Origin of the sequence: Pseudomonas sp. CBZ-4, assembly GCF_000346755.1 — a bacterium.
Classification (GTDB): Bacteria; Pseudomonadota; Gammaproteobacteria; order Pseudomonadales; family Pseudomonadaceae; genus Aquipseudomonas.
The window spans coordinates 1-164,717 of record NZ_ANNV01000101.1; the positions used below are offsets into that span (position 1 = coordinate 1).

Below are 164,717 nucleotides of genomic sequence, written 5' to 3' on the forward strand. Positions count from 1 at the left end.
AATTCCAGAACCCCTGTTTGCTAACGCAAACAGGGGTTTTGTTTTGGGCGGTCGAAAAGCCAGCCAAGCATCGACATGCTTCTTGAGCCTACCGTTGGGGAAATCAATACAAAGTGTTTCTACTTTTTTGCTATGGTGCAGCACATTTTCACAAGGACTGATCTTTCATCCGCAGGATGCGGCGTCGCCCTTCTTCAACGAGATGCTGTAGAAATGCCTGAAGCCATACCCATCAAAGATCACGAAAAAGAAAACCGCCTGGTCAACAAGCGTCTGCTCGCCTGCGCGCTGTTGGTGATTGGCATCACCTGTGCCCTGGTAGGCCGCATGTACTTCCTGCAGGTCGTACAGTTCGACTACCACTCCACGATTTCTGAAAACAACCGCGTACACGTCCTCCCCATCACGCCGACGCGCGGCCTGATCTATGACCGCAACGGCGTGGTACTGGCCGACAACCGCCCCAGCTACAACCTCACCATCACCCGTGAGCGCACCACTGATCTCAAGGGTGAGCTGGACGCCATCGTCGATCTGCTGCATCTGCCTGCCGAAGACCGCGCCGTGTTCGACAAAGCGCTGAAGCAGGCACGCCACCCGTTCGTTCCCGTCACCTTGTTCTACGAGTTGACCGAAGAACAGATCGCCGTGTTGGCCGTGAACGAGTTCCGTTTGCCCGGCGTGGACGTCGAGCCGCAATTCGTTCGCCACTATCCCTTGGGCGCGCACTTCGCCCACTCCATCGGCTACGTTGGCCGGATCAACGAAAAGGAATCCAAGTCCCTCGACTCGGTGGAGTACCGTGGCACACAGTCCATCGGCAAGACCGGTATCGAGCGTTTCTACGAATCCGAACTCCACGGCCACGTTGGTTACGAGGAAGTCGAGACCAACGCCCAAGGCCGTGTGCTGCGTGTGCTCAAGCACACTGACCCGATCCCCGGCAAAAACATCGTGCTCAGCCTCGACGTCCACCTCCAGGAAGCCGCAGAAGAAGCCTTGGGCGATCGTCGTGGTTCGGTGGTTGCCCTCGACCCGCAGACCGGCGAAGTACTGGCCATGGTCAGCAAGCCGAGCTTTGACCCGAACATGTTTGTCACCGGCATCAGCTTCAAGGAATACGCCGCACTGCACGACTCCATCGACCGACCGCTCTTCAACCGCGTACTGCGCGGGCTCTATGCGCCGGGCTCGACGATCAAGCCCGAGGTGGCCATCGCCGGCCTCGACAGCGGTGTCGTCACCGCGCAAACCCGCGTGTTCGACCCCGGCTACTACCAACTGCCCGACTTCGACCACAAGTACCGCAACTGGAACCACAGCGGCGACGGTTGGGTGGACATGGACGCAGCCATCATGCGTTCCAACGACACCTACTTCTACGACCTGGCGCACAAGCTCGGCATCGATCGCCTGCACGATTACCTGGCCGAATTCGGCCTTGGCCAGAAAGTCTCCCTCGACATGTTCGAAGAATCCGCCGGCCTGATGCCGTCCCAATCCTGGAAACGCGCCACCCGCCGCCAACCCTGGTTCCCCGGCGAAACCGTGATCCTCGGCATCGGCCAGGGGTATATGCAGGTCACCCCGCTGCAACTGGCCCAGGCCACCGCGTTGATTGCCAACAAAGGCGTATGGAATCGCCCGCACCTGGCCAAGACCATCAATGGCGTGGCCCCGGTGGACGAAAACCCGATGCCCAACGTGGTCCTCAAGGACCCGCGTGACTGGGAGCAGGTCAACCACGGCATGCAACTGGTGATGCACGACCCGCGTGGCATCGCCCGCGCCGCCGCACAAGGCGCGCAATACCGCATTGCCGGCAAGAGTGGTACGGCACAAGTGGTGGCGATCAAGCAGGGCGAGCGTTACAACCGTAACAAGACCCTGGAGCGCCACCGCGACAACGCCTTGTTCGTCGGCTTCGCGCCCGCCGAGCACCCTAAAATCGTGATCTCGGTGATGATCGAAAACGGCGAGGCGGGCGGCCGGGTGGCCGGCCCTGTGGTGCGACAGATCATGGACGCCTGGCTACTCGACCAGGACGGCCACCTGAAGCCTCAATACGCGACGCCGGCCAAAGCGCCCGGCGACCCCCACGTCTGACTCACGCCTTCCATTCGGCCCACTGCTCCACGTCCTCATGTGCCAGCCATGGCACATCGTGGGCGGTCCAGATGTGCGAAGTGGGGCGCATGCCTGGGTCATCATCCAACGTCACCACCCGCACAATCACATGGGGCTGATGCCCACGCTCCGCCATCAGGTGTGATCCACAACGCTTGCAGAAATGCCTGAACTTGCCCGGTGAAGATTCATACGACGATAACAGCGCCTCGCCCTGGGTCCAGCGGAAGTGCTCGCGCATCACACCGGCAGTCGCAACGAACGCCGCCGCGTGGACCTTGCGACAGCTTTGGCAATGGCAGTGGCTGATGGGCATATCCAGGCCGTCCACCTGATACTGCACGGCCTTGCAGGCACAACTTCCATGGAGCTGTTGAGTCATGGTGCTTCACCTCAAAGGGGAGGGGAGCAATCTACCGTTCGCCGCCGCGCTGCGCATCACAAGTGATACAAATCATTGCCCTTATTCCGGCATTGGTCTAAATTGCGAAGCGTTCTCATTCGCGCACAATATCATTATGCCTTCGTCTGCTGTGCCTCATTCCCCTCACGAACCGGTTGGCCAACTCTACGGTGACCACCACCGCTGGTTGGTCAGCTGGCTGCGTGCGCGCCTGGGTTGTTCCCAGCAGGCCGCCGATCTGGCGCAAGATACTTTTATCCGTTTGTTGCTGGCGGAGCGCAGCCAACCTTTGGTCGCTGAGTTGAAAGAGCCGCGGCATTTTCTGGTGACGATTGCCAAGCGCGTGATGATCGACAGCTTCCGTCGCAAAGCCCTTGAGCAGGCTTATCTGCAAGCCTTGGCCGAACAACCGCAGGCCTATGCCATTTCGCCAGAAGAGCGGTTGCTGGTGATCGAAACCCTGCAACGTCTGGATGCTATGCTCGACGGGCTTGGGTACAAGGTCAAACGCGCCTTCCTGCTCTCGCAGTTGCAGGGAATGCCTTACAAGGAAATCGCCGACGACCTACAGGTGTCGGTGAGTTCAGTGACCAAATACATTGCCAAGGCCACCGAGCATTGCCTGATCTTCGCCCTGGAGCATTGACGGTGGCCCGTGATCCGCAACATCAGGCTCTCAGCGCGGCCGCGCACTGGGTCGCCCGTTTGGCCGCCGACCCCGGCGATCCCCAGTTACACGTGGCTTGGCTCACCTGGCGCGACGAAAGCGCGCTGAACCAATGGGCCTGGCAGCGCGTAGAAGCCCTTCGCAGCCAGCTCCAATGCCTGCCGGGTGCAGTCGCCGTCAACGTGCTGGACGTCGCCGCCGACCAATCCCTGCAACTGCTACGCCGCGCATTGCTCAAGGGCGTGGTGATCGGTACGGGTGTAAGCGCCATCGGTTGGTCCGGCTATCGACAGGCACCGCAATGGATGGCGGATCAACGCACGAGCACGGGCGAGCGCCACAGCCTGCGCCTGGATGATGGCAGCCAATTGTCCCTCAATACCGCCAGTGCGGTGGATATCCACTACACAGCCGAACACCGCTTGGTGATTTTGCGTGCCGGAGAAATCCTCGTGGAAACGGCTCCCGACCCCCGGCCATTTCTAGTGCGTAGCGCCCACGGTGAAATGCGCGCGCTGGGCACGCGCTTTGACGTGCGCCAGTTCGACGACTTCACGGCGATGAGCGTATTGCAACACGCTGTGGCGGTGCGTCTGGGCGTCGATCCTGCGGAAACGGTAGTCACCGCCGGCCAGACCGTCACTTTCGATGCCCTGCGCATGCTCGCCCTGCGGCCGAACGACCCCGGCGCAGGCGCCTGGGCGCAGGGGCGGCTGATCGTCGACCATTGGCGGCTGGACCGCCTGGTGGCCGAGTTGGCACGCTACCGCCAGGGCTACCTGGGGTGCGCCACGGAAATCGCCCACCTGCCGGTATCCGGTGCGTACTCCCTGGACGATATCGACCTGACCCTCAACGCCTTGACCCACGCGCTACCGGTGCGCCTCGTTTCACGTACCCGCTACTGGACGACGTTGGCCCCGCGCGCCTGACATCGAAAATAATTCTCAACTTCCGTTGTCGATTTGCCGCCCCTCGTTCGACTCCTCCTGCAAACCCCCTTCATTCGTTCCGAACCATCAGGAGTCAACATGCGCGCAGGGCAAACCTCAGTCGCCAATCAACCGCCTCGGTCATTTCGCAAAAAGCCCTTGCAGGTCGCGTTGTTTGGCGTGTCGCTGATGGTGCAGGCCGGGCTGCTGGCCCCCTTGTTGGCAAGCGGCTCCAATGCAATGGCGGCCAGCCAGCAGCAGGCGTTCGCCATTGCCCCTGGCCCCCTGGGTGGGGTGTTGAGCCGCTTTGCCAGCGATGCAGGCGTGGTGCTGTCCTTCGATTCGGGCCTCACTGCCGGCAGGCAAAGCGCAGGCCTGCAGGGCACGTATAGCGTCGAACAAGGTTTTGCCCGCCTGCTGGCCGGCAGCAACCTGGCTATCGCCGCCAACAGTGATGGCAGTTACCGCTTGGCGCCCCAGGCCAGTGGCGGTGCCTTGACCCTCGGTGCCACCAGTATCAACGCCCAAGGTTTAGGTCTGACCACCGAGAGCACAGGTTCCTACACCACCGGAGCGACCAGTACCGCGACAAAGTTACCTCTGTCCCTGCGCGAAACGCCGCAGTCGGTCAGCGTGGTCACCCGCCAACTGATGGATGACCAGCACCTGTCCACCCTCAGCGAGGTGCTGACCTTCACCCCCGGCATCAGCAGCAACCATCGTGACAGCGAGCGCTACTCCTTCTACTCGCGCGGCTTCGAGATCCAGAACTTCCAGTACGACGGCATCCCGTCGCAAATCGCCAACGAATCCCAGCAATATATCGGCCCGCTTTCCGACATGGCCCTCTACGACCGGGTCGAAGTCGTACGCGGTGCTACCGGTTTGATGAGCGGCGCAGGCACGCCGTCCGCCACCATCAACCTCGTGCGCAAGCGCCCGACCAAAGACTTCCAGGCCCACCTCTCGGGGGAAGCCGGCGCGTGGGACCGTTACCGTTCCGAAGTCGATGTGTCCGGCCCGCTGACGGAAACCGGTAATGTGCGCGGGCGATTTGTCGCGGCGTACCAGCAGCAGAAATCCTTCGTGGACTGGTACAAGCAAGACAAGCGCGTCATGTATGGCGCGCTCGATATCGACCTGAATGACGCCACCACCCTGCGCACCAGCCTGGACTACCAGAACAACGACGCCACCGGCACCAGCTACGGCCATATTCCGCTGTTCTACAACAATGGCCGCCAGACCAATTTTTCCCGTTCCTTCAACCCGGCTACACGTTCCAGTTACATGGACAACACCAGCTACACCTTCACCACGATGCTGGACCATAAACTCGACAACGACTGGAGCCTGAAGACCGCCTACAGCCATCAGTATTCCTACCGCAAAGGGCAGGGCGCTTCCGCCAGTGGCGGCTACCCGGACCCGGTCACCGGCCAAGGTGCCGGGGCATTCATCTACCGTCTCGACAGCTACCAGACCCAGGACATGCTGGATGTGTATGCCAATGGCCCGTTCCAGTTGGGTGGCCGTGAGCACGAGTTGGTAGTGGGTGCGAGCACGTCGCGCACCCACCTGAACTTTCCCAACTACAGCAGCACCCTGGCCGGCCAAGACAATGACTATGGCGATGTGGACAACATCTTCACCTGGGATGGCCGCCAGTATGGGCGCCGTTCCTACAACGAAGTCGGGGGCGCAGTGACCACCCTGCAACAGACCGGCGTGTATGGCGCGCTGCGTTTGAAACCGATCGACCCGCTGACCCTCATTCTCGGCACCCGTGTCAGTTGGTGGAAGCAACTCGATGAGGTGACGCAATACGCGCCCTACTTGAAAAACACCGACAAAACCAAGAAGACCGGCGTCGTGACGCCTTACGCGGGCATCATCTACGACCTGAACGACACCTATTCGGTCTACGCCAGCTACACCAGCATCTTCCTGCCGCAAACGTTCTACAAGACCGCCAGCGGCGGCTCGCTCGCGCCGCTTGAAGGGGACAACTACGAGATCGGCCTCAAGGGCGAATTCTTCGACGGTGCGCTGAACGCGAGCGTCGCCCTGTTCGACATCGAACAAAAGAACACCGCCGCCGATTCGGGCAACGATGCCACTGGCAAAACGGTGTACAAGGCCATCGCCGGCACGACCACACGCGGCGTCGAGACCGAGATTTCCGGCGAAGTCGCTGCAGGCTGGAACGTATTCGGCGGCTACACCTACCGCGAATCCCACGCCAAGGACGGCGAACGCGTACAGGTCAACCAGCCGATCAACCTGTTCAAGCTTGGCACCACCTACCGCCTGCCGGGCGCTCTGAACCGCCTGACCGTGGGTGGCAATGTCACCTGGCAAAGCGAGATGTACGCCACCACGCAGATCAACTACACCGGGCCGTACTACAAGGCGGTACAGGACCCCTTCGCCGTGGTCGGCCTGCTGGCCAACTATCAGGTGGACGAGCACCTGTCCGTAGGGCTGAACGTCAACAACCTGTTCGACAAGAAGTATTACGACGGCATGGGCACGTTCAACTCGGGCTCCTACGGCGAGCCGCGCAATGCGATGGTCAACGCCAAATGGAAGTTCTGAGATAAGTCGCAACACCAATGCGTGGCCGAAAAGGTTGCGCATTGGTTGATGTCGCCTACCTTCAATACAGGAGGTGACTTATGCACGTATTGGATCGCATAGAACGAAAAGTCCTGCTCAATGCTTCACGTAACCAGGTGTGGGAAGCCCTGACCGACGCCGAGCAGTTCGGCGACTGGTTTGGTATCGCCCTCAAGGGCAAACGCTTTGTCGTGGGTGAAACCCTTGAGGCGCCGATCACGTATCCCGGTTACGAGCATGTGATCTGGAAGGCGAGGATCGAACGCATCCTGCCGCAAACGTTGTTCTCTTTCTGGTGGCACCCGTTTGCAGTGGAGGAGGGTGTCGATTACGACAAGGAAACGCCAACCCTGGTGGAGTTCACCATCGAAGACCGCGCGCCGGGCATCCTGCTGCGGGTGGTTGAATCCGGGTTCGACCACATCCCCGAGGCCCGCCGTCAAAAAGCCTTCAAGATGAACTCTCGGGGCTGGGACGAGCAAATGGGCAATATCGAAACCTATCTCGGCCAGGCCCGTCGCGCCTGAGTCAAACGGGCATCACTGCTGATGCCCACCCTTGGGGTTTTCGGCCTTGGCGGCACGGCTGCGCAACACACCCAATGTTTTAGCGATTGCAATACGCCATAGCCTCCGCAGATAATGAGATGAATTATCATTAACGCCTGGCAGCTTGCGTGTCCCTACCTACTGATCCCAAAGTCTTGTTGGCTACGCTCTATGACGACAACCATCGCTGGCTGCGCGCGTGGTTGTACCGTCAATTGAAATGCCCCCAGGATGCGGCGGACCTCACGCAAGACACCTTCATTCGCCTGCTGGACGCGCGCCAGCTCAGCCAGCTCGACGAGCCCCGCGCGTTCCTGAGCACTGTGGCGCGGCGCTTGCTGTTCAGCTTCTGGCGGCGCAAACGCCTGGAGCAAAGCTACCTCGACAGCCTGGCGCTGTTGCCCGAGTGCTACACGCCATCCGAAGAAGACCTGGCCGTGGTGCGTGAAGCCCTGGAAAGCATCGACCGCCTGCTCAACGGCCTGCCGGCGCGGGTACGGCAGATCTTCATCCTCAGCCGCCTCGAAGGCCTGACCCAGCCGATGATCGCCCAGCAACTGGACGTGTCCCTGGCCACCGTCGAGCGCGACCTGCGCCGCGCGTTCCTGCATTGCCTGGCCGAATCGGCAGACCTGACATGACCCGCCCAGACGTCGACAGCACCACCCGCGCCGCCGTCGATTGGCTGCTGCGCCTGGAGGCGGCCGGCGAAGACCCGGGCGTGCACCAGGCCTTCGACACCTGGCTGCACGCCAGCCCGCAGCACGCGGAGGCCTGGCAGCGGGTCGGCAGCCTGTTGCAGCAACCGATTGCCGATCTGCAGCGCGTCGAAGCCCACAGCCCCGGCCAACTGCGCGCGGCCTCCAAGGCCTTGATGACCCCTGATTCCCCCTCGCGCCGCAGCGTCCTGCGCAGTGGTTTGGCCCTGCTGGTCTTCGGCGCCAGCGGCGCGGCGATTGTGGAACGCAACCAGCCGCTCAATGGCTTGTGGGCCGACCTGCGTACCGGCACCGGCGAGCGCCGGACATTCGAGCTGGCCGACGGCAGCCGCCTGAGCCTCAACGCACGCAGCTCGGTAGACATACAATTCACCGCCCAGCGCCGCGTGGTGCGCCTGCGCGAAGGCCAGGTGTTTGCTGACGTTGCCGCCGACGCCAATCGCCCGTTCGTAATCACCACCGCCGAGGGCGAGGTCCAGGCCCTGGGCACGCAGTTCTTGGTCAGTCAGGAGTCTGCCGGCAGCCTGGCGTCGGTGCAGTTGCACAGCGTGCAAATCACCACGGCTGGCGGTAGCCAACGGCGGATCGAAGCGGGGCAGGCCGCCTGGTTCAACGCCGGCGCCGTGCGCCCGGTGGCATTGAGCGTGGCCGGGCGCGTGGATTGGCGTGACGGCCGGGTCGATATCCGTGACGAACCGCTGGGCCTGCTGATCGATGCACTGCGGCCCTATGGCCGTGGCGTCCTGCGCATCAGCCCGCAAGCGGCGGCGCTGCGCGTGTATGGTGTTTATCCGTTGGACAATGCCGAGCAAACCCTGCAATCCCTCGCACAAACCTTCCCGCTGCGTATCCGTCGCTACGGCCCGTGGCTGACCCTGATCGACGTGCAATAACGAAAAAAACTCACTCGGCATGAGGGGATCGTGGATCTCGCGAGTCAGGGTTAGAGAACGCTAACCTGACCACGAGTATCCACCCCTTATGGCACCCCAGATGATCCGTCCCAGCCTGCTGACCTTGGCCCTGGCCCTGGCCGTTATCGGCCAACCCGCCGTGGCCGAGGACAACACCCACGCTTTCGACCTGCCCGCTGCCGCCCTGGGCGACAGCCTCAGCCGCCTGTCCCGCGAGAGCGGGCGCACGTTGTCCGTCAACCCGGCGTTGCTGCAAGGGCGCCGCGCGGCGGCCGTCCACGGCCAGTTCACCGCCGAACAGGCCGTGCAGCAAGCGTTGGCCGGCAGCGGGTTGGGCTTGATCATCACCGAGAACGGCACCTGGAGCCTGTACCTGCTGCCCGAGAGCGGCGCCCTGAACCTCGGCCCCACCAACATCACCGGGCAGTTGGCGGAAAATGCCTGGGGCCCGGTGGACGGTTACGTCGCCACCCGCAGCGGCACCGCGACCAAGACCGACACGCCGATCATGGAAATCCCGCAGACCGTCAACGTGGTCACCGCCGACCAGATCGCCGTGCAAGGCTCACGCAACCTGACCCAGGCCTTACGCTACACGCCGGGCGTGGACACCAACGGCTACACCGACCGCAACACCATCGCCGATGAAGTCGCCAGCCGGGGTTTCGCGCCGACCTTGCTCTACCTCGACGGCGCCTACCTGCCGTACGCCGGCAGCCTCGGCGGCGCGCCGCAGATCGACCCCTACACCCTGGAGCGCATCGAAGTGCTCAAGGGCCCGGCCTCGGTGCTGTATGGGCAGAACCAGCCGGGCGGGATGATCAATATGGTCTCCAAGCGGCCCACCACCGAAGCCCGGCACCAGGTCAAATTCGGCGTGGGCAGCTACGAACGGGTCAACGGCGCGCTGGATTTCAGCGGCCCGCTCGACGAGGCGAAAACCCTCAGTTACCGCTTGATCGCCCTGGCCCGCGACGGCAACGAGATGGTCGACCATGCCACCGACAGCCGCACCTTGCTCGCCCCCAGCCTGACCTGGGCACCGAATGACGACACCGCGCTGACCGTCTACGCCCAGCTGCAGCGCGACAAATCCCTGGCCGACTACCAGGCGCTGCCGGCCATCGGCACGCTGTACCGCAACTCTCAAGGCAAGCGCATCGACCGCAATACCTTCCTCGGCGATTCGGACTGGAACAACTACATCCGCGATCAATACGTGCTGGGCTACGACTTCACCCACGCCTTCAGCGACAACCTCGAATACCGCCAGACCGCGCGCTACACCGACGTCAACGACCGCTACAAGGGCTTCTACCTGGGCGGCTTCGTGCGCCGCGCCGACAACAGCATCGACGACACCCGCGCCACCCGCACCAAGCTCGACTGGAACCAGCACAATTCGGCCTACACCCTCGATAACAACCTGCAATTCAAGTTCGCCACCGGCGCCCTCGACCACACCTTGCTCACCGGCGTCGATTACCGCCAGTTCACCCGCAAGTACCAGGGCTACAACCTGTACGGCGTGGAAATCATCGACCTGTATAACCCCACCAACTACCACACCCTCAGCCAACCCACGCTGACCACCAAGTGGGACAACACCATCAAGCAGACCGGCGTGTACGCCCAGGACCAGATCAAGCTCGACCGCTTTATCCTCACCGTCGGCCTGCGCGAAGACTGGGCCGAAGTGGAAAACCGCGACCTGCTGGCCAACAGCACCGAAGGCCACAAAGACAAGAAACTCACCCGACGCATCGGCCTGACCTATCTCACCGACTTCGGCCTGGCGCCCTACGTCAGCTACGCCGAATCGTTCTTTCCCACCATTGGCAGCGAGGCGCCGCAGCGCGGTGGTTCGCCGTTCAAACCGGTGGAGGGCGAGCAGTACGAAGCGGGGGTCAAATACCAGCCCAACGACAGCGCGTTGTTTACGCTGGCGGTGTTCCAGATCAAGCAGAAAAACGTGCTGACCGGTGACCTGGAGTATCAGGAATACCAGCTGCAAGCCGGCGAAGTGCGCTCACGGGGCGTCGAGTTTGAAGGCAAGGCGCGTGTGGGGCAGGTGGAGTGGATCGGCGCCGTGTCCTACCTGGACTCGTTCTACACCAAGAGCAACTACGGCGAGGAGGGCAACCGCAACGAATCCCAGGCGCCTTGGACCGCCAGCACCTGGGTCGATTACCACTTTGCCGGCGACGCCTTGGCCGGCCTGACCGTGGGCGGCGGCGCGCGCTATACCGGCAAGAAATACGGCAACTCGGCCAACACCTTCAAGACACCGTCGTTTGTGGTGTATGACACCACCCTCAGCTACGACCTCGGCCGTGTCAGCCCCACCCTTAAAGGCGCAGAAGCCAGCCTGAACGTGCAGAACGTGTTTGATCGTGAGTACGTGTCGGCGTGCAACTACGCGTTTGGTTGCTACTACGGACAAGAACGCACAGCATCAGTAGAAGTGTCCTACGACTGGTAAAACCACTGTGGCGAGGGAGCTTGCTCCCGCTGGGCCGCGAAGCGGCCCCCGCTCTTTGTTCAAAAAGCTGGGACTGCTGCGCAGTCCAACGGGAGCAAGCTCCCTCGCCACAGGTTACTGTTTACTCTTCAACTGTTGCCGCAACGCCTTAGAAATCCACCGACGCCGACAACTTGGCCACCCGTGGATCACCCTGGCTCAGGAATCCACCTTGCGCCGATTCCCAATACTTGGCATTGGCAACGTTTTCCACGGTCGCGCCTACAGTGACATCCCGCTGCGCCACCTTGAAGTTGTAGCGCGCCCCCACATCGAAGCGGTTCCACGCCGGCAGGCTGAGGTTGTTGGCCGCATCCGCGTACTGGCCACCGGTACGCAGCATGCGCCCATTGAGGCTCACACCTTGCAGGCCCGGCACATCCCAATCCACCCCGGCGTTGAGCTGGAACGAAGGCACGCCGATGGCACGGTTGCCATCGTTGGCGCCGTTTTGCGTGTCCTTGAGTTCGGTCTTCATCACCGTCACACCGCCGAGCAAACGCAGGCCGCTGACCGGTTCGCCGAACACGTTGAGCTCCACGCCCTTGTTGATTTGCAAGCCTTCGCGCACGTAGCGCGCAGTGGTCGCATCGACGACTTCGGAGTAACCGGCCCCCGGCTGTTCGATACGGTAAACACCCAGCGTGGCGCCGTAGGTGCCCATATCGACCTTGACGCCCGCTTCAATCTGCTTGGAGCGTGCGGGTGCATAGGCTTGGCCGCCGCCGATGATCGTCCGTTCACCCAGTTTCAGCGGCGACGTCGGCCCCTGGGCCAAGCCTTCGATGCGGTTGGCGTACACCGACACATGCTCCCACGGCTTGAACACCAGGCCGTAGACCGGCGTGGTGATCGACTCGTCATAGTTCGCCGTGCGCGTGCCGCTCGCGTAGTTGTAACCCTGCACCACCATCTGCTGGCGACGGGCGCCAACGGTCACCAACAAGCGGTCATCGAAGAAACCAAAGGTGTCGGAAACCGCCGCGCTGCGCACAAAAGTCTTCGCGGTAATTTCCGGGTCGCTGAAGTCCGTGCCCGGGGTGTTGCGTGGGTTGTTCAAGGCCGGCGGCGCGCCGGTCACCGGGTTGTAGATATTGGTGGTGGTCTTGCCGCTGGCAAACACATAAGCGTTGCGCGCCTGGGTCCAGGTCCCGGCCAGGCCGAAGTTGAGGCGATGGCTCACCGCACCGGTCTGGAACTTGCCGTTCAGGCCCGTCATCAGGCTGCTGTTGTCTTCTTCGTGGGCGATGGTCGAACCGCTGGCGGTGGCGTTGCCGAGGTTGTCGGTGAGGGTTACCGACGAGTAACGCCCCATTTCACGAGTGTGCTTGACCCCGCCTGCCGCGTACGCCGTCCAGGTGTCGTTCAGGTCGTACTCGGCACGCAGCATGCCCAGGGTGTCTTCCAGGTTGGTACTGCTCCAGCTCGGCGCGTAGTTGGTGTCAGCCGACGGCGCATCCGGGATGTGGGTGGCGGTGCCGGTGAAGACCGAGTTGCGCCCACCGTTGATATGCTCCTTCTGGTACACAAAGTCGCCGGACACACGCAACGCATCGCCACGGTAGTCCAGGCCCACCGCAAACAGCTTGGAACGCTGGTTTTCATCATCGATGCCGGTATCGCCTTCGCGTTGGGACAGGTTCACCCGCGCGCCAAACTGATGGTCTTCACCAAAGCGCTGGCCAATGTCCAAGTGCTCGCCCACGCGGCCATCGCTGCTGATGTCGGTGCTCAAGCGGCGCAACGGCAGGTCATCGGCGCGCTTGGGTTGCAGGTTCACGCCGCCGCCAATCCCCGAACCGGTGGGGCTCACGCCGTTGATAAAGGCATTCGGGCCCTTGAACACTTCAACCCGTTCCAGGGCGTCGGTGGAGATGATCTGGCGCGGCAGGATGCCGTACAGGCCGTTGTAGGACATATCGTCGCCATTCAGGGGCAAGCCGCGAATCATGAAGGTCTGCGCCTGGTTGGCATACCCCGACGCCTGGCGCACGGACGAGTCATTGAGCAGCACATCGCCGACGGTTTCGGCCTGCTGGTCGCGGATCAGTTTCTCGGTGTAGGAGGACATGCTGAACGGCACGTCCATGATGTCCTGGTTGCCCAGCACCCCCAACTGGCCACCGCGTGCCACCTGGCCGCCGGCGTACACCGGGGGCAGGGCGCTTGGCGCGGGCGCGTCGGCGCTGATGTTGGTGGCGCCCAATTCCAGGGTGTTGCCGTCCTGACGGTTGTTCGCATCCTGCGGGGTGGCTGGGGTGGCGGCATGAGCAGTGATGCTCAGGGAGCAGCACAGGGCGAGCAGGGTCGGACGAAACGGAATAGGGAAGGGCATGGGCGATCCAGTGAGGAAAAGGGCAACAAACGTTGCGCGTCCTCGCTGCGCGGATACGACTCCGGTGCGAATGATAGTGATTGTTATTAACGTCACGCAACAAATATTTACTTTCGCGGTCTGCGTGCCCACATAGCCGAGTAGAATCACGCCCTGATAGCGATTCCTGAGGTGCGGTACGGTGGATTTACAGCAGGGTTTTGTCCTGACCCGGCATTGGCGCGACACCCCGGCGGGCACGGAGGTCAGCTTCTGGCTGGCCACCGATCAAGGCCCACGGCTTGTACGCCTCCCCGTGCAGACCTCGGTGATGTTCATCCCCGAAGCCCACCGCAAGCCGCTCGACTGGCTGCTCAAGGGCGAGCGCGAGATCGAACTGCGCCCGCTGGAGCTGTTGGACTTCCACCACCGCAAGGTCCTCGGCCTCTACACCCGCCAGCACCGCCAGGCAATGGACGTGGAAAAACGCCTGCGCGCCGCCGGTGTCGACGTCTACGAAGGCGACGTACGCCCGCCCGAGCGCTACATGATGGAACGCTTCATCACCGCGCCCGTGTGGTTTGGCGGCACGCCGGATGCCAACGGCGTGTTGACCGATGCGCAAATGAAACCCGCGCCCGACTACCGCCCGGCGCTCAAACTGGTGTCCCTGGACATCGAGACCACCGCCAAGGGCGAGCTCTATTCCATCGCCCTCGAAGGCTGCGGCGAGCGCCAGGTGTACATGCTCGGCCCGCCGAACCAGACCACGGCGGTGGACTTCAAGCTCGACTACTGCGACACCCGCGCCCAACTGCTAGAACGCCTCAACCACTGGCTGGCCACCTTTGATCCCGATGCGATCATCGGCTGGAACGTGGTGCAGTTCGACCTGCGCGTGCTCCACGAACACGCCCAGCGCCTCAACGTGCCGCTGCTGCTCGGGCGTGGCGGCGAGGCCATGACCTGGCGCGAACACGGCAGCCGCAACCACTACTTCGCCGCAGCGGCGGGGCGCTTGATCATCGACGGCATCGAGGGCCTGCGTTCGGCGACCTGGAGCTTCGAATCCTTCAGCCTGGAAAACGTCGCGCAAACCCTGCTCGGCGAAGGCAAGGACATCTCCACGCCGTACCAGCGCATGGACGAAATCAACCGCATGTTCGCCGAGGACAAGCCCGCCCTGGCGCGCTACAACCTCAAGGACTGCGAACTGGTCACGCGGATTTTCGCCAAGACCGAACTGCTCACCTTCCTGCTCGAACGCGCCAGCGTCACCGGCTTGCCGGCCGACCGCAACGGCGGCTCGGTCGCCGCGTTCACCCACCTGTACATGCCGCTGATGCACCGCCAGGGTTTCGTCGCGCCGAACCTGGGGGACAAACCGCCCCAGGCCAGCCCCGGCGGATTTGTCATGGACTCGCGCCCCGGCCTCTACGAATCGGTGCTGGTGCTCGACTACAAAAGCCTCTACCCGTCGATCATCCGCAGCTTCCTGATCGACCCGGTGGGCCTGATCGAAGGCCTCAAATACCCCGACGACAGCCAGTCGGTGGAAGGCTTTCGCGGCGCGCGTTTCTCGCGCACCCGGCACTGCTTGCCGGCCATCGTCGCGCGGGTGTCCGAGGGCCGCGAAGAAGCCAAGCGCGAACACAACGCGCCGTTGTCCCAGGCGCTGAAAATCATCATGAACGCCTTCTACGGCGTGCTCGGCTCCAGCGGTTGCCGCTTCTTCGACACGCGGCTGGCGTCGTCGATCACGATGCGCGGGCACCAGATCATGCGCCAGACCCGCGCGCTGGTCGAAGCCCAGGGTTATGAGGTGATCTACGGCGACACCGACTCCACCTTCGTCTGGCTCGGCAGTGCCCATTCCCAGGAAGACGCCGGGCGCATCGGCCGCGCCTTGGTGCAGCACGTCAACGACTGGTGGCGCGAGCACCTGCGCAGCGAGTTCGGCCTGCAAAGCGCCCTGGAACTGCAATACGAAACCCACTTCAGCCGCTTCCTCATGCCGACCATTCGCGGCGCCGAGGAGGGCAGCAAAAAACGCTACGCCGGCCTGGTGACGCACAGCGATGGCCGCGAAGAAATGGTCTACAAAGGTCTGGAAACCGTGCGCAGCGACTGGTCGCCCCTGGCCCGCCAGTTCCAGCAGGAACTCTACCAGCGCATCTTCCATCGCCAGCCGCACCAGGACTACATCCGCGACTACGTGCAGCGCACCTTGAGTGGCGAATTCGACGAACTGCTCATCTACCGCAAGCGCCTGCGCCGACAGCTGGACGACTACGAACGCAACGTGCCACCCCACGTGCGCGCTGCGCGCCTGGCGGATGACTACAACGACCGCCTCGGGCGTCCGCGCCAGTACCAGCGCGGAGGCTGGATCAGCTACGTGATCACGGTCAACGGCCCGGAACCCCTGGAAACCCGCCAGGCGCCTATCGACTACGATCACTATGTCACTCGCCAACTACAGCCCGTCGCCGATGCCATCCTGCCGTTCGTGAACGATGATTTCAGCACCCTGGTCGGCGGCCAGATGGGCCTGTTCTAACCACGGATATAAAATCACCTGTGGCGAGGGAGCTTGCTCCCGCTGGGCCGCGAAGCGGCCCCCGCTCTCGCACCATTCCCCCGGAGGGACCGCTTATGTACACGCTCTACGGCATCGACGAATCCGGCTCGTGCATGATCGAAATCGCCCTGCAACGTTGCGCGGTGCCCTGGCGCCGAATCGACGCCGCATCATGGGCAGAGGGCGCCGGCAGTGATGAACTGGCGCGCATCAACCCGCTCAAGCAAGTGCCCACCTTGCTCACGCCCGATGGCCAGGTGCTGACTGAAAGCGCAGCGATCCTGATCCACCTCGGCCTGGAATTTCCAGCCGCTGAATTGCTGGCCGGCAACCGCGCGCAGATCATTCGCGGGCTGGTGTACATCGCCGCCAATTGCTACTCGGCCATCGGCATCATCGACTACCCGCAACGCTGGCTCGGCAACGTCAACGAAACCGTGCAGGCGCAACTGGTCACCGGCACCCGGCGCTATCTGCACCAGGCCTGGGTGGTGTTTGCCGATCAGTTTGCCGGGCAGTTGTTTGCCTCCAACGACACGCCGAATGCACTGGGCTTGATGGCGGCGGCGGTGTCGCGCTGGGATGAGTCGCGGGAGGCCCTGAACGGCCTGGCCCCGGGCTTTGCCCAGAGCCTGGCGCAGGTGGACGCCGATCCCGTTGTAGCGCCCGTGTTTGCGCGGCATTGGCCGGACTGGAGGGTCTCATGATGTTTCCGCAATCAGTGGAAACAATCACCGCGCAGGCGCCTCAAGCCCTTGCGTAGCGGGCGTCCTGACCTACGCTTTCTTAAAGTGGTGTAGGAATCATCCTTGAATTTGACTGTCGCAGACATGAAACTCAAGAACCCTGCACGGAATTAGAAGGAGGTGCGCATGCTCATCCGGTCGCTGACCCTGGCTACCTTGATGGTTTTTACGGGGCCGCTGTTGGCCGCTGATGATACCAACCCACTCAAGCAGGACGTGGGCAAAGCCCGTCCGCTGATCGTGGTGGAGCTTGATTCCGGTAACGCCACCTTGACCACGCTCAAGAAGCAACTCGACGAGGCTGCCAACAAGCAAGCCTTCGAAGCACGCAGCATGGTGTTCTACACCGTGAAGTTCGGCAGTATCGGCGCCGAAGGGGAGAAGTTCGCCAAGGACGCGAAGGACAACAAGAAACTCACGCCGCCAGAAACCAACGCCCTGATCCGCGCCCTCAAACTGGGTGCTGGCAGCGGTACCAAGGTCATCCTGGTGGGCAAGGACGGCGAGAAGAAACTCGAAAAGACCGTGCCACCGGACACCCTCGACCTGAAGGAATTCTTCAGCACCATCGACCAGATGCCCATGGCGGAAAAAGAAACCGCCGCCGCCGCAGAACCCGAACCGGCCGCACCGGCACCCGCCAAAGGCGCCAAACCGGCCAAGGCCGGCAGCAAGCCTGCGCCGCAACAACTGGACGATTGACCCACGCCAGGAGCCGGTTCCCCCCCGGCTCCTACCGCAGACACCTTGCGAAACATATGATAACCGTTATCATTTGCGCATCATTCCTTGTGCGCGCCTCCCATGTCGTCGACTCCTGCGGTAAGCCCCACTGACCTGGCCACCCTCTACCAGCAGCAACACCGTTGGTTGCAGCAATGGCTGTGGCGTCGCCTGAATTGCTCGCAGAGTGCCGCCGACCTGGCCCAGGACACGTTCCTGCGCTTGCTGGCGAAGAATCAGGCGATCGAAGTGCAGGCGCCGCGCAGTTTTCTGGCGAAGGTGGCGCAGAGCGTGCTGTCCAACCACTTCCGTCGGCAAAAGCTCGAACGGGCCTACTTGCAGGCCCTGGCCCTGTTGCCGGAAGAAGCCGCCCCCAGCGCCGAAACCCAATGGATCCTGCTGGAAACCCTCACCGCCCTCGACGAAGTGCTCAGCCGCCTGGCCTTGCCGGTGCGCCAGGCGTTCCTCTGGTCGCAGCTCGACGGCCTCAGCCATGGCGAGATTGCCCAGCGCCTCGGCGCCAGCATCGCCACGGTCAAGCGCTACATCATCAAGGCCGGCGCGCACTGCATCCTGCTGGACAGCCAGCAACCATGACCCTGTCCCTGGAAGCCGCCGAGCAGGCGATGCATTGGCAACTGGAATTGCAGGCGCCCGACGTCAGCGCACAGACCCGCGCCGAGTGCCAGCGCTGGCGCGAACAAGACCCGGCTCATGAGTTGGCCTGGCAGCATTCCCAGCGGTTTCTCCAGCGCATGCAAGACGTGCGCGCGCCGGCGCATCAGGCCCTGGTCAGCGCGGCATTGCTGCCGACATTGTCCCGTCGCCAGGTGGTCAAGCACCTCGCCATGCTGCTGGCGGCGGGCACCACTGCATGGAGCCTCAAGGACAGCGAACTGCTGCAACACTGGACCAGCGACTACAGCACCACCGTCGGCGAACGCTGGCGCATCGACCTGGCGGACAACACCCAGGTGCAACTCAACACCGACAGCGCCATCGACGTGAAATACACCCCCGAGCGACGGCAGATCCACCTGCTGCGCGGCGAAATCCTGGTGGACCCCAACCCCGCCGACACTCGCCCGCTGTGGGTGCAGACCGCCGAAGGCCTGACCCGCGCGGTCAGTGGCCGATTCAGCCTGCGCCAGCGTGACGGCTTCACCCAACTGGGCGCCGACCAGGGTGCGTTGTCGGTGCAAACCCCGTCACGCAGCCTGGTTCTGCAACCTGGCGAACTGATCAGCTTCGATGCCCACACCGTGCTCGCCCGCCGCCCACAACGGGACGGCGAACTGGCCTGGCGCGGCGGCATGATCGTCGCCCAGGGCATGCGCCTGGAGGACTTCCTCGCAGAATTGAGCCGTTACCGGCGCGGGCGCCTGGCCTGTGATCCGGCGGTGCGCGGCGTGCGGGTGTCGGGCACCTATCCGCTGGCCGATACCGACCGCATCCTCGCCGCCCTGGCGCAGACCCTGCAATTGGAGGTGCAGCATTTCACGCGCTTCTGGGTCACCCTCAAGCCGCGCCAGCACCTCGTGTGAATTTATTTCGCAGCAAGGTGAGCCGTTTGCCGATCTCACGAGACTTGTATTCCCAGACACTACCTTCACTGGGGAAACCGGCATGCAGCCACGCACAACGTTGAAAACTTCACTGGCCCTTGCAGTCATGCAAGGCATCGCCACGCTCACGGTCGCCACGCCGTTGTTGCTGGCGTCGGCCTGGGTGCAGGCCGCACCGCAGATCGACTTCGACATCCCGGCCGGTTCGCTCGCCGGCGCACTCAACCGGTTCGGCCAGGCCAGCCAGATCCTGCTGTCCTACCCGGCGGCGCTCACCGACGGCAAGACCAGCCCCGGCCTGCATGGGCGCCATGACCTGGACAGCGGCCTGGCGATCCTGCTCAGCAGCAGCGACCTGCAAGCCGTGCGTGGCAGCGACAACCACTACTCGCTGGAGCCGCGCCCGGCGGGCGGCGCCTTGCAACTGAGCACCGTGTCCATCTCCGGCAAGGCGCCGGGTTCGACCACCGAGGGCACCGGTTCCTACACCACGCAGTCATCCAGCAGCTCGACGCGCCTGAACCTGACCCCACGGGAAACCCCGCAATCCCTCACCGTGATGACGCGCCAGCGCCTCGACGACCAGCGTCTGATCAACCTCAGCGACACCCTCGACGCCACCCCCGGCATCATCGTGCTGCGCGATGGCAAGGGTTCGGAAAGCGATGGTTATTTCTCCCGTGGCTTCCAGATCCAGAACTTCGAGATCGACGGCGTGCCCACCGCCACGCGCATGGACAACTACACCCAAAGCATGGCCATGTACGACCGCGTCGAGATCGTGCGCGGCGCTACCGGCCTGATCAGCGGCATGGGCAACCCGGCGGCCACGATCAACCTGATCCGCAAGCGCCCGACCGCCGAGGCCCGTGCCAGCGTGACCGCCGAGGCGGGCAACTGGGACCGTTACGGCACCGGCCTCGACGTGTCCGGGCCATTGACCGAGAGCGGCAACGTACGCGGGCGCCTGGTGGCGGACTACAAGACCGAACGTTCCTGGATCGACCGCTACAAGCAGGAAAGCCAACTGCTCTACGGCATCACCGAGTTCGACCTGACCGAAGATACCCTGCTGACAATGGGCTTCAGCTACCTGCGCACCGACGTCGACGCACCGGCCCGTTCCGGTTTGCCCACGCGCTTCACCGACGGCGCGCGCAGCAACCTCAGCCGTTCGCTGAACACCGCGCCGGCGTGGTCCTACAACGACCATGAACAGACCAGCTTCTTCACCGCCATCGAACAGAAATTCGACAGCGGCTGGAGCGCCAAGGCCGAATTCACCCACACCGAAAACCAGTTCGACGAAATCTTCAACTACGTCAACGGCAGCCTCAACCGCGACGGCAGCGGCACCACCCAACTGCCGGTGCGCTTCTCCGGCACGCCGCGCCAGGACAACCTCGACCTGTACGCCACCGGCCCGTTCAACCTGCTCGGTCGCGAGCACGAGCTGATCGCCGGCGTGACCCTGTCCAAATACCGCGAGAGCGTGCCGAGCTACGGTGGCTGGAACTACGCTTATTCCGGCTCGCCGGCGGGCGCCATCGACAACCTGTTCAACTGGGACGGCAATTCGGCAAAACCGGCGTTCGACGTCACCGGCAAATCCTCGGTGGATGAAAGCCAGTACGCCGCCTACCTCAGCACCCGCCTGCGGGTCACCGACGACCTCAGCGTTATCCTCGGCAGCCGGGTGATCGACTGGAAACGTGACACCGTCACCAGCCCTTACGGCGGCACCGAGACCCGCACCGACGAATCCGAAACCGGCGTCTACATCCCCTACGCCGGGGTGGTGTACGACCTCACCGACAATTGGTCGGCCTACGCCAGCTACACCAAGATCTTCAACCCCCAGGCCATGGGCGTGCATGACATCAACAACAAGGCCCTGCCGCCGATGGAAGGCAAGGGCTACGAAGTGGGGCTCAAGGGCAGCTTCTTCGACGAGAAACTCAACACCAGCCTGGCGCTGTTCAAGCTGGAACAGGACAACCTGGCGATCTGGATCGACACCCCGGGCGGCGACACCTACCGCAACGAGAAGGGCACCACCACCGAAGGCGTCGAGCTGGAACTCAACGGTGAATTGGCCGAAGGCTGGCAAGCTTCCGCAGGCTACGCCTACGCCGTCAGCACCGATGCCGACGACAACCGCATCGTCACCACCTTGCCGCGCCAGAGCCTGAAGACCTTCACCACCTACCGCCTGCCCGGCGCGCTGGACAAGTTCACCGTGGGTGGCGGGGTGAACTGGCAGAGCAAGGTCGGCGAGGACCTGCACACCTTCAGCCAGGGCAGCTATGCGGTGACCAACCTGCTGGTGCGGTATGACGTGACGCCCAAGCTGAGTGCCTCGGTGAACCTCAACAACCTGTTCGATCGCGAGTACCTCAGCTACGCCGGCAACCACGGCATGTATGGCGCGCCGCGCAACTTGATGACAGGCATCAAATACGATTTCTGATCTGAGCGCCTAACCCCAAGTCAGAGTGAGCTTATGTGGGAGCAGGCAAGCCAGCTCCCACATCTGGATTTGCGCCAGACTGAGAATCTGGCCACACCGCCACCCTCCTGTGGGAGCTGGCTTGCCTGCGATAGCGGTGTATCAGTCAGCCTTTTACTAACTGACACATCGCCATCGCGGGCAAGCCCGCTCCCACATTTGGGTTCAGTTGCGTGCTGGAGTCGGGGTCTCCGTTTTCTTGCGCACCGGAAACGGAAAGTAGAAAAACCGCAAGAACGCCACCCGCTTGATCACTTCCCCAATCAGCAACGGCGCCACCACCGCCACCACCAAGCCAACGCACGCTGCCATTAACGGGGGCAGCCCCAGGCGCGCCATCAGGTCGAAGGTCTTGTGCTGGATCTCGCCATGGAAGATCAACAGGATCAACGTGGACTGGCCAATGTAGGTCATCGCCCGCGTCAGCAGCGCCGAGACCATCAGCACCCGCGCCAAGGCCCAGCACAGGTACACGCCAATCACCGCCAGCAGGCTGGTCCACAACCAGTGGTCATAGCGCCGTTGCGCCAGGTCCATGGTGTCGCCCCGCCAGAGAAACACCGCCGCAAACAGCGCCGCCGAGATCACCAGCGTCAGGAGTGAACCCTCATGCCGGCGCAGCCAGTCCCGCAGCAGGTAGCCGAGGATGAAAAACGCGCTGCTGATCAGCGTGACGTCCAGGCTGAAGGGCAAACCGGGCAGGACCCAGGTGCGTTCGCCGACGGTCACCGGCAGTTGCCAGAACCACGGCAGGATCCAGGTGCCCACCACCAGAATCAGTCCGGTCAGCCCACAACTCAGCGCCAGCGGCAGGCGTTGGATCAGGCGCAGCACGCACCAGCTGAACAGGATCGCCACCCAGAAATGCGGCAAAAACCACAGCGCCTGCCACGGGATGGTGTCCACCGAGGCATACAGCACGCCGCCGATATCCGGCAGCAGCGGTTGCCCGCGCAGCACATCGCGCACGATCACGTAGACCAGCATGGTGAAGAAAAACGGCTTGAGCAGGCCGTCGGCCTTGCGCACGGCCATCTCGCCAAAGGGCTGTTCCGGCTTGAACAGCACGCCCGACAAAAAGAAGAACAACGGCAGGATGAACGACGCGAGGATCGGGTACATCAGGTCCAGGGACGTGGCCACAAACCAGCTGTGGGCATACACGATCACCAGGATGCCGATGCCTTTGGCGATATCCATTTGAATCCAGCGATGTTTCACTCGACCTTCCTCCTTTATGCCTTGCGCCATGGTTTGAGCCACAGCCCCATGCCCAGCAACACCACGGCGCCGGCCAGGGTGCTCAGCCCCAGTTGCAGCCACACGCCGTCAATCCGAAACAGCAGCAACGCCGCCAGGCCCAGCAACAGTGTGCTCAGCAGCCATTGCCGCGCCCAGGGCAGGGCGGCGAGCAAGGACTGGCGCTGCATCAGCAGCAGCGCGGTGCACAGCACCCCGGCCAGCGCGGCCAGCGGAATGCCCGCCAGGCCGAAGATAAACGGCAGCGCGCCAAGCAACAGCACGTTGACCAGGCTGCCGAGCAATTCGCAGCGCAACGGCTGGCGCGTGTCGCCAGCGGCGTAGGCGTAGCGCGCGAGCAACGCGTTCCAGGCGCCGAACACCAGCGGCACGGCGAACCACGCCAGCAGCAGCGGCAGCGGCGAATCCGCCGACTGCCTGGGCAGCAGCAACGCCACCAGGCTCGGGGCCGCCGCCACCAGGCCGACACCGGCGGGCAGGGTCAGCACGCTGGCGGTTTCCAGGCCGCGCTTGAGCAGGGCCAGGCGCTCGTCGCCCTGGCGCCGGCTCATCATGCCCAGCAGCACCTGGTTAAGGCTCATCAGCGCAATCAGCGGCAGGTTCATCAGCTTGCGCGCGAGGTTGACCCACGTCACCGCGCCTTCCCCCAGCAGCGACGCCACCAGCCGCTCGATCAGCGCCAAGCCCTGGCTGGCGCCGTTGCTCAACAGCAGCGGACCGATGCGTTGGCCCAGTTCGCGCAGTGGCGCCAGCGACAGTTGCCAGCGCCATGGCCGCCAACCCTGGCGCCAGGCCGACGGCAGCAGCGCCAGCGGCATCAACAGGCTGCCGGCGAGGCAGGCCAGGGCCAGCGTGTGCGGTTGCGTGGCGGTGCCGGCGAGGGCGAGGTAGGTCACCGGCGGCAGGTTGAACAGCAACGAGCCCAACCCCGCCAGCACAAACCGCTCGCTGGCCTGCAACGGAATACTGAACAGCGCATGCAGCATCAGGCCCGGCACGCACCACGCGACGATCTGCAGATTGCTGCCCGCCAACGCCGTGGCACTCGCCGCCAAACCGGGGCCGAGCAGTTGCACCAGCCACGGCGCCAGCAGCGTCAGCAACAGGCTGGTCACCAGCGCGATCAGCAGCAGCGCGGGAAACAACACCGCCAGCCAACTCAGGCGCTCGCCGTCCTGGCGTTGCAGGTACAGCGGCAGCGCGGCGGCGCTGAGCACGCCGCCGGCCAGGGACATGCGCAAGGCTTCGGGCAAAAACAGCGCGATCAGGAACGCATCACTGCGCTCACCCGCGCCCCACGCCGCCACCAGCAACCATTCGCGCGCAAAGCCCAGGCACAAGCCAAGCAAGGTCGCCACGGTGAGCCAGACGGCAGAGCCGAGCATCAGGGGTGCACGCCATCAAGCAGCGGCCCGGGCGCCGCGACACGTTTGACCTGCGGCAACCGCGCCGGAAACAACCGCCGCGCCTCCAGCACATTGATCCCCACCATCAGCCAGAACAGCGCCACCATCACCACCGCAAAGCTGAAGTAGTGGTCAAACAAGCCACTGACCAACGCCGCCAGAATGCCCGCCGTGGTCCCCAGCCACAGGGCGTTGTCCTTGGTCAGGCGGATCGGGCCTTTTTCCGGCCGCGCCTCACGCCACCAGCGCACGGTCACCGCGACAAACAGCAGCATGCCGAGAATGCCGATCTTGTAGATGTAGTTCAGCCACAGGTTGGAGATCCCCAGCAAGTGCGTGCCCGGCACCGGTGGATCGACCTTGAAGCCAATGCCCAGCGGATACGCCGCCACGGCCTGCGGGAACATGCGGTACTCGTCGAAACGCACTTCGGTACTGGCGTTGCTCGACGAAAAGATTGTCGCCAACCGGTCCTGCAACGGCGGATACGCGAGCACCAGCGCCACGGTCAGCGCCGCGCCGATCATCAGCAAGCGCCCGGTGTACGGCACGCGGCGCGTGGCCATCCACAGCAGCACCAGCGCCAGGCTGACCATCGCGCCACGGCTACTGGCCAACAGCAGCGCCGCCGCGCCCAGGCACGCCACGCCGAGGCCGAGGCCGCGCTTCCAGCCTTGTTCGGTCATGCCGTAGCAGAACGCCAACGGCAGCAGCAGCGCCATGATCCCGCCGATGGCATTCGGGTGGGTCCAGGGTGAGCCCATGCGCGAGGACATGGCTTCCAGGCCGAACTTGAGCGTGTCGAAGTTGGCGTAGTTGAACAGCCCCAGGATCGGCGCAATCCCGGCCCCCGAGCGGGTGCGCACAAACACCGCGATCGACAGCACCAGCATCGCCAGAGTGCCCAGCAGCAGGGCGATCACCAGGGCTTCGCGGTGCTTGCGTTCCACCAGCAACTTGGCGGCGAGGAACACCCCCGACAGGTTCAGCAACCAGCGCAGCCAGTTGGCCAGGCCGCTGCTGTCGGCGTGGGTGATGACCTGGCCGACGACAAACGGGAACACGCTGAATAGCATCAGCCACATCAGCATCTGGTCAGTGGGGCGTTGCGTGAAGCGTGGCGATTCGGGCACGCGCGACAAAAACCGCTGCCACACCACGGCGCCCCAGGTCAGCGCGAGGATCGCTTCGCTGACGGTGGTGCGGATGCCCAGGTTCACCGTGGAGTACGGCATGAACGTCGCCACCAGGGCAAACAGCAGCAGGCCCCACAGCGGAAAGCGCAGGATGGTCAGAGCGCCCGCGAGGCCAATCACGGCGACAAACGCCTTGGCCGGTGACAGCAACAAGGCCAGCGCACCGAACAGCACGCCGAAGAGGATGGGGACGAGGCTTGCCAGGTTTAGTCTCACTTGAGCTCCTCGATCAGGTCGGCCAGGCGGCGGCGATAGGCGCCAGGGTTGTAGCGTTCAGCCCACAGGCGGCGTTGCTCCGGCGAATCTTCGACGGGGCGTTGCGCCAGGTCCAGCATCAACTGCACCAGCGCCGGGCCATCGGTGGGCGAAAAGCGCGGTGCGGTCGGCGGGGTGATTTCATCCAGCGAGGTGCCGCTGGCCACCGCCACCGGCGTGCCGACGCTCAGGGCCTCGATCACCGGCAGGCCGAAACCTTCGGCGTACGAGGGTTGCCACAGGCGCGAGGCCTGGCGGTACAGCGCGTGCAGTTCGGCATCCGACACACCGCTCAAGGCGCGAATCCCCGGCAGCCTGCGCTGGGCTTCGGGCAGATGGTCGAGGCTGCCCACCAGCACCAGCTCCGGTACCTCGGCGGATTGGCGCCGCGCCTGCTGCCAGGCGTCCACCAGGAACGGCACGTTCTTGCGCAACTCGCGGGTGCCCACCAGCAGCCAATAGCCCTCGGGCAGTTGGCGCGTACTGAGGTCGGCGGGCAGCCCGGCAAAGCCATCGACCTGATTGGGCAGCACGCGGATCTTGTCCTTGGCGCCGGGAAACAGCCGCGCGGTTTCATCGGCGCTGTACTGCGACGGCGTCCACACGCGGTCGGCGCTGCGCACCGCATAGGCAATCGACAGACGATCACTGGTCTTGTAGACCAGCGCCTTCAGGCGGTTGGCGTGGTAGTTGTCCAAGGTGATCTGGAACAGGTCATGCAACAGCACCACGCTGCGCAAACCCTTGGGTTTGGGCGGCAGCGGCAGGCCCATGTTGAACGTGCTGATGTACAGGTCAATGTGCTGCTCGCGCAGCGCACGGGGCAGAAAACCGGCCTCGAAACGCAGGCGATTCTGCGGTTGGTGCATCGCGGTCTTGGCACAGCCCCAGCTTGGGCAATGCGCCTGCAAACGGGTTTCATCGCCCAGGGGCGCCACGGTGAAACGCTCCAGCTCAATGTCCGGCAACGTGCGCAGGGCGCTTTCCAGGGCGTACACCTGGCGGCTGATCCCCGATTGCGGCGAGGTGCCGACGGTGCGGTAATCCAGGCCTACACGCATGCGGGCTCCTTGTGTTTGAGCGGCGCGAGGCTGGCGTACACCTGCTCCAACTGGCTGGCGGCGACGCTCCAGTCATGGGCGCGGCGCACATACGCGCGGCCGGCTTCGCCCATGGGCGCGGCGGCTTCGGGAAATTGCAGCAGGCGCACCACGGCATCGGCCAGGGCGCTGGCGGTCTGGCCGCCGAGGTAGTCCAGGCCGGCCACCAGGTCCAGGCCCGACACGCCTTGCGCGGTGCTGGCCAGCGGCAGGCCGGCGGCCAGGGCTTCGAGGACCTTGAGCTTGGAGCCGCCGCCATGGCGCAACGGGGCGAGGAACACCGCACTGCTCGATTGCAGTGCCAGCAGATCGGGCACAAAGCCCTGCCATTCGATGCGCGGGTCCGGCCAGCGCGTGCGCCAACTGGCGGGCATGCCGAAGCCGCACACACTCATGCGCGCATCGGGGCAGCGCGCCCAGACCTTGGGCAGGATTTCATCCAGGGCCCACTCGATGGCGTCCACATTCGGCGCGTATTCGTAGTTGCCGAGGAACAGCACGCGACGGCTGGCCGGGTCGGGACGGGCCTTGGCGAAGTGATCGCAATCCACGCCGTTGACCACCACCGGTACCCGTTTGCCGGCGATTTTCTCCAGCACCTCGGCGTCGCTTTCGGTCACCGCCACCACCTGCGTGGCCTGGCGCATCACGCGACGTTCCCAGCGCGCATAGCGCCATTGATCGTAGCGAATGAACGGCAGCGCCCAGCGCGGCAAACGGTCATAGGTGGCGGCGCCGAGGGCCGACTCGACGTTGTGCTCGGTCAGCACGAACGGCTGGGCGTTACGCGCCAGCGCATCTTCGTAAGGCTGGAAGGTGTAGCTGTGCTCGATCTGCACCACGTCCCATTGTACACCCAACAGCCACTCGAACGTGTCCTGCAGTTCCCCCGACAGGCCATTCACGCTGGCCAGCAGCGGGTACGGTGCGAACAGCCCGGCCAGCAACGTTGTGACGCTGCGCAGCGGGCGGCGCGGCAGCACGATCAATTGTTCGAGAAACGCTTCCAGCACCTGGCGGTCGGCCGGCGTTACCGGGTGCTTGTCATGCAGCAGCAAGGTGATCTGATGCCCGCGCGCCGCGAGGCTGCGCAGCAGGTGAAACTGGCGCGTCTTGCCGCCGCTGGTGGCGGGCCAGGGTGAGTAGGGCAGGATCCATAAAATGCGCATGGCCGCGTCAATCCCATAACAGAATTTGCAGGGTCGGCTTGACCGTCACGGTCAGGCCGCTGGTGCCGGTCAGCGGGGTTTGCGTGCCGAGCAGCGGGTCGTACAGGGTGGCGTTGGCCAGGCCTGGCAAGTGCGCGTTGCCGCCCGCCGCCGACCAGAAGAACCACAGCTTGTGGCCGTCGGCGCGGGTCCAGCCGATGCTGAACAGGCCATCGGGTAGTGAGTCGGCGAGCGGTGGGTCGCCGGGGCTCAGGCTGGGCCCGCTGATGTCGAGAAAGTTTTTCAGCGCGGTGTACACCGGCTTGGGGTTGGCGTCGATATCCAGCAGACCGTAGAACTGGTCCCGCACGCTGGCGCGCTGGTCGAGATCGCTGAGGGTGAACAGGAAGATCCTGTCGAAATCCATCGCGCTCATCAGCGCCAGGCGCCGCAGCACGTAGTCGGCCTGGCCTTGTTGGGTGATGAGGTCTTGCGCGTCCTTCGGCCCGGGGTAGGTGGACCAGCCCCACTCGGTGCTCCACAGGGTCTGCACGCCGCCGTTGCGCAGGGCGCTGTTGAGTGCGCTGGTCTTGGCGATGAAATCCAGGTTGGCCGGGTCATTACCTTCCGGCAATTGGGTGTAGGGGTGATAGGAAATCACCGTGTTGAGGCTGGCCACGCCAAGGGCGCCAAGGGCATCGAACATGGTCTGGCCGTTGGGCATTTCGCTGAAGAATGCCATGCCGGCGGCGACCACCGGCTTGCTTGGATTGACCCCGCGCAAGGCCCCCGCCGTGGCGGTCAGCAGCGCGGCAAAGCCCGCTGGGTCAGCCACCGGGCGCCAGAAACCGAGCAGGTTGGGCTCGTTCCACACCTGCCAGGCATCGACGCTGGGATAACGCTGGGACAGCAGCGCCATGCGCGTGGCGAACACGTTCGGGTCTTTGGGTGGGTACTGGTCCTGATACGGCGCACCGGCCGGCGCGGTGGTGGCGAAGGGCGCCGAGCCCACCAGGTAGAACACCGATTTGAGCTGGTTGTCTTGCAGCTTGCCGACCAACTGATCGAGGGTCGCGATCTGGTACTGGTTCTCCACCGGCTCCAGCTGGTCCCAGTGCAGATCCAGGCGCACCCATTGCAGGCCCAGGGCCTTGAGGCGGTCGATCTGCATTTGATAACGCGCGGGGGCGAACCACAGAAACTGCGCGTTCACCCCGAGGAAATCCTTCCACACCACGACCTTGTTGCCTTTGAGCACATGGTTCTCGGCGTCGGCCTGGCGCCCCCACATAAAGGCGGTGAGGCCCAGGGCCGCGACCACGACAAGGGTCGCCAGGAAGGTGCGTTTACGCGCCATAAGGAGCTCCTGCAATCGCCTGTTCAAAGAGCTGCTTGAATTTTTGCGCGGTCAACGGCCACAGGCGTTCGCGGCCGATTTCCCCGGCGCGTTCGGCCCAGTCCCGCGCCAGCGCCGGCGTGCGCGCCAGGCGCAGCAGTTGCGCCGCCAGCGCCGGCACATCGCCTTGGGGATAGATCGCGCCATTGCCGCTGGCGACTTCTTCGGCAAACGCCCGCGCATCCGAGGTGATCGCCCCGCGCCCGCACGCGGCGGCCCAGGACAGCGCGCCGCTGGTGCCGCGCTGGCGCCCCAGCAGGCCGAGTTTTTTTGATTCGCGATAAGGCAACACCATCACATGGTGGGCCTGGATCGTCTGGGCAATCTCGCTGGCGGGCAGGTTCAGCCGCCAGTCGATGGCGTCGCTCAGGCCGAGTGCGGCGATCTGGCTGTTCAGCTGTTCCAGGTAATTGCCGCCCGCGCCAAACGCCATCTCGGCGGCGGTGCCACCGGCCAGGGTCAGGCGCACGCGGTCACGCAATTCGGGGGCTTGCTTGAATACGTCGGCCATGGCTTGCAGCAGGTCTTCAATGCCTTTGCCCCGGTAGATAAAACCGAAATACAGCAGGTGCAGGGTGTCCAGCGCCGGCAACGGCGCGGGCGCGATGGCCAGGTTGGCGTGGTTGATCACCGCGACCTTGCCGGCCGGCAGTTGCATGCGTTGGCTCAGGCAGTCGGCGCCGAGGCGGGTGAGGGTGATCAGCCGCGTCAGGCCCTGGGCGACATGGCGTTCTTCGCGCAGGGTCAGCGGGTCGGCCAGCACCACTGCCGCTTGCGGCAACGGGCTGGGCAAACGCGCCAGCAGGTTCAGCGGGAAGGGCAGGTGTTCGCGGCGCCAGACCATGCGCTCCGGGTCATGCACGGTGGCGGTCAACGCCAGGCCAGGGTGGGCCTTGCGCAATTCGCGCAGGGCGAGGAATTCGCCGAGGCGCCCGCCGCCCAGCTCGGCGTGGACCAGGTCCACACCCTGCCAGTCGAACCGGGCGATGGCCTGCTGGATCGCTGCGCTGTTGCCGTCCACGCCGGTCAATGGTGTCGCCACCGTCACGCCCAGTTGCTCCAATGCCGTCTTGAAATGGTTCGCGTAGTCGGCGATGCCGTTCTTTTCCGGCGGCAAGGGAGCGAGCAGGGCGATGCGCATCAGAACGCCCCCCGGTATTTGGCGATGGTGCGCAACACCTTGGCCGGCACTTCGAATTTGCGCCGGTTGATAATGATGCCGTCGACTTTGCCGAACGCGGTGTTGAGGATCGACAGCGCATGTTCCACCACCGGCACCGTGCTTTTATGCGCTTCCACCACCAGCGCAATCAGGTCGGCGCGGCGCAGGGTGACAAAGGCGTCGCGGTTGTCCAGCAGGCCCGAGGCATCCAGCAGCACCACTTCGCCAGGTTCCGCCGGGACGAGGCCGCCGACGCGCACGTTGACGCCGTTTTCCAGCAGCAGATGGCGCAGCTGCTCGACGACAAAGGTCACGCCTTCGCCGTGGCGCGCCGACGTCAGGCCCAGGGTCAGGCCGTCCTGCGCAATGCGGTCGGGTTTGAGCTGGCTGTACAGCCGGTAGATGCTGGCGTGGAACGCGTTGGTACTTTGCACGGTGCTGGTGTCCAGCTCCGGCAGGGTGGTCCACAGGCGCAGGCCGAACTTGCGTTCCACCAGGCCACCGTCGTGAATACGCTGGTCCAGCAGGTAGCACAGGTAGATCACCAGCAAGCCGACGACGATGGCAAACGGGATCGCCAGGAACAGCATCACCAGGGTTTTCGGGAAGATACGCCCAGGGTTCAGGGTGGCTTCTTCGATCACGGCGATGTTGCTGATCTGGCTGTTGTCCAGTTCGCGGTCGATGCGCGATTTTTCCAGGTTGTCCACGTACAGCGCGTAGTTGCGCTCGGTGGTGTTCAACTCGCGGGCCAGGCGCGCCAGTTCCGGTTCGATCTCCAGGGCTTGCTTGCGCTGGTCTTCGAGGTTGAGCAGTTGTTTCTGCTGTTGCACCAACTGCGTGCGCAGCGCCTGGTTATTGCTGGTCTCATCCAGCAGCACGCGCTGCAAGTGGATTTCCAGGGTGTTCGGCGCACGGTTTTCCGAGGCCTGCACGGTGTTGCTTTCGCTGGAAACCTCGGCGCGCATCGCACGGATCGACGCGTCGAGGGCCTTCACCGGCGGCGCGTTGTCGGTGTAGGTGCGCATCATGTCGGCTTTTTCCAGCAGCTTCTGGTTGAGCAGGCGACGCAAGTCCTGTTGCTGCGGGTTCAGTGCGATCTGGCGCACTGTGGTGACTTCCTTGGGCTGGGTCTTGAGCTGGGTGCGCGTGCTGGCAATGGCGCTGTCGGAGGAAGCAATCAGGCGCTGGGTGTTGAAGGTTTCGCCGCGCAGCACGTTGATGCGCTCGGACAAGTCTTCGAGGCGGTCGGTGATGCTCGCCGCGCCGATCTCGTTGAGGTGCTTGAGGATCTGTTGCTTGTAGCTCTGGATCTCGGTGGCGCTGGTGGCCACCTGGCCTTCATAAAACACATAGAGGCTCTTGCGCCCCAGGGCCTGGGTGCGTTCGTTGATATAGGTCTCGACCCAATCCTTGACCACCGCCTGGGCGATTTCCGGGTCGCCCCAGGTGAAGCTGATGTCCATCACCGTGGAACCGGCGGCGTGGCTCACTTCAAAGCTCTTTTCCAGGGAGGCGGCGAGGCGCTCCACCGGGGTGGTTTTCTCGATGATGCCAACGGTTTCCAGCACTACGCGCACGCCGCCGAAAATCGCGCCGATGCCTTCCTTGACGTAGTGCTTGGAGCGCTTCCAGAACCCTTCGGGCGGCGGCGCGTTTTCGATGACTTCCAGGTAGTGCTCGGCCACCGCCCGCACGATGGGGCGCCCGGTGAGCAGGCGTTCTTCATCGACAATCGGGTCGCGCTGGGTGCTGGGCATGACCAGCGCCTGGCGGTTGCTGATCTCGATCGGCAAGGTCGAATCGCGCCCCGGCTTGACCAGCAGGCGCGCGGTGGATTCGTACTTGGCCGGCAGCAGGAACGCGCCGAGCAGGATGATCACCAGCGCGGCAATCGCCGCCAGTTTGAACTCACGGCGAAAGATGAAGAACAGGCGCAGAAGATCACGAAAAGAACGGATCTCGATCATGGGATGTCGCTCCTTTAGTTATTGCCGCCGCTGGTTCGCGTGTAGTTGTAGCCAACCCCAATGGACTTGGTGAACGGAATCAGTTGGTTCATGTAGGTATCCACCCCCTGGATGCGCTCGCCCACGTTGGATTTGGGCACGAACACCACGTCACCGCGCTGCAGGTGCACCGGTTTGCGCCCGTTGGGGCCGGTCTTGAGCAACTGGCTGAAGTCGAGGAAGTAGGCGCGGTAGGCGCCCTGGGCGTCTTCGCGCAGCAGGGCGACCATGCTCGCGTTGCCCGCCGGGCTGACCCCGCCGGCGCCGAGAATCGCCTGTTCCAGGGTGTTGGCCGTGGCGATCTGCACCGCCGTCGGGTTGTTCACCGCGCCGCCGACGATCACCGAGTTGCCCGGCGCCTGGTTGATATTCACCGTCACCCGTGGCTCGCGGTAGGTCTGCGCGAGCTTGCCGGTCAGTTCGGTGGCGAGTTCCGAAGGCTGGCGCCCGGCCACCTGGATCGGCCCGAGGAACGGGTAGTTGATCTTGCCGTCGGTCTGCACCGTGTACAGCGTCAGCTCATAGATGGTGCTGACGTTGAACGCCGACAGCGTCGGCATCTCGCCGGCATCGCGGACGATGCGCAACTGGTCGCCGACGCGGATGCGTTCCACGGCGGGCGGCAATTGCGCCAACTGTTCGAGGGCGCGCTTGCCGTCCTCCACAGTCTTGCCGTCCGGCGCGACGATGCGCGCGGGGGTATTGCAGGCGGCCAGGGCCAGCATGGCCAGGACGAGCACGGTTCGTTTCATCAAGGGGGATTTCCTGTGGGTCATGCTGCTCACCTCCAATAACCGGGAAACATGCTGATGCGCCGCTTGAGGGCGAGGGGGAGGCGGCGTTCCTGATGCCCCAGCCGGTAGCCGAGCAACTTGAACGCGCTGCGCACCAGGACTTCGGGGACGCGGTGCAACGCACCGGCTGCGCGCAGTGCCGCGAGCTCAGCCAGTACGTAGCGTTTACCTTCACCGCCGGCATCGCCGAACGCTTCACGGATCCACGGCTCGCGGCCGTAGAACACGCCAATGTCGAAGTAGCGGTGAAACTCATCCATGAGCGTGTAATCGTGGGAGTGATACACCTGCGCGCTGGCGGCATAGCGCACCTTGTAGCCGTCGAGCAGCAGGCGCGCGGCGACGTAGGCGTCTTCGCTGCCGATCACATCGGCGGGAAAACCACCCACCGCGTCCAGGGCGCTGCGCCGGTACACGGAAAACGAGTCGGAGCTGAAGCAGGTCTTGATCCCCAGCTCCGGCGCATCGGCCAGGCTCTTGCTGCGGCTCTGCGCCGGGTAGTTGAAGTGCCGTGACTGTGCACCCAGCACCCCGGCGCCGGGGTGCGGCAATTGGCGGCCGTAGGCGACGCCGTTGAGCGGGTCTTGCTGCAACTCGGCGAGCAGGTTGGCAAAGGTCTCGGGGCTGGCGGGGATGGCGTCCTGGGTCATCACGATCAAGGCGTCGCCGCCCACGTGCTCGCTGGCCCAGCGCCGGGTGCCGCCGTGGTTGAAGTCGCGGGCATCGATCACCTCGACCCGGGCGCCGAACTCCCGGAAACGCGCCACGCTGTCGTCGCTGGAGGCGCTGTCGACCACCAGGGTTTCATCCGGTTGCAGGCTTTGCATGGCCAGCGCCGGCAGCAGGCGCGCCAAGTGGCTGGAAGCGTTACGGGTCGGGATGATCAATGAAGTGCGCATGTCATTTTTTCACGTCAGCCGGGGCGCGCCCGTAGATGTCGTCGAAGCGCACGATGTCGTCTTCGCCCAGGTACTCGCCGCTCTGCACCTCGATCATCACCAGGTCGATGATGCCGGGGTTGGTCAGCCGGTGTTTGTGCCCGGCCGGGATGTAGGTGGACTCGTTGGCATTGATCAGGAACTCGCGCTCGCCATTGGTGATTTGCGCCGCGCCGCTGACCACTACCCAGTGCTCGCTGCGGTGGTGGTGCATCTGCAACGACAGCGACGCCTGGGGCTTGACCACGATGCGCTTGATTTTGAAGCGGCTGCTTTCCTCCAGCACCGTGTAGGTGCCCCACGGCCGGGTGACGGTGCGGTGCAGGCTGTACGCCGGATGGTTCTGGCGCTTGAGCTCGGCGACGATGTAGCGCACATCCTGGCTGCGATGGGCGTCGGCGATCAGCAGCGCATCGGGGGTGTCGACGATGATCAGGTCGCGCACGCCGACCGCGCCGAGTACGCGCTTGGGCGAGTCGATGTAGCAGTTGTGCACGTCATGCAGAATCGCCTCGCCATTGATCTGGTTGCCATGGGCGTCGCTGGGCGTGAGCTGGCGCAGCGCTTCCCACGAACCGATATCGCTCCAGCCGATGTCGCAGGGCACCACGGCGACTTGGCGGGACTTCTCCATCAGGGCCACGTCGATGGAAATATCCGGCGCGCTGGCGAATGCATCCGCATCCAGTTCACGCTGGCGCGAGGTTTTGTTTTGCAGGCACTGGCTGTGTTCCAGCGCGGCTTTGGCGGCGGTGAGTACGTCCGGCGCATGAGCCGCGAGTTCGTCCACCAGGGTGCTGGCCTTGAAGCAGAACATGCCCGCGTTCCACAGGTGCCTGCCGCCGTCGAGGTAGGCCTGGGCGGTGGCCAGGTCGGGTTTTTCGACGAAGCGCTTGACCCGGTAGCCGCTGCCCAGGGCTTCGCCTTGCTCGATGTAGCCAAAGCCGGTTTCCGGGTGGTCGGGCTGGATGCCGAAGGTCACCAGGTAGCCGGCCTCGGCCAGGTCGCGGGCCCGGGTGACGGCTTCGGCGAACGCCACTTCGTTGAGGATCAAGTGGTCGGCGGGCATTACCAGCAACTGCGCGGCATCGCCAAAATGCTCCTGCACATGCAGCGCCGCCACCGCGATGGCCGCAGCGGTGTTGCGCCCGAACGGCTCCAGCAGCAGGTCGAGGGGCAGGTGGGCCTTGTTCACTCCACGGTAGTCATCCAGGGTGCGAAACAGCAGGTCGCGGTTGGTCACCGTCAGCACGTTTTCCACGCCGGGCAGTTTGGCCGCGCGCTGGAAAGTTTTTTGCAGCAGGCTCTGGCCATCGCGCATGCGCATGAAGGGCTTGGGCATGTTCTGTCGCGACACCGGCCACAGCCGCGTGCCCGAACCCCCGGAGACGATGCAGGGGATCAATCCGTTGAGGGTGTTCATCAATAGACCTCCTTGGTGGACAGGACGGCGGGGACCGTCATGAAGACGATGTACAGGTCAAACCACACCGACCATTTGGAGATGTACTCCAGGTCGTATTCCACGCGTTTCTGGATCTTGTAGAGGGTGTCGGTTTCGCCCCGAAAGCCATTGATCTGCGCCCAACCGGTGATCCCCGGCTTGACCCGGTGGCGCGAGCTGTACTCGCTCACTGCCACTTCAAACGGCACGCCGGCGGCCTTGGTGGCGGTGGCATGGGGGCGCGGGCCGACCATCGACATGTTGCCCAGCAGCACGTTGAACAGCTGCGGCAGCTCGTCGATGCTGGTCTTGCGGATGATCCGCCCGACGCGGGTGATGCGCGGGTCCTGGCGGGTGGTCTGGCGTTCGGCGGTGAAGTCGCTCTGGTCGGTGTACATCGAGCGGAACTTGAACACGCGGATTTCGTTGTCGTTGTAGCCGTAGCGGTTCTGGCGGAACAGCACCGGGCCCTTGGAGTCGAGCTTGATCGCAATCGCCGTCGCCACCATCACTGGCGCCAGGCACACCAGCGCCAGGCTGGCCAGCAACAGGTCTTCCAGGCGCTTGATCACCGGCGACCAGCCCCGCAGCGGCAATTGCGAGGTGTTGAACATGAGGATGCCGCCGACGTCGGTGATCTTGCTGTGACCGTAGCGCAGGGCGGCCATGTCCGGCACCAGCATGACGTTCACCGACATCTGCCGCAGGCGATTGACCAGCCCGTGGATGCGCTGCTCGGCCGCCCACGGCAGGCAGATCATCACTTGGTTGACCTCCTCGGAGCGGATCAGTTTTTCCAGCTCGCGGGAGTTGCCCAGCAACGGCAGGTTGCTCAATTCCTTGGGGATACGTTCGGTGCGGTCGTCGATAAAGCCGATCAGGCCCGAGCGGATATCGCCATTGCGTTGCAGGTGGTCGGCGACGTGCACGGCGGTGTCGGTAAAGCCCAGGATCACCGTGCGTTGCAAGTATTTGCCCTTGCGCATCAGGTTGCGGTACAGGCGCAGCATCAGCAGCCGTTCAAGGCAGAACAGCCCCAGGCTGGCGAAGTACCAGGTGACCAGGTTGCGTGGGGTCAGCTGTGGGAAGGATTGCAGGATCTGGTACATGAACAGCAGGATGCAAAACGCCGCGGACCAGGCCTTGACCTTGGTTTTCAGGCGCAGGCGGTTGCTGAACAATTCTTCGGAGTAGATGCCCAGGGCCTGGAACAGAATGATGGTGAGCACCGCAAAAAACAGCAGCAGCCCAAGGAAGTGCGGGCGCAGTTCGGGGGCCACCGGGTCAATGAAATACACCAGGACGAGCGGGGGCAGGATGGCACTCAGGCCATGAATGAATTTGACGAAAACAACAAAAAACTCAACAAAACACGGCACGTGTTAAAAACAAACTGTCAACGGACGACTTCTTTCGCATACAGCATCCCTCATTGCACTCCAGACTTTCTGTTCGGCTGTTTGGTCAATAAGGCAGCAGGCTGCTTAGTGGCCAGTCGAACTACGGCTACTCTGGGTAATACGCAACTATCCAAGTCAAATGCGGCGCGTCATTTGACGGGATTTGCGGGGTGGTGACTTAAGGGAGTGTTTCCTTGACCTGCCATGTCAATAAGTTGACCGTGGTGCGGATGTGCCGTTTAGGGCGCTTGGGTAGCAGGTCGTTCGGCATTTTCTTGACATTCCTTGTCTTAACACTCGGTCTGGGGGTGTGATTTTGAGTGTAGGAACAAATGTGAGAATTTTCCTGCCGAACGGGGAAAGCTTTTTCAATCGGAAGTAGGAAAGGGGGACAAAGAGGGAGTGGACAGGCACGCTAAGTGCCCGCCCACCGGGACTTTCGAGGGATCAGAAGTTGCCTTTCAAACTAACCGTGAAATTGCGCGGTTCACCATAAAAGTTGCCCCACGACGCTGTACCGACAGTGTTGTAGTAGCTTTTGTCGAACAGATTGTTGCCGTTGAGCGCCACGGTCCAAGTGTCGTCGAGGCGGTACGCCAGCCGTGCGTTCCACACCGCATAACCGGCCTGTTCCAGCTTGATGGTCTGCATGCGGTAGTTGCTGCTCTGGGCGTTGACGCCGGTACCGACGCTCCATTTCGACAGTGCGCCGTCGAGCTGGTAGTCGCCCCACACCCGCAGCATATGCTTGGGCACGTAGGTGTTGGATGAGCCGCCTTCGAGGGCGCTGTCGATGTTCTTCAGGGACTTGGTCTGGGTGTAGGTGTAGCCGCCAGACACCTGCAGGCGTTCGAGCACTTCACCGCTGACTTCGGCCTCCACGCCCTGGGCGCGCACCCGGGCGGTGTCGGTGTAGCAATAGCCATCGGCGGAGGTTGCACAGAAGCTGGCGTAGTCGGTTTCGGCGCCGTTTTTCTCGATGGCGCGGAACAGCGCCAGGGAACTGTTGAGGCGGCCGTCGAACCATTCGCCCTTGATACCCAGCTCATAGTTGTCGCCGATCTTCGGCTTGAGCGCGGCGCCATCGGCGGTGGCGTAGGCGCTTTGCGGCTGGAAGATATCCGCGTAGCTGGCGTACACCGACAGGTGCTCGTTGAGGTCATAGATCAGCGCGGCGAACGGCGTGACTTCGCCGGTTTCCCGGGAATGCGCATCCTGCAACGACCACTCGCCCCAGCCGAGGCTGTAGGACTGGCGACGGTTGTCGTACCAGCTCACGCGGCTGCCCACGATGAACATCAGCGGTTCGGCCAGGCGCAGGCGCAAGGTGGCGTAGGCGCCGTACTGGGTGGCAGTTTCCTTGATCGTGCTGCCACGGTACATGTTCGGCCAGAAGGTGTTGTCGGCCGGCTCCGGCAAGTGGTGGTTGGGCGTGTAGATGCCCTGGCGCGTGGGCAGGTTCTGGATCGCGTACACATCGTCCTGGGTGCCACGGCTGCCGTTGGCGCCGAGGATCAGCTCGTGTTCCAGGCCGAAGGCTTCGAACTTGCCGTCGAGGTAGGCGTCGAGGCCGTAGTCGCGGTGGTCGTAATCCATCAGCGCGGCGTAGGACAGGGCGGTGGGCGCCGGGTCGCCGTATTGGATAGTGCCTTCGCTGGCGGCGTACTTGGTGTCTTGCAGGTTGCGGCTGTGCACGGCCGCGACCTTGAGTTTCCAATCGTCGTTGAGTTGCTGAGTGAGATCGACGAAGTAGGTGGCGCGACGGCTCTGCCAGTCGTTCCAGGATTGGCCCAGGCACGTCGAGCGGCTGAGGTTGGCGCTCTTGCCGTCGGCATAACGCGGCAGGCCGCCCCAGCACGGGGTGGCATCGACGTCTTCGTAGCTGGCGCCGATGCCCAGGGTGGTGTCGGGGCTCAGGTCGACGTCCAGCGCGCCATAGAATGCCTGGTCCTTGCGCTTGGCGATGTCCATGTACGAGCCGCGATCCTGCTGGCTGATCGCCACACGGCCGCGCACGGTGCCGCTGTCATTCAGCGGGCCGCCGGTGTCGAGGTCGGCGCGGTAGTTGTCCCACGTGCCGGCGGACAGCGACAGGCTGGTGGTGGGCTTGGCCTGGGGCCGCTTGCGCACGAAGTTCACCGCGCCGCTGGCGGTGCCGGCGCCCTTGAGCATGCCGGCCGCACCCTTGAGCACTTCCACGCGGTCATAAATCGCCATGTTGGCGCTGAAACTGTCGGCCTGGGCGTAGTCCTTGCCCATGTCCAGCGGTACGCCGTCGTACTGGTACTGGCCGAGCATCTTGAAGCCACGGGAATAGAAGTACTTGCCGCCCATGGGCGACTCGTAGCTGGTGATGCCGGGCGTGCGTTCCATCACGTCGTCGATGGTGGTGACGTTCTGGTCGTCCATCAATTGGCGGGTCATCACGCTGACCGATTGCGGCGTTTCCCGCAGGCTGTGTTGGCCTTTGCCGATGGTCACCGCGCCGGTGGTGTAGGAACCGGTGCCCTCGGTAGTGGCGCCCAGGCGGTCGCCAGTGATGGTGGTGGCGCCCAGGTTCAGCGCGCCGCTGTCCGCCACCTGCGGCAGCAGCAACCAGGTGCTGTTGCCTTGACGCTGGGCTTGCAGGCCTTGGCCGCGCAACAACTGGTCGAGGGCCTGTTCTTGGTCGAAGCGGCCATTCAGGCCGGTGCTGGTCTTGCCGGCGACGCTGTTGGCGTCATACGACAGGCTGATGCCGGCCTGGCGGGCGAACTGGTCCAGGGCATTGGCGAGGGAGCCGGCGGCGATGTGCCAGTCGCGGGCCTGGGTATCGCTGGCCGGTGTCTCGGCCAGCACGGCCAGGGGCAGGGCACCGCCGCTCAGGCAGGCGCCCAGCAGGGCGGCCTGGACCGCGCGCTTGAGGGGGGAACGGGGGGAGGGGAACGCTTGCATGACCGTGGGCTGCTCCTGAAGGAAGTGGAAAATACCGGCCTGTTGATCGGCCTTTCCTTACAGGTCGAACGGCAATGCGAATTCACCTCATTTATTTTTCAACGGTTTACACCCGGGGGGTGACGGTCACCCAATAACGGCTGCGGTAGGTGACATCGACGTTGAGCGATTGCGCGACCAGCGTCAGCACCTGATCGGTATCGCTCAGCTGATAGGTGCCCGACACCCGCAATCCGGCCACTGCCTCGCTGCAGCGCAACAGCCCGTTGCGGTAGCGCGCCAATTCGCTGAGGAAATCATCCAGGCGCATGTCGTGGGCGCTGATCACGCCGTCGCTCCAGGCCCAGGGGTCGAGGCCGTTGGCGATGGGCGGGCGAATGCCGTGGCGGTCGATCAGCACCGCTGCGCCGGGCGGGATCACTTGGCGGGCGCTGGCGTCATGGCGGTCGGCAAACACCGCCACGCTGCCCTGTTGCACCGCGATCAACGTGCCTTGGGCTTCTTCACGGACCAGCAAGCGCGCGCCTTGGGCACGCAGGTCGGCGTTGCGGGTCAGGACCCAGAAGGGACGACTGTCGCCACTGGGCTGCACCACGATTTCGCCTTGGCGCAGCTGCACCTTGCGGCGTTCTGCGTTGAAGGTGGTATCGATTGCGGTGGCACTGTTGAGTTGGACCTGGCTGCCGTCGTCCAGCGTCACCCGTCGTTGTTCGCCGGTGGCGGTGCGGTAGTCGGCCACCAGGGCGGGCAGCGGCGTGTAGTCGCGGCCGAACCAGGTCAGCCCGGCCGCACCGGCCACCAGGCCCAGCAACTTGAGGCTTTCACGGCGGCTGATGCGTTGCCGCGCGCCGCTGAGGGTGCGGCGCCCGAGCTGGGCTGGCAGGTGGTTGAAATCGTCATTCATGGTCGCCACGCGCTGCCACACCTGCTGGTGTTCGGCGCTGCTGTGCAGCCAGCGTTCAAACGCGGCGGTGCTGGCGTCGTCGGCGACATTGAAGCGCAGCTTGATCATCCACTGGATGGCCTGGTCCACCAGGCGCGGGTCAGCATTCCTCATAGCGCAACCGATAACAGGCGTGCAGCGCCTTGGCCAGGTCGCGCTCCACGGTGGCCTTGGACACGCCGAGACGCAGGGCGATTTGCGCACAGGTCAGGCCGTCCAATTGGGCGAGCAGGAAGGCTTCGCGCACGCGCGGCTTGAGTTGGTCGAGCAGGCGGTCGATGCGCTCCAGGCTGTCGAGGATCAGGCGCCGGGTTTCTTCCGACGGCACCTCGGCCTGTGGGAAATGCGCGAGGCTTTCGAGGTAGGCGCGTTCCAGTTCGCGGCGCCGGTACTGGTCGATCATCAGGCTGCGGGCGATGCTGCTCAGGTACGCGCGCGGTTGCTGCAAGGTCTGCTGTTTGCGCGCGTTGAGCAAGCGCACAAACGTCTCCTGCGCCAGGTCGGCGGCATGCTCGCGGCAGCCGGTGCGGCGGTTCAACCAGCCGTGCAGCCAGGAATGGTGGGCAAGGTACAGCTGGCCGATAGCGGCAGGGTCCAGTGGGTGATCGCTCGACATGGGCATCCTGGCACAGCAGTCATAATTGATAATGTTTCGCATTCTAAGCGTTGATTGTGGCAATGAGCAATCACTGGCGCGCAATGTATCCAGCACAATTTTTTGTTGGCCCGACGCGTGCGGATTACGCTCCGGGTTTTTCTCGGTGGAGGCTTGAGCATGATCGACCTTGCAACCCTCGCGGTTTTCTGCGGTGCTGTTTTGCTGTTGCTGTTATCGCCGGGGCCGAACATGGCCTTTGTCATCAGCCACGGCGTGAGTCACGGTTGGCGCGGCGGTATGGCCTGCGCACTGGGCATCGGCGTGGCCGACCTGTTGCTGACCGCGTTGACTGCCACTGGGGTGACGGCGCTGGTGGCCAGTTGGCCGCCGTCCTTTGACCTGATTCGTTATGCGGGGGTGGTGTACCTGCTGTGGCTGGTGTTCAAGACCTTGCAGAAAAGTCCGCGATTGGACACCGCTCACGCCCACCGCGTACCCCTGCGGCGGGTGTGTGTGCAAGCGATGCTCAACAGTTTGCTCAACCCCAAGGCGTTGTTGTTTTTTGTGGTGTTTCTGCCGCAGTTTGTGCGGCCGCAGGCGGGATCGATTGCCGTGCAACTGATGGTGCTCGGTGGCGTTTTGACCGTGATTGCAGCCGTGTTTCATGGGGTGCTGGGCGCATTTGGTGGTGCGCTGAGCCGTTTCTTTGCCGGGCGCCCGCACAGCGCCTGGTTACAGAAATGGGGGCTGGCGACGGTGCTGACGGTGTTGGCGGTGCGGTTGGCGGTGATGTCGCGTCCCAACTGACCCTATTGAAAGGTGGGAGGTAAAACTGTGGGAGCAGGCAAGCCAGCTCCCACATTTGATTGTATTCACACAGTGGGATTGTGGTGTCAGCCCAGCAAAGCGGCGGCTCGCGCGACAATCTCGCCACGGGTCTGGCGCGACTGCGCCGTGCGCTTGTGCGCTTCTTCCAGCACAGCCTTGGGCGCCGTATCCGGACGACCCGAGTCAAACGGCGGCGCCGGCGCATATTCAATCTGCAACTGCACCAGTTGCGCCGTCGCTTCGTCGTACAGTTCCGCAGCCAAGGTCAACGCGAAATCGATGCCAGCGGTGATGCCGCCTCCCGTCAACAGGTTGCCATCACGCACCACGCGCTCCTGCACGGGGATCGCGCCGAGCGGGGCGAGCATGTCGTGGTAGGCCCAGTGGGTGGTGGCCTTGCGCCCGCGCAGCAGGCCCGCTGCGCCCAATACCAATGAACCGGTGCACACCGACGTCACATACCGCGCGGTCTGCGCCTGAACCGTGAGGAAGTCGAGGGTCTGCGGGTCTTCCATCAACGCACCCACGCCGGAACCGCCCGGTACACAGATCACATCCAGCTGAGGGCAATCGGCATAGGTCATGGTCGGGGTGAACACCAGCCCGGTGCTGGAAGTGACGGGCGCCAGGTCTTTCCACACCAGGTGCAACGTCACGTCCGGCAGCGAGCCGAGGACGTCATAAGGGCCGGTGAGATCCAGTTGCTGGATGCCGGGGAACAACACAAAGCCGATCTGCAAGGTCATGGACAGCGCTCCGAGAAAGGGGTGGACGGCTTCACTCTAGGGGCCTAGGCTTTGGCGCATACGCCATTCAGCCCACAGATCACGCCAATCATGCCGCGAATCGTCCATGTCCTCGCTTTTGCCAATGCCCAGGTGCTCGACGTGACCGGGCCGTTGCAGGTGTTCGCCTCCACCAATGACCTGGCGCGCCAGCGCGGCTTGCCGTTGCCTTACGCGGTGACGGTGATTGCCGCGCAAACGGCGCCGGTGATGACCTCCGCCGGCCTGGCGCTGGTGGCCGAGCCGTTGCCGGCCATCGACGCGCCTTGCGACACCCTGGTGATCGCCGGCGGCTGGGGCGTATACGGCGCCGCCGACGACCCGGCACTGGTCGACTGGGTACGGGAAAAAGCCCGGCACACTCGGCGCATGACCTCGGTGTGCACCGGCGCCTTCCTGCTCGCTGCCAGTGGTTTGTTGGATGGCTGCCGCGTGGCCACCCACTGGACGCGCTGCGAAGAACTGGCGCGCAAATTCCCCGCGCTGACGGTGGAATCCAACCCGATTTTCATCCGCCAGGGCGCAGTGTGGACCTCCGCCGGCGTCACCGCCGGCATCGACCTGTGCCTGGCGCTGGTGGAAGACGACCTCGGCAGCGAAGTGGCGCTGGAAGTGGCGCGGCACCTGGTGGTGTTCCTCAAGCGCCCGGGCGGGCAATCCCAATTCAGTGTGACCCTGTCCCTGCAAAAGGCCGACAGCCGCTTCACCGAACTCCACGCCTGGATGGCCGAAAACCTCACCCTCGACCTGAACATCCCGACCCTGGCCGCCCAGGCTGGCATGAGCGAACGCAGCTTTGTGCGCCACTACCGCAACGAAACCGGCCAGACCCCGGCGCGGGCTGTCGAATTGATCCGCGTCGAGACGGCCCGTCGGCAATTGGCGGACAGCACGGCGTCGATTAAACGCATCGCCGTGCAATGTGGTTTTGGCAGTGAGGAAACACTGCGCCGGAGTTTTTTAAGGGCCTTAGCGGTGACGCCGCAGGCCTATCGTGAACGCTTTTCGCCGAGTAATTCCAGCAGTGCATCCAGCGTGGCTTGAGGTGCTTCCTGAGGGATATTGTGGCCGACGCCGGGCAAGATCCTGCGCCGATAAAAACCGCTGAAATGCTCCGCGTCATCATCGTCCACGGGCGGCGGCCCCACCCCGTCGTCCGCACCGCACAGGGAGATGCTCGGCACCGAAATCGCCGGTTGCAGGGTCAGCGCCCGTTCGATCGCTTCCAGTGCCGGGTCGCCCGGCGCGTAGATGAAACGGTGGCGATAGGAGTGAATCACCACCTCGACGAAATCCGGGTTGTCGAACGATGGCGCACTCTGCTCAAACAGGCCCGCCCCCTCGTCCCAGGACGGTGACCACAGCGTCCATAACAACTGGCACAGCTCACGGCGATTGGCGGTCAGACCGTCCACGCCCCGTTGGGTATGAAAGTAGTACTGATACCACAACCGATGCTCTGTCTCCGGCGCCCGAGGGGTGAGCGACTTGGCAATGTCCTGGATGTTGTAGCCATCCCCGGTTACCAACCCGCGTACGCGCTCGGGCCACAGCGCCGCAACAATACACGCGGCGCGTCCGCCCCAGTCGTATCCAGCCAGGGTGGCCTGGGGGATCGACAGCGCATCCATGAAGTCCAGCAAGTCCTTGGCCAACGCCGCCTGCTGCCCGGAGCGCATCACCTGCTCGTTGATAAACCGCGTCGGGCCGTACCCGCGCAGGTACGGCACCAATACCCGATAGCCCAACTCGGCCAGCGCCGGTGCAATGGCGTCATAGCCGCGCGGGTCATAGGGGAAACCATGCAGCAGGATCACGGGCGGTCCGTCGAGGGGACCGTGGGCTTCATACGCCACATCGAGCATGGAGGTGCGCACGCAGAGCAGCGGGGCGGTGGTGGTCATGGTGGGTGATTACCGACTGGCCAGGGATGCTGAAACTCTAGCCGATTGTTGTGGCGGGTTGGGGGCAGGGATTACTTGCTTGAGCCGGTTTGTCGAAGGCCGATGCAATTTCCCCACGGGTCGCGTACCTGACAAATCCAATGACCACCTTCAATCTCCATCGGCCCGCGATACAACGTCCCGCCCAGTTCCTCAAACCGGCGCAATGCCTGCTGCAAGTCGTCTACTCCCCAGTACACCACTGATCCTGCAGCCCCTGATGCAACCTTGTCATCGGCGTTGACGATCTCGAGGGCGACGCCTGCTACATCCAAATGGCCGAAGTCGTCAGGGTCATGATGAATGCGTGTCGCCAACGGAAAGGCGGCGGCATACCACTCGGTTGCCGCCCGCCAGTCCGGGACGTGAATGAGGATGGAGAGGATGGGCATCAGCCGAACAGAACCTCCCATACCTGTGTTTTTCTTGGCCAGCCACTCTTGGTTCAACAACCCCAATACACCCAGATCGTGTCGCTGGCCATTCCAAAACCCAGCCTCGCGCAACGTGCCTTCGGCTTGGAAACCCAGTCGTGCCAACAGCTGGAGCGACGCGGTATTTTGCGGATGCACCCAGGCTTCCACGCGATGCAATTTCATCTGTTCAAAACCCCAGTCGAGCATCGCCTGCAAGGCCTCGTGCATCAACCCTCGGCCACGCGCGCCGGGCGCTAGTTCACAGGCGAGAGCGCAACTGTTCCAGCTCTGGTTCCACTTGAACAGGCCACAACTGCCGATCAGTTTTCCATCGTGTTCGATCCCCCAGCGTGTGCCGGGGTTGGGTTGGCTGCGCCAGTGCGCGAAGGTTTCGATCAGGGATTCGGCCTGGGCAAGTTCGGTCATCGCGTCGGCGCCGAACCAACGCATGCTGTCGGCATCGCGGTGGATGTCGAACACTGTCGGTGCGTCGCTTGCCACCAGTTCACGCAGGCATAGGCGTTGGGTGTGTAGCGTTGGGAAAGGGCTCATGGTGTGGTTGTCGCTAAAACCTGCTCACGATCCACCACCTTGCCAAAGTGATGCCGCCACAGCTCCACCCCCAACTGCCCCGACCGATCCAACGACGAGCCCACGGTCAGATCGCTGATCAGCGTCGGCTGCAACCCCGCATCAAACAGCGCAAACCCCGCCGCCAGCACGCAGGTGTCGGTTTGTATGCCACACACCAATACACGCGCCGGCGCCAGGCTTTTGAGGTGGGCAATCGTCTCGGGCGTGGGCGCATAGCCGTGCTTGATGAAGATGCGATCTGCCGCGATCAGGCTGTCGTCATCCGGCGCCGGTTGCCAGCCGAGCTGGCGGGCAAAAGGGGTAACGCTTTCGTCGTGGCGCTCGACGGTGGCCACCGACGGCAGGCGGCCGAGCAGGGCGGTGATGCCGTCCACCAGCCACGCCGGTGGATTGAAGCACGGTTGCACGTCGATGATCAGCAGTACCTGGCGCATGGGGTTCCTGTCCGTAGCCGAGGGGCGGATCATTGTGCCTCAGGGCTGCCAGGTCGTCTTCTCCCCACTGAGCTTACGGTCGAGGAACGTTGCCGCGCTGATCAACGCCAGGTGGCTCAAGGCCTGGGGTGTGTTGCCCAGGTGACGGGCCTGGCTGTCGAACTCTTCGGCGTACAAGCCCAGCGGGTTGGCGTAGCGCAGCAGTTGTTCGAATTCCAGGTGGGCCTTTTCCACTTGGCCGGCGCGCGCGAGGCATTCGACGTACCAGAATGAGCACGCGGCAAACGCGCCTTCGGTGCCTTGCAGGCCGTCGATCTGGCTGTCGTCGTTGCGGTAGCGGTAGACCATGCCGTCGCGCACCAGGCTTTTCTGGATGGCTTCAAGGGTCGACAGCCAACGCGGATCGGTGGCCGCGACGAAGCGCACCAGCGGCATCAGCAGCATCGAGCCATCGAGCGCCGTGCTGCCGATGTGCTGCACAAAATGCCCGCGTTCTGCGTTCCAGAAGTTGCTCCAGATGTCGGCGTAGATCGCCTGGCGTGCCTGGTCCCAACGGGCGAACGGCGCCGGTAGCGAGCGCTTGGAGGCCAAGCGGATCGCGCGGTCCAGCGCCACCCAGCACATCAGTCGCGAATGCAGGAAGTGATGCTGTTCGCCACGCATTTCCCAGATGCCCACGTCTTCGCTGTTCCAGATTTCGCAGACCTGATCGGCGACTTCCACCGTGTGTTGCCAGCCGTCATGGGAGATGGCCTCGCCGTATTTGTTGACCAGGTACACCGCGTCCATCAGCTCGCCGTAGATATCCAGCTGGATCTGCCCGACCGCCCCGTTGCCGATGCGCACCGGCTTGGCGCCGCCGTGGCCGGCGAGGTGCGCCAGTTCGGTTTCCGGCAGTTCCTGGCGACCGTCGATGCCATAGAGGATATTGATCTTCATCGGCTGGCCGCAGCAGTCACTGACCCGCCCTTTGAGCCAGCGCATATAGGCGTTGGCCTCCTCGACAAAGCCCAGGCGCATGAACGCGTAGACGGTAAACGAAGCGTCGCGAATCCAGGTGTAGCGGTAATCCCAGTTGCGCTCGCCGCCGGGTGTTTCCGGCAGGCCGAAGGTGGCGGCGGCGATGATTGCGCCGTGTTTGCGTGAGGTCAGCAGCTTCAACGCCAGGGCCGAGCGATTGACCATTTCGCGCCAACGCCCGCGGTAGTTCGACTGGGCGATCCAGCCGCGCCAGAACGCCAGGGTGTGGGCCAGGGCAAGGTCGGTGCAGCGGCTGTCCACGCGTTCATCTTCCTGGCCGCCGAGGACAAATTCCGCGCCTTCGTCCTGCTTCAGGGTGAAGCGGGCGACTGCCGCACCCTCCTTGACGTGCAGCGGATGGCTGCCAGACAAGCGCAGGCCGGGCTGGCCGTCGGCGTTGAAGCACACGGTGCCGTTGTCGAGCGCGGCCTGGGTGGGCGCGCGTGCGTAGTCATGGCGTACGGCGCAGCGCAGGTGGATATCGGCCGTGCCGCTGACCACCCGCACGCGGCGAATCAATAGCGGCAGGTCGTCGATTTCATCGCTGATCACCAGCAGGTCGGTTATTTCCACCACGGCGGCATCGCTGAGCCAGCGGGTTTGCAGCACGTTGGTGTCGGGCAGGTAGATCTGCTCGCGGCGGGCGTTGGGCAGGTCCGGGGTGAGCTGGAAAATGCCGGCGTCGGGGCTGTCCAGCAGGGCGCAGAAGATCGACGGGCTGTCGAACTCCGGCCAGCAGAAGAAGTCGATGCTGCCTTTGTCGTTGACCAATGCGGCGGTGCGCATGTCGCCGATGATGCCGTGGGCGTCGATGGCGCTTTGCGCTTCGTTGTTTGACTCAACCATTGCCACGAAACTCCGGATAAAGGCTCATGCCGCCGTCGATGAACAGGGTGCTGCCGACCACGTAGTCGGAGGCGTCGCTGGCCAGCCACACCACAGCGTTGGCCACGTCTTCCACGTCGCCGACGCGGCCGTAGGGGATCAGCTTCAGCAACTCCTTTTCCGCTGCGCCCTCGGTGGCCGCGCGGTTGATCGGCGTGCGGATCGCCCCCGGTGCAATGCCGTTGATACGGATGCGCTGCTCGCTGACTTCCTGGGCGAGGGTGCGCATCAGCATCTCGACGCCGCCTTTGGACGCGGCGTAGTTCACATGCCCGGCCCAGGGGATCAACTGGTGTACCGAACTCATGTGGATGATTTTCCCCGCCGCCCGCGACACGCCTTCACGCACGCCCTGGCGATTGAAGAGACGCACGGCGGCCCGGGCGCAGAGGAACTGGCCGGTGAGGTTGACGCCGATCACTGTGTTCCAGTCGTCGAGGCTCATGTCCACCAGGTTCGCGTCTTTTTGCAGGCCGGAGTTGGCGACCAGAATGTCGAGGTGGCCAAAGGCGTCGAGGGTCTGGGCGAACAGGCGTTCCACGTCCGCCTCCTTGGACACATCACCGCCGATGGCAATCGCCCGGCCGCCATTGGCGTTGATCTGTGCCGCGAGGGCTTCGGCGGGGGCCGCCTGGGCGTTGTAATTGAGCACCACGGCCGCACCGGCATCGGCCAGGGCCTTGGCGGCACCCGCGCCGATGCCGGAGCTGGCGCCGGTGACCAGGGCGACTTGTTGCTGCAACGAGAGAAGCATGGGTCAACCACCATTGTCAGAGGGTTCAGTCAGCTGACTGGCGGGGCGGGGCGGAAGTTCAGCGCATGTGCCAATGGTGAGGGGCGCGGCCTTGAGCGGAAAAACTGGTAGTTCTGACAGTAGACGCGTTCATTCCGTGGGTTGAGGCTACAGGCGTGCAAGTGTCCAGAGGACGGACCCGGTGAGCAAATATTGGCTACTCGTGCTGCTGGTCAGCGGCTACGTCCTGGATGTTCATGCCCAAGTTTCCTCCGTAAAGACAGATTTCATCGAGCGCCTGCTGGCGCAAATGACGCTGGAAGAAAAAGCCGGCCAACTGGCGTTGGCGAGCTTTGATTTGAGACGGATTACCCCCCGCGACCTTGAGCGGATAGCCGAAGGCTCTGTGGGAGGTATTGGCGGCCGGCGTTCGCCACCGCTTGGGCGCGAGTTGCAGCGCATCGCCGTGGAGCAAAGCCGGCTGAAGATCCCTTTGTATTTTGCGCAGGACGTGGTGCACGGCATGCACACCATTTTCCCGGTAAGCCTGGCCCTTGCCGCCAGTTGGGACTTGTCGGCGATAGCGCGTGTGGGGCGGGTCAGCGCGCAAGAGGCGGGCGCCGAAGGCGTCGGCCTGACATTCAGCCCCATGGTCGACATCACCCGCGACCCGCGTTGGGGGCGGGTATCCGAAGGCTATGGTGAAGACACCTACCTGGCCTCGCGCATCGCCGCGACCCTGGTCAAGGCCTATCAAGGCGAAGACCTGCGCCGTGTCGACAGCCTGATGGCGACGGTAAAGCACTTTGCCTTGTATGGCGCGGTAGAAGGCGGGCGCGATTACAACAGTGTCGATATGAGCACTGCCACTATGTATCAGTTTTACTTCGAACCCTATCGCGCGGCGATTGATGCCGGTGCCGGGGGGGTGATGATGGCGTTCAATACGGTGGCGGGCGTGCCTGCCACGGCCAATCCCTGGTTGATCCGGCAGGTGTTGCGCCATGACTGGGGGTTCTCGGGGGTCACCCTGGGAGACTGCGCAGGGATTATTCAATTGATCGACCATGGCGTCGCGGCTGACGAGGGGCAGGCGGCGGCCCTGGCATTGCGTTCGGGCCTCGATGTGGCGCTTTGCGATGATGCTTACGTGAATGAGTTGCCCCGGCAGATACGCGCCGGGGCCGTCAGCAGCGAAGCCCTCGATGAGGCCGTGCGGCGTGTGTTGGGCATGAAGTACGACATGGGCTTGTTCGATGCCCCCTATCACAAGCTGCGCACTGAAGCGTTGCCACCGATTGAAACGCGCCTGCAACGTGACGCTGCGCGCAGCGTCGCGCGTGACACCTTCGTGCTGCTGAAGAATGCCGATCAGGCATTGCCGTTGCGCAAGCAGGGACGGATCGCATTGATCGGCCCTTTGGCCAAGAGTCGACGCGATCTGTTGGGCAGCTATTGCGGCAGTTGTGACGCCGACACCGTGGTGAGCATTTATGACGGCCTGGCGCAGGCCATGCGCGCAAAAGCGACGTTGCTTTATGCGCGCGGTGCGAACGCCAGCGACGATGGCGCGCTGATTGCGCGGTTGCAAGGCTACGACACGCCGCTGGATATCGATCCCCGTCCTCCGCGGGCACTGCTTGACGAGGCGAGGGCGGTCGCCCGGCAGGCGGATGTCATCGTCGCCGTGGTGGGCGAGCCGTGGGGCTTCAATGATGAGGCCAGCAGCCGCTCGCACATCGACCTGCCCTCCAGTCAGAAGCAATTGCTCAAGGCGTTGCGGGCGCTGGGGAAGCCTTTGATCATCGTCCTGGTGAATGGCCGCCCGATGGATTTGAGCGATGAACAGTCACAGGCAGATGCACTGTTGGTCACGTGGTACAGCGGCACCGAGGGCGGCAATGCCGTGGCCGACGTACTGTTCGGTGACTACAACCCGTCGGGGAAACTGCCGATGACCTTTCCCCGCTCCGTGGGGCAGATCCCGCTGTACTACAACCATTTGAATACCGGTCGCCCTTTCGATTCGGCCAAGCCCTTTAAATACACCACCCAGTACATCGACGAAGCAGAGGGGGCGCTGTATCCGTTCGGATACGGCTTGAGTTACACCCGTTTCGCGCTGTCGAACCTGCAATTGTCGGCACCCACGCTCTTGCGAGGTGGGACACTCAAGGCCAGCGTTGAGCTGGCCAATACCGGCGAGCGCGATGGCGAAACCGTGGTCCAGCTGTACATCCGCGATCCAGTTGCATCCATCAGCCGGCCGGTCAAGGAGCTCAAGGGTTTCCAGAAAGTCATGCTCAAGGCAGGGGAGCGTCGACGAATCGAGTTCACCGTGGGTGAAGCGGACCTGAAGTTCTATGACGTCCACTTGCGACACGTCGCCGAGCCTGGCGAGTTCAGGGTGCAGGTTGGGTTGGATTCTCGGGAAGTCATTGAACAACGCTTCGAACTGCGCTGACACGACGGGAAGCAATTGCCCGACTTAATAGGAAGCATTACTATTCACGCCCGCCTCCCCAGTGCCTCCGCGATGATTCCCCAGCCGCCCCGCAGAACAGGCTTTTTCGAGTACTACGAAGAGTTGATCGGCACCTGGACGCGCCGCCTGAGAAACCGTCAGCAGGCCGAAGACCTGGCGCACGACACCTTTGTGCGGGTGCTGGAGGCCCGTTCCAGCGAGGTTGAGCAACCGCGCGCCTACCTGCATCAGACGGCGCGCAATATCGCGGTGGACGCCCATCGCCGCGAAGACCGGCGCGAGGCATTGGGGCTGGAGGCCTTTGAGCAGAGTGCGCCCCACAGTGGCGACCCGGAGCATGTCATGCACGCGATCCAGTTGGCGGATTCCATCGAGCGGGCCCTGGCGGAGTTGCCGCTCAACTGCCGGCGGATTTTCATCTGGCAGAAAATCGAAGGCCTCACCCAGCAGGAAATCGCCGAACGCCTGGGGTTGTCCAAGAACATGGTGGAAAAGTATATGATCCGCACCCTGCGGCATCTGCGTGACCGCCTGGACGCGCTGGCCCCATGAACCAAGGATCTTCCATGATGGATACCCGTGCCCGAGACGAGGCTGCGCAATGGTTTGTGCGCCTGCAAGACGCCGAACTGAGCGCCGCTGAGCGTCAGCAGTTCGAGGCGTGGCGCCGGGAGCATCCCGCCCACCAATACGAATTCGATGTGCTGCGCGGCTTGTGGAGCGCCGCCGATCTGTTGCCAGAGGCGCGCCTGCAGGCGTTGTGCGCGGCGCCGGCCGAGCGCCCCGGGCGTCGCGCGGTGTTGCGTTATGCGGTGGCTGCCGGTGTGGTGGCGGTTGCCATTGGCCTGGGTGTGTTCAGCATTCAACCAAAGCCCTACAGCGCCGAGTTCAGCACGCGGTTGGGAGAACATCGCCAGGTGACCCTGCCCGACGGCTCGATGATGGAGTTGAACAGTCGCAGCGTGGTTGCAGTGCATTTCGAGAAAGGCCGGCGTGGTGTGGTGCTCAAAAGCGGCGAGGCGATGTTCAGCGTCGAGCATGACACCCGCCGACCGTTTGTGGTCGCCGCCGGGGCCGGGCAGGTCACCGTGACCGGCACCCGTTTTGACGTGCGCCGCGACGACGACCAGACCCGCGTGGTGGTCGAGGCCGGAACCGTCAAGGTGCAAGGGCGTGCAGCCGATGCCATCGTCACCCTCACGGCGGGGCGCGGCACGCACATCGACGGCCAGGGCAACGTGGTGCCGGCCTACGCGGTGAACGCTGAAGAGCTGACCGCCTGGCGCACTGGCAAACTGGTGTTCAACAACGCCACCTTGGGTGAGGTGGCGCGGGAAGTCTCACGCTACCGCGAGCAGCCGTTGCGGGTGGGCTCGGCGGCGGTGGGCAACCTGCGGCTGACCAGCGTGTTCAAGGCCAACGACACCGAGGCCTTGCTCAAGGCCTTGCCCCACATCCTGCCGGTGGCCGTGCGCGCGATGCCGGACGGCAGTCAGGAAATTATTTCACGCTGACATTCAGGTTTTTTCCGCGCTCGTCGTCTTCTCCTGCAACTGCAACTGGTTTGCATTAACGGCCGCACTTGCTTGCGATCACAGGACTCGATTCGACGTGAAAAAACTTGCTCGCCACAACAATAAAATCTCCCGCTGGGCGCCGCTGGCCCTGGCACTGGCCGTCAGCAGCGCGGCGTACGCCGCCGACGCCATCCATATCCAGGCCCAGCCCCTGGGTGCGGCGCTGAGCCAGTTGGGCCAGCAAACGTCCCTGCAAGTGTTCTTCAGCCCGGACATGGTCGCCGGCAAGCAAGCCCCGGCCGTGGACGGTAACCTCTCGCCGGAACAGGCCCTGCGCCAGCTGCTGCAGGGCAGTGGCCTGGACTACCAGATCGACGCCGGCTCGGTCACGTTGCGCCCGCTGAGCAGCGGCACCGGTGCAGCCGGCTCGCCGCTGGAACTGGGCACCACCGACATCAAGGTGGTCGGCGACTGGCTCGGCGATGCCAATGCCGAAGTGGTGCAGAACCACCCCGGCGCACGCACGGTGATCCGCCGCGAGGCCATGGTGGAGCAGGGTGCGATGAACGTCGGCGACGTGTTGCGCCGTGTGCCGGGCGTGCAGGTGCAGGAGTCCAACGGCACCGGTGGCAGCGACATTTCCCTCAACGTCGGTGTACGTGGCCTTACTTCGCGGTTGTCGCCACGTTCCACGGTGTTGATCGACGGCGTCCCGGCGGCGTTTGCCCCCTATGGTCAGCCGCAACTGTCGATGGCGCCGATTTCGCAGGGTCTAGCTGTTTCTAATAATTGTGATCTAGGTCGCCAAGCGGGTGGAGGCTCTGCATCCGCCTGATTGGGGGCCGGATACGGAAATAGCCAACGGAGTGATAATGGAAGGGGGGGTGAGGCTGTGGGTGATAGCTAATGGTTTGGAGATATATCCTTGAACCTATGGCTGCTTAGCTCAACGAAAAGATAGGCGGTATTTTCTACTCTGTGTGAGTAGGATATATGTCCGTGAAGGTCATTATTTGGTTTAAAGATACAAGTATGTATCGTGGCAGGATACATAGTGGTTGTAAATTCCTACGGTGTAGGAATGTGTATATCCGCAAAGCGAAAAATAGCTTCACGGGTATAAGTATGTAAAGTGGGGCTTTACATGTGTTTATAGTTTAATGTCCAGCTTTTCGATAATAGATTGCTTGTATTCGTCGGCTTCAATGTCTATTTTTATTTTTGCTTCTTTCCACTGTTCTTCATAAAGGTCTTGCCATCGTGCTACTAATGAATGGACAATCATATCAAGGTTTTGTTGTTTTACACTGTTCCCGCTTCTTGCAAACTCCTTGATTAGAACATCATTGGATATTGATTTGCAGCCTGAAAATGCTGCTATTAGCTTTTTAGCGAGGTTTGAGGTCATTCGGATATCATGAAGCTCATCCATTTCTACTATCTTTACGAACATGATTAAATATTTTTGACGCTCACGTCTTTTAAATCCACCAACCATACCGCCTATTTTTCCTGCATATTCCATCCTGTTCATAATTAGAACTCCTATGTTGTTATAATACCAATACCATAGGGTTTTGATATGTCAATGCTTCAAGGTCATATCTCCGAACCTTCAACTATTTCAGGTTTTGCTTCCGGGATATGTATTGTAGGAAATTGGCTACTTTCGATTTTTTTGAAATTTTAACGTCACCAATCCCCCACATTTTTTTGTGAAATTAATTTGAGAGCGATTTTTGAGTTTTTGCAGTGTCGTTTTTTGTTCTGCTTTGTGGCAAATTTCAACTAAGTGATTTGCTTAGGGTTGAACCCTATTTGCTCATTAACGTCCGACCTTATATTTATTTTCGTTTTGCTATTGACAAGGTTTTTTGCTGTAAATAAGCCATAATTCAATGGTTAAAAAATTAAATATCTAAAAAAATTCGATGAAAACGTTAAATTTTCACGGCAATTTTTTCAAGAAAATAATTTTTGTAAAAAGTCGATTTTTGGTTACTGCCCCAAATCGCTTTCGGGATATTTAGGCTTATCAGCCCAGTGAATGATATTCACCCATTTTGATGAATTTTGAAAAGTGTGAAATTTTCATTAGGAGAGAAATTTGATATGTATGTATACATACATATAGGTTGGGGGACATATCTCCGAACCTATGGAAGTATTGGGTTGAGTGGTTAACGCTGTTTTGGACTGTTTTTGATATAGGCTTTTTACACTACCCATAATGCTGCGAGGTATAACGCATTTGGCTATTTTAGGCGTGTAGTGGTGTGGCTTGGTGTCGTTGTATCAACGGAGTGGAAGAATGCCGATTTTGACCAATTCCGTGCGTTATATCGATATCGGTGGGGCGGTGTATGTATATGTGGGGGATACGGGGAGGAAAGGGAGGGGATGGGCGGGAAAGGAAGAAGAAACACCCTCACCGGGTGCTATTATCTGATATAGGCTTTTGCACTAATTATAATGCTAGGGTTGCTTTCTCCAATAAAATACAGTTCTACGGCTTACATTTAACTCCTTCATGACTTCCTTAATGGTTGCTCCTGCTTCAAGTAAGATAATACCTCGTTCTCTCTTGGTCTTGCCCTTCTGTTTACCCCTGAAAGCCTGTATCTCGCTTGTATGGGTTCTTGCGACATAATCGTCAAAGGTGCCCCGGTTAAAGTTTCTATGCGTCCACTTCGCCACGCTTTTGGCCGTGTGCTTTACTTCGGAAATGTCCAACGGCGTAGTAAAATTAACGTTGTAGCCGGTGGCACGGTCTAGGCAAGCGTTTAGCCATTGTTCATAGGTCGGCCAACCCTGACGAATCGCCTTGTATGCCCACGCTCTTAATTGGTCAAAAAGCATACAGTTACGACCCAAGCCATAATCCTCTATGGGCTTTTCTTTGGCCTTTTCAGGGGTTAGGTCGATGTAGTCGGCCAAGTCGTCCAACGTGTATGGATCGGCCTGCCATTGGTAGACGATCCAGTGGGAATTGATCGGGTTCTTGCAGATCAACCCGGAATAGCCTCTGTCGGCTCCCAGACGACTACGCAAGCCTGCCTCAACGGCTGCAGCGTATCGTAAAGCGGCGGTTTTGCCGTCGATTGCGGTTCGGACAGGTGTTTGTAGGAGGTAAAGCAAATGAGCGTGCCCATTGGCCGGATTTCGAGCTATTAGGTTTGGGGCTGGTGCTCCCACGTCATCCCAGTGCATCCCTGCATTAGATTTATCGAGGTCAAAAACCATCCAATATCTATGTGTAGGCCCATTGGGCTGAACTAGTCTTGCAAGTTTAGCTTTTTCTTTTTTGTTGATTTTTAAGCCGCTGATTAAATCATCGGTGTGATAAGGTCTCTTTGGTAAGTAGTCCTCAAATAGTTTTATACATCCCATTGTTTTCCTCTTCTAATTGGTTGTTTAGAAAAAGAAAACCTTGGAAGATGACTTGACAATAAACTTTTTGATGATTAAATGAGTGTGTTGATTAAAGTTTTTTAAAATTTTATTGTAGTATCCTTAGCCACCTTGCCGGGTGGTTTTCTTTTTCTGCTCCTTTCAAGTTGCCACACTTTCGAAGTTTGTCAAACTTAGATGGTAAAAAACCCGCTTAGTCGCGGGTTTTTTATTGGCATAAAAAAGCCTGCACGATGCAGGCAAAGGGAAATGGAAATTACACTACCGCCTGTAAGTGGTGAGTTTGTACTGTGGTTTGTGTTGAAAATCAATGCTGCCTATCAATTAGACTGAAGGATATGAGTTTTTTCATTCAAGAAATTATTTTTTTTGCCGATACAGCAAGTATTGATTTATTACGTCTGGGTTTAGGAGCGGTCGATGAATATTAGAAGTATGAACATTGGTAGTCGAGCCGGTATTGGGTTCACAATTATCGCATTACTCGTTTTGGTTATGGGAGGGATCGCTTTATTCCAAGCACACCAAATGGACGATGCAGCTGCCGAAATTCGTAATGAGTGGTTGCCAGCAGTCGAGGCTGTGGGAGTGGTTGGGAGTAGTTTAGGGCGAGCCAGAGCACTGACTTTACGAACGTTGATTTTGGAGGAGAAATCCGAACTAAATACTACCGTTGATCTGGTTAGAAGTATAAACCAAGATGTTGCTATGAGCTTGAAAGGTTATGAAAAGGAAATAGATGACTCTGAGGATCGTCAGATTTTCGAGAAATTTAAAACCTCATACGAAAAGTACCTTTCTGTTCAGCGTCAGATTTTAGAAGGAGTTTTGTCTTCACCTGAAAGGGCTGACGAAATTAAGATGGCAAATGGACCTTTGGCTGATAATGCTGATCAAATGATGGTTTTTTTAAATCAGTTGATTAAGTTTAATGAGAAAGGTGCTGTTCATGCTGCTGATCAAACAAATAAAGTATTTAATGCTGCTGTTTTCATGATTGTTGTCGCGTTGATTATTATTTTGATACTGATGATTGTAATCGCGGTGGTTCTTACTCGGAGTATCGTTTCTCCTTTGGCTGAAGCGGTGGTAGTTGCAGATAGAATTGCCGATGGTGATTTAACTCAACGAATCAAGATAAATGGTTCTGACGAGCCTGCACACCTGCTAATTGCATTGAAAAAAATGCAGATTAGCTTGCATGATACGATTGAAAGAATCTCCGAATCATCAAATATGCTGGCTTCTGCTTCTGAAGAGTTACATGCGGTGACGGAGGATACTAATCGAGGACTCAACCAGCAAAGTGCAGAAATCGACCAAGCCGCTACAGCGGTAAATGAGATGACAGCGGCGGTTGAGGAAGTGGCTCGTAACGCTGTAAATACTGCCGATGATTCTAAAGCTGCTGATAAAAGCACCTATCAAGGCCGTGAAAAGGTTAGTCAGGCTTTGGAGTCCATTAATAAACTCGTTGGTAATATCTCTGATACTTCGTCTGAAGTTAAAATTTTGGCACAGAGTGCCGGTGAAATTAGTCAAGTACTGGTAGTAATTCGCTCAATTGCTGAGCAAACAAATTTGCTGGCACTTAATGCTGCCATCGAAGCTGCTAGGGCTGGCGATGCTGGTCGTGGCTTTGCTGTTGTAGCGGATGAGGTACGTGCGTTGGCTCATAGAACCCAACAATCGACAGCTGAAATAGAACAAATGATTGAAGGTATTCAATCAGGTACAGGCCGTGCAGTTGATGCTATGAATGAGAGCCAAGACCGTGCTAATGGCACGTTAGTGGTTGCTCGGGAAGCTAATGATGCTCTTGAGGTAATTAGTGAAGCAATTACCTCAATCAACCAGAAAAACTTGGTTATTGCCAGTGCTTCGGAAGAGCAGGCACAGGTTGCCCGTGAAGTTGACAGAAATTTGGTTAATATTAGGGATTTGTCAATGCAAACGTCTGCGGGGGCTAACCAAACCAATGCGGCTAGTCAAGAGCTTTCGCGTCTTGCGGTAGATTTGCATTCTATGGTTTCAAAATTTAGGCTTTAAAAGCAAGATGACGCTCGCAAATTATTTATAAGCCCCTTTTAGGGGCTTTTTTTATGAGTTAGCTATATGGGTCATAAGGGTCTTGAAATGGGCTTGGTGGCTTGAGTTTTAGCAGTCTTCTCTTTCTGGCTTCTTTCGCCTGCAGGGCTTCCTCCTTGTCAAACTCAACAACTTGTTTTCTTGTGAACGTGTCGGATGCCAAAAGTTTCACTTTATCTGTAAATCCTAACTCCACTTTGGCATGGTCTAATCCTTGTTCTTTTAGTTGTTCCCCAACGTTAAATAGGTAATCCTTTCGTTTCTCTGAACCCAAGCGGCTTGCCATTTTATATGTGTTTTCTCTTAATCTCTTATAGAATTGCTCTGGATTTTCATCAAGCCTTTTGGCTTCAAGTATTCGATCAACCAGAATGTCAAATTTTTTGATTAATGGTTCAAGCTCTTCCTCGTAGACCTTAATCGCTTTTTCTAATACTGATTTTCTTTCGGTATCCTCTTCTATTTTCTTCCTTAGCTCGCGTAGTTCTTTGGTCATTTTTTCTTTGGTGGATTTGAAATTTATCTTTAGCTGTTCGGTTTTGTTCGTCTTCTCGGTTATGTCCTCGGACAGTATTTGCCTATGGTGGTCGAGCTTCGCATTTTCTTTTTGCTGCTCTGTGGCGTGCATCTCTAAGTTTTGGATTTTATTCTGGTATGTTGAAACAGTATTTTGAAGCTCGCTTATCGTGGTGTTAAGCGTGACGACATTCGTTTTTTGCTCGGTCAGCTCTTCTTTCTTCTGTGTAAGCTCCTGCTCAAGTTTCTCTACTTGTCTGGTGTAATAGTTATGGCTTCGCTCGCTCTTGGGCTTCTTGGCCTCCTGCTCAATCTTGCTTAGGAATTCTTTGTTATCCTTGGTTTTAGGTAGGAATTTGGCTTGTAAGCCATATGGAGCGGCTAAGCTGTTAAAGTGCTCGTAAAAGGCCGCCTGCATTACTTTTGACTTCCATGACTCGCGTTCTCGGATAAACCTATGGTTTTGCTTTTCTTCGCTACGGTTGGGAAGTTTGAAGTCTTCTAATGTTGGCGGTTCGGATATATTATCAAGGTGAGCTTTATTCTTCGCGTAGTATTGTGATGCGAATTCAAATTCTTGGGCTGAAAAATCATATTTTCCGGTCTTTGTGTTTTGAAGGTCAAGGAAGGCGTGAACGTGGTTGGTTGTCTCGTCCAAGTGGCTGAATGAAAAAAGCATCTTGTTGTTGGGGAAATTCTTTTGATAGAACTGGTGCATGGCTTTCTGCAAAAGGTCTGTGTATCCCTTTGTGATTGCCAATTTATTGGGTTCGGGGATCACAAGGATGATCTCCTTGACCCTGTTAACCGTCCTTGATACGGCTCTATCTGGTGCGTTCTGCTCGATCTCCTGCTTCTTGGTGGTGTAGTTCTCTAAAAGGTCGATCCTCTGGGCTACGCGGCTAATCTTGTGTTGATTTAATAGGGTGGCGTAGTCCTCGATTACCAACGTCCTTTCCCCCTCCATTACAGATGTGACATGTTCTTTTATCTCGGTTGGTTCGGTTGCGTTTATGAATTTGACCAGTTTAGATTTGAGTTTTCTCAGCTTTTCTTTTTCTGCTGCTATCTCGTCAGTCGCTTCTGTCGCTATGAGCTTGGTTTGTAGTTGGTCGTTGAAATCGGCCAGTAATTGCTCTGCCAATTCCCTTGTTAATATCTGTTCAAGACCACCTACAATGGCGACATTCGGGTGGTCTGGATTGGGATTGAATTCAAAGTCGTCATACTCATTTTGATCGAGCCTGAGCGAGTGTCTTAACGAACTATCTAACCCCTTCAGGTTGGAGTAGTTCCTATCTCTTTTTGTTAGCGTGATTGTTTGCAGGTTGGTGTCATTCATTACATCCTCAGTAGTGGGTTGGTCTTTGCTCTTGGCTTTTGCTTCTGTCCTGCCGACTAGGCACCTGCGTTAACCGTCACATCTTTTGCGTAGCAAAAGTGGGATGGTTAACATAGCAGGTATGTTTCTAAGGGCTTCTTTGAAAACTTGAACCATATGCATATATTGAACCACATAAAAAATGTATATCAAGCATGATGGTGTGGGTGGTTTTGTATAGTGGTGTTGGTTGGGTATGTGCGTGCGGTGTAGTAATCTTTATTATAGTTATCTAGTGTATATGATATCTATATATAGATAACTAAAGACGTGTGTGGGTGCGTGCGTATACATGAGGCGTGTGCGGGGGAGTGCATTATGCGAGAGATTTTTTTAAAAAAGTTTTTTTTGAAGAAAGTCAAAAGCTATTCTGGTGATTAAGAGCGTGGTGCCTTTTGTTTTTGCTCTGGTTTTTAACGTGTAACGCCTTGGATTGTTAATGTGTAACCCCTCCAATTTTCGGTTTATTAGAGGGGCTTAATTTTATTTTATGATATGGGAAAGGTCTGGTATTCCAAATGGCGTTAGTGGAGCTTTTTGTTTGAAAAATTGATGGGTATAAAGATTAAAGTCTTTTTCACCTTTTATACGAATGTCCATGCCGACGAGGTTTGTTTCTTTATCAATTTTAACGTCGAAGGTGATTCCTCTGGTGATGAAAAATGTGTTGAGTTTCAATCGGCCTTCTTCTGTTTCGTATAGGGCTATTATGTCTTCGTAGGTGGTGATTTCGAGCGTTTCCGCTTCGATTGCTAACGTGCCTTCAAGTTTTTGGATCTCGCTTTCTAACACGGTGATCCGTGCTTCGCTATCGGCCACACGCCTGATAAATGTATTTGGAATTATTCCGTCAAACTGAGCTAGCGAAGCCTCTAACATCTCCAATGTGGATTTTTCGGTTGTTAGCTTGGCTTTCTTGGCTCGTATTTCTTCTTTTGGTGCCGAAGTATCACGAACGGAAAAGAAACGGCTGAATGCGTCGTTTACGGTGTCCATTTGCTTGTATTGGTCTTGGCTGAACCAAGTGAAGTCTTTTCGCTTCTTGTCTGTCCGCTCGTCAATGTAACGATTTTCCGATAATTGCCTAACGAAAGCGAGGAATGTGCCGAAAACAAGCTCAAATCTAATTCTGTTACTACATTCGCATACTCGTTCGGCTCTGTTAGAGCAAACAAGGTAGGCGTAGCGTTTTTTCTCGGTTCCTAATATTTGTAAGTTGAAAATCATCCCGCATTTATGTTCTTCGCATTGGATGCAGTGCCGGAAAATATTGTAATGGTGGGGTGTTCTACGTCCGTAATTTCGCCCATTTAATCGGGTTTTCATCGCAGCAACGGCTGCACTGAATTCTATTTCATCAATGATTTTTGGAAAATAATTGGGAACATAACGATCAAACGCTTTGGTGCCGTTCTCGTTGCGTCGTTGCAAACGTAGCACGCCAATTGGGCTTTTGCTGTTTATAAGTTGAAGGACTGCTGTTCTAGTCCAACGGCGTTTTGAATGTTTATTTACTTGCTTAACGCTCTCCAATACTCCAACGTGTTTGAGTAGGTCGAAAATCTGGCGAATTTCTTGGGCTTCATCTTCAACGATGATAAAAGATTGACTTTGTTCATCAAAGCGAAAGCCGTAGGGGCATCGTTTACCTATAACGTTGGTTTCTGCAGTGTCTCGCTTCTTTACCCACACGGATTTCAGGCGTTTGCTCTTGGTGTCGCTTTCTTCGTGTGCCCGTTTTGCGATTACACCTACTAGGATCAAGGTTTCGAGGTCGCGGCTTGGATCGTCGTAGGAATATGTCTTGTTGTCGAAAACGGTGTGTAGTCGCACGCCTTTTTTGAGAATTGATTGGATTAGATCAACGGAGTCGGTGAGTTTCTGGCGGGTTAGTCGGTCGATTGATTCGACAATGATGTAGTCGCCATGCTCAATTTCTCCACTCTCTATCCTGTCCAACAACCCTTTTAACTGGCCGATCCGGGCGTTTGCACCACGGAATGCACTGATCCCCTTGTCGATAACGGTTTCGACCACGGGGACGCCTGTGACCTCTGTAAATGCTTGGAGTGGGGTGGTTTGACGGTCGTGGCTGTCTCGGCCTTCTTCGCCTTGCGAGGCGGTTGACCATCTGACGTATGCGTATGCCTTGGGCATTGAATCGGCTCCGGGTAGGTTCTATCTCATTTTATTAGATAATAGCTTACCGTGGTCCGCCGGCAACCTGGACAGCATCGACGTGGTGCGCGGTGCCGGTTCCGTGCGGTATGGGCCGCAAAACGTCGGCGGCGTGATCAACTTTGTCACCCGCGCGATCCCGGAAAAGTTCTCCGGTGAAGTCGGCACCACCCTGGAAACCTCGGCCCATGGCGGCTGGAAACATCTGGAAAACGCCTTTGTCGGCGGCACCGCAGACAACGGCATCGGCGCGGCGTTGCTGTACTCCGGGGTCAAGGGCGATGGCTATCGCAACAGCAACAATTCCAATGACATTAACGACGTGATCTTCAAGACCCACTGGGCGCCGACCGATCAAGACGACTTCTCCCTCAACTTCCACTACTACGACGCCACCGCCGACATGCCTGGCGGCCTGACCCAGAAGCAATTCGACGCCAACCCGTATCAGTCGGTGCGCGACTGGGACAATTTCACCGGGCGCCGCAAGGATGTGTCCTTCAAGTACATCCGGCAGATCGACGACCGCACCCAGGCCGAAGTGCTGACGTACTATTCCGACAGCTTCCGTGGCAGCAACATCGCCAACCGTGACCTGCTCACCCTGGGCTCGTACCCGCGCACCTATTACACCTTCGGCATCGAGCCACGGGTGAGCCATGTGTTTGACCTGGGCCCGAGCACCCAGGAAGTCAGCGTCGGTTATCGCTACCTCAAGGAAGGCATGCACGAGCAGGCCACCAGCCTCAACCTGGTCAACAACGTGCCCACCCCGGGCGGGCGCAGCGATGGCCACGTGTATCAGGACCGTACCGGTGGCACCGAGGCCAATGCGTTCTATGTCGATAACAAGATCGATATCGGCAAGTGGACCATCACCCCCGGCATCCGCTTCGAAGACATCCGCACCGAATGGCACGATCGCCCGGTGGTCCCGCTGACCGGCCCGCGTACCCTGGAAAAACGCCGCGAGGTGCACAACAACGAACCGTTGCCGGCCTTGAGCGTGATGTACCACGTCTCCGACGCCTGGAAGCTGTTTGCCAACTACGAAACGTCCTTCGGCAGCCTGCAATATTTCCAGCTAGGGCAGGGTGGTTCAGGTGATCAGACCGCCAGCGGCCTGAACCCGGAAAAAGCCAAAACCTACGAGGTGGGCACGCGCTACAACGACAACGTGTGGGGTGGCGAAGTGACGCTGTTCTACATCGACTTCGCCGATGAACTGCAATACGTCAGCAACGCGGTGGGCTGGACCAACCTCGGCGCCACCAAGCACACCGGTATCGAAGCTTCGGGCCACTACGATCTGTCGAACCTCGACCCGCGCCTGGACGGCCTGACCGCCAACGCCGGTTTCACCTACACCAAGGCCACCGCCGAAGGCGATGTGCCCTTCAAGGGCCGTGACCTGCCGCTGTACTCCCGTGAAGTGGCAACGTTGGGCCTGCGCTATGACGTCAATCACTGGACCCACAACCTGGACGTCTACGCCCAGTCCGGCCAGCGCGCGCCGGGCACGGGTACTACCTACATCACCCAAGGCACTGCCGATGGCCAATACGGGGATATTCCGGGCTATGTCTCGGTCAACGTGCGCAGTGGCTATGACTTTGGCGCGCAACTGTCGAACCTGAAGCTGGGCGTGGGGGTGAAAAACGTCTTCGACCAGCAGCACTACACGCGCTCCAGCGATAACAATGCCGGGCTGTACCTGGGTGAGCCACGTACGTTCTTTGTACAGGCAAGCGTCGGGTTCTGATCTGTATCCAGTGGGAAAAATCGCAGCTCCAGGGCTGCGATTTTTTTTGGCGTTTTCCTACGGTTTCACTCGACTGCCATGAGGTTTGACAGGAACCGTTTCCGACAAGTGCGCCACACAGTGAGTTACCTGATTGGCCTTGACGTGACGTCGGGCTGGCAGGTTCAGGACTCAATCTTCTTGCACTGGAGACATCTATGTCGGTATCGACCCTCGAGTCATCCGTACCTGCATCATCCACCTTTGATACGCCATCGCCTGCGCCGCAAGCCAAGGCCAGTCGCCCGGCGCCTTCCGTTGACGGCCAAAACGCGACGAACGTGAGTTTCCGCTCGCAGGAGAACCAGACCGGACCGGTGTTTGGCGATCATCAACCGCCGACCGATCGCGCGGGCCAGCGCCATGACCCTTTGGCAACGACGCAGGCGATGCGGCATCCAGGGTTCATGGAGCGCTTCAAAGACTGGATGAGCCATTGGTTTGGCGGGCACTGTCCGCCCATGCACAGGCCTTGCAACGGTGCCCCGCCAAGGCCGCACCCTGGTAGCGGTGCCCCTTCCAGGCCGCACCCAAAACCGGATTACTCGATGCAGAACCATGAACAGTTGACGCAAGCGCTGCTGGATAACTTCAAGGCGTTTACTGGGTCCCATCACGCGCGTTTCATGACCACCCGTGATATCAGGGAAATGGCCAGTAGACCCCTTGGCAACGACCCGGTGATGAACAACAACATTCGCCTGGCCCGGGAAATTCTGAACCGCCCCGACCTGATGCAGGCCCTGGATCGGAACAACGGCACGGGGGCGACGGACAACCGGTTCAGCAAGCAAGACTTGCGTAACGCCCTCAATGACACGAACTTTTTCCGGTACAAGGATGACAAGGAGATCGCCGGAGAAATGCTCAGCCATTTCGATGAACTGGCACGGCGTTGGGGCGGCAAAATCAGTATCCGGGACCTGCACAGACTCGCTGCCCAACCCCTGACGGGCGACTCTCCCAGGGATCACCTCATCCAGCTGGCCCAGGTACTGCTCAGGCGTGGCAACTTGCTGATGGCGATGGATCGCAATGGCGATGGATACCTCAGTCGAAGGGAACTCCAGCGGTTGTCGTCCTGACGCAAAGGCCGCAGTGTCATGAGGCACCGTGAGCGTTTTGCAGTGCCTCATGCCGGGCGATGAATGTGTCAGGAACCATTTCCACAGCGACGCCACTCAGGTAATACAACCTCGGCGGCTCTGGTGGGACGGGTCGCTTTTCAGGCATCGAGTCAGGGGCCAGCTATGACAACAACGTCGTTTCAATCTCGCCAGGATGGTTTTTCAGAAACCTTTCGCCGTGGGCATGACGCGGGGGCGGCTGCCACTGCTGAAACAGCCGCAGCGCTCCCGGCCAGCCTGCCGGCGAGCAGTTGCTGCGCCCAGACCCGGCGAATGAAAGCCTTTGCCGGCCAACGGCAATTCCAGGCGCCGGTCGCCGATGATTTCGCCAGGGGCATGCTGGCCCCAGGGCTGGCTGACGGCACGGTGGCCTCGCCCTTGAAACACCTTGCCAGTGCCTTGGCGACGTTGATCATGGGGCTTGCGGCCTGGCGCCGGCACAAGCCTGGCTGAGCACAGGTCTGGCCGCCTTTTTACATACTGTCATTGGTATTCTGCGCCAGTCTGGAACTGTCGCACTCCACTCACCACAGAGGTTTGCTTGTGTTCATGGAACCAAGCACGGATCTGAGAAAAGTTGGAGAAGTCGCATGACAATCGATGCTGCACTACCTCACGCGCGGCAAGCGGCCACGGGCGCATCGGCGCCGGCAGAACAGGGCACACGATCTGCGGCGTGTTCACCGGCCACCCACCGCGATGCCTGGAACGACCCCCCCCATGCTGCCCGGCCTCGTGACAGCTCATCGGGTGAGTTACCTCGGCGGCCAGCGCTGTTGCGCGGCGGCGTGCCCGGCCTGCATCACCGTGCCTTGCAGAATCCACTGGTGCCGCGTGCGAGCCTTTTGCCGCCGGGCGCCGACTCAAAGGACAGCCAGTTGGCCGAAACACTGAGGGACAGCTTTGGTTTGCTGCACCCTTTCTTGAGGGACGGACGACTGACGTTGTCATCCCTGCGGCAGGTGGCCGAAGCCACGGTGGGCGAGAGCGACAAGCTGGACCACGCCATCCTGGCGGCTCGCGAGATCATCCAGCGTCCGCCTCTGCGGGACGCAATCCTGAGCAGTGACGGTGATATCACCCGCGACAGCCTGGCGGTCGCCGTTAGTGTCTTGCAGGGCAACAGCTCCCCAGGCGCCTTCAGCCAGGACCCGTTCCATGGCCAGGACAACGCACAGGTAGTCAAAGCCTTGCAGGCGTTATTCGAGCAGTTGCGCGATCAGACAAAGGACAGAACGTTCTTTTTTGACAAGCACCAGTACGTGGAAATTGCCGCACTCAGGGCCCTGATGGGCGATCCCGACGCCGTCGGCCCATACGGCCAGCCGGTGCTGGACCCGGCCACCGGTTTGCCCGGCAAGCAGTACAGCGAACTGAGCGTGTACACGGCCAAGAACATCCTTGAGCGCCCGGGTTTATTGCGTTCGCTGGAGCGCGCCAGCGGCACGCGGATATTCGGCCCTGCCCACCAGGAAGGCTGGATCAGCAATAAAGGCCTGGAGCGCTGGCTTGAGCAGGACAAGGCCCACAAAGCCCTGTGACACCAGGGCTTTGTGGGTGGTTTTACACCTTGAGAATCTTGCCGCTGATGGCCACGCCCGCGAGCAGCAGGGCAATCAGTACAAAGGCGGTGCTCAGGCTGCTGCCATGAGCAATAAAGCCGATAACCGCCGGCCCGGCGAGAATACCCGCGTAGCCCAGGGTGGTGATGGCCGGTACCGCGATATGTTCGGGCATCACCGTTTGCTTGCCGACGGCGCTGTACAGTACCGGCACAATGTTCGAGCAACCGGCGCCCACCAGCGCATAACCGAGCAGCGCGGTTTGCCACGCCGGGAGCAGGGTGGCCAGTAACATGCCCGCCGTGGCCAGGGCGCCGCCGATCACGATCACGCGGGTGGCGCCCAGGCGGCGCACAATGGCGTCACCGGTCAGGCGCCCGGCGGTCATGGTCAGGGCAAACGCGGCGTAGCCAAGGCCGGCGTAGGCTTCGTCGAGGCCGCGCTCGGCGCTGAGGAACACGGCGCTCCAGTCGAGCACCGCACCCTCGGCAAGAAACACGATAAAACACAGGCAGCCGATAAACAGCACCACGCCATGGGGCACGGCAAACGCCGGTCCCGAACTTTCACTGCCATAAGGCAACAGGTGCGGCCCGGCCTTGAGCAACGCCACGGCCATGATGACGATCACCACCAGGGTCGCCTGCAACGGCGTCATGCCCAGCCCCAGCAACCCGGCGACACCGGCCGCACCGACAATGCCCCCCAGGCTGAACAGGCCATGAAAGCCCGACATCATGGTTTTGCCGCTGGCCCGTTCGACGATCACGGCTTGCAGGTTGACCGTTGAGTCCACCGTGCCCAGGCCTGCGCCAAACAGGAACAGACCAGCCATCAGCCATGGAATCGTACTCACGGTGGCCAGCATCGGCAGGGCCAGGCAGATCAGGATCGTGCCGGCGCTCAAGACGCGTCGGCAGCCGTAGCGTGACGCCAGTGCGCCGGCCACCGGCATGGCGATGATCGAACCCACGCCCAGGCACAGCAGCAACAGGCCCAGCGTGCCTTCGTTCAACTGCGCACGTGCCTTGGCGTAGGGCACCAGCGGCGCCCAGGCCGCGATGCCGAAGCCGGCGATAAAAAATGCGATGCGAGTGGACATTTGCTCCAGCCGCCCGGGAATCACGGGCGCAGGGGTGGGGATGGCGGTCATGGAAAATCCTTGGTTTTGCGTTCAACGAACGGTGTCCGGCGCGACATCCTTGCACATCAGGCCTTGCTGAGCGAGCCGGGTTCCCGCTGAGGCGGCGGCTGTGAAGTTTATTTTTACAAACTGGGAACGCTTTAAGTGTTACTCGCCACGTAAGGGATGCCGGCTCTGCCGGAGGCGATCTGGAAGGTGCGTAATCCCTGCAGGAACTGGCGAACCCCAGGCTTCTTGCAGTGGGTTACGCACCTTCCAGGCCGCTTCCCACAGACAGGGCATTCTGTAATACGCTGCTGCCCCAACCCATAGGCAAGCGAGCGGATGAACTGATGAAAAACTCCCGGCAGGCGCTGCTATGACCCGATTCTACGATGCACGGGGCAATATCTACGGGGTGGTCAGCCCGGCTTTTTTACGCGACCAAGGCATCGCCCTCGCCGGCATTGCCGCCCAGGCTGTGCGTGAGCGCCAGGTTTGGGCGCCGGCGGCGATTGCCGCCGAATGCGGTTGGGGCTCGACGCCGCGCCCGCCTGCGGCCAAGGCCCACCGTTGCGATGGCTTGCTGATTGGGCCATTCCAGGCCGAGCCACCGTTTGACCTGTTGATCGTCAACACGGACGGCACCCTGGCCGAGCGCAGCGGCAATGGCCTGACGATCTTTGCCCAGGCCCTCACGGACCAGGGCTTGATGACGGCGGCCAGTGAGTTGCGCGTGCATCACGACCAACCCGGCGGTGCCTCGCCGGTGACCACCTGGGTGGAACCTGCGGTGTACGAGCAGGTGGCGGGATTCTGGCTTGCCTTGGGCCAGCCTGCGTTTGGGCCACTGGCCGTTGGCGCATCGGACGTGGGCAGCGCCGGACTCAGCCACGTCAGCGCACTGGCGGCGATCAACCCGCACTGGGCGCAGAGTCAATTTGTGCGGGTGGGCAACCCCCATTGCGTAACGTTGGTGGAGCACGCGTCGGCGCTGCCGGACAACCTGCAGATGCAGGCGCCCGCGCTATTCGGACTCTTGCAGGCGATCGCGTTTGCGCCGCCGGTTGGCCGTGGCCAGCCCTGCGCAGCCGGCGTCAATCTGCAATGGGCCGCCCGGGAATCCGACAACCGCGTGATCGCCCGCGTCTTTGAGCGCGGCGAAGGGCCTACCGCGTCGTCCGGCACCAGTGCCAGCGCGGTGGCGTGTGCGGCGTGGCGCGCCGGTTGGGTGGCGGCGGGCGAGGTTGCGGTGGTGATGCCGGGCGGCACGGCGCCGGTGCGCTTGCAGGCCAAAGCCGACACGTTGCTCAGTGTCAGCCTGTTCGGCACAGCGCGTCGGCAAACTAGCTGATCACAAACTCCACCTGCGCAGGCTGACGCTTCATCAGCACCTTGCCGTTGCGGATCGAGTACAGCGGCAGGCCCTGGCTGCGAATCACTTCATAGTCGCTGTCTGCCGAGAGGATCAACAGGTTGGCCGGCCGCCCCGGCTCCAGGCCGTAGCGCTCGCCCAGGGCCATGGCCTTGGCGCTGTTATCGGTGACCAGGTCGAGGGCGCTTTGCAAGGTGCGGTAGCCGAGCATATGGCAGATATGCAAGCCGGCTTCGAGCACCCGCAGGATGTTGCCGTTACCCAGTGGGTACCAGGGATCGACGATGGAGTCCTGGCCAAAGCACACGTTCATGCCCGCTTCGAGCAGCTCGTTGACGCGGGTCACGCCGCGGCGTTTCGGGAAGCTGTCAAAGCGGCCTTGCAGGTGGATGCTCTCGGTCGGGCAGGAGACGAAGCTGATGCCGGAATGCCCCAGCAAGCGAAACAGCTTGGCGCAGTAGGCATTGTCGTAGGAACCCATGGCCGTGGTGTGGCTGGCGGTGACGCGCGCGCCCATGCCTCGGCTGCGGGCTTCTTCGGCGAGCACTTCAAGAAAGCGTGAGTGCGGGTCGTCGGTTTCGTCGCAATGCACATCCACCAGGCAACCGGTACGCTCGGCCAGGTCCATCAGGAACTTCACCGAACTGACGCCCTGGTCGCGGGTGTATTCAAAGTGCGGGATGCCGCCGACCACATCGGCGCCCAGGCGGATGGCTTCCTCCATCAGCTCGCGGCCGTTGCGGTAGGACTCGATGCCTTCCTGGGGGAAGGCGACGATTTGCAGGTCGATCAGGTGCGTGCTTTCCTCGCGCACTTCCAGCATGGCCTTCAGCGCCGTGAGGTTGGGGTCGGTGACATCGACGTGGGTGCGCACATGCTGGATGCCGTGGGCGGCGAGGGCCTGGATGGTTTGCTTGGCGCGGGCCTTGGTGTCTGCAAAGGTGATAGTGGCTTTGCGCTCGCCCCAGCACTCGATGCCCTCGAACAAGGTCCCGCTCATGTTCCAGCGTGGCTCGCCGGCGGTGAGGGTGGCGTCGAGGTGGATATGGGGCTCGACGAAGGGCGGGATCACCAGGTTGCCGGCGGCGTCGAGGTCGTCAGCTTGAAGCTCCGGCACGGTTGTTTGTGGGGTGATGCTGGCAATCCTGCCGTGTTCCAGGTGCAGATCATGCAGGCCTTCACGGTTGCGCAGGCGGGCATTGATGATGTGCATGGGCAAGTTCCTCTTCGGCGGTGGCAAGCCACGACTGTACGGGAGCCAGGCATAAAAAAACCACCGCAAGGGTGGCTTTTTCACAGCGTTGCTTCACTCACCGCGATAGATGCAACCGCTGGTGCAGGTCTCGTGGATACGAATCGCACTGAGTTCCGGCAGCAGGGGTTTCAATTCGGTCCAGATCCACTTGGCCAGCACTTCGCTGGTAGGGTTTTCCAGGCCGGGGATGTCGTTGAGGTAGTTGTGGTCGAGGCGCTCATACAGCGGCTTGAAAATCGCCTTGATCTCCGAGAAGTCGCGAATCCAGCCGGTATGGGGGTCGAGGTCGCCGCTCAGGTGGATGGCCACCTTGAACGAATGCCCATGCAGGCGCCCGCATTTATGGCCGTCCGGCACGTGCGGCAGGCGGTGGGCGGACTCGAAAGTAAATTCCTTGAAGATTTCCACGGTATAACCTGTAGGGCAGGGTTTTAAAGGGCTCTGTGCGATTGTCAGATTTTGGTGTACTGATCAATGTACTGATTGGTCGTTGCTGGGCGTTGTTGATGTCATCCATTCAGCAATTGCCGATTGGCGCCAGGCGACCGAATTGGGGCCTATTCTAACCTGTTTTGGGAATGTGCCCTCCCTGATACGCCGATAAACTGTATTTCGGCCCAGGCCCGTGGTGTAAAGCACCTCGTCGAGGCGAAGGAAGCGATCAATTTTTTCTGCTGCTGCCATGTTGATTCTCCGTGCCGCGGGCGGCGTGAGTCAATGAGCCGCGCTGGGCGGCAGAAGGTGGGTTATTGAGCGACCTTGGCGAGTACTGCGTCCGCAACCTTCATCGCTGCCTGGGCGTCGCTGACGTAGGCCGGGTCGAAACCGCCGCAAAGGTGGATGGTTGCTTGGCAGGCCCGCAAGTTCTCGCGGTTTAGCCTCAGTGCGGAGACGAGCTCTTCGTGCAGCTCACGTTCTTCCCGTCCGATATCCCAGAAGCGCTGGCCCCAGTGTTCGGCCGGCGGCGGGTTGGTGTTCTGGGCACCCATGGCTAGGGCACCGACAATCGCGTCACACAGGTCGCGCTTGTAGGCGTTGTCGCCGTCGATGCTCAGGCCGCGCCGACGCAGCGCGCTGACCACCTCGTTTCTATCCAGGCCCTGGTCTTCCAGGATGATGTCCCGCTCTGGCTCGCCTGGCGTGACGATGACCAGGGCAAGCTTGGCGCCAGGCGGGCAGTAGCCGCTGAGTTTGACCAGTGCGGCGTTGGCTGCTTCGTGGAAACGCTGAACTGCTGACATAGGAATACCTCGCCCGCCGCTCACCGGCAGGCATGTAGGGGGATTGGGTTTAGGGAAGCGTGCTGCCGATTTGTGCTGCTACGACGGTGATTGCTTGGCGGAGCGCTCCGCCTCGATCCGCGTCGTCGGTCCAGCCGATGTTCTCGCCGAAGCCTCGACGCTCGACCATCACGTACTGCAGGTTGGTGAACCAGAGGATGCTGAGCTGAAGCACGACCGATACGCGCAAGGCCTGGGCATCATCACTGAGTGGCTGCCATTGCTCCCGGCCAGATTCTGGATCGTCGTAGTAGAAGGCGTCGCTGCCGTGCCGATACTCCAGTTCGAAGCCCATGGCCTTGGCTGACAGCTTTAGCAGCTCATTGTTGGTCATGGCGTCACCAGGTTTTCAGCCTGCAGTTCGGCATGGAGTTCGGCGGCCAGGCCAACCGGCCACCAGTAGCGCGCACGCTGATAATCGGGATAACTCTCTTCGCGAATCACCAGGCCTTTGCGCCGAAGGGCCTTGAAGATGCTCAGCACTGACGGTGCAGATGTGCCCAGGCGGTGCGCAACCTGATAGCTCAGCCCCCCCATGCCGAAGACGCAGGCCACGTCACCAAGAGCGATCTTTCGGAGGTCTTCCTGGTGCAGATACGCTTGCTTATCAAGATATTTATAGGCGTTTTGGCGACCGATCTGACGCAGCTCATCGAAGACGCTCTGCTGCTTTTCTGTGAGCTTCACAGTTTCCATGGGCGCACTCGTCCTTGCCGCTATAGCGGCTGACTTTGAAGGGGGAGGGGTTACAGGTTTTGCGGGTGGAGTACGGATGTACTCTTATGAGGCTGGTGCTGCCGCTTTGAGCTCGGCCATCGCGTTCTGTCGCCAGTTGGCCGTGTCTTTCAGATAATGGCCGAGCATCCAGTAGATGGTTACGGCTTGCTCATCCTCGGCTTTCCTGGCGATCTGGTGCCCCATCAAGCGCAATGCTTGGGCGGTGTGGATATGCTGAAAGCACATCTGGCCCAGAATCCAACGAAGTTCCGAGGTCAGTTCAGGCACCACTGCTACCGGATTCTCCTGGTGCTGGGCCGCCGTACTCTCGGTATTTACGCGCTCGATATAGGCCGGCAGCAGTGTCGGCGGGAAAGTGTCTTCCCACGGCTTTACGTTGCGCTTTGCCGAGTCCTGGAGCTGAGCCACATGTCTTACCAGTTCACGCACAAGGCCTGACCAGTCCGTCACGTCGTAGAACTTGCAGAGCACTGAGTCCGGCTTAGGCTGGCTGGCATGCTCAGTGATGATCCGCTCCAAATCCTCGAACTCCACATAGCGCCCATCGCTGATAGGAATCATGTCCGCGCACCCCTCATTGGTGTCGCGATCAAGGTCGTAGCGCATTATTTCGTTCATACAGCCTCCATCGTTACCAGATCATGGGCATTCACAACCGTCATGCCGAGGCGTTCGGCTATCAGGACTTCCAAGCGGGCGCCCTTTGAATGCTCCCAGCCGGGAAGGGTGGCCACGGTGTCGCAGTCCATCAGGGCGGCAATGTCGCGGCGCATGCAGTCGTTCCAAGTGCCGCCGTCGGGGTTGAGTTCGGCGGGGCTGGTGACGGTGTGCCCGCCAGCGCGCAGGTTGGTGGTCATGGCGTGGAAGGCGGCGAAGTTGAGGCCGGGCAGGCCGGTCATGGGGCCGCTGAGGTAGATGCGCTTCATGCTGCCTCCTTTTGCTCTTGCGGCTTGCCGATCAAGCCCAGGCGCACGCCTTCATCGCGAACAATCAAGATGTCGTCGCCATAGCCCCATGGATTCTCGAAACCGTTATCCATCACGGGCTGGAAATACCCGTAGCGCATCATCTTCCCGCTGAGAACGAACGCACCAATAGACCCGACCAGGCTCTTCAGGGTGCCCCCATGCGAGAAGCCATCCCACGGGCCTTCCCTCGTAACGTTGATGCGGTCCCCGGTGTAGTCATCGAACAGCCAGACGATGTTGCGGCGCCCATTGAGAGCGAGGTATGCATCGTGCCCGGCGCCCTTGTTACGAAAGAAGCACCGGCCGCAGTTGGCGATCACCCTTAGGAATTCGTTCGCGGCGATGATCCGGTCCAGGCGCTGGTGGCCGATGGTTTTGTTTTCTGTAGGCATGGGGAGTCCTTGCCGGGCCATGCCCGGGCGGTGGAGTGGGTTTATAATCGTGGCTCGACGCGAAACGGTGGCTGCGATGATCACGAAAACTGATGTAGAAGCGATACGCCTTATCGGCGATGAGGTTGTCCGACTGCTTAGTCTTCCTGATGACAGGCTTGATGCTGAGGCCGCAGAAGGGCTTAGGTTGATTGCTGATCTGGCTCGGTGGCACGACCTTGCGTACGGGCCTGCGCCTCGCGCTTCTGGTAGGTCTTGGTCATCGCCGCGTTGACTGTGTTGCCGCGCCTCAGCACGACATTCGCCAAGGCGGCACGGTCCTTCTGGCTGTGGCTGGCCTGGCTGAGCAGGCCAAAGTAGCTGTTGGCGGTCTCGCGCAGGTCCTCGGCAGGTGCTGCAGCTGTTCGCTCCAACGCCTGGGCCAGTGACCGCTTGCGGGTGGTTCGGCGCCAGGGCTTGATGACGTGCCCAACGAAGTCGACGCCGCGATCCACGGGTTGCAGGATGGTCTTGGTCGGGTTGAGCTTGGCGCCGAGCCTGGGCAAGAACGCCTCGACCTCGGCCAGCCACTGGTTGAGCTGCTGCGGCGACTCATGCAGGAACACGAAGTCGTCGACGTAGCGAATGTAGTGCTTGGCTCCCAGGCGGTGCTTAGCGAACTGGTCCAGGGCGTCGAGGTAGACGTTGGCGAAGAACTGCGAAGACAGGTTGCCGATCGGAAGGCCGAGGTGTGCGGGCTGAGCCACCAGGCGCTTGTGCTGCGGTACTCGGTTGAACAGGTGCGCCGGGCTGCGGGTCTCGTAGTCCTCGCGCGGGTCATGCATGAGGATCTGCGTGGCCAGGGCCAGCCACCACGGCTCGGTGACCCTGGCCTCCAGCTGCTTGCGCAGCACCGCCTTGTCGATGGCGACAAAGAAGTTGGCCAGGTCGCACTTGAGGTAGAAGATCGGCTTCGACCAGTTCTGCGAGGCACTGCGGATCTTCGACTCAAGGCGCGTGGCGGCGTACAGCGTGCCGCGCCCTGGAATGCATGCGCAACTGTCCGCTATGAAGCTGGCGTAGAAGCGCGGGGCCACATGGTTGTACAGCAGGTGGTGGACGACGCGGTCCCGAAAGGCTGCTGCCCACACCTCGCGGGCTTTCGGTCGGGTAACCACGAAGCAGATAGATCGGCCTGGCCGGTAGTTGCCGGTGACCAGGTCGTCGTGTAGCTGGATCAGGTTTCGCTCCAGGTCGATCTCGAAAGCCAGCGCGCTGTCGCTGTTGCGCTTGGTGCGCCGGCAGTCGTAATAGGCCTGGACCAGATCCTGAAACGGGTAGGGACCCAAAGTCGAATCTGCGGACGGGGCGGACACGGAGCTCGTTGTTCTTGTCGTTGTTGTTCTGATTGCCATCATCGAAGTTCATGTTGAATGCGTTGTTGGCTGAGCGCTGCGACCTATCGTGCTATCTACGTCGCCGAGCCGAAGGCATAGCCGATCAGCAAGGAAACTGCGCGAGACCTGCCCGGACGCTTTAGACCGGCGGTATCTCTTGTGCGCATGGCGGTGACCTACCAGGTCAGCGGCACGACCAGATTCAATTCGCACAGACCAGAAAGCCGTAACCTTCAGGTAGCGGGCGCGGTTGGGGTAGAGCGTTTCCAGGCGTTGGCTTGCTTGCCGACGGAGGCAGTCACCTCTATCGCCTTGGCATGCTGTTCGACACTGATGAATCGGCTGTCCTTGAATAGGCGCATCAGGAACTCGACCACTTGAACCCTCTCAACCAACAGGGTCAGGTGTGGCCGCTTGTCCTGTGTTGCGTTTGCACGGGCGATCAGCATCACTACCTCGATGCATTCGTCGATCACTCGCTTTCCCAGCGATTGCTTGAGGTCTCGCGGGATGCTGCGGGTCAGGGTGGTTGCCATGTGCAAAAGACCCATGGCGGCCCGGTAGATCGACAGATCGGTGTGCATTCCCATTGCGGTACAGCTCCATTTGAAAAAGCAACCGGCCGCACGCGGCCGGATTAAATAAGCGAATTAATCAATAAGCTCGCTGCGGACGGGGCGGACACGGAGCTCGTAGCTCTTGCCGAGGCTGCTCTGAGTGCCATCACCGAAGGTCATGTAGAATGCGTTGTCGGCTGAGCGCTGCGAACTCGACCAGTACCAGGTGTCACGGAAGGCTTCGGCGCCACCTTCTTGGAGGGCGGTGTGCACGGTTTGCAGCGGGTCTTCTGCGCTGTACAACTGGCCCACCGGTTCGCTGTGCGGGTTGTCACCGTTGCGCGAGTTCTCCCAGTTCTCTTCGGTGGTCGGCTTGAAGTGGCGGTATTGCAGCTCCTGCACGTCGCGGGCTGGGATCGCCCAGTCGGTGAGGCCTTCGATATTCAGGGCGAGCACCTTCGCCGCCAGCTCACTGCCTGCCGCCGCCATGGCCTGGGTGTTGGCCAAGCTGTCGGTGAAGCTGTCGGCGCCTTCGATCTTCTCGCCGTACTCGCCCCACTTACCGACCAGCTCATGCGATGCGCTGGCGGTGATGTGAAGGGAGCGCTTGCCGGTGGCTGGGTCGCGGGTAATGCCGGTGACGAAACCGCCGCCGTAGGCCTGGCCGATGGCCGGGGTGGTCACTGCCGGTGCTGCTTTCTCAACTGCGGACATGGTGCTTCCTCTTTTCGAAGGCAACAAAAAAGGCGCTGTGCGCCCTGGTGTGCCGGATCAAGAACGAATGGATGAAGGATTAAATAAAGAATCTGCGGACGGGGCGGACACGGAGCTCGTAGAACTTGTCGTAGCTGGTCTGACTGCCATCATCGAAGAGCATGTGGAATGCGGTGTTGGCTGAGCGCTGCGAACTCGACCAGTAGTAGCAGTCCTGGGCGAACACCTCGGGGCAGTTCACCCAGCAGTGGTACAGCTCGGCGGCGGCTGGAAGGTAGAAGTCATGGTGACCATCGGCTCGGTACTCGGCGCAGGCATTGGCTGCGGGGTACTGGCGCTCGTCATCGTTGCCGATCAGCACCTGGGTGTTGGTGTAGCCGTCGGTCTTGCTGAGCCCCTTCACCTCGATTCCACGGCCGCCCCACTCAAGGCTGCCAACGTCTTTTGCAGCGATGATCAGGTAGTGCGCTGGCACATCGCCGTGGGCGTGCACGTAGCCGCCGTAGATACCACCCTGGCCCGGCCAAGGCTGGCCGATCTCAGGGATTGCAGTGCCCAGCATCGGTTGAACGTTCGCGACCGGCGGCAGGGCCTGTGCGAACAAGCTCACTGCCAACAGCTGAACCATGCGCTCAGCCGTGCCTTTGATTTTGAGGCCGTCAGCCTCGATGGAGATTGTCTTGGCTTTCATCGGTATTCCTCGGGTGAGTTATTCGGGGTCTATGATTTCGTCGCCTGGATCTTTCTGGATGGCGAGAAGGCTTTTATTGAGAAATTCCCGCGCCACCTTTTCCGAAGGTTCGAAAACGTGGCGCGGCGGATTGAGCAGTGGCTGGCACCTGGTGGCGCCCATGGCGTGAAGGTGATGAATCATCAACGTCATCGCCTCGCCCTGCTCAGTAATACCTGACCACTCCATCAGGTCGGCCAGTGCCTGGCGTGTGCCGGGGCGAACCCTGAGCCTCAATTCCTCTTCGGCAAGTGCCATACGCTTCCTGGCAGTTTTGGCCGATCGTTCCTGCACAGTCTTGGCCATGGCCTACCTCTTCTATTCCGCTGGCCGGCAGTGCGAGCCAGGTTTGACGTTTGCGTTGCTGGATTCGGGTTATGCGGCGCATGAGTCGACCTTTACCTGGTGCCAGGCGCCGACGGCTTCGAAGATCCGCGCGGCGTGCGCCTCGTCCAGCGACATCGCTTCGGGAATCGCGATCCAGCCGGAAGCCACCATCTGGCTTTGGTTGGCCTCGTCGCGCAGCTTCTTGTAGCAATGCTCGATCACGTCCTCTAGGTGATCGGAGAGGTAGACGCCATCGGGCGCCACCTCCACCGACTTGCTGTAGCGGTCGCCGCGGGCGTCGATACACAGGGCGCTGAGGTAGATCGTCCATCGGTGAGGAATTCCGCAAACGGCCTGGCCTATCTTCCCGGGCGGGATGTTTTTCAGCGACTTGTAATTGACCATGCCCTGGCGGCCGCTGGGATCGATGTTCACCACCGCGACGTGGTTGGCAGCCAGCAGCGACCGGCAGGACCGGTCAATGCGTGCTTTGAGATTGTGGGGTTTGCGCTTGCTCATAATGCCTCCGCGAGTTTGCGCAGCGCCTTACGTTCTGCCGCTGTGATGGGCGGCTTTCGGCGCTTGAGGATGGTTTCGGGATCGATCTTGGTGGAGCGGGGCGGTGGCAGCGGGTTGATCGCCGGGCTTTCGCCCAGGTAGATCGTTCCACCGGCCGCCAGGAACTGCGCCGTGCGCTCCGATATTGAGTCGGCGTGCTGACGCTGCTGCTCAACCAGGTTGAGGTGGTTGCTGATCATGCTGCCGCCTTGGCCAGCGTCACCCCGGCCATGCTGAAGGTCGACCCCTGCGCCGCGACCATCGCGTCGAGCGCTTCCCGGTTGACCAATAGGACGGTGATCGGCGCCTGACCATATGCCACGGCTTTCACCAGGGCCTCGAAGTCTGTCACGTTGGCCTGCAGCGCTACCTGCTCCACGGTGTGGCTCGCCACAGGCTTTGTGGCCTGGCCGACGGTCGCCTGGACCGGCGCGGCGCGGACAGGCTCTGGTGTCGCCACTTTCTCCACGACCGGTTCTGGCTTGATAGCCGCCAGGCGCTGGGCTTCCTGCTCTTCGGCGATGCGCTTCGCGTCAGCCTTTTCCTGCTCCGCCTTCTGATGCTCGGATATCCGGAATTTGATCAGCGTTACCAGGTCGTCGTTGGCCTTGGTTACCAGCTGCTGCACATCACTGAACAAGAAGGCGTGATCAACAGCGAGTTCCGCCAGACTGTTCAGGTTTAAGCGAATGCTGTCCGCTGCCTGACTTGCGTCAATTTTTGCCCGGGCCAGTTCGGTATCAACTGCGTCCTGAAGGCTGGCGATGGTGCGCTTGTTCTTCATGGCGCCGGCGAAGTCGACGTGCACATTAGGCAGCGCCACCTGGCCCAAGGTCCTATTGATCCCGGCGACGTATTCGGCAAGCGCCAGTTCGGCCTTTTGCTTGATGGTGGTCTTCACCAACAGCTCTTGAGCCTTCACCAGCTTGTCGACCTTCAGGCGAGTCTCGCGGGCATGGGCGCTGATGCGATCCAGCGACGAAAACAGCTCGTCGATGCTTTGGGTCTGCGACAGGGCCTGTTTCTTGGCGATCGACACGGCCTCTTCGACATCGCCGCACCACTTGACCGCCTTCTTCGCGTCGGCGAAGTCCTGGTCCGTGGAAAGAGTGGTTTTCACCGAGTCGATGACAGCCAGGGCCGAATCTTCAAACACCTTCAGGTTACTGGCGGTAACCATGCCGGTCAGCTCGATGCGTAGGGCTGGCAGCTCATCAGGTGCCTTGCCGACTACGATTGAAGGAGCGTCAGCCATTTCGAATTTGGCCAGGTCTGCCTCGAACTGTTTCCAGCCTTCGATCAACTGGGCCGCGCGCCCGACGACGGGCCGGTACTCCATGTGCGCGAAGTTCTCCGGCGTGCCGTCCGAGCAAACAAATATGACCCGCTCAGCGCCGCTCACCAGCAGTTGCTGCTCAAGCTGCCAGTAGTAGTGCGGAGCCAGGTCGCCCGCTTTCACCTGGGCCACGACTGACTCATTCCATAGTTTGTGCTCGAACAGTGTCTCGCCGAGCATCGTGGCGCCGTCCATGGAGGCCAGCAGGTTGCCCTCGGTAGCAACGATCGGATACAGCTCTTCGCCGATCAGTGCTTCGGCCAGCGGGCGAGCCATGGCTTCGGTTGCGTGGCCTTTGTCGAAAATGAACTGCTGAGATGGCGTGACGTCCGGCGTGATGCCGGTCTTTTTGGCAGCAAGCAAGTCGGTGCGGGTTTGATATTTCGAAGCGCCCATCATTGCAGGGGCCTCGGATGCGGTGAAGTGTTGGGCGCGGAGGCTAAGCCACTCGGCGGAGCCTTGAGCTACGTTGTGAATTTTCATGCGGCGTCTCCATCGAGGGCTTTGAGGTTGGTGATTTTTTCAATCTGCGCCGGGCTCAGCGTGTACTTGCTGCTGATGGTCGCAATGAGGTGTTCAGGGCTGGTTCGGTTCGAGTCGATAAGTGGCTGCCACTTCACGATGTTCTCGGTCAGCAGGTCGTCGGAGTAGGCGGGCAGCGTTTCCGGTTCAGGCTGGGCTTGCTGTCGTGGGCTGACATCGCGCGCCGGCTCCTCGAACGCTTTGCCTTCCATCTCGTCGGCCGTTGGCGCTGATCCAACTTCAGGGAAAGCTTTTCGCAGGGCCTGGGCCTCGGCGCATTTGGCGAGCTGTGCAAATGCTCGACGCTTCCACATGGCATTGGGCGCCGCGGTGTCCTTGCTCGATGTCGCGTAGTTTTCAAGCCAGCGCTCATTGGCCGTGTATTCGGCGACCAGACCGTTGCTCATCTGCCGCTTGACCGTCACACGACACCATTCGGGATACGTGACTTCTACGTCGCTCAGCTTCGCCGTTACTGGAGGGCCATATTCAGGCTCGCTGATTCCGGCGTACTGGCCGGTGCGCGCCGCCTGGATGCGGTATAGGCCGATGCCAGGCATCACCGTGTCCTGCATCTTTTTCGTTTTGGAGTTCCAGATCGGGACTATGTGTACCGGCTTCAACATTGGGTCCAAGTGCGCGGCCTGGCAGTAAGCCAACACCATCACTACAGAGTTCTTTTCGGCGCCGGGGTAGAGGCTGCTGCTCAGCACTTCAACGAGCGCGGCCTCCGACATCGCAGGCGTGTTGTCGTCCTGCTTCATTACTGCGGACATGGGGAATCCTTGCCGCGATGCTCGCAGCGATTGAAGGTGTGGGGTTATTGAGTGACGCGATCAGCGAGGGCGCTGATCAGCATCAGGAAGATGAAGACGGAGATGGCGATTAAACTTCCGCGGAGGATGGCGGCACGTTTTGCCCGCTGGTAGGAGGTCAAGCTTTCACCTCATATGTGATCGTCCACTCACCACACAGGCAGGCCCTGCGGCTCCAAGCGTGAACATTTTCAATGCTGGCTAATTCAGCAGAGTGTAGAGCGTCTTCCCAAGTTGCGCCCTTGAACACCATCAGTACGCGGTCGCTTGGTACCGCCATGAATTCGGGCAGTTCTTCAATTTGTTCGTCGATCAGCGATTTAACCGGTGCGGTACTCATGCGAACTCCTTGCGCTGCCTGCAATGCTTCAGCAGGCGCTGGCAGTAATGGCTGAATTCTTCGAGGGTGATCAACTGATCCGTCATCAGGTTGGTGATGATCTGCTGAACCAGAATGCTGTTACCGGGCGGACTGTCCGGATGCGAGAGGCTATCCAGCGCTTCAACGATAAGGATGTGCGGGCTCATAGGTCCGCATCCACGTCGCCTTCTGCCTCTTCCCGCTCGGCTGCAACCGCGTCGGCAGCGTAGGGCTTGAGAAGGGTCATGGCGATACGCTCGGCGGATTCAATGGGGCGTTGCTCGCCAATCAGGTCTGCGGCGTGGCCGCGTGAATCTGCCTGGCCGCCAAGGATCGACGACAGGAACAGACGGGCAAGTGAGTCGCGCTGATCCAGGCCGTCGATCTGGCGTTGGTTCAGGTGGCCCTGCAGGTACGTGCAGAACCGATCGAACGTCACGACCTGCGGCTGGCCGTAGCGGCGCTTCCATTTGATGTCCATCCCGCACACCAACTGCTCGGCCGAGTGCTCCAGCCACTCCTGCTCCAGATCCTCCTCGCTGATCTCTGGAGGCAACTGAGCGTCGAAGCGCTCTTGGCATATCTTCAATGCTGCGTTCATGGTCGCCTCCAGGGTGGCGGGTTAGTCGTAGTAGTCCTGATCGGCCAGGTACTCGGAATGCTCATTCACAAGCCACTCTTCCATCGAGGCGATCTCTGATTCAGTCATGAAGCTGGTGTCGTCTTTCGATTCCCACTCGATTTCGCAGTGCCCGTGATACTCATCGGGATCAGCGGCCTGCGAGCTGAAGTTGCCTTTCGAGGCCGAGAAAGAGACAACGGTCAGGTTGACGGCAATGTCCTCGCCATCCTTGACCGTCCAATATTCGTAAGTGCGGGCCATGGCGACCTCCAGTGTTTGGGGTTAGGCGGAATGCGACAAAAATTCGTGAATCTTGTCTTCGCCAATGGCTTCGAGGATGTCGTCGTGGTTGTCTTTTTTCAGCAACCACTCGCGGACGTCTTCTACATCAAGGCCTTCAAGGCGGCCTGTCACTGTCAGGTTCTCTGCCAAGACAGAGCCCTCAACCTCGACGGTTACCGAAACTCCGTTCCGGCCGTATGGCTCTACCGACAACCTTTCCACTTCAAAAGTGAATTCCATGACTCTCTCCATTCGTTGGTTCACATGTATTCGTCAGCCCTCCTTCCTCCCGCTGGTTGCCGATGGGCGCGGGGTGAGTGCTGACGCAATAAAGGCGCATAAAAAAGCCCAGTCGAAACCGGGCTTTTCCCTCTTTACGTACAAGCCTGCCGGGCGCATGTGGCGTCGGGCGGCGAATATTTGTTCCTGGCAATCTACCAGCCGCGCCTCCCGTACAATTTGTGGGAGGCCCTGACCAAGACTTACGTGCGCGCTTGGTGTCTGAGGTGGTGCGGGTGTCGGCGGGATGCCAGCCCGTCGAGATATGTGGAAGCCCTCCGTTGTTCGCTCACTGGGTTGGCAGTGGCCACCGTTATCAAGGGGTGCTGCATGCAGGTGGGCGGTTATAGGCCGCGTTTTCGTCCGCATCGGATATAGCTCGAATCCCTCCGAGTGTTGCCCGTCTACGCCGCGGATGGATCCGCTCAGGCTCAGGACAAGGCTGTCGAGGCGATTTACGAGCGAATCATTTCCTCCGGGTCGAAACCGAACTCGCGGCAAAGCGCGCTGGCAACGCCGGAACCCACACCAAAGGCATCACGCACCAACGCCCACCGGTATTGCCCGTGCTTGGAGCGGTATTTGCTTGGGCCTTTAAGACTACGAATTGCAGATCGGATAAGGTCTCGCTCATCGATGTCGCACCCGCTTAATCTCATCACTTCGACTTCCTCCGGGTTGTTTTCCCAATGCCCACCGCTCTGGATGGGCATCAGTGAAAAGGTCCGTCAGCTTTCGTAGCCGGGCTTCTCGCCGAGCTGTTTCAACTTCTCGGCCTGAAACGCCTTTGCCACACTGAACGCATGAGCGGAAATTTCCTCAGATCGGCGCCCGTCTTTAGCCGCTAACAGGCCAACAACTGCTGCCACTGCGTAGCCTTCGATGTCTTCGTATTCGCTTCTGGTCATGGTGTTGCTCCGGGTTGATTTCCCGTCAGGCCCTCTTGCGAAGGCCTGCCAGTGAAATCTGTTGTCTCCACCACGCGCATCGCCCGATTCATATCTCTAGTCGGCGTCACACATTTCGTGGACGGTGTTCTTCGCCGACCGGCTTGCGTGGTTTCGCGTGCTCACATCTGGTGAGCACGGCCAGTTCCAGAGCTGGCGTGGAGATCGAATTTATTGTTCGCACTGTGCCCGTTGCCGGGGATCGATCTGCGAAGGTCCTGAGCTGTTAAAGAGCGGTCAGGCCCTGAGGCCCTGGCGAGTCCCTGTTGGGTGACTCGATGGAGTGAATATGAACTACAGGTTCACATTGAGTCAAGTACCAAAAGTACGTAAATTTTTGTTGGTTCATTTTCGAATCCATAAAACGCTGCTTGACGGGGATTTACGACGAACCAAAGGTTCGCTATATTCGCTTTCAGATACTGGATGTATGTACAGCATTTAATTGGGAGGGAATGTCATGGCGAAGAAGCAGGCGGTACCGGCAGCACGGCAGGAAATGAGCGGCATGGCGCGTCTGGGGCTGCGCGTCTCATCGATGATCAACCACCCCATCGCCCAAGAGCGGCGGGAGGTGACGATTCACCGCCTGGACACGGATGGAGATCGCGAGTGGGAAGAGGTGCTGAGCGTAATCGCCGAAACCGACGAGCTTGAGCTGACACTCAATGACGACGGCAGCGTGACGGTGAGGTGGGAGCAGCAGGAAGTCGAGGTAGCGGGGAGGGGAGAGGTCGAGTTTCAGCCAGAAGAAGAGGCGGCGCCTTTCTGATAGGCATGAAAAAGCCCGCTCAATGGCGGGCTCAGTTCTCGACCCGGTCAGGCGCAGGCCGACCACAAATCAGCAGGTCGTACCGTTCAGTGCAGGCGGTGCAGGCGGTGCAGGTCGATGCCTGCGAGGGGTAGGGGGTAATGCAGGAAGGGCAGACACAAAAAAGCCCGCATGTGCGGGCAAAGTCGAGCCAGTTGGGGGACCAGTAGCTCGACTATGTAATCGTAGACCAATTTAGGAGGCGATCAAGGAAGGCCAGAAACAAGAAGCCCGGCGCTAGGGACGGCTTGAGAGTCGCTGTCAGAGGGAGGTTGCGATTGCCAGGGCCAGTTGCGTGTCCGACATCAACGGCGGGGCGTAGGTTGCGCGATAGTATTGGGAGGCTTGCTCAAATTGAGCGCCCCTTATTTCGCCTTCCGAACCAATGAACGCCAGAGCGTCGGTCTTGGCTGACTTGAAAATCTCAGGCGGCTCGGTCGTGAGAGATGTAGTAGCCCCAATTAAAATGGTCGGCGCGGAGATTGTGAGAAATATCGCGGCAGCGATAGGGTTGGCGCCATCACCTGACACGGCCTGTGTGCTGAACGATGCCAATAGGGCGATCGTTAGTGCCTTCCATGACTCCATTATTCGATGCTTCCATTGCGATCTGAGGGCGCCACTATAGCAGAGCAGGGCGCTTGCCAGAAACAAGAAGCCCGGCGCTGGGCCGGGCGCGGACGTGGCGGCCAATTTAGTGGCAAACTGGAGCATCGCCGAACCCGGCCTAGCGTACCGAGGGTATGAGATGTCAAAGGATACAGATGGTGGGAGTAAGGATGCGCCAATCGAGAATACGATTTCGTTCGTGCGCGATGGATCAAAGGTAAAGCTTAGGTTCGAGCCGGGGCAGCAGGCCATGTGGGCCACCGCTCAAAACATGGCAGATCTGTTTGAAACCACAGCAGACAACGTAGGCCTTCACCTAAAAAACATATTTGCCGTCGACGAGCTGGATGAAAAGGCAACTACCGAGGATTTCTCGGTAGTTCGACGGGAGGGAGGCCGCTTCGTCGAGCGGACTATTAAGCACTACAACCTGGATGCGATTCTTTCCGTCGGTTATCGAGTTAATGCCAAAAATGCCGTTGCGTTCCGACAGTGGGCCACACAAACGCTAAAAACATACGTTGAGCAAGGATATGTAATCAACGAGCGGGCTCTTCGTGAGTCTCCCGAAAAACTCAACAAGCTCGCTGCAGCGGTCAGAGCGCTCAGGAATGATGAGAGACAGATTTACGCAAAGGTGCGGGAATGCTTCAAAATCTGTTCGTCGGACTACGACCCGAACTCCAAGCAAGTCAAAAGCTTTTACGCATTACTACAGGATAAGTTTCATCACGCCATTACCGGCATGCCAAGCGCTAAGCTGATCTTGGATCGCGCTAGCCACATGCTGGAAAACATGGGGCTTCAATCCGTAAAGGGCGATTTCCCGACGCAAGAGGAAGCGAAAACCGGCAAAAACTACCTGAGCAATGAAGAGCTCTACCGACTCCATTTGCTTTCCGAGCAGTTCATGCTATTTGCCGAAAGCTCTGCCCTAGCGAAAAAGCAAATGACCATGGCGTCCCTTCATGAAAAGCTGGATGCGCTGCTGATCTTTAACGAATACCCGGTTTTCAGCGGCTGGGAGGACCTGATTAAGGACCGAGCCGTGAGTCATGCTCGGCAGGAGCTGGGACTTTATAGGAAGCGCAAAAAAATCGAAGCGCTTGGATATGTATACGACGAGGAGGCCTTGGCGGCAGGCGAGTATGACGAACTACTGATCGACGCGTAGGTTGAATGAGGGCCCCCAATTGGCGCCTCTCACTTATACCCGCCATACCACCTACTCACCCCGGTCCCGCACAATCCCTCCCACCTTCACCTCATCCGCATAACCGGCCAGCCGATCCTCACCATCATGAAATACAGTGAGCATCCTAAGCACGGCCTGGGCGTCTGCCTCATTACCGGCCAGGCTCAGTCGCTCGGCAATGCGCATAAGCTCGACCGCTGACCACTTGAGGTCCGAGGCGATGCCTTGTAGGTCGCGCTTGAGATCTTGGTTTGGTTTGTCGAGGGTCATAATGCGTCCTTACAGATCTATGGCTCGAAGGCGCTCAATGGCGTCTCTGAGCTTTACGGACTGCTCCAGGGCTGCTTCGCCGAGATCGATAAGGCCTGCATTCATTAATTCCACTGCCTGACTGGCCAGCGTTTCGGCGATAGCTTCAAGGTTCGCCGAGTAAGCTTCAATCTCAGATTTTGCAGTCTGCGTCATAGCCATGTTCTCCGCATTTATCTGTGCGATTATTTACCTAGCGACTGACGCGCGTTATATGCGCCGTCTTTACCTCATCCGCATACCCATCCATCAGCTCCTCGACCTCCTGGAACCTCATAGCGATCGCTATCAGTTCGCGAGCGTCATCTTCCTGGCCGGCATCAGAAAGCTTTACAGCAGCCTGCTTCAGGTCGACGCCTGACCACTTGAGCAGGGCCGCAGCCTCTTTCAAGTCGCGGCGCAGTTGCTGGTTTGGCATGGTGAGGGGCATGCAGTCTCCTTGCTGTTTCTTCGATCCTACTCAGATTCGGTTCGCGTTATCAGTCCAGCACCAACCTCGTCTGCGAGGGCGGCGAGCCGATCCGCATCATCGTATAACTTCGCTACCAGCTTTAGGACGGCTGCAACATCGATATCTTGGCAGTCCTTAGTGATGTTGATTATGCCGCCCGCGGCTTGCTCGAGGCCCAGCCCAAGGTAATTGAGCTCGTTGCACAGCTGTTTGTTGGGCTTGGTGAGGGGCATGGGCTATACCAGATTGGCATTCCAGACGAGCAGCACACGCGCCTGGATGTACGTTTCATCAAGAAATATGTCCTCGGCCTTGTGCTTCCGATTGTCCGACAGCATCTTGAATTTGTCCTTGCCCTTCATTTGCAGACGCTTGATGTACTGAAAGCCTTGGTACGAGAAGAAGTAGATTCCATCGCCAACGAACTCTTTGATGCTGACATCGACCAGTAGCGGATCGCCATGCTTGATGGTTGGCGTCATGGACTGCCCCCAGCCAGTGATCATCTTCAGATGGAAGTGCTCTTTGAACTCGACGCCCATGGCCCTGAGCTGGGAAGGGCTAACGCGCACGTCCTGGAGCATCTCAGGGAAGTCATGAGCGATTTCGCCGCCGCCCAAAGCTCCGCGCACGTCGTAGTGAGCAATCCACACTTCGTCACCGACCTTCCCCGGCCGATAGGCGTCATGTACGAGCACGCCGCCAGCAGCTTCGACTTCGTCACCTTCTGCTATTGCCAGAAGCTTCTTGAGTCTTTCCTCGCCCAAATTCTTACCAGCAAGCATTGCGCGCAGTTTATCGGCAGCGGTGGATTCCGGGCCCGGTTCGGCGGCATCTGTCAGCGCATCAGGGCCGTCGCCTGAATCATGCTGCAACCACTCGATCCTCACCCCGAGAAACGATGCGATCGCCTGCATCTTTGCGGGGCCAGGGATGGATTCACCGTTCAGCCATTTGCTCGCAGCCTTCGGCGTAACTTTGGCAACTTCAGCCAGGCGAGCGCCCGCGCCCCATTGATCAATGCCTTTGGCGGCTACTGATTTCTTGAGGCGTGAGGCGAACGCGGCGCGTATCTCTTCTATTTGAACCATAGGTTCAATATCGCATGCCCTTGCATGTACTTTCAGTTCCGACATAATATGTACTGCAAGTTCATATTTAACTCGGAGGCCTTATGCGGCCGCTCAAGAAATCGATTGATGATGCTGGTGGTGTTCCGTCCGTGGCGTTGGCCTGCGGGAAGACCCCGCGCGCCATCTACAAGTGGCTTGTTGCCGACGCATTGCCGCGCACCGAGTACACCGGCGAAACCCAGTACGCCAAGAAAATTGCAGAACTGGCATCCGCCAACGGAAAGCCATTCGATCCAGCCTGGCTGCTTGCCGAGGCGCACCCCAAGAAATCCGCCGCTTAAACCCATTCCAACCACACAAGGAAACACAGATGTCGTATTCCGCACCTGACCACCTCCACGACAAGCCCACCAAAGTTCGCCTGGATGAGGTGGCCGACGATCTGCTGACGGCCATGGCCCGTTTTCAGCGAACTCAAAAGGCGGTGCTAGCACGCGAGATTCTTGAGCGCGGCCTGAACCAAATGATGGAAGAGCTTAACGCGAAAACAGACGTGGCCTGAAGTAGCCGAGGAGGCCCTGTGCCTGAAAGAAAACCGCTGGAAATCCAGCTCGACTGGCAGGGAGTCGCCGATCTGGAGCTGCTAGCCAGACGCAAAGGCGTAACCCCAGAAGAGCTGGCCGCAACAATTATGAACCGGGCGCTTGATCGAATGACCCGGCCACCAAAGAGCCGGAGCAACGTCGCTTCCATAGGACGCAAGGGCTGATAAGTCCCCCAGGGACTATTGAGGATCTGCCAGTGAAACAACCAAGCAGTAAATCGGACGCACAAAAAAGCCACCGGGCAATGGTGGCTTTTCGTGCAGCACATACAAATAAGTTCTGGAGCGAATAATGCCTATTCCCCAATCCGTCGTCAATACCAACGAATCCGCGCCACGTTTTTCGATAGCTGAAAACGTGGCGCGCAGTATGTCATCGCAAGAAATTGCCGATCTGGTTGGCTCTCGACACGACAGCGTGAAGCGAGCCATAGAAAGATTGGCATTCAAAGGCGTAATTGATAACCCACCAATGGTGGAGAAGCCCACTGGTGGGCGCCCGGTCGAGGAATACGTATTCTCTGGCGAAAAAGGGAAGCGTGACAGCCTTGTGGTGGTTGCACAGCTGAGTCCCGAATTCACTGGCGCGTTGGTCGATCGATGGCAGGTGCTGGAGGAATCGGCATCGCAACCTTCGTTTGACATGAGTCGCCTGAACGACCCAAAGGTCCTGTTGGCCCTGCTGACCGACAACGTGCGCAAAGTCGTGCACCTGGAGGCAGACAATACCGAGCTGACCAATGAAAACCAGCTGTTGGAGCAGAAGGTTTGCGCCGACGCGCCAAAGGTTGAGTTCTTCAATGCCGTCACGGTGACCCACGAAACGTACTCAGTGGGCGAGGCGGCCAAGCTGATTGGCACCGGACAGAAGCGCCTAATGGACTTCCTGCGCCAGAAACGCTGGGTCACGCTGCGCAAAAACGAACCGATGCAAGCCCCTATTGAGTCCGGCTATCTGACGGCGAAGCTCAGCACCTTCGAGCATCCAGAAAACGGCAAGACCACTGTGGCAACTGCTCGGGTTACTGGAAAAGGGCTGACCAAGATCCGCGCAATGTGGGCTGCTCGTGAAGCTGATCTGCTAGGTGGTGTCTCATGAGTCAGCAGTCGATCAAACCAACCGTCATTGACGAATCCTACATGGAGCAGTTCAGCAATGACCAGCTCGCCTTTATGGCCTGGGACAAAAGCGAGTTCTCGCTGAGTGTCTATTTGGACCCTGAAGAGTCGAAGTGTGAAGGCTGCACTGGCGATGCTCTGTTCGAGCTGATAACCGCCGTGCTGGCGTCCAAGGTACTGATCCGTCGCCTTGCTGGCGTTGACCCTCAATCTATCCGCGAGTCCGCTATCAGCAAGATCCTCCAGGGTAGCCGCTTCCCTCAGTGGGAGACCTTGCAATGAGCATTATTCGTGCGCCTCGTCCTGAGGCGAATTTCTACATGCTCAGCAAGTCGATCAGCGAGGACGCACGCCTGAGCTGGGCTGCGCGTGGCCTGCTGGTGTTCCTGCTGGGTAAGCCTGACCACTGGGCTGTGTCAGTCACCCACCTGCGCAACGAAACCTCAAAGTCTTCGAAGCCTACCGGGCGTGACGGTGTTTACGGCCTACTGCAAGAGCTGATCACCGCCGGCTACGTCCAGCGCCGCCAGGATCGTTTGGGCTCTGGTTTGCTTGGCGAAACCCACTATGTCGTCTCTGAATCACCGCTTCCGGCTTTACCGTATACGGCTGCACCGCTTCCGGCTCAACCGTATACGGCAAATCCGACACTAGTAAGTATTGAAGGTGAGCAAGGACTGAAACAGCAAGCAAGGACTGAAAAACCTTCGGGCACTAAAGCACCCTCCCGCACCAAGGCTGCGAAGTTTGATCCGGTGACCGCTAAGCCTGAAAGCGTAAGCGACCAGACCTGGCAGGACTGGTGCCAGCACCGCGCAGAGATTAAGCGCCCACTGACCGCCACCACCTGCGCCAAGCAAGCCAAGACCCTGGCAGGCCACCACGACGCTGATGCCGTGATCAACCAGTCCATCAGCAATGGCTGGACCGGACTGTTCCCGGAGAAGGTGTTGCCTGGCGGCAGGACTGTCAGCAACGGCCCGGACTTCTACGACAAGTCGTGGCGTACCGATACGAGTGATGACCTATGAAAAACGTCACTCAGATGATCCCAGGTGCTGCGCGTGCCCTGTCCACCGCCGCCCCTTATCAGGCCCCTGTCCAGACCGGAACACAGCTGGGCGTTGTGGATGACGCCACCGGTGAAGTGGTAGAGCGCCTATTTCGCCAGCTGCAAGCCATCTTCCCGGCCCACAAGCAGGCATGGCCAGACGACAAGGCCAAGGCTGCCGCTATGCGCAACTGGACTATGGGGTTTATGGCCGCCGGCATCCGTTCGCTGGAGCAAATCCGCTATGGAATCGAACAGTGCCGGAAAAGCGGCTCACCGTTCGCTCCAAGCGTCGGCCAGTTCATAGGCTGGTGCACGCCCGGACCTGAGGCGTTCGGCTTGCCAGCGAGCGCTGACGCATGGGTGGAGGCATTGATGAGCGTCTACAGCCATGAGGGCGTGAAGGTGGCGGCCATCGCCACCGGTTTGTTCGACCTGCGTTCGGCCAGGCAGGAAGACAAGGGCCTTCGCCAGCGCTTCGATCACAACTACGCCGTGGTGATCCGCCGCGCCCAGGAGGGCCAGCCGCTGGACGGGAAGATCCTCGCCGGCATAGGCCACGACAGCCAGAAGACCGACTTCGAACTCGCAAACGAGCTTGCCGACCAGCAGGCCCAGGCGCGAATCCTTCAACAGGGCATCCCGACTGACGGCAAATCGGCGCGTGCGCTGCTGCTGGCCAAGTTCGGCAAGAAGACCACGGAGCAGCGGACATGAGCGACTACACCGAACTGAAGCGGCTGGCCGAGGCCGCACAGTATGAAAATTGTGAGTTTCAGCATGAGCTTGTCGCAGCGACGAAAGCGTTTTTCGTTGGGTGCATTCCCGAGCAGATCCTGGCCCTGATCGCTGAGAACGAGTCAGCGCACAAGCACTGGCAAAACGAATCGAACAATGTGCAGGTGCTGGTGGCAGAGGTTGCCCGGCTCAAGGTCGAGAATGAGGCGCTGCGCAAAGAGTGCGATGCCCGTCACCCGTTCAAGCCTTTTCATGAGCCGGCAATTGGCTTCACTGGTTGCGTGATTTGCGGCGTGTACACCGACCACGGCGGCCTGTCATGCCCGAAAACGCGAGCAACCGCCGACGCCGCCATGGGCAAGGGAGAGCAGTCATGAGCGCTTTACTGATCGGATACGCCATCGTCGGTATCGTTACCTGGGCCGGAATGATCGCTGAGTTTGCTGTCGGCGGTCACATCTGGCGCCCGCGCGATGCATATGGCCTACCTGTGACAATGATTGGCGTGACTGCGCTTTGGCTTCCTGCAATCGCCTTCTGGCAATTCCGCATGTGCCGGAAAGGAGGCCGGTCATGACCAGCCTCCAGATCCGCAACGAATCAGACCGCGCCCGGGTGCTTGGCCATATCGCTGGCATGGACATAACCAAGCCCAAGAAACTGGCCATCACCGAAGTCGACCGTAGCGGGGAGCAGAACAAGGCCCTGCACGCGGCTCTATCCGATATCGCAGTCCAGGTCGAACACGCTGGGAAGAAGTGGGATGTCCTGATCTGGAAGCGCCTACTGACCGCCGCCTGGCTGCGCGAGTCGGGCGACCAGCCCCAGATGATCCCTGCGGTAGACGGCAACGGCTTCGACGTCATCTACGAGCGCACCAGCAAGCTCACCGTAAAGCAGTGCTGCGAGTTGATCGAATGGGTTCATTGCTTCGGCGCCGAGCACCAGGTGCGGTGGACGCAGAAGGACAATTGGGGGGGGCGCTACTGATGGCCATCGAAAGGAAGCCGGCCAAGCCGAAGAAATGCCGCGTTGCTACGTGCAGGGCCTCATTCGTCCCTTCGCGCATGGGCCAGGCAGTGTGCAGCCACGCATGCGCCCTGATCGACGGGCCGCGCAACGCGCCGAAGGCCCGCAAAGCCATGGACCAGATCGAGCGCGCCGAGATCAAGGTGCGCAAGGAAAAGCTGAAGAGCAGGGCGGAACACCTGCGCGAAGCCCAGGCCGCGGTGAACGAGTACGTGCGCCTGCGTGACGCGCACCTGCCCTGCATCAGCTGCGACTCCACGCCGAACGACAACGGCCTGATGACGGGAAGTCGCTGGGACGCTGGGCATTACCGATCCGTGGGGGCCTGCCCAGAGCTGCGCTTCGAGCCGCTGAACATCCATCGCCAGTGCGTGAAGTGCAACCGCAACCTATCCGGCAATGCCGTGGAGTACCGCATTCGCCTGGTGCAGCGCATCGGCTCAGAGAAGGTGTCGTGGCTGGAGGGGCTGCACCCGACCTGCAAGTACACCGTGGAAGAGATCAAGGCCATCAAGGCTAAGTACCGGGCAATGACCAGAGAGCTGAAAAAGGGGCAGGCAGCATGATCAAGAAAATTATGGGAACGATTATTGGTGTGGCGCTGAGTTGCTCCTTGCTCTTTGGCGGTGAATCGCTGCACCAGTTCGCGTTATACGTGCTGTGCGTGATGAATGGCCTCGCTTGGTTGGTCTTGCTGTGTGGTGGCATCAAGGATGAGGTTACCGCCGGGTTGCGATCCAGGCTATGGATCAGCTTGCCGAGTTCAGCGTTCAGCCTGTATGCCATGATCGCCACGGGGCACACCATTCTGGCAACTTCGAGCTTCATGGCCACCTTATTCATCCTAACTGTCGCATTCCGCAAACCGGAGGTGGCGGCATGAAAATCAACTCAGCGCGCCAGGCTTGGCATGACTGCAATTACAACCCAGCCCCCGGCCAGACCTCTGACGTCGTCCAGCTCGGGGTGGTGGTGCAGAACACCGAGCGCGGGCCCACGGCGAGCCACGCGGTGCACGGGGCGCTGGCCGGGCATATCCAGTCGGCTATTGCCAGGCTACACCCGCAGATCCGCGTATTCGGTGACTTCATGTACGCTGCCGAGCAAAGCGACGACATCCGGGAAGCGGCGGAAGAGGTCGTGTTCCTGCTGGTGCAAAACCGGTCCCCACGCATGACGGCGGCCAAGCGAGAGAAACTGGAGTTCGTCGTAAAGGGGGTGATGCGCCGGTACCAGCACATGCACCAGGGCGGGCAATCGTCCAACGAAGACCCCCTGGCCAACGCCGAGAAGTTCCGGGCCTGGATGTGGCAGGTCTACGAAGTGCGGCTGGAATCGTGCAACTGGGATCGGGATTGGGGTGGTGTGTTGCAACTGATCTTCGAATGCTGCGAGGATCTGGACCGCCGCGCACTGAGCCCCGTTGCAGCGGTAATTTACGAAATGCGCGAGGCCGCATGAGGGCCTATTGCGTTCCCGTGCGGCTGGTGGCATTATCTCGCCACTGTTAGAGTTTTGCCTTCGGCAACTAACTCGTCAAACCATAAAACCCGGCCATCGCGCCGGGTTTTTTTATTGCCTGAGTTTCAACTGCAGCCAGGGCAGCCTCAGGGAAGGCCTGGACGCTGATAAGCCGGTAGTGCAGCGCTACGGAAAAACACCGGCAGCCCGTGCACCCTGACCTGACTGTGCTTCCAGGGTGGCGCGAGACAATGACGGCGAGATCGATGCATTTGGATGTCGACGCCGGGATTGTCTTTGGCTGACAGCGGGAAAGACCGCGCACCTATTCAGGGCCTCAGCATTCGCTGGGGCTTTTCTCGTTATGAGGCACAGCAAATGTCCGGCCCTATCCAATCCAGCGACTATGTGCCGGGCATTTCCGGCTGGAAGCTCGATCAAGCCACTGGTGAGTTCGAGATCAATCAATCGCGCCCATCCCTAAGTGCTGATGCGCAGATGATCATTGTGGTTGCAGGTGAGTGGTCTGAATATGATCTGCCGGCCAACGCGATTGAGCGCTATGCGTTCATCGGCGCAGAGGTGGCGAAGATCCCGGCCGAGTATCGCGATAACGCCGAACTCACAACCAAAGACTTTTCGTTCGATTGCGACGGTTCTGACGTTCGAACCACGCTGAGCTATACCCGCCTAGAAAATCAGGATGAGGTCGTCGCCCGCCTGGAAAAGGCGAGGGTGGCCGGAACTAGCATCGTGCGTGCTGGTGGCTGCACTACGATAATTTGTGATGGCGTTGTGCAGGCCAGGTTCGGCAATCTGGACGCGCCGCTGCCAGATCCTGAACAGCCCCAGCCCTTCAAGGTCGAGGGTGACAAGGTCTACCTCAACGAGGCCTTCATTCGGGAGGCGGTGGTCACCAATGCCAACATTGGTTTCTACGTCCCTATCCCCGGCGTGTATGTAGATGCCAACGGTCGTGTCCGCATCAATCGAGAAGATCTTGCCGTCGATGCAAAGATCGACGGCAAGCTGACCGCCAACTGGTCGATTCGGATGCAGATCAACGCCAACGGCCAGTACGTGGCTGCTGGTGTTGGGCTTGGCATTTCCGACGGTTTCGACTCTCAGTTCCTAGCATCGGCTGACGCGTTCGCAATCAAAGAGCGCAGCGCCCAGGAAGTGCTCGAGAAGATTTCTACCGTTATCGGCGAGTCATCCCTGTCGGCTGACCTTGAGTCGCCAATCCCGGGGATTGTGCTAGACACGATCCGCGCCGAGCTGCGCCCCGGTGGCCTGCTTCACCGTTCACGCTAACTTCCGGCTCGCCTCTGTGCGGGCTTTTCCGTTTTCGGCCCCACCACACCCATTGCTCCGAGCTGGGAGTGCTGCCGGGGATGATTGATCAGGCCGCGTGAACGACCACTTCCACGCGCTTACCGAAAGCGGCCAAGGCCGTCTCCAGCTGCTTCATTCTCGAATTGTGGAGGAAATCGACAAGGCGATACGCTTGGGCTTTGTGAATCCCGAGCAGCTCGCATAGGTCAACCCTACGCATGCGCCTCTCCATTAGTGAGTTCCACAAGGCAATCTTGGCGACCGTCGTCGCCGGCAAGTAAATTATGTGCTCGCCAGCCTTTGGATCCGATGCCTCTGGAATAACTCGACGCTGATCGACATAGATCGACAAAGCGCTATCAATCGCGTCTAGGGTTTCGCTGATTGAGTGTTCTTTGTCGCGGCCGTAGCTATTTAGCTCCGGCAGGTCGCGGCAGGATACTGTCAGTCCTGGAGTGCTGCCATCTTGTTCAACGCGTATTGCATAGTTGTACATGGACACTCCTATGGTGGGTGATTTTTCATCGATTGATGTGCGCGATAGACCCATCATGGCCCCAAGTGCTGAATGAGTGCCCATAAACGAGAGGCGGGCCAGGCCTCTTGATGACCCAATGTATTTAATTGCATAGATCTATTCAATGCCTCGCATAAGTGAGGTCACTTCGTTTTCGGCCCCACACACCCATAGCTCCGAGTTGGGAGTGCTGCTGGGGCTGACTTATTTGTAAAGGTCGTACCTCGGCCACCTTTCTCTATGGAGTGGCGATGGATCCTAACGACCTGGGGCCAGGCACGTTCGCGTGGCTTGGCGGTACCGGCACTGTGCTGCTCGGCGGTCTGTTGTGGCTTAGGAAATTCCTCTCCAAGGACGCGACCGACCGGGCCATGGATAACGCCGACATCGGCACCGTCCGCCGGCTCAATGAATTGCTCGACACTGAACGTGCCCGTGCCAACGCCGCCGAGGCGCGCGCTGACCAGTTTGCCAAGGAGCGCAACGAGCTTGCTGCAGCGGTTGGCCGTATGGAGGGGAAGATCGAGGCCCTTTCAAGCCAGGTCGCGCAGCTCACTGCAACGGTTACCTCGCAGAGTGACGAGATCGCCCGCCTGCGAACCAAGCTGGGAGGCATCAACTGATGGATAGATGCGCAATCAACTTCATCGCCCGCCACTGGTGGAGGCGCGCCGAGGTATGGGTCATCGCTCTCCTGCTGGTAGCCGGCGGATCGATCCTTGGCTACCAGGCCGGCGTCTGGTCTGCCAGTAGCGAGCAGACCAAGCAACTTGCCGAAGTGCGCGCCGCCTATGACGCCGCCCTGGGTAAGCGTGACCTGCGCCTGACCAACCTTGCCGAGAAGACCCAGGACGCCGCAGTGAAGGTGCAAGAGGCATCGCACTCTGCAGTCCAAGCGGCTGACACGGCCAGCAAGGCAGCCGAGAAGGTCAGTGAAGCGGTAGAGCGGCAGGCGCCCTAATCCGCGCCACGTTTTCTAATGCGCCAAAATGTGGCGCGACACAGGAGTAGGGCATGACCGTCAAGGTTCTGGAGTTCAAGCGGGAGGACTGGCGCGATGCCGCCAAGACCCTGCGCAAGATCGCCGATGACCTCGATGCGGGTGAGCATCCCGAATGCACCGTAGGCGCCTTGACATTGATCGGCGCTAAGGGAGAGGTGACCGTATTCGGCCTCGGGCCCAAGTGCGACGACCTGCAGTGCTTGGGTGCCATGCGCCTGGGTGAGCAGAAACTGATTGATGTGCTGCTGGACAGCCAAGACTAAGGATTCCCCATGACAACCAAGCAGCCTGACTGGGAGCGCATTGAACAGCTCTTCCGGGCTGGATTGCTCTCCGTGCGTGAGATCGCCGCCGCGTGCGGTGTCTCCCATACAGCAATCAACAAGCGGTCGAAGGCTGAAGGCTGGGATCGCGATCTGAACGCCAAGATCAAGGCCAAAGCCGATTCACTGGTTTCCAAACGAGAGGTTTCCACAAAGGTTTCCACGGAAACACTGGCAACCGAACGTGGAATCGTAGAGGCAAATGCTGAGGTCATCGCTGACATCAGGATGGCTCACCGGACGGACATCGGTCGCTCACGCAGGCTTGCCAACAAGCTTCTGGATGAGCTGGAATCGCTCACCGATGAGCAGGGCACCATCAAGGAGTTGATTGCCCAGTTCAAGGAAGGAGTTCACGAAGACGGCGATGCGATGGCTGATGTGCTGGCCCTCGCCCAAAAGATGGGCGCGCTCCCGTCTCGGACCAAGACCATGAAGGAATTGTCCGAAACACTGAAGACTCTGGTTCTGCTGGAGCGACAAGCCTACGACCTCGACACCAAATCCGGCGGCAATGACGCCGACGAGCTGTCCAAGATGATGGACGATCTATCGAAGGACGCCTGACCATGAAGCCCGAGCACATGAAGCTGCTGCGGGATCGGTTTTGGCGACTGAATAACCTCTACTTCATCACCGACAAGCAGGGCAAGAAGGTTCGCTTCCGCATGACGCAGGAGCAGATTGATTACTTCCAGGGGATGCATACCCGGAACATCATCCTGAAGGCCCGCCAGCTGGGCTTTACAACGCTGGTGTGCATCGTCCAGTTGGATGCAGCGTTGTTCGAGGCTGCCAAGTGCGCCTTGATTGCTCACACGCTGAACGACGCGAAGCGCCTGTTTCGTGAAAAGGTCAAGTACGCCTACGACAACTTGCCGAAGGAGCTGCGCGCTGCCAACCCTGCGAGAAACGACGCTGCCGGTGAACTGGTGTTCAGTAAGGGCGGCTCGCTTTACGTCTCTACATCGTTCCGGGGCGGGACGCTGCGCTACCTGCATGTATCTGAGTTCGGGAAGATCTGCGCCAAGTTCCCGCATAAGGCGCGGGAGATTGTCACCGGTGCTTTCGAGGCTGTCGCTGCTGAGTGTTTTGTCACCATCGAGTCGACGGCAGAGGGCAGGGCCGGGTATTTCTTTGATTACAGTCAGTCAGCAGAGCGCCAGCAACTGGCTGGTGTGCCACTGGGCCTGCTGGACTGGAAGTTCTTTTTCTTCAGTTGGTGGAATAACAAGGCCTACAGCCTCGACTCTGCTGACGTAGTGCTGCCGCAGCGCCTGACCGACTACTTCAACGAACTGCACGCCAAGCACGGGATCGTCACCAACGACGGCCAGCGTGCGTGGTATGCGGCCAAGGAGAAGACACTCGGCGACGACATGAAGCGGGAGTACCCCTCAATCCCGGTTGAGGCCTTCCAGCAATCGGTCGAGGGCGCTTACTACGCCCAGCAGTTCACCAAGCTGTATGCCGCTCAGCGCATCGGCACTCTGCCCGACAACAGCCACCTGCCGGTGATGACCATTTGGGACATCGGCGTGAGCGACTCCACCGCCATTTGGTTCGTGCGCCAGGTTGGCGAGCAGTACCACATCATCGATTACTACGAGAACTCAGGCGAAGGCCTGCGGCATTACATGAAGGTGCTCAAGGACAAGGGTTACACCTATTCCGAGCACTGGGGGCCGCATGACATCGAGAACCGTGAGTTCGGCAGTGATGCGAAGACGCGCAAAGACATCGCCCGAGAAGGTTACGAAATCGACGGGCAGGTTTATCGGATGACGTTCCAGGTCGTCCCGAAAATCGGGGTGGACGACGGCATCGAGCAGGCTCGGGAAATTCTATCCAAGTGTGCCTTCGACGAATCCAAGTGCGAAGAGGGCATTGCCTGCCTCGAGAACTATCGCAAGGAGTGGGACGACAAGAAGGGCTGCTGGAAAGACAAGCCGCTGCATGACTGGACGTCTCACGGCTCCGATGCATTCCGGTACTTCGCTGTCGCCAAGAGCGCAAAGAAGCCGGTCAAATCAATCAAAATGGGATTCGCACGCTAATGGCAGACGTCACATACACCCGCCCGGAGTACGACGCGGCACAGTCCCGTTGGCGGCTGGTGCGCGACGTGTGCAAGGGCTCCGAGACGGTAAAGGGGCGCGGCGATGTGTATTTGCCCAAGCCCAACCATCACGACACCAGTCCTGAGAACATCGAGCGGTACAAGTCCTATAAGCAACGCGCTGTGTTCTACAACGCCACAGGCCGTACGAAACACAGTTTGGTAGGTGCCGTATTTCGTACGTGGCCGACGCTGACCGTTCCCGGCGCGCTCGATTACGTGTCCACGGACGTCGACGGGCAGGGAGTGAGCGTTTACCAGCAGTCGCAGTCGGTCATCGGGCATCTGCTCGAGGTAGGCCGTCACGGCCTGCTGGTGGATTACGCTGCGGTGCAGGCCGGCACAGTGAGCAAGGCAGATGAGCAGGCAGGGCGCGCCCGTGCGAACGTTGCGAGCTACCCGGCCGAATCAATCCGGAACTGGAAGACCCGCAAGGTCGGCGGTCAGCACCTGCTGAGCCTGGTGGTGCTGCGCGAAGAGGCAGACATCGACACTGATGATGGCTTTGGTAGCGAAAAGGTTGTGCAGTACCGCGTGCTGCGTCTGGATGTCGCCGGCGTGTATACCCAGGAGCTGTGGCAGGAAAGCTTAAGCGAGACGGCAATGGTCATCCCGCCATTCACGCCGCTCAATGGCGCTGGGCAACCATGGCGCGTGATTCCCTTTCAATTTCTCGGCAGCGAGAACAACGACACCAGCATCGATGACTCGCCGTTGTACGACATGGCCGTGCTGAACATCGGCCATTACTGCAACAGCGCTGACTATGAGGACTCAGTCTGGTTCTCGGGCCAGCCGCAGTTCTGGATTTCGGGGTTGGACGAGGCCTGGCGCGATCACCTTGAGGCCAATGGCATTTATGTCGGCTCCAGGGCGCCGCTGACGCTTCCTGCCAGCGGGTCGTGTGGCTTTGCTCAGCCTGAGCCGAACACACTCGTGAAGGAGGCCATGGACGCCAAGAAGCAGGACATGGTGTCCCTGGGGGCCCGACTGATTGAGCGCGGCAGTGCGGTGAAGACCGCAACCCAGGCTGATAACGACAGCGCCGCCGAGCACAGCGTTCTCTCCCTGGTGGTGAGCAACGTCAGCGAGGCGTACAGCCAGTGCCTTGAGTGGATGGCGGAGTTCGTCAACGCTCCCGGCGAGGTGGTCTACAAGCTCAATCAAGACTTCAGCCAGATCACTCTGGACGCGACGATCCTTGCAGCGCTGTTTAACGCGGTGCAGGGGGGTAAGTTGCCGGAAGGAGACTTCTGGCAGTACCTGCGCGATCGCGGCGTGATTAACCCAGAGAAGACGGACGACGACATCCGGGGCGAACTGGAGGCGCAAAGCACGGGGCCTGACCTGGATGACGACGAGGTAATTCCGAATGGCGGCAAACCAAGCAATCCTTGACGCCACTATCCGGCATGCTGTCTTCCTGGAGCAGCTGAAGTCGGGGGAGGTGGCGAAGTTCGCCCCCTTCCTCAAGGAGATCGACCGCTCGATTCGTGAGCGGCTGACGCGGGCGGACCTGACTGATTACACCGTCGCCCGTCTGGAGCGGCTGCTCAGCGAGGTTGATAGCCTGCTGCTGGGCATCTTCAACCGGTACAGCGAGAAGCTGAACCTCGACCTAGTGGACATCGCCAACTATGAGGCTGAGTTTGAAGCGACCAGCCTGACCCGGGCGGCGCCGGTGGGCGTCACTTTCGACGCGGCTGTGCCAGGTGCTGCGGCAATCAGGGCGGCAATCCTCACCAATCCGCTTAGTGTGCGCGGCGCTGACGGCGGGAAGCTGCTCAAATCGTTCATCGACGGCTTCACCGCTACCGAGCGACAACGCCTCACAGGCGCTATCAGGCAGGGCTTCTTTGAAGGCCAGACCAACTTCCAGATTATCAAGAACATTCGCGGCACCAAGGCGCTCCAGTACAACGACGGCATCCTGGCCACGACGAACCGCAACGCCGGCGCCATCGTGCGGACGGCGGTGCAGCACGTTGCAACCCAGGCGCGCATGGAGACGCTGAAGGAAAACAGCGACGTCGTGCAGTCCGTGGAGTGGGTCAGCACCCTGGATTCGAAGACCACTAGCCAGTGCCGGACGCTGGATAAGCAACGGTTCAAGCTGACTGAGGGGCCGAGGCCACCGATCCACATCAACTGTCGCTCGACAGTGGTAGCGGTGACTCGCTTCAGCGCCTTGTTCGCCAAGGACGCTACGCGGGCTTCCATCGGTGACGGCGGCGCCCAGCAGGTGAGGGCAGACCTCAGCTACTACGACTGGCTCAAGCAGCAGCCAGCAGCGTTTCAGGACAAGGCTATCGGCCCGGTCCGCGCCAAGCTGTTCCGCGAAGGCGGCCTGAGTATCGAACGATTCTCCGAGCTGCAGCTTGATCGCAACTTTTCACCTCTGACCCTTGTGCAGATGAAGGCTCTTGAGCCTCTGGCGTTCGAGCGGGCGGGCATCAAATAGCAGGCAGGGCCTGCACCAACGTCTCCGGGAGACAAACAAATGGGTTTGAAATATCAGCTGGACACTCTTGACGGTCTCGATGACTCCGTTAAATCGCTCTACACCGAGAAGGAAGGAAAGTTTGTCCTCGGCATCGAAGGCCTGCCGCAACCAGAAGACGTAACCGGCCTGAAGTCGAAGGTGGAAGAGTTGCTCGGCGAGAAGAAAGCCGCCGAGAAAGCTCGCAAGGATGCGGAAGAGCAGGCCCGACTGGAGCGTGAAGAGGCCGCTCGCAAGTCCGGCAACGTCGAGGAGCTCGAAAAGTCCTGGTCTGAAAAGTACAACCGCCGCGAAGCTGAGCTGAACGGCATGCTCGAGCAGGAGCGTGGAACGCTGAGCACTCAGATCCGGGATCTGACTGTCGGCCGTACCGCTACTGACATCGCGTCTGCCCTGGCAATCCCAGGCAGCGCCAAAGCCCTGTTGCCGCACATCGAGCGCCGTCTGAGCGTCGAGCAGCGCGACGGGAAGCCTGTTGTGGTCGTTCTCGACCAGCAGGGCAAGCTCTCGGCGGCAACGCTGGATGAGTTGAAAGCAGAATTCGCAAACGACACGGCCTTCGCGCCGTTGATCGCGGGTAGTAAGGCGTCTGGCGGCGGGGCTGCTGGTGCTGGAGGTGGCGGCGGGGCCGCAAAAGGAAAAATCGGCGGCACCAAAGAGGAGCGACAGGCCGCGATCGCGAGCCGGTTCCCGGATCTCCCACAATCGTAAGGAAATAACTCATGTCCCTGTCGCAAATGCAGGTTTTCAACGAATACATCATGCCGGCGACTCTCGAGACGCTGGATCAGTATCTCGCCGCCTTCAACGCCGCCAGCCGCGGTGCAATCGTGCTGTCCCCGGACGGCTTCACTGGTGACTTCCTCCAAGAGTCGTTCTTCCAGACCCTGGCCGCTGCTCAGCGCCGCGTGGATCGCTACAGCGCGAACGCTACTGTCGCTGCAACCGATCTGACTGAACTGAAGAACACTTCGGTGAAGGTTGCCGGTGGCTTCGGTCCGATCCGCTACGAGCCGTCGCAAATGACCTGGCTGGAGCGCCCAACCGCGCAAGGCATCGAAGTTGCTAGCCGTGCGTTCGCTGAAATCCTCCTGAAGGACCAGCTGAACACCGCGATCGCTGCCCTGGTTGCTGCAATCACCGCCCAGGCCGCCGCGGTCAACGATGTGTCGGCTACCGCTGGCATCACCTACGCAGGCCTGAACAACGCTCACGCGAAGTTCGGCGACGCAAGCCAGAACCTGGTCACTCAGGTGATGCAGGGCACCAGCTACCACAAGTTGGTCGGCCAGAACCTGGCAAACCAGAACCAGCTGTTCCAGGCCGGTAACGTCCGCGTGATCGATATTCTGGGCAAAATCTCCGTTGTGACGGACGCCCCGGCGCTGATGCAGGCCGGAGTAAATCCCGCGCCGAACAAGGAAATCATCCTGTCCCTGGTGCAAGGCGCTGCGCTGGTCCACGACGGCCGCGACATCATCAGCAACGTCCAGACCACCAACGGCAAGGAGCGTATCGAAACCACGCTCCAGACCGACTACACCTTCGGCCTGGGCCTGAAGGGGTACACCTGGGACACCACCACCGGCGGCAAGTCGCCAACCGATGCCGAACTGGCGACCGGTACCAACTGGGACAAGACCGCCACCAGCATCAAGCACACCGCCGGTGTGGCTCTGATCGGTGACGCCTCTAAGTAACTCTGACAGCTGAGTCGGGCCCAGCGCCCGGCTTGGCGAGGACACGATCATGAGCCACAAGAACATTTGGTATCTGCCTGGTCCATTCCATCAGTACCAGGAAGACGTGAAGGCGCTGGCCAAGGCGAATGGCCTGCGCATCGTCGACGCAAGCGTTACCGAAAGCCGCGAAGATGCTGCCGACGATGTGCCTGACGTGACGGTCAAGGAAGTGCCGAAGGTGCTGCTGATCGATGGTGGCAACTCCAGCGTCAATATCGATGCATTCCGCGCCGAGCTTGAGTCTGTCGGCCTGATCGTCGAGTCATTCGCTGATCAAGAGCTGGCGCGCCCCGAAGGCGAGCTTGGTCCTACCGCTGGCCGCCTGTTCCAGGTTTTCGAGGCAGTAAACGCCGGTGTGGAAAGCCTCATTCGTGAGCGTGATGGCGAAGCTGAAAAGGTGAAGGCTCTGCAACTGCAGGTGGACGACCTTATCCAGCAGGCCGCCAAGGCTCGCCTGGACGACCAGGACGCGAAGGAAATCGCCGAGCTGAAGGCTAAGCTGGACGAAGCCAAGGTTCCATACCGGGCCAACGCCTCGAAAGAATCCTTGGAAAAGCTCGTCGCTGATCTGCCCAAGGCGTGATAATGCTGGCTGCCGGTGACCCGGTGGCCGATCTCAAACCATTCCAGCGAGTTGACGTATGACACTCATCATCGAGGACGGCACCGGCAAGCCTGACGCCGAAAGCTATGCGAGCGCCGAGGACCTGGCCCTGTATGCCGTTAAATTCGGCACGGTCATCCCCACAGGCGCTCCCGAGCAGGAAGCGCTGCTGCGCCGGGCTGCCTTGGCGATGGATGGCAAGACCTGGAAAGGCCGCAAGATGAGCAGCGAGCAGGCGCTGGCCTGGCCGCGCCGGGGTGTTGATCTGGACTGCCAGATCAAGCCAGACAACTACCTGCCGGCGCGGATTCAGTACGGGCAGATGGCCCTGGCCGCCGAGATTCATCAGGACGACATCGACCCAGTGGATAAGCGCAAAGGCGCGGTAACGCTGGAGCGCGTCGAAGGCGCGGTAACACGCGAGTACGCCACGATCTCCAACACCAGCGGTCGGCTGTTGCCGGCGGCGCCTGATCGACCGAGCGCTACGCAGTTTGCTGACTACCTTCAAAAGCGTGGGCTATTCGCAGTTCGCGCATAGAATCAACGGAGACCCCCATGGCCACCTTCTACGACGAAATGGCCGTGATGGCTCTGGAGATGATCACAGAGTTCGGCCAGCCCGTGACCATCAGCAAGACGGAGCCAGGCGAGTACGACCCGGAGACGGGCGGGGAAGCGCCGGGTGTGCCCGTCGAGCAAATCGCCCAGGGCATCCTGCTTGACTTCACCGGCATCGAATTCCAAAACAACAGCCTCATCAGGCAGGGCGACAAAAAGCTCAAGATCTCCGCGCAGGGATTGGCTTGGGTGCCCGGGCTGCTCGACAAGGTCGTGGCCCAGGGCCGCACCTGGTCAATCGTGCCGCCGCTGAAAGAGATCAACCCGGCCGGCACGCCGATCCTGTATGAGCTGCAGGTGAGGTCGTGACGAACAAATACGCGAGCATGAACGGCAGCTTCGCCGAGAATATTCGCGACTTCGCCGAGCGAGCGAAGGGTGGTATCGACGCGACCATCCGCGAGATCGTCATCGAGATCGGAAGCAGCGTTATCCGCATGTCACCGGTGGGCAATCCTGAAATATGGGCCGCGAACGTAGCTCACCGCCAGACCAACACCCGCGCAGCCGACGACTACGACTTCAAGGTCGCAGTGCGCAACACGATCATCAACCTGAACGAATCAAACTTCACCAAGGCCGGTAAGCTGCGGCGCGGCGTGAAGTACGCCAAGCCCCTGACCAAGACCGAGCGCGACCAGAATTTCAACGTGAACGGGTTGGTCGCGGGCAGGGACTACGTCGGTGGGCGGTTTCGGGGGAACTGGCAGTTTTCCATCGGAACGCCAGCGGAAGGCACTCTTGATCAGGTCGACCCGGTCGGCGGTGTAACGCTGGCCAAGCTTAAGCTGCAGGTGGAGTCACTCACAGCAGGGCAAACTGCCTATATCGTGAATAACTTGCCCTACGCAATCCCGCTTGAGTACGGACACTCGACCCAAGCTCCCGGCGGCATGGTCCGGATTACCCTGGCCCGCTTCCAGCAGATCGTCGACGAAGCCACAAGGAACAACCAGGTATGAGCCACGCCATTATCGCGTCGATCTACGAGGCCAAGTTACTTGCCTGGAGCAAGGCGCGGGCAGAGCCCATCAAGGTCGTGTTTGAGAATATCCAGTATGACCCTGCGGACGGCGAGACCTATCTGCGGGCGTTCATGCTCCCAGGCGATACCGCCAGCAGCACGCTCGCTGGCGACCACCGCGCGTTCATCGGCGTCTACCAGGTCAGCATTGTGGCTCCGGCGAACACCGGGAAGACAAAGACGAACCCACTGGTAGCTGAGCTGACCGCGCTGTTTCCGCTGTACGCGAGAGACACGAAGGCAGGCCTAACCGTCGTTACGATGTCGCCAGTTGACCCTGGACCCAGTATCCCCGATCCACCCACATTTACCGTGCCGGTGTCGTTCGAATACCGAGCAGACATCGCCACCTGAATAAGCCCGTTGGGCAAACCCCGAAACCCGCCTCTGCGCGGGTTTTGTCATTTATGAAAAGAGGAAACACCCATGCAAATGCCCAACGGCGCCACCCTTGAGATCGCGTCCATCTACGGCACGCCCATCCCATTCACCGCCCTGACAAACGCCAATCCAGCCGTCGCGACGGCTGCGGCGCACGGTCTGGCCGAGGGCGACATTATTGCCGTAAATTCTGGCTGGACCCGCCTCGATGGTCGCGGCGTTCGAGTTGGAACGATCGCCAGCGGCACGTTCGCGCTGGAGAACATCAATACGACCAGCATCCAACAGTATCCCGCGGGCTCGGGGATTGGTTCCGTTCGCGAGGTGACAGCCTTCACCGAGATCTCGCAGATTACTGAGATGAATTCCAGTGGTGGTGATCAGCAGTTCCTGACCTTCGGCTTCCTGGCCGACGATGATGATCGCCAGATGCCGACCACAAAGAACCCGATCACGCTGACCTTCACCGTCGCCGACGATCCGTCCAAGCCATATGTGGCCGTCTGTGAAGCTGCTGACGACGACAAGCAGGCTCGCTTGCTTCGCCTGAACCTGCCGGGCGGCAGCAGCATCATCTACAACGGTTATGTGTCGATCACGTCGACCCCGACCATGTCCCGCAACAACCTGATGACCCGTGTGATCAGCCTGGCGCTGACCGGTCGCCCAGCCCGTTACGCGGCCGTGGTGTAACCCATGGCCAAGTTCAAATTGATCCAGAAACCGACCTTCAAGGCGCCGGTGATGATCCAGCGCGCGGGCTACAACGCTGAAAAGGTGGAGTTCGAGTTCAAGTATCTGGACCGCACCGCGCTGGCCGAGTTGTACACCGGATGGAACGAGCGGCACGACGAACTGGGCAGGCAGGTCGGCGACATGGACCTCAAAGCTTTCACCGCCGCCCAGATCGCCCTGCAAGCCGACCAACTGCTGGATGTGGTTGTGGGCTGGGACATCGAAGAGGAGTTCACGCCTGAAAACGTGCGCATTCTCGTCAATTCGATCAACTCGGCGCCGAAGGCAGTGCTGAACGCGTACGCCGAAGCCTTCAGCGAGGCCCGCCTGGGAAACTCCTAAGCGCCTCGCGCGCGCTGTATGAGCCAGGGCCATCAGATGCAGAGCTGATGGCCTTTGGGTTGTCGCGTCAGGATATCCCCGACAAGGAAGTCGGCATCTGGCCAGACAACTGGGACGCCTTCAAAGTCTTCGAGGCCATGAGCACCCAGTGGCGCACAGGCGCGTGCGGCGCAACAGGCATGGATTACAGCGTTCTCTCCGAGGTGATTCGGATGTGCGGCGTGCCGATCAGCCAGCGACAAACCATTTTCAGCGACTTCCGCCGTATGGAGGCGGAAGCGCTGCAGGTGATGGCAGAGCAGCGGGAGCGCGCGAGAGGAGCCTGATTATTCTGTGCTTATACGCTAGCGGAAAGCTGTGAGAGAAAGATGTAGGCGAATCCTGAGCAGAAGCCGAATGCTTGATTCTGAAGCAAAATTCAAATTCAGATCCGAATCAGTATTCGTATAATCGGTCGAAAGTGGTTGCGAATGCTTGTTTACAGTTGTAAATGGTTGTGCTCTGGTTATAATAGTTGACATAAGCGTCAACCATTACTACTACGCAGAAACCTCTCAACCCAGCAGGGTGAACACCATGGCGAATACTGATATTCATTCGGATGGAAAGAAATCCACGCTTAGCGCTTACGAGCGCAAGATGGCTCGCCAGCGCCCCGAATTCATCTCGCAGGACCTTCTGGATAAGGTGGTCCGTGAGCATAGTGCTTTTTTCAAATCTATGCGCATGGATAAGCACGTCTCGCTATGACGGCCGTCGTGGTGAGCAGGAAGCTCACGTTAGCTATCGGCGAAAAACTCTCGCAATCGTACGCAAGCGAATTTTCCCTTTGGAAACAAGGCTTGATCGGCGCTGGCGATTTTTTTGGAAAAACGACACCGTTCGTCGCTCCCCCCGCGATTAAAAACGTTTTAGAGAAGGTGCACCTCGAGCACAAAGGCGTATCCCGCAGATGGGATGCAATGTTGAGGGAAGGAATCCTTGATCCTCAAGCGTACACATCTGACAAAATATTAGTTTTTGGGCGGATGTGGGATGTCAGGCTTAGCCCTTACATGCTTGTGACAATTCTCGAGCCTGGGCATGACCAAATGAAAGATTGGCCTATGCTAGCAGGTGTTGGTGCATATTTTGGAGCTGAAAGCGCTGCTTTCTCCAGAGAATATCCAACTACCGCATGGGTTACTTCTGGTTTCCCGTCTAATTAAGCCCAGCCCCGCGCTGGGCTTTTTGCATCTGGTGAATCCTATCGTCACCGCCTAGCCTCCACCCAACCCACGAGAACCCCGCCCATGCGGGGCTTTGGCGCTTCCTGCTGAAAATGGTAGATTGCTTTTCTTGATCAAGGAGAAGGGTCTATGTCTAGTGAACCGGGAGTGATTGGCTCTCTAATGCTGTTTTTTATTGGTGCGGTGCTTTATTTCTTGCCAACTATTAACGGCAAAAGCAGAAAGCACCCAAATACGGACTCCATATTTCTTCTTAACTTATTTTTGGGATGGACTCTCATAGGGTGGGTGATTGCGCTGGTCTGGTCAGCATCCGCCATAAGCAAGCCTGTGGAAGCGAAGAACAGCCCCACCGCTCCAGAAATCGACAGATACGAAGCCCTTGAAAAGCTTGTGTCCATGAAGGAGCGCGGATTTATTTCGGAAGATGAGTTCCAAGCCGAAAAAGCAAGACTGCTTCGAAGCTGAACATCAGTACAACCACTACCCGCTACGGCGGGTTTTTTTATGCCCGGAGAAAAATAATGAGCACCAACTTCGCCTCCCTGGGCATTGCCGTTGAGTCCTCGCAAGCAGCAAAGGCCGCTGACGACCTGGATAAATTGGTCGACTCGGCAGAAGGTGCACAGAAGGCGATCGACGACCTAGGCAAGACTGGTGAAGGCTTGGCCAACACGGGCAAGAAGATCACTCAGGCAGAAAATGAGGTAGCCCAGGGCGTCGAGAAGTCCACTGCCGCGATAGATCGCAGGTCCGGTGCAAGCCGCAAAGCGACTGAAAGCGCCGCCGCAGAGATCACCGTTATCAGCCAGCTCGACAAGGCGATGACGGGCAATATCGACAGCATTGAATCCTTAGTGCGGGCAGAGGGTTTGTTGGAGCGCGCTCGCAAAGGCGGCTTGGTCACTATCGAAGATCAGGCAAAGTATCAAGATCAGCTGGGCAGGGCCTACGACAAAATCGAGAAGGCCGAAGCCAAGGAGTTGGCGCAGAAGCAGAAGCTGATCGATGCCGAAAACCGCCACATTGAGGCGCTGAAACGCACCGTCAACGGGATTGACCCAGTGACCGTCAAGCTGGCGAAGCTGGAGGACCAAGAGAAAGCGCTAAACGACCTGCACAAAACAGGTCAGATAGATGCTGAACGATACCAGGAGGCCCTTTCCAAGATCGGCAAGGACCGTGCCGGGCTGACCGCCACGGAGACCGCGTTCGACAAATTGAAGCTCGGCACTCGCCAGGCCCAAGAGAACGTAATGCAGCTTGCCAACGCCCTGCAGTCGGGCGATCTGGGGAGCGGTGCGCGAGCCATTGCACAATTGGGTGCTGGTGCCGGCGAATCAGCGCGAAGTCTGGCGGGGATGATAATTCCAGCCGGTCTGCTGGTGGCCGTTCTTGGGTCGCTTGGCTACGCCTATTTTGATGCAATGAAGCAGGCGCGCGAGTTCAATGCCGCAATTAATGGCGGAACCAACGGCGCCGGCCAGACAATTGCCAGCTTGAAGGATATGGCCGACGGCGCCGGGCGAATCACTGGAAATCTATCCGGCGCGCGTGAAGCGGTTGTGTCGCTTGCGTCGGGGGCCGCAACAAGCGGTACGCAGATGCGCAACCTGGCTGAGGCTGCGGCAGCGATCAGCGAAATCACGGGGCAGGGCGCTGGCGAACTCGCGAAGTCTTTCGCCACCGCCGGTGATACAGCGACAGAGGCTGCAGGAAAAATCAGCAGCCAGTATGGGTTGCTTACCCTAGATCAATACCAAGTGATCAAGGGGATTGATGACCAAGGCGATCATCAGCGCGCACTTGATGTCCTGAGTGGAAACTTGAATGAGGCGGCTCTAGAGCGCCTCAAGGCTTATCGAGGCTCTCTCTCCGATATTGAGCGAGATTGGGATGACATCGGAAACGCGACAAAACGCGCATATTCCTACATTCGGTCGGAAGCGTTTCCAGACCTCGCGAAGCAGATAGAGCTAACCCAGCGCGTGCTTGATACACGCAAGGCGGGCGGAGTATCGGGGGCTATATCTGCGGGGCTGGGCAAGGCAAGCACAGCATTTGACTCGATGCTAGGACTGGAGGACACCGACTCAACCGAAGCGCTGGAGAAGAAACTCGCAAGCCTCAAGGCCAGGCAAGCAGCCAGCGCCAATCTAGCAATCATCACTGGCGAGAACACCGACGCAAACCAGAAAGCTATCAAGGTCCAAAAAGAACTGGATGCGCAGCTCGATGAGATTAACCCTCTAAACAAGCGCACAGCGGGGCTGGACAAGCTCAACGATAAATTCAGAACGCTTTACGAGAACGCTGAGAGGACGGGCCAAAAGTCCAAGCTTCTGGATGGCGTCGATTTTGACGGTAAAAAGTTCTCAGGGGGTGCTTACGACACCTTGCTGAAAGGGCTCAACGACAAAAACAAAGACCCCAAGGCCGCAAGCTCTCAAGTCGACCTAACCAGCTTCAACAACGCCAAAAACAACCTGTCCGATATCGTCAATGAATACCGGAATGCCCAAAAGGAACTGGAGGCCCAGCAGAAAGCCGGCGTAGTTTCGCTGTCGGACTATGCCAAGCAGCGGTCGGCCTTGGTCAACCAAGAAAAGGACGATGTAACCGCGGCGTACCAGGCAGAGATTGATGCACTGGAGGCGGCGAAGGGTAAGAAGTCCACGACGGCTGCGCAGAGCATCCAGATCGACCAGAAGATCGCCGATGCACGGCAGGGGATGGTCAAGGCTCAGAAGGATGCTGACAGCCAGCTGACCGTCATTGCAACGAACGAAAAAGGCCGCCTGGAGCAACTGACGGCCGCCTCGGAGGCTTACGTCAACCAGCTGGAGCGTCAGCGGGCCGCACTGGAAGCTGCCGGCTCCCGCGCAGCGAACGGGCTAGGTCTTGGAGACCGCCAGGCGGGCCTGCAAGCCAGCCTCGACGCAACCACGGACAAGTTCAACGACGAGCGCGCCAAACTACTGGATCGCCGCAAGACCGCGCCTGATAAGTACAGCCAGGAAGACTACATGCGCGACCTGGCCAGCCTTCAGGATGCGGAAGGCAAGTATCGCGATACGGTGGTAGAAAACTACGACAAGATCTCGGAGGCCCAGGGGGATTGGCGCAAAGGGGCGTCGTCGGCTTTCCAGAACTACCTGGAGTCTGCGAAGGATGTAGCAGGGCAAACCAAGGGCCTGTTCACCAATGCCTTTTCCAGCATGGAAGACTCCATCGTCGATTTTGCGCTGACCGGAAAACTCAGCTTCGCCGACTTCACAAAGTCGATCATCGCGGACATGGCGCGAATTGCTGCACGCCAAGCGGCGTCCGGCCTTCTATCCAGCATCGCAGGCACTGCACTGGGCGCATGGCTTGGTGGTGGCGGTGGTGGCGGTACCAGCTTCGGCTCTGATATTGGCGGCGCGATCACGGCCAATGCCAAGGGCGGCGTGTACGACTCCCCGAGCCTGTCGAGCTTCAGCAACCAGGTGCACGACAAGCCGCAGATGTTCGCCTTCGCAAAAGGCGCGGGCATCTTCGCCGAGGCTGGGCCAGAGGCAATCATGCCGCTGACCAGGACGGCCGGCGGTGAGCTTGGGGTGCGTGCGCTGGGCGGTGGTGGCGGGGGAGGTGCTGGTAACACCTACAACTTCCCCGTATCGGTATCCGTTCAGACCTCTGGCGATGGCGGTACCGCGACGCAGGAAGACACTACTCAACTCGGGAAGGGCATCCAGCAGGCGGCCAAGGTTGAGGCGGAAACCGCAATTGCCAAGGGCCTTCAGCCTGGCGGCTCAATCTGGCGAGTCATCAACGGGAGGTAACCATGGCGATTGAAACGTTCACCTGGGCCACCCAGAACGGGGAGGCACCCGATATTACCTATCGGGTGCGCACCTCGCAGTTCGGGGACGGCTACAAGCAAGAGGTCGGAGACGGGATCAACAACAAAGTCGATTCCTATCCGATCACCCACACAGGCGGACAGGCGAGAGCGCTGGAAATTATGGCGTTCTTCGACCGTCACAAGGGTGCCAAAGCCTTTCTCTGGACAACCCCGCTTGGACAGCTTGGCCTGTTCACCTGCAAGAACCCAACCCCTACGCCCATGGGCGGGGGGGTATTCAAAGTGACAGCGACGTTCGAGCGCGCTTTCCACCCGTAAAGGTCAATCCATGTCGCTGATCAATGCTATCCAGACTCTTGAGCCTGGTAACGAAGTCATGCTGTTCGAGTTGGACGGAAGCGATTACGGAGCCGATGTCCTGCGCTTCCACGGCCATGCGATCCCGCACACGCCTGCCGAACTGCTGGCCGCCGGCCCGAACGCTGACCAACTGCCGGCCAAGTCGATCTGGTGGAAAGGCGAAGAGTACGGCGCCTGGCCCATGCAGTACGAGGGAAGCGAGGCGAACGGCGACGGCACGGCAGTACGGCCGAAGCTGTCAGTCGGCAACGTCAATGGGCGCATCACAGCCCTGTGCTTGACCTTCGAGGATCTTCTTGAGTTCAAGCTGACCATTCGCAACACGCTGGCCGAGTTCCTGGACGCCGCGAACTTCGAAGACGGAAATCCTACGGCCGACCCCACCCAAGAATCGATCGAGGTCTGGTATGTCGACCAGAAGACCAATGAGGACGGTGAGACGGTCACATGGGACCTGGCCAGTCCGGGCGATGTTGGCGGTGAAACCATTGGTCGGCAGATGACAACGCTGTGCCACTGGTGCCTCACAGGTGGTTACAGAGGCCCCAACTGTGGATACACCGGCCCCTACGTCACGAAGGACGGGGTTGTCACTGATGACCCTGAACTCGATGAGTGCGACGGAACGCTTGGCAAGGGCTGCGACCCGCGCTTTGGCGTAGGAAATCCCGCCTCATTCGGTGGATTTCCCGCTGTTTCACTCATTGCCCGGAGCTGAAGAATGCGCAAACACATCATCTCGGCAATCCAGACTCATGCGGCGGCCGAGTACCCGAAAGAGTGCTGCGGGCTGGTATTGTCCGTGGGCCGGGCGCAAAAGTACTTCCCGTGCCGGAATATCGCCACGGAGCCGAACGAAGAGTTCCGGCTTGAGCCTGAGGACTACGCCGCGGCGGAAGACCAGGGCCAGGTGATCGGTATCGTGCATTCGCACCCGGACGCCACCAGCAGGCCGTCTTCGCGCGACCTGGCGATGTGCGAGGCCACGGCCTTGCCCTGGCACATTCTGTCGTGGCCTGAGGGAGACCTGCGCACGATCACGCCGACCGGCAACACGCCGCTGCTCAAGCGCCCGTTCGTACACGGCGCCTGGGACTGCTGGCAGGTCTGCGCCGATTGGTATCTTCGCGAGTGGGGCGTTGAGTTTGAGGCCTTCCAGCGCGCCGATGGCTGGTGGGAGAGTGCCGACAGCGCCAGCCTATACGAGGCGAACTACGCCGCCGCCGGCTTCGAGCAGGTCGACACCCCGCAGCGCGGCGACATGGTCGTCATGCAGGTCGGTCGAACGGTCCACCCGAACCATGCGGGGATCTACCTGGGTACTGACCCGGCGCTGCCTGGGGAGGAATCAGGCGTGTTCGGCCCTGGTCCATTCGTGATGCACCACCTTTATGGTCGGCCGTCAGAGGTGATCGTCTACGGCGGCCCTTGGCTGCAGCGCACCCGCTTAATTCTTCGACACAAGGAGGCCCGATGAGCGCCATTGTTTATTCGCCGATGACCACCATCAAGCTGTCGGGCTCGCTGGCCCAGAAGTTCGGCAGGCTGCACCGGCGCCAGGTTTCCTCGGGCGATACCTGGGAAGTTTTCAGGGCGCTTAAGGCCACCATTGACGGATTCGAGGCCGAGATCCGCCGTCTTGATCGCCTGGGCCTTCGCTTCGCCATCTTTCGCAACCGTAAAAACGTCGGGGCGGACGAGTTCGGCATGGGCGGAGCCAGGGAGATCAGGATTGTTCCTGTGATCGAAGGCAGCAAGCGCGGCGGGATTTTGCAGATCGTGCTGGGCGTGGTGCTGATCGCGGCAAGTTACTTTGGCGCGCCGACGGCGCCCGCAGGTATCGCGCTGCTGGCAGGTGGCGTTATCCAGATGCTCAGCCCGCAGGCGGCAGGCCTCAAGCAGAGCGCATCACCGGAAAACATGCCCAGCTACGCCTTCGGCAGCGCAAAGAACACCACAGCCAGCGGCAACCCTGTCCCTATCTGCATCGGCGACCGCCGGTGGGGCGGGGCGATTATCTCGGCATCGATCTACGCCGAAGACAAGACATAACCACGACGCATCGAGCAAGCCGCCCAAGAGGCGGTTTTTTATTGCCTGGAGGAAAGCATGGGCGCAGCACAGAAGCTGGATATTCAAGGTGCCAAAGGTGGCGAGAGCAAACCTAAGTCGCCAGTAGAGGCGCCCGATAGCCTGCGCTCAACCAACGTGGCCAAGATCCTGATCGCCGTGGGCGAGGGTGAGTTCGACGAAACGCCAACCGCGCGCGACATTTTCCTCGACAACACACCGATCCAGGATGCCAGCGGAAATTTCAACTTCACCAACGTGAAGTGGGACTGGCGCCCAGGCTCGGTGGATCAGACCTACATCCCAGGCATCCCGTCTGTCGACAATGAAACCTCACTGAATATCGAGCTGCGCAGCGGCGCGCCATGGGTTCAGTCGCTGACCAATCTTCAGCTCTCAGCCGCGCGCATCCGCCTGGCCACGCCGCGACTTGCGAGCCAGGACAGCGAAGGCAACATCAACGGCTACACCATCCAGTACGCGGTGGACGTGGCTACCGATGGCGGCGCCTATCAAGAAGTTCTGGTCGGCGCGATGTCGGGTAAGACCACCACTCGCTATGAGCGGTCCCTGCGCATAGATCTGCCGCCCGCGAACAGTGGCTGGCTGATTCGTGTTCGTCGTATCACCCCAAACCAGAACACCGACAAGGTCGCCGACAGCCTTTTCATTGCCGGTTACACCCAGGTGATCGATGCAAAGCTGCGTTACCCGAACACGGCGCTGCTTTTCATCGAATTCGATGCCGAGCAGTTCACCAACATTCCGGCCGTGACCGTGAAGTGCAAGGCCCGCCGCTGGCAGGTGCCGAGCAACTACGACCCCTTGGCCAGGACGTACACCGGCGCATGGGATGGCACCATGAAGGAGGCCTGGACCAATAACCCGGCCTGGATCACGTACGGCATCTGCACCCAGGACCGATTTGGTCTGGGCCGCCGCATCAAGCCATGGATGGTGGACAAGTGGGAGCTCTACCGCATTGCGCAGTACTGCGACCAAATGGTGCCAAATGGTGCAGACGGCGTTGAGCCGCGCTTCCTGTGCGACATGAACCTCCAGGGCAAGGCTGATGCATGGTCCCTGCTGCGCGACATCGCCGGCATATACCGAGGCATGACCTACTGGGCCCAAGGCCAACTGGTGATGCAGGCTGATATGCCTCGGGCGCAGGACATGGACTACGTCTTCACCCGATCCAACGTTATCGACGGGAAAATCGCCTACGGAAGCGCATCGGCGAAGACCCGCTTTACGCGCTGCTTGGTCAGCTACGACAACCCGCTCAACAACTACGACACAGACGTCACGGTCTACGCGGACCTGCTGCTCCAGCGTCGCCTGGGCGACAAGCCTACTGAGATCAGTGCCATCGGCTGCACTCGTGCATCTGAGGCCCAGCGCCGCGCTAAGTGGCTGGTGCTGAGCAACAACCAGGACCGCACCATCAGCTTCAGAACCGGCATGGAAGGCCGAATCCCGCTGCCAGGCTTCATTATTCCCGTCGCCGACTCGCTGCTGGCGGGCCGGGAGATCGGCGGGCGCATTGCGGCGGCGGCGGGGAAGGTCGTCACTTTGGACCGCGACACCCTGGCCAAGGCCGGCGACCGGCTGGTGATCAATCTGCCGGGTGGGCGGGCAGAAGGGCGCACAGTGGAGAGCGTGAACGGCCGCAACGTTACTGTGACTGTTGCCTACAGTGAAGCGCCTGCTGTACAGCTTCAGTGGGCTATCGATGCGGATGATCTCGCCATTCCTCTCTACAGAGTGATGAGGGTCGCGCGCACTCCCGAGGGCGATTACGACATCAGTGCTTTGCAGTACGAGCCGAGCAAGTTTCCGAGCATTGATACTGGGGCCAGGCTTGAAGATCGCTCTATTAGCGTGATCCCGATCACCGTGGTTCCTGCGCCGGAGAGCGTAACCGTCACTGCGGACGTCGCTATCGACCAAGGCCTGGCTATCAGCACCATGAACATTTCCTGGCCTGCCGTGAATGGCGCGGTCGCCTATGACGTGGAGTGGCGCAAGGACAGCGGCAACTGGATCAAGCTGCAGCGCACTGGTTCGACGAGTGTGGATGTCACCGGTATCTACTCGGGCGCCTATATGGCCCGGGTCCGCTCGGTGAGCGCCTTTGAAATCTCGTCGATCTGGAAGAGCTCCAACCTGGCCAACCTGAAGGGCAAAGAAGGCCTGCCGCCGGCGGTGGCGTCCTTGACTACCACCAGCGAGCTGTTCGGCATCGGTATCCGCTGGGCCTTCCCACCAGGCGCAGAGGACACCCAGCGCACCGAGCTTTGGTATGGCCAGGCCAACAACCTGCCGGCGGCCACCAAGCTTTCCGACTTGGCCTACCCCCAGGCGAATTACCGCATGCAGGCTCTCAAGGCCGGCGCGCAGTTCTTCTTCTGGGCGCGCCTGGTGGACCGCACCGGCAACATCGGCCCGTTCTATCCCGTCGGCAACGGCGTGATGGGAATGGCCAGCGCAGACGCGGCGCCGGTGCTGGACTTGATCGCCGGCCAGGTGGGCAGGACTGAACTCGGCAAGGACATCATTACCGAGATCGACAAAATCCCGGGCTTGCAGGCGCAGATCGATGCGCTCGACGGACTGGCTGTCTACGACCCCAAGTTGACCTACTTGGTAGATGACCTGGTGGTGGTCGGCAAGCGGATCTACCAGGCTATTGCCCCGGTACCTGCGAATAAGCCTCCACCGAATGCCATCTACTGGCAGGACGTGGGCCAGGCTGTGGTCACGGCCAGTGGCCTGGCGCGCCAGGTTGCGACCAACACCACCAGCATCACCGAGCTGAACGGTGTGGTCACAGCACAGGCGTCCAGCCTACAGACGTTGCAGGCGGCTTCCCGGGATGACAATGGGGAAGGCGACCTGGCGGATGCGCTCGGGGGTTACAACGCCACGGCGAGCTTCGCGCAGGAAGTGACGGTGCGCACCTCGCAATACGCGGCCACTGTGCAGCGCCAGACTGAGCTCACAGCTTCTGTGGGCGAAGTTGCCGGCACCGTGACCAATCTGGAGCGCGTAGTGGTCACGGATCGGCAGGTGACCGCCCAGGCCATTCAGCAAGTCGGCGTGAAGCTCGAAGGGAACTCGGCGGATATCCAGACTGTGAGCAAGGCCCAGGCCGACGCCGAGGGCAAGCTCTCGACGATGTGGTCCGTGAAGATGCAGCTCAACCAGAACGGGCAGTACGTGATGGCTGGGATCGGGCTTGGCATTGAGAACGTCGATGGCGTGCTTCAAAGCACGTTCCTGGTGAGCGCGGATCGTTTTTCCATTGTCACCACATTGGCCGGCGGGCAGGTGTTCACCCCGTTCACTGTGCAGAACGGCCAGGTGTTCATGCGTTCGGCGTTCATCCAGGACGCGTCGATTGGCGTCGCAAAGCTGACCCAGAGCATCCAGTCGGCGAACTACGTTCCGGGGAAAACCGGGCTGATGATCAACTTCGTCACCGGTGAGTTCGAGCTGAACAGCACTGTAGGCGCGGGCGGGCGTCAGACCATCAACAACCGTGGCGGCAAGGTTTACGACGACAATGACGTCAAGCGCTACCAGTGGGGGGATCTTTCTGCGTGAACTTTGGCATGAGGGTGTGGGGGCCGACCGGCCTCCTTGAGCTGGATGAAAACTCGTTTACTGTCCGGGTTGTTTATTCAGAGATCGTTCAAGCTGGCATTCCGGCGCCAGGGAGGACTCGGTATGTGTCCATCCCCGGCATTGACCCATCGACCCACTCGGCTGTTTGCATTCCCGTCGCGGCTTATGACACTTCGGGGCAAAGCAACTATGCCATTCAATACACGCCCGTTGTTGGTGCGGGAGGGGTGACGATCTACTTTGGAAACCCAGCTACTTCCACGGGCCCGATTGGGTTGAGCCCTCAAAGGCTTCTAGTTATGAGGTTTCGGTGATGACTTATGGCGTCACGTTCACCAATAACAATGATGTAGTAACGCTGGACTCTGAATTTGCAAGACTGGTGGTGCTTGGCAAAGGCACATGGAGCGGCAATGGCGCAGGGGTATATGTGCCATTTCCGAAGGCCATTACATCAGACGAGCCTCCCCTGGTTTTCGTGAGGCTGGACCAGTCCAACACGCTGTGTTTCTGCGTGATTCAGGGATCAGCTGGAGCGTGGACCGGCTTCTCTTTTGCCGGGATCGCAGGCCAGGGCACGTCTGGCAAATGGTTTGCGGCGGCTTTCAAATCAGAGCCAACGGCTACTCATGGATTTCGCCTGTGGGATGGAGGCTCGAAACTTCTATTTGATAGCGGCACGCCTTGTGCACAATTCACAAGGTCAATAACTGGCTGGACCTATTTGGGGGCGAGTCAGACTGGCCAGGGAGTTTATCGACTTAGCTGGACAGCGCCATCCAGCCTGGCGAGCGGCGATTACATGCTTCTAAACAACATTGCGATGGATATTGCTGGAAGTACATCAAGGCAAGGGAATATGTACGCGGTGTGGGAATATCACAACGACAGACTGGTAATTCAAGCGGTCGGTGTTGACCTGCAAACCTCCCTGTTTATCCCGGTTGTTTTTGCCAAGCCGATTTCCTAACTGCTGATATTTCGAATTGAACCCGATAACCGCCTTGTGCGGTTTTTTATTGCCTGGAGAAAAGTATGGGCTGGTACAGGGCGGGCACTGTTTCCGTTACGAAAAATTCGACCGCGGTTGTCGGTACGGGCACCGCGTTCCTCGCCAATGCGCGGGTCGGCGATGGTTTCCGTGGCCCCGATGGTGCGTGGTACGAAGTAGACAACATCGTCAGCAACACGACCCTTTCCATTACGCCTGGGTACTTGGGGGCAACGGTTGCTACCGGTGTCTACGCCATCATGCCGGTGCAAGGCTACGTGAAGGACAGTGCGGACGCGCTTCGACAAGCCTCCAGCGCGGCGTGGCAGCTTGTTGGGCAGAAGTCGCAGCCTGGCGGCCTCGCTTCATTGGACGCCGCAGGTGTCGTACCCACAGCGCAACTGCCAACGACCGACAAAATCACAGAAGGGACCACGAACCGGTGGTGGACGAATGCGCGAACTATTGCGAGCACCCTTGCCGGTATGGTGGTCACCAATTCGACGGTTGTTCTTGTAACCGATTCAATTCTGACTGCTATCGGAAAGCTACAGACCCAAAACACGGTTAGCGGCTGGGGAGTGCCTGGGTTCAAAGCCTCACCAGCAGACTTGAACTCCATGGATCTCGGCATCAGCAAAAGCTTTACCACGGGCGTAAATACAGCCAACTCCCCGTACAAGTTTGGTAGCACCACCGCCAGATTTGATGCGGGGTCTTCGGGGTACAAGATCGGGTACGCTGACGACAACGACGAATACCACTGGGCCATGATGCTGTTTGATCGGACCTCCAGCGCCGTCGCGGTCAGGCGCTCCAGCGGCAAAAACATCCGTGCTGATGATTACCTGGTTCTTTATCCGACCGGCAAGACGGTGCTGGACGCCACACAACTGCCCGCCATGTTCGGGGCTACCGCGAGCGCGGTCGGCAGATCCGGCATAGTTCCTGCTCCTGCTGCAGGCGATCAGGCAAAGTTTCTGGCGGGGGATGGGACTTACAAGTCCGTGGCGACCACGGTTTCGTACGGCACCATCACCGGTTACCCGACCGACAGCTCGGCGTTTGTGACAGAGCTGTCCAGGTATCTTCTCAAGTCGGACGTCGTCGCCGCGAATCAGGTTATCGCAGTAGGCACTTTCACAACGGCGGCCCCGCCAGTTCTCAGCGCTTCAAACAATATCGCGTCGGTAACCCGCGTAGCTGTCGGTACGTACACGATAAACATGTCGAGGACGCTGAAGGCTGGGTTCAAGGTTTTGGGCTTCACCGGCGGCCGTGGTGGATCCTCCTACGTTGATAGCTTCTTGGTTGACTGGACGACCACGGGCTCGGGAAACACTGCTGCAATTCGCGTCCTGATGGTTTCCGGGACCACCCTGGTAGACCCCAACAGCGCGCCAACCCAGGTGGTCATCATTGGAGAGTGGGCATGACGGACGATTACATCATTGTTGGCGAAGACGGCAGCGTCACGGCCGTAGCTGCAGACATCGACATCTTTGAGTACGTCAAAGAGATCGGCGGCACGCTGGTCAAGCGGGACGAATACATCCCGCCGCCGTACGTGCCAACCGCCCAGGAGCTGGCGGACACTGAAAACCAGTGGCGTGACGAGCAGATGCCCAAGGCCAAAGACACCGTGACCGCCATCGAGTACGGCGAGGAGGGCATCCTTGGCAGCGCGCAGCAGTGGCAGATGTACTGGCGTGAGCTGCGCAAGTGGACCGACACCAACCCCGACTTCCCCGACAGCAGCAAGCGCCCGGTTCAGCCTGTCTGATCCTGCACCTAACACCGACACCCGCCACGAGCGGGTTTTTTATTGCCTGGAGAAAAGCAATGGCACGACTTTCTGAATCGCTCGCCGGCGGCCGCAATGCGCTGGCCTTCCTGGATATGCTCGGCTGGTCCGAAGGTACCAGCACCTCGCCAGCCACGGCCATGGATGGCTACGACGTCATCGTGACTGGCATCGACCGCAAGCCTGAAGTGTTCAAGGATTTCACGGACCACCCGTTCGCCAAGGGGCGCGCGTCGAAGGTCATCAACAGCAAGGGGCTGACGTCCAATGCTTCCGGCCGGTACCAGCAGATGCTGAAGGACTGGCCGCACTACAAGGCGCTGCTCAAGCTGCCTGACTTCAGCCCGATCAGCCAGGACCTGCTGGCCCTGCAACATATCCGCGAGTGCCGGGCCTTGCCTGACGTGCTTGCCGGCCGGATCGAGACGGCTATCTCGAAGTGCCGGAACATCTGGGCCAGCCTGCCGGGTGCTGGGTATGGTCAGCGAGAGCACCGGCTGGAGGATCTTCTGAAGCAGTACCGCCTGGCGGGCGGGGTGATGTCGTGACGCCCGGACAAATCCTGACTGCGATTTTGCTAGCCATGGCCATCACTGGCGGCAGCACCTGGCAAGTGCAGGACTGGCGCTACGGCAAACAGCTGGCAGAAATCGGCAAGGCCCAGGCGCTCGCCATTACCGAAGCGGGCAACACGGCCCGCAACGAAGAACAGCGCCGCCAGGCGGCAGTGAACAAGGAAGCAAGCGATGCGCGAGAACAGAACAAGGCTGCAACTTTGGATGCTGGCACCGCTGATGCTGCTGGTGACCGGTTGCGCGCCGAAGCCAGTAAGTTTGCTGCCACTGCCTGCGGCGATCCCGGAGCTGCCCAGCGAGGCGCGTCAGCTACCCGCGCCGCAATGGTGCTCTCCGACCTGCTCCAGCGGGCTGACAAAAGAGCGGGAGAGCTGGCGGTTGCGTTTGATCGAGCCCGAATAGCTGGGCTGACGTGTGAGCGGAGCTATGACGCAATCGATCCGAGCAACAAATGAAAAGCCCGGCGCTTGGCCGGGCTTCAGTTATTTGCCTTTCGGTGCTGCATTCCCTCTACCACCCCCAGAAGGGTTGCCGGTGGTACTTGGCAGATTTGGAACCGCAGGGGCTTTGGAACCGCCGCCGCTCCCGCTTTTTCCAGTTGATCCTGAACCGCTCTTGCCGCTTCCAGACTTGGACATGAGTTTCTCCTTGTTACAGCTCCGTTGGACTGCTAGGGAGACCATAGACCAGTCTCTACGCTGCGCCTCTGGTTTGGCCTTGGAGAATGTTGCGTGTTGTTTCCAAGCTGGAGAGGGCGCCGGACGTTTGTCAGTACCCTGGCTTGGTTGATTTGTACTTGGGTGATTTTGTTCGTTCGGCAGAACGCCGGGGGGGAGGGGCTGAATCATTTCCGTAATTGAGTGGGCGGCCCTTGATTTAAGCGGTTTCAGGCTGATCAAACGTATTCACGTAGAACAAATCACACAAATCAGTGCCGCCGAATAGTGGGCGGCACCGATGTCGTCTTGCTTAGTTCCCTACGCGATACCCTTTGCGTTCTCAGCAGGCGCTTCCGCTTGATGCTTTTCGGCCCTTGCAGACCGTTGCTTTGCGGAAATGTAGTCGATGAATCGTTGTTCGACAGTAACGTGTATTGCGTATGACGCCACCAGAACTATCGTGAGATAGCTAAGTAGCTGGAAAGGCTGATTTACTTGCCAACCCATTTTGTAATACACCAGTAGCACGGTAGGGTGAATTAGGTATGCCGGGTACGAGATTTTCCCGAGGAAATCACCAACATTGTTTCGAGTTGCTTGGCACACAATGCCCTTGTTTGAAGAGAGCGAGAAAATGAATAGCGCGAAAAGAAATGGCGCTATGTAATCGTTTTCTCTGTTGTAGCTTGTGCTTGTGTACATGTAGATCATAGCAACAATGGAGAACACCTGAATTATAGATGCCTTTATGCTGCTTAGCGATTTTGCCGCGTCTGTTGTTGCTACTACGGCGCCAAGACTGAATCCGATAATGACACGGATAAAGCCATACGGAACTTCGCCGACCACCTTGTAATGCACGTCCATGAATTCAGGGCTGTGCCTGTTTATTATGACGACAAGAATAATCGAAAGTATTGTCAGGGCTGGTACAAGAATGTATCGAAAGCGATCCTTGAGTGCGTACATCAACGGAAAGAACAGAAGGCCTACCCAGAATTCTGCCGATATGCTCCAGCCAATTTTGACAGCGCTTATTGAAAATGCTGATGCGCTGTTGAAAGGAAAAAGCTGGGTCAGGGTTATTGTCTTGAAGACGTCGAATGAAGTAGGCCACGGGACATAGCCGGTGATTTTCTTTACGATGAGTTCAATTATTACCGCAAGGAAGAATACCGGGAATATCCGGTATATACGTTTCTCGATAAAACCGGCGAACCACTGATTGCCCTCAATTTTTGAGCGCAATATCGACTTGGTTAGGACGAAGCCACTCAGGACAAAGAAGAAGTCTACGGCCAGTACGAACGAGCGAGGTATTACATCGCGCATCTGAGCAAAAAAGTAGAAGTGCCCTACGGCGACGATTATGGCGAATATCCCTCGAAAACAATCGAGCGAAACATTCCTCTGTTGCGGATTCATTATTTCTCCATTTTTTGTGTAGATCCGATCCGCGCATTGCGCCCAAGATCGCGGGCTAAAAACTCGCGGGCGACTGTACAGGCGGTGTGCCACTGGTGCAAGCGAAGGGGGTTGTGTTGGTCGGCAGGACGCCGGGGAGGGACGCTGTGCCCCTTATGAATTAATCGTGATGAGGTCCGCCCACTCTTGCATCATCGCCCTGCGCTGCTCCAGGTAGGAGGCGTGGTTGTAAACATCGCGGATAATGCTGGCGTCTGCATGCGCGAGCTGTCGCTCGATCCAGTCGCGATTATATCCCCTGTGGTTCATCTCGGTTGAGAACAGGTGCCTGAATCCATGCGGCGACTGTATTCCGGTGAGCCCACAGGAGTCCATGACGTTGTTGGCGTAGTTGGTCCCTATCGGCGCGGTGGGGGTGTTTCGATTGATGAATACATAGCGCTTTCCGCCCGTGATTGGCAGCATCCCTTCAAGAATGGCGATAGCCTGTGTGGACAGAGGCACAGAGTGGTCTCGCCGCATCTTCATCTTTGCGGATGGCGTCGTCCAGATCGCCGCATCGAGGTCTATCTCAGACCATTCGGCATGTCTTACTTCGCCTGGTCGCGAGGCGGTGTAGATCATCAACATAAAGGCCGCCTTCAGTTGATGCCCAGATGCGCAGTCGCGGATCGCGGCCATTGTGTTTGGCATCTCACTAAAAGGTAGGAATGGGTGCGGCTTGTGCTGGCCCATCTTCTCGGTCACGGCGTGCATCTCGGCGGTGGGATTCGCCTCGATGACGCCAGTAGCGATGGCATAGCTGAACACCTGGCTCATGCGCTGGCGTACCTTCACGGCAGTAGCCACAGATCCACGCTTTTCCACCCGGCGAATCAGCGCAATGACATCGGCGCGCTTGATAGTATCGATCTGTCGATCGCCAAGCGTTGGCAGAACATCCAGCTCCATGGCATTGCTGATCACCCTGTAGGTGCCCGGCGAAATGCTCCCCTTCCTGAACGCCAGCCATTCGTCATAGACGCGACGGAAGGTTTGCCCGCCTGCCGCGATCATCCCGGCTTTCTTTTCCCTTCTTGAATCGCGCGGATCTACTCCATTTGCGATGTCCTCTCGCGCCTCGTCTCTGCGTGCGCGCGCTTCCTTGAGGCCGGTCTCCGGGTAAGTCCCGATCGAGATGCGCACCTGCTTTCCAAGCCATGTAAATCGGAAATGCCAACTCTTTACGCCGCTTTGAGCCACGTAGAGTGAAAGGCCAAGGGAGTCGGGGAGGGTGTATCCCTTTTCTTTGGGCTTTGCCTGCTTGGCTGCTGTGTCCGTGAGCGCCACTAGTACATTGCTCCGCGCGTTGATTTTTCGATGTACTGGATAATGTACTAACTGTTTTGCATTGGGAAGGTATTGAGTGGTACGCGGTGATACGCTTAACGCTACGAATTGCTGGCGATCATGGAGATTGTGATGCGAGGCGGTTTGTGGCGGGAGGCTACCGTGGAATTCTTGAAGATTTCCACAGTGTTTTCAGCTCGTTCAGGTATCTGGCAGGCGGCGAGTTTAACAGCTTGCTCCGTCGCCGCGCATACCACTGGGTCAAAGGGCTTGCAGGTGTTCTCCCAACTGGCCGTTGTCGGCCAACGCGAGAAACTCCTCCCCCAGGCGCTGGCTCTCGCTCATTGCGGTTTGCCAGTACTTGTTGCGGCTGGCGTCATCGCCGAGGAAGCGCTTGAAGTCACTGCGGTCCGGCAGTTTGCCGTGGGGCAGGCGCGCCAGGTAGTCCCTGGACGGCGCGAGCAGCAGCACGTCCTGCAAACCCTGTTGATTGCTGCGGCGCCACGGCAGGCCCTTGTCGAACCAGCCGGGGATGACCCGGTCGGTGAAATGCGGGTACAGCACGATGTCGTCGCCGTGGTAGGGCAGGTCGAGGTGGTAGTCCAGCAGGCCGCCATCTCGGTAGGTGCCCGCGCCGGCGCCGGGCAGGTCGCGCACGCCTTGCATCACCATGGGGATCGAACCGGAGGCCAGCAGGGCCTGGCGCAGGTTGCCGGGCGCCAGGGCGAGGAAGCGTGACGGGAAGTCCGTCAACGGGTGCACCGGGGGCGGCTGGCGTGGGTCGTGGATGATCAGCCGCTCGAAATGCCGCGCCAGCCGCGCGCGGCCCCGCAGGTTGTCGGCAATCACCGATGACAGGCCCAGGCCCAGGCGACCCCGGTGATCATCGGCGAGCAGGCCATGGCTTTTGACCACCATGATGTTCAGGCGATAGTCCGGGTTGTCCAGCACCCGTGCATCACGGCCGGCCAGCAGGTCGTCGAGCATGCGTTGGCAGCTCTGGGTGACCTCGGCCATGGTCACGCCTTTGGCAAAACGCTGTTCGTTGTACAGGCGGCCGAGGTCAAGCAGGCCTTGCACGGGGTCGGGCAGGCAGGCACTGGCAAACCGCCAGGAGCCGATGGACGCGCCGATCAGCGCGCGTTCCCGTGGCGCGCGGGGCAGCCAGTCGCCGAACAGGGCCAGGTCCAGGCCCTGGATGCCCAACGCCTTGGGCCCGCCGGCCGCGCCGGGGAGGATGCCGACATCGGCCGGCTTCAGGCCTTGTTCGCGAATGCGCGCAAAGGCCCGTTTGCCGGCCTTGAGCGTCAGCGCGGGAAACTTGATGTGGATGGCTGTCATACCGGTCTCTGTGGCAGCAGGGGTTGGGGCAAGAATGCCATGGTGGCAATTCAGTTTCAGTTAAGTTGCAGCGGTTACGGTGGCCGGCGTAGGAAAAATATCCTGAAACGGAGACTCATCATGAAGCGCCTCACAGCGCTGGTCACCGCCAGTATCATGGCGTCTCTGGCGCCACAGGCCTGGGCAGTGGACCCCGACAAGCCGCTGAAATTACCCGGCACTGTTACTATTGTCGCCTTTGATCAGCTGGAAGCCACGGCCCTGGCCCTGCATCCTGGCTCGACGCTGCTGGATACCGACCTGGATGAGGAGTATGGCAAGTACCTCTACCAAGTCGAACTGGAAGATGCCAACGGCATCGAGTGGGAAGTTGAATTGGACGCGCTCACCGGGCAGGTTCTCAAGAATCATCAGGAAACCTAATGAAGGTAAATCTACGTGCCGGCAGTCGAATCGCGTTGGTGCTCCTGGCTTTTTGCTCAAGCCTGGCGGCCCGTGACCTCGATCAGGACGAAGCCTTTGCATTGCGCCAGCAAGGGGTGATCCTGTCTTTGGAACGGCTGTTGGACCAAGCCATGGCGCGCCACCCGGGCGCCCGGTTATTGGAGGCCGAGCTTGAGAAGAAGCACGGCCAGTATGCCTATGAAGTGGAACTGGTCACCGCCGAAGGCGTGGTGCGAGAGATCAAGCTTGACGCGACCACGGGTGCGTTGATCAAAGATGAGGAAGACTGATGCGCCTGCTGCTGGTGGAAGACAACGTACCCTTGGCCGATGAACTGCTGGCCGGCCTGCAACGCCAGGGCTACGCCGTCGATTGGCTGGCCGACGGGCGCGACGCGGTGTACCAGGGCCGCAGCGAACCCTATGACCTGATCATCCTCGACCTCGGTCTGCCGGGCCTGCCTGGGCTTGACGTGCTGGCGCAGTGGCGCGCCGCCGCGCTGGCCATCCCGGTACTGGTGCTCACCGCCCGTGATTCCTGGGCCGAGCGCATCGAAGGGCTCAAGGCGGGCGCGGATGATTACCTGAGCAAACCCTTTCACCCGGAAGAACTGTACTTGCGCATCCAGGCGTTGTTGCGCCGCTCCCACGGTCAGGCCAACCAGCCCACCCTGCAAGCGGCCGGCCTGCATCTGGATGAAGGGCGCCAGTGTGTGCTGCGCGATGGTGCGGAAATCCAGCTGACCGCCGCCGAATTCCGCCTGCTGCGCTATTTCATGCTGCACCCCGAGCAGATCCTGTCGAAAAGCCATCTGGCTGAACACCTGTATGACGGCGAAACCGAGCGCGACTCCAACGTGCTGGAGGTCCACGTCAACCACCTGCGCCGCAAGCTGGGTCGCAGTGTGATCGAAACCCGCCGTGGCCAGGGCTACCGGTTTGGCGCCAGCCCCGCATGAGGTCGATTCAACGGCGCCTGAGCCTGGGGCTGATCAGCGTGATGGTGATCGTCGGCATCGCCCTGGCGCAAACCAGTCTGTGGTTGTTCGAAACCGGTTTGCAGCGTTATCTGGAAGCGGGCCTGCGCAACGACAACGAGAGCCTGCTGGTGGCGCTGGTGCGCGGCCCAGACGGTTTGCAGTTGCATGAGAAGCGCCTGTCGCCGGCGTATCAGCGCCCGTTTTCCGGGCACTATTTCCGTATCGATTTTGCCGACAAGCATTGGCGCTCCCGCTCGCTGTGGGACCAGGATCTGCCGTATCTGCCTGAGGCTGGGCTCAAGGGCAACCTGCAACTGGGCCCGGAAGGCCAGCAACTGCTGGTGCTGCGTGAGGACTACAAGCGCTTCGGCCAGGCGATTTCCATCAGCGTGGCCCAGGACTACACGCCGGTGCGCGAAAGCTTTCGCCTGATGCGTCAGATCGGTCTGGTGCTGGGCCTGGCGGCACTGCTGCTGGTGCTGGTATTGCAACGGGTGACCGTGCGCCGGGCCTTGCGTCCGTTGGAAACCGCACGTAACCAGATCGCCCAGCTGCAACAAGGCCAGCGCTCACAGCTCGACACCCAGGTGCCGCTGGAGCTGGAGCCGCTGGTGGCGCAGATCAACCACTTGCTGGCGCACACCGAAGACAGCCTCAAGCGCTCGCGCAACGCCCTGGGCAACCTGGGCCATGCCCTGAAAACCCCGCTGGCGGTGCTGTTGAGTGTGGCCTCCAGCGAACAACTCAAGGACCATCCCGAACTGGCCAAGCTGTTGCGCGACCAATTGGAGCAGGTGCAACAGCGCCTCGGCCGTGAACTCAACCGCGCCCGCCTGGCCGGTGAAACCTTGCCCGGCGCCTTGTTCGACTGCGAGAAGGAGTTGCCGAGCCTGCTGGCCACGTTGAACATGATCCACGGCGAACACCTGGACCTGAGCTACCACGCAGCGCCCGGCCTGCAACTGCCGTGGGACCGTGCCGACCTGCTGGAATTGCTGGGGAACCTGTTGGACAACGCCTGCAAATGGGCGGATGCCGACGTGCGTTTGAGCGTCAGCGAAACCGAGCGCTGTTACTTGCTGGAAGTGGAAGACGACGGCCCCGGAATCCCCGAAACCCAGCGCGACCAGGTGTTCAGCCGTGGCACGCGCCTGGACGAACAGATCGATGGCCATGGCCTGGGGTTGGGGATCGTGCGGGATATCGTCGAGGTGTGGGGCGGGGTGTTGCAGTTGCAGGAAAGCGAGTTGGGCGGGCTCAAGGTGCTGATCGAACTGCCCAAGCGCCAGAACGGATAAAACACTGATCAAACTGTGGGAGCTGGCTTGCCTGCGATGGCATCAACTCAGTTTGTCTGATGTACCGAGTTGACTGCATCGCAGGCAAGCCAGCTCCCACACAAGCCAGCTCCCGCATTAGATCTGCTTAAGGATCAGGGCCGGTGTCGCTCATTCAGACCCGGAACTGGTCCATCAACCCCTGTTGCTGATTCGCCAGGCTGTTCAACGCCTGGCTCACCCGCGCCGATTCATTGGCTTGCTCCGACAGCGACTCGGTCACATCGCGAATGGTCGCCACGTTGCTGTTGATCTCTTCGGCCACGGCGCTTTGTTCTTCGGCGGCGCTGGCGATCTGCAGGTTCATGTCGCTGATCACCGTGACCGCCTCGCCGATCTGGCGCAGGGCGGTGACGGCCTGGCCGACTTGTTCGACGCTGCCCTGGGCCTGGCGATAGCTGTTGCCCATGGAGCCCACCACTTCCTCGGTGCCGCTTTGCAGGTGTTCGATCACCAGGCGGGTTTCTTCCACCGATTCCTGGGTGCGGCGTGCCAGGTTGCGCACTTCATCGGCGACTACCGCAAAACCACGACCGGCTTCACCGGCGCGGGCGGCTTCGATGGCGGCGTTGAGGGCCAGCAGGTTGGTCTGCTCGGCAATGCCGCGAATCACTTCGAGCACCGAGCCGATTTTCTCGCTGTTGGCGGCCAAGCCTTCGACCTGGGCCATGGCGGTGCTCATGTCGGCCGCCAGGTTGCCAATGTTGGTGGTGGTGCGATCGATCACGGTCAGGCCTTCGCGGGTGGCCTGGTCGGCGTCGCGAGCGGCCTGTGCGGCTTGGGCCGCGCTGCGGGCGACGTCCTGGGCAGTGGCGCTCATTTCATGGGAGGCGGTGGCCACCTGGTCGACCTGGCGATACTGCTGCTCCATGCCGGCGCTGGTTTGCGTGGCAATCGCGGCGGATTGGTCGGCGGTGCCACGGGCGTCCTGCACCGAGCGCTTCACTTCGGCGATGATCGGTTGCAGTTTGTCGAGGAAGCGGTTGAACCAGCCGGCCAGTTGGCCCAGCTCGTCCTGTTTGTCGTAGGCCAGGCGGCGGGTCAGGTCGCCTTCGCCGCTGGCGATGTCTTCGAGCATGTGCGCCACGCCGAGGATCGGCCGGGTCACGCTGCGGGCCATCAGCCACACCAGGATCAGGCCGACGACCGCCGCCAGCAAGCCCAGGCCCAGCTCCAGCAGGGTGCCCCGGGCATTGTCGGCATCCAGTTGGGTTTTCAGCGCCTCGGCGGGTGCGACCAGGACTTTTTCCGGCACATCCAGCAACACGCCCCACAATTTGCCATCGGGGATCGGCGCGAAGGGCGCGAGCACCTTGAGCTGATGCTCGGTGCGCAGGCTGCGGATCTGTGTGCCGCTGGACAAGAAGCCGATCAGTTGCGCGCCGCTGGTGGTGTCGACCTGGTCCAGGCGCTGGCTGAGCTTGCTCGCATCCGGGCTGTAGCCGGCGAGCACGCCGGTGGGGCTGAGGATGCTGACTTGGGTCTGGCCGTCGTACAGCTTGCGGCTGGCCTGCTGGCTCACGGCCTGCAGGCTGTTGAGGTTGATGTCCACCGACAGCGAAGCGATGACTTTGCCGTTTGCCATCAGCGGGAACACGATGCTGGTCATCAGCACGTTTTGCCCGTTGATCACATAGAAGTAGGGTTCGATCACACACGGCTTGAGCGTGGTGCGCGGGCAGGTGAACCAGGCGTTGGCCTTTTCACCGCTGGGGCCGACGCTGGTGTCGGCCATGTCGCTTTCCGGCAGGGCCATCGACTCCAGTTTGCCAGGGGTCGGCTGCGACCAGTAGAGGGCGAAGCGGCCCTTGTCGTTGCTGCCCAGCTCGGCCTGGTTGGCGAACAGTTCGTCCTTGCCGTCCAGCGCGTTGGCTTCGAAGACCAGGGACAAACCGAGCAGGTCCGGGTTGGCCTGCAAGGCGGCCTTGACCTGACGGGTCAGGTCTTCGCGGGTGTCGAAGGCGTCAAGGAAGCGCTTTTCCGCCTGCTCGCGCAAGAACAGCACCTGGCGTGAAAAGCCATGACCATATTGATAGGCGTCCATGAACTGGCGACGAATGCCCAGCGCCTGGCCTTCACCCTGGGCCTCGATGCGCGCCTGGGCGGCTTCGTCGAGCATCTGCATGCTTGACGCCTTGACCTGCGTGGAACTCTGCTCCATGCGATACAGCGACAGACCCACCAGCAGGGTCACGATTCCCAGCAGGCAAAGGCCGGCGAGCAGGGTGATTTTCCATTGAATGGACAGCTGTCTGAGGGACATCGAGGAGCATCCTTAACCTGAAAACACAGTGAATCAGGTTATCGGCCGCTGTTTAAGATTCTTTATTATTTAAACGTTCAATTGAATGCTCAAAGCGACGCCGTTTTTTGACATGCAGCCCTGCCTGCGGCAAAGTGCGCGCCCTCTAATAAGACCTCCTTCAAGCCTGCACGCTGGCAGCCGCCTTTGGCCTGCCCTGGCGCAGGCATGCCTGTTTTTTATGTTTCTGCTTGAGGTATCCATGATTAACGCAGTCATTGCCGCGGTCGGCACCATGCTGGTGCTCAGTTTGTCCCGCGTGCATGTGGTCATCGCCATCATCGTCGGCGCCCTGGTGGGTGGCCTCACCGGTGGCTTGGGCATCGACGCCACACTCAAAGCCTTCAATGGCGGCTTGGGCGGCGGTGCCACCGTGGCCTTGTCCTACGCCTTGCTGGGCGCTTTCGCTGTGGCGATTGCCAAGTCCGGCCTGGCCCACGCCCTGGCCGACAAGGCGCTGATGCTGGTGGACCGCCAGGAAGCCAGCGGCGGCAGCCACGTCAAATGGCTGCTGATCGGCCTGTTGTGGGGGGTGGCGATTGCGTCGCAGAACATCCTGCCGATCCATATCGCGTTTATTCCGTTGCTGGTGCCGCCCTTGTTGTACGTGCTGACCAAGCTGCAACTGGACCGCCGCCTGATCGCCTGTGTGATGACGTTCGGCTTGATCACCCCGTACATGTTCCTGCCAGTGGGCTTCGGCAATATCTTCCTCAACCAGATCCTGCTGGCCAACGTGGCCAAGAGCGGCGTGGACATCAGCCAGGTCAACGTCACCCACGCCATGGGCCTGCCGGCGCTGGGCATGGTGGTGGGATTATTGGTGGCGGTGTTTGTCAGCTACCGTAAAAAACGCGTGTACGACCTGGAGAAAATCGAGCGCGTCGAGCAAGTCGCGGTGCAATACAACCCGCTGACCTTGCTGGTGGCCGGCCTGGCGATTGCCTCGGCGTTCATCATTCAGCTGTGGCTGGATTCGATGATCATTGGCGCGCTGGCGGGTTTCCTGATCTTCTCGGTGTCGGGCATCGTGCGCTGGAGCGACACCGACGACCTGTTCACCGAAGGCATGAAAATGATGGCGATGATCGGCTTCATCATGATCGCCTCGTCGGGCTTTGCCGAAGTGCTCAAGGCCACCGGCGACGTGCGTTCGCTGGTGGAAACCTCGGCGGCGTTTATCGGCCATAGCCGTGGCGTTGGCGCGTTGCTGATGTTGCTGGTGGGGCTGTTGGTGACCATGGGTATCGGCTCGTCGTTCTCGACGGTGCCGATCCTGGCGGCGATTTTCGTGCCGCTGTGTGTGCAACTGGGGTTCAGCCCGATGGCCATCGTGTGCATCGTCGGCACAGCGGGCGCCTTGGGCGATGCCGGTTCGCCGGCGTCGGACTCCACCCTCGGCCCGACCTCCGGTCTGAATATCGACGGCCAGCACCACCATATCTGGGACACCGTGGTGCCGACCTTCCTGCACTACAACATCCCGCTGCTGGCGTTTGGCTGGCTGGCGGCAATGACCCTGTAGTCAGCGCGTTTAAACGTCGCGCATCAACAGGCCAAAGCGCAGGTCCATCTCCATAGGGACGGGCACATACACCGTGTGCCCATCCCCCGGCGCCACCTCGATGGCCTCGCCCTTGGCGTTGTGCATCATCCCCAGGTCAAAGTGGAAATTGCCCGCAGGCGTCATCAACTCCAGGTGATTGCCCACGGCAAAGCGGTTCTTCACCTTCACCTCGGCCAACTCTCCCCGACGCTCGCCGGTCAATTCTCCGACAAACTGCTGACGTTCCGAGACTGAGCTGCCGTTCTGGTAGTTCTGGTATTCGTCGTGCACGTGCCGGCGCAGGAAACCTTCGGTGTAGCCGCGCTGGGCCAGGGATTCGAGGTCGGTCATCAGGCTGCGGTCAAAGGCGCGGCCGGCCACCGCGTCATCGATGGCCTGGCGATACACCTGGGTGGTGCGCGCGCAATAGAAGTGGGATTTGGTGCGGCCTTCGATTTTCAGCGAGTGCACGCCCATATGGGTCAGGCGCTCCACGTGCTGTACGGCGCGCAGGTCCTTGGCGTTCATGATGTAGGTGCCGTGCTCGTCTTCGAAGGCGGGCATCTGTTCGTCGGGACGGTTGGCTTCCTGCAGCAGGAACACCTGGTCGGTGGGCGTGCCAATGCCCAGGGTCGGCTGGAATTGCTGGACGATCTCGCCCGTGGCGTTCTCCACCGCCGGCGTGGCCTGGTATTTCCAGCGGCAGGCGTTGGTGCAGGTGCCTTGGTTGGCGTCGCGCTTGTTCATGTAGCCGGAGAGCAGGCAGCGCCCGGAGTAGGCCATGCACAAGGCGCCGTGGACGAAGATTTCCAGTTCCATGGCCGGGACTTGCTCGCGGATGTCGCCGATCTCTTCCAGGGACAATTCCCGCGACAGGATCACCCGGCAAATGCCTTGCTGCTGCCAGAACTCCACGCTGGCCCAGTTCACTGTGTTGGCCTGCACCGACAGGTGAATCGGCATCTGTGGAAAGTGCCGGCGCACCAGCATGATCAGCCCGGGGTCGGACATGATCAGCGCATCCGGGCCCATGGCGATCACCGGGGCCAGGTCCTTGAGGAAGGTTTTCAGCTTGGCGTTGTGCGGCGCGATGTTGACCACCACGTAGAAACGCTTGCCCTGGGCATGGGCCTCGTCGATGCCCAGGGCCAGGTTGGCGTGGTCGAATTCGTTGTTGCGCACCCGCAGGCTGTAGCGCGGCTGGCCGGCGTAGACCGCATCGGCACCGTAGGCGAAGGCATAGCGCATGTTTTTCAGGGTGCCGGCGGGGGCGAGCAGTTCGGGGGCAATAACAGGGGGCATGGTCGGTACTTGAGTCAAAAAAGTGCGGCAGCGTAGAGCACGCCGGCGCGGGGTTTATTGATCTGGGTCTAGGCTTGCAACAAAGAGGGCACTCGTAGCGCTGGGCGTGGACTAAGCAGCAGGGGCCTACGCAGGTCTTCTGCTTTTCTGACATGGACCGGACATGAATCAAACCAACCTGCAATTCAAAACCCTGTTGTTACTGCTGGCCTTGGTGACCGTCGCCTTTATCTGGATATTGCTGCCGTTCTACGGCGCGGTGTTCTGGGCGGTGATCCTCGGCATCATCTTTGCGCCGATGCAGCGCCGCTTGCAGCAACGTTTCGCCTGGAACCGCAACCTGACCTCCCTGACCACCCTGGCGGTGTGCCTGGTGATCGCGATCCTGCCGGTGATCATCACCAGCGCCTTGCTGGTGCAAGAGGGGGCGACGCTCTATAAAAACGTCGAAAGCGGCAAGTTGGACGTGGCCGGCTATATCGAGCAGTTCAAGAACTTCCTGCCGCCGTACTTCCAGCACCTGCTGGATCGCTTTGGCATGGGCAACCTGGAAGGGCTGCGCGAGAAGATCGTCAAGAGCGCGATGCAAGGCAGCCAGTTCTTTGCGTCCCAGGCGTTCAGCTTTGGCCAGGGCACGTTTGACTTCCTCGTGAGCTTTTTCATCATGCTGTACCTGCTGTTCTTCCTGCTGCGCGACGGCCCCGAACTGGTGCGTAAAGTGCGCACGGCGGTGCCGCTGGCCGAGCCGCAGAAGCGCCGCTTGCAACTCAAGTTCAATCGGGTGGTGCGTGCCACGGTCAAGGGCAACGTGCTGGTGGCCGTGACGCAAGGCGCGCTGGGCGGGTTGATCTTCTGGTTCCTGGACATTCCCAGTGCGTTGCTCTGGGCGGTGCTGATGGCGTTTCTATCACTGTTGCCTGCGGTGGGCGCCGGCATTGTGTGGGGGCCGGTGGCCGCTTACTTCCTGTTGAGCGGTTCGATCTGGCAGGGCGTGGTGCTGGCCTTGTTTGGCGTGTTCGTGATCGGCTTGGTGGACAACGTGCTGCGACCGATCCTGGTGGGCAAGGACACCAAGATGCCGGATTACCTGATCCTGATCTCGACGCTGGGCGGGCTGTCGGTGTTTGGCCTGAACGGCTTTGTGATCGGGCCACTGGTGGCGGCGTTGTTCATGTCCAGCTGGGCGCTGTTCGTGGAGAGCAAGCCGCGGGTCAAGTTGCCGCTGCCGTAGGCTTCAGGCGTGAAGCTTGAAGGTCGAGGCTTGCTGCAGCTGTTTCTTGGCGGCGGACAAGGAGGTCAGCGGGCCGCTGATGGCCTCGCCATCGCGCACCACATACCAGCAGGCCAGCAACCCCAGCTCGCGCAGAGGGGCGGGAACGGCGCTACCGATGACAGACATGATTTGAACAGTGGGCATAAGGACCTCCAATCGTTATGGAGGTCACCTTACGCGGCAGTGGGGTGTAGGAAAAATCACCTGTCTCGATAGTGGACATTGACGTGACGCGTCAGTCCACCACGTGATCGAGCATTACCACTACTTCCTGCTCACTGAGCAAACCCTTGCGCACCAGGTTTTCGGCGAGCAACGCGAGGAACTTGGCGCTGCGGTGGCCTTCCAGATGCTTGAGTTCGGTGAGGGCGCTATAGACCTTGCTGGACGTACACAGGCCAGCGGTGCGGTGTGGGTGTTGCGTGGGCATGGTCAGTCGTCCTTGTTGTTATTGGGTGGACAGGCTCGATAGTGGGAGTGTGTCGTGACACAAACATGACAGCGCGAGCCCCGATCAAGCAAGTAGACAATGGTGTTGATCATGTGTGATTGCTCCTCGGCCATTGTCCTCACAGCGACCTTGGCGCGATAAATCCAGACTTTTCATGCAAAAAAAAGGCCCCGCCGGACGGGCGAGGCCTGTTTCAGACGATTGGCGCCTACCAGCCGCGGCCATAATAGCCGTGCGGAGGGCCGTAGTAGCCACGCGGTGGGCCGTAATAGACCGGCGCCGGGCGGTAGTAGACCTGTTGTTGCACGTACACCGGCGGTGGCGGCGCGTAGTACACCGGCGGCGGGGCGGCATACACCGGCTGCGGCTGCACATACACCGGCTGTTGCTGCACGTAGACCTCACGCGGCTGGCTGGCAACCACGGAGCCCACGACGGCGGCGCCGACTAAAGCGCCCAGTACGGCCGGGCCACCCCAACCACCACCGTGGGCGGAGGCTTGGCCTGCCATCGCGAGTGCGCCAACCAGCAAGGCGATTTTGGGGATTGTACGAATCATGGTCATTCCTCGGTTAGCCCCTGCGCTTGTGGTCTGCAATCAATAGACTCAAGGATTGTCGCGGGGATACTTTTAAGACAACGTATTTCTGGAAAACAGCACGGCCGATTGGTAAAGGTTGTGTAAGGTCTGTACCGATTTGCTTACTTCAAGGAGTTACCCATGCAGATGCACCCCAACAAAGACACCCAACTGTGCATGTCTCTGTCGGCGCGCCCGGGGAATTTTGGCCTGCGTTTTCACAACCACCTGTATGAACAGCTGGGGTTGAACTTCTACTATAAAGCCTTCAGCAGCCAGGATTTGCCCGGCGCGATCGGTGGTATCCGTGCCTTGGGCATCCGGGGTTGCGGGGTTTCCATGCCGTTCAAAGAGGCCGCCATTGCCTTAGTGGATGAATTGGACGATTCGGTTCAAGCCATCGATTCGCTGAACACCATCGTCAACACCGACGGCCACCTCAAGGCCTACAACACCGATTACATCGCCATCGAACAACTGCTGGTGAAACACGCCGTGCCAAAAGACTCGACCTTCGCCCTGCGTGGCAGCGGCGGCATGGCCAAGGCGGTGGCCAGCGCCTTGCGTGACGGCGGCTACGGCAATGGCCTGATCGTCGCTCGCAACGAAGCGGCGGGCCGCGCGTTGGCGCAGAACCTGGGATACGAATGGCAGGCGGAGTTGGGTGATGCACGCCCGCAGATGCTGATCAACGTGACGCCGATTGGCATGACCGGTGGCGCAGAGGCGGATGCGCTGGCGTTTGACGCAGCGGCTGTCGATGCGGCGGACACTGTGTTCGATGTGGTAGCGATCCCCGCCGAAACGCCATTGATCGTGCGTGGACGGGCGCAAGGCAAGCGGGTGATTACCGGGTTGGAAGTGATCGCGATTCAGGCGTTGGAGCAGTTTGTGCTGTACACCGGGGTGCGGCCGACCGATGAACAGTTCCAGGCGGCAGTGGCCTTCGCCCGCACGTGAGGCACTGTGGAGATTCAATGTGGGAGCTGGCTCCCACATTATAGGAGGGTGTTATGCCTGTTCCAGCTGGGTCAGGCGTTCTTCCAGTGCGGCAATCCGGGCTTCCAGCTCTTCAATGCGATCCGCCGAAACCGTGGCCCCACGCTCCACCGGATTACCCCGCGCCGCCATAATCACCTCGATATCCGCCGGGTCCCCCAGCGCATGGGTATAGCGATCTTCCCGCTGCCCCGCCTGGCGCGGCACCAGCAGTGCCAACCCGCGTGCAATCAGGCGTTCCAGCTGATGCACGACCTGCTCGGCGTCTTCAAAATCATGCATGCGCCCGCTGCGGGTCAGCAGCTCATTGACGGTTTGCGGGCCGCGCAGGAACAGCAGCCCGATCAGGATCACCTGGGCCGGCACCAGTTCCAGCGCCTTGTCCACGCGATGTTCCCAGCGGTCGGCGCGGCTGCCCATGACCAGGCGGGTAAAGCCTTGGCCTTCGAGTGCACGCAGGCTCTGGCCGACCTGGCCCTGGCTGAGGTTCATCACCGGCTCGCGGCTGGTCTTCTGGTTGCAGGCCAGTACCAGGGCGTTGAGGGTCAGGGGGTAGGTTTCCGGGTTGGTCGCCTGTTTTTCGATCAGGCAGCCCAGGATGCGGATTTCCGTGCTGTTCAGGCGCGGCTCAGGGGTGTCGGTGTCGTGCTCGGCGGTCATCGCGCTTTCCCTATGCAGTGAAGTGCCTAGCGTAAGCCGGAAAAAATAAAAGACAAGCGACCGGGCGGTCTATAATCGTCGCCTGTTCAAACCGTGCCATCACCCATGAGACTGCCATGACCATTTCCCTGTACGCCGCTTCCATCCCAGTCTTCAAGCAAATGCTCACCGCCCTCAGCGGTGTGTTGACCAAGGCCGAAGCCCACGCCACCGCCAAGAACATCGAGCCGAATGCCTTGCTGCAAGCGCGCCTGTTCCCGGACATGTTCCAACTGGTGCGCCAGGTGCAGATCGCCGTCGACTTTGCCAAGGGCGTGTCCGCGCGCCTGGCCGAGATCGAAGTGCCGAAATACGAAGATGGCGAAGTGACCTTCGCCGACCTGCAAGCCCTGATCGCCAAGGTGCTGGCCTTTGTCGACACCATCAAGCCTGAGCAAGTCGACGGGAAGGAAGGCATCGAGATCGTCACCCGTCCGGGCACGCCGAAAGAGAAGCGCTTCAGCGGCCAATCCTACCTGCTGACCTACGGCCTGCCGCAGTTCTTCTTCCACGTCACCACCGCCTACGCTTTGCTGCGCCACAACGGTGTGGAAGTGGGCAAGCGCGACTACATGGGCGCGTTCTAAGCCGCCACAAAAAAGCCGGGGCGGTTCACTCAAGAACCGCCCCGGCTTTTTTGTGCGCGCAGGTCAGGCCGGCTGCTCTTCCTTGCCCAGGCAGGCCGCAGCGGTAAACAGCACATCGGTGGACGAATTCAACGCAGTCTCCGCCGAGTCCTGCAACACGCCGATGATGAAACCGACCGCAACCACCTGCATCGCGATCTCGCTGGGGATGCCAAACAGGCTGCACGCCAGCGGGATCAGCAGCAGCGAGCCGCCGGCCACGCCCGAAGCACCACAGGCGCAGATCGCGGCGACCACGCTGAGCAGCACGGCGGTCGGCAGGTCGACGGCGATACCCAGGGTATGCACGGCGGCCAGGGTCAGCACGGTGATGGTGATGGCGGCGCCGGCCATGTTGATGGTGGCACCGAGCGGGATCGACACCGAGTAGGTGTCTTCATGCAGGCCCAGGCGCTTGCTCAACGCCAGGTTGACCGGGATGTTGGCCGCTGAACTGCGGGTGAAGAAGGCGGTGATGCCGCTTTCGCGCAAGCACATCAGCACCAGCGGGTAGGGGTTGCGGCGCAGTTTCCAGAACACGATGGCCGGGTTGACCACCAGCGCCACAAACAGCATGCAACCGATCAGCACCACCAGCAGGTGCGCGTAACCGAGCAGGGCGCCGAAACCGGAAGTGGCCAGGGTCGAGGCGACCAGGCCGAAAATGCCCAGGGGGGCGAAGCGGATCACCACCCGCACGATCAACGTCACGCCGTTGGACAGGTCGTCCAGCACGGTGCGCGTGGTTTCGCCGGCATGGCGAATGGCTATGCCCATGCCGATGGCCCAGGCCAGGATGCCGATAAAGTTGGCATTCATCAGCGCGCTGACCGGGTTGTCGACCACGCTCAACAGCAGGCTTTGCAACACTTCGCCGATCCCGCCGGGGGCGCTGACGGCGGCGTCATGGGTGATCAATACCAGCGAGGACGGGAACCACATGCTGGCAATCACCGCGACCACGGCGGCGGCAAAAGTGCCCAGCAGGTAGAGGAACAGAATCGGTTTGATGTGGGTTTCCTGGCCGTGTTTATGGTTGGCGATCGACGCCATTACCAGCACAAACACCAGGATTGGCGCCACGGCCTTGAGCGCGGCGACAAACACTTTGCCGATAAAGCCGGTGGCTTGCGCCGCTTGGGGCGCCAACAGCGCGAGCAGAATGCCGGCGATCAAACCGATGACAATTTGTGTAACCAGGCTGACGCGTGTCAGGCGCTGGAGCAGGGAAGGGGCAGCAGTCATAAACAGTTGTCTCTGATTTTTTTAGTTGGGCGCAGCAGTGCAGGCAGAAAGGGCTGTAGGAAGCAGGCGCGGAGTCTAGCACGCTGTAGGAAAGCTCCCTGGCGCTGCGGCATTCCGTCACCCGCAGCTGTAGGGTTTCGGCAAAGCCAGACATACTCTGTTAAGATTCTCGCCTCTCACCTTTCCTATCTGTCAGCGGGCCCATTGGGCTGTCGTTGCTGTCGTCGTTTCTGGAGTTTTCATGCTGTTCCCCATCCTGCTGCTGTCGGCCGCCGGTTTTACCGTGCTGACCACGGAATTCATCATCGTCGGCCTGCTGCCGTCCATCGCCCGGGACCTGCATGTCAGCGTGTCCCAGGCCGGGCTGCTGGTGACCTTGTTCGCGTTTACCGTCGCGGCATTCGGGCCGTTTCTCACCGCCTACTGCGCACGTTTCCCACGCAAGCGCCTGTTTATCAGCATCCTGATCCTGTTCGGCGTGGCCAATACCGTGGCCGCGCTGGCACCGAATATCTGGGTGATGGCCCTGGCGCGGTTGATTCCGGCGCTGGGCTTGCCGGTGTTCTGGGCCCTGGCCAGTGAAACGGCGGTGGATATCGTCGGCCCGGAATTCGCCGGGCGCGCCATCGAGAAGATTGGCTTCGGCATCGTCTGCGCCACGGTGTTCGGCATCCCGGTGGGCACGCTGATCTCGGATATGTTCGGCTGGCGCAGCGCGTTTGCCATCCTCGCGGTCGTGGCGCTGGCCAAGGCGTTGCTGTTGTTTATCTACCTGCCGGTGACCCAGCCGAAAAACGACCAGGTGTCGCTGCGCTCGCAGTTCAAGATCCTGCGCAACCCGCTGATGCAGGGCCATATCCTGTTGTCGATCCTGGTGTTCAGCGGCATGTTCACCGCGTACACCTACCTCGCGGACATCCTCGAGCGCCTGGCCGGCTTTGACGGCACGCTGGTGGGCTGGTGCCTGATGGGCTTCGGTGCGGTCGGCTTGCTGGGTAATTCGTTGGGCGGTCGCGCGGTGGATCGCCATCCGCTGATCGCGTCCATGGTGTTCTGCGGTTTCATGATTGCAGGCATGGTGGCGCTGGTGCCGGCGATTCACTCCACCATTGGCCTGGCCGCCGCGATGGCGGTGTGGGGCGTGACCCAGGCGGCGATGTTCCTGGTCAGCCATGTGCGCCTGATGAAAGCCGCACCCCATGCGCCGGCGTTTGCCGCGTCCCTGAACATCGCCGGGGCCAACCTGGGGATTGGCCTGGGCGCGCTGGTCGGTGGGCATGTGATCGACACCTTCGGCCTGGGCAGCCTGGGGTTTGCGGCGTCCGGGTTTATCCTGGTGTCGATCCTGCTGGCACTGTGGCTGATGACTGCCAAGCAGCCGGTCGCAGCCAGCGCCTGAGGCGTCAGGGCAGGGCGGTGAACAACTCCCGCCGTGCCCCTTCGGTAATCGCCACGATGCCGGGGTGCTTGACCTTGCGCTCCACCGAGATCGCGTAGAACGACTCGGTCACCGCCGTGGTCTGGCCGATCAGCGCCACGCCGTACTGGCGCACCACTTCATCGGCAATCACGCTGGGGGCGATAAAGATCCCGCTGCCGGATTGGCCGAATGCCTGCATCAACGCACTGTCGTCGAACTCGCCAATGATCTTGGGTTGGATCTGCTGTTCGGCAAACCAGCGCTGCAAGCGGCTGCGCACTACCGTCTCCGCGCCCGGAATCAACAGCGGCGCACCCTGCAAACACTGTGGGAAATCGCCGCCATAGCGGTCAGCCAGCGCCTGGGTGGCGAAAAAACTGATGCCACATTCACCCAGTTTCTGGCTGTAGCCCTTGATGTCCAGGTGCGTCGGCATTGGGCTGTCGGAGATCACCAGATCCAGGCGCTGGATCGCCAGGTCGGCCAGCAGGCGTTCGAGCTTGTCTTCACGGCAGGTGATGCGGATCGGCTCGCTCAGTTCCATGGTCGGCGCGATCAGCCGGTAGACGATGGATTTGGGTACCACATCCGCCACCCCGACGCGAAACACGATCTGTTGTTCATTGGGCTGCGCGCGCAGCATCGCTTCCAATTCATTGCCGGTCTGGAACATCTGTTCGGCGTAGGGCAGGGCCTGGCGCCCGGCCTCGGTCAGTTCCAACTGGCGGCCGACCCGCTGAAACAGCGCGATACCAAAGGTCTGCTCCAGCAGGCTGATCTGCCCGCTGATGGTCTGGGGCGTGAGGTTCAGTTGCTCACAGGCGCGCACAATGCTGCCGGTCTTGGCCACGACCCAGAAGTAATGCAGTTGTCGGTAATTGAGCATGCTTACCTTCACTTCGTAAAAACCGAAGTATACGCGAGAAAAATACGAATTTTCCTGAACTGTTCAGCTGCATAGAATGCCTCGCTATCGCGGGGCCACTACTTGGACCCAATGGTTCTAACGAGGAATACATCATGAAACTCAATTCCCTGGGCACGGCAGCGTTGCTTGCGCTTTCATTGGTAGTGGTCAGCGGTTGTGACCAGGTCGAAAAAAGCGCGCAGCAGGTGTTGGGCAAGGCCACCGAATCGGCCAAGCAAGCGATCGACGACACCCACAAAGCCGCCGAGCAGGCGTTGAGTGAAGCGACTCAAGGGCTGATCAAGCCTGAGAAGCAAGAAGATGAAGCTAATGAAGCTTCCGGCACCAAAGAAACCTAATTCCCCAGCACAACGTCAGGACTGACCTATGGATTACCTTTTACAACTGGCCGCCAGCCCCACCGCCTGGGTTGCCCTGGCGACCTTGATCGTCATGGAAATCGTGCTGGGCATCGATAACCTGATCTTCATCTCGATCCTCACCAACAAGCTGCCCGAGCAGCACCGGGCCAAGGCGCGGCGCATCGGCATCAGCATGGCGCTGGTGTTGCGCCTGGGCCTGTTGAGCACCATTGCGTTCATCGTGCAACTCACCGCGCCGGTGTTCGAAGTGTTCGGCCAGGCGTTTTCGTGGAAGGACATGATCCTGATCGCCGGCGGCCTGTTCCTGGTCTGGAAGGCCACCACCGAGATCCATCACAGCATGGACCCGGAGCCCGAAGAGAAGGCCAGCGTCGGCAACACGGTAGCCATCGGCTTCGCGGCGGCCATCGGGCAGATCCTGTTGCTGGACCTGGTGTTCTCCATCGACAGCATCATTACCGCCGTGGGCATGACCGAGCACTTGCCGATCATGATCATTGCCGTGGTGACCTCGGTGATCGTGATGCTGGTGGCGGCTGAACCGCTGGCCAAGTTCATCAACGACAACCCGACCGTGGTGATGCTGGCCCTGGGCTTCCTGATCATGATCGGCATGACATTGATCGCCGAAGGCTTCGGCGCCCATGTACCGAAAGGCTACGTGTACGCGGCCATGGCGTTCTCGGCGGCGATCGAGTGCTTGAACATCGCCCGACGCAACCGCCACAAGCGCTTGCTCGCGGCGCGGCAGTAACCGCAGAAGCACAAAGGCCGGCTGCGCTCCCAGGAGCGCAGCCGGCCTGATCGTTCCCACGCTCCGCGTGGGAATGCCGCCCCGGGCGCTCCGCGCCCCACGATCTTACGATTCGGCGCTGACCTGCGTCGGTTCCGGGCAGGACTCTTCGCCGTTGTTCAAGCCTTGCTTGTAGTTGCGGCTCAGCAGCGAGGCCTTGCCGTTGTGCCAGGTCAGCGTCAGCACATACAGGGTGTCGTAGTCGCTGCCGGACCAGTCGTCGGTGATGGTGTGCTTTTCGCCGATCGCTTCACTCGCCACCTTGTTGATCAACTCCGGCAGGTAACCGTGGGACCACGCGGTGTAGATGATGGAGTTGTGGTACTTGTCCTCCACCAGCTCGTCGGCGAGGGCGCTGGTGTCGTTCGCCGAAAACTTGATGTTCACCGGCAGGCCGAGCTTGATGGCGCTGGGGCTGATGGTCATCAGTGGGCGAATGTAGCTGTAGGAATTATCGAACTCACCTTCCTCGACATTGCGTGTCGGGTTGGCGGCGAACACAAAGTTGGCCTTGCCGAATTTTTCCGGCAGCACCGTGGCGAGGTTCATCGCCCGGTTCAGGCCCTGGCAATTGAGTTGGCCCAGGCCGCCGGCGGGTTTTTCGCCGTGGCGCAGGAATACCAGGGTTTGTACGCCGTCTACGACTTGTGCACGGCTTTCTCGGGCATCCAGTGTCAGCCCGACAGTGCCGCCAATCAGCAGCAACGGTAAGACAACATAAGAATAGCGCTTGAGATGATGTGCAACTCGGGCAGCTTTTATATTCATGGTTCCACTTTTCAGTAATGCAACTTTAGCCGAGCACTCCTGATGCGAGGGTCCACTCCTGTGTGATAGCTGGGTTGTCTTTGTAGCCGTGTGGTCGTTGAGCTTGGAGGATGGGAGTGTTTTTACGTCCTTTGGTTCTATACGCAAAGATGTTTATTCCAGTCTGCCCCTAAGAATAGTTGGCAAATGTTGCAAAACGGCATCTACGGGCGAAGTGTTTTTCGGCATGTTTTGGCAGGGGAACCGATATTCAGGGTTTGCCACGTAGTCGTTGTCACTGGCAGGTGAACTGCCGCCCTGGTGCACCTACGGCTTCCCAATTCAGCCAGTGAGCCTCGTCACTTTTATTGAAGGAAATGAAAACATGAATATCGGCTCGTCTGCAGGCAACCTCTACAGCGCTTTTAACACGATGTCAGCATCAGAAAACGAGGGCGCATCCAGGTCGAAAAGGAGCGCAGAAGGAAATTCCGGCTCTGATGCGACAAATTGGATTTGCACAGGCCCGAACCCTACCGGGGGGGCAGATAGCACAGCGCACGTCGTGCGCAGCAAAGATCAGCCTGATGCTCGCCACGGCAGTTGCTTTCGAGAGGCGACGTTCACCAGGCCCACTTAATCCGCGTCAAAAGCGGATGCGCTACCCGTAGCGGGGCATACCAGCCCTGAAAGGGCGCTGAGGGTCAGTCATTGGCCAATGGCTGGCTCTCAGCACCTTTTTTCTGTTCCGCACAGTCAGTAAGTTGGATCGTTCTATCTGTTTTGTTTACCTTGTGAACCCTTGCTATTCCAATTTTCAAAGGGAGTTCACTGTTATGTCTCTTTCAAGCTTCCCTATTGCTAAAAAGTGGCCTGCCCAGCATCCCGAGCGCTTGCAACTGTACTCGCTGCCCACGCCCAACGGGGTAAAAGTCTCGATCATGCTCGAAGAGCTGGGCCTGCCCTACGAGGCGCACAAGGTCAGCTTCGAGACCCAGGACCAGTTGTCCCCCGAGTTCCTGTCCCTGAACCCCAACAACAAGATCCCTGCGATCATCGACCCGGATGGCCCCGGTGGCGTGCCGCTGGCGCTGTTCGAGTCTGGCGCGATCCTGATCTACCTGGCGGAGAAAACCAGCCAGTTGCTCGCCGAAGACCCGGCCACCCGCTACGAAACCCTGCAATGGCTGATGTTCCAGATGGGCGGTATCGGCCCGATGTTTGGCCAGTTGGGCTTCTTCAATAAGTTCGCCGGCAAGGACTACGAGGACAAGCGCCCCCGCGACCGCTACGCCGCTGAGTCCCGGCGCTTGCTGGGCGTGCTGGAAAAACGCCTGCTGGGCCGCACCTGGATCATGGGTGACGACTACAGCATCGCCGACATCGCCACCTTTCCATGGATTCGCAACCTGATCGGCTTCTACGAGTCTGGCGACCTGGTGGGCATCGCCGATTTCCCTAATGTGCTGCGCGCGCTGGATGGCTTTGTCGCCCGGCCGGCGGTGATCCGTGGCCTGAATATTCCGAGCTGACCCATGCCGACCTTTGCTTTCAAACAACTGGATGTCTTCAGCAGCGTCGCGCTCAAGGGCAACCCCCTGGCGGTGGTGTTGGGCGCTGACAGCCTGACGGACCAGCAGATGGCCGATTTCGCCAACTGGACCAACCTCAGTGAAACCACATTTTTGCTGACACCCCGTGATCCCCGTGCTGACTACCGGGTGCGAATTTTCACCACCGTGCAGGAACTGCCGTTCGCCGGGCACCCGACGCTGGGCTCATGCCATGCGTGGCTGCAGGCAGGCGGTGTACCCAAGGGCGAGGACATCATCCAGGAGTGCGAAATCGGCCTGGTGCGCGTGCGCCGCCAGGGCGATGAACTGGCGTTTATTGCGCCGCCATTATTGCGTGCAGGTCCGGTGGAGGCGCCCGTGCTGGCGCGTGTCTGTCAGGGGTTGGGCTTGAGCGCCGCAGACGTTGTGCGCAGCCAATGGGTGGACAATGGCGCGGGGTGGCTGGCGCTGATGCTGGCCGATCGTGATCAGGTTCTGGGCCTGCAGCCGGACTATGGGCAATTGCTCGGCCTGGCTGTTGGCGTGATCGCCCCCTGCGACCCCGTGCGCGACGCGGTGGATACGCAGTTTGAAGTACGCGGCTTCATCGCCGGAGACGGCGCCCCCGAAGACCCGGCCACCGGCAGCTTGAATGCCGGTATCGCCCAATGGCTGTTGGGCGAAGGCTTGGCGCCTGAGCGCTATGTGGTCAGCCAGGGCACGGCCTTGGGCCGTGCGGGGCGCATTCGCGTCGAGCGCCAGGGCGATGATGTCTGGGTGGGCGGCGCGGTCGCGGTGTGCATTGAAGGGCGTCTACAGCTCTAGATCAATGAATTGTTACGGGCCTCGCAATACACTGTTGGGCCCTCGGCGTTTGTGTTGCCTATGCCGGTGGGCATAAGCTTTCGCCCCAAAGTTTTTACCCCTATTTCAGGACCGCCATGACCAGCCAGTTCCCCCAAGCCCGCCCACGCCGCCTGCGCCGCTCCCCGGAGTTGCGTGGCTTGTTCCAGGAAACCGAGTTCACCCTTAACGACCTGGTACTGCCGATCTTTGTCGAAGAAGAAATCGACGACTTCGTGCCGATTACCAGCATGCCGGGCGTGCAGCGTATCCCGGAGAAGAAACTGGCCGCCGAGATCGAGCGTTACGCCCGCGCCGGCATCAAGTCGGTGATGACCTTTGGCGTGTCCCACCACCTGGACGCCAGCGGCAGCGACACCTGGAAGGAACGTGGCCTGGTTTCGCGCATGTCCTCGATCATCAAGGACGCCGTGCCGGAGATGATCGTGATGTCCGACACCTGCTTCTGCGAATACACCGACCACGGCCACTGCGGCGTGATGCACGGCGCCCACGTTGATAACGACGCGACCCTGGTCAACCTCGGCAAGCAAGCCGTGGCTGCGGCCCGCGCCGGTGCCGATGTGATCGCACCGTCGGCGGCGATGGATGGCCAGGTCCAGGCTATCCGCCGCGCCCTGGATGATGCCGGTTTCACCCACATTCCGATCATGGCCTACTCCACCAAATTCGCCTCGGCGCTGTACGGCCCGTTCCGCGAAGCCGGCGGCAGCGCGCTCAAGGGCGACCGCAAAAGCTACCAGATGAACCCGATGAACCGCCGCGAAGCCGTGCGTGAATCGCTGCTGGATGAACAGGAAGGCGCGGATGCGCTGATGGTCAAGCCGGCCGGGGCCTACCTCGACATCATCCGCGACATCCGCGAAGCCTCGCGCTTGCCGGTGGCCGCGTACCAGGTGAGCGGGGAGTACGCGATGATCAAGTTCGGCGCCCAGGCGGGGGCGATCGATGAGGACCGTGTGGTCCGCGAAACCCTTGGCTCGATCAAACGCGCTGGGGCGGATTTGATTTTCACCTACTTCGCAATGGACCTGGCCTTGGCCGGGATCTAAAGATGTAGGAGCTGGTTTGTGTGGGAGCTGGCTCCCACATAAGCCAGACCCCACCAAGATCAGCGCTGCGCAAACGCCAGGTTCAACCCCAGCCCCGCAAAGGCCGCCGCAAAACTGCGACGCAGCCAGTTCTGCACCCGTGGTGACTCGAGCACCGCACGCCGAAACACATTGGCCAGCAGGCCATACATCACGAACACCGCGAACGTCATCGCCATGAACACGCCGCTCAATACCAGCATCTGCACAGTGGGCGCCGTGCTGCCGGGCGCGACGAACTGCGGCAGGAAGGCCAGGAAGAAAATGGTCAGCTTGGGGTTGAGAATGTTCATCAACAGGCCGCGCAGCATCAGGCTGCGGGCACTGGCGACCACGGGCGTGTCACTGACGGCAAAGGCCGAGCGATCGCGCCAGGTGGCGTAGGCCACATACAGCAGGTAGGCGACACCGGCGTACTTGAGCAGGTCGAACGCCAACGCACTGGTGTGCAGCAAGGCGGACAGGCCGAGAATCGAGGCCAGCAGGTGCGGGATGATCCCGGCAGTGCAGCCCAACGCGGCGAACAGGCTGGCGCGCTTGCCGGCGGTGAGGCCGGTGGACACGGTAAAAATCACCCCGGTGCCGGGAATCAGTACGACAATCAGGCAAGTGACGAGAAAATTCAGGCTGAGCATGGCATTCAAACTCCGTGTAGGAATGGTCGATGTCAGATCCTGTCACGATAGCCGCGGGTTGGCGAGCGCACCCGGTCAGCGAACCCTGGTTACACTTGCGGGTCGATATGCCCGGTCCGTCGTTATTCAAGGAAGCGCCCATGTCCCTACGCCGCTTGATCCTCTGCCTCACCCCTATGCTGGTAGTGGCCGGTTGCTCCACCGCGCGCGGTCCGCAACAGCCGGAGCGCAACGAAGCCGAAGTGAAGGCGCAGATCGTGCGCCTGCTGCCGGCGACCGTGGCGGATCGCAAGGGCTGGGCCCAGGACATCTACACCGCCTTCGACACCCAGAAGATCGACCCGAGCACCGAGAATATCTGCGCGGTACTGGCGGTGACCGAGCAGGAGTCCACCTATCAGGTCGACCCGCCCGTGCCGAACATGGGCAAGATCGCCCAGGACGAAATGCTGCGCCGCGCCGCCAAGGTGTATGTGCCGGCGGTGGTGGTGCGCACCACCTTGCAATTGCGGTCGCCCACCGGCAAGTCCTACGCCGAACGCCTGAATGCCGCGCGCACCGAGAAGGACTTGAGCGGCATATTTGACGATTTCATCAGCATGGTGCCGTTGGGCAACACCTTGTTCGGCGGTTTCAACCCCGTACACACCGCAGGCCCGATGCAAGTCAGCATCGAGTTCGCGCAGAAACAGGCACGGGGTTATCCCTACACGGTGGATGGCACGATCCGACGCGAAGTCTTCACCCGCCGTGGCGGCATGTACTTTGGCATCGCTCACCTGCTCGGCTACCCGGTGAACTACGATCAACCGCTGTACCGCTTCGCCGACTTCAACGCGGGCTGGTACGCCAGCCGTAACGCGGCCTTCCAGGCGGCGGTCAGCCGCGTCTCTGGCACCGAGCTGGCGCTGGATGGCGACCTGATTCGCTACGGCTCGTTGCTGCCCGGCACCACCGAGCTGGCGGTGCGCTCACTGGGCGCGAAGCTGGACATGCGCAACCCCAGCATCCGCAGCCAGCTGGAGCAGGGCGAGCAGTTGGACTTTGAAGACACCACCCTCTACAAACGCGTGTTTGCGCTGGCGGACACCGCGGCCGGCAAGCCGATGCCACGGGCAATCCTGCCGGGCATCGTGCTCAAGAGCCCGAAGATCACCCGCAACCTGACCACGGCGTGGTTTGCCAAGCGCGTGGATGAGCGCTATCAGCGCTGCATGAAGCGCTGATCAGCTGCGGCGCTTGATAAACCGGCGCCACAACCACACCCACAACCACACCACCGGGAACGCCAGGATCACAAACGGCAACACGTAGCTGGAACGTTCCAGGGCGTCGGCGGTGCCGTTCACCAGGTTGTCGCCGAGGGTGCTGAACATGCGGCTGAAACGTGACGGCTGGTTTGCGCCGTCGGAGGAGCGGAAGTTCAGGGTCACGCGGTTGGTGTCGAGGCGGCGTTGCTGGTTGGCGGAGACTTGCGCCAGTTCCTGCAATTCGTTTTCGATGGCGGCTTGTTCTTTGCTCAAGGCGATCAAGTCGCTGACGGTGATGTCCTTGCGCTTGGCCAATTCATCCAGGCGCTGTTGCTGGGCTTGCAGACGATCCTGGCGGCGGCGCACATCGGCGACGGCGTCGGCCAGGTCCTCGGCGGTGGTGATGCGTTGGCCGAGCGTGCCGCCTTCCGTGGCCATGGCGACCATCGGCTCCACCCCGGTGGGCGCGATGCGCAGGATGATCTCGCCACCGTTGCCGTCTTCGGTGATGCCGAGGATGTTACAGGCGCCAAAGCGTGCGGTTTCACAGGCTTCGCGCGTGGCCTGCATACGCGGTGCGAGCAGGGCGCCGGGCAGGGCCAGGGTCAGTTCGTGCTCATAGGCCAATTGCGCGCCGGCCTGGCTTTGTTCGCCGTTGATTGCTCGTGCGCGGGAGTGATCCTTGGGCGAGCAACCGGCGAGGGTCAGGCCTGCGAGCAAGATCAAAATAAGCGGTGTGGCTTTGCCGTCCAGATGGCGCATTGCGGTTCCTTGGGAGGTGCGGGGAAATTTGGACGGCGATTAAAGCGGGTCTGGCGGATTAACGCAAAGCATCGTGCGGGATTTGCGTGGCTGATGGTGATGGCTGGCGCAGTGGCGCTGGAGTACACCTCAGGCCTGACTCCAAGGAAGAACCCGCCATGATCGCTGTCCCCGAAGGTTTTGTTTCACTGCCGCGCAGCAGCCCGCTGCTCGACTTGTTGGGCCCGGCGTACTGCCGGGGTGAGGGGTTGCAACTGGAAATCGGCCTGCGCGCCGACAATCGTCACGCCAATGGCCGTGGCACTGTGCATGGCGGGGTGTTGGCGACCTTGGCGGATGTCGGCATGGGGTATGCGATGGCCTTTTCCAGCGAACCGCCGCTGCCGCTGATTACCGCGAGCATGACCTTGGACTACCTGGGGGCTGTGCAGGTGGGGGAGTGGATGGTGGTGAAGTTGGAACATCACAAGCGCGGGCGGCAAATGGCGTTTGCCACGGTGAGCGTGCAAGTGGGGGAGAAGGTGGTGGTGCGGGCGAATGCGGTGTTTGCCGTACCCCGCTCTGATGACCGATAGAGATTAAATGTGGGAGCGGGCTTGCTCGCGAAAGCGGAGTGTCAGTCACTTGATTTTTAACTGACACTCCGTCTTCGCGAGCAAGCCCGCTCCCACACAAGCCAGCTCCCACAGTTGGACTGTGTTTATTCAGATAGAGCGGGTAAAGAAAAGGCCCGGTTTTCGTGGAACCGGGCCTTTTCAATAGTGCTCTTGCCAATCAGCTGCGTTCGAGGGCCAGCGCCACACCCTGGCCGCCACCGATGCACAGCGTCGCCAGGCCTTTCTTGGCGTCACGCTTGATCATTTCATGCAGCAGGGTCACCAGCACGCGGCAGCCTGAGGCGCCAATCGGGTGGCCGATGGCAATGGCGCCGCCGTTGACGTTGACCTTGCCCGCATCCCATTCCAGCTCTTTGCCCACTGCCAGCGCTTGCGCGGCGAAGGCTTCGTTGGCTTCGATCAGGTCCAGGTCGCCCAGGCTCCAACCGGCTTTGTCCAGGCAGCGACGGGTGGCCGAGACCGGGCCGATGCCCATGATCGCCGGGTCGACGCCAGCGTTGGCGTAGCTGGCAATGCGCGCCAGCACCGGCAGGCCGAGGGCCTTGGCCTTGTCGGCGCTCATCAGCAGCACCGCAGCGGCGCCGTCATTGAGGCTGGAGGCGTTGCCGGCGGTGACGCTGCCGTCTTTCTTGAATGCCGGCTTGAGCTTGCCCAGGGATTCGGCGGTGGTGCCGGCGCGGGGTTGCTCATCGACGGCGAAGGCCACGGGGTCGCCTTTGCGCTGCGGGATCAGGATCGGGGTGATTTCATCGGCGAAACGCCCGGCCTCAATGGCGGCAGCGGCTTTTTGCTGGGAGGCAGCGGCGAACGCATCCTGGGCTTCACGGCTGATGCCGTACTTGTCCACCAGGTTCTCGGCGGTGATGCCCATGTGGTAGTCGTTGAACGCATCCCACAGGCCGTCGGTGATCATGCTGTCGATCATCTTGGCGTGGCCCATGCGCAAACCGGTGCGCGCGGCAGGCAATACGTACGGGGCCAGGCTCATGTTCTCCATGCCGCCGGCGATGATCACCTCGGCATCGCCGCAGCGGATGGCCTGGGCGCCGAGGTGCAGGGCCTTGAGGCCGGAGCCGCAGACTTTGTTGAGGGTCAGGCTCGGCACTGCGTGGGGCAGGCCGGCGAGGATCGAAGCCTGGCGGGCCGGGTTCTGGCCCGAGCCTGCGGTGAGGACCTGGCCGAGGATCACTTCATCCACCAGGGCCGGGTCGAGGCCGGTTTGCTCCAGCAGGCGACGGATCACGGCGGCGCCCAGTTCCGGTGCCGGAACATTCGCCAGCGAACCCTGGAAGCTGCCCACGGCGGTACGGGTGGCAGCAACAATCACGACGTCTTGCATGAGATCTGTCCTCACTGGAAGTGCATTTCTGGAACGTGGTCCGGGACGATCAGTTTACCGGCGGTCTTGCTCACAATCTCCTCAACGCTGACGCCAGGTGCGCGTTCCTTGAGGACAAAAGCGCCATTTTCGATTTCCAGGTACGCCAGGTCCGTGAGTACACGCTTGATGCAGTTCGCGCCGGTCAGCGGCAGGCTGCACTGGCTGAGCAACTTGGACTCACCGTCCTTGGACGCGTGGGTCATGATCACGATGATGTTTTCTGCGCCGGCCACCAGGTCCATGGCGCCGCCCATGCCCTTGACCAGTTTGCCGGGGATCATCCACGAGGCAATGTTGCCTTGTACGTCCACCTCAAAGGCGCCGAGCACGGTGAGGTCGACGTGGCCGCCGCGAATCATCGCGAAGGACTCGGCGGAGGAGAAGATCGACGCGCCAATGCGCGCGGTGACGGTCTGTTTGCCGGCGTTGATCATGTCGGCATCGATGGTGTCTTCGGTCGGAAACGGTCCCATGCCCAGCAGGCCGTTTTCCGATTGCAGCATCACTTCCATGCCGTCGGGGATGTAGTTGGCCACCAGGGTCGGGATGCCAATACCGAGGTTGACGTAGAAACCGTCCTGCATTTCACGGGCGACGCGTTGAGCCATTTGTTCGCGGGTAAGAGCCATGTTCTGAGTCCTTATTGTTCGGGCTGGAGGCGGATTATTTGCGTACGGTGCGCTGTTCGATGCGCTTCTCGAACGTGCCGCAGATGATCCGGTCGACGTAGATGCCAGGGGTGTGGATCTGCGCCGGGTCCAGCTCGCCCGGTTCGACGATTTCCTCGACTTCGACCACGGTGATCTTGCCGGCGGTGGCGGCCAGCGGGTTGAAGTTCTGGGCGGTGTGGCGATAGATGACGTTGCCGAAGTGGTCGGCTTTCCAGCCTTTGACGATGGCGAAGTCGCCGGTGATGGACTCTTCCATCAGGTACGGGCGGCCTTTGAATTCGCGGGTTTCCTTGCCCTCGGCAACGGGCGTGCCGACGCCGGTGGCGGTGAAGAAGGCCGGGATACCGGCGCCGCCTGCGCGCATTTTCTCTGCCAGGGTGCCTTGGGGGGTCAGCACCACTTCGATCTCGCCGCTGAGCAGCTGTTTTTCGAACAGCGCGTTTTCGCCGACGTAGGATGCGATCACCTTGCTGATCTGCTTTTGTTCCAGCAGCACGCCCAGCCCAAAACCGTCGACGCCGCAGTTGTTGGAAACCACGGTCAGGTCGCGGGTGCCTTTGCGCTTGATCTCGGCGATGAGGTTTTCTGGAATGCCACACAGGCCAAAACCACCGGAGAGCACAGTCATGCCGTCTTCCAGGCCTGCCAGCGCTTCTTCATAGGACGCCACGCGTTTATCGAAACCTGCCATATGCACCTCTTTTATTGTTTGTGGGCCAGCCAATGAACCGAGTGTTGCGCTGCTGGATTGATTTGTTAAGTTGTTTTTTAAGGTTGATTGATTTAAAAAACAGCATAGTTGAGTCGTCGCCCGGAGCAGCCTCATGACAGTTAAACAGATGCGCGCCTTTCTCGCCGTGGCCCAGAGCCTGAGCTTTGCCGCCGCCTGTGAACGCCTGCACCTCTCCCAATCGGCCTTGAGCTTGACCATCAAGGGCCTGGAAGAAGGGCTGGGCGGGCGCCTGTTCAGTCGCAATACCCGCAACGTCGCGCTCACGCCAGAAGGGGAATCCCTGTTGCCGCTGGCGCGCCGGTTGATTGCCGATTGGGACAACGCCGAAGACGAATTGCGCCAGCGCTTCACCCTGCAGCGCGGGCGGGTGACGGTGGCGGCGATGCCGTCGTTTGCTGGCAACCTGCTGCCGCCGATCCTGAAGATATTCCGTGCGCGTTACCCTCAGGTGAATGTGACCGTGCATGACTTGATCAACGAGCAGGTGCTGGAGATGGTGCGCGACCGCCAGGTGGAGCTGGGGGTGGCGTTCGAGCCGTCAGAGGGTTCGTCACTGGCGTTTACGCCGCTGTATCTGGACCGTTTCATTGCCGTGGTGCCGGGCGATTCGCCGCTGGCGCAGTGTAGTGAGGTCGATTGGAAAACCCTGCTGGAACACCCCTTCATCACCTTGCAACGGCCTTCGACCGTGCGCGTGATGCTGGAAGAACACTTGGGGGCCTTGCAGATGAAGTTGCCGGTGGCGCTGGAAAGCCATCAACTGGCGACGGTGGGCAAGATGGTGGCGAGTGGTTTGGGGGTCAGCGCCGTGCCCGCGTTATGCGCGCGGCAGATGGAAGAGGCGGGCGCCCATTGCATTACATTGTGCGATCCGGTGATCGAGCGCCCGATAGGCGTGCTGACCAAACCGGGGCATGAACTGTCGGCGGCGGCACAAGTGCTGTTTGATATCTTTCGGGATGAGGCGGCGAAGGGGCGTTTTCCAACTTTCTGAATACACCACAAACAAGTGTGGGAGCTGGCAAGCCAGCTCCCACAGGAGTGTACAAGTTACTTTCTAGTAGTAGCGATCAATCACTTTAACTTGCGAGCTGTCCTTGACGGCTGCCCAGGCATTGTTAAGGGTGTCGAATACTTGTTCGATAAAGTTGCGATCAGCCGCAGCCTTCTTGCCGACATAACCCTGGCCCCGGCGGTACACCTTCAGGCGTGCTGCCAGTTCACGGTTATTACGGTCAAATTCGGCTTCTTGGGTATTGGGCGCCAGGCAGTCAAGTTGCACTTCGCCCGATTTGCCAATCCACAGGATATGGTCGTCGAGAGTGTCTTTCTGCGCTGCGAACATCTCAGCCAATTCGTCGATAGTTGGTTGGTTGTTCAGATTCATGTGTAAGCCCCTTGACCAGTTGGCGATCTATCAATTGATTCGTTAAAACTGCTTAGTTGTCTCCGGTTGCGAAAACCGGGCGTCAGCGACGGTCTGCCGAATACGGGCAGGGTCTTGAACCTGATGCATGTAGTCTTGCTGATGAACTGCTACGCCATGGTTTCATAACGAAGACAAGCAGCGTTTGAGCTCCTTGTACCGATCCTTGCGGGCCGGTCAGCTTCATCAATCTGCCTTGTGGGCAGTGCACATCCGGAAAAAACAGCTCGGCGGTCAGACGAGCTCTTTCAAAACGCTTGTTACCAACGCTCCCGATCCGGGAGACGTCTCGATAATGCAAGGACAAAAAGGTTACGTCAACGGTTATGTAGTGATTATTTTTAGTCACTACATAAATCGCCGTGGCGGCGGGGGGATGCGTAGAAATGTGACTTGAGCGTCATTTTTTGGCGTGGCGGGTCGGGGTTCGCAGCTCAATGATTCACTGCAAAACCCTGTGGGAGCGGGCTTGCCCGCGATGGCGGTCAGTCAGTTGATACATCTGTAACTGAAACACCGCTATCGCAGGCAAGCCAGCTCCCACACAAACCTTGCTCATATTTTAGAGGGGAGGTGTTGTTAGCTCAGTCGCTCAACCAGCAACGGCAACAGCCGTTCGCACGAAGCTTCGATCTTAACCTGCAACAACTCATCCCCCCGCGTCTTGCCCAGGTTGATCGCAATCACCGGCTTGCCTTGTTCCACCATCGCCTTGCACAGGCGAAACGCCGAATAAGCCATCAGCGATGAACCGACCACCAGCAACCCCTCGGCCTGCGCCACCGCCGCCATGGCCTTGGCGGCCGTCGCCTGGGCGACGTTCTCACCAAAGAACACCACGTCCGGTTTCAAGCGTTGACCGTTGCAATGGGGGCAGTGGGGGATGTGGAAACGTTCCTCAAAGGCCGGATCCAGCAACGTATCGCCATCGGGCGCTTGCACGGCATCGACGCCGGCCAGGTAGGGGTTCTCGTGTTCCATCCGTTGTTGGATCACATCGCGCGGGCTGCGCTGCTGGCAGTCCAGGCACAGCACGCGGTGCAGGCTGCCGTGCAGCTCGATCACGTCATGGCTGCCGGCCTGGTCATGCAGGGTGTCGACGTTTTGAGTGATCAACCCGCTGATGCGCTGGCGTTGTTGCAGGGTCGCCAGGGCCCGATGGGCGGGGTTCGGCTGGGCGATGCGCACCCTCGGCCAACCCAGCATCGCCCGCGCCCAATAACGGCGGCGGGCTTGGGCGGTAGCGAGGAATTCCTGGTACATCATCGGCGCCTTGCCCCGGCGTACACCTTCGCTGTTGCGATAATCGGGAATGCCCGAAGGCGTGCTGATGCCCGCACCGGTCAGCACCAGAAAGCGCCGTTCGGCCATGGCCCGGTGCAGGGTGTCGAGGTGGTCGTCCTGATGTTCCAGGCTGTCGAGCATGGGTTCCCCTATTCGCCGCGGATGTATTGCTCCAGTTGCTTGATCAGGTCTGCCTGGTCGGCAATGGCTTCTTTCACCAGGTCGCCAATGGACAGCAGGCCCAGCAGTTTTCCATCTTCGACGACAGGCAGGTGGCGCAGGTGGCTGTCGGTCATGATGTTCATGCACTCATCGACTTTCTTGTGGGTGTCGACGGTGATCACCGGCGAGCTCATCACCTCGTGGACCTTCGTGGTGACCGACGACAACCCCTTGAGCATGATCTTACGTGCATAGTCACGTTCGCTGATGATGCCCACCACGACGCCATCCCTGACGACCGGCAAGGCCCCGACGTTTTTCTCCGACATGCGGACCAGCGCTTCAAACACGGTGTGGTCGTGTTTGATGACATGGACTTCCTGATTCTTCTGGTCCTTGGCTTTGAGCACTTGTGCAACGGTTTTCATGGCGGCCACTCCGGTGTTGTTGTTAGGAAGTCAGCGGGTCCCCTACAGAATCCTAGACGGCCCACGGGAGGGCAAGGTCCAAAGCGGCGTCAAACCCGTCGAAAAACGTCATTCGCCGGACTTTTTTCCGCTTTTACCCGGCATTTGCCGGTTTTTTGCCGCGCCGGGGGCTGGTGGCCGTCTTGCGTGGGGCGCTCTTGCGCTTCTTTTTCCACGGCGCAGCGCCCTGGCCTGGCGGGCCGGTGATGGTCATGCGCAGGCCATTGCAGCGCGCCACCTGCTTGCTCATCCAGGCCGCCTGCTTGGCGACGAACTCTTCCAGGCTCATCTCGCCGCTTTGCACCATGTCCAGGGCTTGCTCCCAGATCGCGGTGGTGCCTGGGTCGGCAATGGCGCGGGGCACGGCGTCGATCAGGCTGAATGCCGCAGGCGTCGCCGACAGGGCCTTGCCGTTTTTCACCAGGTAACCACGGTCCAGCAGGCCCTGGATAATCCCGGCGCGGGTGGCTTCGGTGCCAATGCCCGTGGTGTCCTTGAGCTTTTGCTTGAGCAGTGGGTCTTCCACCAGTTTGGCGACGTTCTTCATCGCCTTGATCAGGTCGCCCTCGGTAAAGGGCTTGGGCGGTTGGGTCCACAGGTCCTTGAGGTTGACCTTGGCCACCGCATACTCCTGGCCTTGCACCAGCGTGGGCAACGCTTGCGGTGCAGGGGCTTCGCGGCCCTTGGCCGGCGCCAGGGCTTCGGGCAGGGCGCGTTTCCAGCCGGGTTCGATCACCACCTTGCCCACCGCGCGCAACGCGTGCCCGGCGCAGTCGAAATCCGCCTGGGTGCGGTCGTATTCATGGTTGGGCAGGAACTGCGCCAGGTAACGCGCGCGAATCAAGGTGTACACCGCGCGGTGCTTGCCGGTGAGTTGCCCCGCGTCCTTGCCCGCGCCGGTGGGGATGATGCCGTGGTGGGCGCTGACCTTGGCGTCGTTCCACGCTCGCGAGCGGCGTTGTGGGTCGAGATGGGGCATCAGTTCATTTACGGCCGCATCGGCCCGGCCCAGCGCGGCGAGAATCTTCGGCGCGTCGCTGTGCTGGCTGACCGGCAGGTAGCCGCAGTCGCTGCGTGGATAGGTGATGGCCTTGTGGGTTTCGTACAGCGACTGGGCGATGTCGAGGGTTTCCTGGGCGCCGAGGCCGAGCTTCTTGGAGCAGATTTCCTGCAGGGTGCCAAGGTCGAAGGGCAGGGGTGCCACCTCGCGCATGCGCTCGGTGCGCAGCTTGACCAGGCGCGCATTGGCCGCGTTGCGCATCGCATCGGCCGCGTCCCGCGCCAGTTGCGGGTTGAGACAGCGGCCCTGGTCATCACAGGCATCCTCGGCTGCGCGCCATTGCGCGGTGAAGGTCATGTGCTGATGCTGCAAGTCGACGTCGATGGCCCAGTACGCCACCGGGACGAAATCGGCGATGCTGCGGTCGCGGTCCACCACCAGGCGCAGGGTCGGGGTTTGCACGCGGCCCACGGGCAGCACGCCTTGATACCCGGATTGGCGCCCGAGCAAGGTGAACAAGCGGCTCATGTTCATCCCGATCAGCCAGTCGGCGCGGGAACGGCCGAGGGCCGAGTGATACAGGCTGAAGGTTTCGGCGCCGGGCTTGAGTGCAGCCAGGGCCTTGCGAATGGACGCATCGTCCAGCGCCGACAGCCACAAGCGCTGGATCGGCCCGCGATAGCGGCAGTGCTCCACCAACTCACGGGCGATCATCTCGCCTTCGCGGTCGGCGTCGGTGGCGATCACCAGTTCCTGGGCTTCCCCCAGCAGGCGCTTGACCGCCTTGTATTGGCTGGCGGTCTTGGGCTTGACGCGCATCTTCCATTTTTCCGGAACGATGGGCAGGTCGGCCAGCACCCAGCGCTTGTACTTGGCGTCGTAGGCGTCGGGCGGGGCGGTTTCCAGCAGGTGGCCGATGCACCAGGTGACTGTGATCCCATTGCCCAGCCAGCAGCCGTCGCCCCGGCGACTGGCGCCGAGCACGGCCGCGATGTCCTTGGCCTGGGAGGGTTTTTCACAGAGGTACAGCCGCATGGTCATCACATCAGATCGGGTTGATGCTGTGCAGGATGCTCAGTCAGCGAGCATTGATCAACCATTATCTGTATGGATGTACAGCAATTTGTGTGAGCGGCGCAAAACAAAATGTGGGAGCGGGCTTGCCCGCGATGGCGTCCTGTCTGTGCCGAATCTATCGACTGACACACCGCAATCGCGGGCAAGCCCGCTCCCACAAGGGATCTTCAGGGGTGGAAGATCAGTTGTTATCGATATCCACGTGCCGGGTTTCCTTCAGGCAGATCATCCCCACCACCAGGCTCACTCCCGTCACCACCACCGGGTACCACAGGCCGTAGAAAATATCCCCGGTGTACACCACCAGCGCAAACGACACCGTCGGCAGGAACCCGCCAAACCAGCCGTTGCCGATGTGGTAGGGCAGGGACATCGAGGTGTAGCGGATGCGCGTCGGGAACAGTTCCACCATCAACGCCGCCAGCGGGCCGTAGCACATGGCCGCGATCAGGATCAGCGCGACGATCAGCACCACCACCATGGTTTTGTTGACCTGGGCCACGTCCGCCGAAGTCGGGTAGCCGGCCAGGGTCACGGCGCCGCGCAGGGCCGCTTCGTCAAAACCGTCGATACGCACTTCACCCACGCTCACCTGCACCGGGCTGCCGGCTGGGGCGGCGGCGCTGCTGTAGGGCAGGCCCTGCTTGACCAGGAAGGTCTTGACCTTGTCGCATGGGCTGTCAAATTTCGCCTTGCCCACCGGGTCGAACTGGAAGGTGCAGGTGGCCGGGTCGGCCAGTACGGTGATCGGCGCCTGTTGGCTGGCCTGGTCCATCGCCGGGTTGGTGTAGTGCGCCAGGCTCTTGAAGATCGGGAAGTACAACACGGTGGCCAGCAGCAGGCCGAGCATCAGCACGGGTTTGCGCCCGACCTTGTCCGACAGCCAGCCAAAGAAGATAAAGAACGGCGCGCCAATCACCACGCTGATGATCAGCAGCATGTTGGCCAGGGCCGGGTCCATCTTGAGGAACTGGGTGAGGAAGAACAGCACATAGAACTGCGCCGCGTAGAAGGTCACCGCTTGCCCGCCGTTGATGCTGAACAGCGCGATCAGCACCACCTTGAGGTTGTCCCAGTTGCCGAACGACTCACTGATCGGCGCCTTGCTCGCCTTGCCTTCCTCTTTCATTTTCAAGAAGGCCGGCGATTCGTGCAGGCTCATACGGATCCAGGTGGAAATGCCCAGCAGCACGATGGAGAACAGGAACGGAATGCGCCAGCCCCACACTTCGAACTGGTCGCCGGTGAAGTAGCGGCAGGCCAGTACCACCAGCAACGACAGCAGCAGGCCGATGGTCGCGGTGGATTGAATCCAGCTGGTATGAAAACCACGCTTGCCCGCCGGCGCATGCTCGGCCACATAGGTCGCCGCGCCGCCGTATTCGCCGCCCAGCGCCAGGCCCTGGAGCATGCGCAGCACGATGAGGATGATCGGCGCCGCGATGCCGATGCTGGCGTAGGTCGGCAACAGCCCTACGCAAAACGTCGCCACGCCCATGAGGATGATGGTCACCAGGAAGGTGTACTTGCGCCCGATCATGTCGCCCAGGCGGCCGAACACCAGCGCACCGAAGGGCCGCACCACAAAGCCGGCCGCAAAGGCCATCAAGGCAAAGATAAACGCCGTGGTGTCGTTGACCCCGGCAAAGAACTGCTTGCTGATCACCGCCGCCAGCGCGCCGTAGAGGAAAAAGTCATACCACTCGAACACCGTCCCCAGGGACGAGGCGAAGATGACTTTCTTTGAGTCGTTGTTGGTGCTCGCGTCTATGACCGAGCCCAGGGGTTGAGCATGTTCTGACATCGGGTAGCCCTCACAGTGATTATTTATTGTTGTTCCACTGTCGGCGCCAGGTGCGGCGCCGCTATTCAGATTGCATGAACCGTTTCTCTCTGCGGGGTGAGGCTCCTTGTGTTCGGCGAAAGAATGAGCTGCGCGGCTTTTTCCGCGATCATCAGCGTGGGTGAGCAGGTGTTGCCGGAGGTGATGCGCGGCATGATCGAGGCATCGGCGACGCGCAGGCCGGGCACGCCATGCACGCGCAGCTGGGCGTCGACCACCGCATCGGCATCACTGCCCATGCGGCAGGTGCCCACCGGATGAAAGATCGTCGTGCCGATGCGCGCGGCGGCTTCGTGCAGTTCATCTTCGCTTTGCAGCGAGTCGCCGGGCAGGTATTCCACCGGCTTGAATTGGCGCAGGGCCGGGGCGGCGACGATGCGCCGGGTCAGGCGGATCGCATCGGCGGCCACGCGCAGGTCTTCGGGATGGCTGAGGTAATTGGGCCGGATCAGCGGCGCATCCGCCGGGTTGGCCGAGCGGATATCCACGCGGCCACGGCTTTGCGGGCGCAGGTCGCAGACCGACGCGGTAAATGCCGGGAACGCGTGCAACGGCTCGCCAAAGCGCTCCAGGGACAGCGGTTGCACATGGTATTCGAGGTTGGCCGAGGTCTGTTCCGGGCCCGAGCGGGCAAACGCGCCGAGCTGGCTGGGGGCCATCGACAGCGGGCCGCTGCGGTCGTACAGGTATTGCAGGCCCATGCCCAGCTTGCCCCACACGGAACCGGCGATCTGGTTGAGGGTGCGGGCGTTTTCCAGTTTGTAGATCAGGCGCAATTGCAGGTGGTCCTGCAGGTTGCCGCCGACGCCGGGCAGCTCACGCACCACTTCGATGCCCAACGGTTTGAGCACGCCGGAGGGGCCAATCCCCGAGCGTTGCAAAATACCTGGCGAGCCGACTGAACCGGCGCACAACACGATTTCCTTGCGCGCCTTCCAGCTTAGCGACTGGCCCAACTGGCGGCCGACGACTTGCGTGGCGCGGCCGTTTTCCAGGAGCACGCGGTCCACGTCCACTTCGGTCAGCACCGTGAGGTTGGGCCGCTGGCGGATCGGCTTGAGAAACGCCTTGGCCGCATTCCAGCGCACGCCGGCCTTCTGGTTGACCTGGAAGTAGCCGCAGCCTTCGTTGTCACCGGTGTTGAAATCGTTGATGTTGGCGATGCCGCTTTGCGCGGCCGCATCGCGGAACGCGTCGAGGATCGGCCAGTGCAGGCGCTGTTGCTCGACCCGCCACTCGCCGCCATTGCTGTGAAATTCCGAGCCACCGGCAAAATGGTTTTCGCTCTTTTTGAACACTGGCAGCACATCGTCCCACGCCCAGCCCGGATTGCCGGCCGCCGCCCAGCCGTCGTAGTCCTGAGCCTGGCCGCGCATGTAGATCATGCCGTTGATGGACGAGCAGCCACCCAGCACCTTGCCCCGTGGATAGCTCAGCGCACGGCCTTGCAGGCCTTCCTGCGCTTCGGTCTTGAAGCACCAGTCGGTGCGCGGGTTGCCGATGCAGTACAGGTAGCCGACGGGGATGTGGATCCAGGGGTAGTTATCGCGGCCACCGGCTTCGAGCAGCAGCACGCGGTGGGCGGGGTTGGCGGACAGTCGATTGGCCAGCAGGCAGCCTGCGGGGCCGGCGCCTACGACGATGTAATCGTATTCAGCAGTTGCAGTGGGCATCTGGGGTCTCGCTTGTTTTTCTTATTGCCTCCATCCTAGTTGTTAGTTTTCGTCTTAAAAATGTTAGTTTTTACCCAGCTGCTGTGCGTTTTTAAACAGCGCGTTGAAATAACGCGACCCGGGACCATGGAGAGGGAGGCGATATGTTCGACTGGAATGACCTGCGCTACTTTCTCGAGTTACAGCGCAGCGGCCGCCTGCTCACCGCCGCGCAACGCCTGAAAACCACCCACGCCACCGTCGCCCGGCATATCGAGGCCATTGAGAAAAGCCTCGGCACCGCGCTGTTCGTGCAGCACGCCCAGGGCTACGAGCTGACGCCCGCCGGCGAAGCCCTGCTCAAGCACGCCGAAGCCATGGAAAACGTCGCGCTGCTGGCCGAAGACGAACTCACCCATAGCGCCGCGCCGTTGGGCAAGATCCGCCTGGGCGTTGCCGAAGGGCTGGGGGTGATGTTCCTCGCCAGCCGCATGGGTGGTTTGTTTGAGCGCTACCCGGGCCTGGAAGTGGAACTGGTGGCGGTGCCGCGTTTCGTCAGCATCCTCAACCGCGAAGCCGAGATCAGCATCCACCTGGAGCGCCCCAGCGTCGATCAACTGGTCACGCGCAAACTCACCGACTATCGCCTGGCGCTGTACGCCAGCCGCGCCTACCTGGACCGCCACCCGCCGATTGAAAAGCGCGAGGATCTGGCGGCGCACGCGTGGATTGATTATGTCGACGACCTGCTGTTCAGCCAGGAACTGAAATTCCTCAGCAGCTTTTGCCGCAACCCCAAGGTGGTGTTCCACAGCACCAGCGTGATCGCCCAGCACCAGGCGGCGCGTTCGGGCTTGGGGATTGCCGTGTTGCCGTGTTTCATGGCCTCGGCAGACCCGGAGTTGGTGGCGTTGCTGCCGGGGGAGGGGATCATGCGCAGCTACTGGATCAGCTCGCGGCGCGAGTTGCACAAATCGGTGCGGTTGCGGGTGTTGTGGGATTACGTGGTGGAGTTGTGTGCACGGGAGCAAGGCTTGCTGCTCGGCGAGTCCAGCTGACTGAAACCGGATTAAACCTGTGGGAGCAGTTTTTGTGGGAGCTGGCTTGCCTGCGATGCAGGCACCTCGG

The 164,717-nt window shown here is 60.4% G+C and carries 170 protein-coding genes and 5 pseudogenes; 91 read left to right on the plus strand and 84 right to left on the minus strand.

The features are described 5' to 3' along the window. On the plus strand, nucleotides 1-211 hold a 211-nt coding region (locus B348_RS1000000131860; RefSeq protein WP_218187739.1), incomplete at its 5' end, for a hypothetical protein. Between the two features lie 2 nt (nucleotides 212-213). Next, nucleotides 214-2,106 carry a penicillin-binding protein 2 gene (gene mrdA / locus B348_RS0112215; protein WP_017736398.1) on the plus strand — a complete coding sequence of 631 codons (1,893 nt, stop codon included), beginning with the start codon at nucleotides 214-216 and terminating at the stop codon, nucleotides 2,104-2,106. A 1-nt stretch (nucleotide 2,107) separates the two neighbouring features. On the opposite strand, the gene B348_RS0112220 is transcribed toward mrdA, so the two are convergent. Next, nucleotides 2,108-2,509, minus strand: coding sequence for a GFA family protein (locus B348_RS0112220; protein ID WP_032864833.1), 402 nt, complete (start codon nucleotides 2,507-2,509; stop codon nucleotides 2,108-2,110). A 136-nt stretch (nucleotides 2,510-2,645) separates the two neighbouring features. Between B348_RS0112220 and B348_RS0112225 the strand changes: the two genes are divergently transcribed. The 7 genes from B348_RS0112225 (at nucleotide 2,646) to B348_RS0112255 (ending at nucleotide 11,411) form a co-directional block, all read left to right on the plus strand. Next, a complete protein-coding gene (locus tag B348_RS0112225) occupies nucleotides 2,646-3,176 on the plus strand; it encodes a sigma-70 family RNA polymerase sigma factor (protein WP_017736400.1) in 531 nt (176 codons plus the stop codon). 2 nt (nucleotides 3,177-3,178) lie between these two features. Beyond that, nucleotides 3,179-4,129: a FecR domain-containing protein gene (locus B348_RS0112230; RefSeq protein ID WP_017736401.1), complete on the plus strand. Its 951-nt coding sequence runs from the start codon at nucleotides 3,179-3,181 to the stop codon at nucleotides 4,127-4,129. 99 nt (nucleotides 4,130-4,228) lie between these two features. Continuing rightward, on the plus strand, nucleotides 4,229-6,727 hold the full coding sequence (locus tag B348_RS0112235) for a TonB-dependent receptor (RefSeq protein ID WP_017736402.1): 2,499 nt from the start codon (nucleotides 4,229-4,231) through the stop codon (nucleotides 6,725-6,727). 80 nt (nucleotides 6,728-6,807) lie between these two features. Next, nucleotides 6,808-7,275: an SRPBCC family protein gene (locus B348_RS0112240; RefSeq protein ID WP_017736403.1), complete on the plus strand. Its 468-nt coding sequence runs from the start codon at nucleotides 6,808-6,810 to the stop codon at nucleotides 7,273-7,275. 149 nt (nucleotides 7,276-7,424) lie between these two features. Continuing rightward, the gene (locus tag B348_RS0112245) at nucleotides 7,425-7,937 is read left to right on the plus strand and encodes a sigma-70 family RNA polymerase sigma factor (protein ID WP_026136756.1); all 513 of its coding nucleotides are present in this window, start codon (nucleotides 7,425-7,427) and stop codon (nucleotides 7,935-7,937) included. Beyond that, a complete protein-coding gene (locus B348_RS0112250; RefSeq protein ID WP_017736405.1) occupies nucleotides 7,934-8,908 on the plus strand; it encodes a FecR family protein in 975 nt (324 codons plus the stop codon). Before B348_RS0112245 ends, B348_RS0112250 begins: the two co-directional genes overlap by 4 nt. 88 nt (nucleotides 8,909-8,996) lie before the next feature. After that, a complete protein-coding gene (locus B348_RS0112255; protein WP_026136757.1) occupies nucleotides 8,997-11,411 on the plus strand; it encodes a TonB-dependent siderophore receptor in 2,415 nt (804 codons plus the stop codon). 148 nt (nucleotides 11,412-11,559) lie between these two features. Here the strand turns inward: B348_RS0112255 and B348_RS0112260 are convergent, their stop codons facing one another. Beyond that, on the minus strand, nucleotides 11,560-13,785 hold the full coding sequence (locus tag B348_RS0112260; RefSeq protein ID WP_017736407.1) for a TonB-dependent siderophore receptor: 2,226 nt from the start codon (nucleotides 13,783-13,785) through the stop codon (nucleotides 11,560-11,562). 181 nt (nucleotides 13,786-13,966) lie between these two features. On the opposite strand from B348_RS0112260, the gene B348_RS0112265 reads away from it, so the two are divergent. From B348_RS0112265 to B348_RS0112290, 6 genes are all read left to right on the plus strand, one after another. Continuing rightward, the gene (locus tag B348_RS0112265) at nucleotides 13,967-16,324 is read left to right on the plus strand and encodes a DNA polymerase II (protein WP_017736408.1); all 2,358 of its coding nucleotides are present in this window, start codon (nucleotides 13,967-13,969) and stop codon (nucleotides 16,322-16,324) included. A 95-nt stretch (nucleotides 16,325-16,419) separates the two neighbouring features. Further along, nucleotides 16,420-17,052, plus strand: a complete 633-nt coding sequence (locus B348_RS0112270) for a glutathione S-transferase N-terminal domain-containing protein (protein WP_017736409.1) — start codon at nucleotides 16,420-16,422, stop codon at nucleotides 17,050-17,052. Between the two features lie 165 nt (nucleotides 17,053-17,217). Next, the gene (locus tag B348_RS0112275; RefSeq protein WP_017736410.1) at nucleotides 17,218-17,793 is read left to right on the plus strand and encodes a DUF4174 domain-containing protein; all 576 of its coding nucleotides are present in this window, start codon (nucleotides 17,218-17,220) and stop codon (nucleotides 17,791-17,793) included. Nucleotides 17,794-17,895: 102 nt separating this feature from the next. Beyond that, complete coding sequence (locus B348_RS0112280) at nucleotides 17,896-18,411, plus strand: sigma-70 family RNA polymerase sigma factor (protein ID WP_017736411.1); 516 nt, start codon at nucleotides 17,896-17,898, stop codon at nucleotides 18,409-18,411. Beyond that, a complete protein-coding gene (locus tag B348_RS0112285) occupies nucleotides 18,408-19,358 on the plus strand; it encodes a FecR domain-containing protein (RefSeq protein WP_017736412.1) in 951 nt (316 codons plus the stop codon). Before B348_RS0112280 ends, B348_RS0112285 begins: the two co-directional genes overlap by 4 nt. 127 nt (nucleotides 19,359-19,485) lie before the next feature. Then, entirely contained in the window at nucleotides 19,486-21,849 is a 2,364-nt protein-coding gene (locus B348_RS0112290) for a TonB-dependent receptor (protein WP_017736413.1), read from the plus strand. A 204-nt stretch (nucleotides 21,850-22,053) separates the two neighbouring features. On the opposite strand, the gene B348_RS0112295 is transcribed toward B348_RS0112290, so the two are convergent. The 15 genes and pseudogenes from B348_RS0112295 to B348_RS0112365 form a co-directional block, all read right to left on the minus strand. Next, entirely contained in the window at nucleotides 22,054-23,109 is a 1,056-nt protein-coding gene (locus B348_RS0112295; protein WP_026136759.1) for an acyltransferase family protein, read from the minus strand. 14 nt (nucleotides 23,110-23,123) lie between these two features. Next, nucleotides 23,124-24,533, minus strand: coding sequence for a lipid II flippase MurJ (locus B348_RS0112300; RefSeq protein WP_017736415.1), 1,410 nt, complete (start codon nucleotides 24,531-24,533; stop codon nucleotides 23,124-23,126). After that, nucleotides 24,533-25,966 (minus strand): O-antigen ligase, encoded by a 1,434-nt coding sequence (locus B348_RS0112305; protein ID WP_017736416.1) that lies wholly within the window; start codon nucleotides 25,964-25,966, stop codon nucleotides 24,533-24,535. Before B348_RS0112305 ends, B348_RS0112300 begins: the two co-directional genes overlap by 1 nt. Continuing rightward, the gene (locus B348_RS0112310) at nucleotides 25,963-27,066 is read right to left on the minus strand and encodes a glycosyltransferase family 1 protein (RefSeq protein WP_017736417.1); all 1,104 of its coding nucleotides are present in this window, start codon (nucleotides 27,064-27,066) and stop codon (nucleotides 25,963-25,965) included. Before B348_RS0112310 ends, B348_RS0112305 begins: the two co-directional genes overlap by 4 nt. Then, complete coding sequence (locus B348_RS0112315) at nucleotides 27,057-28,274, minus strand: glycosyltransferase family 4 protein (RefSeq protein ID WP_017736418.1); 1,218 nt, start codon at nucleotides 28,272-28,274, stop codon at nucleotides 27,057-27,059. The genes B348_RS0112310 and B348_RS0112315 overlap by 10 nt, the downstream gene beginning before the upstream one ends. Before the next feature lie 7 nt (nucleotides 28,275-28,281). Continuing rightward, the gene (locus tag B348_RS0112320) at nucleotides 28,282-29,610 is read right to left on the minus strand and encodes a cellulase family glycosylhydrolase (RefSeq protein WP_017736419.1); all 1,329 of its coding nucleotides are present in this window, start codon (nucleotides 29,608-29,610) and stop codon (nucleotides 28,282-28,284) included. Then, nucleotides 29,600-30,790 carry a glycosyltransferase gene (locus B348_RS0112325; RefSeq protein ID WP_017736420.1) on the minus strand — a complete coding sequence of 397 codons (1,191 nt, stop codon included), beginning with the start codon at nucleotides 30,788-30,790 and terminating at the stop codon, nucleotides 29,600-29,602. Before B348_RS0112325 ends, B348_RS0112320 begins: the two co-directional genes overlap by 11 nt. Further along, on the minus strand, nucleotides 30,790-32,781 hold the full coding sequence (locus tag B348_RS0112330; protein ID WP_017736421.1) for an exopolysaccharide transport family protein: 1,992 nt from the start codon (nucleotides 32,779-32,781) through the stop codon (nucleotides 30,790-30,792). Before B348_RS0112330 ends, B348_RS0112325 begins: the two co-directional genes overlap by 1 nt. A 14-nt stretch (nucleotides 32,782-32,795) precedes the next feature. Then, on the minus strand, nucleotides 32,796-33,572 hold the full coding sequence (locus B348_RS0112335) for a polysaccharide biosynthesis/export family protein (RefSeq protein ID WP_017736422.1): 777 nt from the start codon (nucleotides 33,570-33,572) through the stop codon (nucleotides 32,796-32,798). Nucleotides 33,573-33,601: 29 nt separating this feature from the next. Next, nucleotides 33,602-34,513, minus strand: coding sequence for a glycosyltransferase family 2 protein (locus B348_RS0112340; RefSeq protein ID WP_017736423.1), 912 nt, complete (start codon nucleotides 34,511-34,513; stop codon nucleotides 33,602-33,604). 1 nt (nucleotide 34,514) lies between these two features. Then, nucleotides 34,515-35,975 carry a mannose-1-phosphate guanylyltransferase/mannose-6-phosphate isomerase gene (locus B348_RS0112345; protein WP_017736424.1) on the minus strand — a complete coding sequence of 487 codons (1,461 nt, stop codon included), beginning with the start codon at nucleotides 35,973-35,975 and terminating at the stop codon, nucleotides 34,515-34,517. Then, nucleotides 35,975-37,415: pseudogene (locus tag B348_RS0112350) on the minus strand (undecaprenyl-phosphate glucose phosphotransferase). The gene B348_RS0112345 and the pseudogene B348_RS0112350 overlap by 1 nt, the downstream one beginning before the upstream one ends. Nucleotides 37,416-37,843: 428 nt before the next feature. After that, the gene (locus tag B348_RS0112355; protein ID WP_017736426.1) at nucleotides 37,844-40,330 is read right to left on the minus strand and encodes a TonB-dependent receptor; all 2,487 of its coding nucleotides are present in this window, start codon (nucleotides 40,328-40,330) and stop codon (nucleotides 37,844-37,846) included. 106 nt (nucleotides 40,331-40,436) lie between these two features. Then, the gene (locus B348_RS0112360) at nucleotides 40,437-41,387 is read right to left on the minus strand and encodes a FecR domain-containing protein (RefSeq protein ID WP_017736427.1); all 951 of its coding nucleotides are present in this window, start codon (nucleotides 41,385-41,387) and stop codon (nucleotides 40,437-40,439) included. Then, entirely contained in the window at nucleotides 41,374-41,889 is a 516-nt protein-coding gene (locus tag B348_RS0112365) for a sigma-70 family RNA polymerase sigma factor (RefSeq protein ID WP_017736428.1), read from the minus strand. Before B348_RS0112365 ends, B348_RS0112360 begins: the two co-directional genes overlap by 14 nt. A gap of 159 nt (nucleotides 41,890-42,048) precedes the next feature. Here B348_RS0112365 and B348_RS0112370 point away from each other — a divergent pair, with 159 nt between their 5' ends. Then, nucleotides 42,049-42,678: a LysE family translocator gene (locus B348_RS0112370; RefSeq protein WP_017736429.1), complete on the plus strand. Its 630-nt coding sequence runs from the start codon at nucleotides 42,049-42,051 to the stop codon at nucleotides 42,676-42,678. 86 nt (nucleotides 42,679-42,764) lie between these two features. Here the strand turns inward: B348_RS0112370 and inhA are convergent, their stop codons facing one another. Further along, the gene (gene inhA, locus B348_RS0112375; protein ID WP_017736430.1) at nucleotides 42,765-43,445 is read right to left on the minus strand and encodes an isonitrile hydratase; all 681 of its coding nucleotides are present in this window, start codon (nucleotides 43,443-43,445) and stop codon (nucleotides 42,765-42,767) included. Nucleotides 43,446-43,535: 90 nt separating this feature from the next. Here inhA and B348_RS0112380 point away from each other — a divergent pair, with 90 nt between their 5' ends. Then, nucleotides 43,536-44,528: a GlxA family transcriptional regulator gene (locus B348_RS0112380; protein ID WP_017736431.1), complete on the plus strand. Its 993-nt coding sequence runs from the start codon at nucleotides 43,536-43,538 to the stop codon at nucleotides 44,526-44,528. Here B348_RS0112380 and B348_RS0112385 read toward each other — a convergent pair. The 5 genes from B348_RS0112385 to B348_RS0112405 form a co-directional block, all read right to left on the minus strand. Next, nucleotides 44,474-45,388 carry an alpha/beta fold hydrolase gene (locus B348_RS0112385; protein ID WP_017736432.1) on the minus strand — a complete coding sequence of 305 codons (915 nt, stop codon included), beginning with the start codon at nucleotides 45,386-45,388 and terminating at the stop codon, nucleotides 44,474-44,476. The genes B348_RS0112380 and B348_RS0112385 overlap by 55 nt on opposite strands. A 71-nt stretch (nucleotides 45,389-45,459) precedes the next feature. Next, entirely contained in the window at nucleotides 45,460-46,395 is a 936-nt protein-coding gene (locus B348_RS1000000131925; protein ID WP_017736433.1) for a GNAT family N-acetyltransferase, read from the minus strand. After that, on the minus strand, nucleotides 46,392-46,871 hold the full coding sequence (locus B348_RS0112395) for a cysteine hydrolase family protein (RefSeq protein ID WP_017736434.1): 480 nt from the start codon (nucleotides 46,869-46,871) through the stop codon (nucleotides 46,392-46,394). Before B348_RS0112395 ends, B348_RS1000000131925 begins: the two co-directional genes overlap by 4 nt. Before the next feature lie 39 nt (nucleotides 46,872-46,910). Beyond that, the gene (locus B348_RS0112400; RefSeq protein ID WP_017736435.1) at nucleotides 46,911-48,737 is read right to left on the minus strand and encodes a glycoside hydrolase family 15 protein; all 1,827 of its coding nucleotides are present in this window, start codon (nucleotides 48,735-48,737) and stop codon (nucleotides 46,911-46,913) included. Next, a complete protein-coding gene (locus B348_RS0112405; protein WP_017736436.1) occupies nucleotides 48,730-49,530 on the minus strand; it encodes a glucose 1-dehydrogenase in 801 nt (266 codons plus the stop codon). The genes B348_RS0112400 and B348_RS0112405 overlap by 8 nt, the downstream gene beginning before the upstream one ends. A 181-nt stretch (nucleotides 49,531-49,711) precedes the next feature. Between B348_RS0112405 and bglX the strand changes: the two genes are divergently transcribed. The 4 genes and pseudogenes from bglX to B348_RS0112425 all read left to right on the plus strand — a co-directional run. Next, nucleotides 49,712-51,973 carry a beta-glucosidase BglX gene (bglX, locus tag B348_RS0112410; protein ID WP_017736437.1) on the plus strand — a complete coding sequence of 754 codons (2,262 nt, stop codon included), beginning with the start codon at nucleotides 49,712-49,714 and terminating at the stop codon, nucleotides 51,971-51,973. Between the two features lie 72 nt (nucleotides 51,974-52,045). Further along, the gene (locus B348_RS0112415) at nucleotides 52,046-52,546 is read left to right on the plus strand and encodes a sigma-70 family RNA polymerase sigma factor (protein WP_017736438.1); all 501 of its coding nucleotides are present in this window, start codon (nucleotides 52,046-52,048) and stop codon (nucleotides 52,544-52,546) included. Nucleotides 52,547-52,560: 14 nt separating this feature from the next. Further along, entirely contained in the window at nucleotides 52,561-53,508 is a 948-nt protein-coding gene (locus B348_RS0112420; RefSeq protein ID WP_017736439.1) for a FecR family protein, read from the plus strand. Between the two features lie 97 nt (nucleotides 53,509-53,605). Beyond that, nucleotides 53,606-54,325 (plus strand): annotated as a pseudogene (locus tag B348_RS0112425) (secretin and TonB N-terminal domain-containing protein); the annotation flags it as partial. 336 nt (nucleotides 54,326-54,661) lie between these two features. Here the strand turns inward: B348_RS0112425 and B348_RS0112430 are convergent. Together B348_RS0112430 and B348_RS0112435 are read right to left on the minus strand one after the other, a co-directional pair. Beyond that, entirely contained in the window at nucleotides 54,662-55,045 is a 384-nt protein-coding gene (locus B348_RS0112430; RefSeq protein ID WP_017736441.1) for a hypothetical protein, read from the minus strand. 941 nt (nucleotides 55,046-55,986) lie between these two features. Beyond that, on the minus strand, nucleotides 55,987-56,901 hold the full coding sequence (locus B348_RS0112435; protein WP_026136761.1) for a replication initiation protein: 915 nt from the start codon (nucleotides 56,899-56,901) through the stop codon (nucleotides 55,987-55,989). Nucleotides 56,902-57,342: 441 nt separating this feature from the next. Between B348_RS0112435 and B348_RS0112440 the strand changes: the two genes are divergently transcribed. Then, the gene (locus B348_RS0112440) at nucleotides 57,343-58,971 is read left to right on the plus strand and encodes a methyl-accepting chemotaxis protein (protein ID WP_017736443.1); all 1,629 of its coding nucleotides are present in this window, start codon (nucleotides 57,343-57,345) and stop codon (nucleotides 58,969-58,971) included. A 58-nt stretch (nucleotides 58,972-59,029) separates the two neighbouring features. Here the strand turns inward: B348_RS0112440 and B348_RS0112445 are convergent, their stop codons facing one another. After that, complete coding sequence (locus tag B348_RS0112445) at nucleotides 59,030-60,868, minus strand: hypothetical protein (protein ID WP_017736444.1); 1,839 nt, start codon at nucleotides 60,866-60,868, stop codon at nucleotides 59,030-59,032. A 522-nt stretch (nucleotides 60,869-61,390) separates the two neighbouring features. After that, nucleotides 61,391-63,064: a recombinase family protein gene (locus B348_RS0112450; RefSeq protein WP_017736445.1), complete on the minus strand. Its 1,674-nt coding sequence runs from the start codon at nucleotides 63,062-63,064 to the stop codon at nucleotides 61,391-61,393. Nucleotides 63,065-63,113: 49 nt separating this feature from the next. Between B348_RS0112450 and B348_RS01000000129955 the strand changes: the two are divergent. The 4 genes and pseudogenes from B348_RS01000000129955 to B348_RS1000000131935 form a co-directional block, all read left to right on the plus strand. Next, nucleotides 63,114-64,847: pseudogene (locus tag B348_RS01000000129955) on the plus strand (TonB-dependent receptor family protein); the annotation flags it as partial. 197 nt (nucleotides 64,848-65,044) lie between these two features. Continuing rightward, nucleotides 65,045-65,971: a hypothetical protein gene (locus B348_RS1000000131930; RefSeq protein ID WP_026136762.1), complete on the plus strand. Its 927-nt coding sequence runs from the start codon at nucleotides 65,045-65,047 to the stop codon at nucleotides 65,969-65,971. Between the two features lie 315 nt (nucleotides 65,972-66,286). Further along, entirely contained in the window at nucleotides 66,287-66,466 is a 180-nt protein-coding gene (locus B348_RS0112470) for a hypothetical protein (protein WP_017736448.1), read from the plus strand. Between the two features lie 137 nt (nucleotides 66,467-66,603). After that, a complete protein-coding gene (locus tag B348_RS1000000131935) occupies nucleotides 66,604-67,554 on the plus strand; it encodes a type III secretion protein (protein ID WP_256204333.1) in 951 nt (316 codons plus the stop codon). A gap of 22 nt (nucleotides 67,555-67,576) precedes the next feature. On the opposite strand, the gene B348_RS0112480 is transcribed toward B348_RS1000000131935, so the two are convergent. Continuing rightward, nucleotides 67,577-68,728: an MFS transporter gene (locus B348_RS0112480; protein ID WP_017736450.1), complete on the minus strand. Its 1,152-nt coding sequence runs from the start codon at nucleotides 68,726-68,728 to the stop codon at nucleotides 67,577-67,579. Between the two features lie 349 nt (nucleotides 68,729-69,077). Here B348_RS0112480 and B348_RS0112485 point away from each other — a divergent pair, with 349 nt between their 5' ends. After that, nucleotides 69,078-70,052: a diaminopimelate epimerase gene (locus tag B348_RS0112485; RefSeq protein WP_017736451.1), complete on the plus strand. Its 975-nt coding sequence runs from the start codon at nucleotides 69,078-69,080 to the stop codon at nucleotides 70,050-70,052. On the opposite strand, the gene codA is transcribed toward B348_RS0112485, so the two are convergent. From codA to B348_RS0112615, 25 genes are all read right to left on the minus strand, one after another. After that, on the minus strand, nucleotides 70,045-71,286 hold the full coding sequence (codA, locus tag B348_RS0112490) for a cytosine deaminase (protein WP_017736452.1): 1,242 nt from the start codon (nucleotides 71,284-71,286) through the stop codon (nucleotides 70,045-70,047). The genes B348_RS0112485 and codA overlap by 8 nt on opposite strands. 93 nt (nucleotides 71,287-71,379) lie before the next feature. After that, on the minus strand, nucleotides 71,380-71,736 hold the full coding sequence (gene queD / locus B348_RS0112495; protein ID WP_017736453.1) for a 6-carboxytetrahydropterin synthase QueD: 357 nt from the start codon (nucleotides 71,734-71,736) through the stop codon (nucleotides 71,380-71,382). 63 nt (nucleotides 71,737-71,799) lie between these two features. Beyond that, on the minus strand, nucleotides 71,800-72,012 hold the full coding sequence (locus B348_RS1000000130910) for an AlpA family transcriptional regulator (protein ID WP_081609232.1): 213 nt from the start codon (nucleotides 72,010-72,012) through the stop codon (nucleotides 71,800-71,802). Between the two features lie 62 nt (nucleotides 72,013-72,074). Beyond that, nucleotides 72,075-72,569, minus strand: a complete 495-nt coding sequence (locus B348_RS0112500) for a hypothetical protein (RefSeq protein WP_017736454.1) — start codon at nucleotides 72,567-72,569, stop codon at nucleotides 72,075-72,077. A 49-nt stretch (nucleotides 72,570-72,618) separates the two neighbouring features. Further along, complete coding sequence (locus B348_RS0112505) at nucleotides 72,619-72,942, minus strand: hypothetical protein (protein ID WP_017736455.1); 324 nt, start codon at nucleotides 72,940-72,942, stop codon at nucleotides 72,619-72,621. Further along, nucleotides 72,939-73,304: a hypothetical protein gene (locus B348_RS0112510; protein WP_017736456.1), complete on the minus strand. Its 366-nt coding sequence runs from the start codon at nucleotides 73,302-73,304 to the stop codon at nucleotides 72,939-72,941. The genes B348_RS0112505 and B348_RS0112510 overlap by 4 nt, the downstream gene beginning before the upstream one ends. Nucleotides 73,305-73,388: 84 nt before the next feature. Further along, nucleotides 73,389-73,964, minus strand: a complete 576-nt coding sequence (locus tag B348_RS1000000131940; RefSeq protein WP_017736457.1) for a hypothetical protein — start codon at nucleotides 73,962-73,964, stop codon at nucleotides 73,389-73,391. Continuing rightward, nucleotides 73,961-74,272 (minus strand): DUF4406 domain-containing protein, encoded by a 312-nt coding sequence (locus B348_RS0112525; protein ID WP_017736458.1) that lies wholly within the window; start codon nucleotides 74,270-74,272, stop codon nucleotides 73,961-73,963. The genes B348_RS1000000131940 and B348_RS0112525 overlap by 4 nt, the downstream gene beginning before the upstream one ends. Continuing rightward, nucleotides 74,269-74,706, minus strand: coding sequence for a hypothetical protein (locus B348_RS0112530; protein ID WP_017736459.1), 438 nt, complete (start codon nucleotides 74,704-74,706; stop codon nucleotides 74,269-74,271). Before B348_RS0112530 ends, B348_RS0112525 begins: the two co-directional genes overlap by 4 nt. 182 nt (nucleotides 74,707-74,888) lie before the next feature. Further along, complete coding sequence (locus B348_RS0112535; protein WP_177325331.1) at nucleotides 74,889-76,103, minus strand: RNA-directed DNA polymerase; 1,215 nt, start codon at nucleotides 76,101-76,103, stop codon at nucleotides 74,889-74,891. Nucleotides 76,104-76,315: 212 nt separating this feature from the next. Next, entirely contained in the window at nucleotides 76,316-76,672 is a 357-nt protein-coding gene (locus B348_RS0112540) for a four helix bundle protein (protein ID WP_017736461.1), read from the minus strand. Between the two features lie 60 nt (nucleotides 76,673-76,732). Further along, nucleotides 76,733-77,353, minus strand: a complete 621-nt coding sequence (locus B348_RS0112545; RefSeq protein WP_017736462.1) for a DUF1566 domain-containing protein — start codon at nucleotides 77,351-77,353, stop codon at nucleotides 76,733-76,735. Nucleotides 77,354-77,432: 79 nt separating this feature from the next. Further along, nucleotides 77,433-78,044 (minus strand): DUF1566 domain-containing protein, encoded by a 612-nt coding sequence (locus tag B348_RS0112550; RefSeq protein ID WP_017736463.1) that lies wholly within the window; start codon nucleotides 78,042-78,044, stop codon nucleotides 77,433-77,435. Between the two features lie 18 nt (nucleotides 78,045-78,062). Next, nucleotides 78,063-78,389, minus strand: a complete 327-nt coding sequence (locus B348_RS0112555; RefSeq protein ID WP_017736464.1) for a hypothetical protein — start codon at nucleotides 78,387-78,389, stop codon at nucleotides 78,063-78,065. Nucleotides 78,390-78,458: 69 nt separating this feature from the next. Next, a complete protein-coding gene (locus B348_RS0112560) occupies nucleotides 78,459-78,929 on the minus strand; it encodes a hypothetical protein (protein ID WP_017736465.1) in 471 nt (156 codons plus the stop codon). Further along, nucleotides 78,926-79,168 carry a hypothetical protein gene (locus B348_RS0112565; RefSeq protein WP_017736466.1) on the minus strand — a complete coding sequence of 81 codons (243 nt, stop codon included), beginning with the start codon at nucleotides 79,166-79,168 and terminating at the stop codon, nucleotides 78,926-78,928. The genes B348_RS0112560 and B348_RS0112565 overlap by 4 nt, the downstream gene beginning before the upstream one ends. Then, the gene (locus B348_RS0112570; RefSeq protein ID WP_017736467.1) at nucleotides 79,165-80,787 is read right to left on the minus strand and encodes a YqaJ viral recombinase family protein; all 1,623 of its coding nucleotides are present in this window, start codon (nucleotides 80,785-80,787) and stop codon (nucleotides 79,165-79,167) included. The genes B348_RS0112565 and B348_RS0112570 overlap by 4 nt, the downstream gene beginning before the upstream one ends. Then, nucleotides 80,784-81,590 carry a phage recombination protein Bet gene (bet, locus tag B348_RS0112575; RefSeq protein ID WP_017736468.1) on the minus strand — a complete coding sequence of 269 codons (807 nt, stop codon included), beginning with the start codon at nucleotides 81,588-81,590 and terminating at the stop codon, nucleotides 80,784-80,786. The genes B348_RS0112570 and bet overlap by 4 nt, the downstream gene beginning before the upstream one ends. Nucleotides 81,591-81,759: 169 nt before the next feature. Continuing rightward, nucleotides 81,760-81,981 (minus strand): hypothetical protein, encoded by a 222-nt coding sequence (locus B348_RS0112585; RefSeq protein WP_017736470.1) that lies wholly within the window; start codon nucleotides 81,979-81,981, stop codon nucleotides 81,760-81,762. After that, entirely contained in the window at nucleotides 81,978-82,169 is a 192-nt protein-coding gene (locus B348_RS0112590; protein ID WP_017736471.1) for a hypothetical protein, read from the minus strand. The genes B348_RS0112585 and B348_RS0112590 overlap by 4 nt, the downstream gene beginning before the upstream one ends. Further along, nucleotides 82,166-82,603, minus strand: a complete 438-nt coding sequence (locus B348_RS0112595) for a hypothetical protein (RefSeq protein WP_017736472.1) — start codon at nucleotides 82,601-82,603, stop codon at nucleotides 82,166-82,168. Before B348_RS0112595 ends, B348_RS0112590 begins: the two co-directional genes overlap by 4 nt. A gap of 21 nt (nucleotides 82,604-82,624) precedes the next feature. Beyond that, a complete protein-coding gene (locus B348_RS0112600) occupies nucleotides 82,625-82,885 on the minus strand; it encodes a hypothetical protein (RefSeq protein ID WP_017736473.1) in 261 nt (86 codons plus the stop codon). A gap of 21 nt (nucleotides 82,886-82,906) precedes the next feature. Beyond that, a complete protein-coding gene (locus tag B348_RS0112605) occupies nucleotides 82,907-83,146 on the minus strand; it encodes a hypothetical protein (protein WP_157356504.1) in 240 nt (79 codons plus the stop codon). A 494-nt stretch (nucleotides 83,147-83,640) separates the two neighbouring features. Then, nucleotides 83,641-83,898 carry a hypothetical protein gene (locus tag B348_RS0112610; protein WP_017736475.1) on the minus strand — a complete coding sequence of 86 codons (258 nt, stop codon included), beginning with the start codon at nucleotides 83,896-83,898 and terminating at the stop codon, nucleotides 83,641-83,643. 15 nt (nucleotides 83,899-83,913) lie between these two features. Further along, complete coding sequence (locus tag B348_RS0112615) at nucleotides 83,914-84,093, minus strand: hypothetical protein (protein WP_017736476.1); 180 nt, start codon at nucleotides 84,091-84,093, stop codon at nucleotides 83,914-83,916. A gap of 499 nt (nucleotides 84,094-84,592) precedes the next feature. Between B348_RS0112615 and B348_RS0112620 the strand changes: the two genes are divergently transcribed. Next, nucleotides 84,593-84,904 carry a DUF1654 domain-containing protein gene (locus B348_RS0112620; protein ID WP_017736477.1) on the plus strand — a complete coding sequence of 104 codons (312 nt, stop codon included), beginning with the start codon at nucleotides 84,593-84,595 and terminating at the stop codon, nucleotides 84,902-84,904. Between the two features lie 300 nt (nucleotides 84,905-85,204). Here the strand turns inward: B348_RS0112620 and B348_RS0112625 are convergent, their stop codons facing one another. After that, nucleotides 85,205-85,531, minus strand: a complete 327-nt coding sequence (locus B348_RS0112625) for a DUF2388 domain-containing protein (protein WP_017736478.1) — start codon at nucleotides 85,529-85,531, stop codon at nucleotides 85,205-85,207. 160 nt (nucleotides 85,532-85,691) lie between these two features. Here B348_RS0112625 and rhuM point away from each other — a divergent pair, with 160 nt between their 5' ends. Next, nucleotides 85,692-86,726 carry a RhuM family protein gene (rhuM, locus tag B348_RS0112630; RefSeq protein WP_032864850.1) on the plus strand — a complete coding sequence of 345 codons (1,035 nt, stop codon included), beginning with the start codon at nucleotides 85,692-85,694 and terminating at the stop codon, nucleotides 86,724-86,726. Nucleotides 86,727-86,777: 51 nt separating this feature from the next. On the opposite strand, the gene B348_RS0112635 is transcribed toward rhuM, so the two are convergent. From B348_RS0112635 to B348_RS0112655, 5 genes are read right to left on the minus strand one after another with little or no spacing between them, the layout of a single operon-like run. Beyond that, complete coding sequence (locus B348_RS0112635) at nucleotides 86,778-87,017, minus strand: hypothetical protein (RefSeq protein ID WP_017736480.1); 240 nt, start codon at nucleotides 87,015-87,017, stop codon at nucleotides 86,778-86,780. A gap of 9 nt (nucleotides 87,018-87,026) precedes the next feature. After that, nucleotides 87,027-87,212 carry a hypothetical protein gene (locus B348_RS0112640; RefSeq protein ID WP_124356191.1) on the minus strand — a complete coding sequence of 62 codons (186 nt, stop codon included), beginning with the start codon at nucleotides 87,210-87,212 and terminating at the stop codon, nucleotides 87,027-87,029. A gap of 37 nt (nucleotides 87,213-87,249) precedes the next feature. Then, complete coding sequence (locus tag B348_RS0112645; protein WP_017736482.1) at nucleotides 87,250-87,486, minus strand: hypothetical protein; 237 nt, start codon at nucleotides 87,484-87,486, stop codon at nucleotides 87,250-87,252. A gap of 26 nt (nucleotides 87,487-87,512) precedes the next feature. Further along, nucleotides 87,513-87,740, minus strand: coding sequence for a hypothetical protein (locus B348_RS0112650; RefSeq protein ID WP_017736483.1), 228 nt, complete (start codon nucleotides 87,738-87,740; stop codon nucleotides 87,513-87,515). A gap of 3 nt (nucleotides 87,741-87,743) precedes the next feature. After that, nucleotides 87,744-88,598, minus strand: a complete 855-nt coding sequence (locus B348_RS0112655) for a LexA family transcriptional regulator (protein ID WP_017736484.1) — start codon at nucleotides 88,596-88,598, stop codon at nucleotides 87,744-87,746. Between the two features lie 83 nt (nucleotides 88,599-88,681). Between B348_RS0112655 and B348_RS0112660 the strand changes: the two genes are divergently transcribed. The 13 genes from B348_RS0112660 to B348_RS1000000130490 all read left to right on the plus strand — a co-directional run bounded on the left by B348_RS0112660 (nucleotide 88,682) and on the right by B348_RS1000000130490 (nucleotide 95,896). Next, entirely contained in the window at nucleotides 88,682-88,921 is a 240-nt protein-coding gene (locus B348_RS0112660; protein ID WP_017736485.1) for a hypothetical protein, read from the plus strand. A gap of 29 nt (nucleotides 88,922-88,950) precedes the next feature. Continuing rightward, nucleotides 88,951-89,142 carry a hypothetical protein gene (locus tag B348_RS0112665; protein WP_017736486.1) on the plus strand — a complete coding sequence of 64 codons (192 nt, stop codon included), beginning with the start codon at nucleotides 88,951-88,953 and terminating at the stop codon, nucleotides 89,140-89,142. A 334-nt stretch (nucleotides 89,143-89,476) separates the two neighbouring features. Further along, nucleotides 89,477-90,283 carry a phage antirepressor KilAC domain-containing protein gene (locus B348_RS0112675; protein WP_026136765.1) on the plus strand — a complete coding sequence of 269 codons (807 nt, stop codon included), beginning with the start codon at nucleotides 89,477-89,479 and terminating at the stop codon, nucleotides 90,281-90,283. After that, entirely contained in the window at nucleotides 90,280-90,585 is a 306-nt protein-coding gene (locus B348_RS0112680) for a hypothetical protein (RefSeq protein WP_017736488.1), read from the plus strand. The genes B348_RS0112675 and B348_RS0112680 overlap by 4 nt, the downstream gene beginning before the upstream one ends. Continuing rightward, nucleotides 90,582-91,334, plus strand: coding sequence for a hypothetical protein (locus B348_RS1000000131945; RefSeq protein ID WP_081609233.1), 753 nt, complete (start codon nucleotides 90,582-90,584; stop codon nucleotides 91,332-91,334). Before B348_RS0112680 ends, B348_RS1000000131945 begins: the two co-directional genes overlap by 4 nt. After that, nucleotides 91,331-92,071, plus strand: coding sequence for a replication protein P (locus B348_RS0112695; RefSeq protein WP_017736490.1), 741 nt, complete (start codon nucleotides 91,331-91,333; stop codon nucleotides 92,069-92,071). Before B348_RS1000000131945 ends, B348_RS0112695 begins: the two co-directional genes overlap by 4 nt. Next, nucleotides 92,068-92,469 carry a hypothetical protein gene (locus B348_RS1000000130485; RefSeq protein ID WP_017736491.1) on the plus strand — a complete coding sequence of 134 codons (402 nt, stop codon included), beginning with the start codon at nucleotides 92,068-92,070 and terminating at the stop codon, nucleotides 92,467-92,469. The genes B348_RS0112695 and B348_RS1000000130485 overlap by 4 nt, the downstream gene beginning before the upstream one ends. Then, the gene (locus B348_RS0112705) at nucleotides 92,466-92,669 is read left to right on the plus strand and encodes a hypothetical protein (protein WP_017736492.1); all 204 of its coding nucleotides are present in this window, start codon (nucleotides 92,466-92,468) and stop codon (nucleotides 92,667-92,669) included. The genes B348_RS1000000130485 and B348_RS0112705 overlap by 4 nt, the downstream gene beginning before the upstream one ends. Further along, a complete protein-coding gene (locus B348_RS0112710; protein ID WP_017736493.1) occupies nucleotides 92,666-93,082 on the plus strand; it encodes a recombination protein NinB in 417 nt (138 codons plus the stop codon). The genes B348_RS0112705 and B348_RS0112710 overlap by 4 nt, the downstream gene beginning before the upstream one ends. After that, nucleotides 93,082-93,687: a recombination protein NinG gene (locus tag B348_RS0112715; RefSeq protein ID WP_026136766.1), complete on the plus strand. Its 606-nt coding sequence runs from the start codon at nucleotides 93,082-93,084 to the stop codon at nucleotides 93,685-93,687. The genes B348_RS0112710 and B348_RS0112715 overlap by 1 nt, the downstream gene beginning before the upstream one ends. Next, entirely contained in the window at nucleotides 93,684-94,004 is a 321-nt protein-coding gene (locus B348_RS0112720; protein ID WP_017736495.1) for a hypothetical protein, read from the plus strand. The genes B348_RS0112715 and B348_RS0112720 overlap by 4 nt, the downstream gene beginning before the upstream one ends. After that, on the plus strand, nucleotides 94,001-94,582 hold the full coding sequence (locus B348_RS0112725; RefSeq protein ID WP_017736496.1) for a hypothetical protein: 582 nt from the start codon (nucleotides 94,001-94,003) through the stop codon (nucleotides 94,580-94,582). The genes B348_RS0112720 and B348_RS0112725 overlap by 4 nt, the downstream gene beginning before the upstream one ends. 276 nt (nucleotides 94,583-94,858) lie before the next feature. Further along, the gene (locus B348_RS1000000130490) at nucleotides 94,859-95,896 is read left to right on the plus strand and encodes a DUF1983 domain-containing protein (protein ID WP_157356505.1); all 1,038 of its coding nucleotides are present in this window, start codon (nucleotides 94,859-94,861) and stop codon (nucleotides 95,894-95,896) included. Nucleotides 95,897-95,984: 88 nt separating this feature from the next. Here the strand turns inward: B348_RS1000000130490 and B348_RS0112735 are convergent, their stop codons facing one another. Next, nucleotides 95,985-96,413, minus strand: coding sequence for a type II toxin-antitoxin system HicB family antitoxin (locus B348_RS0112735; RefSeq protein ID WP_017736498.1), 429 nt, complete (start codon nucleotides 96,411-96,413; stop codon nucleotides 95,985-95,987). A gap of 272 nt (nucleotides 96,414-96,685) precedes the next feature. On the opposite strand from B348_RS0112735, the gene B348_RS0112740 reads away from it, so the two are divergent. The 31 genes from B348_RS0112740 to B348_RS0112895 all read left to right on the plus strand — a co-directional run bounded on the left by B348_RS0112740 (nucleotide 96,686) and on the right by B348_RS0112895 (nucleotide 122,789). Then, nucleotides 96,686-97,057, plus strand: a complete 372-nt coding sequence (locus B348_RS0112740) for a hypothetical protein (protein ID WP_017736499.1) — start codon at nucleotides 96,686-96,688, stop codon at nucleotides 97,055-97,057. Then, nucleotides 97,057-97,395, plus strand: a complete 339-nt coding sequence (locus B348_RS0112745; RefSeq protein ID WP_017736500.1) for a hypothetical protein — start codon at nucleotides 97,057-97,059, stop codon at nucleotides 97,393-97,395. The genes B348_RS0112740 and B348_RS0112745 overlap by 1 nt, the downstream gene beginning before the upstream one ends. A 53-nt stretch (nucleotides 97,396-97,448) precedes the next feature. Beyond that, entirely contained in the window at nucleotides 97,449-97,700 is a 252-nt protein-coding gene (locus B348_RS0112750) for a hypothetical protein (protein ID WP_008431846.1), read from the plus strand. A gap of 9 nt (nucleotides 97,701-97,709) precedes the next feature. After that, nucleotides 97,710-98,327 (plus strand): hypothetical protein, encoded by a 618-nt coding sequence (locus tag B348_RS0112755; RefSeq protein WP_017736501.1) that lies wholly within the window; start codon nucleotides 97,710-97,712, stop codon nucleotides 98,325-98,327. 2 nt (nucleotides 98,328-98,329) lie between these two features. After that, nucleotides 98,330-99,817, plus strand: a complete 1,488-nt coding sequence (locus tag B348_RS0112760) for a terminase (protein WP_017736502.1) — start codon at nucleotides 98,330-98,332, stop codon at nucleotides 99,815-99,817. Then, nucleotides 99,817-101,277, plus strand: coding sequence for a DUF4055 domain-containing protein (locus B348_RS0112765; RefSeq protein WP_017736503.1), 1,461 nt, complete (start codon nucleotides 99,817-99,819; stop codon nucleotides 101,275-101,277). The genes B348_RS0112760 and B348_RS0112765 overlap by 1 nt, the downstream gene beginning before the upstream one ends. Then, complete coding sequence (locus B348_RS0112770; RefSeq protein ID WP_017736504.1) at nucleotides 101,252-102,340, plus strand: minor capsid protein; 1,089 nt, start codon at nucleotides 101,252-101,254, stop codon at nucleotides 102,338-102,340. The genes B348_RS0112765 and B348_RS0112770 overlap by 26 nt, the downstream gene beginning before the upstream one ends. 39 nt (nucleotides 102,341-102,379) lie before the next feature. Beyond that, nucleotides 102,380-103,090 carry a hypothetical protein gene (locus tag B348_RS0112775; protein WP_017736505.1) on the plus strand — a complete coding sequence of 237 codons (711 nt, stop codon included), beginning with the start codon at nucleotides 102,380-102,382 and terminating at the stop codon, nucleotides 103,088-103,090. A gap of 11 nt (nucleotides 103,091-103,101) precedes the next feature. Continuing rightward, nucleotides 103,102-104,079 carry a major capsid protein gene (locus B348_RS0112780; RefSeq protein WP_017736506.1) on the plus strand — a complete coding sequence of 326 codons (978 nt, stop codon included), beginning with the start codon at nucleotides 103,102-103,104 and terminating at the stop codon, nucleotides 104,077-104,079. Nucleotides 104,080-104,128: 49 nt separating this feature from the next. Beyond that, complete coding sequence (locus tag B348_RS0112785; RefSeq protein WP_017736507.1) at nucleotides 104,129-104,704, plus strand: hypothetical protein; 576 nt, start codon at nucleotides 104,129-104,131, stop codon at nucleotides 104,702-104,704. A gap of 58 nt (nucleotides 104,705-104,762) precedes the next feature. After that, nucleotides 104,763-105,266, plus strand: a complete 504-nt coding sequence (locus tag B348_RS0112790; protein ID WP_017736508.1) for a DnaT-like ssDNA-binding protein — start codon at nucleotides 104,763-104,765, stop codon at nucleotides 105,264-105,266. A 17-nt stretch (nucleotides 105,267-105,283) separates the two neighbouring features. Next, complete coding sequence (locus tag B348_RS0112795) at nucleotides 105,284-105,655, plus strand: hypothetical protein (protein WP_017736509.1); 372 nt, start codon at nucleotides 105,284-105,286, stop codon at nucleotides 105,653-105,655. A 17-nt stretch (nucleotides 105,656-105,672) separates the two neighbouring features. Next, nucleotides 105,673-106,308 carry a hypothetical protein gene (locus B348_RS0112800; protein ID WP_050558316.1) on the plus strand — a complete coding sequence of 212 codons (636 nt, stop codon included), beginning with the start codon at nucleotides 105,673-105,675 and terminating at the stop codon, nucleotides 106,306-106,308. Further along, the gene (locus B348_RS0112805; protein WP_017736511.1) at nucleotides 106,305-106,724 is read left to right on the plus strand and encodes a phage tail terminator-like protein; all 420 of its coding nucleotides are present in this window, start codon (nucleotides 106,305-106,307) and stop codon (nucleotides 106,722-106,724) included. The genes B348_RS0112800 and B348_RS0112805 overlap by 4 nt, the downstream gene beginning before the upstream one ends. Nucleotides 106,725-106,796: 72 nt before the next feature. Further along, on the plus strand, nucleotides 106,797-107,444 hold the full coding sequence (locus tag B348_RS0112810; RefSeq protein WP_017736512.1) for a phage tail protein: 648 nt from the start codon (nucleotides 106,797-106,799) through the stop codon (nucleotides 107,442-107,444). A 3-nt stretch (nucleotides 107,445-107,447) separates the two neighbouring features. Then, nucleotides 107,448-107,828: a phage tail assembly chaperone gene (locus B348_RS0112815; RefSeq protein WP_017736513.1), complete on the plus strand. Its 381-nt coding sequence runs from the start codon at nucleotides 107,448-107,450 to the stop codon at nucleotides 107,826-107,828. Nucleotides 107,829-107,875: 47 nt separating this feature from the next. Further along, nucleotides 107,876-108,154, plus strand: coding sequence for a DUF1799 domain-containing protein (locus tag B348_RS0112820; RefSeq protein WP_017736514.1), 279 nt, complete (start codon nucleotides 107,876-107,878; stop codon nucleotides 108,152-108,154). Between the two features lie 250 nt (nucleotides 108,155-108,404). Further along, on the plus strand, nucleotides 108,405-108,578 hold the full coding sequence (locus B348_RS1000000131760; RefSeq protein ID WP_017736515.1) for a hypothetical protein: 174 nt from the start codon (nucleotides 108,405-108,407) through the stop codon (nucleotides 108,576-108,578). Beyond that, the gene (locus B348_RS0112830) at nucleotides 108,575-109,036 is read left to right on the plus strand and encodes a hypothetical protein (protein WP_017736516.1); all 462 of its coding nucleotides are present in this window, start codon (nucleotides 108,575-108,577) and stop codon (nucleotides 109,034-109,036) included. The genes B348_RS1000000131760 and B348_RS0112830 overlap by 4 nt, the downstream gene beginning before the upstream one ends. Before the next feature lie 150 nt (nucleotides 109,037-109,186). After that, complete coding sequence (locus B348_RS01000000129995; protein ID WP_017736517.1) at nucleotides 109,187-109,525, plus strand: superinfection immunity protein; 339 nt, start codon at nucleotides 109,187-109,189, stop codon at nucleotides 109,523-109,525. A gap of 56 nt (nucleotides 109,526-109,581) precedes the next feature. After that, nucleotides 109,582-112,881, plus strand: a complete 3,300-nt coding sequence (locus B348_RS0112840) for a phage tail tape measure protein (protein WP_017736518.1) — start codon at nucleotides 109,582-109,584, stop codon at nucleotides 112,879-112,881. Nucleotides 112,882-112,883: 2 nt separating this feature from the next. Then, a complete protein-coding gene (locus B348_RS0112845) occupies nucleotides 112,884-113,222 on the plus strand; it encodes a phage tail protein (protein ID WP_017736519.1) in 339 nt (112 codons plus the stop codon). A gap of 10 nt (nucleotides 113,223-113,232) precedes the next feature. Further along, nucleotides 113,233-113,982, plus strand: a complete 750-nt coding sequence (locus tag B348_RS0112850) for a phage minor tail protein L (protein WP_017736520.1) — start codon at nucleotides 113,233-113,235, stop codon at nucleotides 113,980-113,982. Nucleotides 113,983-113,985: 3 nt separating this feature from the next. Then, on the plus strand, nucleotides 113,986-114,741 hold the full coding sequence (locus B348_RS0112855; protein WP_017736521.1) for a C40 family peptidase: 756 nt from the start codon (nucleotides 113,986-113,988) through the stop codon (nucleotides 114,739-114,741). Beyond that, complete coding sequence (locus B348_RS0112860) at nucleotides 114,738-115,316, plus strand: tail assembly protein (protein WP_017736522.1); 579 nt, start codon at nucleotides 114,738-114,740, stop codon at nucleotides 115,314-115,316. Before B348_RS0112855 ends, B348_RS0112860 begins: the two co-directional genes overlap by 4 nt. A gap of 57 nt (nucleotides 115,317-115,373) precedes the next feature. Next, on the plus strand, nucleotides 115,374-118,943 hold the full coding sequence (locus B348_RS01000000130000; protein ID WP_017736523.1) for a phage tail protein: 3,570 nt from the start codon (nucleotides 115,374-115,376) through the stop codon (nucleotides 118,941-118,943). A 334-nt stretch (nucleotides 118,944-119,277) separates the two neighbouring features. Then, the gene (locus tag B348_RS0112875) at nucleotides 119,278-119,934 is read left to right on the plus strand and encodes a hypothetical protein (protein ID WP_017736524.1); all 657 of its coding nucleotides are present in this window, start codon (nucleotides 119,278-119,280) and stop codon (nucleotides 119,932-119,934) included. A 65-nt stretch (nucleotides 119,935-119,999) separates the two neighbouring features. Further along, nucleotides 120,000-121,391 (plus strand): hypothetical protein, encoded by a 1,392-nt coding sequence (locus B348_RS1000000131950; RefSeq protein WP_017736525.1) that lies wholly within the window; start codon nucleotides 120,000-120,002, stop codon nucleotides 121,389-121,391. Beyond that, entirely contained in the window at nucleotides 121,388-121,738 is a 351-nt protein-coding gene (locus tag B348_RS0112885) for a hypothetical protein (RefSeq protein WP_017736526.1), read from the plus strand. Before B348_RS1000000131950 ends, B348_RS0112885 begins: the two co-directional genes overlap by 4 nt. Nucleotides 121,739-121,797: 59 nt before the next feature. After that, on the plus strand, nucleotides 121,798-122,307 hold the full coding sequence (locus tag B348_RS0112890; RefSeq protein WP_017736527.1) for a glycoside hydrolase family 104 protein: 510 nt from the start codon (nucleotides 121,798-121,800) through the stop codon (nucleotides 122,305-122,307). Then, nucleotides 122,304-122,789, plus strand: a complete 486-nt coding sequence (locus B348_RS0112895; RefSeq protein ID WP_017736528.1) for a DUF2514 domain-containing protein — start codon at nucleotides 122,304-122,306, stop codon at nucleotides 122,787-122,789. The genes B348_RS0112890 and B348_RS0112895 overlap by 4 nt, the downstream gene beginning before the upstream one ends. A 522-nt stretch (nucleotides 122,790-123,311) precedes the next feature. Here B348_RS0112895 and B348_RS0112900 read toward each other — a convergent pair. The 3 genes from B348_RS0112900 to B348_RS0112910 all read right to left on the minus strand — a co-directional run bounded on the left by B348_RS0112900 (nucleotide 123,312) and on the right by B348_RS0112910 (nucleotide 127,088). Beyond that, on the minus strand, nucleotides 123,312-124,418 hold the full coding sequence (locus B348_RS0112900) for an acyltransferase (RefSeq protein ID WP_017736529.1): 1,107 nt from the start codon (nucleotides 124,416-124,418) through the stop codon (nucleotides 123,312-123,314). Nucleotides 124,419-124,571: 153 nt separating this feature from the next. Then, nucleotides 124,572-125,747, minus strand: coding sequence for a tyrosine-type recombinase/integrase (locus B348_RS0112905; RefSeq protein WP_017736530.1), 1,176 nt, complete (start codon nucleotides 125,745-125,747; stop codon nucleotides 124,572-124,574). A gap of 261 nt (nucleotides 125,748-126,008) precedes the next feature. After that, on the minus strand, nucleotides 126,009-127,088 hold the full coding sequence (locus tag B348_RS0112910) for a hypothetical protein (protein WP_017736531.1): 1,080 nt from the start codon (nucleotides 127,086-127,088) through the stop codon (nucleotides 126,009-126,011). 120 nt (nucleotides 127,089-127,208) lie between these two features. On the opposite strand from B348_RS0112910, the gene B348_RS0112915 reads away from it, so the two are divergent. Genes B348_RS0112915 through B348_RS0112930 form a run of 4 tightly spaced genes read left to right on the plus strand, consistent with a single transcriptional unit; the run spans nucleotide 127,209 to nucleotide 129,809 of the window. Next, nucleotides 127,209-127,511, plus strand: coding sequence for a PepSY domain-containing protein (locus B348_RS0112915; protein ID WP_017736532.1), 303 nt, complete (start codon nucleotides 127,209-127,211; stop codon nucleotides 127,509-127,511). Further along, complete coding sequence (locus tag B348_RS0112920) at nucleotides 127,511-127,822, plus strand: PepSY domain-containing protein (protein ID WP_017736533.1); 312 nt, start codon at nucleotides 127,511-127,513, stop codon at nucleotides 127,820-127,822. The genes B348_RS0112915 and B348_RS0112920 overlap by 1 nt, the downstream gene beginning before the upstream one ends. Further along, nucleotides 127,822-128,490, plus strand: a complete 669-nt coding sequence (locus B348_RS0112925; RefSeq protein ID WP_017736534.1) for a response regulator transcription factor — start codon at nucleotides 127,822-127,824, stop codon at nucleotides 128,488-128,490. Before B348_RS0112920 ends, B348_RS0112925 begins: the two co-directional genes overlap by 1 nt. Then, nucleotides 128,487-129,809, plus strand: a complete 1,323-nt coding sequence (locus B348_RS0112930) for a sensor histidine kinase (RefSeq protein WP_017736535.1) — start codon at nucleotides 128,487-128,489, stop codon at nucleotides 129,807-129,809. The genes B348_RS0112925 and B348_RS0112930 overlap by 4 nt, the downstream gene beginning before the upstream one ends. Nucleotides 129,810-129,963: 154 nt before the next feature. Here the strand turns inward: B348_RS0112930 and B348_RS1000000132210 are convergent. Then, nucleotides 129,964-130,473: pseudogene (locus tag B348_RS1000000132210) on the minus strand (methyl-accepting chemotaxis protein); the annotation flags it as partial. A gap of 348 nt (nucleotides 130,474-130,821) precedes the next feature. Continuing rightward, nucleotides 130,822-132,111, minus strand: a pseudogene (locus tag B348_RS1000000132215) (HAMP domain-containing protein); the annotation flags it as partial. Nucleotides 132,112-132,355: 244 nt separating this feature from the next. Between B348_RS1000000132215 and B348_RS0112940 the strand changes: the two are divergent. Then, complete coding sequence (locus tag B348_RS0112940; RefSeq protein ID WP_177325334.1) at nucleotides 132,356-133,675, plus strand: Na+/H+ antiporter family protein; 1,320 nt, start codon at nucleotides 132,356-132,358, stop codon at nucleotides 133,673-133,675. Between the two features lie 9 nt (nucleotides 133,676-133,684). Here B348_RS0112940 and yegQ read toward each other — a convergent pair whose 3' ends face one another. Further along, on the minus strand, nucleotides 133,685-134,998 hold the full coding sequence (gene yegQ, locus B348_RS0112945; protein WP_017736538.1) for a tRNA 5-hydroxyuridine modification protein YegQ: 1,314 nt from the start codon (nucleotides 134,996-134,998) through the stop codon (nucleotides 133,685-133,687). Between the two features lie 163 nt (nucleotides 134,999-135,161). Between yegQ and B348_RS0112950 the strand changes: the two genes are divergently transcribed. After that, a complete protein-coding gene (locus B348_RS0112950; protein ID WP_017736539.1) occupies nucleotides 135,162-136,229 on the plus strand; it encodes an AI-2E family transporter in 1,068 nt (355 codons plus the stop codon). A gap of 3 nt (nucleotides 136,230-136,232) precedes the next feature. Here the strand turns inward: B348_RS0112950 and B348_RS0112955 are convergent, their stop codons facing one another. From B348_RS0112955 to B348_RS0112965, 3 genes are all read right to left on the minus strand, one after another. Beyond that, complete coding sequence (locus B348_RS0112955; protein ID WP_017736540.1) at nucleotides 136,233-136,415, minus strand: hypothetical protein; 183 nt, start codon at nucleotides 136,413-136,415, stop codon at nucleotides 136,233-136,235. A 91-nt stretch (nucleotides 136,416-136,506) separates the two neighbouring features. Continuing rightward, nucleotides 136,507-136,701: a hypothetical protein gene (locus B348_RS0112960; RefSeq protein ID WP_017736541.1), complete on the minus strand. Its 195-nt coding sequence runs from the start codon at nucleotides 136,699-136,701 to the stop codon at nucleotides 136,507-136,509. A gap of 229 nt (nucleotides 136,702-136,930) precedes the next feature. Continuing rightward, nucleotides 136,931-137,287 (minus strand): hypothetical protein, encoded by a 357-nt coding sequence (locus B348_RS0112965; RefSeq protein WP_026136767.1) that lies wholly within the window; start codon nucleotides 137,285-137,287, stop codon nucleotides 136,931-136,933. Nucleotides 137,288-137,443: 156 nt separating this feature from the next. Between B348_RS0112965 and B348_RS0112970 the strand changes: the two genes are divergently transcribed. Next, on the plus strand, nucleotides 137,444-138,262 hold the full coding sequence (locus B348_RS0112970) for a shikimate 5-dehydrogenase (protein WP_017736543.1): 819 nt from the start codon (nucleotides 137,444-137,446) through the stop codon (nucleotides 138,260-138,262). Nucleotides 138,263-138,313: 51 nt separating this feature from the next. Here the strand turns inward: B348_RS0112970 and B348_RS0112975 are convergent, their stop codons facing one another. After that, the gene (locus B348_RS0112975; RefSeq protein WP_017736544.1) at nucleotides 138,314-138,961 is read right to left on the minus strand and encodes a YceH family protein; all 648 of its coding nucleotides are present in this window, start codon (nucleotides 138,959-138,961) and stop codon (nucleotides 138,314-138,316) included. Between the two features lie 116 nt (nucleotides 138,962-139,077). Between B348_RS0112975 and B348_RS0112980 the strand changes: the two genes are divergently transcribed. Then, nucleotides 139,078-139,587 carry a DUF1993 family protein gene (locus B348_RS0112980; RefSeq protein WP_017736545.1) on the plus strand — a complete coding sequence of 170 codons (510 nt, stop codon included), beginning with the start codon at nucleotides 139,078-139,080 and terminating at the stop codon, nucleotides 139,585-139,587. Nucleotides 139,588-139,650: 63 nt separating this feature from the next. On the opposite strand, the gene sstT is transcribed toward B348_RS0112980, so the two are convergent. Beyond that, nucleotides 139,651-140,871, minus strand: coding sequence for a serine/threonine transporter SstT (sstT, locus tag B348_RS0112985; protein WP_017736546.1), 1,221 nt, complete (start codon nucleotides 140,869-140,871; stop codon nucleotides 139,651-139,653). 241 nt (nucleotides 140,872-141,112) lie between these two features. Between sstT and B348_RS0112990 the strand changes: the two genes are divergently transcribed. Next, nucleotides 141,113-142,270 (plus strand): MFS transporter, encoded by a 1,158-nt coding sequence (locus B348_RS0112990; RefSeq protein ID WP_017736547.1) that lies wholly within the window; start codon nucleotides 141,113-141,115, stop codon nucleotides 142,268-142,270. 4 nt (nucleotides 142,271-142,274) lie between these two features. Here B348_RS0112990 and nhaR read toward each other — a convergent pair whose 3' ends face one another. Beyond that, nucleotides 142,275-143,177: a transcriptional activator NhaR gene (nhaR, locus tag B348_RS0112995; protein WP_017736548.1), complete on the minus strand. Its 903-nt coding sequence runs from the start codon at nucleotides 143,175-143,177 to the stop codon at nucleotides 142,275-142,277. 134 nt (nucleotides 143,178-143,311) lie between these two features. On the opposite strand from nhaR, the gene B348_RS0113000 reads away from it, so the two are divergent. Then, nucleotides 143,312-143,557, plus strand: coding sequence for a hypothetical protein (locus tag B348_RS0113000; RefSeq protein ID WP_017736549.1), 246 nt, complete (start codon nucleotides 143,312-143,314; stop codon nucleotides 143,555-143,557). 28 nt (nucleotides 143,558-143,585) lie between these two features. Next, nucleotides 143,586-144,335, plus strand: a complete 750-nt coding sequence (locus B348_RS0113005; RefSeq protein WP_017736550.1) for a TerC family protein — start codon at nucleotides 143,586-143,588, stop codon at nucleotides 144,333-144,335. A 105-nt stretch (nucleotides 144,336-144,440) separates the two neighbouring features. Here the strand turns inward: B348_RS0113005 and B348_RS0113010 are convergent, their stop codons facing one another. After that, nucleotides 144,441-145,142, minus strand: coding sequence for a hypothetical protein (locus tag B348_RS0113010; RefSeq protein ID WP_026136768.1), 702 nt, complete (start codon nucleotides 145,140-145,142; stop codon nucleotides 144,441-144,443). Nucleotides 145,143-145,957: 815 nt separating this feature from the next. On the opposite strand from B348_RS0113010, the gene B348_RS0113015 reads away from it, so the two are divergent. From B348_RS0113015 to hemB, 3 genes are all read left to right on the plus strand, one after another. Further along, complete coding sequence (locus B348_RS0113015) at nucleotides 145,958-146,653, plus strand: glutathione S-transferase N-terminal domain-containing protein (RefSeq protein WP_026136769.1); 696 nt, start codon at nucleotides 145,958-145,960, stop codon at nucleotides 146,651-146,653. Nucleotides 146,654-146,656: 3 nt separating this feature from the next. Beyond that, nucleotides 146,657-147,499 (plus strand): PhzF family phenazine biosynthesis protein, encoded by an 843-nt coding sequence (locus B348_RS0113020; protein WP_017736553.1) that lies wholly within the window; start codon nucleotides 146,657-146,659, stop codon nucleotides 147,497-147,499. Between the two features lie 116 nt (nucleotides 147,500-147,615). Continuing rightward, nucleotides 147,616-148,590 carry a porphobilinogen synthase gene (gene hemB, locus B348_RS0113025; RefSeq protein ID WP_017736554.1) on the plus strand — a complete coding sequence of 325 codons (975 nt, stop codon included), beginning with the start codon at nucleotides 147,616-147,618 and terminating at the stop codon, nucleotides 148,588-148,590. Nucleotides 148,591-148,649: 59 nt separating this feature from the next. Here the strand turns inward: hemB and B348_RS0113030 are convergent, their stop codons facing one another. After that, nucleotides 148,650-149,264 (minus strand): LysE family translocator, encoded by a 615-nt coding sequence (locus B348_RS0113030; RefSeq protein WP_017736555.1) that lies wholly within the window; start codon nucleotides 149,262-149,264, stop codon nucleotides 148,650-148,652. Nucleotides 149,265-149,404: 140 nt separating this feature from the next. Here B348_RS0113030 and B348_RS0113035 point away from each other — a divergent pair, with 140 nt between their 5' ends. Then, nucleotides 149,405-150,490 (plus strand): DUF1615 domain-containing protein, encoded by a 1,086-nt coding sequence (locus B348_RS0113035; protein ID WP_017736556.1) that lies wholly within the window; start codon nucleotides 149,405-149,407, stop codon nucleotides 150,488-150,490. Here the strand turns inward: B348_RS0113035 and B348_RS0113040 are convergent, their stop codons facing one another. Next, nucleotides 150,491-151,276, minus strand: coding sequence for a DUF4349 domain-containing protein (locus B348_RS0113040; RefSeq protein ID WP_017736557.1), 786 nt, complete (start codon nucleotides 151,274-151,276; stop codon nucleotides 150,491-150,493). Nucleotides 151,277-151,434: 158 nt separating this feature from the next. Between B348_RS0113040 and B348_RS0113045 the strand changes: the two genes are divergently transcribed. Beyond that, nucleotides 151,435-151,851, plus strand: coding sequence for a PaaI family thioesterase (locus B348_RS0113045; RefSeq protein WP_017736558.1), 417 nt, complete (start codon nucleotides 151,435-151,437; stop codon nucleotides 151,849-151,851). Between the two features lie 199 nt (nucleotides 151,852-152,050). Here the strand turns inward: B348_RS0113045 and B348_RS0113050 are convergent, their stop codons facing one another. From B348_RS0113050 to B348_RS0113060, 3 genes are read right to left on the minus strand one after another with little or no spacing between them, the layout of a single operon-like run. Continuing rightward, nucleotides 152,051-153,232: an acetyl-CoA C-acetyltransferase gene (locus B348_RS0113050; RefSeq protein ID WP_017736559.1), complete on the minus strand. Its 1,182-nt coding sequence runs from the start codon at nucleotides 153,230-153,232 to the stop codon at nucleotides 152,051-152,053. An 11-nt stretch (nucleotides 153,233-153,243) separates the two neighbouring features. After that, on the minus strand, nucleotides 153,244-153,903 hold the full coding sequence (locus B348_RS0113055) for a CoA transferase subunit B (protein ID WP_017736560.1): 660 nt from the start codon (nucleotides 153,901-153,903) through the stop codon (nucleotides 153,244-153,246). Nucleotides 153,904-153,937: 34 nt separating this feature from the next. Next, complete coding sequence (locus B348_RS0113060; RefSeq protein WP_003190329.1) at nucleotides 153,938-154,636, minus strand: CoA transferase subunit A; 699 nt, start codon at nucleotides 154,634-154,636, stop codon at nucleotides 153,938-153,940. Nucleotides 154,637-154,769: 133 nt separating this feature from the next. Here B348_RS0113060 and B348_RS0113065 point away from each other — a divergent pair, with 133 nt between their 5' ends. Further along, complete coding sequence (locus tag B348_RS0113065; RefSeq protein ID WP_026136770.1) at nucleotides 154,770-155,672, plus strand: LysR family transcriptional regulator; 903 nt, start codon at nucleotides 154,770-154,772, stop codon at nucleotides 155,670-155,672. 63 nt (nucleotides 155,673-155,735) lie between these two features. Here the strand turns inward: B348_RS0113065 and B348_RS0113070 are convergent, their stop codons facing one another. From B348_RS0113070 to B348_RS0113095, 6 genes are all read right to left on the minus strand, one after another. Then, nucleotides 155,736-156,065 carry a hypothetical protein gene (locus tag B348_RS0113070; protein WP_017736562.1) on the minus strand — a complete coding sequence of 110 codons (330 nt, stop codon included), beginning with the start codon at nucleotides 156,063-156,065 and terminating at the stop codon, nucleotides 155,736-155,738. 618 nt (nucleotides 156,066-156,683) lie between these two features. Next, nucleotides 156,684-157,529 (minus strand): NAD-dependent protein deacetylase, encoded by an 846-nt coding sequence (locus B348_RS0113075; RefSeq protein ID WP_017736563.1) that lies wholly within the window; start codon nucleotides 157,527-157,529, stop codon nucleotides 156,684-156,686. 8 nt (nucleotides 157,530-157,537) lie between these two features. Further along, nucleotides 157,538-157,978 carry a CBS domain-containing protein gene (locus B348_RS0113080; RefSeq protein ID WP_017736564.1) on the minus strand — a complete coding sequence of 147 codons (441 nt, stop codon included), beginning with the start codon at nucleotides 157,976-157,978 and terminating at the stop codon, nucleotides 157,538-157,540. Between the two features lie 133 nt (nucleotides 157,979-158,111). After that, on the minus strand, nucleotides 158,112-160,052 hold the full coding sequence (locus B348_RS0113085; RefSeq protein ID WP_026136771.1) for a DNA topoisomerase III: 1,941 nt from the start codon (nucleotides 160,050-160,052) through the stop codon (nucleotides 158,112-158,114). A gap of 223 nt (nucleotides 160,053-160,275) precedes the next feature. Next, nucleotides 160,276-161,898 carry an MFS transporter gene (locus B348_RS0113090; protein WP_017736566.1) on the minus strand — a complete coding sequence of 541 codons (1,623 nt, stop codon included), beginning with the start codon at nucleotides 161,896-161,898 and terminating at the stop codon, nucleotides 160,276-160,278. A gap of 65 nt (nucleotides 161,899-161,963) precedes the next feature. Continuing rightward, nucleotides 161,964-163,610 carry a GMC family oxidoreductase gene (locus tag B348_RS0113095; RefSeq protein WP_017736567.1) on the minus strand — a complete coding sequence of 549 codons (1,647 nt, stop codon included), beginning with the start codon at nucleotides 163,608-163,610 and terminating at the stop codon, nucleotides 161,964-161,966. A 143-nt stretch (nucleotides 163,611-163,753) separates the two neighbouring features. Between B348_RS0113095 and B348_RS0113100 the strand changes: the two genes are divergently transcribed. After that, a complete protein-coding gene (locus B348_RS0113100) occupies nucleotides 163,754-164,647 on the plus strand; it encodes a LysR family transcriptional regulator (RefSeq protein ID WP_017736568.1) in 894 nt (297 codons plus the stop codon). Nucleotides 164,648-164,717 lie beyond the last annotated feature (70 nt).

Excerpts from the sequence above, each read along its gene's own strand:
- B348_RS0112480 (WP_017736450.1), bottom strand. The coding sequence starts at position 68,728 with ATGACCGCCATCCCCACCCCTGCGCCCGTGATTCCCGGGCGGCTGGAG.
- B348_RS0112655 (WP_017736484.1), bottom strand. The coding sequence starts at position 88,598 with ATGGTTCAAATAGAAGAGATACGCGCCGCGTTCGCCTCACGCCTCAAG.
- B348_RS0112550 (WP_017736463.1), bottom strand. The coding sequence starts at position 78,044 with ATGAAAGCCAAGACAATCTCCATCGAGGCTGACGGCCTCAAAATCAAA.
- B348_RS0112955 (WP_017736540.1), bottom strand. The coding sequence starts at position 136,415 with ATGCCCACTGTTCAAATCATGTCTGTCATCGGTAGCGCCGTTCCCGCC.
- B348_RS0112805 (WP_017736511.1), top strand. The coding sequence starts at position 106,305 with ATGAGCCACGCCATTATCGCGTCGATCTACGAGGCCAAGTTACTTGCC.
- B348_RS0112755 (WP_017736501.1), top strand. The coding sequence starts at position 97,710 with ATGACAACCAAGCAGCCTGACTGGGAGCGCATTGAACAGCTCTTCCGG.
- B348_RS0112970 (WP_017736543.1), top strand. The coding sequence starts at position 137,444 with ATGCAGATGCACCCCAACAAAGACACCCAACTGTGCATGTCTCTGTCG.
- B348_RS0112560 (WP_017736465.1), bottom strand. The coding sequence starts at position 78,929 with ATGAGCAAGCGCAAACCCCACAATCTCAAAGCACGCATTGACCGGTCC.
- B348_RS0112950 (WP_017736539.1), top strand. The coding sequence starts at position 135,162 with ATGAATCAAACCAACCTGCAATTCAAAACCCTGTTGTTACTGCTGGCC.
- B348_RS0112790 (WP_017736508.1), top strand. The coding sequence starts at position 104,763 with ATGACACTCATCATCGAGGACGGCACCGGCAAGCCTGACGCCGAAAGC.
- B348_RS0112250 (WP_017736405.1), top strand. The coding sequence starts at position 7,934 with ATGACCCGCCCAGACGTCGACAGCACCACCCGCGCCGCCGTCGATTGG.
- B348_RS0112470 (WP_017736448.1), top strand. The coding sequence starts at position 66,287 with ATGAAAGCCTTTGCCGGCCAACGGCAATTCCAGGCGCCGGTCGCCGAT.
- B348_RS0112530 (WP_017736459.1), bottom strand. The coding sequence starts at position 74,706 with ATGCCTACAGAAAACAAAACCATCGGCCACCAGCGCCTGGACCGGATC.
- B348_RS0112310 (WP_017736417.1), bottom strand. The coding sequence starts at position 27,066 with ATGCGTGTAGGCCTGGATTACCGCACCGTCGGCACCTCGCCGCAATCG.
- B348_RS1000000130490 (WP_157356505.1), top strand. The coding sequence starts at position 94,859 with ATGTCGACGCCGGGATTGTCTTTGGCTGACAGCGGGAAAGACCGCGCA.
- B348_RS0112750 (WP_008431846.1), top strand. The coding sequence starts at position 97,449 with ATGACCGTCAAGGTTCTGGAGTTCAAGCGGGAGGACTGGCGCGATGCC.
- B348_RS0112330 (WP_017736421.1), bottom strand. The coding sequence starts at position 32,781 with ATGATCGAGATCCGTTCTTTTCGTGATCTTCTGCGCCTGTTCTTCATC.
- B348_RS0112445 (WP_017736444.1), bottom strand. The coding sequence starts at position 60,868 with ATGAATGACACCAACCTGCAAACAATCACGCTAACAAAAAGAGATAGG.
- B348_RS0112845 (WP_017736519.1), top strand. The coding sequence starts at position 112,884 with ATGGCGATTGAAACGTTCACCTGGGCCACCCAGAACGGGGAGGCACCC.
- B348_RS0112435 (WP_026136761.1), bottom strand. The coding sequence starts at position 56,901 with ATGGGATGTATAAAACTATTTGAGGACTACTTACCAAAGAGACCTTAT.
- B348_RS0112600 (WP_017736473.1), bottom strand. The coding sequence starts at position 82,885 with ATGGCCCGCACTTACGAATATTGGACGGTCAAGGATGGCGAGGACATT.
- B348_RS0112240 (WP_017736403.1), top strand. The coding sequence starts at position 6,808 with ATGCACGTATTGGATCGCATAGAACGAAAAGTCCTGCTCAATGCTTCA.
- B348_RS0112780 (WP_017736506.1), top strand. The coding sequence starts at position 103,102 with ATGTCCCTGTCGCAAATGCAGGTTTTCAACGAATACATCATGCCGGCG.
- B348_RS0112890 (WP_017736527.1), top strand. The coding sequence starts at position 121,798 with ATGGCACGACTTTCTGAATCGCTCGCCGGCGGCCGCAATGCGCTGGCC.
- B348_RS0112740 (WP_017736499.1), top strand. The coding sequence starts at position 96,686 with ATGGATCCTAACGACCTGGGGCCAGGCACGTTCGCGTGGCTTGGCGGT.
- B348_RS0112235 (WP_017736402.1), top strand. The coding sequence starts at position 4,229 with ATGCGCGCAGGGCAAACCTCAGTCGCCAATCAACCGCCTCGGTCATTT.
- B348_RS0112900 (WP_017736529.1), bottom strand. The coding sequence starts at position 124,418 with ATGAATCCGCAACAGAGGAATGTTTCGCTCGATTGTTTTCGAGGGATA.
- B348_RS0112885 (WP_017736526.1), top strand. The coding sequence starts at position 121,388 with ATGACGGACGATTACATCATTGTTGGCGAAGACGGCAGCGTCACGGCC.
- B348_RS0112545 (WP_017736462.1), bottom strand. The coding sequence starts at position 77,353 with ATGTCCGCAGTTGAGAAAGCAGCACCGGCAGTGACCACCCCGGCCATC.
- B348_RS0113020 (WP_017736553.1), top strand. The coding sequence starts at position 146,657 with ATGCCGACCTTTGCTTTCAAACAACTGGATGTCTTCAGCAGCGTCGCG.
- B348_RS0112785 (WP_017736507.1), top strand. The coding sequence starts at position 104,129 with ATGAGCCACAAGAACATTTGGTATCTGCCTGGTCCATTCCATCAGTAC.
- B348_RS0113040 (WP_017736557.1), bottom strand. The coding sequence starts at position 151,276 with ATGCGCCATCTGGACGGCAAAGCCACACCGCTTATTTTGATCTTGCTC.
- B348_RS0112415 (WP_017736438.1), top strand. The coding sequence starts at position 52,046 with ATGATTCCCCAGCCGCCCCGCAGAACAGGCTTTTTCGAGTACTACGAA.
- B348_RS1000000130485 (WP_017736491.1), top strand. The coding sequence starts at position 92,068 with ATGAGCGACTACACCGAACTGAAGCGGCTGGCCGAGGCCGCACAGTAT.
- B348_RS0112590 (WP_017736471.1), bottom strand. The coding sequence starts at position 82,169 with ATGAGCCCGCACATCCTTATCGTTGAAGCGCTGGATAGCCTCTCGCAT.
- B348_RS1000000131760 (WP_017736515.1), top strand. The coding sequence starts at position 108,405 with ATGGCGAATACTGATATTCATTCGGATGGAAAGAAATCCACGCTTAGC.
- B348_RS0112855 (WP_017736521.1), top strand. The coding sequence starts at position 113,986 with ATGCGCAAACACATCATCTCGGCAATCCAGACTCATGCGGCGGCCGAG.
- B348_RS0112320 (WP_017736419.1), bottom strand. The coding sequence starts at position 29,610 with ATGGCGCGTAAACGCACCTTCCTGGCGACCCTTGTCGTGGTCGCGGCC.
- nhaR (WP_017736548.1), bottom strand. The coding sequence starts at position 143,177 with ATGCTCAATTACCGACAACTGCATTACTTCTGGGTCGTGGCCAAGACC.
- B348_RS0112280 (WP_017736411.1), top strand. The coding sequence starts at position 17,896 with ATGTCGTCGACTCCTGCGGTAAGCCCCACTGACCTGGCCACCCTCTAC.
- B348_RS0112510 (WP_017736456.1), bottom strand. The coding sequence starts at position 73,304 with ATGGAAACTGTGAAGCTCACAGAAAAGCAGCAGAGCGTCTTCGATGAG.
- B348_RS1000000131925 (WP_017736433.1), bottom strand. The coding sequence starts at position 46,395 with ATGAGCCCTTTCCCAACGCTACACACCCAACGCCTATGCCTGCGTGAA.
- B348_RS0112830 (WP_017736516.1), top strand. The coding sequence starts at position 108,575 with ATGACGGCCGTCGTGGTGAGCAGGAAGCTCACGTTAGCTATCGGCGAA.
- B348_RS1000000131945 (WP_081609233.1), top strand. The coding sequence starts at position 90,582 with ATGAGCATTATTCGTGCGCCTCGTCCTGAGGCGAATTTCTACATGCTC.
- B348_RS0112820 (WP_017736514.1), top strand. The coding sequence starts at position 107,876 with ATGGCCTTTGGGTTGTCGCGTCAGGATATCCCCGACAAGGAAGTCGGC.
- B348_RS0112485 (WP_017736451.1), top strand. The coding sequence starts at position 69,078 with ATGACCCGATTCTACGATGCACGGGGCAATATCTACGGGGTGGTCAGC.
- B348_RS0113060 (WP_003190329.1), bottom strand. The coding sequence starts at position 154,636 with ATGGCAGGTTTCGATAAACGCGTGGCGTCCTATGAAGAAGCGCTGGCA.
- B348_RS0112255 (WP_026136757.1), top strand. The coding sequence starts at position 8,997 with ATGGCACCCCAGATGATCCGTCCCAGCCTGCTGACCTTGGCCCTGGCC.
- B348_RS0112225 (WP_017736400.1), top strand. The coding sequence starts at position 2,646 with ATGCCTTCGTCTGCTGTGCCTCATTCCCCTCACGAACCGGTTGGCCAA.
- B348_RS1000000131940 (WP_017736457.1), bottom strand. The coding sequence starts at position 73,964 with ATGAACGAAATAATGCGCTACGACCTTGATCGCGACACCAATGAGGGG.
- B348_RS0112910 (WP_017736531.1), bottom strand. The coding sequence starts at position 127,088 with ATGACAGCCATCCACATCAAGTTTCCCGCGCTGACGCTCAAGGCCGGC.
- B348_RS1000000131950 (WP_017736525.1), top strand. The coding sequence starts at position 120,000 with ATGGGCTGGTACAGGGCGGGCACTGTTTCCGTTACGAAAAATTCGACC.
- B348_RS0112450 (WP_017736445.1), bottom strand. The coding sequence starts at position 63,064 with ATGCCCAAGGCATACGCATACGTCAGATGGTCAACCGCCTCGCAAGGC.
- B348_RS0113005 (WP_017736550.1), top strand. The coding sequence starts at position 143,586 with ATGGATTACCTTTTACAACTGGCCGCCAGCCCCACCGCCTGGGTTGCC.
- B348_RS0112720 (WP_017736495.1), top strand. The coding sequence starts at position 93,684 with ATGATCAAGAAAATTATGGGAACGATTATTGGTGTGGCGCTGAGTTGC.
- B348_RS0112745 (WP_017736500.1), top strand. The coding sequence starts at position 97,057 with ATGGATAGATGCGCAATCAACTTCATCGCCCGCCACTGGTGGAGGCGC.
- B348_RS0113085 (WP_026136771.1), bottom strand. The coding sequence starts at position 160,052 with ATGCGGCTGTACCTCTGTGAAAAACCCTCCCAGGCCAAGGACATCGCG.
- B348_RS0112345 (WP_017736424.1), bottom strand. The coding sequence starts at position 35,975 with ATGAACACCCTCAACGGATTGATCCCCTGCATCGTCTCCGGGGGTTCG.
- B348_RS0112650 (WP_017736483.1), bottom strand. The coding sequence starts at position 87,740 with ATGCCCCTCACCAAGCCCAACAAACAGCTGTGCAACGAGCTCAATTAC.
- B348_RS0112500 (WP_017736454.1), bottom strand. The coding sequence starts at position 72,569 with ATGTCAGCAGTTCAGCGTTTCCACGAAGCAGCCAACGCCGCACTGGTC.
- B348_RS0112595 (WP_017736472.1), bottom strand. The coding sequence starts at position 82,603 with ATGAACGCAGCATTGAAGATATGCCAAGAGCGCTTCGACGCTCAGTTG.
- B348_RS1000000131930 (WP_026136762.1), top strand. The coding sequence starts at position 65,045 with ATGTCGGTATCGACCCTCGAGTCATCCGTACCTGCATCATCCACCTTT.
- B348_RS0112525 (WP_017736458.1), bottom strand. The coding sequence starts at position 74,272 with ATGAAGCGCATCTACCTCAGCGGCCCCATGACCGGCCTGCCCGGCCTC.
- B348_RS0112800 (WP_050558316.1), top strand. The coding sequence starts at position 105,673 with ATGAACGGCAGCTTCGCCGAGAATATTCGCGACTTCGCCGAGCGAGCG.
- B348_RS0112300 (WP_017736415.1), bottom strand. The coding sequence starts at position 24,533 with ATGCTCGGCTCTGCCGTCTGGCTCACCGTGGCGACCTTGCTTGGCTTG.
- B348_RS0112270 (WP_017736409.1), top strand. The coding sequence starts at position 16,420 with ATGTACACGCTCTACGGCATCGACGAATCCGGCTCGTGCATGATCGAA.
- B348_RS0113030 (WP_017736555.1), bottom strand. The coding sequence starts at position 149,264 with ATGCTCAGCCTGAATTTTCTCGTCACTTGCCTGATTGTCGTACTGATT.
- B348_RS0112840 (WP_017736518.1), top strand. The coding sequence starts at position 109,582 with ATGAGCACCAACTTCGCCTCCCTGGGCATTGCCGTTGAGTCCTCGCAA.
- B348_RS0112260 (WP_017736407.1), bottom strand. The coding sequence starts at position 13,785 with ATGCCCTTCCCTATTCCGTTTCGTCCGACCCTGCTCGCCCTGTGCTGC.
- B348_RS0112625 (WP_017736478.1), bottom strand. The coding sequence starts at position 85,531 with ATGGAGTCATGGAAGGCACTAACGATCGCCCTATTGGCATCGTTCAGC.
- B348_RS0112660 (WP_017736485.1), top strand. The coding sequence starts at position 88,682 with ATGCGGCCGCTCAAGAAATCGATTGATGATGCTGGTGGTGTTCCGTCC.
- inhA (WP_017736430.1), bottom strand. The coding sequence starts at position 43,445 with ATGACCTTGCAGATCGGCTTTGTGTTGTTCCCCGGCATCCAGCAACTG.
- B348_RS0112275 (WP_017736410.1), top strand. The coding sequence starts at position 17,218 with ATGCTCATCCGGTCGCTGACCCTGGCTACCTTGATGGTTTTTACGGGG.
- B348_RS0113070 (WP_017736562.1), bottom strand. The coding sequence starts at position 156,065 with ATGAATCTGAACAACCAACCAACTATCGACGAATTGGCTGAGATGTTC.
- B348_RS0112285 (WP_017736412.1), top strand. The coding sequence starts at position 18,408 with ATGACCCTGTCCCTGGAAGCCGCCGAGCAGGCGATGCATTGGCAACTG.
- B348_RS0113010 (WP_026136768.1), bottom strand. The coding sequence starts at position 145,142 with ATGAATATAAAAGCTGCCCGAGTTGCACATCATCTCAAGCGCTATTCT.
- B348_RS0112420 (WP_017736439.1), top strand. The coding sequence starts at position 52,561 with ATGATGGATACCCGTGCCCGAGACGAGGCTGCGCAATGGTTTGTGCGC.
- B348_RS0112535 (WP_177325331.1), bottom strand. The coding sequence starts at position 76,103 with ATGATGGCAATCAGAACAACAACGACAAGAACAACGAGCTCCGTGTCC.
- sstT (WP_017736546.1), bottom strand. The coding sequence starts at position 140,871 with ATGACTGCTGCCCCTTCCCTGCTCCAGCGCCTGACACGCGTCAGCCTG.
- B348_RS0112695 (WP_017736490.1), top strand. The coding sequence starts at position 91,331 with ATGAAAAACGTCACTCAGATGATCCCAGGTGCTGCGCGTGCCCTGTCC.
- B348_RS0112615 (WP_017736476.1), bottom strand. The coding sequence starts at position 84,093 with ATGACCAGAAGCGAATACGAAGACATCGAAGGCTACGCAGTGGCAGCA.
- B348_RS0112795 (WP_017736509.1), top strand. The coding sequence starts at position 105,284 with ATGGCCACCTTCTACGACGAAATGGCCGTGATGGCTCTGGAGATGATC.
- B348_RS0112925 (WP_017736534.1), top strand. The coding sequence starts at position 127,822 with ATGCGCCTGCTGCTGGTGGAAGACAACGTACCCTTGGCCGATGAACTG.
- B348_RS0112635 (WP_017736480.1), bottom strand. The coding sequence starts at position 87,017 with ATGACCCTCGACAAACCAAACCAAGATCTCAAGCGCGACCTACAAGGC.
- B348_RS0113090 (WP_017736566.1), bottom strand. The coding sequence starts at position 161,898 with ATGTCAGAACATGCTCAACCCCTGGGCTCGGTCATAGACGCGAGCACC.
- B348_RS0112680 (WP_017736488.1), top strand. The coding sequence starts at position 90,280 with ATGAGTCAGCAGTCGATCAAACCAACCGTCATTGACGAATCCTACATG.
- B348_RS0112220 (WP_032864833.1), bottom strand. The coding sequence starts at position 2,509 with ATGACTCAACAGCTCCATGGAAGTTGTGCCTGCAAGGCCGTGCAGTAT.
- B348_RS0112960 (WP_017736541.1), bottom strand. The coding sequence starts at position 136,701 with ATGCCCACGCAACACCCACACCGCACCGCTGGCCTGTGTACGTCCAGC.
- B348_RS0112930 (WP_017736535.1), top strand. The coding sequence starts at position 128,487 with ATGAGGTCGATTCAACGGCGCCTGAGCCTGGGGCTGATCAGCGTGATG.
- codA (WP_017736452.1), bottom strand. The coding sequence starts at position 71,286 with ATGCACATCATCAATGCCCGCCTGCGCAACCGTGAAGGCCTGCATGAT.
- B348_RS0113035 (WP_017736556.1), top strand. The coding sequence starts at position 149,405 with ATGTCCCTACGCCGCTTGATCCTCTGCCTCACCCCTATGCTGGTAGTG.
- B348_RS0112640 (WP_124356191.1), bottom strand. The coding sequence starts at position 87,212 with ATGACGCAGACTGCAAAATCTGAGATTGAAGCTTACTCGGCGAACCTT.
- B348_RS0112860 (WP_017736522.1), top strand. The coding sequence starts at position 114,738 with ATGAGCGCCATTGTTTATTCGCCGATGACCACCATCAAGCTGTCGGGC.
- B348_RS0112365 (WP_017736428.1), bottom strand. The coding sequence starts at position 41,889 with ATGTCGAGCGATCACCCACTGGACCCTGCCGCTATCGGCCAGCTGTAC.
- B348_RS0113080 (WP_017736564.1), bottom strand. The coding sequence starts at position 157,978 with ATGAAAACCGTTGCACAAGTGCTCAAAGCCAAGGACCAGAAGAATCAG.
- yegQ (WP_017736538.1), bottom strand. The coding sequence starts at position 134,998 with ATGCCCCCTGTTATTGCCCCCGAACTGCTCGCCCCCGCCGGCACCCTG.
- B348_RS0112405 (WP_017736436.1), bottom strand. The coding sequence starts at position 49,530 with ATGCTTCTCTCGTTGCAGCAACAAGTCGCCCTGGTCACCGGCGCCAGC.
- B348_RS0113000 (WP_017736549.1), top strand. The coding sequence starts at position 143,312 with ATGAAACTCAATTCCCTGGGCACGGCAGCGTTGCTTGCGCTTTCATTG.
- B348_RS0112340 (WP_017736423.1), bottom strand. The coding sequence starts at position 34,513 with ATGCGCACTTCATTGATCATCCCGACCCGTAACGCTTCCAGCCACTTG.
- B348_RS0113075 (WP_017736563.1), bottom strand. The coding sequence starts at position 157,529 with ATGCTCGACAGCCTGGAACATCAGGACGACCACCTCGACACCCTGCAC.
- B348_RS0112665 (WP_017736486.1), top strand. The coding sequence starts at position 88,951 with ATGTCGTATTCCGCACCTGACCACCTCCACGACAAGCCCACCAAAGTT.
- B348_RS0112810 (WP_017736512.1), top strand. The coding sequence starts at position 106,797 with ATGCAAATGCCCAACGGCGCCACCCTTGAGATCGCGTCCATCTACGGC.
- B348_RS0112915 (WP_017736532.1), top strand. The coding sequence starts at position 127,209 with ATGAAGCGCCTCACAGCGCTGGTCACCGCCAGTATCATGGCGTCTCTG.
- B348_RS0112565 (WP_017736466.1), bottom strand. The coding sequence starts at position 79,168 with ATGATCAGCAACCACCTCAACCTGGTTGAGCAGCAGCGTCAGCACGCC.
- B348_RS0112505 (WP_017736455.1), bottom strand. The coding sequence starts at position 72,942 with ATGACCAACAATGAGCTGCTAAAGCTGTCAGCCAAGGCCATGGGCTTC.
- B348_RS0112765 (WP_017736503.1), top strand. The coding sequence starts at position 99,817 with ATGGCAGACGTCACATACACCCGCCCGGAGTACGACGCGGCACAGTCC.
- B348_RS0112540 (WP_017736461.1), bottom strand. The coding sequence starts at position 76,672 with ATGGGAATGCACACCGATCTGTCGATCTACCGGGCCGCCATGGGTCTT.
- mrdA (WP_017736398.1), top strand. The coding sequence starts at position 214 with ATGCCTGAAGCCATACCCATCAAAGATCACGAAAAAGAAAACCGCCTG.
- B348_RS0112370 (WP_017736429.1), top strand. The coding sequence starts at position 42,049 with ATGATCGACCTTGCAACCCTCGCGGTTTTCTGCGGTGCTGTTTTGCTG.
- B348_RS0112815 (WP_017736513.1), top strand. The coding sequence starts at position 107,448 with ATGGCCAAGTTCAAATTGATCCAGAAACCGACCTTCAAGGCGCCGGTG.
- B348_RS0112710 (WP_017736493.1), top strand. The coding sequence starts at position 92,666 with ATGACCAGCCTCCAGATCCGCAACGAATCAGACCGCGCCCGGGTGCTT.
- B348_RS0112920 (WP_017736533.1), top strand. The coding sequence starts at position 127,511 with ATGAAGGTAAATCTACGTGCCGGCAGTCGAATCGCGTTGGTGCTCCTG.
- B348_RS0112715 (WP_026136766.1), top strand. The coding sequence starts at position 93,082 with ATGGCCATCGAAAGGAAGCCGGCCAAGCCGAAGAAATGCCGCGTTGCT.
- B348_RS0112770 (WP_017736504.1), top strand. The coding sequence starts at position 101,252 with ATGGCGGCAAACCAAGCAATCCTTGACGCCACTATCCGGCATGCTGTC.
- B348_RS01000000130000 (WP_017736523.1), top strand. The coding sequence starts at position 115,374 with ATGGGCGCAGCACAGAAGCTGGATATTCAAGGTGCCAAAGGTGGCGAG.
- B348_RS0112705 (WP_017736492.1), top strand. The coding sequence starts at position 92,466 with ATGAGCGCTTTACTGATCGGATACGCCATCGTCGGTATCGTTACCTGG.
- B348_RS0112430 (WP_017736441.1), bottom strand. The coding sequence starts at position 55,045 with ATGAACAGGATGGAATATGCAGGAAAAATAGGCGGTATGGTTGGTGGA.
- B348_RS0113050 (WP_017736559.1), bottom strand. The coding sequence starts at position 153,232 with ATGCAAGACGTCGTGATTGTTGCTGCCACCCGTACCGCCGTGGGCAGC.
- B348_RS0113100 (WP_017736568.1), top strand. The coding sequence starts at position 163,754 with ATGTTCGACTGGAATGACCTGCGCTACTTTCTCGAGTTACAGCGCAGC.
- hemB (WP_017736554.1), top strand. The coding sequence starts at position 147,616 with ATGACCAGCCAGTTCCCCCAAGCCCGCCCACGCCGCCTGCGCCGCTCC.
- B348_RS0112325 (WP_017736420.1), bottom strand. The coding sequence starts at position 30,790 with ATGCGCATCGCCCTGCTCGCTCCCTTGCCGCCGGAAAAGAACGGCATC.
- B348_RS0112290 (WP_017736413.1), top strand. The coding sequence starts at position 19,486 with ATGCAAGGCATCGCCACGCTCACGGTCGCCACGCCGTTGTTGCTGGCG.
- B348_RS0112440 (WP_017736443.1), top strand. The coding sequence starts at position 57,343 with ATGAATATTAGAAGTATGAACATTGGTAGTCGAGCCGGTATTGGGTTC.
- B348_RS0112990 (WP_017736547.1), top strand. The coding sequence starts at position 141,113 with ATGCTGTTCCCCATCCTGCTGCTGTCGGCCGCCGGTTTTACCGTGCTG.
- rhuM (WP_032864850.1), top strand. The coding sequence starts at position 85,692 with ATGTCAAAGGATACAGATGGTGGGAGTAAGGATGCGCCAATCGAGAAT.
- B348_RS0112570 (WP_017736467.1), bottom strand. The coding sequence starts at position 80,787 with ATGAAAATTCACAACGTAGCTCAAGGCTCCGCCGAGTGGCTTAGCCTC.
- B348_RS0112380 (WP_017736431.1), top strand. The coding sequence starts at position 43,536 with ATGCCGCGAATCGTCCATGTCCTCGCTTTTGCCAATGCCCAGGTGCTC.
- B348_RS0112980 (WP_017736545.1), top strand. The coding sequence starts at position 139,078 with ATGACCATTTCCCTGTACGCCGCTTCCATCCCAGTCTTCAAGCAAATG.
- B348_RS0112875 (WP_017736524.1), top strand. The coding sequence starts at position 119,278 with ATGACTTATGGCGTCACGTTCACCAATAACAATGATGTAGTAACGCTG.
- B348_RS0112850 (WP_017736520.1), top strand. The coding sequence starts at position 113,233 with ATGTCGCTGATCAATGCTATCCAGACTCTTGAGCCTGGTAACGAAGTC.
- B348_RS0112395 (WP_017736434.1), bottom strand. The coding sequence starts at position 46,871 with ATGCGCCAGGTACTGCTGATCATCGACGTGCAACCGTGCTTCAATCCA.
- B348_RS0112965 (WP_026136767.1), bottom strand. The coding sequence starts at position 137,287 with ATGACCATGATTCGTACAATCCCCAAAATCGCCTTGCTGGTTGGCGCA.
- B348_RS0112385 (WP_017736432.1), bottom strand. The coding sequence starts at position 45,388 with ATGACCACCACCGCCCCGCTGCTCTGCGTGCGCACCTCCATGCTCGAT.
- B348_RS0112360 (WP_017736427.1), bottom strand. The coding sequence starts at position 41,387 with ATGAGGAATGCTGACCCGCGCCTGGTGGACCAGGCCATCCAGTGGATG.
- B348_RS0112400 (WP_017736435.1), bottom strand. The coding sequence starts at position 48,737 with ATGGTTGAGTCAAACAACGAAGCGCAAAGCGCCATCGACGCCCACGGC.
- B348_RS0113065 (WP_026136770.1), top strand. The coding sequence starts at position 154,770 with ATGACAGTTAAACAGATGCGCGCCTTTCTCGCCGTGGCCCAGAGCCTG.
- B348_RS0112355 (WP_017736426.1), bottom strand. The coding sequence starts at position 40,330 with ATGCAAGCGTTCCCCTCCCCCCGTTCCCCCCTCAAGCGCGCGGTCCAG.
- B348_RS0112585 (WP_017736470.1), bottom strand. The coding sequence starts at position 81,981 with ATGAGTACCGCACCGGTTAAATCGCTGATCGACGAACAAATTGAAGAA.
- B348_RS0112735 (WP_017736498.1), bottom strand. The coding sequence starts at position 96,413 with ATGTACAACTATGCAATACGCGTTGAACAAGATGGCAGCACTCCAGGA.
- B348_RS0113055 (WP_017736560.1), bottom strand. The coding sequence starts at position 153,903 with ATGGCTCTTACCCGCGAACAAATGGCTCAACGCGTCGCCCGTGAAATG.
- B348_RS0113015 (WP_026136769.1), top strand. The coding sequence starts at position 145,958 with ATGTCTCTTTCAAGCTTCCCTATTGCTAAAAAGTGGCCTGCCCAGCAT.
- B348_RS0112605 (WP_157356504.1), bottom strand. The coding sequence starts at position 83,146 with ATGGAATTCACTTTTGAAGTGGAAAGGTTGTCGGTAGAGCCATACGGC.
- B348_RS0112675 (WP_026136765.1), top strand. The coding sequence starts at position 89,477 with ATGCCTATTCCCCAATCCGTCGTCAATACCAACGAATCCGCGCCACGT.
- B348_RS0112760 (WP_017736502.1), top strand. The coding sequence starts at position 98,330 with ATGAAGCCCGAGCACATGAAGCTGCTGCGGGATCGGTTTTGGCGACTG.
- B348_RS0112315 (WP_017736418.1), bottom strand. The coding sequence starts at position 28,274 with ATGCGCATTTTATGGATCCTGCCCTACTCACCCTGGCCCGCCACCAGC.
- B348_RS0113045 (WP_017736558.1), top strand. The coding sequence starts at position 151,435 with ATGATCGCTGTCCCCGAAGGTTTTGTTTCACTGCCGCGCAGCAGCCCG.
- B348_RS0112775 (WP_017736505.1), top strand. The coding sequence starts at position 102,380 with ATGGGTTTGAAATATCAGCTGGACACTCTTGACGGTCTCGATGACTCC.
- B348_RS0112975 (WP_017736544.1), bottom strand. The coding sequence starts at position 138,961 with ATGACCGCCGAGCACGACACCGACACCCCTGAGCCGCGCCTGAACAGC.
- B348_RS1000000131935 (WP_256204333.1), top strand. The coding sequence starts at position 66,604 with ATGACAATCGATGCTGCACTACCTCACGCGCGGCAAGCGGCCACGGGC.
- B348_RS0112610 (WP_017736475.1), bottom strand. The coding sequence starts at position 83,898 with ATGCCCATCCAGAGCGGTGGGCATTGGGAAAACAACCCGGAGGAAGTC.
- B348_RS0112725 (WP_017736496.1), top strand. The coding sequence starts at position 94,001 with ATGAAAATCAACTCAGCGCGCCAGGCTTGGCATGACTGCAATTACAAC.
- B348_RS1000000130910 (WP_081609232.1), bottom strand. The coding sequence starts at position 72,012 with ATGGCAGCAGCAGAAAAAATTGATCGCTTCCTTCGCCTCGACGAGGTG.
- B348_RS0113095 (WP_017736567.1), bottom strand. The coding sequence starts at position 163,610 with ATGCCCACTGCAACTGCTGAATACGATTACATCGTCGTAGGCGCCGGC.
- bet (WP_017736468.1), bottom strand. The coding sequence starts at position 81,590 with ATGAAGCAGGACGACAACACGCCTGCGATGTCGGAGGCCGCGCTCGTT.
- B348_RS01000000129995 (WP_017736517.1), top strand. The coding sequence starts at position 109,187 with ATGTCTAGTGAACCGGGAGTGATTGGCTCTCTAATGCTGTTTTTTATT.
- B348_RS0112645 (WP_017736482.1), bottom strand. The coding sequence starts at position 87,486 with ATGCCCCTCACCATGCCAAACCAGCAACTGCGCCGCGACTTGAAAGAG.
- B348_RS0112620 (WP_017736477.1), top strand. The coding sequence starts at position 84,593 with ATGGCGAAGAAGCAGGCGGTACCGGCAGCACGGCAGGAAATGAGCGGC.
- B348_RS0112335 (WP_017736422.1), bottom strand. The coding sequence starts at position 33,572 with ATGAAACGAACCGTGCTCGTCCTGGCCATGCTGGCCCTGGCCGCCTGC.
- B348_RS0112555 (WP_017736464.1), bottom strand. The coding sequence starts at position 78,389 with ATGGCCAAGACTGTGCAGGAACGATCGGCCAAAACTGCCAGGAAGCGT.